Source organism: Lentzea kristufekii, assembly GCF_033949925.1.
In the GTDB taxonomy this organism is placed as follows: domain Bacteria; phylum Actinomycetota; class Actinomycetes; order Mycobacteriales; family Pseudonocardiaceae; genus Lentzea; species Lentzea kristufekii.
This window is the reverse complement of sequence record NZ_JAXAVV010000018.1, coordinates 1-191,810: the sequence shown is the minus strand read 5'-3', so window position 1 is coordinate 191,810 and position 191,810 is coordinate 1. Positions and strand designations below refer to the sequence as shown.

180 protein-coding genes, 2 pseudogenes and 1 riboswitch are annotated in these 191,810 nt (G+C 69.7%); of the genes and pseudogenes, 91 read left to right on the top strand and 91 right to left on the bottom strand.

Going from position 1 to position 191,810, the window contains the following annotated elements; all coding sequences use genetic code 11:
• Positions 1-37: 37 nt before the first annotated feature.
• Complete coding sequence (locus SK571_RS32055) at positions 38-1,510, bottom strand: FAD-dependent oxidoreductase (RefSeq protein ID WP_319987832.1); 1,473 nt, start codon at positions 1,508-1,510, stop codon at positions 38-40.
• A gap of 78 nt (positions 1,511-1,588) precedes the next feature.
• On the opposite strand from SK571_RS32055, the gene SK571_RS32050 reads away from it, so the two are divergent.
• From SK571_RS32050 to SK571_RS32040, 3 genes are all read left to right on the top strand, one after another.
• Complete coding sequence (locus SK571_RS32050; RefSeq protein ID WP_319987831.1) at positions 1,589-2,881, top strand: NAD(P)/FAD-dependent oxidoreductase; 1,293 nt, start codon at positions 1,589-1,591, stop codon at positions 2,879-2,881.
• A complete protein-coding gene (locus tag SK571_RS32045; protein ID WP_319987830.1) occupies positions 2,878-3,780 on the top strand; it encodes an SRPBCC family protein in 903 nt (300 codons plus the stop codon). Before SK571_RS32050 ends, SK571_RS32045 begins: the two co-directional genes overlap by 4 nt.
• A gap of 195 nt (positions 3,781-3,975) precedes the next feature.
• Positions 3,976-4,803 carry an extensin family protein gene (locus tag SK571_RS32040; RefSeq protein ID WP_319987829.1) on the top strand — a complete coding sequence of 276 codons (828 nt, stop codon included), beginning with the start codon at positions 3,976-3,978 and terminating at the stop codon, positions 4,801-4,803.
• Between the two features lie 92 nt (positions 4,804-4,895).
• Here the strand turns inward: SK571_RS32040 and SK571_RS32035 are convergent, their stop codons facing one another.
• The 5 genes from SK571_RS32035 to SK571_RS32015 all read right to left on the bottom strand — a co-directional run bounded on the left by SK571_RS32035 (position 4,896) and on the right by SK571_RS32015 (position 9,662).
• The gene (locus SK571_RS32035) at positions 4,896-5,522 is read right to left on the bottom strand and encodes a DUF4360 domain-containing protein (RefSeq protein ID WP_319987828.1); all 627 of its coding nucleotides are present in this window, start codon (positions 5,520-5,522) and stop codon (positions 4,896-4,898) included.
• 274 nt (positions 5,523-5,796) lie between these two features.
• Entirely contained in the window at positions 5,797-6,312 is a 516-nt protein-coding gene (locus tag SK571_RS32030) for an ATP-binding protein (RefSeq protein WP_319987827.1), read from the bottom strand.
• A 201-nt stretch (positions 6,313-6,513) separates the two neighbouring features.
• Complete coding sequence (locus SK571_RS32025; protein ID WP_319987826.1) at positions 6,514-7,134, bottom strand: DUF4360 domain-containing protein; 621 nt, start codon at positions 7,132-7,134, stop codon at positions 6,514-6,516.
• A 585-nt stretch (positions 7,135-7,719) separates the two neighbouring features.
• Positions 7,720-9,000 (bottom strand): HAMP domain-containing sensor histidine kinase, encoded by a 1,281-nt coding sequence (locus SK571_RS32020; RefSeq protein ID WP_319987825.1) that lies wholly within the window; start codon positions 8,998-9,000, stop codon positions 7,720-7,722.
• Positions 8,997-9,662: a response regulator transcription factor gene (locus tag SK571_RS32015; protein ID WP_319987824.1), complete on the bottom strand. Its 666-nt coding sequence runs from the start codon at positions 9,660-9,662 to the stop codon at positions 8,997-8,999. Before SK571_RS32015 ends, SK571_RS32020 begins: the two co-directional genes overlap by 4 nt.
• Positions 9,663-9,687: 25 nt before the next feature.
• Here SK571_RS32015 and SK571_RS32010 point away from each other — a divergent pair, with 25 nt between their 5' ends.
• Positions 9,688-10,245, top strand: coding sequence for a hypothetical protein (locus tag SK571_RS32010; RefSeq protein WP_319987823.1), 558 nt, complete (start codon positions 9,688-9,690; stop codon positions 10,243-10,245).
• Positions 10,246-10,302: 57 nt separating this feature from the next.
• Here SK571_RS32010 and SK571_RS32005 read toward each other — a convergent pair whose 3' ends face one another.
• From SK571_RS32005 to SK571_RS31995, 3 genes are all read right to left on the bottom strand, one after another.
• Positions 10,303-11,508: a glycoside hydrolase family 88 protein gene (locus SK571_RS32005; RefSeq protein ID WP_319987822.1), complete on the bottom strand. Its 1,206-nt coding sequence runs from the start codon at positions 11,506-11,508 to the stop codon at positions 10,303-10,305.
• 210 nt (positions 11,509-11,718) lie between these two features.
• On the bottom strand, positions 11,719-12,624 hold the full coding sequence (locus tag SK571_RS32000) for a GNAT family N-acetyltransferase (RefSeq protein ID WP_319987821.1): 906 nt from the start codon (positions 12,622-12,624) through the stop codon (positions 11,719-11,721).
• An 85-nt stretch (positions 12,625-12,709) separates the two neighbouring features.
• Positions 12,710-13,693 (bottom strand): alkaline phosphatase family protein, encoded by a 984-nt coding sequence (locus SK571_RS31995; protein ID WP_319987820.1) that lies wholly within the window; start codon positions 13,691-13,693, stop codon positions 12,710-12,712.
• Between the two features lie 109 nt (positions 13,694-13,802).
• On the opposite strand from SK571_RS31995, the gene SK571_RS31990 reads away from it, so the two are divergent.
• On the top strand, positions 13,803-14,687 hold the full coding sequence (locus SK571_RS31990; RefSeq protein ID WP_319987819.1) for a Ppx/GppA phosphatase family protein: 885 nt from the start codon (positions 13,803-13,805) through the stop codon (positions 14,685-14,687).
• Here SK571_RS31990 and SK571_RS31985 read toward each other — a convergent pair.
• The 3 genes from SK571_RS31985 to SK571_RS31975 all read right to left on the bottom strand — a co-directional run bounded on the left by SK571_RS31985 (position 14,676) and on the right by SK571_RS31975 (position 15,737).
• Positions 14,676-15,023, bottom strand: a complete 348-nt coding sequence (locus tag SK571_RS31985) for an STAS domain-containing protein (RefSeq protein WP_266037552.1) — start codon at positions 15,021-15,023, stop codon at positions 14,676-14,678. The two genes, SK571_RS31990 and SK571_RS31985, sit on opposite strands and share 12 nt — an antisense overlap.
• Before the next feature lie 72 nt (positions 15,024-15,095).
• Positions 15,096-15,329 (bottom strand): DUF6480 family protein, encoded by a 234-nt coding sequence (locus tag SK571_RS31980; RefSeq protein WP_319987818.1) that lies wholly within the window; start codon positions 15,327-15,329, stop codon positions 15,096-15,098.
• A gap of 21 nt (positions 15,330-15,350) precedes the next feature.
• On the bottom strand, positions 15,351-15,737 hold the full coding sequence (locus SK571_RS31975; RefSeq protein ID WP_319987817.1) for an ATP-binding protein: 387 nt from the start codon (positions 15,735-15,737) through the stop codon (positions 15,351-15,353).
• 104 nt (positions 15,738-15,841) lie between these two features.
• Between SK571_RS31975 and SK571_RS31970 the strand changes: the two genes are divergently transcribed.
• A complete protein-coding gene (locus SK571_RS31970) occupies positions 15,842-16,210 on the top strand; it encodes an STAS domain-containing protein (protein WP_319987816.1) in 369 nt (122 codons plus the stop codon).
• Between the two features lie 71 nt (positions 16,211-16,281).
• Here SK571_RS31970 and SK571_RS31965 read toward each other — a convergent pair whose 3' ends face one another.
• Entirely contained in the window at positions 16,282-20,427 is a 4,146-nt protein-coding gene (locus SK571_RS31965) for a HAMP domain-containing protein (RefSeq protein WP_319987815.1), read from the bottom strand.
• Between the two features lie 137 nt (positions 20,428-20,564).
• Between SK571_RS31965 and SK571_RS31960 the strand changes: the two genes are divergently transcribed.
• Both SK571_RS31960 and SK571_RS31955 read left to right on the top strand, forming a co-directional pair.
• Positions 20,565-21,950: a PP2C family protein-serine/threonine phosphatase gene (locus SK571_RS31960; RefSeq protein WP_319987814.1), complete on the top strand. Its 1,386-nt coding sequence runs from the start codon at positions 20,565-20,567 to the stop codon at positions 21,948-21,950.
• 71 nt (positions 21,951-22,021) lie between these two features.
• Positions 22,022-23,656 (top strand): PHP domain-containing protein, encoded by a 1,635-nt coding sequence (locus tag SK571_RS31955; RefSeq protein WP_319987813.1) that lies wholly within the window; start codon positions 22,022-22,024, stop codon positions 23,654-23,656.
• Between the two features lie 48 nt (positions 23,657-23,704).
• Here SK571_RS31955 and SK571_RS31950 read toward each other — a convergent pair whose 3' ends face one another.
• Positions 23,705-24,547, bottom strand: a complete 843-nt coding sequence (locus SK571_RS31950; protein WP_319987812.1) for a helix-turn-helix transcriptional regulator — start codon at positions 24,545-24,547, stop codon at positions 23,705-23,707.
• A 131-nt stretch (positions 24,548-24,678) separates the two neighbouring features.
• Between SK571_RS31950 and SK571_RS31945 the strand changes: the two genes are divergently transcribed.
• On the top strand, positions 24,679-25,623 hold the full coding sequence (locus SK571_RS31945) for an SDR family oxidoreductase (RefSeq protein ID WP_319987811.1): 945 nt from the start codon (positions 24,679-24,681) through the stop codon (positions 25,621-25,623).
• Here the strand turns inward: SK571_RS31945 and SK571_RS31940 are convergent.
• Positions 25,589-26,209 carry an alpha-ketoglutarate-dependent dioxygenase AlkB gene (locus SK571_RS31940; RefSeq protein ID WP_406602066.1) on the bottom strand — a complete coding sequence of 207 codons (621 nt, stop codon included), beginning with the start codon at positions 26,207-26,209 and terminating at the stop codon, positions 25,589-25,591. The two genes, SK571_RS31945 and SK571_RS31940, sit on opposite strands and share 35 nt — an antisense overlap.
• 33 nt (positions 26,210-26,242) lie before the next feature.
• On the opposite strand from SK571_RS31940, the gene SK571_RS31935 reads away from it, so the two are divergent.
• Positions 26,243-26,395 carry a hypothetical protein gene (locus tag SK571_RS31935; protein WP_319987809.1) on the top strand — a complete coding sequence of 51 codons (153 nt, stop codon included), beginning with the start codon at positions 26,243-26,245 and terminating at the stop codon, positions 26,393-26,395.
• On the opposite strand, the gene SK571_RS31930 is transcribed toward SK571_RS31935, so the two are convergent.
• Positions 26,392-26,931, bottom strand: a complete 540-nt coding sequence (locus tag SK571_RS31930; RefSeq protein WP_319987808.1) for a TetR/AcrR family transcriptional regulator — start codon at positions 26,929-26,931, stop codon at positions 26,392-26,394. The two genes, SK571_RS31935 and SK571_RS31930, sit on opposite strands and share 4 nt — an antisense overlap.
• Before the next feature lie 50 nt (positions 26,932-26,981).
• On the opposite strand from SK571_RS31930, the gene SK571_RS31925 reads away from it, so the two are divergent.
• Positions 26,982-28,580, top strand: a complete 1,599-nt coding sequence (locus SK571_RS31925) for an AMP-dependent synthetase/ligase (protein WP_319987807.1) — start codon at positions 26,982-26,984, stop codon at positions 28,578-28,580.
• Here the strand turns inward: SK571_RS31925 and SK571_RS31920 are convergent, their stop codons facing one another.
• The 6 genes from SK571_RS31920 to SK571_RS31895 all read right to left on the bottom strand — a co-directional run bounded on the left by SK571_RS31920 (position 28,581) and on the right by SK571_RS31895 (position 35,774).
• The gene (locus SK571_RS31920) at positions 28,581-28,847 is read right to left on the bottom strand and encodes an EF-hand domain-containing protein (RefSeq protein ID WP_319987806.1); all 267 of its coding nucleotides are present in this window, start codon (positions 28,845-28,847) and stop codon (positions 28,581-28,583) included.
• Between the two features lie 148 nt (positions 28,848-28,995).
• A complete protein-coding gene (locus SK571_RS31915; protein WP_319987805.1) occupies positions 28,996-29,739 on the bottom strand; it encodes a PRC and DUF2382 domain-containing protein in 744 nt (247 codons plus the stop codon).
• Positions 29,740-29,872: 133 nt separating this feature from the next.
• Positions 29,873-31,561, bottom strand: a complete 1,689-nt coding sequence (ilvD, locus tag SK571_RS31910) for a dihydroxy-acid dehydratase (RefSeq protein WP_319987804.1) — start codon at positions 31,559-31,561, stop codon at positions 29,873-29,875.
• A gap of 458 nt (positions 31,562-32,019) precedes the next feature.
• Positions 32,020-33,183: an alginate lyase family protein gene (locus tag SK571_RS31905; RefSeq protein WP_319987803.1), complete on the bottom strand. Its 1,164-nt coding sequence runs from the start codon at positions 33,181-33,183 to the stop codon at positions 32,020-32,022.
• A gap of 153 nt (positions 33,184-33,336) precedes the next feature.
• Complete coding sequence (locus SK571_RS31900; RefSeq protein WP_319987802.1) at positions 33,337-34,806, bottom strand: DUF1996 domain-containing protein; 1,470 nt, start codon at positions 34,804-34,806, stop codon at positions 33,337-33,339.
• Positions 34,807-34,901: 95 nt separating this feature from the next.
• Positions 34,902-35,774, bottom strand: coding sequence for a DUF4142 domain-containing protein (locus SK571_RS31895; protein ID WP_319987801.1), 873 nt, complete (start codon positions 35,772-35,774; stop codon positions 34,902-34,904).
• Between the two features lie 166 nt (positions 35,775-35,940).
• Between SK571_RS31895 and SK571_RS31890 the strand changes: the two genes are divergently transcribed.
• From SK571_RS31890 to SK571_RS31850, 9 genes are all read left to right on the top strand, one after another.
• Positions 35,941-36,699 (top strand): SGNH/GDSL hydrolase family protein, encoded by a 759-nt coding sequence (locus SK571_RS31890; RefSeq protein WP_319987800.1) that lies wholly within the window; start codon positions 35,941-35,943, stop codon positions 36,697-36,699.
• Between the two features lie 142 nt (positions 36,700-36,841).
• Complete coding sequence (locus SK571_RS31885; RefSeq protein WP_319987799.1) at positions 36,842-38,236, top strand: ABC transporter substrate-binding protein; 1,395 nt, start codon at positions 36,842-36,844, stop codon at positions 38,234-38,236.
• The gene (locus SK571_RS31880) at positions 38,233-40,050 is read left to right on the top strand and encodes a branched-chain amino acid ABC transporter permease (RefSeq protein ID WP_319987798.1); all 1,818 of its coding nucleotides are present in this window, start codon (positions 38,233-38,235) and stop codon (positions 40,048-40,050) included. The genes SK571_RS31885 and SK571_RS31880 overlap by 4 nt, the downstream gene beginning before the upstream one ends.
• A complete protein-coding gene (locus tag SK571_RS31875) occupies positions 40,047-40,739 on the top strand; it encodes an ABC transporter ATP-binding protein (protein ID WP_319987797.1) in 693 nt (230 codons plus the stop codon). Before SK571_RS31880 ends, SK571_RS31875 begins: the two co-directional genes overlap by 4 nt.
• Complete coding sequence (locus tag SK571_RS31870; RefSeq protein WP_319987796.1) at positions 40,736-41,389, top strand: ABC transporter ATP-binding protein; 654 nt, start codon at positions 40,736-40,738, stop codon at positions 41,387-41,389. The genes SK571_RS31875 and SK571_RS31870 overlap by 4 nt, the downstream gene beginning before the upstream one ends.
• On the top strand, positions 41,386-42,633 hold the full coding sequence (locus SK571_RS31865; RefSeq protein ID WP_319987795.1) for a choice-of-anchor P family protein: 1,248 nt from the start codon (positions 41,386-41,388) through the stop codon (positions 42,631-42,633). Before SK571_RS31870 ends, SK571_RS31865 begins: the two co-directional genes overlap by 4 nt.
• Before the next feature lie 3 nt (positions 42,634-42,636).
• Positions 42,637-42,975 carry a hypothetical protein gene (locus SK571_RS31860; protein WP_319987794.1) on the top strand — a complete coding sequence of 113 codons (339 nt, stop codon included), beginning with the start codon at positions 42,637-42,639 and terminating at the stop codon, positions 42,973-42,975.
• 318 nt (positions 42,976-43,293) lie between these two features.
• Positions 43,294-44,622 (top strand): cellulose binding domain-containing protein, encoded by a 1,329-nt coding sequence (locus SK571_RS31855; RefSeq protein ID WP_319987793.1) that lies wholly within the window; start codon positions 43,294-43,296, stop codon positions 44,620-44,622.
• A 154-nt stretch (positions 44,623-44,776) separates the two neighbouring features.
• Positions 44,777-45,796, top strand: a complete 1,020-nt coding sequence (locus tag SK571_RS31850; RefSeq protein WP_319987792.1) for an MFS transporter — start codon at positions 44,777-44,779, stop codon at positions 45,794-45,796.
• On the opposite strand, the gene SK571_RS31845 is transcribed toward SK571_RS31850, so the two are convergent.
• Entirely contained in the window at positions 45,790-46,734 is a 945-nt protein-coding gene (locus SK571_RS31845; RefSeq protein ID WP_319987791.1) for a DUF1152 domain-containing protein, read from the bottom strand. The two genes, SK571_RS31850 and SK571_RS31845, sit on opposite strands and share 7 nt — an antisense overlap.
• Positions 46,674-47,372, bottom strand: coding sequence for an LLM class flavin-dependent oxidoreductase (locus tag SK571_RS31840; protein WP_319987790.1), 699 nt, complete (start codon positions 47,370-47,372; stop codon positions 46,674-46,676). Before SK571_RS31840 ends, SK571_RS31845 begins: the two co-directional genes overlap by 61 nt.
• Positions 47,373-47,505: 133 nt before the next feature.
• Between SK571_RS31840 and SK571_RS31835 the strand changes: the two genes are divergently transcribed.
• Both SK571_RS31835 and SK571_RS31830 read left to right on the top strand, forming a co-directional pair.
• The gene (locus SK571_RS31835) at positions 47,506-48,360 is read left to right on the top strand and encodes a bile acid:sodium symporter family protein (protein WP_319987789.1); all 855 of its coding nucleotides are present in this window, start codon (positions 47,506-47,508) and stop codon (positions 48,358-48,360) included.
• Between the two features lie 33 nt (positions 48,361-48,393).
• Complete coding sequence (locus SK571_RS31830) at positions 48,394-49,812, top strand: carboxylesterase/lipase family protein (protein WP_319987788.1); 1,419 nt, start codon at positions 48,394-48,396, stop codon at positions 49,810-49,812.
• Here the strand turns inward: SK571_RS31830 and SK571_RS31825 are convergent.
• Positions 49,805-51,256 carry a M28 family peptidase gene (locus SK571_RS31825; protein WP_319987787.1) on the bottom strand — a complete coding sequence of 484 codons (1,452 nt, stop codon included), beginning with the start codon at positions 51,254-51,256 and terminating at the stop codon, positions 49,805-49,807. The genes SK571_RS31830 and SK571_RS31825 overlap by 8 nt on opposite strands.
• A 163-nt stretch (positions 51,257-51,419) precedes the next feature.
• Here SK571_RS31825 and SK571_RS31820 point away from each other — a divergent pair, with 163 nt between their 5' ends.
• A complete protein-coding gene (locus SK571_RS31820) occupies positions 51,420-52,175 on the top strand; it encodes a lipopolysaccharide kinase InaA family protein (RefSeq protein ID WP_319987786.1) in 756 nt (251 codons plus the stop codon).
• On the opposite strand, the gene SK571_RS31815 is transcribed toward SK571_RS31820, so the two are convergent.
• On the bottom strand, positions 52,092-52,871 hold the full coding sequence (locus tag SK571_RS31815) for an ABC transporter permease (protein ID WP_319987785.1): 780 nt from the start codon (positions 52,869-52,871) through the stop codon (positions 52,092-52,094). The two genes, SK571_RS31820 and SK571_RS31815, sit on opposite strands and share 84 nt — an antisense overlap.
• Positions 52,868-53,812 carry an ATP-binding cassette domain-containing protein gene (locus SK571_RS31810; protein ID WP_319987784.1) on the bottom strand — a complete coding sequence of 315 codons (945 nt, stop codon included), beginning with the start codon at positions 53,810-53,812 and terminating at the stop codon, positions 52,868-52,870. The genes SK571_RS31815 and SK571_RS31810 overlap by 4 nt, the downstream gene beginning before the upstream one ends.
• Positions 53,813-53,910: 98 nt before the next feature.
• Here SK571_RS31810 and SK571_RS31805 point away from each other — a divergent pair, with 98 nt between their 5' ends.
• Both SK571_RS31805 and SK571_RS31800 read left to right on the top strand, forming a co-directional pair.
• The gene (locus tag SK571_RS31805) at positions 53,911-54,660 is read left to right on the top strand and encodes a TetR/AcrR family transcriptional regulator (protein ID WP_319987783.1); all 750 of its coding nucleotides are present in this window, start codon (positions 53,911-53,913) and stop codon (positions 54,658-54,660) included.
• A 207-nt stretch (positions 54,661-54,867) separates the two neighbouring features.
• Positions 54,868-55,626, top strand: a complete 759-nt coding sequence (locus tag SK571_RS31800; protein WP_319987782.1) for an anti-sigma factor family protein — start codon at positions 54,868-54,870, stop codon at positions 55,624-55,626.
• A gap of 67 nt (positions 55,627-55,693) precedes the next feature.
• On the opposite strand, the gene SK571_RS31795 is transcribed toward SK571_RS31800, so the two are convergent.
• The 4 genes from SK571_RS31795 to SK571_RS31780 are packed head-to-tail and all read right to left on the bottom strand — an operon-like array spanning position 55,694 to position 61,206.
• Positions 55,694-57,103 carry a nickel/cobalt transporter gene (locus tag SK571_RS31795; RefSeq protein WP_319987781.1) on the bottom strand — a complete coding sequence of 470 codons (1,410 nt, stop codon included), beginning with the start codon at positions 57,101-57,103 and terminating at the stop codon, positions 55,694-55,696.
• Positions 57,100-58,392: a tetratricopeptide repeat protein gene (locus tag SK571_RS31790; protein ID WP_319987780.1), complete on the bottom strand. Its 1,293-nt coding sequence runs from the start codon at positions 58,390-58,392 to the stop codon at positions 57,100-57,102. The genes SK571_RS31795 and SK571_RS31790 overlap by 4 nt, the downstream gene beginning before the upstream one ends.
• Positions 58,389-59,987 carry a DUF4331 domain-containing protein gene (locus SK571_RS31785; protein ID WP_319987779.1) on the bottom strand — a complete coding sequence of 533 codons (1,599 nt, stop codon included), beginning with the start codon at positions 59,985-59,987 and terminating at the stop codon, positions 58,389-58,391. Before SK571_RS31785 ends, SK571_RS31790 begins: the two co-directional genes overlap by 4 nt.
• A gap of 46 nt (positions 59,988-60,033) precedes the next feature.
• Positions 60,034-61,206: a pyridoxal phosphate-dependent aminotransferase gene (locus tag SK571_RS31780; RefSeq protein WP_319987778.1), complete on the bottom strand. Its 1,173-nt coding sequence runs from the start codon at positions 61,204-61,206 to the stop codon at positions 60,034-60,036.
• Between the two features lie 566 nt (positions 61,207-61,772).
• Between SK571_RS31780 and SK571_RS31775 the strand changes: the two genes are divergently transcribed.
• Together SK571_RS31775 and SK571_RS31770 are read left to right on the top strand one after the other, a co-directional pair.
• Positions 61,773-65,279: an ATP-binding protein gene (locus tag SK571_RS31775; protein WP_319987777.1), complete on the top strand. Its 3,507-nt coding sequence runs from the start codon at positions 61,773-61,775 to the stop codon at positions 65,277-65,279.
• Between the two features lie 31 nt (positions 65,280-65,310).
• Entirely contained in the window at positions 65,311-67,791 is a 2,481-nt protein-coding gene (locus SK571_RS31770) for a DNA gyrase/topoisomerase IV subunit A (RefSeq protein ID WP_319987776.1), read from the top strand.
• A 57-nt stretch (positions 67,792-67,848) separates the two neighbouring features.
• On the opposite strand, the gene SK571_RS31765 is transcribed toward SK571_RS31770, so the two are convergent.
• The 5 genes from SK571_RS31765 to SK571_RS31745 all read right to left on the bottom strand — a co-directional run bounded on the left by SK571_RS31765 (position 67,849) and on the right by SK571_RS31745 (position 71,896).
• Positions 67,849-68,841 carry an SIS domain-containing protein gene (locus tag SK571_RS31765; RefSeq protein ID WP_319987775.1) on the bottom strand — a complete coding sequence of 331 codons (993 nt, stop codon included), beginning with the start codon at positions 68,839-68,841 and terminating at the stop codon, positions 67,849-67,851.
• Positions 68,838-69,386 carry a GNAT family N-acetyltransferase gene (locus SK571_RS31760; protein WP_319987774.1) on the bottom strand — a complete coding sequence of 183 codons (549 nt, stop codon included), beginning with the start codon at positions 69,384-69,386 and terminating at the stop codon, positions 68,838-68,840. The genes SK571_RS31765 and SK571_RS31760 overlap by 4 nt, the downstream gene beginning before the upstream one ends.
• Entirely contained in the window at positions 69,383-70,441 is a 1,059-nt protein-coding gene (locus tag SK571_RS31755; protein WP_319987773.1) for a diiron oxygenase, read from the bottom strand. Before SK571_RS31755 ends, SK571_RS31760 begins: the two co-directional genes overlap by 4 nt.
• Positions 70,429-71,349, bottom strand: a complete 921-nt coding sequence (locus SK571_RS31750) for an O-methyltransferase (protein WP_319987772.1) — start codon at positions 71,347-71,349, stop codon at positions 70,429-70,431. The genes SK571_RS31755 and SK571_RS31750 overlap by 13 nt, the downstream gene beginning before the upstream one ends.
• 106 nt (positions 71,350-71,455) lie before the next feature.
• Positions 71,456-71,896, bottom strand: coding sequence for a gamma-glutamylcyclotransferase family protein (locus tag SK571_RS31745; RefSeq protein WP_319987771.1), 441 nt, complete (start codon positions 71,894-71,896; stop codon positions 71,456-71,458).
• Between the two features lie 113 nt (positions 71,897-72,009).
• Between SK571_RS31745 and SK571_RS31740 the strand changes: the two genes are divergently transcribed.
• Together SK571_RS31740 and SK571_RS31735 are read left to right on the top strand one after the other, a co-directional pair.
• Complete coding sequence (locus tag SK571_RS31740) at positions 72,010-73,242, top strand: MFS transporter (protein ID WP_319987770.1); 1,233 nt, start codon at positions 72,010-72,012, stop codon at positions 73,240-73,242.
• Entirely contained in the window at positions 73,239-74,573 is a 1,335-nt protein-coding gene (locus SK571_RS31735; RefSeq protein WP_319987769.1) for a hypothetical protein, read from the top strand. The genes SK571_RS31740 and SK571_RS31735 overlap by 4 nt, the downstream gene beginning before the upstream one ends.
• On the opposite strand, the gene SK571_RS31730 is transcribed toward SK571_RS31735, so the two are convergent.
• The gene (locus SK571_RS31730; RefSeq protein ID WP_319987768.1) at positions 74,530-75,279 is read right to left on the bottom strand and encodes an SDR family NAD(P)-dependent oxidoreductase; all 750 of its coding nucleotides are present in this window, start codon (positions 75,277-75,279) and stop codon (positions 74,530-74,532) included. The two genes, SK571_RS31735 and SK571_RS31730, sit on opposite strands and share 44 nt — an antisense overlap.
• A gap of 121 nt (positions 75,280-75,400) precedes the next feature.
• Positions 75,401-75,952: a DivIVA domain-containing protein gene (locus SK571_RS31725; protein WP_319987767.1), complete on the bottom strand. Its 552-nt coding sequence runs from the start codon at positions 75,950-75,952 to the stop codon at positions 75,401-75,403.
• Positions 75,953-76,047: 95 nt separating this feature from the next.
• On the opposite strand from SK571_RS31725, the gene SK571_RS31720 reads away from it, so the two are divergent.
• The 4 genes from SK571_RS31720 (at position 76,048) to SK571_RS31705 (ending at position 80,469) form a co-directional block, all read left to right on the top strand.
• A complete protein-coding gene (locus tag SK571_RS31720; RefSeq protein ID WP_319987766.1) occupies positions 76,048-76,416 on the top strand; it encodes a YchJ family protein in 369 nt (122 codons plus the stop codon).
• Complete coding sequence (locus tag SK571_RS31715) at positions 76,413-77,090, top strand: hypothetical protein (RefSeq protein WP_319987765.1); 678 nt, start codon at positions 76,413-76,415, stop codon at positions 77,088-77,090. The genes SK571_RS31720 and SK571_RS31715 overlap by 4 nt, the downstream gene beginning before the upstream one ends.
• Before the next feature lie 119 nt (positions 77,091-77,209).
• Positions 77,210-79,624: a hypothetical protein gene (locus SK571_RS31710; RefSeq protein WP_319987764.1), complete on the top strand. Its 2,415-nt coding sequence runs from the start codon at positions 77,210-77,212 to the stop codon at positions 79,622-79,624.
• 56 nt (positions 79,625-79,680) lie between these two features.
• On the top strand, positions 79,681-80,469 hold the full coding sequence (locus SK571_RS31705; protein ID WP_319987763.1) for a carboxylesterase family protein: 789 nt from the start codon (positions 79,681-79,683) through the stop codon (positions 80,467-80,469).
• Here the strand turns inward: SK571_RS31705 and SK571_RS31700 are convergent, their stop codons facing one another.
• Genes SK571_RS31700 through SK571_RS31690 form a run of 3 tightly spaced genes read right to left on the bottom strand, consistent with a single transcriptional unit; the run spans position 80,470 to position 83,102 of the window.
• Complete coding sequence (locus tag SK571_RS31700) at positions 80,470-81,663, bottom strand: hypothetical protein (RefSeq protein WP_319987762.1); 1,194 nt, start codon at positions 81,661-81,663, stop codon at positions 80,470-80,472. It abuts the gene before it with no gap.
• The gene (locus tag SK571_RS31695) at positions 81,660-82,085 is read right to left on the bottom strand and encodes a polysaccharide biosynthesis C-terminal domain-containing protein (RefSeq protein ID WP_319987761.1); all 426 of its coding nucleotides are present in this window, start codon (positions 82,083-82,085) and stop codon (positions 81,660-81,662) included. The genes SK571_RS31700 and SK571_RS31695 overlap by 4 nt, the downstream gene beginning before the upstream one ends.
• Positions 82,086-82,097: 12 nt before the next feature.
• Positions 82,098-83,102, bottom strand: a complete 1,005-nt coding sequence (locus SK571_RS31690) for a GDSL-type esterase/lipase family protein (RefSeq protein WP_319987760.1) — start codon at positions 83,100-83,102, stop codon at positions 82,098-82,100.
• Between the two features lie 81 nt (positions 83,103-83,183).
• On the opposite strand from SK571_RS31690, the gene SK571_RS31685 reads away from it, so the two are divergent.
• Both SK571_RS31685 and SK571_RS31680 read left to right on the top strand, forming a co-directional pair.
• Positions 83,184-84,146: a GlxA family transcriptional regulator gene (locus SK571_RS31685; protein ID WP_319987759.1), complete on the top strand. Its 963-nt coding sequence runs from the start codon at positions 83,184-83,186 to the stop codon at positions 84,144-84,146.
• Positions 84,146-84,766 (top strand): DJ-1/PfpI family protein, encoded by a 621-nt coding sequence (locus SK571_RS31680; protein WP_319987758.1) that lies wholly within the window; start codon positions 84,146-84,148, stop codon positions 84,764-84,766. The genes SK571_RS31685 and SK571_RS31680 overlap by 1 nt, the downstream gene beginning before the upstream one ends.
• On the opposite strand, the pseudogene SK571_RS31675 reads toward SK571_RS31680, so the two are convergent.
• Positions 84,752-84,937 (bottom strand): annotated as a pseudogene (locus SK571_RS31675) (response regulator transcription factor); the annotation flags it as partial. The gene SK571_RS31680 and the pseudogene SK571_RS31675 overlap by 15 nt on opposite strands.
• On the opposite strand from SK571_RS31675, the gene SK571_RS31670 reads away from it, so the two are divergent.
• Complete coding sequence (locus SK571_RS31670; protein WP_319987757.1) at positions 84,905-85,432, top strand: hypothetical protein; 528 nt, start codon at positions 84,905-84,907, stop codon at positions 85,430-85,432. The pseudogene SK571_RS31675 and the gene SK571_RS31670 overlap by 33 nt on opposite strands.
• A gap of 326 nt (positions 85,433-85,758) precedes the next feature.
• On the opposite strand, the gene SK571_RS31665 is transcribed toward SK571_RS31670, so the two are convergent.
• Genes SK571_RS31665 through SK571_RS31650 form a run of 4 tightly spaced genes read right to left on the bottom strand, consistent with a single transcriptional unit; the run spans position 85,759 to position 88,680 of the window.
• Positions 85,759-86,817: a molybdopterin-dependent oxidoreductase gene (locus SK571_RS31665; protein WP_319987756.1), complete on the bottom strand. Its 1,059-nt coding sequence runs from the start codon at positions 86,815-86,817 to the stop codon at positions 85,759-85,761.
• Positions 86,814-87,413 (bottom strand): methyltransferase domain-containing protein, encoded by a 600-nt coding sequence (locus SK571_RS31660; RefSeq protein ID WP_319987755.1) that lies wholly within the window; start codon positions 87,411-87,413, stop codon positions 86,814-86,816. Before SK571_RS31660 ends, SK571_RS31665 begins: the two co-directional genes overlap by 4 nt.
• Complete coding sequence (locus SK571_RS31655) at positions 87,410-88,045, bottom strand: TIGR04282 family arsenosugar biosynthesis glycosyltransferase (RefSeq protein ID WP_319987754.1); 636 nt, start codon at positions 88,043-88,045, stop codon at positions 87,410-87,412. Before SK571_RS31655 ends, SK571_RS31660 begins: the two co-directional genes overlap by 4 nt.
• Positions 88,042-88,680 (bottom strand): glycosyltransferase family 2 protein, encoded by a 639-nt coding sequence (locus SK571_RS31650; protein WP_319987753.1) that lies wholly within the window; start codon positions 88,678-88,680, stop codon positions 88,042-88,044. The genes SK571_RS31655 and SK571_RS31650 overlap by 4 nt, the downstream gene beginning before the upstream one ends.
• Positions 88,681-88,801: 121 nt before the next feature.
• Between SK571_RS31650 and SK571_RS31645 the strand changes: the two genes are divergently transcribed.
• On the top strand, positions 88,802-89,962 hold the full coding sequence (locus tag SK571_RS31645) for a hypothetical protein (RefSeq protein ID WP_319987752.1): 1,161 nt from the start codon (positions 88,802-88,804) through the stop codon (positions 89,960-89,962).
• Here the strand turns inward: SK571_RS31645 and SK571_RS31640 are convergent.
• The 4 genes from SK571_RS31640 to SK571_RS31625 form a co-directional block, all read right to left on the bottom strand.
• Positions 89,949-90,989: an NAD-dependent epimerase/dehydratase family protein gene (locus tag SK571_RS31640; RefSeq protein WP_319987751.1), complete on the bottom strand. Its 1,041-nt coding sequence runs from the start codon at positions 90,987-90,989 to the stop codon at positions 89,949-89,951. The genes SK571_RS31645 and SK571_RS31640 overlap by 14 nt on opposite strands.
• Positions 90,990-91,042: 53 nt before the next feature.
• Positions 91,043-92,368: a sensor histidine kinase gene (locus tag SK571_RS31635; RefSeq protein ID WP_319987750.1), complete on the bottom strand. Its 1,326-nt coding sequence runs from the start codon at positions 92,366-92,368 to the stop codon at positions 91,043-91,045.
• Positions 92,365-93,036, bottom strand: coding sequence for a response regulator transcription factor (locus SK571_RS31630; RefSeq protein ID WP_319987749.1), 672 nt, complete (start codon positions 93,034-93,036; stop codon positions 92,365-92,367). Before SK571_RS31630 ends, SK571_RS31635 begins: the two co-directional genes overlap by 4 nt.
• A gap of 82 nt (positions 93,037-93,118) precedes the next feature.
• Complete coding sequence (locus SK571_RS31625) at positions 93,119-94,285, bottom strand: beta-1,3-glucanase family protein (protein ID WP_319987748.1); 1,167 nt, start codon at positions 94,283-94,285, stop codon at positions 93,119-93,121.
• Between the two features lie 83 nt (positions 94,286-94,368).
• On the opposite strand from SK571_RS31625, the gene SK571_RS31620 reads away from it, so the two are divergent.
• On the top strand, positions 94,369-95,340 hold the full coding sequence (locus SK571_RS31620) for an alcohol dehydrogenase catalytic domain-containing protein (RefSeq protein WP_319987747.1): 972 nt from the start codon (positions 94,369-94,371) through the stop codon (positions 95,338-95,340).
• Here the strand turns inward: SK571_RS31620 and SK571_RS31615 are convergent.
• A complete protein-coding gene (locus tag SK571_RS31615) occupies positions 95,258-96,307 on the bottom strand; it encodes a YbfB/YjiJ family MFS transporter (protein WP_319987746.1) in 1,050 nt (349 codons plus the stop codon). The two genes, SK571_RS31620 and SK571_RS31615, sit on opposite strands and share 83 nt — an antisense overlap.
• Positions 96,304-96,594, bottom strand: coding sequence for a muconolactone Delta-isomerase family protein (locus tag SK571_RS31610; RefSeq protein WP_319987745.1), 291 nt, complete (start codon positions 96,592-96,594; stop codon positions 96,304-96,306). Before SK571_RS31610 ends, SK571_RS31615 begins: the two co-directional genes overlap by 4 nt.
• Positions 96,595-96,677: 83 nt before the next feature.
• Between SK571_RS31610 and SK571_RS31605 the strand changes: the two genes are divergently transcribed.
• The 3 genes from SK571_RS31605 to SK571_RS31595 all read left to right on the top strand — a co-directional run bounded on the left by SK571_RS31605 (position 96,678) and on the right by SK571_RS31595 (position 98,741).
• Complete coding sequence (locus SK571_RS31605; protein ID WP_319987744.1) at positions 96,678-97,595, top strand: LysR family transcriptional regulator; 918 nt, start codon at positions 96,678-96,680, stop codon at positions 97,593-97,595.
• Positions 97,596-97,702: 107 nt separating this feature from the next.
• The gene (locus tag SK571_RS31600) at positions 97,703-98,404 is read left to right on the top strand and encodes an SDR family NAD(P)-dependent oxidoreductase (RefSeq protein WP_319987743.1); all 702 of its coding nucleotides are present in this window, start codon (positions 97,703-97,705) and stop codon (positions 98,402-98,404) included.
• Position 98,405: 1 nt separating this feature from the next.
• The gene (locus SK571_RS31595) at positions 98,406-98,741 is read left to right on the top strand and encodes a nuclear transport factor 2 family protein (RefSeq protein ID WP_319987742.1); all 336 of its coding nucleotides are present in this window, start codon (positions 98,406-98,408) and stop codon (positions 98,739-98,741) included.
• A gap of 46 nt (positions 98,742-98,787) precedes the next feature.
• On the opposite strand, the gene SK571_RS31590 is transcribed toward SK571_RS31595, so the two are convergent.
• Positions 98,788-99,375 carry a DinB family protein gene (locus tag SK571_RS31590; RefSeq protein WP_319987741.1) on the bottom strand — a complete coding sequence of 196 codons (588 nt, stop codon included), beginning with the start codon at positions 99,373-99,375 and terminating at the stop codon, positions 98,788-98,790.
• Positions 99,362-100,219: an NAD(P)-dependent oxidoreductase gene (locus tag SK571_RS31585; protein WP_319987740.1), complete on the bottom strand. Its 858-nt coding sequence runs from the start codon at positions 100,217-100,219 to the stop codon at positions 99,362-99,364. Before SK571_RS31585 ends, SK571_RS31590 begins: the two co-directional genes overlap by 14 nt.
• A 117-nt stretch (positions 100,220-100,336) precedes the next feature.
• Here SK571_RS31585 and SK571_RS31580 point away from each other — a divergent pair, with 117 nt between their 5' ends.
• Positions 100,337-101,308, top strand: a complete 972-nt coding sequence (locus tag SK571_RS31580; protein ID WP_319987739.1) for a GlxA family transcriptional regulator — start codon at positions 100,337-100,339, stop codon at positions 101,306-101,308.
• 191 nt (positions 101,309-101,499) lie between these two features.
• On the opposite strand, the gene SK571_RS31575 is transcribed toward SK571_RS31580, so the two are convergent.
• Genes SK571_RS31575 through SK571_RS31560 form a run of 4 tightly spaced genes read right to left on the bottom strand, consistent with a single transcriptional unit; the run spans position 101,500 to position 105,442 of the window.
• Positions 101,500-103,815, bottom strand: coding sequence for a glycoside hydrolase family 65 protein (locus tag SK571_RS31575; protein ID WP_319987738.1), 2,316 nt, complete (start codon positions 103,813-103,815; stop codon positions 101,500-101,502).
• Entirely contained in the window at positions 103,812-104,489 is a 678-nt protein-coding gene (locus tag SK571_RS31570; protein WP_319987737.1) for an HAD family hydrolase, read from the bottom strand. The genes SK571_RS31575 and SK571_RS31570 overlap by 4 nt, the downstream gene beginning before the upstream one ends.
• 7 nt (positions 104,490-104,496) lie before the next feature.
• Entirely contained in the window at positions 104,497-104,715 is a 219-nt protein-coding gene (locus tag SK571_RS31565) for a hypothetical protein (RefSeq protein WP_319987736.1), read from the bottom strand.
• Positions 104,716-104,740: 25 nt separating this feature from the next.
• A complete protein-coding gene (locus SK571_RS31560; RefSeq protein ID WP_319987735.1) occupies positions 104,741-105,442 on the bottom strand; it encodes a VIT1/CCC1 transporter family protein in 702 nt (233 codons plus the stop codon).
• 177 nt (positions 105,443-105,619) lie between these two features.
• Here SK571_RS31560 and SK571_RS31555 point away from each other — a divergent pair, with 177 nt between their 5' ends.
• Together SK571_RS31555 and SK571_RS31550 are read left to right on the top strand one after the other, a co-directional pair.
• The gene (locus tag SK571_RS31555; RefSeq protein ID WP_319987734.1) at positions 105,620-106,264 is read left to right on the top strand and encodes a hypothetical protein; all 645 of its coding nucleotides are present in this window, start codon (positions 105,620-105,622) and stop codon (positions 106,262-106,264) included.
• A gap of 312 nt (positions 106,265-106,576) precedes the next feature.
• Entirely contained in the window at positions 106,577-106,879 is a 303-nt protein-coding gene (locus SK571_RS31550; RefSeq protein ID WP_319987733.1) for an iron-sulfur cluster biosynthesis protein, read from the top strand.
• A 100-nt stretch (positions 106,880-106,979) separates the two neighbouring features.
• Here SK571_RS31550 and SK571_RS31545 read toward each other — a convergent pair whose 3' ends face one another.
• From SK571_RS31545 to SK571_RS31510, 8 genes are all read right to left on the bottom strand, one after another.
• Positions 106,980-107,540 (bottom strand): LysM peptidoglycan-binding domain-containing protein, encoded by a 561-nt coding sequence (locus SK571_RS31545; RefSeq protein WP_319987732.1) that lies wholly within the window; start codon positions 107,538-107,540, stop codon positions 106,980-106,982.
• A gap of 163 nt (positions 107,541-107,703) precedes the next feature.
• Positions 107,704-108,648 (bottom strand): C40 family peptidase, encoded by a 945-nt coding sequence (locus SK571_RS31540; RefSeq protein WP_319987731.1) that lies wholly within the window; start codon positions 108,646-108,648, stop codon positions 107,704-107,706.
• Between the two features lie 264 nt (positions 108,649-108,912).
• Complete coding sequence (locus SK571_RS31535) at positions 108,913-109,881, bottom strand: C40 family peptidase (protein WP_319987730.1); 969 nt, start codon at positions 109,879-109,881, stop codon at positions 108,913-108,915.
• A gap of 63 nt (positions 109,882-109,944) precedes the next feature.
• Positions 109,945-110,097 (bottom strand): hypothetical protein, encoded by a 153-nt coding sequence (locus tag SK571_RS31530; protein WP_319987729.1) that lies wholly within the window; start codon positions 110,095-110,097, stop codon positions 109,945-109,947.
• A gap of 49 nt (positions 110,098-110,146) precedes the next feature.
• Positions 110,147-110,464 (bottom strand): hypothetical protein, encoded by a 318-nt coding sequence (locus tag SK571_RS31525; protein WP_319987728.1) that lies wholly within the window; start codon positions 110,462-110,464, stop codon positions 110,147-110,149.
• 28 nt (positions 110,465-110,492) lie between these two features.
• On the bottom strand, positions 110,493-111,680 hold the full coding sequence (locus tag SK571_RS31520) for an MFS transporter (protein WP_319987727.1): 1,188 nt from the start codon (positions 111,678-111,680) through the stop codon (positions 110,493-110,495).
• Entirely contained in the window at positions 111,677-112,720 is a 1,044-nt protein-coding gene (locus tag SK571_RS31515) for a PLP-dependent cysteine synthase family protein (protein ID WP_319987726.1), read from the bottom strand. Before SK571_RS31515 ends, SK571_RS31520 begins: the two co-directional genes overlap by 4 nt.
• A 54-nt stretch (positions 112,721-112,774) precedes the next feature.
• Complete coding sequence (locus SK571_RS31510; RefSeq protein WP_319987725.1) at positions 112,775-113,119, bottom strand: hypothetical protein; 345 nt, start codon at positions 113,117-113,119, stop codon at positions 112,775-112,777.
• 78 nt (positions 113,120-113,197) lie between these two features.
• Between SK571_RS31510 and SK571_RS31505 the strand changes: the two genes are divergently transcribed.
• The 5 genes from SK571_RS31505 to SK571_RS31485 are packed head-to-tail and all read left to right on the top strand — an operon-like array spanning position 113,198 to position 117,754.
• On the top strand, positions 113,198-114,190 hold the full coding sequence (locus tag SK571_RS31505; protein WP_319987724.1) for an ABC transporter substrate-binding protein: 993 nt from the start codon (positions 113,198-113,200) through the stop codon (positions 114,188-114,190).
• Between the two features lie 4 nt (positions 114,191-114,194).
• Positions 114,195-115,394 (top strand): MFS transporter, encoded by a 1,200-nt coding sequence (locus SK571_RS31500; protein WP_319987723.1) that lies wholly within the window; start codon positions 114,195-114,197, stop codon positions 115,392-115,394.
• A gap of 12 nt (positions 115,395-115,406) precedes the next feature.
• Complete coding sequence (locus tag SK571_RS31495; protein ID WP_319987722.1) at positions 115,407-116,414, top strand: beta propeller repeat protein; 1,008 nt, start codon at positions 115,407-115,409, stop codon at positions 116,412-116,414.
• Positions 116,415-116,432: 18 nt separating this feature from the next.
• On the top strand, positions 116,433-117,350 hold the full coding sequence (pip, locus tag SK571_RS31490) for a prolyl aminopeptidase (protein WP_319987721.1): 918 nt from the start codon (positions 116,433-116,435) through the stop codon (positions 117,348-117,350).
• On the top strand, positions 117,347-117,754 hold the full coding sequence (locus tag SK571_RS31485) for a DnaJ family domain-containing protein (RefSeq protein WP_319987720.1): 408 nt from the start codon (positions 117,347-117,349) through the stop codon (positions 117,752-117,754). Before pip ends, SK571_RS31485 begins: the two co-directional genes overlap by 4 nt.
• Here the strand turns inward: SK571_RS31485 and SK571_RS31480 are convergent, their stop codons facing one another.
• Both SK571_RS31480 and SK571_RS31475 read right to left on the bottom strand, forming a co-directional pair.
• Positions 117,755-118,273 carry a lytic polysaccharide monooxygenase auxiliary activity family 9 protein gene (locus SK571_RS31480; RefSeq protein ID WP_319987719.1) on the bottom strand — a complete coding sequence of 173 codons (519 nt, stop codon included), beginning with the start codon at positions 118,271-118,273 and terminating at the stop codon, positions 117,755-117,757. It lies immediately after the preceding gene.
• 620 nt (positions 118,274-118,893) lie between these two features.
• On the bottom strand, positions 118,894-119,637 hold the full coding sequence (locus SK571_RS31475; RefSeq protein WP_319987718.1) for a class I SAM-dependent methyltransferase: 744 nt from the start codon (positions 119,635-119,637) through the stop codon (positions 118,894-118,896).
• 715 nt (positions 119,638-120,352) lie between these two features.
• Between SK571_RS31475 and SK571_RS31470 the strand changes: the two genes are divergently transcribed.
• The 4 genes from SK571_RS31470 to SK571_RS31455 all read left to right on the top strand — a co-directional run bounded on the left by SK571_RS31470 (position 120,353) and on the right by SK571_RS31455 (position 125,317).
• Positions 120,353-121,093, top strand: a complete 741-nt coding sequence (locus SK571_RS31470; protein ID WP_319987717.1) for an IclR family transcriptional regulator — start codon at positions 120,353-120,355, stop codon at positions 121,091-121,093.
• 85 nt (positions 121,094-121,178) lie between these two features.
• Positions 121,179-121,700 carry an AbfB domain-containing protein gene (locus SK571_RS31465; protein WP_319987716.1) on the top strand — a complete coding sequence of 174 codons (522 nt, stop codon included), beginning with the start codon at positions 121,179-121,181 and terminating at the stop codon, positions 121,698-121,700.
• A 187-nt stretch (positions 121,701-121,887) separates the two neighbouring features.
• Positions 121,888-123,921 (top strand): helix-turn-helix transcriptional regulator, encoded by a 2,034-nt coding sequence (locus SK571_RS31460; protein WP_319987715.1) that lies wholly within the window; start codon positions 121,888-121,890, stop codon positions 123,919-123,921.
• A gap of 271 nt (positions 123,922-124,192) precedes the next feature.
• The gene (locus SK571_RS31455) at positions 124,193-125,317 is read left to right on the top strand and encodes a helix-turn-helix transcriptional regulator (protein WP_319987714.1); all 1,125 of its coding nucleotides are present in this window, start codon (positions 124,193-124,195) and stop codon (positions 125,315-125,317) included.
• Here SK571_RS31455 and SK571_RS31450 read toward each other — a convergent pair.
• The gene (locus tag SK571_RS31450) at positions 125,304-125,930 is read right to left on the bottom strand and encodes a DedA family protein (RefSeq protein ID WP_319987713.1); all 627 of its coding nucleotides are present in this window, start codon (positions 125,928-125,930) and stop codon (positions 125,304-125,306) included. The genes SK571_RS31455 and SK571_RS31450 overlap by 14 nt on opposite strands.
• Positions 125,931-126,174: 244 nt before the next feature.
• Here SK571_RS31450 and SK571_RS31445 point away from each other — a divergent pair, with 244 nt between their 5' ends.
• Both SK571_RS31445 and SK571_RS31440 read left to right on the top strand, forming a co-directional pair.
• The gene (locus SK571_RS31445; RefSeq protein ID WP_319987712.1) at positions 126,175-126,648 is read left to right on the top strand and encodes a redoxin domain-containing protein; all 474 of its coding nucleotides are present in this window, start codon (positions 126,175-126,177) and stop codon (positions 126,646-126,648) included.
• A gap of 144 nt (positions 126,649-126,792) precedes the next feature.
• Positions 126,793-127,083, top strand: a complete 291-nt coding sequence (locus SK571_RS31440) for an HPF/RaiA family ribosome-associated protein (RefSeq protein ID WP_319987711.1) — start codon at positions 126,793-126,795, stop codon at positions 127,081-127,083.
• Here the strand turns inward: SK571_RS31440 and SK571_RS31435 are convergent.
• From SK571_RS31435 to SK571_RS31425, 3 genes and pseudogenes are all read right to left on the bottom strand, one after another.
• A pseudogene (locus tag SK571_RS31435) lies at positions 127,013-127,246 on the bottom strand (PEP-utilizing enzyme); the annotation flags it as partial. The gene SK571_RS31440 and the pseudogene SK571_RS31435 sit on opposite strands and share 71 nt — an antisense overlap.
• Positions 127,134-127,388 carry a PEP/pyruvate-binding domain-containing protein gene (locus tag SK571_RS31430; protein ID WP_319987834.1) on the bottom strand — a complete coding sequence of 85 codons (255 nt, stop codon included), beginning with the start codon at positions 127,386-127,388 and terminating at the stop codon, positions 127,134-127,136. The gene SK571_RS31430 and the pseudogene SK571_RS31435, both read right to left, overlap by 113 nt.
• Positions 127,273-127,587: a hypothetical protein gene (locus tag SK571_RS31425; RefSeq protein WP_319987835.1), complete on the bottom strand. Its 315-nt coding sequence runs from the start codon at positions 127,585-127,587 to the stop codon at positions 127,273-127,275. The genes SK571_RS31430 and SK571_RS31425 overlap by 116 nt, the downstream gene beginning before the upstream one ends.
• Before the next feature lie 60 nt (positions 127,588-127,647).
• Between SK571_RS31425 and SK571_RS31420 the strand changes: the two genes are divergently transcribed.
• Together SK571_RS31420 and SK571_RS31415 are read left to right on the top strand one after the other, a co-directional pair.
• Complete coding sequence (locus SK571_RS31420) at positions 127,648-127,995, top strand: YciI family protein (RefSeq protein ID WP_319987710.1); 348 nt, start codon at positions 127,648-127,650, stop codon at positions 127,993-127,995.
• Entirely contained in the window at positions 127,995-129,191 is a 1,197-nt protein-coding gene (locus SK571_RS31415) for an RNA polymerase sigma factor (protein WP_319987709.1), read from the top strand. Before SK571_RS31420 ends, SK571_RS31415 begins: the two co-directional genes overlap by 1 nt.
• Here SK571_RS31415 and SK571_RS31410 read toward each other — a convergent pair.
• Complete coding sequence (locus SK571_RS31410) at positions 129,132-129,689, bottom strand: copper resistance CopC family protein (protein WP_319987708.1); 558 nt, start codon at positions 129,687-129,689, stop codon at positions 129,132-129,134. The two genes, SK571_RS31415 and SK571_RS31410, sit on opposite strands and share 60 nt — an antisense overlap.
• A 58-nt stretch (positions 129,690-129,747) precedes the next feature.
• Entirely contained in the window at positions 129,748-130,920 is a 1,173-nt protein-coding gene (locus SK571_RS31405) for an MFS transporter (RefSeq protein WP_319987707.1), read from the bottom strand.
• A 121-nt stretch (positions 130,921-131,041) separates the two neighbouring features.
• Here SK571_RS31405 and SK571_RS31400 point away from each other — a divergent pair, with 121 nt between their 5' ends.
• Positions 131,042-131,437 (top strand): ATP-binding protein, encoded by a 396-nt coding sequence (locus tag SK571_RS31400; protein ID WP_319987706.1) that lies wholly within the window; start codon positions 131,042-131,044, stop codon positions 131,435-131,437.
• 76 nt (positions 131,438-131,513) lie between these two features.
• Positions 131,514-131,921: an ATP-binding protein gene (locus SK571_RS31395; RefSeq protein ID WP_406602065.1), complete on the top strand. Its 408-nt coding sequence runs from the start codon at positions 131,514-131,516 to the stop codon at positions 131,919-131,921.
• Here the strand turns inward: SK571_RS31395 and bla are convergent.
• Positions 131,914-132,822, bottom strand: a complete 909-nt coding sequence (gene bla, locus SK571_RS31390; RefSeq protein ID WP_406602064.1) for a class A beta-lactamase — start codon at positions 132,820-132,822, stop codon at positions 131,914-131,916. The genes SK571_RS31395 and bla overlap by 8 nt on opposite strands.
• Positions 132,823-132,881: 59 nt before the next feature.
• Here bla and pdxY point away from each other — a divergent pair, with 59 nt between their 5' ends.
• Positions 132,882-133,733 (top strand): pyridoxal kinase PdxY, encoded by an 852-nt coding sequence (gene pdxY, locus SK571_RS31385; RefSeq protein ID WP_319987703.1) that lies wholly within the window; start codon positions 132,882-132,884, stop codon positions 133,731-133,733.
• Here the strand turns inward: pdxY and SK571_RS31380 are convergent.
• The 3 genes from SK571_RS31380 to SK571_RS31370 are packed head-to-tail and all read right to left on the bottom strand — an operon-like array spanning position 133,711 to position 139,045.
• Entirely contained in the window at positions 133,711-134,382 is a 672-nt protein-coding gene (locus tag SK571_RS31380; protein WP_319987702.1) for a GntR family transcriptional regulator, read from the bottom strand. The two genes, pdxY and SK571_RS31380, sit on opposite strands and share 23 nt — an antisense overlap.
• A gap of 10 nt (positions 134,383-134,392) precedes the next feature.
• On the bottom strand, positions 134,393-137,905 hold the full coding sequence (locus SK571_RS31375; RefSeq protein WP_319987701.1) for a BTAD domain-containing putative transcriptional regulator: 3,513 nt from the start codon (positions 137,903-137,905) through the stop codon (positions 134,393-134,395).
• A gap of 21 nt (positions 137,906-137,926) precedes the next feature.
• Positions 137,927-139,045, bottom strand: a complete 1,119-nt coding sequence (locus SK571_RS31370; protein ID WP_319987700.1) for an alpha/beta hydrolase family protein — start codon at positions 139,043-139,045, stop codon at positions 137,927-137,929.
• Positions 139,046-139,141: 96 nt separating this feature from the next.
• Here SK571_RS31370 and SK571_RS31365 point away from each other — a divergent pair, with 96 nt between their 5' ends.
• Genes SK571_RS31365 through SK571_RS31345 form a run of 5 tightly spaced genes read left to right on the top strand, consistent with a single transcriptional unit; the run spans position 139,142 to position 143,876 of the window.
• Positions 139,142-140,521: an extracellular solute-binding protein gene (locus tag SK571_RS31365; protein ID WP_319987699.1), complete on the top strand. Its 1,380-nt coding sequence runs from the start codon at positions 139,142-139,144 to the stop codon at positions 140,519-140,521.
• Positions 140,514-141,380, top strand: coding sequence for a carbohydrate ABC transporter permease (locus SK571_RS31360; RefSeq protein WP_319987698.1), 867 nt, complete (start codon positions 140,514-140,516; stop codon positions 141,378-141,380). The genes SK571_RS31365 and SK571_RS31360 overlap by 8 nt, the downstream gene beginning before the upstream one ends.
• The gene (locus SK571_RS31355) at positions 141,377-142,198 is read left to right on the top strand and encodes a carbohydrate ABC transporter permease (RefSeq protein ID WP_319987697.1); all 822 of its coding nucleotides are present in this window, start codon (positions 141,377-141,379) and stop codon (positions 142,196-142,198) included. The genes SK571_RS31360 and SK571_RS31355 overlap by 4 nt, the downstream gene beginning before the upstream one ends.
• On the top strand, positions 142,198-143,181 hold the full coding sequence (locus SK571_RS31350) for an ABC transporter ATP-binding protein (RefSeq protein WP_319987696.1): 984 nt from the start codon (positions 142,198-142,200) through the stop codon (positions 143,179-143,181). The genes SK571_RS31355 and SK571_RS31350 overlap by 1 nt, the downstream gene beginning before the upstream one ends.
• Positions 143,182-143,183: 2 nt before the next feature.
• Positions 143,184-143,876, top strand: a complete 693-nt coding sequence (locus SK571_RS31345) for a phytanoyl-CoA dioxygenase family protein (protein WP_319987695.1) — start codon at positions 143,184-143,186, stop codon at positions 143,874-143,876.
• On the opposite strand, the gene SK571_RS31340 is transcribed toward SK571_RS31345, so the two are convergent.
• Positions 143,852-144,985, bottom strand: coding sequence for a mandelate racemase/muconate lactonizing enzyme family protein (locus tag SK571_RS31340; protein WP_319987694.1), 1,134 nt, complete (start codon positions 144,983-144,985; stop codon positions 143,852-143,854). The two genes, SK571_RS31345 and SK571_RS31340, sit on opposite strands and share 25 nt — an antisense overlap.
• A 77-nt stretch (positions 144,986-145,062) precedes the next feature.
• Between SK571_RS31340 and SK571_RS31335 the strand changes: the two genes are divergently transcribed.
• From SK571_RS31335 to SK571_RS31310, 6 genes are all read left to right on the top strand, one after another.
• Entirely contained in the window at positions 145,063-145,884 is an 822-nt protein-coding gene (locus SK571_RS31335) for an ABC transporter permease (RefSeq protein ID WP_319987693.1), read from the top strand.
• The gene (locus SK571_RS31330; protein ID WP_319987692.1) at positions 145,881-146,888 is read left to right on the top strand and encodes an ABC transporter substrate-binding protein; all 1,008 of its coding nucleotides are present in this window, start codon (positions 145,881-145,883) and stop codon (positions 146,886-146,888) included. The genes SK571_RS31335 and SK571_RS31330 overlap by 4 nt, the downstream gene beginning before the upstream one ends.
• Positions 146,889-146,899: 11 nt before the next feature.
• Positions 146,900-147,691 (top strand): ABC transporter ATP-binding protein, encoded by a 792-nt coding sequence (locus SK571_RS31325; protein WP_319987691.1) that lies wholly within the window; start codon positions 146,900-146,902, stop codon positions 147,689-147,691.
• 68 nt (positions 147,692-147,759) lie between these two features.
• A complete protein-coding gene (locus SK571_RS31320; RefSeq protein ID WP_319987690.1) occupies positions 147,760-150,660 on the top strand; it encodes a PQQ-dependent sugar dehydrogenase in 2,901 nt (966 codons plus the stop codon).
• 151 nt (positions 150,661-150,811) lie between these two features.
• Positions 150,812-152,812: a PQQ-dependent sugar dehydrogenase gene (locus SK571_RS31315; RefSeq protein WP_319987689.1), complete on the top strand. Its 2,001-nt coding sequence runs from the start codon at positions 150,812-150,814 to the stop codon at positions 152,810-152,812.
• Positions 152,809-153,738 carry a hypothetical protein gene (locus SK571_RS31310; protein WP_319987688.1) on the top strand — a complete coding sequence of 310 codons (930 nt, stop codon included), beginning with the start codon at positions 152,809-152,811 and terminating at the stop codon, positions 153,736-153,738. Before SK571_RS31315 ends, SK571_RS31310 begins: the two co-directional genes overlap by 4 nt.
• Positions 153,739-153,898: 160 nt before the next feature.
• Here the strand turns inward: SK571_RS31310 and SK571_RS31305 are convergent, their stop codons facing one another.
• Both SK571_RS31305 and SK571_RS31300 read right to left on the bottom strand, forming a co-directional pair.
• Entirely contained in the window at positions 153,899-154,444 is a 546-nt protein-coding gene (locus tag SK571_RS31305; RefSeq protein ID WP_319987687.1) for a DUF4232 domain-containing protein, read from the bottom strand.
• A gap of 89 nt (positions 154,445-154,533) precedes the next feature.
• Positions 154,534-155,709, bottom strand: a complete 1,176-nt coding sequence (locus SK571_RS31300) for an SGNH/GDSL hydrolase family protein (protein ID WP_319987686.1) — start codon at positions 155,707-155,709, stop codon at positions 154,534-154,536.
• 57 nt (positions 155,710-155,766) lie between these two features.
• On the opposite strand from SK571_RS31300, the gene SK571_RS31295 reads away from it, so the two are divergent.
• Both SK571_RS31295 and SK571_RS31290 read left to right on the top strand, forming a co-directional pair.
• The gene (locus SK571_RS31295; protein ID WP_319987833.1) at positions 155,767-156,315 is read left to right on the top strand and encodes a class I SAM-dependent DNA methyltransferase; all 549 of its coding nucleotides are present in this window, start codon (positions 155,767-155,769) and stop codon (positions 156,313-156,315) included.
• A gap of 60 nt (positions 156,316-156,375) precedes the next feature.
• Positions 156,376-158,076, top strand: coding sequence for a hypothetical protein (locus tag SK571_RS31290; RefSeq protein WP_319987685.1), 1,701 nt, complete (start codon positions 156,376-156,378; stop codon positions 158,074-158,076).
• Here the strand turns inward: SK571_RS31290 and SK571_RS31285 are convergent.
• The gene (locus tag SK571_RS31285; protein ID WP_319987684.1) at positions 158,073-158,888 is read right to left on the bottom strand and encodes a LysR family transcriptional regulator; all 816 of its coding nucleotides are present in this window, start codon (positions 158,886-158,888) and stop codon (positions 158,073-158,075) included. The two genes, SK571_RS31290 and SK571_RS31285, sit on opposite strands and share 4 nt — an antisense overlap.
• A gap of 81 nt (positions 158,889-158,969) precedes the next feature.
• On the opposite strand from SK571_RS31285, the gene SK571_RS31280 reads away from it, so the two are divergent.
• From SK571_RS31280 to SK571_RS31270, 3 genes are all read left to right on the top strand, one after another.
• The gene (locus SK571_RS31280) at positions 158,970-159,839 is read left to right on the top strand and encodes an MBL fold metallo-hydrolase (RefSeq protein ID WP_319987683.1); all 870 of its coding nucleotides are present in this window, start codon (positions 158,970-158,972) and stop codon (positions 159,837-159,839) included.
• 62 nt (positions 159,840-159,901) lie between these two features.
• Positions 159,902-160,366 carry a hypothetical protein gene (locus SK571_RS31275; protein ID WP_319987682.1) on the top strand — a complete coding sequence of 155 codons (465 nt, stop codon included), beginning with the start codon at positions 159,902-159,904 and terminating at the stop codon, positions 160,364-160,366.
• 4 nt (positions 160,367-160,370) lie between these two features.
• Entirely contained in the window at positions 160,371-160,592 is a 222-nt protein-coding gene (locus SK571_RS31270; protein WP_319987681.1) for a hypothetical protein, read from the top strand.
• Here SK571_RS31270 and SK571_RS31265 read toward each other — a convergent pair.
• Entirely contained in the window at positions 160,589-160,939 is a 351-nt protein-coding gene (locus SK571_RS31265; RefSeq protein WP_319987680.1) for an MmcQ/YjbR family DNA-binding protein, read from the bottom strand. The genes SK571_RS31270 and SK571_RS31265 overlap by 4 nt on opposite strands.
• A 334-nt stretch (positions 160,940-161,273) precedes the next feature.
• Here SK571_RS31265 and SK571_RS31260 point away from each other — a divergent pair, with 334 nt between their 5' ends.
• The 3 genes from SK571_RS31260 to SK571_RS31250 all read left to right on the top strand — a co-directional run bounded on the left by SK571_RS31260 (position 161,274) and on the right by SK571_RS31250 (position 164,621).
• Entirely contained in the window at positions 161,274-162,008 is a 735-nt protein-coding gene (locus SK571_RS31260) for a carbonic anhydrase family protein (protein WP_319987679.1), read from the top strand.
• 143 nt (positions 162,009-162,151) lie between these two features.
• A complete protein-coding gene (locus tag SK571_RS31255; RefSeq protein WP_319987678.1) occupies positions 162,152-163,363 on the top strand; it encodes an MFS transporter in 1,212 nt (403 codons plus the stop codon).
• A 49-nt stretch (positions 163,364-163,412) separates the two neighbouring features.
• Positions 163,413-164,621 carry an MFS transporter gene (locus SK571_RS31250; protein WP_319987677.1) on the top strand — a complete coding sequence of 403 codons (1,209 nt, stop codon included), beginning with the start codon at positions 163,413-163,415 and terminating at the stop codon, positions 164,619-164,621.
• Here the strand turns inward: SK571_RS31250 and SK571_RS31245 are convergent.
• Positions 164,528-165,121 carry a DedA family protein gene (locus SK571_RS31245; protein WP_319987676.1) on the bottom strand — a complete coding sequence of 198 codons (594 nt, stop codon included), beginning with the start codon at positions 165,119-165,121 and terminating at the stop codon, positions 164,528-164,530. The genes SK571_RS31250 and SK571_RS31245 overlap by 94 nt on opposite strands.
• A gap of 128 nt (positions 165,122-165,249) precedes the next feature.
• On the opposite strand from SK571_RS31245, the gene SK571_RS31240 reads away from it, so the two are divergent.
• The gene (locus tag SK571_RS31240; protein WP_319987675.1) at positions 165,250-166,602 is read left to right on the top strand and encodes a gamma-glutamyltransferase; all 1,353 of its coding nucleotides are present in this window, start codon (positions 165,250-165,252) and stop codon (positions 166,600-166,602) included.
• Between the two features lie 64 nt (positions 166,603-166,666).
• Entirely contained in the window at positions 166,667-167,866 is a 1,200-nt protein-coding gene (locus SK571_RS31235) for a sugar efflux transporter (protein ID WP_319987674.1), read from the top strand.
• Here the strand turns inward: SK571_RS31235 and SK571_RS31230 are convergent.
• Positions 167,819-168,931: a hypothetical protein gene (locus SK571_RS31230; protein WP_319987673.1), complete on the bottom strand. Its 1,113-nt coding sequence runs from the start codon at positions 168,929-168,931 to the stop codon at positions 167,819-167,821. The genes SK571_RS31235 and SK571_RS31230 overlap by 48 nt on opposite strands.
• A 453-nt stretch (positions 168,932-169,384) precedes the next feature.
• Here SK571_RS31230 and SK571_RS31225 point away from each other — a divergent pair, with 453 nt between their 5' ends.
• Together SK571_RS31225 and SK571_RS31220 are read left to right on the top strand one after the other, a co-directional pair.
• Positions 169,385-170,299 carry a hypothetical protein gene (locus SK571_RS31225; RefSeq protein WP_319987672.1) on the top strand — a complete coding sequence of 305 codons (915 nt, stop codon included), beginning with the start codon at positions 169,385-169,387 and terminating at the stop codon, positions 170,297-170,299.
• The gene (locus SK571_RS31220) at positions 170,296-170,826 is read left to right on the top strand and encodes a histidine phosphatase family protein (RefSeq protein ID WP_319987671.1); all 531 of its coding nucleotides are present in this window, start codon (positions 170,296-170,298) and stop codon (positions 170,824-170,826) included. The genes SK571_RS31225 and SK571_RS31220 overlap by 4 nt, the downstream gene beginning before the upstream one ends.
• Here SK571_RS31220 and SK571_RS31215 read toward each other — a convergent pair.
• A complete protein-coding gene (locus SK571_RS31215) occupies positions 170,813-171,967 on the bottom strand; it encodes a metallophosphoesterase (protein WP_319987670.1) in 1,155 nt (384 codons plus the stop codon). The genes SK571_RS31220 and SK571_RS31215 overlap by 14 nt on opposite strands.
• A 189-nt stretch (positions 171,968-172,156) precedes the next feature.
• On the opposite strand from SK571_RS31215, the gene SK571_RS31210 reads away from it, so the two are divergent.
• Both SK571_RS31210 and SK571_RS31205 read left to right on the top strand, forming a co-directional pair.
• On the top strand, positions 172,157-172,546 hold the full coding sequence (locus SK571_RS31210; RefSeq protein WP_319987669.1) for a hypothetical protein: 390 nt from the start codon (positions 172,157-172,159) through the stop codon (positions 172,544-172,546).
• 121 nt (positions 172,547-172,667) lie between these two features.
• Positions 172,668-175,679, top strand: coding sequence for an amidohydrolase family protein (locus SK571_RS31205; RefSeq protein ID WP_319987668.1), 3,012 nt, complete (start codon positions 172,668-172,670; stop codon positions 175,677-175,679).
• On the opposite strand, the gene SK571_RS31200 is transcribed toward SK571_RS31205, so the two are convergent.
• The gene (locus tag SK571_RS31200) at positions 175,673-176,617 is read right to left on the bottom strand and encodes a ketopantoate reductase family protein (protein WP_319987667.1); all 945 of its coding nucleotides are present in this window, start codon (positions 176,615-176,617) and stop codon (positions 175,673-175,675) included. The two genes, SK571_RS31205 and SK571_RS31200, sit on opposite strands and share 7 nt — an antisense overlap.
• A gap of 69 nt (positions 176,618-176,686) precedes the next feature.
• Here SK571_RS31200 and SK571_RS31195 point away from each other — a divergent pair, with 69 nt between their 5' ends.
• Positions 176,687-177,298 carry a TetR/AcrR family transcriptional regulator gene (locus SK571_RS31195; RefSeq protein ID WP_319987666.1) on the top strand — a complete coding sequence of 204 codons (612 nt, stop codon included), beginning with the start codon at positions 176,687-176,689 and terminating at the stop codon, positions 177,296-177,298.
• On the opposite strand, the gene SK571_RS31190 is transcribed toward SK571_RS31195, so the two are convergent.
• Positions 177,253-177,693, bottom strand: coding sequence for an NUDIX hydrolase (locus SK571_RS31190; protein ID WP_319987665.1), 441 nt, complete (start codon positions 177,691-177,693; stop codon positions 177,253-177,255). The two genes, SK571_RS31195 and SK571_RS31190, sit on opposite strands and share 46 nt — an antisense overlap.
• 55 nt (positions 177,694-177,748) lie before the next feature.
• Between SK571_RS31190 and SK571_RS31185 the strand changes: the two genes are divergently transcribed.
• Positions 177,749-178,684 carry a phosphotransferase gene (locus SK571_RS31185; RefSeq protein ID WP_319987664.1) on the top strand — a complete coding sequence of 312 codons (936 nt, stop codon included), beginning with the start codon at positions 177,749-177,751 and terminating at the stop codon, positions 178,682-178,684.
• On the opposite strand, the gene SK571_RS31180 is transcribed toward SK571_RS31185, so the two are convergent.
• The 3 genes from SK571_RS31180 to metH form a co-directional block, all read right to left on the bottom strand.
• Positions 178,675-180,597 (bottom strand): putative bifunctional diguanylate cyclase/phosphodiesterase, encoded by a 1,923-nt coding sequence (locus SK571_RS31180; RefSeq protein WP_319987663.1) that lies wholly within the window; start codon positions 180,595-180,597, stop codon positions 178,675-178,677. The two genes, SK571_RS31185 and SK571_RS31180, sit on opposite strands and share 10 nt — an antisense overlap.
• Complete coding sequence (locus SK571_RS31175) at positions 180,594-181,628, bottom strand: sugar ABC transporter substrate-binding protein (RefSeq protein ID WP_319987662.1); 1,035 nt, start codon at positions 181,626-181,628, stop codon at positions 180,594-180,596. Before SK571_RS31175 ends, SK571_RS31180 begins: the two co-directional genes overlap by 4 nt.
• A 125-nt stretch (positions 181,629-181,753) precedes the next feature.
• Positions 181,754-185,326 carry a methionine synthase gene (gene metH / locus SK571_RS31170; RefSeq protein WP_319987661.1) on the bottom strand — a complete coding sequence of 1,191 codons (3,573 nt, stop codon included), beginning with the start codon at positions 185,324-185,326 and terminating at the stop codon, positions 181,754-181,756.
• A 13-nt stretch (positions 185,327-185,339) separates the two neighbouring features.
• Positions 185,340-185,419: riboswitch (S-adenosyl-L-homocysteine riboswitch) on the bottom strand.
• A 64-nt stretch (positions 185,420-185,483) separates the two neighbouring features.
• Between metH and SK571_RS31165 the strand changes: the two genes are divergently transcribed.
• From SK571_RS31165 to SK571_RS31150, 4 genes are all read left to right on the top strand, one after another.
• A complete protein-coding gene (locus SK571_RS31165) occupies positions 185,484-186,314 on the top strand; it encodes a patatin-like phospholipase family protein (protein ID WP_319987660.1) in 831 nt (276 codons plus the stop codon).
• A gap of 319 nt (positions 186,315-186,633) precedes the next feature.
• The gene (locus tag SK571_RS31160) at positions 186,634-188,313 is read left to right on the top strand and encodes a glycosyl hydrolase family 8 (protein ID WP_319987659.1); all 1,680 of its coding nucleotides are present in this window, start codon (positions 186,634-186,636) and stop codon (positions 188,311-188,313) included.
• 117 nt (positions 188,314-188,430) lie between these two features.
• Complete coding sequence (locus SK571_RS31155) at positions 188,431-190,119, top strand: glycosyl hydrolase family 8 (protein WP_319987658.1); 1,689 nt, start codon at positions 188,431-188,433, stop codon at positions 190,117-190,119.
• A gap of 68 nt (positions 190,120-190,187) precedes the next feature.
• Positions 190,188-191,804, top strand: coding sequence for a HEAT repeat domain-containing protein (locus SK571_RS31150; RefSeq protein WP_319987657.1), 1,617 nt, complete (start codon positions 190,188-190,190; stop codon positions 191,802-191,804).
• Positions 191,805-191,810 lie beyond the last annotated feature (6 nt).

The following is a 191,810-nucleotide window of genomic DNA, read 5'->3' as shown; positions in this document are numbered from 1 at the left end:
GGGGGGGGGGGGGGGGGGGGCCCCCCCCCCCCCACCACTAGCGAGGTTCCTTGCGGGGGAGGGGCTGGGTCGCCGGTCCCTCCAGCACCGCGCCGTCGACGTCGAACCGCGAACCGTGACACGGGCAGTCCCAGCTGCGCTCGGCGGCGTTGAACCGGACGAGGCAGCCGAGGTGCGTGCAGCGCATCGACACGCCGTGCAGCTCACCGTCCTCGTCGCGGTAGACGCCGGTCTTGCCCAGGCCGTCGCGGATGACGTGGGCCTGGCCGCGCGGCAGGTTCTCGCTGGAGGTGGCGTCGGCGGGCATGATCCGGTCGCCGACCATCTCCACCGCGACCTCGGCGTTCTTCTTCACCAGCGTCGGCAACGACTTCAGCGACAGCCGGTGCGGGCTGAACCGCTCGGCCAGGTCGTTCGGCTTGCCCGTCACCAGGTCCGCGAGCAGCGTCGCGGCGAACGTGCCGCTGGTCAGGCCCCACTTCATGTACCCGGTGGCGGTGAACAGCGTGCTGTTGCCCGGCGTGTAGCTGCCGATCATCGGCAGGTGGTCGTAGGCCGTCGGGTCCTGCGCCGACCAGCGGTGGGTGATCTCCTCGACCTGCCAGTGCCTGCGCGCGAAGTCCTCCAGCCGGCGGAACGGCTCCACCGCGGGCTTGCCCGTCTGGTGGCTCTGCCCGGCGATGATCAGCTTGTCCTGGTGCGCCGAGATCGACCAGGACGGGCTGCCCGTGCTGATGGCGAGCGCCTGCGTCGGTGCGTTGACGCGGGCCGCGATGCAGTAGGCGCGGGTGAGTTCGAGGCGGGCGAAGTACAGTCCCCGGTCCAGGGTCGGGTAGTGCGTCGCGATCACGATCTTGTCGGCGGTGACGTGACCGTCGTCGGTCGACACGCGGTGCCCGCTCACGTCGACGACCCTGCTGTGCTCGCACACCCGGCTGCCGTCGCCGTCGATCGCGTCGGCCAGGCCCTGCAGGTACTTCACCGGGTGCAGGGCGATCTGGTCGTCGAGCCAGACCGCCGCGTGCACCTCGAACGGCAGGTCGACGTTCTTGGCGTCGCGCACCGGGAGACCGGCCTGACGAGCCGCGATCAGCTCGTTGTCGACGTCGCGCACCTCGGACTCGCTGTAGGCGTAGGTGACGGCGGGGGAGCGGCGCAGGTCGCAGTCGATCCCCTTCGCCAGGTCGGCGACCTGGGCCACGGCCGCCACGGACGCGGCGGCGTAGTCGGTGGCGGCGGCCAGGCCGTGGGTCTGCCGGATCTGCGAGTACACAGTGGACTGCAGCGCGGTGACCTTGGCGGTGTTGTTGCCGGACACGCCCGAGGCCACGCGCTCGGCTTCGAGCACGACGACGCGCAGGCCGCGGCGTTTGAGCAGCAACGCGGTGGTCAGGCCGGTGATGCCGCCGCCGACCACGGCCACGTCGAAGGTGTGCTGTCCGGTCAGCGGCGGACGTGACTTCGCTGGGAGGGCGGCGAGCCAGAGCGACTGGTCAGCGGTGGTGGTCATGGCGGGCGGATACCCGCGTTCCGGTCGGGTATGCGGGGCCGCTGGATACCTCCCTGCCTCAGTGGGTATGCGACTCCCATGAGCAAGCACAGGGTTGTCGTTGTCGGAGGTGGGCTCGGCGGACTGGGCGTGGTGCGCGGCCTGAAGCGCGCGGACGCCGAGGTCACGTTGATCGACCGCACGAACCACCACCTGTTCCAGCCGCTGCTGTACCAGGTGGCGACGGCGTTGCTGCCCGCGGGCGACATCGCGCCGGCGTTCCGGGCGATCCTGCGCAAGCAACGCAACGCGCACGTCCTGCTGGGCGAGGTGACCGGCTTCGACACCGCCGCCAAGCGGGTGCACGTCGACCTGCCGGACGGGAGGTCGCGCCAGGTCGAGTACGACACCCTGGTCGTCGCGGCCGGCTCCCGTGACAGCTACTTCGGCCACGACGAGTGGGCCGAGGCCGCGCCGCCGATGAAGACCCTCGAACAGGCCGTCGGCCTGCGCTCGAAGCTGCTGCGGGCGTTCGAAACCGCGGTGGCCGCCGAGGACCCGAAGCAGTGGCTGTCGTTCGCGGTCGTGGGGGCGGGGCCGACCGGCGTCGAGCTCGCCGGGCAGCTCGCCGACCTGGCGCGCCGTGCGTTGAAGGGACAGTTCCGGGAGATCGACCCGCGCGACATCCGCATCACGTTGATGGACGCCGTGCCGCACGTGCTGCCGCCGTTCTCCGCGCCCCTGCGCGAGCACGCGCGGGTGAAGCTCGAACGGCTCGGCGTCACGGTGATGACGAACGCCATGGTCGAGTCCATCGACGCGGAAGGCCTGACGACCAAGGACGGCGACCGGGTCGAGGCGCGCACGATCATCTGGGCGGCCGGTGTGCAGGCCTCGCCGCTGGCGCGCGAGCTCGCCGGGGCGACCGGCGCCGAGGTCGACCGCAAGGGCAGGATCCTGGTGAACCCCGTCGACTGCTCGGTCACCGACGACGTCTTCGCCATCGGCGACATGGTGAACCTGAACGACCTGCCCGGCATCGCCGAGCCCGCGATCCAGGAGGGCCACCACGTCGCCCGCGTGATCAAGGCACGGCTGAACGGCCGCAGGGCCAAGCCGTTCAAGTACCTCGACCTCGGCACGATGGCCACGATCTCGCCCGGTGACGCCGTGGCGGACATCAAGAAGCTGCGGCTCAAGGGCCTGATCGGCAAGGCGGCGTGGTTGGTCGTGCACATCGCGTTCCTGGTCGGCTGGCGCAACCGGGTCGCGGTGCTCGCGCAGTGGGGGTGGAACCTGCTGACCGGTCGTCGCGCGCAGCCGATCATCCTGGAGCCGGTGCGGGCGATCGAGCGCCGGGAAGGTTTGGCAGCGGGTAACCGGAAAGCGTGAACACGGAGCTGCTGAGCATCTACCTCAACGACCACCTGACCGGGGCGATGGCAGGCACCGAGCTCGCCCGTCGCATCAGCCGGACGCACCCAGAACTGAGGGTTCTCGCGGACGACGTCGAGGCCGACCGCAAGGAACTGCTCGACTTCATGCGTCAGGCCGGTGTCGAGTCGCGTCCGCACAAGGAGGCGATCGGCTGGCTCGTCGAGAAGGCCGGCAGGCTCAAGCTCAACGGCAGGGTGCTCGGCCGTTCACCGCTCAGCGACGTGCTCGAACTGGAGACGCTGCGCGTCAGCATCGAGGGCAAGGTCGCGCTCTGGCGGACGCTGCGGAAGCTGAACAGCTTCGACGACACACGGCTGGAGCGGCTGGCACGCCGCGCGGAGAGCCAGGCCGAGCTGGTCGACCAGTACCGGCTGAACCTCGCGCCGCAGGCGTTCAACTCGCCGAACGTGTCCGGTGTGGACGTCGAACGCACCTTCACCGTCGCGTCCACGCCCGAGGGCGTCGTCGAGTACCTGCGCGACTTCTCCCGTGCCGAGCAGTGGGACCCGGGCACCGTGTCGTGCACGCGCCTGGACGACGGCCCCGTCGAGGTGGGCTCGCGCTGGCGCAACGTGTCGTCGTTCCTCGGCCGCAAGACCGAGCTCGTCTACGAGCTGACCCGCGACGACCCGGGCGGCCTGCAGTTCGTGGGGCGCAACGACACCGCGACCTCGACCGACGACATCTCGATCACGCCGGGGGACGCGCCGGGCACCGCCCGGATCGCCTACCACGCGCACGTCGAGTTCAACGGGCTCGCGAAGTTCGGGGCGCCCGTGGCGAAGCTCGCGCTGGAGAAGCTGGGCAACGACACCGAGAAGAACCTGATCCGCGTGCTCGGGCCGGTTCGCTGACAGGCCCCGGTGGCCGGACCGCGCGAGCGGGCGCGAGTCCGGCATGCGCCCGCTCCCACCGGTAAAGGCAAAGGAAAAACGCAGGTCAGACACGATTCCGTCGTTCGGATGTGATCCCTAGACTCCGTCGAGCCGGTGGGTGAGACAGGCCCTTCCTCCTGCCGCCGCCGGCTTGGACGCAGAGGGAGTACTGGGGTGTTCGAGAACAACGTCACCAGACGCGGCTTCGTCACGGGCGCGGCGGCGGTCGCCGGTCTCGCCGGCCTGTCCACCATCGCGCCGGGGCTGGCCAGCGCCGCGCCCATGCCCAACGACCAGCACACGCCCGCGGAGATCGAGGCCGCCGAGGTCGGCGCGCTGGCGATGATGACGTTCCAGAAGATCGACGGCACTCCCGTCTACTACTGGCGTTCCAACCGCGGCAACACGACCGCGCGCAACTGGCAGGCCACCGACGCGTTCTACAACGCGCTCGTCGCGTGGATCCGCGACCTGCGCTCGCTCTCGTCGAGCTACGGCTCGATCAGCTACATCGTCTCGGCGGGCTTCTACGTCGACAAGGCGGGCCAGCACGGCGCCGGCACCGCGATGGACCTCGACCACGTCCGATGGTCCGGCGGCAACACCATCTCGCCGCTCGACAGGCACCACGCGTCGGGCACCGCCTCGATCCGCAAGCGCTACCTCGCGACGGAGGCCGTGTGCCGCCGCCGGTTCCGCTACGTGCTCGACGGCTGGTACAACGCCTCCCACGAGGACCACATCCACGCCGACTTCGGTGGCATGCCGGTCCGCGCGGTCAAGGACTCCGAGTCCGACACCAAGTTCGTCCAGGCCGTGTGCAACAACTTCCGCGGCTCCGGCCTCGCGATCGACGGCATCTGGGGCCCTGCCACGACGAGCGCGTTCAACGGTCTCAAGTCGGCGCTCGGCGTGACCGGAGACCCGCACACCAGCAGCTCGGTGTGGCAGGGAATGCTGTCGAAGATCGCCACCAAGGGGTTCGCGAACCAGAACATCTGATCGAGTCGGCAGCAGAACCGGCAAGGCCGGAGCCCATGCCTCCTGGGCTCCGGCCTTGCCGTGCGAGGGCGCGGTTCAGCTGACCTGACGGTCTACTTGGGACACTTCTTCCAGGCGAAGTGGTAGATGGTCTCGATCGAGCCGTCCGTCGAGTCCATCGCCATGAAGCTGGTCTTCTTCGGGTCGGACGTGCCCTTGTCCACCCGCAGCTCGGTGTTGATGTTGAAGTTCCGCTTGGCGCCGCACGGGTGGTAGACGATCGAGGCGACGTCGGTCTTGTGGGTGACCTGCCAGCTGTCGCTCAGCGCGCCGTTCCAGGTCTTGGATCGCTGGTCGTTGTCCGACATGCCCTGGAAGTAGTAGCTCGCCTTCTGCGTGCCCTTCGCTCCTCTTTCGAGGTGTGCGAATCCTCTGTAATCGGCCTGTGCGATGCCGAAGGTGAATCCGCCGGGAACGTTCACCTTGAGGTTCAGCTGGCAGTTCTTGCGGAAATCGGTCGGCCGCGACTCGGGACCCACCTGCGCCAGGTAGTCGCTGTAGGTGACCGTGAACGCCTTGTTGTCGGGGGAGACGGCGACGGCGGCCGTACCGGCACGACAGCCGGAGCCGTTGACCGTGACGACGTCGATGGTGATCTGACCCGTCGGGGGCGGGTCGGCGACCGGGGGAATGACGATGGTGGACAGCGCCAGGCCGGCTGCGGCCAGCATGCTGATCATTGCGACACCTTTCCGAATGTGCAGGACAGTTCGGGCGGCGTGGTACGAGACCGTATCGGAAAGGTTGTTGACGAACCGTCCGCCAAGCAGCCCAACATTGCGGGCGAGAGCACCAAGAATTGTTTTGGCCGAGCTGCGTTATCTGGCGCCCAGGATTGGCGGGAAGCAGTTATTTCTGGGTTGCGAAGTACATTGGTGAAGCGTCCACCCCGTGAGAGCGCGCACACGACAAAGGCGCATCCGCGGCTGGATGCGCCTTTGGGAGAACCGGGGTCTAGCGCTGGTGGCCGTTGCCCATCGAGCCACCGAGGCCGAACAGGATGCGCTGGATGAGCTCGGGATCGACGTCCGGCTCGTCGCCCAGCGCCTCGGCGGCGGGGGAGCGGCGCTTCTCGCGCCGGGGCAGCGGCACCGCGTTGGCGTTCACGCCCGTCGGCAGGGCCAGCTCGCACCAGATCAGCTTGGTGCCGTTGCCGAGCTGCAGCTCGCCGGTGCGCAGGTCCGGAGAGGTGGGCGGCATGATGAACCTGGCTGCCTCCAGCTCGACGACGAGGTAGTCGCCGCTCAGTCGCAGTCGCAGCGTGATCAGCCGCGAGGTCTTCGGATCGGCTGACTCGATGGCGGCTTCGACCAGCGCGCAGGCGACGGCCGAGCACTCCGCGGTCATGTTGCGCAGGCGCCACTCACCCAGGGTGAAACGCACGAACAGATCCGCGCAGTTCACCGCGGTGGGCAGCGCGATGAGTGTCAGGTCGTCGACCTGGGCGGTTGTCTGGGCGTTCGCCTGCATGCTGCCTCCGTTTCGCGTGCGGCGCGCGAGTCCGCGACAGTCACCCGAATGGCCGTCACGGTGAGCGGGAATCTACATGGGTATACGCGGGAAGCAATGGCCCGGTTGACTCACCCGTCAAAAGTCACGTGCGGGTCACGAGAAGAGGGCCTGTTGCTCACTGTGAGTATAGCCCCAGGCCCTCTCCGTGATCATTTTGGGTCAGCATCGCTTCCAGGCGAACTGGTAACGGGTCTTGACGCTGCCGTCCGTGGAATCCATGGACACGAACGCCGGCTGGTTCGCCGAGTTCGTGAAAGCCCGCACCTCGGTGTTCACGTTCAGGTGCCGCACCACGCCGCAGGGAGCGAACACGATCTCCGCGACGTCGGTGGTGTCGGTGAACTGCCAGTTGTCGCTCGTCGGTGCCGCGATGTCGTGCGTGCTCGTTCCCGTGGACGACGAGCCGGAGAAGTAGTAGCTGGCGCGCTGCGTGCCGCGTGCGCCTCTGGGTAAGTGCGCGAACCCGCGGTAGTCGGCTTTCGCGATCCCGAACGTGAAGCCCTGCGGGTAGTGCACGCGCAGGTTCAGCTGGCAGTTCTTGCGGAACTGCGTCGGCGTCGATCCGGAACCGGCCTGCGCGGTGTAGTCGCTGTAAGTCACCGTGAATGCCGTGTTGTCGTCCGAGACCGCTACCGCGGCCGTTCCGGCGGGACAGCCGGAACCGTTCACCGTGACGACGTCGACCGTGATTCTGCCGGGCGGAACCTCATCGGCCGCCGGCGTCTCGGGGGCGACGAGGAGGGAGAGTGCCAAACCCGCGGCTGCCATCGCACTGAGCATGAGTTGCCTTTCGCATTGTGCGGGGATGGCGGCGTGCGGGTGACGCTATCTTAAATGGACTTAAGTCGTGGACGACCGACCGGGCGAACTTAAATATATTTAAAACGGATTAATCGTCTGAACGGGGGATTGGGGACGATCAGCGGTCGGCTAACTTCATGTCAGATCGCAGAAAACGATCGACCCCAGACCGACTGAATACGCCGGTCCCCACACCTGGCGCCGAGAGCCCCGGCTGATCCACCTCGTTACACCGGTGTGGGAAGGCAAGTGCGCACTGCTCATCGGGTTCCTCCCTCCTGCTCGGGACCTGGTGGTGCGGCAGCGGTGCCGCGCAGCCGGCCGGTGCCCGCCGGCGGTGCTGGACCCGTCCCACGGTCCGCACCGCCGGCGGTGTTCGTCTTTCGGCCCCGCGAGGGGTCCTGGGCGGTGTCTGACAAGTCCGTCGGGCGATAGTGGCGGCCGAGGGATCCGCGGACGGCGCCGCCGCAACGCCCGAATACGCCCGGTATGAGGCCGTGGCGGCGACACCGTCCGCGGATCGCTCGCCCGCGCCTCTCGCCGAACGAACTTGTCAGACACCGCCTAAAGCCTCCGGAGCCTCAATTGCACGCGTGCACCGCCCAACGGACCGCGGTCGACGTGGAGGGAACCTCCCGTGCTCTCCGCGGCACGGCGGGCGATGTCGAGCCCCAGCCCGGTGGAACCACCGCCGCTGGCACCGCGCCGCACCGCCTGCCGGGAGTCCGCGATGCCCGGACCCGCGTCCTCGACCACCAGCGCCACCAGATCGGCCTGGTGCACCAGCGTCACGGCGAACCGCGTGCCCTCCGGTGTGTAGCGGAAGACGTTGCCCAGCAACGCGTCCAGCGCCGCCGCGAGATCGGCGCGGGAGAGCGGCACGGGAGCGGGGCGGTCGGCGCCGCGGACGGTCCAGGGCCGTTCCTGGTCGTCGGCGAGCGCGGACCAGAACACCAGCCGGTCGCGCACCACCTCCGCCGCGTCGGCGCCGCTGTCATCGGGCTGCAGGCCGGAGCGGGCGATCTTGATGATCTCGTCGACCTCCCTCTCGAGGCCCTGGACGGCCTCCCGGACGCGGTCCGCCCCAGGGCCATGTCCGAGCGTGTCCGCGTCCAGGAGAAGGGCCGTGAGAGGCGTTCTGAGCCGGTGAGAGAGGTCGGCGACCACCTCGCGTTCGGCGGCGAGCAGGTGCCGGACGCGTTCGGCCATGGCGTTGAAGGCCTTGCCCACCTCCTGGAACTCCGGCGGCCCCTTCACCGGGACACGCGCCGTGAGGTCGCCCTGGCCCATCCGGCGCGCGCCTTCGGCCAGCGCCCTGGTGGCTTTGACGGCCCGCGCGCCCAGGCGGTCGGCCACGAGCACCGAACCGGCGACCAGGCCGACCGCGACGCCCGCCAGCACCCACCAGGTGCCGATCACGCCGTGGGTCAGTTGCTCGTGCGGCACGAAGGCCTCGACGATCGCTATCCCGCTCTCGCTGGTGACCAGCGGTTGCAGGTAGGCCACGCCGTCCGGCCTCTCGACCGTGGACGCCGTCGCGCGCTTCTGGGCCTCCTGCAGGTCCGCCGCGGTGATGTGCGAGTAGCCGTAGGTGCCGGCCGGGACGCTGAGGTGCACGGCCAGCCGCTGCTGACCGCCGTACCGGGTGCTCCTGATCACCTTGCGGATCTCCTGCGGGTTGCGGGTGATCAGCAACGTCTGCGTCATCGCGCCGGCCTGCTTCTCGGCCTCGCTCAGAGCACGGGTGTAGGCGGAGTTCTTCACGACGATCGCCAGCGGGATGAGGAACGCCAGCGCCACCATGCTGGTCGCCGCGAGAGCGACCAGCACCAGTGACCGCCTCACTGCGGGGCGACCATGCGCACGCCGACCCCTCGCACCGTGTGCAGATAACGAGGCTGCGCGGCCCGCTCACCGAGCTTGCGGCGCAACCAGGACAGGTGGACGTCGAGCGTCTGGTCGTCGCGGTGGGACGGCCAGAGGCTGGCGAGGATCTCCGCCCGCGGCACCACCTCCCCCTGCCGTGCCGCGAGGTAGGAGAGCAGCTCGAACTCCTTGTGCGTCAAGGAGAGCTCCTGGCCGTCCACTGTGGCCCTGCGGAGGTTCACGTCGATCTCCAGGCCGCCGATCACGAGCTGCCTGTTGTCGCGCGCACGCCGGAGCACCGCCTGCAGGCGGGCTTCGAGGTGCTCGCTGGAGAACGGTTTGACGAGGTAGTCGTCCGCTCCCGCGTTGAGCAGCCGGACGATGCCGGCCTCGTCGTCGCGGGCGGTCGCGATGACCACCGGCGTGTTCGTGACGCCCCGGATCATCCGCAGCGCGTCACCGCCGTCGAGGTCGGGGAGCCCGAGGTCGAGCACCACGACGTCGTAGTCGTTCGCGGTGACTTCGCGCAAAGCCTCGATCGCGAGCGCGACACCGTGCACGATGTGGCCCTGGCCGGTGAGAGCGCGAGTGATCGCCGCCCGCACCACCGGGTCGTCTTCGACCAGCAGCACTGATGCCATGAGCCGCTACAGGAGGATTGCCGCAGTGAGACGGTCCGTCGGATACCTGGTCGCCTGGGCGGTGGTGACCGCGGTCGCCGTCGGCCTGTCGTGGTTCGGCATCCGGTGGGCGATGGAACCCGCGCCGGTCGCCGCCGTGGGCTTCACGACGGGTTCGGCCGTGCTGCCGATGCCGACCATCACCTCACTGACCGTCCCGGTGCCCGAACCCGGTGCCTCCGCGGGCACCCCGCCACCTGTCACGCCTTCGTCCACCAGGCCTCCTGTCGTCACCACGTCATCTGTTCCGGCTCCTCCCAGTAGTACGGATGCGCGTCCCACCTCGGCTCAATCTCCGCAGGGGGAATGGCAGGCGGACGGCTCCTACGTCCACGCGTTCCACCTGCGCGGCGGTGACGTGGTCGTGCGCTACCGCCCGCAGGGGGTGCAGGCGCTGTCGGCCACACCCGCGGACGGGTACTCGGTGTCCGTGGAACAGCCCGGCGGGCCGCTGGTGGTGAACTTCCGCAACGCCGCCGGCCGGTTGTCCAGGCTGGAAGCCACCTGGGACGACGGGCCGACGGCGAAGGTGATCGAGCAGTGACGGCGTCTGCAAGTACCGCCGACTCGCGGTTGGCGGTACTTGCAGACGCCGAGAGAACTACAGGCCGATGGCCTTGGCGATCTGCGTGGGCTTGAGCACCCGCAGGATCGCCTCGTACAGGTAGTAGTCGCCGTACGGCAGCGAGACCTCCACACCGTCCTCGGCAGGGCGGTTGCGGGTGCCGCGCGCCAGGATCGCCTCGGCACGCGCCGACCTGGTCGTCAGGCACGTGGAGACCAGGCCGTCGAGGATCCTCAGCGCCCGGTCGCGGTAACGGGTCGTGCCCGTGGCCTTGGCCAGGTCGAGCAGGCCGCACGCCATGATCGCGCCCGCCGACGAGTCCTTGATGTCGTTGACGCCCAGCGGTGAGCGGTAGTCCCACACCGGCACGCTGTCCGGGGTGAGCACCGACAGCGCGTAGTCGGACATCTTGCGTGCGGTGTCACGGAACTCGCGCAGGCCCGTGCGCCGGTACATGGTCGTGAAGCCGTAGATGCCCCACGCCTGGCCGCGCGCCCAGCACGACGCCGGGCTGTAGCCCTGCACGGTGTTCGGGCCGATGGCCGCGCCGGTGTCCGGGTCGAAGTCGAACACGTGCGGCGTCGAGCCGTCCGGGCGCAGGAAGTGCGTCTGAGTGGTTCTGGCGTGGGCGATCGCGATGTCCAGGAACCTGCGGTCCCCGGTCTGCTCGGTGGCGAACGCGAGCAGGTCCAGGTTCATCATCGTGTCGATGATGACGCGGCCCGCGTTGCCCGGCGTGCCGAGCCTGCCCCAGGCGCGGATGAACCTGCCGGTGGCGTTCCAGCGCTGGATCAGCGTGTTCGCGGCGTCGATGGCGCCGTCACGCCACCTGGTGTCGCCGGTGAGGCGGTACGCGGTGACCCAGGAGGGGTAGAAGAGGAACCCCAGGTCGTGGTCACGCGGTTCGAGGCGCCGCGGTGCCAGCCGGTCGTTGGCGGCCTCGGCGAGCGCGCGGAACTGGGCGTCGCCGCTGTCGAGGTGCGCGAGCCACAGCGTTCCCGGCCAGAAGCCGCCGATCCAGCCGCCGTCGGCGACGTAGGTCCACCTCTCGGCCCTGGTGATCTCCGGGAACGAGGTGATGCCGGGTGCGACCGCCTTCAGCTTTGTGTTGCCGTAGTCGAGGGCCGCACGGAGGGTGGCGGGCGAAGCAGCGGCTTCTCCCGCACCGATGGCCACGCCTGCTCCGGTGAGCAGGGGAGTGGCCGCTGCGGACGCCAGAAGGGTGCGTCGAGACAGATTCACGAGACCGTCCAGTCCCTTTCTCGTCTTGCGCCCGGCGCCACACTGCCAGATCGGATCAAGGCGTGTAAAGGTGCGTCAAAAATTGATTCCCTTGTCTTGTCCAGTGCTGCTGAACAGCGTAAAGGGTGCTGTTGGGTTGATCAGATATATGAACTTCCTGCATTTCGACGTTGTAAAGCGAATTGTTCACCCTTGTGAACGATTCGGTGTTCAGACGCGGAAGAGAACGGCGTCGAGGTGGTGTGGCCTGAGGCCGTGGCGCCGCTTGAACGCGGCGTTGCCCCGGCCGCCTTCGAGAGTCGGGAGACCCAGGCGGATCGCGAGCCGGACGGACTCGGCGAACAGCGCGCCGTACGGGCTGTAGCTGCCGTTCACGGCGTAGTCGACGCCGCAGATCCAGGTGTGGAAGCGGGTGGCGTCGACGAGGCAGACGCCGGCCGCGACGAGCCTGCCGTGCTGGCGCACCTCGATCACCTGCGCCAGGTCGCCCAGCGCCGTCACGAACTCGGCGAAGGTGGTGCCGGGGTGGAAGCCGTTGTTCTCGAAGCGGCTGGCGGTCTTGACGCACAGCAGGGTGATCTCGTCGAGCGAGGCGTGGTCGACCGGGAGGGCCTCGACGGTGACGCCGGCCTCGGCCGATCTTCGTTCGTTGCGGCGCAGGTTCGCTCTGGCCCGCAGGCTCAGGCCCGCGAGGTAGTGCTCGTAGGTGGTGAGGCCGGTGGCCCACCTGTCGGTCAGGTGGCGTGCGGGCAGGCCGGCGGCGCGCAGCGCCTGCGACAGCGCGTTGCCGCGCTGGACGTTCAAGAACCCGCACCAGCGAGCGCCGAGCATCGACGCCGTGCGGATCATGCAGTCCAGCAACCTCGGCAGCACCTCGGCGGTCGCGGGCACGTGCGCGTCGTAGCAGTGCCAGGTGTGGCTGAGCAGCGCGGGCTCGCCGGCCGCCTCCGGATAGACCTCGTGCAGGCGGCGCAACGGATTCGCGGCCGTCTGGAGGTAGGCGGGCATGACGGCGACCGGTTTGCCGCCGTCCCGTGCCACGAAGTACGCGCACGCGTTGACGGCCGTCAGCGGCGACCGTTCACAGGCGCTGACGTACGCGTGTCGGTAGAACACCGGCGCACCTGCCTGGTGCACAACGGAATCCCAATCGGCAGAATCGATTTCCCTTATGCTGTTGGAGAATTCGACGTGCACGCGCTCACTGTACGGCTTGCCAGACGGCGAAGGGGACGTCGATCTCGTCGCGGCTCAGGCCGCCGTGTTCGTAGCGCACCGAAGGATCCGGCACGGGGAACCGCGGCGACGCGGCCACCGCGACGACCGGGCCGGCCTCGGGCTGCGGCAGGCCGAGATCGGTGGCGTGGTGAACGGTCGCCGCGTCGCCCAGAGTCGTTGCCACGCGGTCGAAAACGACCTCCAGGCGATCGGCGTCGGGGTAGAGCCACCTCATGCGTCCCGCGCCGCCGGAGGGGATCACGCACTCCTCGCGCACGATCGCGTCCCAGGCCTCGACGAGCTCCGGATCGGGGTCGACGGGGACCATGCCGTGGTCGGAGTGCGCCACGACGGTCCAACCCTGTGCGGCCCAACGGGAAGCGTGCGCGTCCAGGCGGAGCATGGCCTCGTGCACCGACTCGTCGTAACCGTGGCGGTGCACGTGGTCGTCGATGTTGACGTACGTCCAGAGGAACCGGGCGTCCTTGAGCGCCTTGTCCAGATCGGCGACGACGTTGGCGACGAGCAGCGGCGGGTCCTCGGACTGCGCCACGAGTTTGTGCCGGGCGGGCGCGGGTATCCGGGTGCACCCTCGAAGCAGTGCCTGCGCCCAGGTTCCTTCGAGGAGGTCGAGCTCGCGGGCCAGCACGGTCGCGCCGTGCCGTTCGAGCACGGTCGGCAGGTCCGGAATCGCGGGCATGCCGTTGACGGCGTGCACGAGCCCGGATCCGTTGCGGTACACCGATCCCGGCACCCGGTGGATGTCGGCGGAAACACCGGTCAGCGCCGTCAGCAACGCCGTCGCGGACGTCGGTGGCACCGTGGAGGACAATGTCGAGACGGACGCTGACAGCCAGGACTGTTTGGCCACGTCCGAGGAGAGACCGTCCACGGCCAGCACGATTACGCCGGAATGCGCCTTGCCGAGGGCGTGTTCGAGCCGGGAAGGTATCTCCGCCAGTGACATTCGGTGACTGTAACGCATCTCATCGGGTCAAGATTGCTCGTTCGGGGCCTGAGTTCCGCACAATGGCTGCCGATGAGGTAAAGAAGACTTGGTAGAAGGAAGGTGGCGGATGACGGTCGGAGTTCTGGACGTCGGGTGCTTCAGCGCACACCTGGTGGTCGTGGAACGAGACCTGTTGCGTCCGCTGGTGTCCCACAAGGTCCGGCTACGGCTGGACCGGGAGCTGGATTCGGACGGGGCCATCAGCCGCGACGGCGTCGACTCGCTCTGCGCCGCCGTCCTCGCCGCCCGCAAGAAGGCGGGCGACATCCAGTTCCTGCCCTTCGCCACGTCGTCCGTGCGTGACTCGGCGAACGTCGACGAGGTCATCCGCAAGGTGGCCAGACGCACCGGCGTCGAGCTGAAGGTGTTGTCCGGCAAGGAAGAAGCGCGCCTCTCGTACGCCGCGGCGCGGCACTGGTTCGGCTGGAGCGCGGGTCCGATGGTCGTGCTGGACGTCGGCGGTGGCACCGTCGAACTCGCCGCGGGGTCCGGCGCCGAGCCCGACCGGGCGGTGTCGCTGCCTTTGGGGGCAAGGACTCTGACGCGCACCGGTATGACCGTCACGGAGATGCGCGTGGAGGTCGCCGAGCGGCTGGCGTCCGCGTTCCCCTGGGGCGAGAGCGCTCACGCGGTGGGGTGCTCGAAGGTGTTCGAACAGCTGGCCCGCCTCGCCGGCGCGCGCAACGGCACCTACGCGCCGCGTCAGTTGCGGCTCAAGGACCTGGAGAAGTGGATTCCGCGGCTCGCGAAGCTCTCGGTGCGCGAACGCGCGGCTCTGCCGGGGATTTCGCGCCACCGGGCCCAGCAGTCGCTGGCGGGCGCGGTGGTCGCGGAGGGTCTGATGAAGGTCTCGGGCCACGACGTCGTGGACATCTCCCCGTGGTCCACCAAAGAAGGCCTGCTGCTCACCCTGGTGGAGCGCTCGCGCGCGCGGAACTCGTCAGCCGCGTAAGGCGGTGACGGCGTCCTCGACGTCGGCGAACAGCAGCAACAGCTGGTCGACCGCCGTCATCTCCAGCGGACGCAGCACGATTCTGCTGTCGCTCACGACGCCGAACTTGACGCCGAGCTCGTCCGCCTGGTGCTGCGTCTCCACCAGCGCGCGAATGCCCTCGGAGCCGAAGAAGCGCACTTCCCGCAGGTCGACGACCAACGCGGGCGGCTTGCGATCGAGCAGCTCGGCGAGCCTGCTCGTCACCGGTGCCGAGGACATCATGTCGATCTCGCCGGTGAGCGCGACGATCGGAATGGACTGGACGTAGGTAGTTCTCTGGCGAAGTTGGTTCATGAAGACTCCCGTCCGCACCGACCGTACGCGCCATCGGCGGACGCCCACAACCTGAGAGTGTCGAAGCCGCGGCTACACGAGCAGGAAAGCGCGGGTCAGGAGCATCGCGGCCACCAGCACCGCGAACAGCACGATGATCGCGATCACGATGCGTCCGGCGGTCGCCTTGGGCGGAGTCCGTTCGTGGTGGGACAGGCCCGTGGTGGTCGATCCGGAGTCCGGAGGGGTTTCTCCTGGATTCACCCCGCCTCCGGGCTCCAGCCCGGGTGTGAGGTCGGGATCGGGGTCGGGCGGAAGAGCGGTCATAAGGGTTGAAGTACCCCGTTTTCACGCTTCTAGCTGAGCCCAGACCACTTTCCCGCCACGTTCGGGTGTGGTTCCCCAGCTGACGCTCAGCGCCTGCACGAGCTGCATGCCGCGCCCGCGCGGGCTGCTGGGGTCGACCGGTCTCAGCTGAGGCAGCTTCGGCGACTCGTCGCGCACCTCGACGAGCATGCCGCCCGCCTTCCGGCTCACGGTGAGTGTGATCGGTCCCTCACCGTGATCGATGCCGTTGGACACCAGTTCGGTGACGACGAGCTGCGCGTCGTCGCTGAGGTCCTCGGACAACTCCCACGACGCCGCGGCCTCGCGCACCACCTGACGTGCGCGAGCGCACGAACCGCCCTCGGCGGTCAGGGTCACCCGCACCTCTGCCAGTGGGTCGTTCAACACAAGGCGCATCGTCGCACATCCGGCGCGTCGTTCGGATCTTTCAGCCCCCCGGTGGTCGCATGGTCGAACGTCGTGCTGCACGATTTGGGTCGCACGAGTCGGGCGTGGCGAAGGGAACGGCGACGATGGAGCTCAACGTCGGCAGCGAGGTCCAGCGGGGATGGCGAGTGCTCGCCGTCGCCGGTGAGCTGGACATCGACACCGTCCCCCTGTTGTCCGCCAGGCTCGACGAGGACGTGACAGGAGCGCACGCGGTGCTCGACCTGGCCGGACTCGCGTTCATGGACTCGACGGGGCTCGCGCTGGTGCTGGACTGGCACCGCCGGCTGGCCGAGGCCGGGGGACAGCTGCGGATCGCCGCCGCTCAGGCGCCGGTGCGGCGGTTGTTCGAGCTGGCGGACGTGGCCGAGGTGCTGAGCCTGCACGAGTCCGTGGACGTGGCCGTGCAGGAGGCGGTGGACTCCGCCCGCTGAGGGCCGGTTCGCGTCGCGCGGAAGGGCGGGCCGTCTGAGGCCGCGCCCGTTCCCCGCGGGTGGTGCACCACTCAGGCCTCCGCCGACACGCCCAGGTAGTAGGCGATCAGTCGGATGAGGTGCTCGGTGTCCACCGGTTTCGTGACGTAGTCGGTGGCGCCCGAGGCCAGGGACTTCTCGCGGTCGCCCTTCATGGCCTTCGCCGTGACGGCGATGACCGGCAGGTCGGCGTAGCGCTCCATCGCGCGGATCGCCGAGATCGTGGCGTTGCCGTCCAGCTCGGGCATCATGATGTCCATCAGGACGATGGCCACGTCGTCGTACTGTTCGAGGGCCCGCACGCCCGTGATGCCGTTGTCGGCGAAGATCGCCTCCAGGCCCACCAGCTCGAGCACGCTCGTGAGCGCGAAGACGTTGCGCAGGTCGTCGTCCACCACGAGGACCTTCTCGCCGTGGAAGCGGATCGAGCTGGAGGCGGCCAGGACCGGCGCCGGGGTGACGATCGGGGTCGGTTCCGGCAGGACGATCGTGTCCGAGGCGACCTTGCCCAGCGGGAGGCAGAGGGTGAAGGTCGAGCCGATGCCCGGCTCCGAACGGACCCGCAGGGCGCCGTTGAGCAGTTGTGCCAGCTCACGGCTGATGGAGAGGCCCAGGCCCGTGCCGCCGTACTTGCGGGACGTGGTGCCGTCCGCCTGCTGGAAGGCTTCGAAGATCACGGCGAGCTTCTCGGCCGGGATGCCGATGCCGGTGTCGTGCACGTCGAACGCCACGGTGGACGGGTCGTCCATGCGCACGTGCAGGCGGATGCCACCGTCGTGGGTGAACTTCACCGCGTTCGAGAGCAGGTTCCTGAGGATCTGCTGAAGGCGGTGTTCGTCGGTGTGGAGGGTCTCCGGCACGTTCGGGTCCACGCGCACGGAGAACTCGAGGTTCTTCTCGGCCGTCAGCGGCAGGCACAACGTCTCGACGTAGCGGACGAGCTCGTCCAGGCGGACCGGGTCCTCGTGCAGCGTCATGTGGCCGGCCTCGACCTTGGTGAGGTCGAGGATGTCGTTGATGAGCTGCAGGAGGTCGGAGCCGGACGAGTGGATCGTGCGGGCGAACTCCACCTGCTTGGGGTTGAGGTTGCCGTCGAGGTTGTCGGCGAGCAGCTTGGCCAGGATCAGCAGCGAGTTCAGCGGCGTCCGGAGCTCGTGGGACATGTTGGCCATGAACTCGGACTTGTACTTCGAGGCCGTCTGGAGCTGGCGGGCGCGGTCCTCCAGCTCCTCGGAACCGGCCCTGAGCTCCGTCGTGAGGCGCTGGGACTCGACCAGCAGGGCGTCGGTGCGGGAGTTGGCCAGCAGCGTGTTGACGTTGACGCCGATGGCCTCCTTCAGCTGGTCCAGGAGGTCGAGGTGGACGTCGGAGAACTCGTTGAGGGATGCCAGCTCGATCACGCCGAGGGTCTCGCCCTGGAACAGGATCGGCAGGATCACCAGGTTCACCGGGGCCGACTCGCCGAGCGCCGAGGAGACGGTCAGGTAGCCGCCGGGGACGTCGCTGACCAGGATCGTCTTCTTCTCCAGGGCCGCCTGCCCCACCAGGGACTCGCCCATGGCCACGCGGGTGGTGCGGGCGGAGTCCAGGCGGAAGCCGTAGGTGGCGGTCAGCTCCAGGGTCTGCTTGGAGTCGTCCTCCTCGATCTGGAAGAACGCGCCGTGGTGGGCGCTGACCAGCGGCGTCAGCTCGCTCATGATCAACGAGGCCAGCGCGCGCAGGTCGCGGTGGCCCTGCATCAGACCGGACAGGCGCGCCAGGTTGGTCTTGAGCCAGTACTGCTCGCGGTTGGCCCGCGTGGTCTCCTTGAGGTTCGCGATCATCTGGTTGACGTTGTCCTTGAGCTCCGCGAGCTCACCGGACGCGTCGACGGTGATCTGCCTGGTCAGGTCGCCCGCGGTCACGGCGGTGGCGACGGCGGCGATGGCGCGGACCTGGGTGGTCAGGTTCGAGGCGAGCTGGTTGACGTTGTCGGTCAGCTTCGACCACGTGCCGGCCACGCCGTCGACCTCGGCCTGGCCGCCGAGCTTGCCCTCGGTGCCGACCTCCCGGGCGACGCGGGTGACCTCGTCGGCGAACGAGCTGAGCTGGTCGACCATCGTGTTGATGGTGGTCTTGAGCTCCAGGATCTCGCCGCGGGCCGAGACGTCGATCTTCTTCGTCAGGTCGCCCTGCGCCACGGCGGTGGTGACCTGGGCGATGTTGCGGACCTGGTTGGTCAGGTTGTCCGCCATGAAGTTCACCGAGTCGGTGAGGTCCTTCCACGTGCCGGCGACGCCGGACACGCGGGCCTGGCCGCCCAGGATGCCCTCGGTGCCGACCTCGCGGGCGACGCGGGTGACCTCGTCACCGAACGCGCGGAGCGTGTCGACCATGCCGTTCAGGGTCTCGGCGAGGGCCGCGACCTCGCCCTTGGCCTCGACGGTGATCTTCTTCGAGAGGTCGCCGTTCGCGACGGCGGTGGCGACGGCGGCGATGTTGCGGACCTGGTTGGTCAGGTTGTCCGCCATCAGGTTGACGTTGTCGGTCAGGTCCTTCCACGTGCCGGCGACGCCCTGCACACGGGCCTGGCCGCCCAGCCGGCCGTCGGTGCCGACCTCGCGGGCGACGCGGGTGACCTCCTCGGCGAACGAGCTGAGCTGGTCGACCATCACGTTCAGCGTGGACTTGAGCTCCAGGATCTCGCCGCGCGCGTCAACGGTGATCTTCTGCGACAGGTCGCCGTTCGCGACGGCGGTGGCGACGTGCGCGATGTTGCGGACCTGGTTGGTCAGGTTGTTCGCCATGAAGTTGACGTTGTCGGTCAGGTCGCGCCAGGTGCCCGCGACGCCGGGCACCGTCGCCTGACCGCCCAGCCGGCCCTCGGTGCCGACCTCGCGGGCCACGCGGGTGGCCTCGTCGGCGAACGAGCTGAGCTGGTCGACCATCGTGTTGATGGTGGTCTTGAGCTCCAGGATCTCGCCGCGGGCGTCGATCGTGATCTTCTGGGTCAGGTCGCCCCGCGCGATGGCGGTGGTGACCGAGGCGATGTTGCGGACCTGGGTCGTCAGGTTGTTCGCCATGACGTTCACCGACTCGGTCAGGTCGCGCCAGGTGCCGGCGACGCCGGGCACCTGCGCCTGACCGCCCAGGCGGCCGTCCGAACCGACCTCACGGGCGACACGCGTGACCTCGTCCGCGAAGGACGACAGCTGGTCGACCATCGTGTTGATCGTGGACTTGAGCTCCAGGATCTCGCCGCGCGCGTCGACGGTGATCTTCTGGGTCAGGTCGCCGAGCGCCACCGCGGTCGTGACCTGGGCGATGTTGCGGACCTGGGTCGTCAGGTTGTCCGCCATGAAGTTCACGTTGTCGGTCAGGTCGCGCCAGGTGCCGGCGACGCCGGGCACCTTCGCCTGGCCACCGAGCTTGCCGTCCGTACCGACCTCGCGGGCCACGCGCGTGACCTCGTCCGCGAAGGACGACAGCTGGTCGACCATCGTGTTCAGCGTGTTCTTCAGCTCCAGCATCTCGCCGGAGACGTCGACCGTGATCTTCTGCGTCAGGTCGCCGGTGGCCACGGCCGTCGCGACCTGGGCGATGTTGCGGACCTGGTTGGTCAGGTTGTTCGCCATCGAGTTGACGTTGTCGGTCAGGTCGCGCCACGTGCCGGCGACGCCGGGCACCTTCGCCTGACCGCCCAGGCGGCCGTCCGTGCCGACCTCGCGGGCCACGCGGGTGACCTCGTCGGCGAACGACGACAGCTGGTCGACCAGGCCGTTCACCGTCGAGCCGAGCGTGGCGAACTCGCCGCGCAGCGTCTGGTCCGACATGCGCTTGGTCAGGTCGCCTTCGGCGACGGCGGCGAGCACGCGGCTCAGCTCCGTCGTCGGCCGCATCAGGTCCTCGACCAGGCCGTTCACCGAGTCCGCGATCAGCGACCAGCCACCGGCGGTGCCCGCGGGCGCCACCCGTTCGGTCAGCCGGCCCTCCTGGCCCACCGCCTGGCGGACCCGGCCGAGTTCGCCGGCGAGCCACTGGTTGCGTTCCGCGATTTCGTTGAACACGTCCGCGAGCGCTGAAACGGGCCCGTTCCCCGGCACGACGAGCCTGCGGCGGAAGTTGCCGTCCCGCAGGTCTCTCATGGCGGAGAGAACCCTTTCGAGGGTCGCGTCCGTCTCTTCGTTGGCCGTGGTCACTCCAAGCCTCCGTGCCTCGGTGGTCGCAGCCAAGACTGCCACGTTAGGTTGGGAGCGAGGTAACTTGATGCCGCGATGCACGCAAACGACCCGCAGGAGGCCGTGATGACCCGGCCGTCTGCGCAGGACAAGAGCGGATGAGCAGCGCCGTGGGCATCGACCTCGACGGCTGGCAGCGCCTGGTGGACGGGCTGCGGGAAGCCGTCTTCGTCGTGGACGCCGCCGGGGTCGTGCGCGTGCGCAACGCCGCGGCCGCCGACAGGTTCCCCCGGCTCGGCCTCGGCGGGCAGTTCGACGGCCACGCCGCGGGCCGCCGGCACGACCTCGGCGACGGCTGGAGTGCCTGGTACTTCACGGACTCCACGCTCGACCACGCGCACCTGCGGCTCGCCGGCGGCGGGTCGCGCGACCTCACCCTGAAGACGATCGTGCAGCTCGCGGCGGAGCTGCTGGGCGAGCACTGCGTCGCCGTCGTGCCGGCCACCCGTGACCGGCTGGAGTGGTGGCGTTGTGACGGCGGCGAGCCCACGGTCACGCGCACTCCTCGCCGTGCCTCGGAGATCTCCGAGGTGCTGACCGGCACGTCCAGCCTGATGAGGATCACCTCTTTGGGTGAAGGTAGCTGGGGTGTGCCGGAGGACTTCGGCTGTGCGCTCGCCGTGCCGCTGGGCGTCGGCGGCGCGCTGGTCGTCGTGCGGAAGGGCGACTTCGCGCCGAACGACGTGGAACGGATCCGGCTGTTCGGCAAGCACGCCGCCGTGGCGCTGGAGTCGTCGTCGAAGCTGACGGAGCAGCAACGGACGATCGAGGTGCTGCGCTCGGCGCTGCTGCCGTTGCCGCTGCCCGAGGTGCGCGGTGTGACGCTGGCCTCGGTGTTCATCCCCGCCCACCAGCGGGCGCTGGTCGGCGGCGACTTCTACGACGTCCACCCGCGCACGGACGGCTCGGCGACGTTCGTGCTGGGCGACGTCTGCGGGCACGGCCTGGAGGCCGCGGTCCACAGTGGACGTGTCCGGCAGTCGCTGCAGGCGCTGTCCCTGGTCGAGACGAACCCGGTGCGGCTGCTGCACCTGCTGAACACCTCGTTGCGCGCCACCGGCTCGAAGCTCTTCACCACGCTCGTCGTCGGTGAGCTGGTGCCGCTGGCCGACGGGGGAGCGCGGCTGTCGCTCGCGTCCGGTGGCCATCCCGCGCCGCTGGTGCTGCGGGCGGACGGCACCGTGGACGAGGTGAGCGCCACGGGGGCGATCGTCGGGATCCTGGCGGACGTCCGGTTCTCCGGTGAGCAGATCACGCTGGCACCGGGGGACACGCTGGTGCTGTACAGCGACGGGTTCACCGAGGCGCGTGCGCACACGAACCGCACCGAGTTGTTCGGCGAGCAGCGTCTACGGGCGGTGCTCAAGGAGTGCAAGGGACAGTCGGCGGAGGAGATCGCGCGGCACTGCGAGCAGGCCGTGCTCAAGTGGCTGGACCGCGACGACCACGACGACCTGGCTCTGCTGGCCGTCCAGGCCGTGTGAATGAAGTTCCCGGTCCAAGGGTTCATCCGCCGTTCGTTCGCCTGGACAGCTTGACCGGTTGAGATCTCCGCATGTCCCACTCTCACGATCACACGCACGGTGATCACACGCACCACCGCCACGAGGTAGAGCCGGTTGAGGGCAGCTGGCTCGACCCCGCGGACGACCGCCCGTCGTCGGTCGAACGCCGCAAGTTCCTGGCCGGCCTCGGCATCGCGGCCGGGGCCGCCGGTGTCGCCGTGGCCGCCGGTACCGGCAAGGCCGAGGCGCACGTCCCGGTCAACCCCTGGGGCGGCGGTGAGCGCTGGTACGCGGGCGACCACCACATCCACACCCAGTACTCCGACGACGGCCAGTACACGATCGCGCAGCAGGTCGCGAAGGCGCACGAGTTCGGCCTCGACTGGGTCGTCATCACCGACCACGGCGGCGTCGCGCACCAGAAGTTCTCGATCGACCAGATCACGCCCGACATCGAGCGCGTCCGCCGGTCGCAGCGCGACGTGCTGGTCTACCAGGGCCTGGAGTGGAACATCCCCGGCGCGGAGCACGCCACCGTGTTCATGCCGCCCGGCAAGAACACCGTCGACATCCTCAAGGCGTTCGAGCTGTCCTACGACGGCCGCATCGCGAACAACTCCGAGCCCCTCGCCCTGGCCGCCCTGCGGTACCTGGAGGCGCAGGTCCTCTCCGGACGGACCGAGATCGCGCTGATGTTCGCGAACCACCCGTCCCGGCGCGGCGTCGACAGCCCGCACGAGATCCGCGGCTGGCGCGACGCGGCGCCCGGTGTCGCGGTCGGCATGGAGGGCGCGCCCGGTCACCAGGCCGCCGGCATGCCGAAGCCCGCGGGCGGCCCCGGCCGTGCGCGCGGCTACTACGACACGGCCGCGCCCGGCCCGGAGTCGTTCCCCGGCTATCCGCCGGAGTCCTACCGCACGCACGGCGGCTTCGACTGGATGACCGCCAAGGTCGGCGGCCTGTGGGACTCCCTGCTCGCCGAGGGACGCCCGTGGTGGATCACCGCGAACTCGGACGTGCACCAGGTGTTCGGCGACACCCTCACACCGGGCAAGCAGGACTACGCCACGACCGGCTCCAAGGGCGCGCCGATCGACTCGGGCGTCAAGCAGACCGGCTACGGCGACTTCTTCCCCGGCCAGTACGGCTCGAACATCGTCGGCTCCCGGTCGAAGTCCTACGTGGACGTCATGCGCGGCCTGCAGGCCGGCAAGGTGCTGACCGTGCACGGCCGCCTGATCGACGGCCTGCAGCTGCGCGTGCGCTCGCGTGACGACCTGCGCGGTGTGACGCTGGGCGGGCGGACGTTCGTGCGCCGCGGCAGCGACGTCGAGGTCACCATCGAGGTCGACCGCGCGTCCGGCCCGAACTTCTCCGGCGCCAGGCCGGTGCTGGCCAAGGTCGACCTGATCTCGGGCCCGGTCACCGGTCCGTCCGCCGACCGCGACCTGTTCCTCGCGCCGGAGACCACCGTCGCGAAGACGTTCGAGGTGCCGCGCACGGGCAAGATCCGGTTCTCGTACACCTTCAAGAACGTCGAGCGGTCGTTCTACCTGCGGCTGCGGGGCAGCGACGGCAAGCGGCTCACCTCGTCCGGTGACCCGATGGTCGACGAGATCGCCAACTCGGACCCGTGGGCCGACCTCTGGTTCTACGCCAACCCGGTGTTCGTGGACGTGATCTGATCCAAGTCCGCTGTGTGCCGGCGGTGCTGAACGCGGCTGTCGCCGTGCTCAGCCCGTCGGTGCGGCGGCTCCGACGACGGACAGCAGCTGCAGCTTCTCGTAGCTCTCGGTGCCCGGTGTGGCCGTGTAGACGAGCAGGAAGTGGTGCTGGTCGGGGTCCAGCAACGTCTGGCACTGCAGTTCCAGCGCTCCGATGCTCGGGTGGACGTAGCGCTTGACCTCCTTGGGGCGGATGCCGACCTCCTGGGCGTCCCACAACCGCCGGAACTCCTCGCTGCGGGCGAGCAGCAGTTCGGTGTACCGCGCGGCCCGCGAGCCGGGGCCGCGCCGGGTGAGGGCCTCGCGCAGGCCCGAGGCGAACATCCTGCCCAGGACCTCGTGGTCGGCGGGTTCGTACAGCGCGCGCGACGCCGGGTCGGTGAACCACCGGTAACCGAGGCTCCTGGCCGGACCCGTGTACCGGGCCGCGTCGCCGGTGAGCGCGACGCCGAGCGGCGTCTGGCGCAGGGTCTCGCCGAGCTCGGTGACGATCTCGGCCGGGGTGTCGTGCAGCCGGTCGAAGATCCGGGCGAGGCCCGGGCTGACGTGCTCGCTGATCGCACCGCGCGACGGTGGGGTGTGCCCGGCGAGCCGGAACAGGTGGTCGCGCTCGTCCAGCGACAGGTGCAGGCCCTGGGCGATCGCCGCGATCATCTGCTCGGACGGGTGCGTGCCGCGTTCCTGTTCCAGGCGCGCGTAGTAGTCCGCCGACATGTTGCACCGGGCGGCGACCTCCTCGCGGCGCAGGCCGCTGGTCCGCCGCCGTGGCCCGCGCCGCAGGCCGATGTCCTCGGGCTGCAGCGCCTCCCTGCGGTTGCGCAGGAACGCGGCCAGCCCGGCTCGATCGATCACGGCGGCTCCTTTCGTCTCCCTGTTTCTAACGTGCGCGCGCTGCCGTAGCCACGGAGCGAGAGGTCCTGGATGTGGCCGCGCCGGTCCGGCCACTGTGGAGGAACACACCACGACGAGCAGGGGAGTGCGCGATGAGCAGGAAGTTCGACATCGAGGTCCCGGACCTGTCCGGCAAGCGGGCCGTCGTCACCGGTGCCAGCGACGGCGTCGGGCTCGGCATCGCGGGACGGCTCGCGGCGGCCGGGGCCGAGGTCGTCCTGCCCGTCCGCAACCAGCGCAAGGGTGAGGCGGCGATCGCCACGATCCGCCGCCAGACCCCCGGCGCGGACGTGACCCTGCGCGCGCTCGACCTGTCCTCGCTGGCGTCGGTGGCCGCGCTGGGCGAGACGCTGCTCGCGGAGGAAAAGCCCGTGCACGTCCTCGTCAACAACGCCGGCGTCATGACCCCGCCCGAACGGCAGACGACCGCGGACGGGTTCGAGCTGCAGTTCGGCACCAACCACCTCGGCCACTTCGCCCTCGTCGGGCACCTGCTGCCGTTGCTCAAGGCCGGTCGCGCCCGCGTGACGTCGCAGATCAGCATCGCCGCCGACCGGAACGCCATCAACTGGGACGACCTGAACTGGGAACGCTCCTACAGCGGCGGCAAGGCCTACAGCCAGTCGAAGATCGCTTTCGGCCTGTTCGGGCTCGAGCTCGCGCGGCGCAGCGAGGCGGGCGGCTGGGGGATCACGAGCAACCTCGCCCACCCCGGCGTCGCGCCCACCAACCTGCTCGCCGCCCGTCCCGAGGTCGGCCGCGCCCGCGACACGCTCGGCGTGCGCGCGATCCGGGTCCTGTCGTCGGTGGGCGTCCTCGGCACCGTCGAGTCGGCCCAGCTCCCGGCCCTGCTCGCGGCGACGGCACCCGGCGCAGGCGTGTTCTACGGCCCGAGCCGCTTCGGTCACCTGAGCGGTCCGCCCGCTGAGCAGACCCTCTACAGCCGGCTGCGCGACGCCGACGAGGCCCGGCGCGTGTGGCAGGTGTCCGAGGAGCTGGTCGCTAGCGGACTCCGTGCGGGCGGAACTGGACGCTGATCCGCGGCCCGACGACCTTCGAGGTCTTCGGGACGGCGTGCTCCCAGGTGCGCTGGCAGGAGCCGCCCATGACGAGCAGGTCGCCGTGCCCCAGCGCGTACTTGTGCGTCTCGCCGCCACCTCGTGGCCGCAGCAGCAGGGCGCGTGGCGTGCCGACGCTCAGGATCGCGACCATCGTGTCCTCGGTCTGGCCGCGGCCGATCGTGTCGCCGTGCCAGGCCACGCTGTCCCGGCCGTCGCGGTAGTAGCAGAGGCCGGCGGTGGTGAACGGCTCCTCCAACTCGGCCAGGTAGTGCGTGCTGAGCCGGTCGCGGGCCGTGGTGAGGACGTCGAACGGCAGCGCGCCGCTGTAGAAGCAGAGCAGGCGCGGCACGTCGACCACGGTGTCGTACATCTGGCGGCGCTCGGCACGCCACGGCACCTCGTCGACGAGCCGGTCGAACAGCGCGTCGGCGCCCGCGAGCCAGCCGGGCTGGACGTCGATCCACGCGCCGTGGCCGAGCTCGGTGCGGCGCGGGGCGAGCGGAGCCAGTTCCGGCTCCGCGTCCAGGTCGAACAGTGATCCCTGGCGCATGGGTCGAAGCATAATCGAACACTTGTTCTACGGCACAATGCGTTCATGAGTGGGGACGAAGAACAGGTCGAAGAGCACGTGCAGGTTCACGAGCAGTGCGTGAACGTGTTGAGCGGGAATGTGAACGGCACCGTGATCCAGTTGGGCGCCGTCCACGGCGATCTCGTCTTTCCCGCGCCGAAGCCCGCTGAGGACTAGGGCTTCAGCACGGCCCACACGGCGTCCGCGACGATCTCGCGCGCCTGGGCCAGGTCGAACACCCCGAGCAGGAACCGGCGTACCGACTCGTGCGCCGGCCCCATCGCCACGGGCTCCAGCGCCCACGGCGGCACCGTGCGCAGCTCGCCGGACGCCATCCGGTCGAGGAACCAGGCCAGCACCGGCGCGAACTCCGCCATCTTGGCCGCCGGGTCGGCGTGGTCCGGTGCGGCGTAGAGGAAGCGCGCCCGGTCCGGGTTCGCCATGACCCAGTCGAGGTAGCTCAGCGTCAGGGTGCGCACGCCTTCGGAGGCCGTCCGCGCCTGCAGGGCCGGCAGCATCGCGGCGACGCAGCGGGCGTAGCTGTCGGCGTAGAGCTGCGCGAACACGCCCGCGCGGCTGCCGAAGTGGTGGTAGATGCTGCCGTTCGACATGCCCGACCGCTCGGTCAGGGCCGCGATCGTGACGGCGTCGAGGCCGCCTTCTCCGACGAGCTGGAGCGCCGCGTCGAGGAGAGACTGTCGTCGGTCGGACACGAGGGTTAGAGTACCGCTCTGGAGCGACGCTCCAGAGAAGGGGAGAAGCAATGGCGCTGTCGATTCCCGGCCTGCTGCGCGATCGTGTCGCGCGCACGCCCGACGCCGAGGCGATGCGGTACCGCGACAACGGTGGCTGGGTCTCGCTGACGTGGTCCGAGCTGCAGGAACGGGTGGCCGCCGAAGCGTTCGGGCTGGTCGGGCAGGGCCTGCGCAAGGGCGACCGCGTGGCGTTGATGGGCAGCACGAGCATCGAGTGGATCGTCACCGACCTGGCCGTGCTCGCCGCCGGGGGCGCCACCACGACGATCTACCCGAACAGCACCGCCGAGGAGGTCGCGCACATCATCGGCGACTCCGGCAGCCGGATCGTGGTCGTGGAGACCGACGACCACGCCGCGATGGTGCCGGACGGCGTCGAGGTGCTGCGGTTCGGCGCGGTGCCGCGGGGTTCGGGCGACTACGAGGCGTTGATCGGCGGGCTGGCGCCGGACGACCTGGCGACGCTGATCTACACGTCGGGCACGACCGGCACGCCCAAGGGTGTCGAGCTCACTCACGAGAACTGGCTGACGACGTCGGAGGCCATCGCGTCCCTGGGCATCCTGCGGCCGACGGACCTGCACTTCCTGTGGCTGCCGCTCTCGCACGCGTTCGGCAAGGTCCTGACGATGGCGATGATCGCCGCGGGCGTGCCGACCGCCGTCGACGGCAGCGTCGAGCGGATCGTGGACAACCTCGGCGAGCTGAGGCCGTCGATCGTGGCCGCCGCGCCGCGCATCTTCGAGAAGATCCACGGCCGGATCGTCGCGGGCGCGCGGGAGAAGGGCGGGATCACCGAGAAGATCTTCCGGTGGGCCGACCGCGACCACGGCCCGGCGACGCGCTGGCTCGCGGATCGCCTGGTGTACCGCAAGCTGCGCGACCGGGTGGGCGGCCGGATCCGCTACTTCGTGTCGGGCTCGGCCCCGCTCGCCCCGGAGATCGCCGAGTTCTTCGAGCGCGCCGGCATCACGATCCTGGAGGGCTACGGGCTCACCGAGTCGTCCGCGGCGACGTTCTTCAACCGGCCAGGCATGATCAAGATCGGCACCGTGGGCCCGCCGATCCCCGGCATGGAGGTCAAGATCGCCGAAGACGGCGAGGTGCTGCTCAGCGGCCCCGGCGTCATGCGCGGCTACCACAACCGGCCGGACGCGACCGCCGAGTCGCTCGTCGACGGCTGGCTGCACACCGGCGACATCGGCGAGCTGGACGACGCGGGCCGCTTGAAGATCACCGACCGCAAGAAGGAGCTCATCAAGACCTCGGGCGGCAAGTACGTGGCGCCGACCCGGATCGAGAGCATGATCAACGCGGCGTCGCCGTACATCAGCAACGTGATCGTGCACGGCGACCGGCGCAAGTACTGCGTGGCACTCGTGACGCTCGACGCGGACACCGCCGGCGGGCTCACCGACGCGGAGTCCGAGGTCGACAACGCGATCAAGGCGGTCAACGCCCAGCTGGCGCGGCACGAGACGATCAAGCGGTTCGCGGTGCTGGAGCACGACTTCAGCGTCGAGGACGGGTTGCTGACCGCGTCGCTCAAGCCGCGCCGCCGTGAGATCGAGAGGCGCTACGCGGACGTTCTCGACGGCCTGTACTGATCAGGCCGGCGGGGCCGTGGAGGTGGTTGCCTCGGCCTCGGGGGCGGCGCTGGTGAGGTACGTCCTGGCCGCGACCGAGATCTCGGCGCGCGTCAGGTAGCCGCGGCCGTCGGTGTCGAGCAGGCGGAACGACTCCCCGGCGGCGGCCGGCGGAGTGCCGTAGCCACCCTGCAGCCAGTCGTCCAGGCTCAGCCTGCCGTCGCCGTCCTCGTCGCTGATCGCGAGCAGTGCGTCGGTGGCCGGGCTGGAAGATCGTGTCGTAGCCACCGCCCGCGGCGAGAACCGCCATGCCCGCAGCGACCTCGCCGCGGGAGACGCGGCCGCGTTCGAGTTCGGCGGCCGGACGGGATCCGTGTGCCGGAATGCCGCGAACCGCCCGCCGACGGAAGTGGCGGGCGGTTCGCTGGACGTTCGGTCAGCGGCGGCCGCGCGGTTCGTCGTCGCGCTTGACCTCGGCGCGTTCCTTGCGCACCTCACCCTTGACTTCCCGCTGCTCGGTGACCGCGTCCTTCTCCAGCCGGACCCGCTCCACGGCCTCCGTGCGCTTCTGCACCACCGGTTCCTCGCGGTGCAGGGTGACCTCCGCCTGCTCGTCGGCGAACGCCCTGCCCGGCTTGCCCTGGGCGGGCTCGCGGACGACCCGGACCTCCTCGTGCGTCACCGGCACGGTGATGTTGCGCTGCTCGGTGACCGTGTGCTTGACCAGCCGCACCCGGCCCGCCTCGACGTTGCGGGTGCCGACGTCGAGCTTCTCCTCGGAGAGGGTGACCTCGGCGGAGTCGTTCTTGCCCCGCCTGCCGTCCCGGCTGCCGCTGAGCCGGTCGTGCTCGCCGGTCTTGGCCTGCGGGATCATCCCGTAGTGCCGGTAGAGCGCCTGCTGCTCCTCGTCCGACATGTGGTCGTCCGAGGGGCGCACGCTCGGCGCGTCCTTCACCTGCTCCTTGCTGACGGGAACGGTGATCGCGCCACCCGCCACCTGGCCCTGCTGGATCGGGACGAAGCTCTCCTTCATCCCGAACAGTCCGGTGTGGACCTCGGCCCACATGGGGGCGCCAGTGCCGTCTTCGAGCCAGACCTGCTTGACCGAACCGATCTTCTCGCCCCGGTTGTCGATCACGTCGCAGTCGTACAGGGCCTCAACGTGCGCCTGGTCGATCATCGTCTCTGTCCCTCCTCCTCGGCTGTCTGCCTGTGCAGGCGAAGTACCCACCTCGGCGGGCGGATCGCGGGTCACCCACCGACCGGGTGACCCGCGCCCGCCTGGCGGTTCAGCCAAGTGGGGGACACACGGCCTAGTCGCAGACGGCTCCGCGCGAGGCCGAACCGACCAGCTTGGCGTACTTGGCGAGCACCCCGCGCTGGTAGCGCGGAGGCAGCGGGGCCCAGCCCTCACGGCGGCTGTCGAGGTCCGCGTCCACGTCGAGCGTCCCGGAAGCGACGTTCAGCGTGATCTGGTCGCCGTCGCGCACGAACGCGATGGGGCCGCCGTCGACCGCCTCGGGTGCCACGTGCCCGACGCACAGGCCCGTCGTGCCGCCGGAGAACCGGCCGTCGGTGAGCAGCAGGACGTCCTTGCCGAGGCCCGCGCCCTTGATCGCCGCGGTGATCGCGAGCATCTCGCGCATGCCCGGCCCGCCCTTGGGGCCCTCGTAGCGGATGACCACGACGTCGCCCGCGGTGATGGTGCCGTCCTCCAGGGCGTCCATGGCGGCGCGCTCGCGGTCGAACACGCGGGCGGTGCCGGTGAAGACGTCCGAGTCGAAGCCCGCCGACTTGACCACGGCGCCTTCCGGGGCGAGCGAGCCCTTCAGGATCGTGATGCCGCCGGTGTGGTGGATGGGCTTGTCCAGTGCGCGCAGCACGAGGCCGTCCGGGTCGGGCGGGTTGATGTCGGCGAGGTTCTCGGCGACCGTGCGGCCGGTGACCGTGAGGCAGTCGCCGTGCAGCAGACCGGCGTCGAGCAGCGCCTTCATCACCACGGGCACGCCGCCGATGCGGTCGACGTCCGTCATGACGTGCCGGCCGAACGGCTTCACGTCGGCCAGGTGCGGCACGCGCGCGCCGATGCGGCTGAAGTCGTCCAGCGACAGCTCGACGCCGGCCTCGTGCGCGATGGCGAGCAGGTGCAGCACCGCGTTGGTGGAGCCGCCGAACGCCATCACGACGGCGATCGCGTTCTCGAACGCCTCGCGCGTCATGATCTGCCGCGCCGTGATGCCCTTGCGGAGCATCTCGACCACGGCCTGGCCGGAGCGGCGCGCGAACCCGTCGCGGCGCCGGTCGGTGGCCGGGGGAGCGGCGCTGCCGGGCAGCGACATGCCCAGCGCCTCGGCCGCGCTCGCCATGGTGTTCGCGGTGTACATGCCACCGCACGCGCCCTCGCCGGGGCAGATCGCGCGTTCGATCAGGTCGACGTCCTCACGGCTCATCAGGCCGCGCGAGCAGGCCCCGACGGCCTCGAACGCGTCGATGATCGTGACTTCCTTCTCGGTGCCGTCGGTCAGCGTGACCCGGCCCGGCAGGATCGACCCCGCGTAGAGGAACACGCTGGCCAGGTCGAGCCGCGCCGCCGCCATCAGCATGCCGGGCAACGACTTGTCGCACCCCGCGAGCAGCACCGAGCCGTCGAGGCGCTCTGCCTGCATGACGGTCTCGACGCTGTCGGCGATCACCTCGCGGGAGACCAGCGAGAAGTGCATGCCCTCGTGGCCCATCGAGATGCCGTCCGACACCGAGATCGTGCCGAACTCCAGCGGATAGCCGCCGGCCGCGTGCACGCCGTCCTTGGACGCCTTCGCAAGGCGGTCCAGCGACAGGTTGCACGGCGTGATCTCGTTCCACGACGAGGCCACGCCGATCTGCGGCTTCTCCCAGTCCTCGTCGCCCATGCCGACGGCCCGGAGCATGCCGCGCGCGGCGGTGCGCTCCAGGCCGTCGGTCACGTCGCGGCTGCGTGGCTTCACGTCCGGTGTATCGGTCATGAGCGCACGCTAGTGCCGTGGGGCGAAATTTGCCGTGATGATTCGCGGTCAGACGGGGGGATCGTGGTGCCGCCCCCATGTCCTCATACTGGACGTATGGGGGTGTGGGGGCGGTGCCGCGAGCCGCCCTGCTGAGCGTGAATCAGCTCGCCCACTTTCGGCCCACGGCACTAGTAGCGTGTCGCGGCTAAGTTGTGCTTCGTTGAGCAGGGCAGAGGGCTGGGCGGTGTGGTCGCTCGTTACCGAAAGCCCCGGATGGTCGCGCTCTCATGCGCATTTGCCGCCGAGTTGGCGGTAGAAAACTGCCGGCGCAATCGTTTGCTGATCACCTCAAGTACCGCCAACCGTGCAGGTGACAGCCATGAGAGCGCGATCTTCATGATCGAAGCCCGGCCACCTGCCGGCGTCCCTCCCACTCGTCACTAATCCAAGAGATAGCTGCGACACGCTACTAGGTCTCAGTTGGGGTTGGCTGCGTGAGTCAGCGTCTCCCAGGCGATGAACAGGTTGTCGGTCCCGTGTGGACGCTTCGACTCGGTGTAGAGCTTGGTGTTCGCCATCGCGATGCCCAGCCGGGTGTTCAGCGCGTTGTAGCTGACCTCGGGCGTCGGCCCGAGCTCACGGCTGTAGGAACCGCCGCACAGCCACGACGGCACGGGTTCGCCGTTCTGGTACTTGGTGTGCAGGCCCCACGCGTGCCGCATCCTGTCCTTGATCTCGCCCCAGATGTCCTGGCCCTGGTGCCGTGCGGTCTCCGCGAGGTGCGAGGCGGCGGAGAGCCCGTACGCCGTGTGGGCGAAGTCCCGGCAGGTCTCCTGGGTGAGGCCGTCGACGAACGTGGACTGGTCGTGCCAGTAGGAGATGATCTCGGCCCTGGTGTCGATGCCACTGCCCGGCGGCGTCTTCGGCAGCGCCCCGTCGGTGGTCAGGTAGATGAACGCCTGGATGCGCGTCCGGAAGATGCTCACGGCCTTGTCGTAGGCCGCGCGGTCCTCCAGGAACACGGCGATGCCGATCGACGCCTCCATCATGCTGAGTTCCCAGTTGCCGTTGGTGTTCGCGCGGCCGTTCTGGATCTCGGGCAGGTAGACGTTGCGCAGCATCGTGCCGAACCGGGCACTGTTGGGCCAGGTCCCGTAGACGTGCTTCATGATCTCGGCGGCCTTGGGCCAGCTGCTGGCCGACCACGCGGTCTGCAGCGGGGCGTTCGAGTTGGTGTGGTCGCGGATCGTGGCGGACCAGGCGTCCATGATCTGGATGGCCTTGGTCGCGTACCTGGCGTCGCGGGTGACGTACCAGGCCAGCGACAGCGTGTAGGCGGCGAGCGCGTCCTCGCGTTCGTCGGTGCAGCCGTTGTTGGGATTGCTGACCGGGCCGCACTCCACGACGGCCCGTGGTTTCGGCGTGCGGTTCAGGTCGGCGTACTTGGACGCCATCATGCGGTCGTAGGCGGTCTTCCACGGCTGGGCGCCGGCCAGGACCTTGGTGCGCATGAAGTCCAGCTGGGGCCGGGAGACCACGACTCCCGGGTGGACGAACGTCGCCGGTGCCGCCTGGGCGGTGACCGGGACCAGTAGCGATGCGAGCAGGGCGATCAAGACCGTGCAGGAACGGGTGACCATGCGGCCAGTGTTAGTGGTCTATACCTTTCTGGTCAATCATTCCGGAACAAGGTTCACGGTGGTGAACGAAGCCAAGCCGCACAACGAGAATCCCCCGGTGCGCGGGAGGGGCACCGGGGGATTCTCGCCTGTCTGAACTGCGTGGTCAGAGCGTCACTCGCGGCACTTCTTGCCGGTGTTGACGCAGTTGACGAGGCGGTTCATGATCTTCTGCGACATCACGTTCGCGAAGTCGTCGTGGTCGGTGAGCGGGTTGTGCTCCTCCTCCGGGAAGGAGTCGACCAGGTAGCGACCTTCCTTCTGGACGTCGAGCGGGATGTTGTAGGTCAGGGAGATGCGCAGCTGCGGAACGGCCTTGAAGCCCTGCTTGCACTTGCCGTTCTGGTCGGGGAACACGATGTGGTCGCGGTGGTTCGCGGAGTCGATGTTCTTGCCGTCCCAGCAGCTCGGGAAGTCGTGCACGCGCTTGACCTTCGAGCCCTGCGGGCAGATCGGGTACTTGTCCATGAGGACCTTGTCCTCGAAGCCCGTGCAGGTCCAGGACGCCTTGGCGTTCTTCGGGCCGTTCTGGCCGGCCTTGGCGTCACCGTAGAGAACGCGGAGGAACTTCGGCATCGCGACGACCTTGCCGGTCGGGCTGCCGCGGAACTGGAGGTCGACGACGGCGGGGCGCTGGATCTCGCCCTCGTTGCCCTCGAGCTCGTTGTTCGCGTTCTCCTCGGGGTTGTTCTGGTTCTTCTTGTCCTCGGTGCCCTCGGCCTGAGCGGCATCGGCGTTCTCGCCGCCGTTGTCGAGACCCTCTTCACCCGCGGCCTTGTCCTTCACCGCACAGGCGGCGGCCGGGTTCAGGTCGGGAGCCTGCTTGCCCTGGCGGCTGAACGCCAGCATCATCCGGTTCAGGATCGCGGCGCGCTTCTCGCGCGTCGGGCCGACGATGATGTTGTCGCGGTCCTGGGCCTTGACCTGCTCGAGCCTCTTCTCGGCCTCGGCGGTCACCTTCTCGATGTTCTCGAGCTCGCGGTCGATCTCCGCCTGGGCCGCGTCCGGCACGTCCTCGGGCAGCAGCGACGCGACGTCGGGGCACTCGAGCTGGGCCGCTTCCTTGGCAGCCTTGTCCTTGTCCTGCTGGGCCTTGTCGTCCTTCTTCGGCGGGGCCTGCTCCGCGGGCGGTGCGGCCTCCGCCGGCTCCTCGTCGGTGATGCGGACGACCGGCCAGAAGTAGGCGGACTTGTCACCGTTCTTGCAGGTCGTGCCCGCCGCCTGCAGCGACTTGTTGTTGGAGTCCGCGTTCGTCGAGAGGTTGCCGACGTAGTCGTGCAGGTGCTGCGCACCGTTGCGGACACCAGGCTGCGCGATGAAGTTGTCCGGGTTGAAGTGCCCGTTCTCGTTCCGGCCGCAGTCGACGGTGAACGTGCCTGTGGTGGCGTCGTTCTCCGGCTTTGGTTTCTTGACGTTCGGCTTCACCTTGGTGATGTCGACGAACAAGCTCTTGTCCGGACCGTCGGCGAGCGCGGCGCCATCAGAAGAACTGATGGCCACCACCGCGGCACCGCCCGCGACCACGGCCATCGCCGCCGCGGCGGCGGTGAGCCAGATCGTGGATTTCCTCCGGTGAATAGCCATTTGCCACCTCGTGGTAGTCCGATAAAACGGCATGGTGAAGCTGACGGCGGTATGAGGCCGCTATCTTCGGGATGAACCTGGGTGTGCTGTTTTGATTAGTACGAACGAGATTTCCGCCGTGATTTCTTCGACCGGGATATCATTCGCATCCCCACCAGCGCGAGCGCGAGCACCCCGATGGCGCCGAAGAAGACACCGTTGTTGTCCCCGAACACGCCCTGCTCGGCGGTGCGGGTGAACCTGGTGCCCTCCGGCACGGTCGGGATCACGCCGTCGGTCGGGTTCGCCGACTGCTCGGCCGCCTGGTCACCCGTCGGTTCCGGAGTCCCGGAGTCGTTCGCGGGCGGGGGTGGTGCGAGCGGTTGTGGCGATTCCAGTCCGGCGAAGTCGACGCGACCGGTCTCCTCGAGCACCTTCATGTGGTCGAAGACGGTGATCATCGCTTGCGTGGAAAGGATGCGGATGAGCTCGTTCTTGGTGCCGGCCCGGATTTGCGCGGCGTAGGCGTAGACCTTGCCGTGCGCCGCGCGGAGCCGGTTGGCGAAGACGGCGTCGAACTCGTCGCCGTTCGCCGCGTCCATCTCGGCGAGGAAGCCCTTCTGCTCGTCCGAGGCCTCCGTGGGCAACGTGTGGCCGAGCAGGACGCCCGCCCGGTTCACCACGTTGTCCAGGAGCGTGTGCCCCTCGATGAGGTGCTTGCAGGCCTCTTGGATCTTGGGCTGGTCGGCCCGCTTGGCCTTGCCCTTCTCGCCCGCGGGCTTCTCCCACAACCCGGCCTGCTTGACGCGGTTCATGAAATCCCGGTCGGCCGGTCCGAGGGGCCCCCACTGCGTCTGGACGATCTCGTCGCCCTTGCCGCCGCTGTCCGGCGGCGGCGTGGAGATGGGGGTGGACGGCGTGGAGGGCTGCCCTGCAGCGGTTCCGGTGTTCAGAAGCACCGCCAGCGCACAGCCTGCCAGCGCGACCATCAGTCGCGTTGGTTTCGCCAAGTCCATGGGGAGTCGCACGAACGGGAATACGGCCAGGAATGGGAGGCCGCCTCAGTTCGAGACGTCTCCGTTACCGAAACGTTATCGCGGCGGCCGCAACCCCCGCCGACTCTGCTGTGAAAGCCCGCGTCATAGGGTCGTGAGCATGAGCAAGCGTTTTGTGGCGTTGGGCGACTCGTTCACCGAGGGTGTGGGCGACGAAGACGCTGGTCGTCCCAATCGAGTGCGGGGCTGGGCTGACCGCGTCGCCGACGTGCTGGGGGCGGCGGACCCCGAGTTCACCTACGCCAACCTGGCCGTGCGCGGCCGGCTGCTGCCGCAGGTGCTGGGCGAGCAGCTCGAACGCGCGCTGGCGATGAAGCCGGACCTGGTCTCGCTCTACGCGGGCGGCAACGACCTCATGCGGCCCAAGGTGGACATCGACGGGTTGATGCGCCGCTACCGCGCGGCTGTCGCGCGCCTGACCAACGCGGGCGCGCGCGTGATCCTCTTCACCGGCGTCGACGGTGGTGACGACCCGGTGTTCCGCAAGATGCGTGGTCGCGTGGCCATCTACAACGAGCACGTGCGCGCGATCGCCGCCGAGCACTCGTGCGTGCTGGGCGACATGTGGAACATGCGTCAGCTGCGCGACCGTCGAATGTGGTCGCCGGACCGGCTGCACCTCAACTCGGCCGGGCATGCCGAGGTCGCGATCTCCGTGCTCGACGCTCTCGGCGTCCCGCACTCGCTGGAGCGGACCGTGCTGGGCGTGGCCCCGCTGGTCGACCGCCGCGTCCGGCGCGCGGAGGACTGGAAGTGGGCGCGCGAGCACGTCGTGCCGTGGGTGATGCGGCGGGTGCGCGGCGAGTCGTCCGGTGACGTGATCCGGCCGCGCCGTCCGGAGCCGCTGCCGCCGTCGTAAGTAGAACGTGTTCCTTGACGCGGTCGCCCATAACGAGGTGACCGTGTTTTGGTGACGGATTTCCTGGCGATTGTTTGCATGTAGAACGCGTTCTAGAAGCTGCGTAGACCTGGATGGATGCAGAGCTCTAGCGTCAGTGCGCATGCGTCGCAGGACCGCACTGATCGCACTGACGATCTGCGCGTTGATCGCCGGATGCGGAAGCAGGCTCACCGACGAGCAACGCGCAGCGCTCGTCGTGCCGCAGGGAGGGTCGGCCGGCACCCAGGACGGTGCGGTGACCGGCGAGGACGGTGCGGTCTCCGAAGGCACCGCGGAGCAGCCGGGTGCCGCGAACCCGCAGCAGCCTGACAAGAAGCCGAACCCGCCCGGCAGCATCGCGGGCGGCTGCCAGGGCACCGGCGGCGCCACGGACAAGGGCGTCACGGCCGGCGAGATCACGATCGCCAACATCTCCGACATCAGCGGCCCGGTGCCCGGCATCTTCCAGTCGGCCCAGCAGGCCACCAAGGCGTTCGTCGAGTACTTCAACGCCACCCAGGGCTCGGTGTGCGGGCGCAAGCTCAAGCTCGTCTCGTTCGACTCCCGCACCGACAGCGGAGGCGACCAGCAGGCCACCTCCCAGGCCTGTGAGCAGGCTTTCGCACTGGTCGGCTCGATGTCGGCGTTCGACCAGGGCGGCGGACCCGCGGCTGCGGGCTGCGGGATACCCGACCTGCGGGCCTCGACCGTCACGGCACAACGCCAGCGCACGCCTGTGAGCTTCGGCGTGGCGTCGAACGTCGTGAACCTCGTGTCCTCGGCCGGTCCTGACCTGGTCAAGTCGAGCTTCCCCGGCGGCATTGGCGCCGCGGCCTACCTGTACCTCAACGCCGACGCGAGTGCGCAGAACGCCCGCAGCATGCAGAAGGCGGCCGAGGCGCGCGGGATCAAGTTCGTCTACTCGCAGGCCATCGACATCACCGACGTCAACTACGCGCCGTACGTGGCGAAGCTCAAGGAGACCGGCACCAAGATCGTGTACTGGATCGGCTCGGCGCAGTACGCGGTGCGGTTGCAGCAGGCCATGCGGCAGCAGGGGTACACGCCGGAGGCGTTCATCACCGACCCGTCCGCGTACGACCCGCAGTACATCAAGCAGGGCGGTGCGGCGGTCGACGGGACAGTCGTCTACACGAACGGCGCGCTGTTCGAGGAGTCGAACGCCCAGGTGGCGCTGTACAAGCAGTGGCTGGGACGGGTGGCGCCGGGTGCCGCGCCCTCGTACTTCGGGATGTTCGCCTGGGCGGCGGCCCGGTTGTTCGTGACCACGGCGGCGAAGGTCGGGCCGCAGCTGACCCGCAAGGCGATGATCGAGGCGGTGCGCGGGGTGCACGACTTCACCGCCGAGGGCATGGTCGCGCCCCAGGACGTGGGAGGGAAGCGGACTTCGGCCTGCATGACGCTGGTGCGGCTGAAGGGCGGGACGTGGTCGCGGCTGGCCCCGGCGTCCGGGTACTCGTGCGGGACGTTGATCGACACGGGGGTGGGCGGATGACCGCACTCCTGGCGTACACGATCTTCGGCCTCGTCACCGGCGGCGCGTACGCCGTCGTCGCCGGCGGCCTCGTGCTGACCTACAGCACGTCCAAGGTCTTCAACGTCGGCCACGGCGCGATCGGCATGGTCATGGCGTTCCTCTACTGGGAACTCGCCGAGAACCGCGGCCTGCCCCAGTGGCTCGCGCTGCTGCTCGTGGCCGGTGTGTGCGCGCCGCTGTTCGGGCTGGTGGTCGAGCGGTTCGTCATGCGGCGGCTCGCGGGGGCGCCGGTCGGGATCACGCTGGTGGCCGGGGTCGGGCTGCTGGTCGGGCTGATCGGGGTGGCGCAGGTCATCTGGCCGCCGCAGGCGCGTCCGGTGCGGCCGTTCCTCGACCAGCTCGGCGTCCACGTCGGACAGTCGTTCGTCAGCGGGCACGACCTGGTGACGCTGGCCTGCGCGGTGCTCGTCGCGGGCGGGCTGTACGTGCTGCTGAACCGGACGCGGACCGGTCTCGCGATGCGGGCCTGCGTCGACGCGCCGGAGCTGGCCGCGCTGTACGGGACGCGGCCGACCAGGTTGTCGGCGCTGAGCTGGGCGATCGGGTCGGCGCTGGCGGCGCTGGGCGGCATCCTGCTCACGCCGGTCGTGCAGCTCGACTACGTGACGATGACGCTGCTCGTGATCACCGCGTACACGGCCGCGCTGGTGGGGCGGTTGCGGAGTCTGCCGTGGACGTTCGCCGGCGCGCTCGGGCTGGGGCTCGTGCAGTCGTACGCGGTGGCGTACCTGCCGTCGTCGCCGTTCTGGATCTCCTTCCGGGCGGCGATTCCGGCACTGCTGCTGTTCGTGGTGCTGCTCGCGATGCCGCAGTCGCCGCTGCGAATAGGTGGTGTCAGGGGATCGCGTGGCGTGGCCGTGCCGAACGCGCTGACGACCGGTGTGGCCGCCGGGCTGTTCGCGGGTGTGGTCGTCGTGCTGGCGTTGCTGGTGGACCCGGTGGTGGCCGGGCAGCTCGCGCTGGCCCTGGTGTTCGGGATCGTGCTGCTGTCGATGGTGCTGCTCACCGGGTACGGCGGTGTGGTGTCGCTGGGGCAGTTCACGTTCGTCGGCGTGGGCGCGGTGACGGTGGCGCGGCTCGGCAGCCCGTCGCCCGTGACGTTGCTGATCGGCGCCGGAGTCGCGGCGGCGGTCGGGGCGGTGATCGCGTTGACGGCGCTGCGGGTCAGCGGGCTGTACCTGGCGCTGGCGACGCTGGGGTTCGCGCAGCTCATGGACAAGCTCGTGCTGCAGTCACCGATCGCGTTCGGCGTGCGGGGCAGTCTGCAGGTGCCGAAGCTCTTCGGCTCGGCGACGGCTCAGCTGCTGCTGGCCGCGGCCGTCTTCCTCCTGGTCGGCGTCGGTGTGCTGGCCGTCCGGCGCGGCCGGTTGGGGCGGCGGATGATCGCGGTCAAGGACAGCTCGGCGGCGTGCGCGACGCTCGGCCTGAACGTGCGCTGGATCCGGGTCTGGGTGTTCTCCCTGTCGGCGGCGATCGCGGGGCTGGCGGGCGGGTTGTTCGCGCAGCTGCGGGAGACCGTCGCGGCGAGCGACTTCCAGCTGTTCAACAACCTGCCACTGCTGCTGTTCGCGGTGATCGCGGGCGTGACGTCGGTGTCCGGCGCGCTGCTCGGCGGGGTGCTGCTGATGCTGCTCCCCGTGCTGCAGAGCGGGTTCCCGGCGTTCGCGGGAGTGGCGGTCGTGCTGCTCGGGGTGGCGGCGGCCGGGCTCGCGCGCGATCCCAACGGGCTGGTCAGCTGGGGTTTCCGGGCCTGGTCCTGGCGGCGCGCATGAGCACGTTGCGGGTGGAGGGCGTGACGGTCCGCTTCGGCGAGGTGACCGCGGTCGACGACGTGTCCCTGACCGTCGAACCCGGCGTCACCGGGCTGATCGGGCCCAACGGCGCGGGCAAGACGACGTTGTTCGACGTGATCAGCGGGCTGCGCAAGCCGACGGCCGGACGGGTGCTGCTCGACGGCGAGGACATCACCACCAAGGGGCCGCACCAGCGGTCGAGGCTCGGCGTCGCGCGCACTTTCCAGCGGCTGGAGGTCTTCGGGTCGCTGACGGTCTGGGAGAACGTCGTGGTGGCGTTGGAAAGCCGCCGCAGGCCCGCGAAGCTGGCCCAGGAGCTGCTGGCACGGGTCGGGATCGCGGAGTTCGCGGGCAACCAGGCCGACACCGTCCCGACCGGTGCCGCGCGGCTGCTGGAACTGGCTCGCGCGCTCGCCACCGATCCACGCCTCCTGCTGCTGGACGAACCGTCGTCCGGCCTCGACCGGGCGGAGACCGAGGAGTTCGGTGAGCTGCTGCGGCAACTGAGCGCGGAGGGCCGTTCGGTCGTGCTGGTCGAGCACGACATGGACCTCGTGATGAACTACTGCGACCACGTGCACGTCCTGAACCTGGGACGGCTGCTGGTCTCCGGCACGCCGGACGTCGTCCGGGCGCACGAGGGTGTCCGGGAGGCGTACCTCGGATGATCGACCTGACGGACGTCCACGCCGGCTACGGCCGGATCGAGGTGCTGCGCGGGGTGTCGCTGAACGTGCCGCGCGGCACCGTCACCGCGCTGCTCGGCCCGAACGGCGCCGGCAAGTCCACCCTGGTCAAGGTCCTCAGTGGACAGATCAGGGCCACCTCCGGCCACGTCCACCTGGGCGGGGTGCACGTCAACGACGCCGCGCCGGACGAGCTCGCCCGCGCGGGCCTGTGCACCGTCCCGGAAGGCCGCGCGATCTTCCCGAACCTGACCGTGGCGGAGAACCTGAGGCTGATGCGCGGGGACGCCGAGCTGGTCTACCAGCGCTTTCCGAAGCTCAAAGCGCGCCGCGGGCAGCTCGCGGGCTCGATGTCCGGCGGCGAGCAGCAGATGCTCGCGTTCTCCCGCGCGCTGGTCACCGACCCCGCCGTGCTCGTGATCGACGAGCTCTCGATGGGCCTCGCCCCGGTGATCGTCGCCGAGCTGTACGAGGTCGTGGGGGAGCTGGCGCGGTCCGGCGTCACGATGCTGATCGTCGAGCAGTTCGCCGAGACCGCCTCGGCCGTCGCAGACCAGGTCGTCGTGATGACGCACGGCGAGATCTCCGCGGACAACGACCTGGCCACCGTCTACTTCGGAGGGACGTCATGAGGTACGCGCTCGTCCTGCTGCTCCTCCTGCTGTCCCCGGCACCCGCGAAGGCGGACATCGGCGGGTTCACGCTGACCGCCCACGCCGCGCCGGTGTCCGTGCTGCTGCACACCGACCTGATCCCGGTGCCGGCCGAACCGCAGGGCGAGGTGCACCTCTCCTACACCCAGACGGAACTGGGCTCCGGCCCCATCGGCCGTTCGGTCGCCAGCTCGCTGTGGCCGGGCGCGGCCGTCGGCACCGGCCTGCCCCAGCTGCTCGGCTTCGCCTACCCGGTGCAGGCCAACGCGGCGCACCCCGGCGGCCCGGCGGACGAGTCGAAGCCGGGCATGAAGGCCACTGCGGGAGCGGCGAAGGCCGAGTCCTACGCGGGTGCGAAGCAGGAGGTGCCGTTCCTGCTGACCGCCGACGGCCTGTCGTCGAGCAGCGTCAGTTCGGCGGGCGCGTCCGAGGCCCGCTCGACCGCCGTCACGTCCGCGCAGACGATCTCGCTGCTGGCAGGCCTGGTCGTGCTGTCGGGCGTGAAGTTCGAGTCCGTCGCCGTGAGCGACGGCAGCAAGGGGAGCGGCACGAGCACGTTCTCGATCGCCGAGTTCACCGTGCTGGGCCAGAAGTTCCCGGTCAAGGCCCCGGACGCGCCACCAGACGGACTGCTGAAGGCGTTGGAACCGCTGGGCATCACCCTCACCTGGCCCACGGCCGCGACGAAGCTCGAAGGCACGGCGGCGACGTCCTCCAGCCGCGGCCTGACCCTGACCGTCGACGTGCTGGCGTTGCGCACCAAGCTCGGTCTCGGTGGAATCCTGGACGGCGTCCTGGCCCCGTTGCTGCCCAAGGAGCTCGTGCCGCTGCTCAACCCGCTGCGCAAGATGGTGGTGGTCGTGGGCGACACCGAGGCCGCCGCAAACGCTTCCGCCTCAACATCTCTGACACCGCCGGACGCACCGGCGCCGGTCGTGCCGGTGCTGCCACCCGCCGCCGACACCCCGCCACCGGCACTGGGTTCGCCTCCGGTCGCGGGCGTGACCCCGCCGTCGAAGCCGGTCACGCCGGTCGCCTCCGCCCGCACCAGGCCCCGCTCCCTGCTGGACTTCCCGGGCGTACCGGCACTGCTGGTGCTCACCGGTCTCGGGGTCGCCGCGGCGGGAGCGTTCGGCATGAAGTCGTTCGGCACCTTCCTGCTGGGCGGCGGTCCCTGTCCCTCCGGGCACCCGACAGGTGTCCCCGACCTCCGCAACGGGTGAGCGATGACGATCCAGGACCGGCGCCGCGCACGGATGCGCAGCGGGCTCGGGCTCGTGGGCACGATGCTGATGACCGCGGGCATCGCGGCGATCCTCTTCGCCTGGTGGGGCGTCGCGCACACCGGGTACACGTTCGAGCAGATCCCGTACGTCGTGTCGGGCGGGATCCTCGGCGTCGGGCTGATCGGCGTCGGCGGGTTCCTCTACTTCGGGTCGTGGCTGACGAAGCTCGTGGAGGAGCAGCGGCAGACGACCTACGCGCTCCTGCAACTGCTGGAGGAGCGCGATCGCGAACGAGCAGAGCGCGATCGCGAACGAACGGAGCGCACCAGCGTGCTGTGAGGGCGTACGCGGGCAGCGAGACGGTGCCGCGCGGAGTCGCCGCAGCCGGGAGGCGCGACTTCCGCGCCGGTGACCGTTCCGCGTGGACCGACCTGAGCGGCTGGCACCGCGGTCTGCACGAGCTGGACGTCCGGATCGTGGACCGAGGTGGCCATGAGCGGGGCGAAGTCATGAGCATTCACACGGCTCGCAGCAAAGGCGACCGAGAGAGCGTTCTCACCACCGCATCTGATTAGCGGTGTTCACACCCTTGAACCATTGGTTTAGACCAGTTAATGTGCCCGGCATCACGTACCCCCTGCACGTGAACGGAGCACCATGAAGAAATTTCGCTGGCAGATCCTGACCCTGGGCCTGGCACTGGCCACTGTGGTCGGAGGCGTCGTCGCCGCGCCCGCGAGCGGCGCGTCGGGCGTGACGGCGGCGTTCACCAAGACCTCGGACTGGGGCACCGGCTACGAGGCCAAGTACACGATCTCCAACAGCGGCGGGTCCGCGCTCACGTCGTGGACCGTCGAGTTCACGCTGCCGAGCGGGCAGTCGATCGCGTCGTTGTGGGACGGCAGCTACGGCGCCAACGGCCAGAACATCACCGTCCGCAACACCTGGAACGGCAGCGTTCCCGTCGGCGGCTCGGTGAGCTTCGGCTTCACCGTCAAGGGCTCCGGCGCGAGCCCGTCCGGCTGCAAGGTCAACGGCGGCTCGTGCGACGGCACCGGCAACCCGCCGACGACGACCACGACCACCACGACGACGTCGAACCCGCCGGTGCCCGGCACCGGCCGCGGCGCGCCCTACCTGTACCTGGGCTGGGGCAACCCGCAGAGCGCGACGCAGGTGATGAGCCAGACCGGCGTCAAGTGGTTCACCCTCGCGTTCGTCCTGTCCAGCGGCGGGTGCACCCCGTCGTGGGACGGCCAGCGTCCGCTGACCGGTGGCGCCGACCAGCAGGCGATCAACGCCATCCGCGCGGCCGGCGGCGACATCGTGCCGTCGTTCGGTGGCTGGAGCGGCAACAAGCTGGGCCCGAACTGCTCGACCCCCGAGGCGCTGGCCGGCGCGTACCAGCAGGTCATCAACGCCTACGGGCTCAAGGCCATCGACATCGACATCGAGAACACCGACGAGTTCGAGAACACCGTCGTGGCCGACCGGATCGTCAACGCCCTGCGGATCGTCAAGCAGAACAACCCTGGCATCCAGACGATCGTCACCTTCGGCACCTCGACCACCGGCCCGAACTTCTACGGCGCCCGGCTGATCGACCAGGCCAAGGCGCTGAACGCGAACATCGACGTGTTCACGATCATGCCGTTCGACTTCGGCAGCTCCAACATCCGCACCGACACCATCAACGCGGCCACGGGGCTGAAGAACAAGCTCAAGTCGACCTTCGGCTGGAGCGACGCCGAGGCGTTCAAGCACGTCGGCATCTCGGGCATGAACGGCCTGTCGGACCAGCGCGAGCTGACCACGGTCGACGACTGGACCGCGATCCGTGACTGGTCGAAGGCCAACGGCCTCGGGCGGCTGGCCTTCTGGTCGGTCAACCGCGACCGCGGTGGCTGCGACGGCCAGGTGTCCGCGAGCTGCTCCGGCATCCCGCAGTCCGAGCTGGAGTTCACGAAGATCACCGCGGGTTTCTAGGCGACTACCGGCCGTCAGCGTCATTTAATCGGTGGCGCCGGCGGCCTAGTCTTGTCCCATGCGACGACGACATTGATCTTCAACTGATCTGACCCGCACCGCGACGGCGTGGGCGTGGTGTTCGCACCTCATCCCGATCTACGCGCTGTACGCGTTGCTCTTCGCCGACAGCGGGCTGTCCGACGCCCAGATCTCGGTGCTGCTCGCCATCTGGTCGCTGACCGCGGTGGTCTTCGAGGTGCCGTCCGGTGCTCTCGCCGACCGGTTCTCGCGGCGCGGCTGCCTGGTGGTCGCCGGCGTGCTTCAGGCCGCCGGGTACGCGGCCTGGGTGCTGTTCCCGTCGTTCTGGGGCTTCGCGGCCGGTTTCGTGCTGTGGGGTCTCGGCGGAACGCTGACCTCGGGCGCGTTCGAAGCCCTGCTGTACGACGGGCTGGCGGCGAACGGCGACGAGGACCGGTACGGACGGCTCAACGCCCGTGTCGACGCCATCGAGCTGATCGCCCAGGTGCCGGTCGCGGTCGTTGCCACCGCGCTGTTCTCCTGCGGCGGCTACGAGGCGGCGGGCTGGGCCTCCGTCGCGATGTGCCTCGCGTCGTCGGTGATCGCGCTCCGGTTCCCCGAACCTGAACGCGGCTCCGAGGACGACGACGAAGCCGGGTACTTCGCGACGCTGAAGGCCGGGCTGCTCGCGTCCATCCCGATCAAACGTGCCGTGCTGGCAGTGGCTCTGGTGTACGCGCTCGACGCGTTCGAGGAGTACTTCACGCTGCTGGCCCAGGACTGGGACGTGCCGACGGTGTGGGTGCCGCTGGCGACGATAGGCGTGCCGCTGACGGGTGCGGCCGGTGCGTCACTGGCCGGACGGCTGCCGTTCCGCGGCTGGGTGCTGTTCGCGTCGGGCGCGCTGCTGATCGTGGCCGCGTGGCTGGCGGTTCCGCCGGCGATCGTCCTGCTGGGACTGTTCTACGGCCTGTACCGGTTCGTGCTGGTGCACGTGGAGACCGAGCTCCAGCACCGGATCGAGTCCGACTCCCGCGCGACGGTCACGTCCGTGGCCGCGATCGGCTCGGAGTTCGTGGCTTTCGCGATCTACGGACTGTGGGTGCTGGGCTCGGCCATCGCCGTCGGCGTGATGGTTCTGGTGGTGGCGGTGGTGATCCGGCGTCGTCAGTGAGGAAGCGCGCGGCGAGGGCGTCGGTCATCGACGCCCTCGCGGTACTCCTCGATCGCGAGCGCCACGTCGAACGCCGTCCGCGTCTTCTCCAGCGCGGGCAGGTAGTGCACGCCGCGGGCCAGCGCGTCCAGGTCCACGCTGAAGTACACGCCCATCAACGGGTTCACGAACAGCTCGCTGCCCTCGGTGCGCTTGGTGAACTGCACGTTCCCGAACTCGCCCCGGAGCGAGGCCGCGATCTGCCCGTTCACGATGCTCGGCGACAACGGTGTCGCGTCCTGCGCCTGCTGGACCGCGGTCGTGTAGGCGCGGGCCTCGAAGCTGTCCGACGGGATCGACAACGCGCCGAGGTAGGCCCCCTGCTTGTCCAGCGCGGCCAGGTTCTCCAGCACGTGCGCGTGGCACACGCCGTGGTGCGCGTCGATGCCGAACCCCAGGCTGGTCACGATCTTCACCACGCCGTCGATGCCCGCGGCGGCGGCGAGGCTCGTCATGTCCTCGGTCGGCGTGCCGAGGTGCTGTTCGTCGCCGCGCAGCAGGATGTCCGTGCCACCGTCGACGAGCACGACCGCGTCGATGGAGTGCTTCTCGATGATCGTGCGGTAGGCGCTGCGCAACGGCCGCACGCCCGTGCGCGGGAACGCGTAGACGGTGTCGTTGAGGAACCGCGCGAGCTCGCGTTCGGGGAAGTACGCGTCCTCGCCGGAGGTCTCCGGTGCGACGGCGGCGAGTCCGGGCTCCAGCCACGCGTCGAGGTCGAGGCGTTCCAGGTCGCTGAAGCTCAAGCTGGCGTAGTGCACCCGCTTGCCCTGCTCGCGCAGCGCGACGCCGAGCGGGATGCCCGCGAACACGTCGAAGCCACCGCCCGCCCCGGCGATCAGGACGTTCTGTGCTGAGTGGAGTCTGGCGAAGAGCGGCGGTGTGGCAAGGCTGAACACACCGCCGACCCTAGCTTTTCGACGTCCGCGGGGCTGCCGACTTTCACGAGCAGGCGGTCCGGCGCGCAGGCCAGTCCCTCGTCGAGGTCGTCCGCCAGCACACCGATCCGGGGATGCGCGGCCTGATCGCGGTACCTGGCCACGTGCTCGGTCCGGCCGGCGAACACGAACAACCCGTCGTCGTGCTCCGCCGCCAGGTCCGCGATCTCGGGCGAGCGCGCGCAGGCGTGCCAGACGTAGGGCAAGTCCGGCCACGTGGATCTGACCGTCGCGTAGTGCTCGACCGTCAACGGCAGGCCGTACTCGATCTCCTTGCCGAACCAGCCGAACACCCTCGCGGTGTTGCCCCGTCCGAGCACCAGGTCGGTCCGGCCGGGGGCGAGGAGGGCGAGCGTGGCGTACTCGGCGGCCAGCCTGACCGGGTCGTTCGTGGTGATCAGCGTGGTGGCCGTGGACAGCCGCAGCGTCGTTCTCGCCGCTATGTGCGCCAGGAGCGTGGCGGGGCAGGACGAGGTGTAGGGCGGATTGTGGTGCTCGCCGACCGCGAAGACGTCGAACCCCGCCTCGTCGGCCGCGATCGCCAGCGCGACGATCTCCGACGGCTGGAGGTCGCCCGCGGTGAACACGCCGATCTGCACGTCCTTCAGTGTGCGCCCCCAGCGCGATCCGTGAGACGGTGCCGCCACCTGGCCGATTCCATCGGGCCGGGCGTAACGCCAGGATCTTCCGAACAGATCACACTGGACAAGCTGGACATCCGCGGAGGCCACCGTGCTAGTCGTACAGATCTTCCTGCCGCTGGCACTCGCCCTGGTCATGTTCGGCCTCGGCCTCACGCTCACCACCGAGGACTTCGCCAGGGTCGCGAAGTACCCGAAGGCCGCGGTGATCGCCCTCGTCTGCCAGGTGGTCGTCCTGCCCGCGATCTGCCTCGGGCTGGTGCTCGCGTTCGGGCTCAAGGGCGTGCTCGCCGTCGGCATGATGCTGCTCGTCGCGTCGCCGGGCGGCACGTCGGCGAACCTGTTCAGCCACCTCGCCGGCGGGGACGTGGCGCTCAACATCACGCTCACGGCGATCAACTCGGTGCTGGCGGTGTTCACGCTGCCGCTGGTGGTCGGCCTGAGCATGGCGCACTTCATGGCGGACACCGCCGAGGTCGGGCTGCAGCCGGCGAAGTTCGTGCAGGTGTTCGCGATCGTGCTGGTGCCGGTGGCGATCGGCATGCTGGTGCGCCGCAGGTTCGAGGCCTGGGCGCTGCGCATGAACGACCCGGTGCGCATCGCGTCCGTCGTGGTGCTCGTGCTCGTCATCATCGCCGCGATCGCGCAGGCCTACCAGCAGCTGATCGACAACATCGCGACGCTCGGCCCGGTGGCGTTGCTGCTGAGCATCTTCAGCCTGCTGATCGGTTACTACGTGCCCAAGGCGTTCAACGTGGAGCGCAAGCAGGCGATCGCCAGTGCGATGGAGATCGGCATCCACAACGCCACGATCGCGATCACGCTGGCGCTGACGGTGCTGAACGACGAGACGATGGCCATCCCGCCCGCCGTGTACGGCGTGCTGATGTACGTGCCGGCGGCGGTGGCGGCGCGCTTGTTGTCCCGGAACAAAGCCGTGGTCTAAACCGGTTGCGGCACGGGCTAGGTTGATCGTGACATGCGTTCAACCACAACCCTTCTGATGGCGGCCGTACTCGTTGCCGCAACCGCTGTTCCCGCCCACGCCGCGGGAATCGTCCGCACCACAGTTCGCATCGATGGCGGATTCGTGTCGGGAACCTCCGTCGACGCCCTGCGCTCGTTCCAGGGCATCCCGTTCGCCGCACCGCCGACGGGAGAGAACCGCTGGCGCGATCCGCAGCCCGCGAAGCCCTGGCAGGGCGTTCTCCAAGCAGACAGGCCCGGTCCTCGGTGCGAGACCGACGAAGACTGCCTGTACCTCAACGTCACGACGCCGGCGAAAGCCGCGAATCGCCCGGTCCTGGTCTGGATCCACGGCGGCAGCTTCACGAGCGGCGCCGGGTCCGACTACGGCGTGGACCAGTTGGTGCGCAACGGTTCCGTCGTCGTCACGATCAACTACCGCCTCGGTGCCTTCGGGTACTTCGGCTTCCCGGGACTCGCCGGCTCCGGCGCGTTCGGGCTGCGCGACCAGCAGGCCGCGCTCGGCTGGGTGCAGCGCAACATCCGGCAGTTCGGCGGCGACCCGCGCAACGTCACGCTCTTCGGGGCGTCGGCGGGCGGCCTGTCGACGTGCGCGCAGCTGACCACGCCGCGGACACGCGGCCTGTTCCACAAGGCGATCATCCAAAGCGGACCGTGCCAGTTCGGCGTCCCGGCGGGCGAGAACACCGTCCAGCACACCTGGGTCGAGCGCGAAGACGTCGAACGAGCCGGTGCCCAGGCATCGGGCTGCGCGGACGTCGCGTGCCTGCGCCGGCTCACGGTCGAGCAGGTCAAGGCGCTGACACCGCAGTTCTCGTCGCCCGCGTACGGCACGGAAGCGTTGCCGGAGAACCCGATCACGGTACTGCGCGAAGGCCGCTTCCACGAGATCCCGGTGCTCGCGGGCGCCGCGCGCGACGAGTTCTCGGTGTTCGCCGCGATGTTCTACCCACCGCTCGACGCCGCCGGGTACGAGCAGGCGTTGATCGAGGGCTTCGGCGTCGCCAAGGCGCAGCGGATCCTGGCCGCCTACCCGCCGCGCGGCGGCGACGAACGGGTACCGCTCTCCGCGGCGCTCTCGGCGATGACCTCCGCCTGCCCCACCGCCGAACTGCGCGAGCAGACGCACGCCTTCGGCTACGAGTTCGCCGAGCCCGAGCCGCCGATGATCTTCCCGGGCATGCCGGAGTTCCCGTACGGCGCCTACCACGGCTCGGAGCTGCCGTTCCTCCTGCGGTACGCCGGTGTCGAGCTCACAGGGAAGCAGCAGAGGCTCTCCGGCGAGATGGTGCGGGCGTGGACCCGGTTCGCGAAGACCGGACATCCCGGCTGGGCACGCCAGGACGTCCGGCTCTTCGCGACCGAGCAGGTCGCACCGGTGGATCACCGATGCGATCTGTGGACTAGCTAGCTGAACCCTGCGGCGCGCGTCCGTGCGACTTGCCGGGCGCGCGCACGCCGTTCACCGTCGAGGTGTCGAACGCGAACGTGATCACCGCGGTGGCGATCGCGTCGGCGTTGACGTCCAGGGCGGTCAGGTTCAGGTTCGACCGGGTGTCGCACGGCTGGTGGTAGCACGGGTCGAACGCGACGCCCGCGGTTCCGCCGTACCTCGCCGCCTGCTCGGCCGTCTTCACGTCCTCGGCGCCGGTGAACAGGCCACCCGCCGGGATGTTGACCGCGATGAACGGGCCGTAGTCCGAGCGGCCGGAGAAGTCCGTGTCCTCCGAGGGCAGACCCCGGTCGGCGTAGAACTTCTCGAACACGTCCTCGATCTGCGCCGAGCCCGGCGGGATCGGCACGGGCGCGGTGCCGCTCGAGTCGTCACCGTCGTAGATGCCGAAGAAGTGGTTCGGCGAGCCGACCATGTCGAAGTTCAGGTACAGCGCGATCTTGTCCTGCTCTGCCTGGGGCAGCGTGGCGACGTAGTGCTCGGACCCGAGCAGGCCCTCCTCCTCGGCGCCCCACCAGGCGAAGCGGACCTTCGCGTTGGTCTTGACCTTCTGCATGTGGATCGCGGTCTCCAGCAACGCCGCCGAGCCGCTGCCGTTGTCGTTGATGCCGGGCCCGTCCTGCACGCTGTCGAGGTGTGCGCCGGCCATGACGACGTTGTTCGCGTTGCCGTCACGGGACTCGGCGAACACGTTCCACGTCTTGCGCGTCTCCTCGGTGAAGTCGACCTTCACCCGGACCGTGGCGTTCGGCGTGAGCAGGATGAGCTCCTCGGCGGCGGCGTAGGTCGCGAACACCACGGGAATCGAGAGACCGGGCGTTGCGCCGATCGGGGTGGTCAGGCCGGTGCGGCCGGGCTGGCCCTCGTTGAACAGGATGACCGCGGACGCCCCAGCGGCCTGCGCGTTCAACACCTTGACGTTGAACCCGCACGTGCCGCGCTGCAGCATGGCGATGCGGCCGGGGGCGAACCCGGCGAAGTCGGCTGCCTCGCACCCGCTGCTGCTCGTGTTCGGCACGGGCGCGGGCGGGACGATCACGTCGACCGGCTGGATGACGCCGGTGACGTCACCCTCGAACGTCGGCGTGAACCCGTTGCGGGTGAACTCGGTGTCCCGCTGGAAGATCCGCGGGACCGGCGCGACGCGGTCGAGCCGGGAGTTGTCCTCCACGTACGGGAAGTCGAACTCCTGCACGCCCGGTGAGTAGCCGGCCGCGGTCAGTTGTGAGACCACGTAGTTCACCGACGCCTGGTATCCAGGACGTCCGGCCGCGCGGTCGCCGTGGGTGTCCGCGATGGACTGGAACGCGTCGAGGTGGCGCAGGACGCCGTTCAGCGTGACGGCCTGGGTGAGCTTCGCAGGGGAGTTGTTGTTGGGATCAGCGAGTGCCTGTCCGGTCACAGCCAGTGGTAGAACCAGTGTCAGGACCGCGAACAGCGCCAAGCGCCGAGGACGTCGAACCATCGGTATGCCTCCATGCGTCTTCGCCGCCGAATGCACCCCCGAGGTTCCATATCTGTCCGATGTGTCTTGTGTTACACCGATTGCTACTGGAGGTGGGTGTTTGTTCCGTTTGCTGGAGACCGCCGTCCGCGTCGAGCCGCTGCAGGGGGAGGGCCTCACCAACGTCCTGCACCTCGTGACGCTGGCCGACGGGCGCAAAGCCGTGCTGCGGCAACCCAAGGTGGCACGCGACCTGCCGAAGTTCGTCGTGCCCGGCGCGCCGGAGGTCCTCGCGCACAACGGCCGGGGTGACGTGCTGGTCGAGTACGTCGAGGGCCGGACGCTGGCGGAGGCGCTGCCGGTGTCCGACGAGGTCTGGTGGCGCGTCGGCGAGGCGTTCGCGAAGATCCACGAGGTCGGTCTGCTGCACAACGACGTGAACCTGCACAACATCATCGTCAGCGAGGACGCGGCCACGCTGATCGACTGGGACAACCCCGGCCTGGGCAACCCGCTCGACGAGCTGGCGGCGTTCGAGGAACACCTCTACCTGCACGGAACCGTGCTGCCCCAGGCGTTCTGGGCCGGGTACGGCTCCCGGCCCGACCCGAACCTGCTGCGCGTGCACCGGATCGCCGGGTGCATCGGCTGGCTCGCGAGCGAGGACTGGCGGCAGTGGGAGGCCGACCGGACGCTGACACGGGAGAACCTGGCCAGGGTCCGGAACTGGCGGCGACTGCTGGCGCAGTGGCTCGCCGACCAGTTCCGGACCGACTTCCTGGAAAGTGACGGTCTAGCGGCTGAGGTTGCGGTACTTCAGCACCGAGAGCGGCCAGAAGATCGCCACGAACACCGCGGGCCACAGCACCGCCAGTAGCAACGAGTTCTGCGCGGCCCACGAGTCGCCGCCGACCCCGGGGTTGCCGAACAGCTCACGCGCCGCCGCCACGGTCGACGACAGCGGGTTCCACTCCGCGACCACCCGCAGCCAGCCCGGCATCAGCTCCGGCGAGACGAACGTGTTCGCGAACATCGTCAGCGGGAACAGGAACATCCACGACGCCTGCGCCGCCTCCGGCTTGACCAGCAGGCCGATGTAGATGCCTACCCAGACCAGCGCGAACCGCAGCCACAGGAACAGCGCGAACGCCAGCAGCGCGTTGAGCGGCCCGTCGTGGAACGACCAGCCGATCATCAGCCCGCACAGCGCGAGCACCAGCAGTTCCAGCGACGAGTTCACCAGGTCCGCGATGCTGCGCCCGGCCACCACGCCGGTCTGCGACATCGGCGAGGCGCGGAACCGGTCCGTGACGCCCCGGTCCGCGTCCATCGACACCATCATCAGCGTGGAGCCGACACCGAACGCGATGGTCTGGCCGAACATGCCCGGCAGCAGGAACTCGATGTAGTCGCCGCCGCCGAAGACGTTCATCGCGCTGCCGAACACCAGCCCGAAGATCAGCACCGAGATGACCGGGTAGGCGAGGTTCGCGAACACCCTGACCGGCTCGCGCACCCAGTGGATCAGGTCCCTCTTCGCGACGATCCACGAGTCGACGACCGCGTACCTCATGCCCGCACCTCCGAGACCGCCTTGTGCCCGGTGATGGCGAGGAAGACCTCGTCGAGCGTCGGTCGCCGCAGCGCGATGTCCTCCGCCTCCACGCCCTTCGCGGCCAGTGCCGACGTCACCCGCGTCAGCGCCGCCACCCGGTCGGCGACGGCCGCGCTCACCCGGAACGAGTCGGGGTCCACCTCCGCGTCCGGGCCCAGCACGTCCGCCACGACCGGCAGTTCGTCGGCGTTGCGGACCACGACCTCGATCCGGTCGCCGCCGAGCTTGGACTTGAGCTGGTCCGGCGTGCCCTGTGCGGCGACCCGCCCGGTGTCCATCACGACGATCTGGTCCGCGAGCTGGTCGGCCTCGTCCAGGTACTGCGTGGTCAGCAGGACCGTCGTCCCCTCCGCGACGACCCGCTTCACCTCCCGCCAGACCTCACCGCGGTTGCGCGGATCGAGGCCGGTGGTCGGTTCGTCGAGGAACAGCACCGACGGCGCCGTGATGAAGCTCGACGCGAGGTCCAGGCGCCGCCGCATACCGCCCGAGTACTGCTTGGCCCGCTTGTCCGCGGCGTCGGTGAGCCCGAACTGCTCCAGCAGCTCGTCCGCTCGTGCCGCGGCCTGGCGCTTCGAGAGGTGGTAGAGCCGCCCCCACATGACCAGGTTCTCCTTGCCGGTCAGCACGTCGTCGACCGTGGACTGCTGACCGTTCAACGCCACCTGACGGCGCACGGCCGGTGCCTCGCGCACCACGTCGTGGCCCGCGACCTCGGCCCGGCCCCCGTCCAGGCGCAGCAGGGTGGCCAGGATGCGCACGGCCGTGGTCTTGCCGGCGCCGTTCGGGCCGAGCAGCCCGCACACCGTTCCGGCGGGCACGGCCAGGTCGAACCCGTCCAGCGCCCAGTTCTCGTCGAATCTCTTGCGCAGGCCTTCCGCGAGCACCGCGTGTCCCACGACTTCACCCCCGTGGCTTAACTGCTTACTTTGTACACAGGGTGTACGTTGTACACGGTTCTAGGATTCACAGCAAGCAGGTTTGTGAAGGGGGCTGGGTGAAGAGCGATCGTGACCGGAGCGTGCGCCTGTTGTGGGAGCCGCCGGCCGAGCCGACCAGGGGACCGAAGGCCGCGCTGAGCCAGTCGCGAGTGGTCGAGGCGGCCATCAAGGTGGCCGACGCCGACGGCATCGACGCCCTCACCATGCGCCGGGTCGCCGAGACGCTGGGCAACACCGCGATGTCGCTCTACCGGCACGTGCCGGGCAAGTCCGAGCTGCTGGACCTGATGGTCGACGCGGTGTGGGGCGAGACCGAACCCACGCCGCAGGGCCCGTGGCGCGCCGGTCTGGAGTTCTTCGCCCGGCAGGTGTGGGCGATGTACCGCGCGCACCCGTGGATGCTGCAGCTGACGACCTCGCGGCGGATGCCCGGCCCGCACGCCATGACCCGCCAGGACGCGGCCTACGCCGCCGTGTCGGAGCTCGGGCTCGCGCCCGAGGAGATCGTGGCCGTGGTGACGACCGTGTCCCACTTCGTCGACGGCGTCGGCCGCACGATGGCGGACCGCGTCCAGGCCGAGCGGGAGACCGGCGTGTCCGAGGAGGACTGGTGGGACGGCCGCGAGGCGCTCTGGGAGCACTTCACGCCGGACCGGCTGCCGATGATGACCCACATCTGGAACTCGGGCGGCTTCGAACGCCTCCTCGACGAGTTCGAGTTCGGCCTCGCGCGGGTCCTGGACGGCCTCGCGGTGTTCATTGAGTCCGAGGAACGACCGCTGGTTCGTCCACAGACGTGCTTGTAGTCAATCATGGCACCTTGAGTCGTCCGATCGAGTGAAAAGCGCAGCTCAGCGCGAGGCAGAAGGGTAGTTGGGCGGTTACGTAATGCCATTGTTATGCGCAATCAGAATGAACTCGTTCGAACGCTGAACCGACCACTCCTATCTGCCCGTTTTCCTTCGTGACACCGTTTCGCCGCGGGGGTCGAATCGGGACGACGAGGAGGTCGTATGACAGCTGGCGCGCACGACGCGGTCACCCTTGGCTGCTACGCGCTCGGCGTTCTGGACGCGCACGAGAGTCTTGGCGTGGAGCAGCACCTTCGGGGCTGTCCGCCCTGCCGTGCGCAGGTCGCCGACTTCCATCGGATCCGGACAGCACTTGACGACGTGCCTCGTGAGGCATTTCTGCACGAGCTCGAGGACGACCTGCCCATGCCGTCGGACCTGCTGCTGCAGCGCACGCTGCGGCAGATCAGGCAGGAGTCGGTCATCCCGCAGCAGCGGGAGGCCGCCCCAGGCCCGAGAGCAAGTCCGCAGGCGGTGGAGGACCTTCCCGAACCGCTGCACGCCAGGCCCCGGCGCTGGCCGGGCTATCTCGCCGCCGCGGCAGTCGCCGCGGTGGTCGCGTTCGGGGGTGCCGCGGTGTTCATGCAGAACCAGGCGCCGCAGACGTCGATCGCCGGACCTCGCACGGGCGAGGCGACGGCGACCGGCGGGATCAAGCTGGTGGCGGGCATCGAACCGTCGTCGCAGGACCGGTACCTGGTCACGGCCAAGATCAACGGTCTGCCGGCCTTGCAGAAGTGCAAGCTGGTCGTGATCGCCAAGGACGGCACGAAGTCCGAGGCGTTCGCGTGGACCTCGTCCGAGAAGGCGAGGGTCGAGGGCGCGACGGTGCGCGGCATGGTGAGCGTCCCGTCGGACCAGGTGCAGTCGATCGCGGTCGAGAACACCGAGGGCAAGCAGTTCGTGGTGGCGAACCTGTAAGGGCGGAAACAAGCGGAAGGGCCCGGATTCGGTGAGAATCCGGGCCCTTCGTCTTGCATTGGTGTAATTAGACCGCCTGCAATGTCAGCCAGGCGCCGACGACGATGACCGTCGCGGCCGTGCCCACGGGTGCGTAATGCGACAGCAGGCGGGTGGCACGGCCGTCCAGGATTCTTTCGACGCGATCCCGCGCCTTCACGAGCAGCAGTCCGACCGCGGTGAGCGTGCCGGCCATGCCGATGCCGTAGCCGAGGACCAGCAGGACGCCGAACCACGTGCGGCCCAGCGCCATCGCGCCGAGCAGGACCACCAGAGCGGACGGCGAGGGGACCAGGCCGTTGGCCGCGCCCATGCCGATGAGGCTCGCGCGGCTGTAGCCGTGCCCGTGCCCGTGCCCGTGCCCGTGCCCATGTCCGTGGCCATGACCGTGCCCGTGACCATGTCCGTGCCCCGTCGCAACTCCGGCGAGTGCGGGTTCGCGGGTCGCCGACAGGGCCGAGCGCAGCAGCATCACGCCGATCACCGCGATCAGCACGCCGCTGACCAGCCCGAGCCAGCGCAGCACCTGTTCACCGGCCAGCGCGCTGGACGCGCTGATGACCAAGCCGAGAACCAGCACGCCACCGGTGTGCGTGGCCGTGACCGACGCACCGACGGTGAACGCGTCCTTCGGCGTGCCCTGTCGTCCGGCCAGATAGGCGGCGATGAGGGTCTTGCCGTGACCGGGCAACGCGGCGTGCGAGGCGCCGAGCACCAACGACAGCAACAACGCCAAAAACCCGAGCCACGGCGTGAGGTCGTCGCTGCCCAGGATGTCGTTGAGCCTGGCCGCCGTGACGCTGAACGACTGGACGGGGGAGCCGGAGGCGATCTTCGGCTCGGACCCGCTGCCCGGTTCGGCGCTGAACACGACGGAACGGACGTCCATCGGACTGCTGAGCAGGTCCTCCGGGTACGTCCGCAGCTCGTCGCTGATGCTCTCGGTCGGCACCGGCGAGTCCGTCAGCCTGATGCCGGTGCCGGCGGCGGTGATCTCACGCCAGCCGACCCGGTCGGCGTTCGACTCGTCGCGGAACTCCAGCCTGGCCGGGCGGCCCAGGTCGACCCTGGCGGTGAACTCGCAGACCAGCCGGGTCGTGCTCAGGTCGGCCTGCCCGGCCGGGTGCTCCTTCGTGGAACTGGAGAGCGTCCAGGAGATCTGCCGCCCGTCCACGGTGGAGCGGTCGGTCCTGGAGACCTCGTCGCACCACTGCTTCGCGTCGCGGGCCTTCAGGTTCTCCTGCAGCGTCGGGATCTCCGCCACGTCGACCACGGACCGCAGGTCGATCCGGTCCGGGTGCAGGTGCAGCCCGTGGTAGTGGTTGACGCTGAAGTTGCCCAGCGGGTGGGCGGACGCCTCGCCGTTGATGAAGAAGATGCCGGCGAGCAACAACACGGCCACCAGGACGGGCCGCACCACCCAGCTGGACAGGCTCACCGGCCGCCTCGGAGCTCCGCGAGCTTGCGGCCCGCCTTCAACGCCTGCAGCGGGGAGAAGTTCGCGTTCAGCCTGAGCGCCTGCACCAGTGCCTCCTGGGCTTCGGCGACCCGGCCGAGCGCGGCCAGGATCATGCCGCGGTGGTAGGAGAACGTGGCGTTCTGCCAGCCCAGCGCCACCGCGCGGTCGGAGTAGCTCAACGCCTCCGCGTCCCTTCCGTTGACGTGCAGGGCCCACGCCATGGCGTCGGCGACGAAGACGCTCTGACGGCGGCTCCACTCGCTTTCCGCACGGCGCAGCGCCTGCATGCCATCACCGCGGTCTGCGGCGACGAGGGCCGCGGCCAGATCGTCGGAAGCACCCTGGGACTCCATCAGTCGTTGCTGCTCGGTGAGCACCGCGTACTGCTGGGCGGCCTCTTCGGTCTTCCCGTTGGCCTCCAGCAGTTCCGCGTACTCCTGCAGGTACTGCGGCAGGGGAGCGCGCGCCACGAGCCTGCGGTACGACTCCAGCGCCACCGGGACGTCGCCCCGTGCCGCCGTGACCTTGGCCATCCCTTGAGTGAGAGTCATGTCGTCTCCTCTCGCCGCCAGTCCCTGCTCGTAGTGCTCAGCGGCTTCGTCGAGCCGGTTGTGGTCGAACGCGAGTTCGCCCAGCCGGTAACGGCAGAACGCGATCTCCTCGGGTGTCGTGGAGGCCTTCAGCGCACGCTGCATCGCGTCGCGGGCACCATCGACGTCGCCGTGGAGTTCGAAGTGGAAGGAAGCACGGGCGAACGACGCCGTGTTCGGTTTGAGGTCCAGCATCTTCTGCACCGCGTCCTGCGCGCCCGCGTCGTCGCCGAGCTGCGTCAACGCGTCCGCCAGCACGCCGTGCGCCTCCGCGGAGGCGGGCAGTGCGGCAATCGCCTTCAGTGCCCAGTCGCGGGCCGCGTGGAAGTCGTGGCGGGCGTTGGCCAGCGTGCCCATGCCGATCGCGGCAAGGCCCGTGTCACCCGCGTTCTTCAGTGCGCCTTCGGCCTTCGCGTAGTACGCGGGATCGGCCGTCACCCTCGCCAGTTCCACATAGGACGAACCGAGCTGCGCCCACGAGGAGCTGTCCTGCGGAACCGCGTGCAACCGCTGCTGCAGCTGGTGCACCACCTTGTGCATCCGGTTCTGCTGCGCCACTGCCGGAACAGGGGGCGCGCCCCCGGCCCTGCTGTCGGCAGGACCGGAGGCGGCGAGGTGGGCAAGCGCCGCGGTGACCAGGAGAACCACCGCGACGGCCTGCCGTTGCTGGTACTTCACTTCGAGTGCGACCCGTACTTGCGGATCTGCTGCTGACGCTTGCGCCAGATGAGGAACCCGGCGCCGAACACGAACGCCGAACCGACCGCCGTGGTCATGGCCATCGGGTCGATGTTGCCGATCTTGCCGACCGGGTTGACCGCGACCTCGGCCGTGGTGCCCGAGGCGTTGACGGCGGTGCCGTTGCGGGGCAGGCCCACGTACGGGAAGTTCGCCTCGAACGGCTGGTCGTTCGCGTCGACCTTGTCACCCGTGGCCAGTGCGTCCACGAGCTTGCCGGACGCCGCCGCACCCTCCATCGCCTGCACGGCGATGTCCACCACGTCGTCGGTCAGGCGACGGCCGTTCGGGAAGCCCTGCGTGTCACCCGCGAGCAGGCCCAGGCGGTTCGGGTTGGCGTTCGGCTCGATCATCATGTTCAGCCGCAGCATCTCGGACGGGCGGAACCGCCGTGCGTCCACGTCCTGGTTGTTGACCTGCGAGTTCAGGTCGGCGTTGATCTGCGCGCCGAGCTTCTTCGTGATGCCGGTCAGGAAGATCTCGGCCAGGTCGTCGCGCTGACCCTGCGGTGCCGGGATCTTGTAGATCGCCTCGACGAGCTTCGGCAGCTCCGGGTTCACGACCCGGTCGACGAGCTCCTTCACGCCGGCGTCCTGGTCGGGGCGCAGGCCGTTGAACGCGTCCTTGAGGCCCGCGGGGGCCACGACCTCGTTCACCAGCGGGTTGCCCAGGCGGGAGACCTGCACGAAGTCGCCGACCGCCTCCGCCTTGCCGGGCGAGAGCTTCAGGGTGCGGCGCTGCGTGGTGCTCCAGATGCCGATGTTCGGGTTGCGGTGAGCGTCGTTGCGCAACGCCAGCGCCTGCTTGGGCAGCTGGATCGCGATGGTGTTGACGTTGTAGCCGCGCAGCGTGTCCTGGCCGACCTCGCTCAGGTTGCCGCCGTAGAGCAGGTCGAACACCCGCAGGTCGGCGAAGAACGCGTCCTCGGACGGGCCCACGTAGACCTTGCCGCCACCGGCGATCTGGGTGATCGCCTGGTCGCGCAGCTTCTTGAAGTCCGGCATCGACGCCGGGCCGTTCGGCGACGGCGCGACCGGGGCGTTCTTGACCAGCTTGACCTTCTGGCCGTTCTGGTAGATCGCCTCGAGGTCGTAGCGCTGCCGGAACAGCAGGTTCTCGTCGTCGAGCGAGTCCACGACACCGTTGGAGTACAGGAACGTGGTGTTCTTGCGCCGGTCGTCGTTCTGGAAGGTGAACCGCAGGGTGACGTCAGGCTTGGCGTCACCGTCGCTGTCGACGTTGAAGTCGTACTGCGCGTCCTCGGCCCACGGGAAGAAGTTGGGGCCACCGTTGGGTTCCTGGAACCCTGACCAGTTGCCGACCAGCGTCACGGTGTCCTTGTGGTCCGGACTCACGAACGCGTACAGGTCCGTGTTGTCCACGGCCGGGTCACCCGCGATGAGCGGAGCCTCGCGGTGAGACGACGCCGTGGCGTTGGTACCGCCGAACATGGCCGCGTTCAGCAGTGTGGCGGCCACCAGCGCGGCCGCAGCCACCTGGCCGCGCCGACCGCTGAGGGCGTGCGGTGATGACATCTGTGGGCAACCTTTCGGAGATGAGTTCAGGGTGCTGTGCGTTCGTTCAGGCGCTGTGCATGAGCAGCGACGGTTCGCTGGAGTGGCTCGCGTGAACCGCATGGCTCGTCCACCGCGCCTGGGTGAAGTCGCGAATGCCCTCGACGAGTCGTTCCACGTCCTGTTCGGGCCGCACGACCAGCCGGGCGAACTTGCTGGTCATGCCGAGCTTGTTGCCGCATTCGCGGATGAAGACCTGGTGCTTGGCCAGCAGGTGGTCGCGCAGCTCGCGGCCGTCCATGCCCCCGCCGAGCTTCACGAACAGGAAGTTCGCCTGCGACGAGTAGACGGTCAGGTCGGGGATGCGCGACAGCTCCACGCCCATGCGGTAGCGGTCGCGGCTGAGAAGCCGCAGGCTCTCGGCGTACTCGGCCTCGTGGTCGGCCAGCATGAACACGACGGTCTCCGCGAGGGAGTTGAGGTTCCACTTCGGCAGCGCCTTGCGCATCTTCCCGGCCAGTCCCGGGTTCGCGACCAGGTAGCCGAACCGGATGCCGTGCAGGCCGAAGTTCTTGCCGAGGCTCTTCAGCACGACCACGTTGGGCCGGATGGACGCCTCGGCGGCGACCGACGGGTTGCGCTCGACCTCGACGAAGTCGATGAACGACTCGTCGATCACGACCAGGTCGAGGTCGGACAGCTCGTCCATGAACCGGATGATCTCCCGGCGCGGCAGGTAGCCGCCGTCGGGGTTGTTCGGGTTGCAGATGACCGCGACCCTGCTGCCACGGGTGCGGATGAACTTGATGTACTCGTCGACGTCCAGCTCGAAGTTGTTGCTCTCCTGGAGCAGGAACATGTCGACGCGCTTGTTGCTCTCCATCGGCTGGTCGGTCCAGCGCCCGAAGGTGGGGATCGGGATGGCGATGCTCTCGTGGACCCACAGGTGGTCCATCCACGTGATGAGCTCGGTCGAGCCGTTCGACATCGCGAGCGTCGCCGGGTTCAGCCCCAGCACCTTGGAGAGCTGGTCCGCGATCTTGCTGGAATCGCTCGGGTAGAACTTGAGGACCGATTCCAGGTTCTTCGACAGCTCGTCGAACATCTCCGGCGTCGGAAAGTACGGATTGCACGGGATGCAGAAGTCGACGAGCTCACCCGCACCCGTCCGCGACAGCTCGAAGTAGGACGGGCTGTGGGCGGTCTGCTGGAAGAGACCCGAGTCCACACCATGCCGCACGCGACCACTCCGTCCTTCGATCCGTTTCCGACACCGGGGCATACGTGCCGATGTTCATCGCGGTTCACGGGTCCGTTGCGGGAAGGTCTCGGAACGGTCTCGCGCGCAACCTCGCCCACTCCGGTTTCCCGGCCTCGGGCCGACGCCGGTCCGCCCGGTTCTCGCGGGCTCCCTGACTGTCCACAGCGGACAGACCGAAGGCGCCGGGGCTCAGCGCTGACTTCCGGTATCGGATCCGCCCGGCCGGCGTGAGCCGGCGTCAAAACGGGTATCCCGTCCTGATCGCGGGTGTGCGAACCCCGTCGAGCGGAAGTGGTGGAGGCGGTGACCCAGCCGGCCGTTCAGGACCGAACGCCCGCCCGGTCACCCCCTTGTGACGCTGTGTGCACGTCGGCGGTAAGATTCGTTGCTCTGCGTGAGACTTCGGTCGGTGAAAGACCGCGGCACGGGCTCTGTGACGCACCACCCAGGGCGGTTTCCGCGACCGTCACGGGCGTCCTGCAAAAAATTGTCAGCGGGTGCGGATACCCTGCTGGCAGTCCGCACACAATCAGGGAGCAATACCCGTGACCGCAGAGACCCTGTACGGGGCCGACGACCTCACCCATCTGGAAGGTCTGGAGGCCGTACGCAAACGGCCAGGCATGTACATCGGGTCGACCGACAGCCGGGGCATCAACCACCTCTTCAGCGAGATCGTCGACAACTCCACCGACGAGGGCGTCGCGGGCCACGCGACGAAGATCGTGGTGACCCTGCACGCCGACGGCAGTGTCCAGGTCGACGACGACGGCCGCGGCATCCCGACCGAAGTCCACGCGAAGTCCGGTCTGTCCGGTGTGGAACTGGTGCTCACGAAGCTGCACGCCGGCGGCAAGTTCGGCGGCTCCGGCTACAAGACCTCCGGCGGCCTGCACGGCGTCGGCGCCTCCGCCGTCAACGCCCTCTCCCACCGCTACGACGTCACGGTGCGCCGCGGTGGCAAGGTCCACGCGATGTCGTTCGCCCACGGCGTCCCCGGAGTCTTCGACGGCCCCGGCCCCAAGGCCAAGTTCACCCGCCAGAACGGGCTGAACGTCGTCGGCAAGATGAAGCGCAACGAGTCGACCGGCACCTCGACCCGCTACTGGTACGACGCCCGTTACTTCGAGAACGGCGCCGCCCTGGACGTGGAGACCGTCCGCCAGAAGCTGCGCAACACGGCGTTCCTCGTGCCCGGCGTCACCTACGTGCTGCGGACCGCCCTGGAAGACTCGATCTCCGAAGAGGTCTTCCAGTACCCCAACGGCCTCACCGACATGGTCGACTTCCTGGCGCCCGCCGGCGACCGCGCCGTCTCCGGCACGCTGGTGATCACCGGCAGCGGCACCTACTTCGAGAACGCCGCCGACGAGAACGGCGTGATGCGGTCCAAAGTGGAGCGTCAGGCCGAGATCGAGGTCGCACTGCGCTGGGGCACCGGCTACGAGCGCACGGTCGAATGCTTCACCAACACCATCCGCAACGTGCACGGCGGCACGCACCGCCGCGGCTTCGACCGCGCCGTGCTGAAGTCCGTGCAGGACGCCATCTCCAAGACCCGCGGCCTGCTGAAGCCGAAGGAGGAGATGCCGACCCTGGACGACGTGCTCGAAGGCATGACTGCCGTCATCCACGTCCGCATCCCCGAACCGCAGTTCACCTCGCAGACCAAGGACGAGCTCTCCACCGCCGGCATCACCAAGGTGCTGCAGGGCATCGTGGACCAGCAGATCCGCGCCTGGACCGAAGACCGCAAGACCAAGCTCGAAGCCAAGACCGTGCTGCAGAAGGTCGTCGACGCCTCGCGCGTCCGGCTCACCCAGAAGCAGCAGAAGGACGCGGCACGCCGCAAGACCGCGCTGGAGGGCGCGGCGATGCCGGCCAAGCTGGTCGACTGCCGCACCACCGGCGTGGCTCGTTCTGAGCTGTTCCTCGTCGAAGGCGACAGCGCGTTGGGCTGCTTTGTCGGCGAAACCAGGGTTGCACTGGCGTCCGGGAAGTCGCTGTCGTTCCACGAACTGGTCGAGGACTGGCAGCGCGGTGTGACGCACTTCGGATATGCGACCAACAAGGCCGGTCGCGTCGCCGTCGTGCCGTTGGTCGAGCCGCGGCTGACCAAGAAGGGCGCGCAGCTCGTTCGCGTCACCTTGGACAACGGTGAGTCCGTGCGATGCACGCCAGACCACCTGTTCCGGCTGCGTGACGGCTCGTACCGCCGCGCGGACGCCCTGCAGCCCGGCGACTCGCTGATGCCGCTGTACCGGTCGGTGTCCTCGAAGGCGGAGGGACACAACCTCGACGGCTACGAGCGGGTCTGGATGAACGACCGGCAGGAATGGGTCTACACCCACTACCTTGCCGACGCCTACAACCTGCGTCACGGCTTCGACAGGACCGAGGACGGCAACGTCCGGCATCACGTCGACGTCGACAAGCGCAACAACGACCCGCGCAACCTCAAGCGCATGACGTGGGAGGACCACGCAGCGCTGCACGCCGCGATGATGGGCGAGCACGTGCACGAGGGCTACCGCGCATGGCTTGCAGCCGGCGGCACCGAGTTCAAATCCGCGATGCTCTCCGAGCAGTGGAAGAACCCGGATTTCCGCGCCTCCTGCCTCGCTCGGCTCGCTGAGCGCAACCAGGACCCGGAGTTCCGTGCTCGCATCGAGCAGGGCTTCCTGGACTGGTACGCAGCGCTGAGCGATGACGAGAAGGCGGCCTACGCCGAGCGCCTGCGTGCGCTCCAGGCCGAGTACTGGGCCAAGCCCGAGCACCGCGCCGCCGCCGCAGAGAGGGTGCGCGCGTTCTTCACGCAGCCCGGCAAGCGGGAAGAGTGGAGTGAGCGGTCCCTCCTGCAGTGGCAGGACGAGGAACTTCTCGCCTGGCGTTCCCGCACCACGACCGAGCAGTTCGCGGACGCGGCTGAGCGTCAGCGCCAGCGTGACGCAGTCCTCGCGTGGCACGAGAACAACCCGGAGTTCGGCCGCGAGCACTCGGCTCGGATGAAGCAGCGGATGGCTGATGCCTCCACCGGTCACCTGGAGAAGGTCCAGAAGGGTCGTCGCCGGTACGTGGAGTCGACTCCACGCGCTGAGCGGGTCGCCAGGCAGGTCGAAGGCCGTCGGATCGCCGCGCTGAAGCGGATGGCGCCGATGCTGGACACGCCGTCGAACCTCGAGCTGGCGTTGTCCTACGAGCTCGATCGCAAGCAGAACGCGAAGACCGGGCTGAAGTTCCTGAAGGTCCTGGCGCACTACGACGACGACTTCACGCGGCTGCGTGAGGCGGCGTCGATGGTGAACCACTCCGTCGCGTCCGTCGAGGCGTTGCCCGAGCGGGAGGACGTCTACGACCTCACCGTCGACGATTACCACAACTTCGCACTTGAAGCCGGTGTGTTCGTCCACAACAGCGCTCGCATGGCTCGCGTCTCCGAGTACCAGGCGCTGCTTCCCTTGCGCGGCAAGATTCTCAACGTCCAGAAGGCCTCGCTGGCCGACACGTTGCGCAACGCCGAGATCGCGTCCATCGTCCAGGTCCTGGGCGCGGGCACGGGCCGCACCTTCGAGCTGTCCCAGATGCGGTACGGCCGGGTGATCCTGATGGCCGACGCGGACGTCGACGGCAGCCACATCCGCACGTTGCTGATCACGTTGTTCGCCAAGTACATGCGCCCGGTGATCGAGGACGGCCGCCTCTACGCGGCCATGCCCCCGTTGCACAAGGTCATGACGCGCGGCCGCAACGCCGAGACGCACTTCACCTTCACCCAGCGCCAAATGGAGCAGACCGTCGCGAGGCTGGAGAAGGCCGGCAAGACGGTCGTCACGCCGGTGCCGCGGTTCAAGGGCCTGGGCGAGATGGACGCGGACGAGCTGTGGGACACCACGATGAACCCCTCCACCCGCTCGGTCCGGCGCATCACCATGGACGACGTCGAAGCCGCCGAGCAAGCCCTCGAACTGCTGATGGGCGAGAAGGTCGAACCGCGCCGCAACTGGCTCGTCGAGTCCGCCGCACGGGTCGACCAGTCGGCCATCGACCTCTAAGCCTTCAAGAGACAGACGGAGTCACGAAGTCATGGCACGCCGCAAGGGACCCACGACCAAGGTCGACCCAGCCGCGTTCGACCGGGCCGGCGCCAAGGTGCTCGACAACTCGCTGAAGACGGAGATCGAGGACTCGTACCTGGAGTACGCGTACTCGGTCATCCACTCGCGGGCACTGCCGGACGCGCGGGACGGCCTCAAGCCGGTGCACCGGCGCATCCTGTACTCGATGCACGAGGCCGGCTACCGGCCGAACCACGCGTACGTGAAGTCGTCACGCGTCGTCGGGGACACAATGGGCAAGTTCCATCCTCACGGCGACACGGCGATCTACGACGCGTTGGTCCGCCTCGCTCAGGACTTCAGCCTCAACGAGCCGCTCATCGACGGCCACGGCAACTTCGGCAGCCCGGACGACGGCCCGGCCGCGTCCCGGTACACCGAGTGCCGCATGTCCCCGGTCGCCATGCAGCTGGTCGGTGAGCTGAACGAGGACACGGTCGACTTCCGGCCGAACTACGACGGTTCGCTGCAGGAGCCGGCCGTGCTGCCGGCGGCGTTCCCGAACCTGCTGGTCAACGGCACGTCCGGCATCGCGGTCGGCATGGCCACGAACATGATCCCGCACAACCTCCGCGAGATCGTGGGCGCGGCGCGGTGGCTCATCAACCACCCCGGCGCGGACCTCGACAAGCTCATGGAGTTCGTGCCGGGGCCCGACCTGCCGACCGGTGGCATCCTGCTCGGTCTCGACGAGGTCCGGAAGGCCTACGAGACCGGTCGTGGTGTCGTCCGCATGCGCGCCAAGGTCGAGATCGGCCCGCTGGAGGGCAGCCGTGGCCGTCAGGCCATCACGGTCACCGAGCTGCCGTACGGCGTGGGCTCGGAGCGGATCGTCGAGAAGATCACCGACGAGGTCAACAAGTCCAAGCGCCTCACGGGCATCGCGGACGTCAAGGACCTCACCGACCGCGAGAACGGCATCCGCCTCGTCATCGAGTGCAAGGTCGGTGTCAACCCGCAGGCCCTGCTCGCCGACCTCTACCGGCTGACGCCGATGGAGCAGTCGTTCGGCATCAACAACCTGGTGCTGGTGGGCGGCCAGCCGCAGACGCTGGGCCTCAAGGAACTGCTGGAGGTCTTCCTCCAGCACCGCTACGAGGTCGTCACTCGGCGCACGAAGTTCCGGCGCCGCAAGCGCGAGGAACGCCTGCACCTCGTCGAGGGCCTTCTGCTGGCCCTGCTCGACATCGACAAGGTCATCAAGCTGATCCGGGGCAGCGAGAACGCGGCGGCCGCCAAGGACGGCCTGATGAAGCAGTTCAAGCTGTCGGAGATCCAGGCCTCCTACATCCTCGACACGCCGCTGCGCCGCCTCACCCGCTACGACAAGCTCGAACTCGAGAGCGAGCAGGAGAAGCTGCGCAAGGAGATCGCGGAACTGAGCGCGATCCTGGACGACGAGGGCGTTCTCAAGAAGCTCGTGTCGAGCGAACTCGCCACCGTGGCCAAGGAACTGGGCGGCGAGCGCCGGACCAGCCTCATCGACGGTGACCTCAAGGAGGTGCTGGCGGCGTCGAAGCCCGCCGGTCCGCTGGAGGTCGCGGACGACCCGTGCCAGGTCATCCTGAGCGCCACCGGCCTCGTCGCGCGCACCGCCGCCGAGTCGGAGGAGGCCTCCGAGGGCAAGCGCCGGGCGGGCCGCGTGAAACACGACGCGGTGTCGGCCGTGGTGCACTCCACGGCGCGAGGCCAGGTCGTCCTCATCTCGAACCTGGGCCGCGCCTTCAAGACGGACGTGCTGCCACTACCCGTGCTGCCAGAGCAGAGCGGGACGGTCTCGATGCGCGGCGGCATGGCGGCGTCCGAGCTGGTGCCGCTCGACAAGGGTGAGAAGGTCGTCGGCATCGCACCGCTCGACCCGAAGGACTCGCCGGGCATGGCGCTCGGCACGAAGCTGGGCACCGTGAAGATCTGCGTCCCGGAGTGGCCGGTCCGCTCGGACGAGTTCGAGGTCATCTCGCTCAAGGACGGCGACGAGATCGTCGGCTGCACCTGGCTCACCGACGGCAGCGAAACCCTCGCGTTCGTCAGTTCCGACTCGTCACTCCTGCGCTACGACGCGAAACTCGTGCGGCCCCAGGGCCTCAAGGGCGGCGGCATGGCGGGCATCAACCTGAGCGGCGACGCACACGTGGTGTTCTTCGGTGCGATCCGCACGGACGACGACGAACACGGCGAGCCGATGGTCGTCACCTCGTCCGGCCAGAGCGTCAAGGTCACCCCGTTCAGCGAGTACCCGGCCAAGGGCCGCGCGACGAACGGCGTGCGGTCGCAACGCTTCCTCAAGGGCGAGACGCACCTGGTGCTCGCGTGGATCGGCTCCCGCCCGGCGGGGGCGGACGACAAGGGCGCGCCGGTGGAGTTGCCGGCCATCGACCCGCGTCGCGACGGCTCCGGCCACGCGCACCCCGGTCCGGACGTGATCGGACATCTGATCGAACGGGACTAGCAAGGCTCGGCAGCCGGCGAGACCTGCTCGCCGGCTGTCCCGTGCCCGGGGCAGGCCTCAGAGCTGGACGGCCTTGATGGCGCCCGCCCACGGCTCGGCCTCGAGGTGCGTCAGGTCCGGGTTGGCGCCGAGAAGGCCGGCGGCCGCGGACACGAGCCGCTGGAACGGCAGCACGGTGACGAGCGGGCGCGCGAGCGGGTGGGTTTCGGCGAAGCGCACGTCGCCGGTCTCGGAGACGGTGAACGTGGTCGCGCCCAGGGTGTCGAGCAGGCCTCGCAGGTCCGCGGTCCTGCCGCCGTCGTCGGGGGAGCCGATGAGGAACGCGGCCGTGGACGAGGAGAACACGGCGGGGGTGCCGTGCAGCGCGAACTCCGTGTGCAGGCCCTCGGCCCAGCGGTAGGTGCCTTCCTTGAGCTTCAGCGCTGCCTCGTCCGCCGTGATCGCGTCGAGTGCGGTGCCGGTGACCAGCGTCGGGGTGCCGGTGACGACGGCGTTCACCGCGTCGGACGGCAGGGGCAGGGGCAGCGTCTGACGCATCGCTTCGGGTGCGTCGGCGAGGGCCTTGGCGAGGTCGGCCGAGTCGAACGTCTGCGCCACCAGGCTGCCCAGCACGGCCAGTGCGGCCGTGTAGGAGACGGTGTGCGTGCTGGCCTTCTCCTGCGGGCAGGTGCGGACGACCGCGTCGGCGACGGGGGAGTTGACGCCCGCGCCGGTGATCGCGATCGTGGCGGCGCCTGCCTCGCGGGCTCGCGCCAGCACCTCGTTCGGGTACCGCTTGGTGCCGCGGTGGCTCACCACGACGACCTGGTCGGACGGCTGCACAGACTCGGTCAGCGCCAGGTCGTGCGCGTCCAGGGCGGCCGGGCGGACGCGACCTCCGGTGACGATCCTCGTCCACGCCGCCGCGATCCGGCAGGCGTGCAGCGACGTGCCGATGCCCGTGAAGACGATCGGGCGGTCCGGGTCGAGTGCCGGCAGGCCGGTGCCGAGCAGGGACGCGACCACGTCCGGCTGCTGGGCGACGTGCTGGTCGAAGGCGAGGTCGGTCATGCGGTGGCGTCCTGTTCGTCCTGGTAGCGCGGCAGGTTCTCGGTGAAGATCAGCTGGAAGACGGCGAGGTTCACCAGCTTGCCCAGCTTGACCCCGATGTGCTGGATCACGCCGGTGCGCACGAACCCGTACCGCTCGATCATCCTGATCGACGCGATGTTCGTGTCCGTGTTGAAGCTGATGATCGTGCTGTAGCCCTCCTCGCGCGCGAAGTCCACCAGGTGCCCGGTCAGCGCGCTGCCGACGCCCATGCCCTGTGCGCCGGGTGCGATGTAGATCGAGATCTCCGTGCTGGGAAAGTACCCGCCGCGCGTCGCGAACGGGCTCAGGGTGCCGTAGCCGATGACTTCGCCGTCGCGTTCGGCGACCACGGCGGCGTTGCGCCCGCTGTGGGCTGCCAGCCACGCCGACATCTGGTCCGGCGTCTTCTCGTCGGTGTCGAGGGTGGCGTCGGTGTGCAGCACCGCGTGGTTGTAGATCGCCCGCGCGGCCTCCAGATCGGCGGCGGTGGCGTCCCGGATGGTCGTCGCGACGGACGTGGTCATCGCAGCAGAGCTCCTTCAAGCAGGCCGAGTTCCTCGAAACGGTCGCGTGCGGCGGGATCGTCGAGCACGCCGACGGACGCGAAGTGGCGCAACGTGAGCCGTGCGGTGTCCCGGGCGTACTCGCGCACCGTGTGCTCGTCGTACACCTCGGCGAGCACCTGCTCCGCGTCGTCGCGGGACAGGCCGTAGCCGAGCAGTTCCTCGCGCACGGCGGGCAGGTCCGGGTGCAGGAACGCGAGCACCAGGTCGGGCAGCAGCGGACCGAGCTCACGGCGGACGGCGGGATCGAGCTGTGCCCACAGGTACTTCAGGAACGACGCGAAGTACGCGTGGTGGCGGCCCTCGTCCTGGGCGTGGTCGCGGATGGTGTCGCGCACGGCGGCGTGCACGCGCGGGTCCTCGGGAACCTCCGCCAGCGTGGCCGAGATCAACGTCTCCGAGCACACCACGAACAGCAGCTCCGCGAGGGGCCGCAGTTCCGGTGCCAGCGAGTCCTGGATCTGCCGCAGGCGCGTGGTGAAGTACGGCTCGGCCACCAGCTTCGGGGCGATGCCCGTCCGCGCCCGCACCTGCCGCAGCAGGTCGGCGGAGAACACGGCGTGGTAGGCCTCGTCGCAGTAGATCTTGTACGCGTCGAAGACCATCTCTTCGGGCAGTTCGACGCCCACGGTCCGGTGGGCGATGCCCAGCACCGTGCGGTTCACGACCAGGTGTTCCAGCTTGGTCGTGAAGTCCAGGTACCGGTACAGGTGCTGGGTCAGCACCTCGCCGAAGACGTCACCGGGCAGTGCGCGGACGAGCGCGTGCCTCGCGAGCGGGACCAGGTCGGGTGAGAACGCGTGCTTGTCCTCACCGTCCTCCAGCACGCGCCGGGGGGCCTGCCGCACGCTGGAACGTTCGAACCAGGTGGCGAACGGCGAGCGGTACTCGGGCACGTCCTCGGGGACCGTGCCGTCGTCCGGCGCGGTGGTGGCGGCGGCGAGTGCGGCCAGCGCCTTCTTCGGACACGCCGCGAGCGCGGGACAACCGATGAACAGTCCGGCTATCCCGCACACGGCGACCCGTTTCTCCGGTACACGCCAACGCCTTCGGAGGTCGGGAACACCTGGTGCACGTCGTAGTGCTCGTCCAGGTACGCCGTCCACCTGGCGTACTGCGCCTCGTTGTTCGCGATCCGGCCCGCGAAGTAGGCGTTGTCGGTGAGGTTCTGCAGCAACACGTTGTGCGCCACCAGAAGCGCGCCCTGCGGCAGCGCATGGCTGATCGCCCGCGTGTGCGGGTAGTAGATCGCCTTGTCGCGCAGGTCGGGGTCCGGTGCGTCGAGCGGGCCCTCCGCGTCCAGCACGCACAGGTCCACGTCGCTGAGCGTGCGCGCGTACTCGGTGGCGTCGGCCACCACGAAGTCGACGAGGTGCGAGTAGCCGAGCTCGGCGATGTTGCGCTCCGCCAGCGCCATCACGTCCGGGTCGATGTCGACCAGGGTGACGCGCCCGCCCGCGGCGGCCACGGCGGGCAGCGCCCAGACCGCCCAGTACCCGTAGTAGGAGCCGAGGAAGACGGCGTTGCGCGGCCTCGTCCGATGGGCCAGCGCGAACATCAGCCGCGCTTCCTCCGGGAAGATGAACGTGGTCCGGTCGCCGTGGTCCCATTTCTTCGAGACCAGTTCCGCGAAGTCCTCGAATTCGTCCACCGGATAGTCGGTGTCCGCGATCAGCCCGTTTTTCGCGAGCGCGGCGAGAACGTTCGTCACGCAGGCGTGATCATCCGGCGGAAAACGAGTGGACAGGCTCTGCTTGTCCAGGTTGAGCCCGAGCTCGCTCAACGCCTCGAACTGTGATTCCACCCAGCGCGAGTAGTCCGGACGGGTCATGAGCCCGTCGCGGAAATCCCGGTACTCGACGTGGTTGCGCAAAGCGGTGTCGATGATGGCGTGCGCCGTCCCCGACCGCAAGATGCCAGTCATGTGAATCCCCCTGTTGGCAGCGACTATAGGCGGGGATCTTGCTTTGTTCGCAACGATATGTGCCCTAGGTCACCGCAGGTTTCCGCATGCTGGCCGGCGGCGTGGTTCAGATGGTGAGCCGCTGCCGCCATTCCGTGCATCGCCGCAGGTAGGGCGGCAGATCGAAGCTGTCCCTGGTCCAATCGAGTGAAAGAATTCCCCATTCGGCGTCAGCTTGGGCGCCGGCGATGTACGTCCAGCCGCGGCCGACGTCGAGGTCGAGTTCGCGCAGCTCGTAGGAAGGCGCTTCGAACGCGTCGAGGATTCGCCATTCGTCGTGGGTGAGCCCGAGGATCAGGACGCCCTCCGCCGCTCCGTCGCCCGGAACGAGAACCGGGAACGGCCGGTCTCGCAAAGCTGCGATACGCCATCCGGAGGCTTTCGCGGTGACGAGTTCCGGAACGCGACCGAGAAGCACCTGGAGCACTTCGGGAAACGTGAGACTCCCGTAGGCGAACAATACGTCGGGCCGGCACGACAGCCGATTGCCCTCGGTGGCGACGGTCATGACGCCGACTGTTCCAGGCGGTCTCCCGGCGGGATGTGGAAATGGTACCAAACGGTGGGTGAGTTCCGCCACAGCGTATTGCGGGTGGAATGGGCCCGTGTGACGGTGCGCGGGTGAACAGCGCGCCGCGGGGGAGCGGCTTCGGACTGCTGTGGGCCGGTCAGACGGCCAGCGTGGTGGGCGGCCAGGTCAGTGACGTGTCGGTGCGCCTGCTGGCGGCGACCGCGCTCGCGGCGACGCCGTTCCAGCTGGGTCTGTTGTCCGCCGCCCAGACGATCGGCTTCCTGCTCATCGCCCTGCCGGCGGGGGTGCTGGCCGACCGGGTGCGCCGCCGTCCCGTGCTCATCGCCTGCGACCTGCTGCGCGCGGGCCTGCTGGCGCTCGTGCCGTTGCTGTGGTGGTTCGACCTGCTGGCGTTCCCGCAGTTGCTGGTCGTGGTGTTCGCCGCCGGGCTCGCGCAGGTCGTGTTCGACGTGACGTACCAGTCGTACGTTCCGGCGCTGGTCGGCCGCACGGCACTGGTGACGGCCAACGGAAGGCTCGAGTCCAGCCGGTCGACGGCGGTCGCCGCGGGGCCGGCGCTCGGTGGTGTGCTGTCGCAGGCTCTCGGTGCAGCGAACGCGGTGTTCCTGACCTCGGTCGGGTATCTCGCCTCCGCGTTCCTGCTGTCCCGCATTCCCGTGGTGGAGGAACGGCCGGTGCGCGCGGAGAAGCGCTCGCTGCGGACCGAGATCGCCGAGGGCCTGAAGTTCGTGCTGGGCAACAGGTTGCTGCGTGCGACCACGGCGGCGGCCACGATCTTCAACTTCAGCTACGGCATCACGCAGCCGTTGGTCGTCGTGTTGCTGGTGGGAGAACTGCGGCTGTCCGAGTCGATGGTCGGCCTGATGCTGGCGCTCGCCGGTGTGGGCGGGTTGATCGGCGCGCTGGTCGCCGGGCGCATCGCCGACTCGATCGGCCGCTCGCGTGCGATCTGGGTGTCCGAGTTCGCGTGCGTGCCCGCGTTCCTGTTGCTGCCGCTGACCTTCCCCGGCTGGGGGCTGGCGTTCTTCGCGGCCGGTTTCTTCCTGCTGCACCTGATCCTGTCGGTGTTCAACGTGTCGAACCTCAGCTTCCGCCAGGCGATCTGTCCCGACCACCTGCTGGGCCGCATGAACGCGAGCGTGCGGTTCCTGATGTGGGGCGCCCTGCCGCTGGGAGCCGTCGTGGGCGGCGTGCTCGGCACCGCGCTCGGCGCCCGCTGGTCGCTCGTGATCGCCGCGGCCGGTTTCCTCTGCGCGGCACTGGTCCTGCTGGCCTCGCCGTTGCGCAAGCTGCGGGACCTGCCGCAGGCGGTGACCGCGTGAACCCGGTGACGGCGCGGTACGTCGCGGATCCCGCGCTGGCCGGCGCGGTCGCCGCGGCGGACCTGCCGCCCGCCTACCGGCACTACTGGTCGGGCACCCTGTTGTCCCGCCCGCTCTTCGTGCCGGAGCCCGACCTGCTGGCGTGCGCCCGCGACGCGATCGCCGTGCTGGATCTGCTGGGTTCGTTGCCGCGGCGCGTGTTCGACGGTGACGTGACGCGGTACTGCGCGACGCTGGGCATCGATCCCGTGACGTCCGGGTTGCTCTCGTCCTACTACGACGGCCCGCCCGTGCACTACGGCCGCGCGGACTTCTACCGCGACGGCTCCTCGTTCACCATGCTGGAGTTCAACGTCGCCAGCGACCTGGGCGGCCTGGACAACGCCTCGCTGCACCAGGCGTTGCTCGGTGTGCCCGCGTTCGCCTCGTTCGCCGAGGAACACGGACTGGGCCACGTCGACACCGCGGCGGAGGTCGTGCGGTCGCTGCGGGCGGCGTCCGCGGTGCCGGACCCGGTGGTGGCGTTGCTGTGCGCGGACGCCGACCTGCCCGCGTACCGCGACCTCCTCGGCTCGTTCGTCGAGGCGTTCTCCCGGCTCGGCCTGCACGCGGTGGCCGGCGGGCTGAGCGAGGTGCGCACCCGTTCCGGGCGGCTGTTCGTCGGCGACACGCGAGCCGACGTCGTGCTGCGGTACTTCACCGTGGACCACGTGCCGGCGAACTCCGAGGTGATCGCGCAGATCCTGCGTGCGCACGAGAACGGCACGTGCGCGCTCTTCACGCCGATGAGCAGCTCCCTGTGGTCCAACAAGGGAGCGCTGGCGCTGCTGTCCGACGCGCGGTGGACGTCAGAAGCCGAACGGGCACTGGTCGACAGGGTGCTGCCCTGGACGAGGCCGCTCACCGCCGACCTCGTGGACCAGTGCGTCGACGAGCGCGAGAGCCTGATCGTGAAGCCTCCACGCGACTTCGGTGGCCACGGTGTCGTGGCGGGCTGGGAAACGCCGGAGACCGCCTGGAAGGAGTTGCTGGACCAGGCGGTTCGGCGGTCCTACGTCGTGCAACGGCGCGTGACCGCCGAACCGGAACCGGTGGCCGACCCGGAGACCGGGGAGGTGCGGGAGTGGATCCCGGCCTGGGGTCTGTTCGTGACACCGGAAGGCTTCGCCGGCACGTTCATCCGCGCTGTGCCGCAGGGTGGTGGCGCGGTCGTGAACCTCGGTGCCAACTCCAAGGCCAGGGTGGCCGCCGCGTTCACCTGCCAGCCGCGGATCTGCCGAGACGCGCCTAGAGGCCGAAGCCGCCGGACACCTCGACGTTCTGGGCGGTGATCCACCGTCCGTCGTCGCCCACGAGCGCCGCGATCGCCACCGCCACGTCGTCGGGCTCGCCCACCCGGCCCAGCGCGGTGTTGGCGGCCAGCGCGGGGATCACCTCGGGGAACTTCTCGAAGGCGTCGTCGCCCAGCCTGGTGCGGGTGGCACCGGGGGAGACGGAGTTGACGCGGATGCGCCGCGGGCTGAGTTCCTTGGCCAGGTAGCGCGTCAGCACGACCAGGGCGCCCTTCATGGTGGCGTAGCCGGAGTAACCGGGTTCGGCGTGTTCGGTGGAGCTGCTGGTCGTGTTGACCACCGCGCCACCGTCCGCGAGGAGCGGCAGCAGCGTCTGGGTGAGGAAGAACGGGCCCTTGAGCAGCACTCGGTAGAACCTGTCGAACAGGTCCTCGGTGGTGTCGGGGAACAGGGCGGTCTGGGCGAAGCCCGCGTTGTTGACGAGAACGTCGAACTCGTCGCGGCCCCAGCCGCGCAGCACCTCGGCGACCTGGTCCCGGAACGCCGCGAAGGTGTCGCTGCGGCCGACGTCCAGGTGCAGCGCGGTGGCCTTGCCGCCGTTCTGCTCGATGGCCGTGACGGCCTGCTTGGCGCCCGCCTCGTTCGAGCTGTAGGTGAGGATCACGGCGGCGCCTCGCCCGGCCAGTTCCACCGCAGTGCTCCAGCCGATGCCCGAGCTGCCACCGGTCACGATCGCGACTGACATTTTCCTACCGCCTGTCCTGGTCTGCTTGGTTTGGGATGAACCAAGCAGACCAGGTGAGGTGGTGTCGCGAGGAGATCAAAGCTGTCGGCTTCTTGCCTGATCCTCCCAAAAAGGGCTCGGGCTACTCGATGTGCAGGCTCTGGATCTTCGCCTCCGCGACGATGCGGTCCGCCTCGTCACGGGCGACGTTGCGCAGTTCGGCCAGGGCGCGCATCGCCTCGGCCCGGCGGGCCGACATCGCGAGCCGGAAGTCCTCGCGGATCCCCTCGCGCTTCGCGGCCGCCTCCTCGTCGAGCCGGCGGGCTCGTTGTTCGGCCTCGCCCACGATCATCAACGCTTTGAGCTGGGCATCCCTGATGACCTCACGGCGTTCTTCCTCGGCCAGGGCGACCATCCGGGCGAGCCGTTCCGGCAGGCCCTTCAGGTCGATCGGGGTCAGGCAGATGCGGTGCAGGCCGTCCTGCAGGGCGGCGTTCTCCTCCTGGACCGAGACCAGTCTGGCGGCCAGGGCCTCCGCACGGGCCTCCGACGCGTCGCGGTCGGCTGTGACCAGGCGAAGCTCGGCTTCCAGCTCGGCGACGTAGTCGTCCACCTCGTCGCGGTCGTAACCGCGCCATCGGAGCCCGAACCACGTGCGCAGCGGTACGAGCTCAGTCCTGCTGTCGACACTCACTGCCGTCTCCTCTGCCTCCCGCGAGTCAGTCCTGACAAGGGGTACGTACAGGGCGCGACATCGGTTCTAACGGGTTCACCAGGCACAATGTGGACGTGAACAACAAACTGTGCCCCTGCGGTACCGGTCAGTCCTATGTGGACTGTTGCGGTGCGCTGCACTCCGGAGCCCGCAAGGCGGCCACCGCCGAGCAGCTGATGCGTTCTCGCTACAGCGCTTTCGCCGTGTCCGATGAGGACTACCTGCTGCGCACGTGGGCCGCGAAGCACCGTCCCTCGAGTGCCGGGATCGACTCGACCGACCGCTGGTTGAAGCTCGAAATCCTGGCGACGGAGAACGGCGGTCTGCTCCAGGCCGAGGGTGTGGTGGAGTTCCGGGCGCATTATGTCGGCGGCGTCGTGCACGAGCGGAGCAAGTTCATCAGGGAGAACGGCCAGTGGGTGTACGCGGAGGGCTTGGAATGAGCACGGTGACGGTCGCGAGCAGGTTCAACGGGCCTCCCGGCATGGGCAACGGCGGGTACTCGGCCGGGCTGCTCGCCGCGCACGTCGACGCCCCGACGGTGAGCGTCCGGTTGCGCAAGCCGGTGCCGCTGGACCGCGAGATGCAGGTCAGGGACGGGCAGTTGCTCGACGGTGACGTCGTGATCGCCTCGGCCGAGCCCGCCGCGCTCGACCTGGAGGTTCCCGCCGCGCCGACGCTCGACGAGGCGCTGAAGGCCTCCGCGAAGGTGCCGTGGCGCGACAAGCACCCGTTCCCGACGTGCTTCGGCTGCGGTCCCGGCCGCGAGGACGGCATCGCCGCGCTGCTCGGCCCGCTCGACGGCCGCAGTGAGTGGGCCGGCGTGTGGACGCCGACGGACATCCTGCCGAACGACGGGGTCGGCGTGCTGCCGGAGATCGTCTGGGCCGCGCTCGACTGTCCGTCCGCGCAGCCCGTGGCACCGGACGGGGGTCCGGCGTTCGTGCTCGGCACCTTCGTCGCCCAGGTGGAGCAGCCGGTCGAACTGGGCGTGGACCACGTGCTCCTGGCGTGGGAGCTTGGGAAGGACGGGCGCAAGGCCTACTCGGCGTCCGCCATCATCGGGCCTCACGGAGTGTGTGGACGAGCACGGGCCGTGTGGGTATCGATCGGATGAGATCAAATAACCCGACTGGGTGACAGAAGTGTGGCGCGTCTTGATAGCGTGCACGACCGTTGCCCGATTAAGCCGAAAGGGCGAGTGACCGGGATGGCACGGAGGTGATCAGGCGCTTGATGGGCCGACGTGCCGCCGCCCATGGCGACCAGCAACCACAGACCCAGCAGAGTTCTGGCCAGAGCAGTTTCGGAGTTCAGACCATCACGAGCACCGACCAGGACCTGGATCTGTACCCCGTCGAGCAGCCCCCGGCAGCAGCGCCGCAGCCGGAGCCGGTACCCCAGAGGACGCCGTTCGCGGCGAACTCCGTCGGGTCGACGCTCGTGGTTTCCGCTCCCGAGGGCCCGAGTCAGGGCGCCGCGGGCCTGGCCCGCGCGCTTCCGGCCGACAACGGCCGGACCGTCGTCGTGGTCGACTTCCCGGGCGGGGACCAAAGCACTTTCTGGCCGCACGTCGTGACGGCGCTGCACGGCCGCGGGCCCATCCGGCTCGCGGTCTCGCACGCCGGGACGATGCGGCCGACCGCTCCCGCGCAGTGGCTCGCCGAGCAGCTGCAGGCCGAGGTCGTGGCGCCGGACGGCGTGCTGACCACGGTGCCCGGTGCCGCGTTCGTCGTCGGCACGCAGGGCTACGGCAGCTGGGTGAAGTTCCAGCCGAACGCGTCCCCGATGCCGTACGGCCGCCGCTTCCCGGTGCCGCAGTGGGAGGCGATGGACCCGAACTCGCCGTGGCCGACGGGCGAGATCGGCATCTCCGAGCCGATCCCGAGCGGACTCTGGCTGCGCGCGCAGCAGCCGCCGTTCGACCCGGCCGCCCAGGACTCGCGGCCGATCGTGGCGCTGCCGTGCCGCGACAACGTGCTGACGGTCGTCGTCGGCGGGCCCGGCCAGTCGTCGATCCCGATCGACGAGGTGTGCCGCCTGCTCACGGCGCTGCCCCAGGCGGCCCGGTCGCGCGTGCGGCTGGTCCCGTACGGCATCGACGCCGCCATCGGCAGCCTCGTCGCCGACCAGATCGGCGAGCCGATCGCGATGTTCACCGGCCTGCCGGTGGGCAACCTGCGCGGCGGTGGACCGGCGGTGATCGCGGTCGACCCGCGCGGGCAGCAGACGTGGCGCCCGTTCGTCACCGAGGTGCTGTGCGTGCCGGACGAGGCCGTGCCCGTGGTCTCCGGCTACCGGACGCCGGTGCAGGGCCTCACCGAGGTCTCGCCCGGGGTGTTCTCCCTCGGCGACGGCGTCGTGCTCGAAGTCGTGCCCTCAGGCCTGTGGGTGCGCGAGCAGGACGAGCCGTACAACGCCGCCGAGGTGCGCACTCTGCCCTTGGACCCGGAGTGGGCTCGTCTGACCGTGGGCACGCCGGGGCGCACGACGCCCGGTGCGGTCGCGGTGCACGGCGCCGCTCTCGTGGAACGCCTGGAGCCCGAGGTGCGCAAGCTCCTGCGCCTGGTGTTCTGCGACTCCAAGGTGATCGCGCCACCGCCACCTGCGCCCGCGCAGCCTCCCGTCAGCAGTGCCGCCGCGGCTCTGAGCACGGCGGCGCACGCGCTGTCGACGCGGGAGCCGGCGGACAACGGCACCGGCTTCTTCACCCCTGTCACGCCGGCCGAGCCCGAACAGGACCGGCCCGCGTACGCGAGCATGGGTGCCGGTCCGGCCCTCGCGACCGTGACGTCGCACGCGCTGGCGGACGACCCGGACGAGGCCGCGTTCCCGTCGGACGACCCGGACTCCACCCCGGTGAGGTTCCGCGTCGACGGCCCGCTCCCGCTGCAGCCACTGGCCCTGTGGGAGGCCCCGCCGGAGAACGACGACGAGCGCGAGACGGTGGCCCCGGACCACAGCAGCTCCGATGCCGAACGCGACACGGTCCGCCGTGCTCTCGGCGAGCGCTACGGCGTGCACGCGGCGACGGTCTGCCGTCTGCTCGCGCAGCGTCCGGACGCGGAGGAGGACCCGGCCGCGTTCGAGGCCATGGTCACCGACCTCACGGCGTTGCTGGCGTGCGTGTCGCAGGACGAGGAGATGGTCGTCGAGACGCTCCGCATGGGACGCCTGGGCCGCCTGCGCCCGTACGTCGCGTGCATCGTCTCGGGCCTGAACCGCCTGCCCGTGCACAGCGGCATGGCGGTGGTGTGGGGTGTCAGCGGCCCGACCGGGCCGAGGCGCTACCGCAGCGGTGACGTCCTGGTCGAGCACGGCCTGCTGGACGCCATCGCGAACCCGTCCCAGCGCGTCGACGGCGTCACCGAGTACCTGATCTGGTCGGTCACCGGCCGCCGGGTCGAGGTGGCCGACCGGGTCGCCGTGGCCACCGAGGAACGCGTGGTCTTCGCGCCGGGCACGCCCTTCCGGGTGCTCGCGGTGGCCGAGGCCGAGGGCGACCACCCGCAGCAGGTGCTGCTGCAGGAGGTCGCCGGACCGGCCGCGGACCAGGAGATCGCGGGACTGCGGCCGAGCGTGCTCTCCCAGCTGGAACGGGCGGCGGCGAACCTGCGCGTGCTGCCGGTCTCGCACCAGGTGACGGCCTGAACCTCGGCATCCGTTACGCGGAACCGCCGGTCGGCCCGCTGCGCCTCCACCCACCGGTGGACCGCGACGGCGAGCCGACCGGCGCGTTCGGCGACCGGCACACGCTGAACGTCTGGTCCACAGCGGACTCCGGAGCGCCGGTGGTCCTCTGGGTCCACGGCGGCGCGAACACCGTCGGTTCAGCGGCGCAGCCCGAGTACGCGGGCGACGTGCACGCGTCGAACGGAATCGTGTTCGTCAGCTGCGACTACCGGCTGGCGGCCGACGGATACGGTGCCCTGGAAGGGATCCAGCACAACCGCGGGCTGCTCGACGTCGTCTCGGCGCTGCGGTGGATCCAGCGCAACATCGCCCGCTACGGCGGAGATCCGGCGAACGTCACCGTCGCCGGCCAGTCGTCCGGCGCGCAGACCGTAGCGTCGCTGATGGTCATGCCTTCCGCCGCCGGTCTGTTCCACCGGGCGATCGCGCACAGCCTCGCCGGACGGTTCTTCACGCCGCTCGAAGCCGTCGAGGTCCAGCGGCGAGCAGACCCCGATGTCGTGCTGTACCAACCGATCGTCGACGGCGACACGCTGCCGCGCAGTCCGCTCGAAGGACCGTACGACGTGGACCTGATGGTGTGCCACACCGCGGACGAGGACGTCGAACTGTTCCAGCGTCCGACGATGCGGCTGGCCGACGAGCACGGGCGCGCGTTCCGGTCTGTCTACGCCCGCACGCCGGCGCATCACGGCGCGGACGTGCCGGACATGTTCCGCGGCGACATCGCGGAGGCTTGGGCGAGGTTCGCCCGCACGGGTGACCCCGGCTGGCCGCGGCACGAACTGAAGCGCTGGACCTGATCAGTCGGTGGAACCGAGGTTGTCGAGGGTGAGCTGCAGCCGCGCGCGCCGGCGTCCCGACGCGCGTCGGCCGAACGCGTAGAGGAACGCCCACTGCGGGCCGCTGTAGGGAGCGGCGGCGTATCCCAGCCGCTGTGCCAGGCCCTTGCCGATCGAGTACGCGCCGGCGGCCAGACCGACCGCGCCGTAGACCGTCAGCTCGGAGACAACGGCTTCGGTGACCCCCGCGGTGGTTCCGCTCGAACCGATGAGCGAGTCCGCAGTCCCGAAGATCTCCGGCCAGCTGTTCTCGAGCCTGCTGCTCTCGAACTCCTGCTGCAGGTGGGCGATCACCTCGCCCCGGACGCTCGCGGCACTCGTGCGGCCGATCGATTCGCAGCTGTACCTCATCCACGGGGCCAGCAGCTGGTGCCCCTCGCCTCGCACGAACTTCCCGACGCTGTTGTTCCGCCCGTTCTCCAGATGTCCGAGCACCACCAGGACCTCGGACGTGAGTTCGGCCAGGTCGGAGTGGGACAGCTCGGGGGACCCGGCGTTCGGGAACTGGACGTCCGAGGCGTCGCGGACCGACCGCAGCAGCTCGTTGAACCGGCTGTCCCGTCTGTCCAGCAGGAAGGGCGTCCTGGTGCCCGAACGTGCGATGGCGGCGTCGTGGTTGTACGCGTCGCGGGTGATGCGTTCGGCGAGACCGATCGGGTCCTCGGAGTGCCGGCGCGCCGTCTCGACCACTCCGACCGGGAAGTGCAGGTTCGCGTCCGGTGCGAGAAGCGTCTCGTGCAGGAGCGCGGCCAACCCGGGATTCTCCGCCACGTGGGCGCGTGCCCACGTGTCTCCCTGCTCTTCCTCAGCGATGACGACGCGCCGCTCGTTCCGCGGCAGGCTCGCGTCCTGCAAGGCGATCGCCTTGACCGCGTCATCGATCAGCGGCGTCCACGCCGCACCCTCCCACGGATGACCGTTCCGGCCGGCGCGGCCGGTCAGCCACCACTCCCTGCCGATGATCCGCACCGTGCCGCGTTCGACCAGCGCGACGAACTCGCGCTCGGTCACCCGGCAGTCCGGTGAGCTGACGAGCCTGCTGGACGGCGCCCAGAGCACGAGCGGTGAGCTCGTCGCGATCATCCGGTGCAGGTTCGCGTAACCCGCCTCGCCGTACTCGCTGATGTGGCAGAACGTCCGGAAGACATCGGTCACGGCTGCACGACGACTCTGCGCACCGCGTCCCGGGCGACCGGGTCCGGGTCGTGCCGGTCGTACTCGGCGTCGCTCGCCGCGTAGATCCACATGCTTTCGGAGCCGTCGTTCTTCACGGCGTGCGACCAGCCGCGGGGAGGCACGAGGGCCACGGCGCCACGCCCGGTGAAGGATCGGCTGTGCACCTCCGTCCCTTCACCGGTGTCCCAGTGCACGGACCACTCGCCCGTGAAGACGACGGCGATCAACTCACCCCGGTGCGCGTGGTAGTGGTTGCCGCGCACCGCACCCGGCCGGATCTCGGCGATGTGCACGTCACGGATCGCGTCGATCAGCCCGAGGTGCTCCCGCACCAGCGAGAAGCTGAACCCGCGGTCGTCCGTCGAGTCGTCGAGCTCGACGATCTGCATCTGGTCAGCCAAGTCCGCTGTCTCCTAGCTCTCCGTGGTGAGGCCGAGCGAGCCGTCCAGCCGGGGCACGCACGCCCCGTCGCGCTTGTCCGAGGCCAGGAACTCCGTGAGGCACCGGCCGATCTGCTCATGACCGCGCGCGTTGGGGTGGAACGACTCCTGCAACGCGTGCGATGAGCGCTTCTGGTCCTTCAGCCCGTCCCAGTCGACCGACAGCCGCGTGAACCACTCGGTCTCCGGCTCGTCGCCACCCACGCACGCCTCGTGGCCCTCGCCGGCCCGCGACAGGTCGAGGAACCGCGCGTTGACCTTCCCCGCGGCGGCGCGCAGCCCGTTCGACAGCTCCGGCACGGCCTCCTCGACGACCCATTCCAGGTCGGCGGTGCGCAGCGGGCAGCCGGACAGGTTCTGCAACGACTGCGGCATCTTCGGGGACACCGGGGCCGCGTACGACTGCACGACCAGCTGGTAGGACGAGTCGAGGTAACCCGAGTCGCGCATGGTCTGGCGGATGGCCTTCAGCGTGTTCTCGACCTTCGGGATCATCCGCCGCACGCGCTTGGTCCACTCCGGTGCGACGGACGACGTGCAGTCGCTGCGCTTGCCCCACGCCTCGAAGCACTTGTTGAGGATCTCGGAGAAACGCGGGTCGTCGTTCGCGCCGACGGCCACGACGATCGCGACGACCTGGTTCGACCCGGCGAGCTCGCGCAGGCGGGGCAGCTGCTCGTTGCGCAGCTTCTCCGAGTTGGCGCCCGAGCACGCCAGGTTGATCTTCTGGTCGGCCTCGAACGAGGTCTTCATGATCTCGGCCGCGCGCGAGCGGTGGCACCAGTTGCCGCCGTCCTCGCCGTCGGTCCCGGGCTCGTAGGCGCCGGCGCCCTCACCGGACATCGTGCTGTCGCCCAGCGACACGACCGCGGTCCTGGTCTCGCGGTCCGCATCGGAGGGCGGCGGGAACACGTGGTCGCTCACGACCAGCACGATCGTGAGCAGGCCGATCGCCGCGAACAAGAGCACTTTGCGCATCGCGGACCAGTTTACGTGGGTGGCCGAATGCGAGGGGGATATGGCGTTGCCGCCCCAGGCGGGGGTGAGGAAAGTGGAGGTGTGGGGAATCTGAGGGAGATAGTCGTGGTCGGCTACGACCGCGTCGCGCTGCTGGACCTGGCGGGTCCTGTCGAGGTGTTCCAGGCGGCGAACTACGGCGAGCAGCGCTACCAGGTCACCGTCGCCACGGTCGGGGGAGGACCGTTCGCCGCCACGGCGGGCGTGCGCGTCGAGGCGGGCGCCGACCTGCTCACGCTGGACCGTCCGATCGACACGCTGCTCGTGGTCGGCGGCTGGGGGTACGACGAGGCCGCGTCCGACGCGGTGCTCACGACGAACCTGCGGCGGCTGGCACTGCGGTCCCGTCGCGTCGCGGGTGTCTGCACGGGCGCCGTGGTGCTGGCCGGGGCCGGGCTGCTGAACGGCAAGAAGGCGACGACGCACTGGGCGTTCACCGGCGAGCTGGAGAACCGCGGCGTCGAGGTGGAGCCGGACGCGATCTTCGTGTGCGACGGCGAGGTGGCCACGTCGGCAGGGGTGACGGCGGGCATCGACCTGGCGCTGGCGATGGTCGAGCAGGACCACGGGCCCGCGCAGGCCCGCAGGATCGCGCAGTACCTCGTCGTCTTCCTGCAACGTTCGGGCGGCCAGTCGCAGTTCAGCGTGCACACCCGCGCGAAGCCGGTGTCGGACGGCTCGCTGCGCGCGTTGCTCGACGACATCCACGCCGATCCGACGCGCGAGTGGACGGTGCCGGTCATGGCCCGCAAGGCCATGATGAGCGTGCGGCACTTCGCCAGGGTCTTCTCCCGCAGCGTGGGCGTCTCGCCCGCGCAGTACGTCGAACGAGCCCGCGTCGAGGCCGCCGCCGACCGGCTGGCCAGCAGCGGCGACTCGCTCGACCTCGTCGCCCGCCAGTCGGGGTTCGGCTCGGCCGAGACCCTGCGCCGGGCCTTCCTGCGCGTGCTCGGCGTGTCGCCGGGCAGCTACCGCGCCCGTTTCCGGACCACTGGGGTTGCCTGATGGATGCCACTTTCGTGCTCTACCCGAACATGACCGCGCTCGACTTCGTCGGCCCGTTCGAGGTGCTGGCCAGCGTGCCGGTGGTCTCCGCGCGGTTCGTCGCCGCGACGCTCGACCCCGTGAAGTCCGACAACGGGCTGGTCGTGACGCCGACCGACACGTTCGACTCGCTCAAGTCGACGGACATCGTGGTGGTGCCGGGTTCCGGGCACTGGAAGGCGCTGCTGAAGGACTCCGGCGGCGTCGTCGAGTGGCTTCGGGAGGTGCACGCGACGACGAAGTGGACGACGTCGGTGTGCACCGGGTCGACGCTGCTCGCCGAGGCAGGGCTGGTCTCGAAGGCCACGACGCACTGGGCCGCGCGGGAGGACCTGGAGGTGCGGGGCGTCGAGGTGAGCACCGACCGGGTCGTGTTCGACGGCAAGGTCGTCAGCGGCGCGGGCGTGTCGGCGGGCATCGACATGGCGCTGCGGCTGGTCGAGGCCGAGTTCGGCGAGATGGTCGCGCAGGCCGTGCAGGTCGGCATCGAGTACGACCCGCAGCCGCCGCGCGCCTACGACTCGATCCCGCCCGAGATCGCGCAGGGCCTCAAGGCCGCGTTCGACTCACGTCAGGCCTGACTGGACGGCGAACACGACGAGCTGGGCGCGGTCGCGTGCGCCCAGCTTGATCATCGCCCGCGACACGTGCGTGCGCACCGTCGCGGGCGAGATCACCAGCACCGCGGCGATCTCGTCGTTGGACGCGCCGGACGCCACATGTCGCATGATCTCCCGCTCGCGTTCGGTCAGCTGGCGATGGCCGGCACGCTCGGGGCGCTGGGGATCGTCGTGGTGCTGCTGGTGGCCCTCACGTTCGTCGTGAACCTCGGCGCGGCGGTGACCGTGGCGTCGCTGGAGGGCTGGGACTGGAGCCTGCCGGGTCTCGGTGTCTTCAAGGCATTGGGCGCGTCACTGCTGATCGCCGCGATGTGGACGGGGTTCGGTGTGTTCCTCGGCGTCGCCACCAAGGGGCCCGCGCTCGCCGTCGGTCTCGGCCTGATGTGGGCGATCGTGACCGAGAACCTGTTGCGGGGCGTGGGAACCCTCCTCGGGCCGGTCGAGTCGCTGACCGAGGTCCTGCCGGGTGGGTCGGCCGGCAACCTCGCCGGTGCCGTCGGCGGATCCGGAGCCCCCGGCGTGCTGACGGACCTGAGCGGCACCACCGCGGCGTTGTTCCTCGTCGGGTACGTCGTGTTCTTCGTGGGCGCGGCGACGCTTCTGAAGGTGCGCCGCGACCTCGTATAGGGCCACGGCGGCCCACGTCAGGCCGAGCACGACCGCGACTCCAGTGGGGTAGTCGCGGTCGTGCAGGCCCGGGTTCACCGGCCCGCTGTGCTCGCGCCAGAGCAGCGGCACCGCGATGAGGGTGACGACGCCGGAGACGGTCAGGCCGATGCCGACGGACGGGCGTTTCACCACGAGTCCGGCGGCGCCGACGAGCGGGGCGATCAGGAAGTCGTGCAGGACCACGCCGCCGCCGAGCCAGAGCAGGAGTTCGACGGTGATCTGCGGCAGGAGCAGCCAGGCGCCCCAGGCTCCGAGTCCCGCACCGATGACGCCGAGGACGATTCTCACAGGACCTCCAGCGACGTGACCCACTTCGTCTGCAGCACGCCCGGCCGGTTCGGCGCGATCAGCCGGCACGGGAACCCGTGGTCCAGGCTGAGCTCCTCGCCGTTGAGCCTCAGTGCCAGCAGCGTGAGCGGGTCCTCGGCGAACTCCGAGGGCAGTGTGGTCACCCGGTACAGCCCGTCTTTCTCGAGCGACTCGACCCGCACGTCCCCTCGTCCCACCAGCTCGGAGACGCGGACGCCGGTCCAGGTCGCGTTCTGGCTCCAACCCTCGACGCACGCGATCGGCAGGTCGACGGTGGTCTGCGGCATCGCCTGGAGCTCCGCCAGCGAGAAGCTCCTCGCGCCGACCTTCAGCCGCCAGTCCTGCGGCACCACGATCCCGGCGGCCTTCGCCGTGCGGTTGACCGGCAGGGCACCGTCCGACCGCCACGCCAGCACCGAGATCTTGCGCAGCCACGGCACCGTGACACCGGCCGTCGCCACCACGGCGACACCGGTCGTGAGCGCGGTGGTGCGCAGGAAAGCCCTGCGGGACAGGATGGTCCGCTCTTCGGACGCCGGTTCGAGAGTGCGGCGGACGACCGGGATCTTCACCGCGACGTGCACGAGCAGAGCACCGATGACGATCCACGCCACCGCGTAGTGGGCGGTGGGGAAGTAGAACGACCACGGGTAGTTCTGCGCCGCGTTGAACAGGCCGGTGACCAGTTCGAAGAACGACGCCGCGATCAGCACGAAGATCGACGCGCGCTCCAGGGCGTGCGGCACGGACTTCACCAGCGGCCGTTCGAACAGCTTCGGGTAGACGCTCCACAACTTGGCCAGCAGCAACGGGATCGAGGCGACCCCGGAGATGACGTGCACGCCCTGGGTGACGCGGTAGAGGTCGACCGGGCGGGTCGGCCACACCCAGTCGTGCTGCGCGCCGTGGCTGAGCAGGCCGGTGACGAAGCACAGCCCGAACGTGATGCCGAGCCACGTGCCGACCCGGCTGGTCACGCCCGTGTGGTGGGCGGGTGCCTTGAAGACGGGCGCCTTGAAGACGGGGAGTTTCACAACCGCTCCCAGCACGCGAACCAGCGCCCGGCGCGTTCGGCCTGCCACAGCAGGAAGAAACCATCGGCGGTCAGGGACTCCGCGTCGCTCCAGGCCCACGGGAACCACTGGCCGCGGGTGTCCTCGGTCCGCACGCGGGCCTGGCCGATCGTCAGGCCCGCACCCGGTGGCTCGACCTCGACGACGACGGTTCCGCTGGGCCTGAGCAGGGTCCGGACGCGGCGCAGGAGGGCGGCCGGGTCGCCGCCGATGCCGATGTTGCCGTCGGCGAGCAGGACGTGCTGCCAGCGGCCCTCGCCCGGCAGCAGGTCGAACACGTCGCGGCGGATCGCGATGCCGCCGCGTTCGGTGGTGCGCCGGATCGCCTCCGGTGACACGTCGACGCCGAGTGCCCGGACCCGGCGGCCCAGCAGCGCGGCGACGAGACGGCCGGGGCCGCAGCCGACGTCGAGGGTGGGGCCGGTGCAGGCGTCGAGGAGGACGGAGTCGCCGCCGTCCGCGTCGGCGTGCCAGCGGGCGACGCTCAGTTCGCGGGAGGTGGTGCCGGGGAGGTCGAGCCAGCCGGGGTGACCCTTCAGGGCCTGGTCGAACATCATCGGGCCACCGCCGCCGCCTGGGCGAGCGCCGCCGCGAACCGGCCGCCCGGCACCTGCCGTGCCACCGCACGAGCGTCCGCCATCGTGTCCACATCGGACAGGACCGGCAGCGTCCGCACCTCCAGCCCGCGCAACGCCTCCAGCGTCAGCGCACCCGTGTCGGCACGCGACATGGGCACGTCGCGCAACACCGCGGCCCGCAGCGGATCGCGCAGCCCGAGCGCCCACCAGCCGCCGTCCAGCGCGAACCCGAGCGCCGCCTCCCCGAACTCGGCGCACGACTCCAGCAGCGACGGCGTCACCTGCGGCGTGTCCATCCCGATCTGCAGCACCGGCATCCGGAACCGCGCGATGTCGGCGTGCGCGTGCACGAGCCGCTCGGCGAACGAGGTACCGCGCTGCGGGACGACCACGCACTCGGCCAGAGCGTCGCGGACGTCCTCACGCCGCACCACCCCGGCCAGTGCTACCACGGGCACGGCACCGGGCGTGTCCAGAGCGGCCGAGATCGTGTCCAGCAACGAAGCCGCGGCCACGTCCGCCGCCTCCTCGGCCGACAGCGGCGGGCACAGCCGCGTCTTGACCTGTCCCGGCACCGGCGACTTCGCCATGATCAGCAGGCAGAACCTCATCGCAGCACCCCCGCCATGTCCCGTGCCGCCCGCATCGTGCCGCGCACCGAGCCCGACACCTTCGACCGCGTGCCGGCCGCACGGGGCCGATAGGCCACGTCGACCTCGCGCACCCGCCAGCCCGCCTCCGCCGCCCGCACCAGCAGTTCCAGCGGATAGCCGAAGGCGCGGTCCTGGACGTCGAGCGCCAGCAACGCCTCCCGCCGGCACACGCGCAGCGGTGCGATGTCGTGCACGTCCAAACCCCTGCGCCGCAACAGGGACGCGATCACGGCATTGCCGGCCCGCGCGTGCCACGGCCACACGCCGGCGTGCACGGGCCTTCGCCGGCCGACCACGAGGTCGGCATCGGCCAGCAGCGCGGCCATCGCGGGCAGTTCGGCCAGGTCCAGTGAACCGTCCGCGTCGGCGAACGCCACCAGGTCCGAGGTGGCCGCGAGCAGACCGGTGTGCACGGCGGCGCCGTAGCCGCGCTTCGGCTCGTGCACGACCAGGGCGCCGCACGCGGCAGCTACCTCGGGCGAACCGTCGGACGACCCGTTGTCCACGACGATCGCGCGGTGTCCGGGAGGCAGGGCGGCGAGGACCGCGGGCAGTGCGGCGGCCTCGTCCAGGCAGGGCAACACGACATCCATGGGTCCACCCTGGACCATGGGAAAGTGTTGTGGTGCTTACGGAATTGTGACGCACGAAGGAGTTCTTACGATTGTCTTGCGAGGCCTGCCGACACCCGGCCGACCCCCTAGGTTGGGCGCGGTGCGTCTAGTCATCGCAGGGCTGCTCGTCGCTGCCGCCATCATCATCGGGGTCGTCGTCAACGTCAACGACCCCGGCGTCCTGTTCGCCGCCGCGGCACCGCTCTTCGGCGACTGGCAGCCGCACCTCGGTCCCGGCACGCCCGTGGCGGTCCTGATCGCGTTCCTCGTCGTCGCCAAGGGGCCCGAGCTGGCGAGCCACCGGTTCGCGCTGCCGATCGCCTACGTGGCGGCGACGGCGTGGACGTTCTCGCTCGCGATGATCGACGGCTGGAACCGGTTCGTCACCAGGCTCACGACCGAGGACGAGTACCTGCACGAGGTTCCCGGCGTCACGGACATCCCCGCGATGCTGCGCGGGTTCGCCGCGCGCATCCCGGACTTCCAGCCAGACTCGTGGACCACGCACGTCTCCGGACATCCGCCGGGCGCGCTGCTCACGTTCGTCGCGCTCGACCGCATCGGTCTCGGCGGGGGAGCGGCGGCGTCGATCTTCTGCGTCCTCGTCGGTTCGCTGGCGGTGGTGGCGATCCCCAAGGCCATCGGCACCAACGCGGTGCTGCCGTTCCTCGTGTTGTTCCCCGGTGCGGTGTGGGTCGGGGCGTCCGCGGACGGCATGTTCATGGGCGTGGCGGCCCTCGGCGTCTACCTGCTCACCCGGTGGCCGCTGCTGGGCGGCGTCGTGCTCGGCTGGTGTCTGTTCCTGTCCTACGGGCTGGTGTTGCTGGCCCCGCTCGCGATCGTCGCGGTCGGCAGGAGGATCGGCTGGGCCGTCGCGGGCGCGCTCGCGGTCGTGGCGGCGTTCGCGATCAGCGGGTTCTGGTGGCTCGACGGCTACGAGCTCGTGAAACTCCGCTACTACCAGGGCATCGGCGACACCAGGCCGTACTGGTACTGGGCGTGGGCGAACCTCGCGGCACTCGCGCTGGTGATCGGTCCGGCCGGGATCAAGGGACTGCGCAAGGACAAGTGGGTCATCGCCGCCGGAATCGCGATCCTGGCGGCGGACCTGTCCGGCCTGAGCAAGGCCGAGACCGAGCGGATCTGGCTGCCGTTCGCGATCTGGCTGCTCGCCGGCACGGCCCGGCTGGACAAGCGGTGGCTCACCGCCCAGGCCGTCACGGCCCTGGCGGTGAACCACCTGGTGCTCACGAACTGGTGACCGGCTCCCGCTGCGAGGCGGAGGCGAACTCCCGCACACCTTCCTCGAAGCCGACCCGGGCCTCGAAGCCCAGCACGTCCAACGCCTTCGCGGGCGACGCCACGACGTGCCGGACGTCGCCCGGCCGCGCCCCGCCCACGATCTCCGGTGTCGGTCCGCCGCACGCGTCGGCCAGCGCGAACGCCAGGTCACCGATCGTGTGTGGGGTGCCGGAGCAGACGTTGACGGCCTCGAAACCGGGGCGCGGGGAGGCCAGCGCCAGCGCGTTGGCCCGAGCCACGTCGGTGACGTGCACGAAGTCGCGCCGCTGCCGCCCGTCCTCCATCACCCGCGGTGCGACGCCGTTCTGCAGCGCGGACCGGAAGATCGACGCCACCCCCGCGTACGGGGTGTCGCGCGGCATCCGCGGGCCGTAGACGTTGTGGTACCGCAGAGCCCACACGCTGCCGCCGGTCTGCCGGGCCCACGCCAGCGCGAGGTGCTCCTGCGCCAGCTTGGTCGCCGCGTAGGTGCTGCGCGGCTCCAGCGGGGCGTCCTCGGGCACCAGTTCGGACACCACGAAGTCACCGCAGAAGCAGCGCGGCTCGTACATGCCGGCGGCCACGTCCGCGGCGGTCCGCTCGGCCCGCACGATCCCGTGCGAGAGGCACCGGTAGCGCCCCTCGCCGTAGACGACCATCGACGACGCCAGCACCAGCCGCGACACCCCGGCCCGGTGCATCTCGGCCAGCAGCACCGCCGTGCCCAGGTCGTTGTGACGGGCGTAGGAGGGCGCGTCGAACGGATCCACGCCGTGCCCGACCATCGCCGCCTGGTGGCACACGGCGTCCACTGTGGACAGCAACGGCCGCAGCGCGGCGGCGTCGGTCACGTCACCGACGACGAGTTCGTGTTCCAGCGAAGGAACAGTGCCGTGTGCTTCGGGCAGCAACGCGTCGAGCACCACGCATTCGTGGCCCTGGGAGGTCAGCTCGTCCGCGACGTGCGACCCGATGAACCCGGCCCCGCCAGTGATCAGTACTCGCATGGACCGACCGTAGGACCGGACCGCGGGGGAGCGCGCCGTCAGACCCCATCACGTCATGACTTCGTAAGAGCTGGCAGCTCCACGACGAACCGCGCGCCACGGGGGAAGCGGTCCTCGACCCACACCCGGCCCCGATGACGCTGCACGTGCTCGCGCACCAGCGCGAGCCCGAGCCCGCTGCCCGAGTCGTCTCCCCGGCTGCCGGGCCTGCCCCGCGCGAACCGCTCGAAGATCTGCTCCCGCAACGCTTCCGGCACACCCGGCCCGTCGTCCTCGACCTCGACGCGGGCCCGGTCGCCCGCCCTGCTCACCGCCACGAAGATCGCGCCGCCCGCGTGCCGTTCGGCGTTCTCCACGAGGTTCGCGAGAACCCGGTCCAGCCGCCGCCGGTCCCCGAGCACCCGCACCGGGCCCGCCTCGACCGGCACCGCGCTCCAGCGGGTCGCGATCACGTTGCGCACCAACGCGCTCAGGTCGAGCTCCTCCGGCTCGTAGTCGTCGGTCTGGTCGGCGCGCGAGATCTCCAGCAGGTCCACGACCATCCGCGCGAACCTGTCGACCTCCGAGGTCAGCAGCTCCAGCGCGGTCCCGGCGGTGCCCGGCAGGTGGTCACGACGCCGGCGCAGCACCGCGCCCGCGTTCACCATCGTCGTCAGCGGCGACCGCAGCTCGTGCGAGACGTCCGAGGCGAACCGGGCGTCCCGCAACGCCCTCTGCTCCAGCGCGTGCGCCGTCGAGTTGAACTTCGCCGCCAGCGCCGCGAGGTCCGGATCGTCCTGGTCGGGCAGCCGGGCGTGCAGATCACCGCCCGCGATCCGGCCCGCCGCGCAGTTCAGCTCCGCCAGCGGTTTCAGCGCCCGTTTCGACGCCCACGAACCCAGCGCCGCCCCGAGCAGCGCCGAGCCGATCGTGCCGGCGATCAGCACCGCGCTCAGGAACGCGAACGTGCGGTTGAGCTGCTGCAACCCGAACAGCTCGACGTAGACGGCGTCGCCCGCCACCGGCCGCGCGACGGCGAGCATCGGCAGGCCGTCCACGGTGATCCGCTCCGTGGCCGGCGGGTGCTCCACCAGCCCGGCCGGCAGCTGGGACGGCTCGACCTTGCGGCCCGCCCACACCAGGCCCTCGTGGCTCAGCACCAGGATCGACGAGTCGGGCCCGGTGGTGAGGCCGGTCAGCAGCTCGTCGAGACCGGGAGAGGCGAGCGACCTCTCGACCAGCCGCACGTTGACCTCGGCCTGCCGCGTCGCGCTCGCCTCACGCTGCCTCAGCATGTAGCCGGAGGCGAGGTTCCAGGTGGCGAACGCCAGCACGCTCGTGACGACCAGCAGGCCGAAGCCGAACGAGAGGGTGACCCGGCAGCGCAGCGTCAGTCTCACGAGCGGATCCGATAGCCGGTGCCGCGCACGGTGAGAAGCAGCTCCGGATCGTCCGGGTTCGCCTCGATCTTGCGGCGAAGTCGTCTTATGTGCACGTCGAGCAACCGGGTGTCGCCGAAGTAGTCGTATCCCCAGACCTTTTGCAGCAACTGTTCCCGGGTGACGATTCGGCCGCCCGCACCAGCGAGTTCCAGCAACAGCCGGAATTCCGTCCTGGTGAGGTGAACGCGTTCACCCGCCCGGTGCACGAGCCCTTCCTGCGGACGGATTTCCAACGCCCCGATCCGAACTGTTTCCCGGCCCGGTCCGCGTCGGCGCAACAACGCGCGGACACGTGCGGCGAGAACGCTCGCCATCAACGGTTTCGTGACGTAGTCGTCCGCTCCCGCCTCCAGCCCGGCGATCACGTCACGGGCGTCGGTGCGCGCCGTCACCACGATGATCGGCAGGTCACCACGTGCGCGGAGGGTCCGCACTACCTCCAGGCCGTCCACGCCCGGCAGCGTGAGGTCGACCAGCACCACGTCGAACGATTCCGTCTCCAAACGGTGTAACGCCTCTTCGCCCGAACCCGCCTCGTCCACGGAGAAACCCTCATCGGACAACGCGAGGCTCAAAGCCTGCTGGATTCGCTCGTCGTCTTCGACCAGCAGGACCCGTACGCACACAACGACTCCACTGTGTGAGAGCCGCGGCGACGGCGCCTCACACAGTGGAGTGAAAGTCGATCAAACGCAAGAATATTTCGGTCTAAAATCCGGTCAGCGTGACTTTCGCCGAACGCGGGTTCGGTTCGTGAACAAGTGACTCGAACGCGCCGACGTCGTCGAACGCGAACCCGTAGGCCTTCCCGTCCACCATGTTCTGGTGCACGATCTTCGAGAAGTGGTTCGTGGTCGCGCGGGTGTAGAACTCGCTCGCGTTGTACGTCGGCTGGGTGTGGAGGAAGCCGAGCGTCGACCGGTTGAGCGCCGCGCACAGCGACCGCGAGATCGCGCCGAGCTCGTTGTTGGGTGCCGCGAGCCTGCCGTCGCAGTTGAGGATGTCACGGGTGGACGGCTGCTGGAACTCCGCGACCTGCTGGCCCGAGGTGTTGGTGAACCGCATGACCCCGCCGCTCACGCGGCCGGTGAACCGGCGGTTCGGCTCGTTCTGGAACGGGACCACGGTCAACGGCGTGTTCTGGTACGTCGACCAGACGCTGCTGACGTAGTTCGCGAAGTACGAGCTGGAGAACAGGCCCGCGTCGAGGCCCTTGCTGGGGTTCAGCACGCGCAGCCGCGTGCCGTCGGACCGGGTGTGGACCAGCCGCGCCCAGTCCCCGCCCAGCTGCTGGTGCTGGTCGAAGATGCGGTTGCGGCCGTTCGAGACGACCTGGCCGGTGCGCTTGGTCGCGCCCGCCTGGGACGTCGCCTCGACCGCGTGGGGGACCGAGAACATGTCCACCTGCGAGCTGTTCAGCCACAACCCGCCGCCGTTGTAGGTGAACTCGCTCCAGTCGAACAGGATGTCGCGGTTCGGGTCACCCGCGGCCCACGGCGCCGGTTGCACCAGGCCGCCCGGGACCAGGGAGAACTTCAGCTTGTCCCGGAAGGACATGTAGAGCCGGCCGCCGGCGAGGTTGAGCGGGATCTGCAGGGTCCGGCTGGCGCCGTTCCCGGGGCCGGGGATCGAGACGTCCGGTGCGGGGGTCGGGGGGATCCCGCCTCCGGACCAGGCGGTGAACTGGCCGTTCGCGTTCACGTACCCGAGCCGGCCGCCCATCTCGCCGAACACGTACAGGTGGACCGCGTCACCGCGGCCCGAGTTGTTCGTGACGGTGAGCGGGAGCAGGTTCGGTGGAGCCGCTTGAACAGGTGCGGACATCGTTGTCAGCCCTAGCAGGGCCGATGTCGCGAGCAGCAGGAGCTTGCGCATCGACTATCTCCTCACTGAGACAGGGTTGCGTGAGAGCGCTCTCATACCAGCGCGTCGCTGTTCATATGTCAAGAATGGTTCTCATGCGCGCACTGACGGTGGATCTTGCACGAGCCGGGTCGCTGGCCCTGACCGAACTGCCCGATCCGGTGCCGGGACCGGAGGACCTGCTGGTCGAGGGGCTGGCGATCGGCATCTGCGGGACGGACCGCGAGATCGTGCGCGGCGAGTTCGGGGTCGGCGGAACTCTCGTGATCGGACACGAGTCCCTGGGGCGTGTCGTGAGCGGTCCGGGGTTCGCACCGGGCTCGTTGGTGGCCGGGGTGGTCCGCAGGCCCGACCCGGTGCCGTGCGTGGCGTGTGCGCGCGGGGAGTTCGACATGTGCCGGAACGGGCAGTACACCGAGCGCGGCATCACCGGGCTCGACGGTTACGGCTCGACTTTGTGGACAGTGCCTGCCGCTTATGCAGTGGGTGTCAGCTCCTCGACCGGTGTTCTGGTCGAGCCCGCCTCCGTCGTGGTCAAGGCGTGGGAGCGGCTGGACCGGCTGGCGCTGTACCCGTTCGAGAGCGTGCTGGTGACCGGGGCCGGGCCGATCGGGCTGCTGGCGGCGTTGATCGGCGTGCAGCGGGGGCTGGACGTGCACGTGTTCGACCTGGCCGAGTCCGGGCCGAAGCCGGACCTGGTGGAGTCGCTGGGAGCCACCTACCACCGGACGTTGCCCGACTGCCCGGTGGTGATCGAGGCGACCGGTGCGCCGTCACTGGTCGCGCGGCTGCTCGGACGGGACCTGGTGTGCCTGACCGGCGTGCCGTCCTCCGAGGTGCTGCCGGCCGACCTCGGGCAGATCAACCGGGATCTGGTGCTGCGCAACGGGGTCGTGTTCGGGACGGTCAACGCGAACCCGCGCCACTACCGGGAGGCCGCCGCGGTCCTGGACCGGGCGGACGACGCCTGGCTGTCCGGTCTGATCACTCGGCGGGTGCCGCTGGAGTCGTTCGCGGAGGCGTTCGAGTCGCGGCCCGGTGACGTGAAAGTGGTGCTTGAGCTGTGATCGCGGCCAGTGCCACGATCGCGGCCGCCAGGAGCAACGCCTGGTCGTAACCGTTGTGCAGCAACGGGGTGGCGATGAGCGGGCCGATGATCTGGCCCGCCGAGTAGCCGGCCGCGAGGATGGCGGCGGCCCCGGGGAAGCCGAGGTCCGCGCCGAGCTTGAGCGCGGTGGCGGCGATGCCGATGAACGTGCCGCCGAACAGCACGACCGCGATCAGGGCCGAGCCGTCGACGAGTGCCGGCAGGGCGATGCCCACGGCCTGGACGGCGAGCGCGATCGGGAGGGCGTGGCGGCGCGGCTTGATCAGGAAGGGGGAGAGGACGGCGGACAGGCCGACCAGGATCCACGCGCTGCTGCCGAGAGGGCCGCTGATGGCGGCGACGAGGAACGTCCCGGCGATGATGTAGCCGACGCCTTCGAGGGTGTAGGCGGCGAACAGGGTGCCGAACCCGCGTTTCCCGCTGCCACCGGACTGCTGCCGCGGCTCTTCTGGCCGAAGGTCCCACGCTGCGATCACGAGCAGCGCGGACACCCCCGCCGCCGCCCACCAGGCGGCCTGCCACTGCCCCCACACCAGCACCAGCAGCCCGGACAGCGCGATCCCGGCCCCGACCCCGCTCATGCCCCAGCCCGGCTTCGCGTTCACGGCCGCGACGAACACCAGCGCGCTCGCCACTCCGGCCAGCAGCCGGAGCACGAACCACGCCGCCATCCCGTGCGTCAGCGGCATCCCGGCGAGCGTGGCCACGAGCAGCACGAGCGCGACACGGTTCGTGGTGCGCGACGGCGCTCGCACGACGGTAACGAGCGCACCGACGAAGTAGCCCAGGTAGTTGGCGGTGGCCAGCGACGCGGCCGACACGGCCGGCAGCCCTGCCTGAACGGTCATCAGAGGCAGGATCGGCGTGTAGGCGAACCGCCCGATGCCCATGGCCGCCGCCAGCGCCGCCGCGGCCCGGACGTTCACAGCCGGCCGGGGTCGTTCGGGTGGGGCTGCACGGCGGTGACGTCGAACTTCATCCACGGGCTCAACGGAAGCGTGCCGAGCACGTGAGCGTGGAGGTCGGCCTCGTCCTCGGCGCGCCACAGGCCGACGCTGCGCAGTTCGCCGACCGGGCGCCACAGCCGGACGAGGTTGCCGCTCGTGGTGAGTTCCCCGGCCCGCACCGCTTCGGCCGCGCGACGCGAGTCCACTTCGGACTGGGGTGTGCCGTCCGGGATCGTGGTGGTGATCTCGACGATGAACTCTCTCATGACCTCATCGTCCGACCGGGGCGCCGCGGATGCCACGACCGGCTTTCTCCTGCGTGAGAGCCTGAGGCTCCTAGGATGAGCGCGTGGAACTGCGTCAACTCCGGTACTTCCTCGCGGTCGCCGAAGAGCTGCACTTCGGCCGGGCCGCGGCTCGGCTGCTGATCGCGGGGCCGTCGTTGTCGCAGCAGATCAAGGCGCTCGAACGGGACCTCGGCGTGCCGCTGTTCGCCCGCGACCGCCGCACCGTGGCGCTGACGTCCGCCGGTGCCGCGCTGGTCCCGGAGGTGCGGGCGCTGCTGGACCGGGCCGACGAGCTGCAACGGCACGCGCGGCAGCTGTCCGGGTCGCGGCCGGTGCGGATCGGGTACGTGAACTGGCTGCCGCCGGACCTGACCGCCCGCACGGCCGGGGTCGCGCAGCTCTACGTGGACGCGTGGGTCGTGCCGTCGCACCAGCAGGCGGCGCGGGTGGCGGACGGCAGCCTCGACCTGGCCGTGTGCTGGATCCGCAGGACCGAGGCCGCGCAGCTCGGCCTCAAGGCGCAGCTGCTCGGTGCCGACCGGCTCTACGCGGTGGCCGTGGGCACGGACACGAGCCCGGTCAGGGCGAAGGACATCTCGGTCCTGGTCGACGACGACGTGACGTCGTGGCAGTCCTGGAACGACTACGCCGAGGAGTTCGCCGAGGACACGGGGTGCCGTGTACGGCGCATCCACAACGGCGCGATCACCGGACCGGCCTTCTTCGACCACGTGCGGGTGTGCACGACACCGGTGCTGAACTCGCCGAAGGGGCAGACCACGCCGTTGCCGCCGGACCTCGTGGCACGGCCCGTCGTCGACCCCGAGGTGCTGTGGACCTGGTCGCTGGTGCGCCGCGAGGACGAGGAGCGCGCGGACGTCGTCGCCGCGGCCGACGCGATCGTGCGGAACGTGGGCGACCTCGGCCTGGGCCGTGCCTGGCTGCCCTCGGACGACCCCTACCGCGCTCTGGGAGGCTGAGCCTCACACGTTGGAGGAAAGGCGTCGCAATTCCGTGAAATGAAGCCGGTTCGCGGGTGGTTGTGGCTGTCAGATCCGCTACTCCTCCTTCGAAAGCGAGCAGGACAATGACCAGCAAGGTGGCAATCGTCACGGGAGCGTCGCAGGGAATTGGCGCGGCACTCGTTCCCGCTTATCGCAAGCTCGGCTATTCGGTTGTCGCGGTCTCGCGTTCCATCGAGAACTCGGACGACCCGGAGGTGCTCGCCATTCGCGCCGACCTCTCGAAGACCGGTGAGGGCGCGCGGGTCGTGCGGGAGGCGCTGGCGCGGTTCGGCCGCGTCGACTCGCTCGTGAACAACGCCGGCATCTTCGTCGCCAAGCCCTTCACCGAGTACACCGACGAGGACTTCGCGACCGTCACGGCCACGAACCTCGTCGGGTTCTTCGACGTCACCCGCAGCGCGGTGGCGGCGATGGAGGCGAACGGCGGCCACGTCGTGAACGTGTCCACGAGCCTCGTCGACCACGCGCTGTCGGCCGTGCCGTCAGCCCTCGCGTCGCTGACCAAGGGCGGTCTCAACGCCGTCACCAAGTCGCTCGCGGTCGAGTACGCGGCGCGCTACATCCGCTTCAACACGGTCGCGCTCGGCATCATCAAGACGCCGATGCACGCCCCGGAGACCCACGAGGCGCTCGCCGGGTTGCACCCCGTCGGCCGGATCGGTGAGATCTCCGAGGTGGTCGACGCGGTCACCTTCCTGGAACAGGCCGGCTTCGTCACGGGCGAGGTCCTGCACGTCGACGGCGGCCAGAGCGCGGGGCACTGACATGATCATCGAGAACGTCATGGACCGGTGGAAGGCCGCCGTGGACGCCCACGACCCCGAGGGCGTGGCCGCGAACTTCACCGAGGACGCCATTTTCCAGGGCCTGCGCCCCTACGGAGTGGGCAGGGCCGCTGTCGCCGAGTACTACGATTCCCAGCCCGTCGGGCTGAGAGCCGAGTACAAGGTTCTGGAAACGCGCCGGCTGGCCGAAGATCTGGTTCTCGGCTATTTGAACGTCGATTTCTCGTTCATCGACCGGCCGACGCTCAACGTCCATCTCAGCGTGCTGGTGAAGGGAGACCTGATCGCGCACTACCAGGTCTCCCGGCTCACCTAGCAGCGTCGTGGCCCGGAAGGTTGCCCGCCAACCTTCCGGGTCGCCACTAGACCTCGCCGCGCCACTGCCAACTCTCTCGCCGTGCAACGCCCGGCAGCCCTTCACGCCCGGTGCACCACAACAACAACTCGGCTGGGTCGGCATGTTCCGGCGCATCAGGGAACAGTCGCTCGACCACCGGCGCGCAATGCTCCGGAGCCGGCTGCCACGCCACGCCCAGCGCACGCGTCATGTCATGTGTGTGCATGGTCAGCTCCGTGACGCCCATCGCGGCGAAGCCCGCCGCGTCGGACGTGCCCCACGGGTGCCACCCCCGCGCGTCCGGTGTGGCGGTGGCGACGGCGCGGGACAGCAGCGTGGCGGTGGTCGCGACGCCCTCCAGGCAGTGCTCCAGCGGCAGGCCGGGACGGAGCGTGCCGAGCAGGCTGGTCCAGCGGTGTTCGGCGCCGCTGGTCAGCAGGGCTGTGTAGCCGAGCAGGCCCTCGACGACGTGGTCCAGGGTCGTGCGGCAAGACCACTGCAGTCCGTGCGCATAGCGGGCGAAGGCGTCGTCCGGCACCGTGCCCAGCACACGCACGCAGTCCTGTGCCGCCGCGTCGAGCAATGCGGGCCAGTCCGCCTCAGGCCTTCGCACGCAACAGCTCCACGATCCGTGCCCAGCCGTCCGCGCCGTGTCCGGCCTCGACCGCCCGCCGCGCGTAGTCGTGCAGCAACCGCGGCAGCGCCGGGTCGACCTCCCGGACCTCGCTGGCGTGCACGAGGTGCTCCAGGGTCGCGAGGTGCACGTCCAGCGTGGCGTCCGAACCGGGGTAGCTGCCCGCGTCGACCTGCGTGGCATAGCCGGCGACGAACCCGGCGACCGGGCCGAGCCAGCGGGTGGCCAGCGGCGTGAAGTGCGCGGCGGTCGAGCCGTCGGCGGTGACGAGTGCGGTGGCGTGCAGCCAGCCGGTGAGCGTGGCCCACATGATGCCCAGCAGCGCGGTGTCGTAGAGCGCGGCACGGCCGGGTTCGGCGCCGAGGTTGATCGGCTCGGCGAGCGCGGACAGCAGGTCCGACGCCGCAGCGAACGCGTCCTGGTCGCCGCTGTAGAGGATCATCGAGCGCGGGTCGCCGATGCCGGGTGGTGTGGTCATGATGCCGCCGTCGACGTAACGCACGCCCTCCGAAGCCAGCTGCGTGGCCAGTGAGCGGGCCTGCTCAGGTGATCCTGAGGTGAGGTTGACCAGGGTGCGGCTGGACAGCGCGGGGTCGAGGATCCCGGTCAGTGCCGGGTAGTCGAGCACGCAGGCGGCCACCACGGGCGCGGAACGCTGGGCTTCCGCAGCGGAAGCGGCGGCGACGGCGCCCTGGGCCACCAGCGGCGCGGTCTTGGCGGCCGAGCGGTTCCAGACCGTGACGCGGTGGCCGGCGCGCAGGAACGCGGAAGCGAGAGCCGAGCCCATCTGGCCGAGGCCGAGCACGGCAACGTCGGAGTGCATTGTTGTTGTCCCCCAAGGGTTCGTGACTGACAACGCTCACCCTCGCAAGCCACCGGGACAACCGACAGTGGCAGGAATGCCGATATTCGAACGTTTGCTGCCACTAGCCTTGCGGGCATGGGCACGGTGGCGATCCTGGTGACCGACGACGACGCACCCTCCAACTGGGACGTCTACGAGGCCGGCCTGGCCTGCGTGGTGTTCGGCATCGACCACAGCGACCTCGCCGACCCCTGGTACGAGCTGCGGCTGTGCGGGCTGAACCCCGCCGCGCCACGGGCGAAGCACGGCTGGACGCTCAACCCTGAACACGGTCTGGAAGGACTGCACGGCGCGGACACGATCCTCGTCCCGTCGGTGCCGCAGGCGGTTCTCGACGGGACGGCACCGCTGGATCCGTTGCTGGTCAAGGAACTTCAGGACGCGTCGGCCAACGGCGTGCGCATCGCAGCGCTGTGCAACGGCGCGTTCGTGCTCGCCGAAGCCGGTCTGCTGGACGGCCGCCGCGCCACCGCGCACTGGTCCTACACCGACCGCCTGGCCCGCCGGTATCCACAGGTCCAGGTCGACGGCGAAGTGCTCTACATCGACGACGGCGACGTCCTCACCAGCGCGGGCGCCGCGGCAGGGCTCGACCTGTGCCTGCACCTGGTGCGCCAGGACTTCGGCGCGCACGTGGCCAACCAGCTCGCCCGCAGGCTGTGCGTGCCCGCGCACCGCACCGGCGGCCAGGCCCAGTTCGTCACCCGGCACGTCCCGGACACCGACGACGACAGCGTCGCGCCGGTGCTGGAGTGGGCAGCGCGGCACCTGGACCGCCCGCTGACCGTGGCCGGCCTCGCGCGCAGAGCCGGGATGAGCGAGCGCACCTTCTTCCGCCGCCTGTACGAGGCCACCGGCAGCACGCCGTTGCGGTGGCTGCTCGCCCAGCGAATCGCCCACGCCCAGTCGCTGCTGGAGAAGACCCCGCTGTCGGTGGAACAGGTCGCGCAACGCTGTGGCCTGGGCACCGGCACGAACCTCCGACGCCACTTCACCACGCACGTCGGCGTCACGCCCACCGACTACCGGCGCGCCTACCACGCTTGAACACTGCGATCAGGGAACCGACCGCGAGTGTCGTCACGCGTGATCTGCCTGCTCGCGTGCGGGGCCTGACCACGTGACGCCCAAGCCGGTGCCGCCCTGCGCGGAGAGCTTTCGTGTCGCATGACCGCACGAAAGCTCCCCGCGTGCGGTCATGCGACCAGCAGGGACATCAGCGGCGAACTGCAGCCGCGTCAGTGCCTGCGCGGCTCCCGGCCGAACGGCGACTTGGGTCGCTCGAGGTCGGGAGCCTTCGGGATCGGCATGGTCACCGGGGTGTCCGCGGTGATCGTGATCGGCTCCCCGTGGTGCCTCGTGGTCAGCTCGGTGCCGTCCACGATCCGGTAGGTGGCCCCGGCCTCGCTCACGTCCACCGAGATCCTCGTGCCCTGGAAGGACATCCGGAACGAGAAGCGGGTCAGCTCGTCCGGCAGCCGCGGCGCGAACGTGAGCTCGCCGCCGTGGTCGCGCATCCCGCCGAACCCGGCCACCAGTGCCGTCCACGCACCCGCCAGCGAGGCCATGTGCAGGCCGTTGGTGACGTTCTCGTGCAGGTCGTGGAGATCGGTGAACGCGGCCTCGACCAGGTAGTCGTACGCGAGCCCGAGATGCCCGACCTCGGCCGCCAGCACCGCCTGCGTGCCCGCCGACAACGACGAGTCGCGCACCGTGCGGGCCTCGTAATAGGCGAAGTTGCGCGCCTTCTCCTCGTCGGTGAACGCGTCACCGCGCACGTGCATGGCGAGCACCAGGTCCGCCTGCTTGATCACTTGGTGGCGGTACAGGTCGAAGTACGGGAAGTGCAGCAGCAGCGGGTACTTGTCCTGCGGGGTGTTCTCGAAGTCCCACTCCGCGTGCTTGGTGAAGTTGTCCGCCTGCGGATGCACCCGCAGCATCTCGTCGTACGGGACCGCCATCGCGTCCGCGGCACTGCGCCAGCCCGCGATCTCCTCTTCCGTCACGTCGTACTGGTTCCGCTCGGCGGCGTCGGCGGCGGCCCACAGGTTCTGCTGGGCGATCAGGTTGGTGTAGACGTTGTTGTCGACGATCGCCGAGTACTCGTCCGGACCTGTCACGCCGTCGATGCGGAACCCGTCGTGCGGGTCGTGGTGCCCCAGCGACATCCACAGCCGTGCGGTCTCCACAAGGATTTCGGTGGCTTCGCAACGGTCGAAGTCCTCGTCGCCGGTGGCGTTCAGGTACTGCTGGATGGCGTACGAGACGTCGCCGGAGACGTGGAACGCCGCGGTGCCCGCCGGCCAGTACGCGCTGCACTCGGCGCCGTTGATCGAACGCCACGGGAACGCGGCACCTTTGAGCCCCAGAACTTTCGCCCGTTCCCGCGCTTTGTCCAAAGTGGCGTGACGCCAGCGCAGCGCGTCGCGGGCCGCGTCCGGGACCGTGTAGGTGAGCACCGGGAGCACGAACATCTCGGTGTCCCAGAACGCGTGGCCGTCGTAGCCCGGTCCGGTGAGGCCCTTCCCGGGGATGGCGCGGGACTCGCCGCGCGCCCCGGCCTGCAGGACGTGGAACAGCGCGAACCTGATCGCCTGCTGCAGCTGGTCGTCGCCCTCGATCTCGATGTCCGCGACTTCCCAGAAGTCGTCCAGGAACGCCCTCTGCTCCTGGAGGAGCCCTTCCCAGCCCGTCTGGCAGGCACCGGCGAGCGCGGCCTCGACCTGGGCCCGGAGCGCGGGGGTCGACCGCTGGCCGGACCAGCCGTAGGCGAGGTACTTCGTGAGCTTCAGGCAGCCGCCCGCGGGCACGTCGACGGCTGCGGTGAACCGGGCGAGGTCGTCCTCGGCACGGATCTCCGTGCGGGTGTCGACTCCGTCGACGTCGATCTCGTGGTCCATCGCGGCGGCCATGCGCAGGCCGGACACCTTGGTGTGGTGGCACAGCACGGCCCGCGTCTTCTCGGCCATCGTGAAGTCGTTGACCAGCGGGGAATCCAGTGCGGCGGCGACACGGGGGTCGTTGCTGCGGCTCTTGGTCGGCTCGTTGGCGAGCAGGTCGGACTGGACGACGAGCTGCAGGTCGTCCATCGGCTCGACCTCGTACCGGATGGCCGCGACCGCGCGCTGCGTGAACGACACGAGCCGTTCACTGCGCACGATCACACGCCTGCCCGTCGGCGACTCCCAGACCGTGCGGCGGCGCAACGTGCCGGAGCGGAAGTCGAGGGTGCGTTGATGCTCGACGGCGTTGCCGTAGCGCATGTCCAGCGGCTCGTCCTCGACCAGCAACCGGATGATCTTGCCGTCGGTCACGTTGACGACGGTCTGGCCCGCCTCGGGGTAGCCGTACCCACCCTCCCCGTACGGCAGCTGGTGCTCTTCGTAGAAGCCGTTGAGATAGGTGCCGGGCAGGCCTCTCGGCTCGCCCTCGTCCAGACTGCCGCGCAGGCCGATGTGGCCGTTGGACAGCGCGAACGTCGACTCGGTCTGGTGCAGGTGGTCCACGGAGAGGCCCTGCCAGCGCAGCTGCCACGGTTCGACGGCGTAGCTCATGACAGCAGCTCGTCGAGCTCGTCGACGACCACGTCGGCGCCGCCGGCCTTGAGCGCCTCCGCCTGGTTGCCGCGGTCGACGCCGACGACGAACCCGAACCCGCCGTCGTGCCCTGCCTTCACGCCCGCGAGCGCGTCCTCGAAGACGGCGGCGTTCCCGGGCGCGGTCCTGAGTCTTCTGGCGCCCTCGACGAACGAGTCCGGTGCCGGTTTGCCCCGCAGGTTCGACGCGGTGATGACGTTGCCGTCCACCAGTGCGTCGACGTAGTCGAGCAGGTTGCCCGCCCGCAGCACGCGCATGGCGTTGGCGGACGACGTGACGACGCCGATGGGCATTCCCGCTTCCCTGGCCGCCTTCAGGTAGTCGACCGAGGCCGGGTACGGCGTGATGCCCTGCTCGTCGATGATCGAGTTGACCAGGTCGTTCTTCTGGTCCCCGATGCGGCGGACCTCGTCCTCCGTCGGCGTGAGGCCGCGTGAGGTCAAGAAGCTGCGGACGCCGTCGTAGCGCGGCTTTCCGTCCACGTAGGCCAGGTAGTCCTGTTCGCTGAACGGCTGGCCCATGGCCTCGAACGCCTGCCGCCACGCCTGGCGGTGCAGCACGGCGGTGCTGGTGAGCACGCCGTCGAGGTCGAAGAGCAGCGCTGTGATCTTCTCCGGGATGCCGAGGCTCATGTCTCGATCATGCACCCGTCTCGCCGACATCGGCGCGTTCCTCCGCGAGCCGTTCGTCCAGCGGTCGTGGGTGCGCCTGCTCGTACTCGGTCATCCCGTACTTGGTGGACTCGGCCCAGCCTTCCTCCGGCTCGGTCTCCACCGGGTCGTGCCCGAGGTTGTCCTCGTCCAGACCCTCGAAGTCCTCTGTGTTCTCCTGGACGTACGCGCCGCGTTCTTCGCTCATGAGCTTCCCAGTACCCAGTTCGGCGCTATCCGATGCTTTGGCCGACCAGCGAGCCGATGGCGTACGTGACGCCCATGGCGATCAGCCCGCCCGCGATGTTGCGGACGACCGCCCGCCGTTTGCCGGCGCCGCTGAGCCTCGCGCTGACGAAACCGGTCAGGGCGAGGGTGAGGACCGCGGCGGCGACCGTGATCGGTACGCGCAGGCCGGTCGGGGTGAAGGCGATCGCGGCGAGGGGGAGGAGCGCGCCGATGGTGAACGCGATGAAGCTCGCGATGGCCGCGCCCCACGGGTTCGTCAGCCCGTCCGGGTCGATGTGGAGCTCGGCCTCGGCGTGGGCGGCCAGCGCGTCGTGCTCGGTGAGCTGCCTGGCGACCTCTCCCGCGGTCTCCTCGTCGAGGCCTTTGTCCTTGTAGATCTCCTTGAGTTCTTCGAGCTCCTGCTCTGGCGTGTCCCGGAGCTCTCGGCGCTCCTGGGTGAGGAGGGCGCGTTCGGCGTCGCGCTGGCTGCTGACGGACACGTACTCGCCGCTGGCCATGGACATGGCGCCCGCGAACAGGCCGGCGAGGCCCGCGACGAGGATCTGGGCGCGGTCCGTGGTGGCGCCCGCGACGCCCACCACGAGGCTGGCGGTCGACACGATGCCGTCGTTGGCGCCGAGAACGCCCGCGCGCAGCCAGTTCATCCGGTCGCCGGTGACCTCGTCGTGGGGCTCGTGGTGGGTCATTCGCGCAGGTTAGCGCCGGTCTCGCGGGGTGCGGGGCGGCACGCCGCAGTACCGTTCGGGCTCTGCTGAACGGGTGAGTTCTGCCTGGTCAGGCGGTGGAGGTTCATTTTTTGTCAGACCCCCGTGGCAGCATGTCGAACAGGTGTTCGTGTGCGTGCTAGAGGAGGTCAGTTCCCGATGCAGATCGAACCCAACCGCTGGCCAGGCCGCGTGGTCCCGTCCACCGGTTCCGACGTCGACGTCGCCGTCGAGTCGCTGTGCGTGCGCGCCTCGTGGGCCGACGCCGACCGCCGCTGGGTGCGGCGCCTTCTCGAGCCGTGGTTCAGGGCGGGCTGGAGCGTCGACGCCCTGCTCGTGGCCATCGACAAGAAGCCGGACGGCACCAGCCAGGGCCGCCCCCGTTCCCGCGCGCAGGTCGCACACGAGTTCCTGCGGGCCCGCCTGCGCACCTGGACGGCGGACGGCGCGGGCCTCGCCAAGCCGCCGCTGACGGGCGTCTCCCTCGGCGAGTGGTACCGGGTGAACCGGCGCAACGCCGCGCTGAACGCGCCTCGCCGGGGCGTCGGCCTCACCTCGCAGGGCCGCCAGGCGCAGGCGGAGACGCGCGCCCTCGCCCACCGGCGCGACCCGGTGGAGCGCAGCCGCGAGAAGGGCCGTCGCCGGCAGGAGGTGCTCGACAGCCTGCTCGTGCCGGGGCAGGAGGTGCCGTCGTTCGCCGACTCGTGGCGGCTGGTCGCCGAGCTCATCCCGGTGCAGCGCGTGTGCTCGGCCTGCGGGCACGTGCGGAACGAGGTGTCACGGCAGGCGCACCGCGTCGCCTAGGGCGTGTCCCGTGAGTCCGTTCGATGAGAGTCACGGTCGAGAGACCCGGAGGCGGTGCCGCCGCGACGGCCTCATACCGGGCGTATTCGGGCGTTGCGGCGGTGCCGCCTCCGGGGCCCTCGGCCGCGACTGTCGCGGACGAGACTCACGGGACACGCCCTAGGGCCCGGGTGTGCCTTCCGCACGATCACGAACATCGGCCCCTGCCGGCCGAGAAGGGCGTTCTACCTGCGACTTCGGCCAATGGTGGTTGAAGCCGGCCCATGCCGGGAACACGGAACGAGTTTCTTGTTTCCGATGTGAGGGGCCGACATGCTCGAAGTCACGCCGATGGCTGCCGAGGTCATCAACGAGCTGACGTCACAGACAGAGGGCACCGCCGAAGACGTCGGCCTGCGTTTCGCCCTGGCCACCGAGCAGGACAGCCAGGCGGCACTGGAGCTGTCGCTCAGCGAGGCCGTCGACGGCGACGAGGTGGTGGCCGCCCCCGCGGGCGCCAAGGTCATTCTGGAACCGGCGGCCGCCCAGTACCTGGAGGACAAGGTCCTCGACGTGCGGCAGGACGACGAGGGCAACCCGGCCTTCGCGATCGCCCGCCAGGAGCGGTCCGGTTGAGATTCTTCATCAGGTGGGATCAACGGTGATCCCCTGACGTGCGAATCGGGCCGGACCCCTCCGTGAGAAGGGTGTCCGGCCCGAAACGCGAGAGCCCCGATCAGGGGATGGTCAGCACCTGACCGGGGTGGATGAGGTCCGGGTTCGCGATGCCGTTGGCGGACGCGATCTCGCCGTAGCGGTTGCCGTCGCCGTAGAAGCGCTCGGCGATCGCCCAGAGCGTGTCGCCGCCGGCGACGGTGTGGGTCTGCACGGCCGGAGCGGCGGGCGCGGCCGGCGCTTCCTCGGCCGGAGCGGGAGCAGCCGCCTCGGGGGAGGGCTGCGGCGAGTCGGTGTTGGTGTTGGAGGCCCACTTCGCGCCGCCGTCACCGCCGAACAGGACCAGGTTCCTGTCGTCCTGCAGCACCAGGCGCGCGCCCTCGTTGCCCTGCGTGCCGGTGGACCACACGGCGTTGTCGTCGCTCGTGTAGAGCACGAAGTTGCCGTCGTCCTGCAGCGCGGCCCGCACCGCGCCCTTGCCGTCGGTGCCGCTGGCCCACACCGTGCCGGTGTTCTCCGACAGGACCAGGTTGCCGTCGGACTGCAGGGTCAGCATGTACCCGTTGACGCTGGTCAGCTGCTGGCCGCGGGTGAGTTCCTGCCCGGCTTGCAAGGTGTCCACAACAAACTCCACTTCGGACGATGACGACCGCCCGAACCGGCGGCGCCCGAAGCGGAACCTAGCCAGGCCACCGTGGTCGCGCCGGGCCAGCGGCGCACGTGCACCCGAGGGAGTGAAAAACGCCCCCCGCCCGAAGGCAGGGGGCGTTCGACAAGTGCGACGGTCAGCCCTCGATGCGGCGGATGCCCGAGATCGGGCCGATCGAGTCGATGTCGGCGATCTTCACCGGCACACCCTCGGTCGACGCGTGCACGGCGCGAATGCCGTCCACCGCCATCGCCACGTGGGACTGGCTCGAGTAGTAGACGATGATGTCGCCGGCCTTGACCTCGCCACGGCCGACCGGGCGACCGGCGACCGCCTGGGCGTAGCTGGTGCGGCCGATGGACACGCCCGCCGAGCGGTACGCGGCCTGGATCAGCGACGAGCAGTCCCACGAGTTCGGGCCGTTGGAGCCGTAGACGTAGGGCTTGCCGCGCTGGTCGAGCGCGAACTGCAGAGCGCGACCCGCGGTGCCCGCCGGGACGTTGATGTTCGACATGTCGCCGGTCTGCGCCAGCTGGCTCTTCACCGTGTTGCTGAGCGACCGGTACTGGGTCTGCGCCTCGGCGAGCTGCTTGTCGAGATCGGCCTTCTTCTGGTCCATCTCGGCGAGGAGCTTCTTCGACGTCTCGGTCGCCTCGTTGGCCGACTTCGTCGCCGCGTCGGCCGCGTTGACGGCGTCGGTCAGCTTCTGCAGTGCGTCCGCGTTGTCGGCCGCGAGGATGTTGATGGCCGACATGCGGTTGAGGAAGTCCTGCTGCGAGTCGCTCACCAGCAGCGCGGAGATCTGGCTGAAGTTCGCGCCGGAGTTGGTCGCCTCGGTGAGGAGGTCGACTTGACCGCGGAGGGACTCCTCGGCCTTCTGAGCGTTGGCCAGGTCGCCCTTGGCCTTGTCCAGCTCGCCCTGCTTGGCCTTCAGGTCTTCCTGGGCCTTGAGGTGGTCCTGGTTGAGCTTGGACGCCTGCTCGGACAGCTCGTTGTACTTCTTGAGCGCGTCCGCGGCGTTGGGCTGTGCGGTGGCCGGTGCCGTGGGCAGTGCCGTGGCGACGACTGCTGCCGTCGCCACGAATGCTCCACGCACGATGCGGCGTGAGGGTTGCGACACCACGTCGCGGGTCCTCCTTTTTCCTGGCAGCCGCTCCACGAGAACTACTGCGCGTAAGGCGGCAACCTTGGCGTGTGCCCCGAGTGGGTTAACTGCTGGGCCGAAGGTCTCGGACAGGTTACGGAATGACCTTGCCTTCGTCTACTACCGGGTCCCCATCAGTTCACCGGCCCGCACGCTCTCACAGTCGTCCACGTGGGTTTATCGCGGGGTGGGAGAGAAGCGTCACCCGACAACTCGGCGGATCACCGAAATGGGCCCGATCGAGTCGATGTTCGCGATCTTCACCGGCACGCCCTCGGTGGACGCGTGCACCGCTCGGGTGCCGTCCACGGCCATCGCCACGTGCGACTGACCCGAGTAGTAGATGATCAGGTCGCCCGGCGCGACCTCGCCGCGACCGACTCCGCGGCCGACCTTCGCCTGGTCGTAGGTGACGCGCGGAATCGACACGCCGGCGGCCCGGTAGGCGGCCTGCATCAGCGACGAGCAGTCCCACGAGTTCGGTCCGTTCGAGCCGAACACGTACGGCTTGCCCTGCTCGCCCAGCGCGAAGGTGAGCGCGACGCCGGCGGCGCCCGCGGGCGCGTTCACGGTGACCTTGGGGCCGGGAGCGGCCAGGGTCTGCTTCTGCGGCGCGGACAACGACTGGTACTTCGACCGCGCGGTGGACACCTGCTGTTCCATGGCGACCTTGCGGGTGGAGACGTCCGCGGCGAACTTCTCCGCGGCGGCCGCGGCGTTGGTCGCGTCGGTGCGGGCCTTCGTCGCCTCGGTCAGCGTGGCGTTCATGCGCGCCACCGCCTCGTTCTGGTCCGCGGCGATGATGTTCATCGCCTGCATGCGTTCCAGGAAGTCCTGCTGGGACGTCGAGGTCAGGAACGCCGAGAGGTCGCCCAGCCGGGCGCCCTCGAACGTCGCCTCGGTCAGCGTGTCGACCTGGCCGCGGAACTGCTCCGACTCGGCCAGCGCCTTCTTCTCGGCCTCCGTGGCGGCGACCACGATCCCGTTCGCCTTCGACAGGTCGCCCTGCGCCTTGAGGTGGTCCTGGCTGAGCTTCTCCGCCTCGCGCGTCAGGTCGTTGTAGACCTTCAGCGCGTCGTCGGCGGGTTGCGCGTGCGCCGAAGGCATCGACACCACCGTCGCGGCGATCACGGCGGCCAAAGCGGTAGTCCTTGCAGCACGGCCGGGCACGCGGCCTCCTCAGGAGTCGGAATCGGCTTCTGAGGAGGCGTACGGCCGAACGGGTGCCGGGGTTCAGCCGAGGTCGACGAGCGGTCCCTCGGCGACGAGGACGGGTGCGCCGGACTCGACGTCCACGACCTCGCCGGCGAGCGCGGGCGAGGCCGTCACCAGCGCGTCTCCCGCGGTGGCGGCCAGGACGGTCGCGATGCGTGAGGGAAAAGACACGAAGAGCAACCTAACGGCCAAAAGCGCCAAATCGGGCGGCCTCACCCGATCAGGCGGCCCGGTGTGCCTCGATCGAGGCACGGCACGCGGCGATCAGGCGGGCGGTGGCGGCGCTGTCCCCGCACCCGCAGCGGGGGCAGCGCATCGCGACGGCACCGGCGAGCTCGTCGACCACGACGCCCAGTGGCGAGTCGCAGCCCCGGCACCAGCGGTGCCGCGTGACGGGGTTGACGTGCACGGGCGACGAGACGCACTGGTGGATCCACCTCCCGTGCACGTGGCAGGTCAGGCGGTCGTCGGGCGCCAGGACGCCGTCGTCCTCCGCGTGGTCCTCTTCGACCAGTGTTGCGATGAGCGTGGCGATCATGGCGACCCTCCGATCCGGAACCTGCCTTCTACTGGGACGTCGAACCGGCGGCGACGGAATCGACACGCGCCGCCAGCTTCTTCAACGCCCACGCGCATCCGAGCCCCACGGCCGTGAGAACGAGCCACGGCGCCCAAGGCACGCCCGCCCGCGCGGCGGCGTCGAAGCCGACACCGGTGAGCAGGTTGCCGAGCAGGATCCCGACGCCCACGACCGTGTTGTAGAGGCCGTAGTGCGTCGCCACGAGCCGGTCGCCCGACAACGAGACGATCTCGTCCATCTCGAACGGGAACACCACCATCGTGCCGAGGGCCAGCAACGCCGCGCACAGCACCAGTCCGGGCCAGCCGCCGTGGATCGCCGGGAGGAAGGCCAGGCCCAGCACCGCCATCCCGGCGGCCAGAGACCGGTCAGGTCCCAGCCGGGCACGCGCCCACGCCGTCACCCGCATCTGGCCGACGACCGCCAGCACGCCCGACACGGCGAACAGCACGGCCGTCAGCACCGCCGACCCCGAGGCCAGCGGCAGCGCCAGGTAGACCTGGAACGACAGCACGTACGACCCGGTCATCGCCAGCGCGAACAGCACGAACCGCCGGTTCGAGAGGACCAGCCGCCAGTCCGCGAGCACCGAGTCACCGGACGGCGAACCGGCCCGCGCGGGCAGCGACCGCCACTGCAGCACCGTCAGCACCAGGAACACGAACGCCGCCACCAGGCACGTCAGCCGGAAGTCCACGGCCGTCAGCGCCAGCCCGACCAGCGGCCCGACCAGGATCCCGGTCTGGTAGAAGACGTTGAACAGCGCGAACGCCTCCACGCGCCGTGGCCCGGCGTCCGCGGCCACGTAGGCCCGCACGGCGGGGTTGAACAGCGCCCCGGCGAACCCGGTGGCCGCCGACGCGATCACCAGCGCGGGTACCCCGTCCACGAACCCGAGCAACGCGAACCCGCCGGTCCGCAACGCACAGCCCGCCACGATCAGGGGCTTGTACCCCAGGCGGTCCGCGAGCGTGCCGCCGATCAGGAACATGCCCTGCTGCGCGAAGTTCCGCACGCCCAGGACGAGCCCGACCGCCCACCCGGCCAAAGCCAGCGTCACGGACAGGTGCGAGGCGAGGTACGGCATCAACATGTAGAAGCCCACGTTGATGCTGAACTGGTTGAGCAGCAACAACTGCACGCTGCGGTCGAACGAACGGAACCGTGCGATCACGCCGTCACCGCCAGCGGGTCCACAACGGACCGGCACATGGTCCACGAGAACACCTCACGCTCACCCAGTGAGGAGATCTCCGCGGGATCCACGGCGGGAACCACGCCGAGCAGTCCGTGGGCGGCGCAGTACTCGTCGCTGAACACGGTGTCGAAGTACCGCTGCGGCCCGTCCGGGAACACGGCGGCGATCCGGGTGCCGGGCGGGGACGTCCGCGCCAGCCAGGACGCCACCAGCGCGACGGCCCCGACGCTCCAGCCGCCGCTCGCGTAGTGCCGCGAGGCCAGCGCCCGGCACGCCCACACCGCCTCGCCGGGGTTCACCCAGTGCACCTGGTCGAACGCGGAGTAGTCGACGTTGCGGGGGAAGATGCTCGATCCGAGCCCGCGCATCAGCCGGGTGCGCGCGGGCTGGCCGAAGATCGTGGAGCCGATCGTGTCGACCCCGGCCAGGCGTAACGCGGGGAAGTGCTGTCGCAGCACCGAGGACACGCCCGCGCTGTGCCCGCCGGTGCCCACGGCGCACACGAGCACGTCCACGTGTCCCAGTTGCGCGGCCAGTTCGTGGGCCAGCGGCGCGTAGGCGGCGACGTTGTCCGGGTTGCCGTACTGGTCGGGGCAGTAGGCGCCGGGCAGCGCCGCCAGCAGCTCGGCGACCCGCTGCCGCCGGGCCTCCTGCCAGCCGCCGGTCGGATGTGGACGGTCGACGACGTCCACCGTCGCGCCGTACGCGCGCAGCATCCGCTGGATGATCGGTTCCAGGCCGGGATCGGTCACCAGGGTGACCGGGAGGCCGTGCGCGATGCCGGCGAGCGCCAGGCCGAGGCCGAGCGTGCCGCTCGTCGACTCCACGACGTGGCCGTCCGGGCGCAGATCACCGCGCTCCAGCGCGCGGCCGATCATGTGCAGGGCGGCGCGGTCCTTCATGCCGCCGCCGGGGTTGGCGCTCTCCAGCTTCGCCCAGAAACCGGAGGCGGAGGTGCGCGACAGCTCGTCGATCCAGAGCACGGGCGTGCTCGTGTCCAGCACAGGTACAGACATGGGGGTTCCTCGGAAGAACGTGGTGACAGGCCGGTGAAGGGAGCGGGGGCCGGCCTATGTCCGAGAGATCCCGAGATCGAGCAGCAGTGTGCGGCCTGTGGTCACGTGCTCGCCGCGCGAAGGGGGCTGCGCTGTGCGGGCGGGGCGCGCGACGGGCGCGCCGCCCGCGTCCGGCGTGGTGAACGACAGCGAGCTGACCTGCACCGCTGCCTGCGCGGGCGTCGCGGGTGACGCGTGGTGCGTCTCGCCGTGGTGGCAGATCTCCTCGGAGATGCCCGGCGTGAACGCCACGTGGTGGGTGGGCTCCGGCGGGCACGCCGGGTGCAGCACGAACACCGCGATCAACAGCAGTGCGACGACGACGGCGAAGCGACGCGCTGTCGTCGAGTGATTCCCCACGGTGATCAACGTACCGCAATTTCCCGGTTCGCGAACCCCCTTGATAGGTTAGGCAAGCCTAAATCAGGAGGTGGACAGGTGCGCAGGACAGTCGCCGCGGTTCTGCTGCTCGGCCTAGTGGCCGGGTGCGGTGGAAACGCTCCCACGGAGCAGGGAAGTGGCCAGTGGTCCTTCAAGGACGATCGCGGTAAGGAGGTCACCGCGCCGAAACGGCCGGAGCGCGTCGTCGCGCAGGTGTCCGCCGCGGGCGCCCTCAAGGACTACGGCATCAACGTCGTCGGCACGTTCGGCCCGCTCAAGCGCGCGGACGGCACGACCGACCCGGAGGCGGGCAGCATCGACCCGAGCCAGGTCACCGACGTCACCGGCCCGGGCTACGGCGAGATCGACTTCGAGAAGTTCGCCGCGCTGAACGCCGACCTGGTCGTCGCCGGCCACTACCCCGAGGTCACCGGGCTCTGGCACCTCACCGCCGAGTTCGAGGAGAAGGTCCTCAAGGTCGCCCCGACCGTCGGCATCGGCCAGTCGAAGATCCAGCTGCCGGACGGGATCAAGCGCTTCAAGGAGCTCGCGAAGTCGCTCGGCGCCGACGTCGAGTCGGCGAAGGTGAAGGCCGACGAGGAGGCGTTCACCAAGGCCGCCGACAGGCTCAAGGCCATCGGCAAGAAGATGACGGACGCGAAGCAGAAGATCCAGGTGGTCGGCGCGGACCCGAAGCTCTTCTACGTCGCCGTGCCCGCCCGCAACCCCGACCTCGACTGGTACGTCGAGGAGCTCGGGCTGCCGCTGCTCACGCCGGACAAGCCCGACGCCGAGGGCGGCGGCTACTTCCAGTCGCTGTCGTGGGAGAACTCCGGCACGTACAAAGAGCACGTGATCATGTGGGACACCCGCCAGCACGTGCTCAACCCGGAGCAGATGAAGGAGGGCCACCCGGTCTTCCAGGGCCTGCCCGCCGTGCAGGCCGGCCGGTTCGTCGAGTGGAGCGCGGTCGCGCCGCTGAGCTACGCCTCCTACACCGGGATCATGAACAAACTGGCTGACCAGCTCGACCAGGTGTTGGCAAAGTAGCCATGTGCTGACGCTTCTGAAGGACAACGGCCCGTTGCGCGTGCTCAGCACCGCACGGGTCGTTTCTGTTGTCGGGGATGCGCTCAGCCTCGTCACGTTGATGGTGCACGTGCAGTCCGTGCTGGGGAAGGCCATCGCGGTGGCGGCACTGCTGCTCGTGGGCGACTTCGCACCGTCGTTGCTCAGCCCGCTGACGGGCGTCATCAGCGACAGGTTCGACCGGCGCACCGTCATGATCGTCTGCGAGGTCGCGCAGGGCGTCCTGCTGGCGATCATCGCGTTCACGCTGCCGCCGTTGCCGGTCCTGCTCGCGCTGGTGGGCGTGCGGGCCGTCATCGGGCAGGTCTTCATCCCCGCCTCGCGGGCGGCGGTGCCGAGCCTGGTCGCCTCGAAGGACCTCGCGCAGGCGAACACGGCGCTGGGACTGGGATCCAACAGCGCCGACGTCATCGGGCCGTTCCTCGCCGCCGTGCTGCTGCAGTTCATGGACACCCGTGGCGTGCTGCTCGTGGACGCGGTCTCGTTCGGTCTGTCGGCGTTGTTGTTGCTGCGCCTGCCGAAACTCGTGGTGCCGGCCGAGTCGGGGGAGACCCTGTTCACCGACGTGAAGGCCGGGGTGAGCGAGATCTGGCGCAACCGTGCGTTGCGGATCGTGTTCCTCGGCTTCTGCGGTGTCGTCGCGTGCACCGCCATCGACGACGTCGCGGTGCTGCAGCTGACGATGGGGGTGTTCGGCGAGTCGGAGAGCGTGGCCGGCGTCGTGCTCGGTGCGGTGGGCGTCGGTCTGCTGCTCGGCTATGCGTTGCTGGCCAGGGGTTCCGCGCGGTGGGGCATGGTCGCGCTGCTCGTCACCGGGTTCCTGATCAGCAGTGCCGGCAACCTGTTCACCGGTCTGGCGTGGGGCGTCGCGTCCGCGTTCGCACTGCAGGCCGTGCGGGGACTGGGGATCGCGGCGATGGACGTCGCGCACAGCACGCTGGTCCAGCGGCTCGTGCCGGGCGACCGGACGGGCAGGGTGTTCGGCAACTTCTACGGCGGGATCGGTGTGGCGGCCGCGGTGTCGTACGTCGCCGGTGGCCTGCTCATCGACGTGCTGGGGCCGCGGCTGATCCTCGTCATCGCGGGTGGCGCCGGGATTTTGGTGTCGTTGTGGGTGGTTGCCGCTTCACGCGCAAGAGGTGTTGAGTGGGAATCAGCCTCTTGAGGGGAGAAGGCGATGTGGGGGAAACGCATTGCTGTTCTTGCTGTTGCGTTGCTGCTGACCGGATTGACCGCCTCCGTCGCGCGGGCGGGCACCGGGGTCGTACCCGCGTCGACGTCGTGGACGTCCGCTGACCGCGGGTTCGTCCTGGGCCTCGACACGTTGTGCCAGACCGCGAACTGCCCGCAGCTCGTCCGCACGTTCGACGGCGGCGCGTCGTGGACGCGGGTGAAGACCCCGGCGCTGTCCGTGCCGGAGACCGACCGGCTGCGGGTGCTGTTCGCGAACGACGCGGCCGGGCTGGTGACCGACGGCGAGCAGCTGTTCGTCACCGGCAACGGCGGCACGCGCTGGGAACCGTCCGGGATCAAGGGAACGGTGGGGGCGCTGGGTTTCGACAACGCCGGGTTCCTCGCGGTGATCTACGACGGCACGTCGTCGCGGTTGTTCCACCGCGAGCTGTGGTTCGGCTCGTGGCAGCCGGTGCCGGGCGTCGAGGTCGAGGGCAGGGCGTTCGGTTCGATCGCTCCTGGTCAGGTCTCGCTGTCGACGATCGGCGTGGAGAACCGGTACTGGACGCGGTCACCGGCGGGCTGGCTGGAGGAACCGGCGCCGTGCACGGAGTTCTCGGCCACCCGGCTCGGCACCCTCGGCGCCGACCGCCATGCGTTGTGCAGCTTCGATCCCGGCTTCGGGAACATGACGAAGGAACTGCGTCAGGCCGTGGGCGGTGGGCCGTTCAAGACCGTGAGCGTGCCGCCGCGCGAGGGCATCACCACGGGCTTCGCGGTGTCACCGGAGGCGGCGCTGGTGGCCGCGACCGGACGCGACTGGTCGTTCGTGCACCGCGGATCCGGCGAGAAGTGGGACACGCCGCTCACGCTCGGCGGACCGCCGCTGGAGGACCTGGCGTTCTCCGACGCGCGGCACGCGACGCTGGTGCGCGGCGGGCCCGGCCAGGAGTTCGCCGGGCTCTACCGGTCGGACGACGCCGGACTGACCTGGACGATCTTGTCGGTGTAGCTCGGTACGCTCGTTCTCATGGAGCCCTACGACCACGGCATGCTCGACGTCGGCGACGGCAACCAGATCTACTGGGAGACCGTTGGCGATCCCGGTGGCAAGCCTGCCGTGTTCCTCCACGGCGGTCCCGGCGGCCCGGCGAAGGGCGCCCGGAAGTCGCTCGACGCGGCCAAGTTCCGGATCGTGATCTTCCACCAGCGCGGGTGCGGCCAGAGCACGCCCCACGCGAGCGATCCGGCCGCGGACATGGGCGTCAACACCACCGAGCACCTGATCGCGGACATGGAGCAGCTCCGCGAGCACCTCGGCATCGAGAAGTGGTTGCTGTACGGCGGTTCCTGGGGCACGACGCTCGCGGTCGCCTACGCCCAGCGGCATCCCGGGCGCGTGTCGGAGATGATCCTGATCGCGGTCACGCTGTCGTCGCAACGCGAGCTGGACTGGCTCTACAAGGGCGTTTCCCGGTTCTTCCCGGAGGCCTGGGCCCGGTTCAGCGCGCATGCGGGCGGCGCGCCCGACGTCGTCCGCGCGTACGCGGAGCTGATGGAGAGCCCGGATCGCGGTGTCCGGGAGCAGGCGGCGCTGGAGTGGTGCCGCTGGGAGGACACGGTGCTGTCGCTGGAGAACTTCGGCAAGCCGGACGTGTTCGCCGACCGTGCGTCCGACGAGGTGATCGCACTCGTGCGGATCATCGCGCACTACTACTCGCACGGCGGTTTCGTGGACGACCTGCTGAGTGGCGCCGGCAAGCTCGCCGGCATCCCGGCCGCGTTGATCCACGGCAGGCGCGACATGAGCTGCCCGGCGGACACGGCCTACGCGCTCGCGCAGGCGTGGCCGGACGCCGAGCTGACCCTCGTGGACGACAGTGGCCACAAGGGCAGCCCCGCCTTCGGAGAGGCGATCGGGGCCGCGGTCAGGAGGTTCTCCCCATGACACAGCGGAAACCGCCCGGAACGGGCTTCGAGTCGTGGATCGACAGGCAGATCCGCGAAGCCCAGGACCGCGGCGAGTTCGACGACCTGCCGGGAGCCGGAAAACCGTTGCCCGGCGCGGGTGAGGCGCTCGAGGAAGACTGGTGGATCAAGAGAAAGGTCCGGGAGGAAGAGGGCACGACAGGGGTGCCCCCTTCCCTGCTGTTGCGCAAGCAGGCCGAGACCGCCAGGGCCCGCGCCCTGGCGGCCGAGACCGACACCGAGGCACGCGCGATCATGGACGAGATGAACGCACGAATCCTCGACGCGCTGCGGAAACCGTTGTCCGGTCCGCCGTTGAACCTGATGCCGTTCGACGTGGACAAGCTGTTGCGTGAGAGGAAGGGGATCTCACGCGATCGATGATCAGCTCGCGTTGATGTCGATGCAGGAGTAGAACGCCATCGGCGTGTCAGCGATGTTCCACACGGCGAGGACCTTGTGCCGGCCCGCCGAGCCCACGTTGACGGTGTGCGACACGCTGGCCGGGGGCTGCTGGTTGTTGCCGCTGAACGTCGCGACCTTGCGGCCGTCGACGAAGTAGTCGTAGTCACGCGTGCGGTGCCGCGCGGTGAACGTCCAGTTGAACGTCACCGAACGGCCGGTGCTGGTGACCTTCCAGCCCTTGTTGTCGTTGCTCAGCTCCGCGAACTGCGACAGGTTGGCGTGGCAGCTCTGCAGACCCTTGGGACCCTCCACCGACTGCGGCTCCCACCGGATCGCACCGCAGTTCAGGGCAGCGTTGCTGGCGCACTGCGCCTGACGGCTGGCAGGTGAGTTCACGTAGCCGTGCGCGAACGCCGTGCCGGAGGGGAGTGCCACGACGATCAACGGTGCAGCGAGAACGCCGGCCATGGCGGCCGTAACCTTGCGTCCAATCTTCATGTGTCTTCCTTTGCCTTGATGTGTGCGTACTCCCGTTACATCGCGGCGGCGACTGAAGGTCTAGACCATACCGCGCGTAATCGCGGGGCCACAAGACGTGTCTGACAGATCAGTCGGGTCTTGTCCTGTCCAGCCGAACATTGCGGTGTCCAGGGCAAGTTTGCGGTGCTTGCTACGGCGTCCGAGCTAGTAGGGCGTCGCGGCTAAGTTGTGCTCCGTTGAGCAGGGCAGAGGGCTGGGCGGTGTGGTCGCTCGTTACCGAAAGCCGCGGATGGTCGCGCTCTCATGCGCATTTGCCGCCGAGTTGGCGGTAGAAAACTGCCGGCGCAATCGTTTGCTGATCACCTCAAGTACCGCCAACCGTGCAGGTGACAGCTATGAGAGCGCGATCTTCATGATCGAAGCCCGGCCACCTGCCGGCGCCCCTCCCACTCGTCACTAATCCAAGAGATAGCTGCGACACACTACTAGTTTGCGGGCCGCCACACGTTCTGCCTGAAGTTGGCGCATTCTCAACAACCGCGTTGGTTCCTTGCCAACGGCCTGTAGCGCCTGTACCCAGCCTCAAGGTCAGGGCAAGCATGCCGCGACCTTGAGGCCACCCATGTGCCACGCCGTAGTCAGGCGGCCTCCAGGACGAAGAACATGAAGCTCAGGAAGGCCCCGGAGGGGAACCTCGCCATCTCGTCGGGAAAGAGTTCGTGGGCTTCCGGCGCCGGAGGCGGCTCGCTGATGACGGCGGTGCGGAAGCCTGCTGCGGTGAAGGCATCGGTCATCGCGTGCAGCGGCCGGTGCCAGTAGGTGAGCACGGCCTTCTGGCCGTTGAAGTTGTACTCGTCGGACCACTTGGTGGTCGCGAAGTAGTCAGTCTCGCGATGCACCATCTTGAGGAGGATGGGGTGGTTGACGACCACGATCAGCCGGCCACCGGGCTTCAGCACCCGCCTGAGCTCAGCCAGAGGTGCGGTCCAGTCCTCCAGGTAGTGCAGCACCAAAGCGGCGACGGCGTCGTCGAACGCGCCGTCGGGGTACGGCAGCGGGCCCGTTATGTCGGCGACCCGCAGGTCCACGTCGTCGCCGAGCCGCTGCCGGGCCAGCTCCACCATCTTGGCGCTGCGGTCGAAGCCGCTCACGACGGCTCCCCGATCACGTAGCGCCGCGGACACAGGACCAGCACCGCAGCCGGCGTCGAGAATTCGTCGACCGGCCACGTCGCCGGCCAGGTCCACGATCGCGGGCCGGACGTAGTAGGCGTTGAGGAGGCTGTTCTCGTTCTCGGCCGTGTACGCCTCGGCGAAGCCGTCGTAGTCGTTCTCCACGGCCACATCGGCGATGACGGCGGAGCTCTCGGGAATGGCAGGCATGTTCCCCATACTGCACAGTGATCAATCAGGGTGCCAGGAGATCATCTCCCTCGCCAATCGCCCGGTCCGGGACACCGCGATCGAGCCGATTCCCTGGCCTCCCCGACCACGACAGACGGTTCGTTCCCGCCCTGGCCCTTGGCCAACATCGACGACCCAGGGCCAGGAATCCGCAAACTAGCCCTGGACAACAGCCGTCCGCATCCGTCCGCGCTACCTTGCGGACCGCAGCTCACAGATCTGCACCACCGCAAACTTCAGCTGGACGAGACAGGGTCTGTCGTCGGGCGGCGCGAGCGCCGCCTCACCGTCTCCGACAAGTGCCTCCGGACAATCCTGGCCCGAAGCGACGAACACGGGGGCTCGTCCCTCCGACCGCGGCCGCGTGATGCCTCCTGGTTTGTCCAGACCCTCACCGCGACCCTTCTGAGTCGACTCAAACCGGTGACGTCCGCGATGACGTGGCCTGGACCGGACGCGCTCGAACTCGACGCCAACAGAGTCCGCTGGTTGTAGGTGTCCGGAGGCACTTGTCAGGGCCGCTGAGGTTGCTGCGCCCGCGCGAGCGGCTGGCGTCACGCCGCCCGGTGCCCCGCTCCGCGCGGGAACAGGCAACCGCCGGGCAGCTTCTCCACGAAGGCCCCTTCGTGGTCGGTTCGGCGTAACGGCGATGGCTTGGTCGGCGAGCCTGGTGGTGTAGCCGGGAGGTGGACCGTTGCACGTTGATGACCATCCGGGGCGTGACGGGGGCGCCGTCCGTGGGCGTGGCGTGCTCGAAGGCGGATTTCGGCTGCTCGACCTCCTCTCCCGTGCAGAGGGCGGGATGGGGTTGTCACGACTCGCCCGCGAGTCCGGCCTGCCCAAGGCCACCGTGTACCGGCTGGTGGAGCAGTTGGTGGAACTGGGTGCGGTGCAGCGGTACCGCGAGCGCTACTTCGTCGGGCACCTGCTGTTCCGTCTGGGCACCGCGTGGCAGCCGTTCCCCGGGTTGCAGCGAGCGGCACGCGAACCGGTGCGGCTGTTGTCGGCCCTGACGTCGACTGCGGTCGTGGTGACCGTGCTGCACGATGACCGTGTCCGGGTCGTCGTCGGCACCCGTGGTCTGGTCATGGACCTACCCCGAATCCACCCGGCCGACGAGTTCCCCATCAGCACGGCGACCGGCAAGGTGCTCCTGCTGGCCGGTGCACCTGCGGCCGAGGACGTGCCTGCCGGACTTCCGGCCGACGAGTGGCGGCGGGCGCGTGAGGAGTTCCGCCGCACCGGATCGGTGGTCGTCGACCGGCACGAGGTCGTCGCCGGGATGTGCTGCGTGGCCGCACCGGTTCGCCGCGCGGACGGCACGCTTGTCGCCGCGGTCGGCGCGATGGCGGTGAACGAGCGCGTGCCGCCAGGGCTGGACGACCTGGTGCGGCGGGCGTCCTTGGAGATCACCCGCAACCTCCAAGCCGGGTGACCCGGTCCGCTCAGCGAACCGTTCGGTTTCCCGGCGCAGGCACAGCGACGGACCCTTCCGACACCCACGTGAAGGGAGAACTCCGATGACGCACCAAGGGAACTACCCGTCGCTTTCCCTCCAGTCGTACAACTACCCGACCAGGTACGTCCGTCACCGCCACTTCCTCGGCGAGCTGACCGAAATCTCGACCGACCTCGACAAGAACGACGCCACCTTCCTCGGGGGACGCGGCGGCCGCAACCCGGTCGTCGGTGAGAGCGTGGCGTTCGAGGCGTGCAACTGGCGGGGGTTCTACCTGCGGCACCAGGGCTTCGACGTCAAGCTCCACGAGGAGCGCCCTGTCATCGATCCCGACCGGCCACCGACCTACCGCACCCCCGAATCCGACCTGTTCCACGCCGACACCGGTTTCCATCTCGTACCTGGGCTGGCGGACTCGACGTGCGTGTCGATCCGATCGGTGAACCACCCCGACCGCTACATCCGCCACCGCGGCTTCAAGCTCTACCTGGAACCTGCGAACGACGACCTGGCCCGCGCCGATGCGACCTTCCGCATCACCGACGGACTGGTCCCCGGACCGCCCCGCCCCGACATTCGGTGAACCCCGGCCGGGACGCGGACCAGGATCCCGGCGGTGTGCTGACGGAGGGTGAGAACCACCGTCTCAGCAGGCGGCCGGTTCCCGCCCGCCGGAATCGGTGTTCGCGCAGTTCAAACCGGTTTGTGAGCGGTATTGCATTTCTCGGGCGACATTTGTTCGCATTGCCGCCGCTCCTAGAATCGCGCGCATGTGGTGGTCGGTCGACTCGCGAACTCGTCTGGTGGGACGAGAGCGGGAACTGACCACCGTGCGACGGCTGCTGCGGCGGCACCGGCTGGTGACGCTCGTCGGGCCCGGTGGGGCGGGGAAGTCGAGGCTGGCGGCCGAACTGCGCCTCGGCGACGCCGTCGTCGAACTGGAGCCCGTGCGCCGGCCGGACCTGCTGTGGCACGTGATCGCGTTCTCGCTGAACGTGTGGGAGGAACCGGATTCGCCGCTGCACGAGACCGTGCAGCGCGCGCTGGCCGATCACCGCGTCCTCGTGCTGGACAACTGCGAACACGTGATCCGCGAGGCCGCCTCGGCGGTGGCGGAGTTGCTCGCCGCGTGCCCGCGCCTGCGCATTCTGGTGACCAGTCGCGAACCCCTCGACCTGGCCGGGGAGATGTGCGTCGAGATAGGCCCGCTGTCTCCGGCCGACGCGCGGCAGTTGTTCGTGGAATGCGGTGGTGCCCCGGAACTCGCCGACTCGGTGCGGGACCACCTGCCGCTGGCGATCGAACTCGCCGCGGCCCGCACCGACGTGCCCGCGCGCCACCGCACGCTCGACGCCGTGATCGGGTGGAGCTACGACCTGCTGTCGCCGGCCGAGCGGTCCGCGTTGCGCAGGCTCTCCGCGCTGATCGGCGACTTCGACCTGAACCTGGCCGCCGCGGTGTGCGGCGACCGGGCGGACGTCGTGCAGCTGATGGCCTCGTTGCGCGCCAAGTCCTTGGTGGTGCGCTCGCCGTCGTCGTCGAGCGCACGGTTCCGGATGCTCGAGTCGATCCGCCTGTTCGGCCTGGCGCGGCTGGAGGAGAGCGGCGAGGCGGACGCGACGTTCGACCTGCTGGTCGACTCGCTGGCCGGGACGATCCAGTCCATCTCGGCGGCACCGGTGATCACGTCCGGGATGGACATGTGGCTGGCGAGCCAGGAACACCAGCTGCTGCAGGCCGTGGCGCGCGTACCGCGCACCGACCCGCGCCACACGTGGCTCGTCGCGGGCGTCGTGCACGTCTGGTACCTGCACCGCTCCTACAGCGAGGCGATGCGCATGGCTTCCACCGCCCTGGCGCACGGTCCGCTGACGTCGCACGCGGAGTTGCTGCTCTTCCGCGCGGCCTGGCTGGCCGGCTTCACCGGCGACGACGCGGCCGCACTGCGGTACGCGGAGGCCCTGGTCGCCCACCCGGCCATGAGCCAGCCCGCCTGGGAGGCCCGCGGGTGGAACACCCTGGGCTACGCGCGAGGGATCAACTCCGACCTCGCCGGCGCCCACACCGCCAACGAACGGTCGGTGGCGGCAGCGCGTTCCCTGGGCGACCCGGAACTGCTGATGACGTTCCTGAACAACCACGCCTGGCTCCTGATGCGCCTGGACGACCTGACCGCCGCACTCGCGGCCGCGCTGGAGTCGCTGTCGCTAGGCGTCCTGGACGGCTTCCGCCTGATGGCCTCCCGCCACACCGCGGGCGTGATCGCGCTGGCGGCGAACGACGTCGACCAGGCCGAGCACCACTTCACGATCGCCCTGCGAGTGGGCGCCCCCGCGGCCGTCTCGGAGGCAGGACTGCTCGAAGGTCTGGGCATCGTGGCGGCACACCGCGGCGACGCCGACCGCGCCGTGGTGCTGATGGCCGCCGCAGCCGCCACCCGCAGGACACGGGGCTCCCGCCAGGAGGAGCCCTGGAACCGCATGGTGGCGGACGCACGCGAGCGGGCACTGTCCTCCGCCGGGCCACGGCGTGCGTCGCGGGCTTGGTCGCTGGGCGAGCGACTCGACCACGCCGGACTGCTCGCGTACGTGAGTACCCCGCGGCAGGACGGGCCGCTGACCGCGCGGCAGCGGGAGATCGCGGACCTCGTGGCGGACGGGCTGACCAACACCGAGATCGCGGTGCGGCTGGGAATCTCGGTCGCGACGGTGCGGTCGCACGTGACGCAGATGCTCTCGCGGCTGGGGCTGAGCTCGCGGACGCAGCTGGCGGCGCGGACCGCGCGGACGGCGAGGGCGCGGTGAGCCGGCGCGTCGGACCTGTCGGCGTGGACGCGATGAGCGGGTGCGTCGGACCTGCTGGTGGTGTCAGGAGTAGGGGATACGCCGAGCGGGGTGTCGGATCTGCTGGGGGCGGTGCCGCGGTGAGCGGATGTGTCGAACCTGTCCGCAGTGCTGCGGGCGACGGCACGACGGGCCGGAGTGTCGGACCTGCTGGCTACGGTGGGACGCGGGGGACCCAAAACCGAAGGGGACCCCTGCGCGAGCCCGCCCAGCGGAGCCCGGGCGGCGCCTCGTGACGTGTGCGGAGTGCGGCACCAGGCTGACCACCACCGCCAAGTACTGCTCCGGCGCGTGCCGTCAGCGCGCGTACCGCAGGCGGGCCCGCGATGTCGTGCCCGCCTCGCCGCGCCTCGACACCTTCGCGGGCCGCACCACCGAGCTGGCCGAGCTCACCACTCTGCTGGGGCGCAACAGGATCGTCACCGTGACCGGGCCGCCCGGCGTCGGCAAGTCGCGGCTCGTGCACGAGGTGGTCGCGAACCGGCAGCACGTGCAGATGGTCGAACTGGCAGGGGGCAGAAGGGTTCCGGACCTCCTCGCCGACGGCCCGCGGCCCGGTTTGCTGGTGCTGGACGGCTGCGAGCACGTGCTGGCCGACTGCGCGAACCTCATTGCCGCGCATCCCTCGCTTCGTGTGCTCGCCACCAGTCACGAGGCGCTGCACGTGCCGGGGGAGCAGGTGTACCGGCTGAAGCCGCTCGGGGCGCGCGACGCGAAGCGGTTGTTCGTCGACCGGGCGGTGGCGCTCGACAGCGAGTTCGACGAGAACGCCTCGCTGCTGGACGTCGTGTGCGCGCGGCTGGACCGGTTGCCGCTGGCGCTCGAACTCGCGGCGCGGCTGGTTCGCGTGCTGACGCTGGAGGAGATCGTGGCGCGGCTGGACGACCGGTTCGCCGTCCTGACGACGGGGCCGCGGGACGCTCCGGCGCACCACCGGTCGTTGCACGCCGCGTTCGACCGCTGCTACGAGTTGCTGACCGAGGGCGAGAAGGTCGCGCTGCACAAGTTCGCGCTCATGCCGGGGACCGTCGAGCAGGAGATGGCGGAGCGGCTGCGGTCGCGGTCGTTGCTCGAACCCGACTTCACGATGCTCGAGTCGGTCCGGCAGTTCGCGTTGCCGGGGGTGTCGGTCACGACGTCGCGCCCGCAGGCCGAACCGGAGGAGGCCGCGCTCTCGTGGCGTGACGAACGGCTGCTGCGTGTCGCCGCGATGGTCGCGGAAGGCCTGACGAACAAGCAGATCGCGGACGGGCTGCACGTGTCGCTGCGGACCGTGGAGGCGGACGTGCGCGACCTCAAGTCCGTGCTGGGCGTGCGGTCGCGCGCCCAGATCGCCGCCTGGACTACGCAGGCGTGACTTCCTTCTCGGCGGCCTTGGCGAGCCGCTTCTTCACGATGAAGACACCGGCGACGCCGAACACCACGGCGATCGCGAGGCCCGCGTAGGAGAAGCCCTTCAGCCACTTCTCGGCCACCACGCCGAGGTAGTAGACGGCCGCCGTCGTGCCGCCCGCCCACACGATCCCGCCCGACGCGTTCGCCAGCAGGAACTTGCCGTAGCTCATGTGCATCGAACCGGCCAGCGGCCCGGCGAGAATGCGCAGCAGTGCGACGAAACGGCCGAAGAACACCGCCCACGCACCGCGTTTCTGGAACACACGGCGGGCGTGCGAGAGCTGCGTTTCTCCGAAGTGCTTGGGGAATTTCCGGCCCATCCACGCGAACAACCGCGGTCCGCCGCGCCGCCCGATGAGGTAACCGAAGTTGTCGCCGATGATGGTACCCGCGCTCGCCCACACACCGATCCACAACGGGCTCAGGTCGTCGTGCTGCGAGGCCATCAGCGAGGCGGTGACCAGCACGATCTCGCCCGGTAGCGGGATGCCGAGCGATTCGAAGCCGATCACCAGGCCGACGATCACGTACACGAGCAGGGGTGGGATGGCTTCGAGCCACTGTTCGACGGGCACTTCGCAACCCTAGCGCCAGCGCCGTTCACGAGCCGCACTCGCGGAATGGTCGCCACCGGGGCGACCTGTGCTGTCCTTCTATTCGGTGCCGCAATTACGAAAAGGCCCTGGCGAGCTTTATGTCCGATTTCGGCGATGGCAGCCGGATCAGTCGCGCTCTTCGGTTGCTGATCAAGGCCGGTGCCCGCTGGCTGAACCGGACGCGGCGCGAGGCCGTACGCCCGGACAGGAGGTGAGGAGCCGAATGCGCATCCTCGGAGTGCTGCTAGGGATCCTGCTGCTCGCCGGCTGTGCGGAGAAGACACCGACACCGGAGAGGTTCCAGTTCACCGCCAAGACCTTGGAGGGCGCGGAGTTCCGCGGCGACAAGCTCGTCGGCCAGCCCGCCGTGCTCTGGTTCTGGACGCCGTGGTGCCCGGCGTGCAACGCCGAGGCGGAGACGGTCGAGGCGGTGGCCAAACGGCACGGCAAGGTCCAGTTCGTCGGTGTCGCGGCGGAGGACCAGCTCGACGAGATGAAGAAGTTCGTGAGCGACCACAGGATGTCCGCCTTCCCGCACCTGGCGGACCTGGACGGCGCGGTGTGGAAGCGGTTCGGCGTCACCGCGCAGCCGGCGTTCGCGTTCGTGGGCGTCGACGGCTCCGTGGAGATGCTCACCGGCTCGCCCACCGAGGAGCAGCTGAACCAACGAGTTTCCTCTTTGGTACCAAAGACTTGATCGTGGTGACATCGGCAGGTCCCGTCTCCTCGGTCCAAAGTCCCTGCACTGTCGGGACCAACGCCCGGTTCGCCGCCGCGGTCGGAAACGTACCGTCGAACCGGCCGCGTGGCGGTGCCGCACGGCTCGAGGAGGCAGGTGTCGATGGACTACATCCAGGTCTCGCTCGCGGAGGCGATTCCCGAGCAGGCCAGGGAGTACGCGTCCGCGCGGATCGGCTCGCTGGACCGTTACGCGCCGGACCGCGTCGACTTCGCTTGGATCAACCTGACCTCGGACAAGGCCGTGATCCACGCGCACGCCCGGCTCGAGCTCAAATGGGTCGAGGTGCAGGCGTACGCGGAGGGTGAGACGGTCACCGAGGTCATCGACCTGGTGCGGGAACGCATGCGCCGTCAGCTCGTTTCGATGCAGGACGTGCTCGCGCACAACTGACCCGGCCCACCACCCGGCGGCGGACGGGTGGTGGGTTCAGCGCACCTTCTTCACGGTCCCCCGCGCCGTCCACCTGCACGACGTCTCCCGTGGCGATGCGGGTCGTCGCGTTGCCGCAGCCCACCACCGCCGGGATGCCCAGCTCCCGCGCCACGATCGCCGCGTGCGACAAGGGCGCGCCTACATCGGTCACGACGGCCGCGGCGCGGGTGAACAACGGCGTCCTCGGACACGGTCAGCACGGTGTCGTGCCGGCCCGCGAACGACAGCCCCGCCAGGTCCTCCGCGGTGGCCGACGACCGCACCGCCACCGGTCCGCCGAGCTCGCGGAACGCCTCCAGCACACCCGTCCATCGACCGCTCGCGGTAGGCGCGGGTCGTGAGGTGGAACCCGGCCGGCACCGGCAGGCCCGCGCGGACGAGCCTCGCCAGCGACTCACCCTTGCCGCCGGCCACGGCCAGCACGGCTCGCGGGTCGTCGAGCGGGAGGATCAGCGGGATCATGTCGCCATGGTCGTCGAAACAGGCCTGCCCTGTTCGTACAAAGGGTGAAAGGAGACCACCATGACGCAGAAGTACCTGCTCAGCATCTACCAGCCCGACGGTGAGATCCCGCCGCCCGAGGTGCTCGGCCCCATCATGGCGAAGCTCGGCGCGCTGAACGAGGAGATGCAGGCGAAGGGCGCCTGGGTGTTCGCCGCCGGCCTGCACCCCCCGTCGACCGCGACCGTGCTCAGGGAGAAGGACGACGACGTGCTGATGACGGACGGGCCGTTCGCCGAGGGCAAGGAGCACGTCGGCGGCTTCACGGTCATCCAGGCCGCCGACCTCGACGAGGCGCTCGAGTGGGGCCGCCGCCTCGCGGGCGTGCTCAGCCCGTTGTCGATCGAGGTCAGGCCCGTCGCGTCCTGATGATCGAAGAGGTCTTCCGGGCCGAGTACGGCCGTGCGGTGTCCGTCCTGACCCGTCTCCTCGGCGACATCGACCTCGCCGAGGAGGCGGTGCAGGACGCCTTCGCCACGGCCGTGCTGCGGTGGCCGGTCGACGGCGTCCCACCGGCTCCGGCCGGGTGGATCATCACGACCGCCCGCAACCGCGCGATCGACCGGTTGCGCCGGGAGGCCAAGGGCCGGGAGAAGCACGCGCAGGCGGCACTGCTGACCCGCGAACCGGAAGAGCAGGAGGTGGGGGACGTGCCCGACGACCGCCTGCGGCTGATCTTCACCTGCTGCCACCCGTCGCTGGCGCTGCCCGCCCAGGTCGCGCTGACGTTGAAACTGCTCGGCGGTCTGACGACGGCGGAGATCGCCAAGGCCTTCCTGGTACCGGAACCCACGATGGCGCAACGGATCGTGCGCGCGAAGGGCAAGATCCGCGCGGCCCGCATCCCGTACCGGGTGCCGCGCGACGCCGACCTGCCCGACCGCCTGAAGGCCGTGCTCGCCGTCGTCTACCTCGTCTTCAACGAGGGCTACCTCGACCGGGCGGCGCTCGCGGAGGAGGCGATCCGGCTCGGCCGGGTGCTCGCGGCGCTCATGCCGGACGAGCCCGAGGTGTGGGGGCTGCTCGCGCTGATGCTGCTCGTCGAGTCCCGGCGGGAGGCACGGCTGCGCGACGGCCGGATCGTCCTGCTCCAGGACCAGGACAGGGCGCTCTGGAACGCGGAACTGGTGCGGGAGGGCCAGGACCTCGTGCGCCGCTGCCTGCGCTGGAACCGGCCCGGCCCGTACCAGCTCCAGGCCGCGATCAACGCCGTGCACAGCGACCCGCCGACCGACTGGCACCAGGTCGTCGCCCTCTACGACCAGCTGATGTCGTTCACACCGAGCCCGGTCGTGGCCCTGCACCGCGCCGTCGCCCTGGCCGAGACGGAAGGCCCGGAGCGGGCGTTGCCGGAGGTCGACGCGCTCGATCTCGACCGCTACCACCTGTTCCACGCCGTGCGCGCGGACCTGCTGCAACGGCTCGGGAAAGATCCGGCGGCGGCACTGGAGGCCGCGCTCGACCGGGCTGAACACCCGGCCGAACGCGAGCTCCTGGGCGAACGGCTACGGGTTCTCCGGCTTGCGGCGGCGGACCAGGAGGATCGCGCCGACGACGACCGCTAGCCCGATCAGGATCCACACCCAGACCGGCACGCCACCGGACTCCGACGACGTGCTCGACGGGGGAGCGTTCGACACCGGCGCGCTCGGCGTCACCGACGACGGCGGGGCACTGGCCGACGTGGACTGCGCCACGACGGTCATCGTGAAGCTGAACGTGCCGTTGACGGTGTCGCCGTCGTCGGACTTGGCCGACCAGGCGACCGTGTGCGCGCCGGACCTGGCCGCCGCGGTGTCGATCTTCGCCGTGATCGTCCTGTCGACGGCCTGCACCTGGGTGACCGGCAGCTTGGTGCCGTCGGCCGCCGTGACGGTGACCGCGTCCCCGTCCGGCAGCTGGACGGGCGCGCTGAACACCAGCTCGACCTGCTCGGGCGGAGCCGCCAGGGCCGCGCCGGACGCCGGATTGCTGCTCTTGAGCTCGGCGTGGGCCTGCGCGGGGACGACCACGGTCGTCGCGGCGAGCAGTGCCAGTACGAGCACGCTTAGGTAACGCGTCACGTGCGCAGCGTAGTGGCTTTGTCGATCAGTCCGGCAGCCTCCGAACCGCGAACCGGCCTCACCCCACCGGCCGTGGGACCCGCGGCGTCACCGGGACGAACGACAAGCCGGTCGCGACCACTGCGGCCACCGCGGCGGCGAGCACGGGCACGATGGGCTCCACCTCGTACAGCAGCGCGCCCAGCGTCGGCGCGACGACGAACGTCAGCCCGCTCGTGGTGGTGACCAGCCCGGCGATCAGGCCCTGGTGCCGGGGCCCGACGCCGAGCGAGACCGCCGCGGCGAACCCGGTGAGCGCGAGACCCACACCGACCGCCACCACCAGGATCGCCAGTGTCATCAACGCGGAGGACGGCGCCACCGCGAGCAGCACGTACCCGGCCACCGACACGGGAGAACCGATCCGCATCAGCCGGGCCGGGGACCACTTCAGCAACGGCACGAGCAGTCCCTGCGACAGCACGAGGCCGATGACGGAGGCGAACAGCACGCCCTCGGCGCTGCCCGTGGTCTCTCGCAGTCTCTCCGTGGAGAGGTACACGACGAAGATCTGCGCCATCCCCAGTGACAGGTGCAGGAAGAAGCCGGTGCCGAAGGCGGGTACCAGCAGCAGCGGCTGGACCTGCACCGGTTCCCCCGCCTGCGGAGCGAGAGGCTTCATGGTGACGAGGACCATGAGCGAGAGCGCCAGCGCGACGACGGGTGCGACGTACAGCGGCAGCCACAGGGACGCCACCGCGAGCGCGCCGCCGACGACCGGGCCGATCACGGTGCCGAGGCTCTGAGCGGCACCGACGAAGCCCATGGCTCGGGTGCGCGCCGTCTCGCCGTGGGTGGAGAGACCGGCGACGGCGAGCGCGGTGACGAGCACCGCGGCGAGGCCCGCGCCGAACAGCACGGAGCGGAACACCAGCACGAACGCGAACGCCAGGTCCGGGGTCAGCGTCTCGTCGAGGCCGAACGCGACCGCCGCCGCGAAACCGGCGGGCCCGGCCACGCACAGCACGAGCCCGGCGAACAGCACGGGACGCGGTCCCACGGCGTCGAACAGCAGTCCCCAGAGCACGCTCGCCACGGTGATCGTCACGGAGGTGACCGTGAACACCAGGCTCAGCTGGAACGCGGTGAGCGCGAGTTCGCGGACGAGCGGGGCGATGACGGCGGTGAGCATCTGGTGCACCGAGTACATGACCAGCAACGCGGCCAATAACGGCGTCAAGGATCTCGGCATGCTCTTCCCCCTGGAGTCGCGGCGGAGCAGTGAGGGTAGTTCAAGTTGATGAACGATTGGTTTGGCGGCGGATGTACTCGGGTAACCGGCTCCCTAACTGATCATCTGACCGAGGAGCGGTTTGGCTCGCGACCAGGCAGCCACGACGGGCGATGCGGCGGATCTGCCCCTGGGCAGGCAACGACCGTCACTCGCGGCCGTCCGCCGCTGGGTACGGCTGGAGTTGACGGGCGAGGACACCGACGCCGTGGCCGACGTGTTGCTGGTGGTGAACGAGCTGGTCAGCAACGCCTACCGGTACACGTCGGAACCGTCGTTCTTGCGCGTCGTCGTCGAACAACACAAAATCCGCATCGAGATCGCCCACGACGCCCGTGCCCATCCGCCGTTGCGCAAGGTGTCCCGTCCGCAGCGCGGGTACGGCCTGGTCCTGGTGGCCCGGCTGTCCGACCGCTGGGGTGTGGACAGGGCTCACGGCGGCACTGTGGTCTGGGCCGTTCTTCCGAGGGAAGCGTGATGGAAGGCCGGCAGGTTTCGATGTGTGCGCTCTGGGGTACGGAGGCACGTGCCTTGAACCAACAGGGCGCGGGGAGATGCTGATGGGTATTGCAGGACGGTCCACCGAACGACTGGACCTCGTCCTACCGGAGGGTGTTCTACCGCTCGCGAACGTGCGCGCGGAAGTTCGTCGTCTCCTGAGAGGAATGCACGAGAACGTCGTGGTCGACGTGATGGTGGTGGCCACGGAACTCGTGAGCAACGCCTACCACCACGCCGCCCCGCAGCGACGCGCGCGCATTCTGTGCCTGCCGGAGCGCGAGGTGGTGAGGGTCGAGGTCGACGACGGGACGCCCGGCCGTTTCCCGCAGCTCGGGCGGATGGGCTTCCTCGGACGCAGACAGCGGGGTTTGTTGCTGGTCAACGGCCTGGCTCAGGTGTGGGGGCACAACCGGTTCCCGGACTCCAAGACCGTGTGGGCGGACGTGTCGTCCGTCAGGTGAGGGTCCTGACGACGTAGGCGGCGGCTTCGGCGACGAGAGCCTCGTCGTGTTGAACGTCCGCCGTGGACTTGCTGGACATGATCGCGATCAGGACCGGCTCCCGGCCGGGTGGCCACACGACCGCGATGTCGTTGACCGTGCCGTGCGCGCCGGTACCGGTCTTGCCGGCGACCCTGCTGCCCGCCGGTACTCCGGCCCGGATGCGCTTCGCCCCGGTGACCGACCGTTCCAGCAGGCCGGTCAGGAAGTCGCGCTTCACCGGTTCGAGGGCGTCGCCGAGCACGATCCGCTGGTAGTCCGTGCCGAGCGAGCGCGGGGTGGCGGTGTCGCGCGGGTCGCCGGGCGTGGCCGAGGTGATGTCGGGTTCGATGCGATCCATGCGGGTCTCGGAGTCGCCGAGCTCGCGCAGGTACCTCGTGAGTTCCGCCGGGCCGCCGAGATCGCGCAGCAGCAGGTTGCCCGCCGTGCCGTCGCTGTGGCGGACCGCGGCGTCGCACAGGTCGCGCAGGTTCATGCCGGTCCGGACGTTCTGCTTGGTGATGAACGAGCTCCTCATCAGATCGGCCTCGGTGTAGGTGACCACGGTGTCCAGATGCGACATCGGGTTGCGGTGCAGAACGGCCGCCGCGGCAAGGCCCTTGAACGTCGAGCAGAACGCGAACCGTTCGTCCGCCCGGTGCTCGATCGTGCTGCCGTTGTCGCTCATCGCGTAGACGCCCAGCCGTGCGTCGAACTTCTTCTCCAGTTCGAACAACGCGTCGTGCCGCACGGGCGCCGCATTCGTCGTCGTGGTCGTCGTGGCCGGTGGTGCCACGCTGATCGGGTCTGTCGTTCGTGGAGTCGCGCACCCGGCGAGCGGGAGCAGGGCGAAAGTTTTCAGGACTGTGCGTCGGGCGGCCACCCGTTCACACTATTCGGTCTCGATGAGGCGCCACGGGAGCGGCGTTCTAGGGTGGGAGAATGAAGGTTCTGTCCATCCAGTCCGTGGTCGCTCACGGCCACGTCGGGAATTCCGCGGCCGTGTTCCCGCTGCAGCGCATCGGGGTCGAGGTCGTCCCGATTCCCACGGTGAACTTCTCCAACCACACCGGTTACGGTGCCTGGCGGGGGCCGCTCATCCCGCCGCCGGACGTGGCCGAGATCCTGCTCGGGGTGGAGGAGCGCGGGATCTTCCCCCAGGTCGACGCCGTGCTGTCCGGCTACCAGGGCGGGGCGGGCATCGCCGACGTGATCGTCGACGCGGTGCGCAGGGTGAAGGCGGCGAACCCGGCGGCGGTCTACGCGTGCGACCCGGTCATGGGCAACGCCAAGTCCGGGTGCTTCGTGGCGCCCGAGATCCCCGAGCTGCTGCGCGACCGGGTCGTGCCGGTGGCCGACATCATCACCCCGAACCAGTTCGAGCTGGGGTTCCTGACCGGCACCGAGCCGGTGAGCATCGACTCGACGCTCGCCTCCGCCGACCTCGCCCGCGCGATGGGCCCGTCGACCGTCCTGGTCACGAGCGTCGAGCGGCAGGACCGGGAGGAGGGCACCATCGAGATGCTCGTCGTGGACGGCGCCGGGGCGTGGCTGGTGACCACCCCGCACCTGCCGTTCAAGGCGAACGGGTCCGGCGACGTCACGGCCGCGCTGTTCACCGCCCACTACGTGCAGACGAAGGACGCGGCGGTGGCGCTGGAGCGCACCGCGTCCAGCGTCTTCGACCTGATCGACCTGACCTACCGCTCCGGTGAGCGCGAGCTGCGGCTGGTGCAGGCCCAGGAGTTCTACGCGGCGCCGCGGATGCAGTTCAAGGCCGAGCAGGTGCGCTGAGCCGGAGACCCTGCATCGTGAGGTGTGCGCGGTCGCCGCGCAGGACGACCCACGACCGTTCGACCGGCGCACCGCGGAGGTCGTGGCCGAGCCACGCGACCGACAGCAGAGGTGTGGCGGGACGAACGTCGAGCAGCCGGGCGACGCGAGGGGTGGCGAGAGCCGTCGTGCACCACGGGTGGACGTCGCCGAACCGGATCTCGTAGGCGTCCGAGAGGAACTGCCGCAGCGGGGTCGTGCCGTCGTAGCGCTCGGCGAAGCCGGGGAACCGGGAGGCGCGCAGGCAGGTCGACCGCACGCCGACCGGTTCGTCCCTGCGCACGAGGACCGACTCGACGTTGATCACGTCCTGCGCACCGCTGGTCCTGACCACGACCTGTTCGCGTGCGGCGAGGTCCTGCACCAGCGCGTCGAGGCCGATGCGGTGGACCTGCTTGCGGGGTGCGACGGCCGTGCCCTGCCGGCCGGCCCCGCGGATGAGCCTGCCCTCCAGCACGAGCTCGTCCAGTGCCTTGCGGATGGTGGTGCGGGACATGCCGAACACGTCCGAGAGCTCGCGTTCCGGTGGGAACGGGGTGTTGTCGGGCAGTTCGTTCACCAGGTCGAGCAACCTGGTCTTGGCCTGGTAGTAGCGCGGGATCGCGGGCACACCCCGGACGCTATTTCCGGCCGATAACCAGCGACTCATCGCCCGCGTCGGGCTCGGAGCCGATCTCCCGGTAGATCCGGAGGGCCTCGTGCCGATCACCGCCGAGGTAGGCGACCGCGGCCTCCTTCCAGCGTGACCAGGACACCTCGGCGAGGCAGTCCGGGCCGTGGCCCGCGGCGGCGAGGACGATCGGCAGGTCGACGCCGATCGGGCCGGTGATCGGGCGGCCGCGCAGCAGGGTGAGCAGCTCGCCCACCTCTGCCGGGTCGCCGTGCCGGAGCGCGATGCGGGCCTTCAGCGTCAGCGGGTGCTGCAACTCGCCGGGGTGGCCTTTGCTCCTCGCGAGGTCCAGCGCCCGGTCCGCGTCGCCGGTGGCACCGGTGAGATCGCCGGTCAGCAGCCGGACGCGGCCGCGGGCGGCGTGCAGGTGGGACTGGCCGGGGGAGCGGGCGATGGACTCGTCCAGGTGCTGGAGGGCCTCCGCGTACCGGCCGTCCCACAACAGGTCCAGGTACCGGGACGAGTCGAGCCAGGTGATCGTGTCGTCGTCGCCGTGCCGTTGAGCGGCCACCCGTGCTTCGGCCCTCACCGCGAGCCGTGCCTCGGCGTCGCCGAGCACGGCGTAGGCGGTGCCCGTGTTGAACAGGCACAGGCTGGGCGAGACGCCGGCCGCCCTGCGTTCTTCCACGGCCTGGCGCAGGTCGCCGACGCCTTCCGGGTCCCCCTGCTTGACCCTGGCGAGGCCCAGGGCTTCCAGCGCGACGGCTCGGTCGACGCCGGTGGCACCGCGCAACGCCTCCCGCGCGGCGCTGATCGCGTCGTCCAGCCTGTCCACGAGCGTCAGGGAGTGCGCGAGGTACGCCTGCACGCCGAACACCCGCTCGTCCGGCCCGGCCAGCGCGAGGAACTCGATCGTGCGGTCGAGGTGCCGTTCGGCCGCCGCGTGGTCGCCCCGGTGCCAGGTGGCGCGCCAGGCCGCCCGGGAGGCCTCCGCCGCCCCCGCGAAGTTCTGGGCGCCGAGATGGAGTTCGACGGCTTCGGCCAGTTCCCCGAGTCCTCCACCGCTCGACGCCAGGCTCGATCCCAGCAACGTGAGCAGGCCCGCCTTGTCGGGGTGGCCGGGAGGGCAGACCGCCAGCGCGGCGCGGTAGCACCGGATCGCGGTCTCCCCGGCGGCCAGGGCGGTGGCCCTGCGGCCCGCGTCGGTGAGGGCCGTCCGCGCCTTGCGGCCCATGATGTCGCACGGCTTCCCGGAGGCCTCGGCGATCCACACCGCCTCCTGGAAGTGGTGCGCCAGCAGGGGAACGTGCTCCAACGGCAGCGCCTGCACCCACTCGGCCGCGTGGTAGTGCTTCATCGCCTTGGTGCCACGCGGAACCCGGTCGTAGGCGACGTCGCGCACCAGCACGTGGCTGAAGGCGTACTCGGCCTCGCCGAAGACCTTGCTGGGCCTGCGCTTCAGGAAGTCCCGCTGTGCCAGCACCTCCAGGCAGCGCGTGACCTCGGCGGCGTCCCGTTCCGCGACGACCGCGACCGCGCCCGGCCAGACCGCCGGACCGATGACCGCGGCGTCCTGCAGCACGGACCTCTCCAGCTGGGGCAACGAGTCGAGCCTCGCGCCGATGACGGTCTGCACCGTCTCCGGGAGGGCGTCCGGGGCGCCGTCGCGGAGCATGCGGACGTACTCGGCGGCGAAGAGCGGGTTGCCCGCCGCCCGTCGCAACAACGTTCGCACGTCGGCCACGACGTCGTGGCGGGCCATCAGCGTTTCGAGCAGCTGCGCTGTGTCCTCTTCGGACAGTGCGTCCAGCGTGATCGACTCACCTCGGACCGGCGGCCCCGGGCGTGCGGTGAGCAGCACCAGCAACGGCACGTCGTCCGCGGCGTCGGCCAGTCCGTGCAGGAAGCCGAGCAGCAGCTCGTCGGCCCAGTGCACGTCCTCGACGATCACCACCAGCGGTTCCTCCGCGAGGTGCTCGACCAGCCTGCGCCACGCCATCAGCGCGTCGCTGCCCTGCGGGCCGGCTCCGGCGAGCGCGCACAGCTGGGTGACGAGCCACGGGTCGTCGCTGATCGCCTGGATCTTGGCGGTGACCGCGGCGGCGTCGTCGGTGTCGAAGATCTGCGCGTGGCTCCGCACGATCTCCGCCAGCGGGGCGAACACGTCGTCGCGCGCGAACGGGGGCGTGCGGCCGGTGAGCGTCCGGCGACCCGTGGCGAACTCCCGGACGAGTCTGCTCTTGCCCACGCCCGGCTCGCCGGCCAGCGTGATCGTCCTCGGTCGGCCCGTCGCCCTGACCTGCTCGTACGCCTCGACGAGCAGGTCCATCTCGCGTGATCGGCCCACGAACGGCGCGTCGTCCCCGGTCGGCGTGAGCGCGCGGTCGGTCACCGGGCACGTGCCGACCTCGCCCTTCGCGGTCCGGGCGAGCAACCGCAGACCGGCGTCGAGCACCGTGCCGCCGACCTCGACGCGATCGCCGGACGTGACGAGCGCGGGCCCGGTGGACACCGCGGCCGCCGCCGGATGCTCGCCGGTGATCTCGAACGCGGCACGCACGGCCCGGGCGGCGTCGTCCTCGCGGTTGACCGGCGCCCCGAACGCCGCGCAGACCGTCGAACCGAGCGTCGTGACGGTGGTGCCGCCGAGGTCTTCGACGTGCCTGAGCACTTGTGCGACCGCGGTGTCCAGCCGTTCGTCGGCGGCCTCGTCCGCTCCCGGCAGTTCCAGCCGGACGACGAGGACGCTGACCTTCTTGCGTTCCAGCACGGTCGTCGTGGACGAGGGGGTGGCCGCGAGCGCCGGGTCCTGGGTGAGGATCGCCCGTTCCAGCCGGGCCAGTTCGGGCCCCGGATCGATGCCGAGCTCGGCGGCGAAGCGTTCGCGCGCGGCACGGAAGACCGCGAGCGCGTCGGCCTGCCTGCCGGACCGGTAGAGGGCGAGCATCAGCTGACCCCGCAGGCGTTCGCGCAACGGGTGATCGCTCACCAGCGTCTCGAGCTCCGCGATCACCTCGCGGTGGTGCCCGCACGCCAGTTCGGCGTCGAACCTGTCCTCCACCGCCCCGTCGCGCAGGTGCGTGATCTCCACCAGCTCCGGCCACGTGACGCCGTCCGCCACCAGGTCCGCGAGCACGGGCCCGCGCCACAACGCCAGCGCGTCCCGCAGGATCGCGGCGGTCTGCTCCGGCCCCGGCGCGGCCGAAGCGCGGTGCAGGGCGGCGCGGAACCGGTGCAGGTCGACGCGATCCGGTTCCGCACGCAGCAGGTAGCCGGGCTTGCGGGTGACGATGTCGAGCCCGGCCTTGCGCAACGCCGACACGACGTTGAGCAGGATCCCGCGTGCCGTGGGCGGATGCCCGTCAGGCCACAACGCCGCCGTGAGCTCGCTGATCGACACCACGCGGCCCGCGTTGAGCAGCAGGAGACCCAGCGTCGCCCGGCGGGTGAACCCGCCGACCCGGAGCTCCCTGCCGTTCACGCGGACCTGCAGGGGACCGAGTACCGCGAACTCGACAGACATCGGTCTGGACCATACCGCCGATCACCGCACCAGACGGATGCCTTCGTGCCGCGGCCGCTCGAACAGCCGGGTGCCCCGGTGCTTCAGGTGGAGGTCGAAGAACGCCGCCACGTAGTCGTGCTGGGCCCTGAGCGAATCCCCGGAGTCGATCGTCCCGATGAGACTCTCGCGGCGTTCCGCCGGTATGGCCGCGATCTGCGGCACGGACCACTGCAGGTCGCTGAAGCCGAGGTGCGCGCCGTCGTCGAGGTGCACGTCCCGCCTCCACCCGTGCTGGTTCGGCCAGAAGTCCGCCCACGTCCTGGTCAGGCTCGTGTCGACGTGGCTCAGCTCGCGTTCGCCGAGATCACCGCCGAACAGCAGGAACGGCCGGTCGAGGCCTCCGGTGACGGCCTTGCCCGGCGCGTAGGGGCCGTCGTCACCCGTGTGCTCCATGGCGCCGTCGATGTTGATGCCCGCGTCGAACCGGCGGTCGTCCGCCATCGTCTCGGCCGCCGTGTAGCCGCCGTACGAATGCCCGGCGATGCCGACGCGGGTGGTGTCCGCGCCCTTGTGCAGGCTCGGCAGCTGGTCGAGCACGAACCGCATGTCGGCGACCCGCGCGTCGATGGCCTTCTTCATCGTGGCCTGGCTCGCGTCCTGCATCAGGCCCCACTCGATGCGGTCGCCGGGGAACTCCACGGCCACCGTCTCGTGCGTGTGCGACACCGTGACCACGACGTAGCCGCGGCCGGCCAGGTCGTCCGCGGCCGCGGCGTAGAACTCGCGCGGTGTCTGAAGGCCCGGCGAGAACAGCACGACCGGCCACCTGCCCGGCGTGGCCGGGGCGTTCACGCGCGCCTGTCTCCTCGTGCCGGACCAGTCGACGGTCCCGGCGGGGATGCCGAGGTAGGCCGGGCTGGAGATGACCGGGTCCAGTGCCGTAGCGAGGGACGCGCCGAGCCACGGCGCCTGCTGCCCGGTCCGCCTCGCCGGGTAGCTGACGCTCACCATCAGCTCCCGGTTCTTCCCCGGCTGCCACGGGTCCGCGCGCGTCGAGTCGGTCAGGCGGACGTCGAACGTGCCGACCGCGAACGGGCCGGTGAGCTGCGGTGTCGTCAGTGTGGACGCGGCCAGGACGGCCGCCATCAGAAGCTGCATCGTTGATCTACCCCCTTCGCGCGCCAGCCTCGCAGCCGCGCGCTGAGAGGGTGCTGAGAGCTTGTGGCCACCGCGATCCGGTGCCATGTTGGACCGATGGGGCGGACAAAGGTGTTCGGGCTGCTGGTGGTGTGCGGGCTGCTGGCGGGATGTCTGGGGCAGACGCGGAGCGGTGATCAGGCGCGCAACGCCGACGCCAAGGAGATCACCCTGACGATCGTCGCCAACGCGGCGGTGGGCGGGAAGAACGCGCGCGGGGCGAACTGGATCCAGAACTGGGTGATCCCCAGGTTCACCGAGATGCAGAAGGCCAAGGGCGTCACGGCGACGATCAAGTTCGAGCAGAACGGCACCGGCGACGAGGACTACAAGACCAAGGTCGCGCTCGACCTGAAGACCGGTGGCGGCGGCGACGTCATCGAGATCGACGGCATCTGGCTCGGCGAGTTCGCGCAGGCCGGGCAGATCAAACCGCTCGACGAGGTCGTCGGCGACACCGGCTGGGACGGCTGGAACCAGATTCCCGAGGCCGTGCAGGGGCTCGGCGAGTTCGACGGCAAGCGGTACGGCGTGCCGATGGGCACGGACGGGCGCGTGCTGTTCTTCAACAGGAAGCTGTTCGCCCAGGCCGGGCTGCCCGCGGACTGGCAACCGAAGTCGTGGCAGGACGTGCTCGACGCGGGGGCGAAGCTCAAGGGCCTTCAGGGCGTGACGCCGATCCAGCTCAACGCCGGCAGCGCGATGGGCGAGGCCACGACGATGCAGGGTGTGCTGCCCGCGCTCGTGGGCACCGGCAAGCCGATCTACGAGAACGGGAAGTGGCAGGGGGATTCGGCGCAGCTCAAGGACGTGCTCGCGCTCTACCAGAAGATCTACGGCGGCGGGCTCGGCGATCCCGTGCTGCAGCAGGAGGCCAACGGCCGCCAGCGCTCGTTCACGCTGTTCAGCGAGAACAAGATCGGCATCCTGCTGGAGAGCGACTACTTCTGGCGGTCCGTCGTGGAGCCGAAGAACGGTGTGGCCGCGATGGCGGACCGCGACACCGCCGTCGGCTGGGCGCTGGTCCCGGCCAAGGACCCCAAGGCGGGTGTCGGAGGGCAGGACTTCGTGAGCATGTCCGGCGGAGGCGTGCGGGTGATCAACCCGAACACCCGGTACCCCAGGCAGGCCTGGGAGTTCATGCAGTTCCTCAACTCCGCCGAGGCCGTGAAGGAGTCGCTCGCGGGCACCGCGCAGCTCACGCAGCGCCAGGACGTGAACGACCAGGTGCTCGGTGGCGACCCGATGCTGTCGTTCATCGCGGAGAAGGTCCTGCCGGTCACCCGGTACCGGCCGGGCCTCGCCGACTACCCCAAGGTGTCGGCCGCGCTGCAACAGGCGACCGCCGACGTGGTGTCCGGCAAGAGTCCCGACGACGTCGCGCGGGCCTACAGAGAGACGTTGGTGAAGGCGGTCGGCGAGCAGAACGTTGGATAGCTCCGGCCTGGGCGTCCGGCGCGCGGTCGGGTTCGTCGCGCCGGCGCTGGTGCTGATCGGGATCTTCCTGGTCTTCCCGGCGCTGTGGACGCTCTACATCGGCATCACGAACTACCAGCTCACCGGGCCCGCGGCGGCGAACCCCCAGGTGGTCGGGCTGGACAACCTGGTCGAGGCCGTCCGCGACCCGCTGTTCACCAACTCGGTGTGGCTGACGGCGTTGTTCGTGCTGTTCTCGGCCGTCATCGGGCAGAACGTGCTCGGCTTCCTGCTGGCGTGGCTGCTGCGGTCGGTCAGCCCGTGGCTGCGGCGCACCACCGAGGGCCTGGTGCTGCTCTCGTGGATCCTGCCGAGCACGGTCGTGGCGTTCCTGTGGTTCGCGGTGCTGAGCCGCGACACGGGCACCCTGGGGCTGCTGCTCGGGCAGCCGGAGACGTCGTGGCTGGTGCAGTACCCGATGACCAGCCTGATCATCTTCAACATCTGGCGCGGCACGGCGTTCTCGATGCTGCTCTACACCTCGGCGCTGGCCGCGGTGCCGCCCTCGCAGCTGGAGACCGCGCGGCTCGCAGGCGCGTCGGGCCGGCAGACCGTGCGGGACGTGGTGTTCCCGCACATCCGCGGGCACGTGCTGACGAACACGCTGCTGATCAGCCTGTGGACGGCCAACGACTTCACGCCGTTCCTGCTGACGTCCGGCGGCCCGAACCACCAGTCCGAGGTGCTGCCGGTGCTGATCTACCGGCAGGCCCTGGAAGGAGGACAGCTCGGGTACGCGTCCGCGATGTCGATGCTGCTGCTGGTGGGCAACCTGGCGATCGCCCTGGTGTACCTGCGGTTGCTGCGGAGGCGGGCATGAGTCCTCTGTGGATCGTCCGGCGGATCGGCTTCTACGTGCTGATCGCGGTGGTGCTGGCGTTCTTCGCGGTGCCGATGCTGTGGCTGGCCTCGGCGCCGTTCGACTCGAAGCCCGGACTGGGGCTGCGCTGGCCGGACTGGACGGTGCGCAACGTCGTGGCGACCTTCGACCACCCGTACGCGCTGACGTCGCTGGTGAACTCGCTGGTGCTGTGCGTGATCGCGACCGTGGTGACGACGGTGCTCGCGGCGCTGGCGGCCTACGCGTTGTCACGGGTGCGGATTCCCGGCCGGGACCTGCTGCTGTACCTGCTCCTGCTGTTGTCGAGCGTCGTCACGGGCACGGCCGCGATGGTGCCGATCTTCGTGATGATGCTGCAGCTCGGCCTGATCGACTCGCAGTTCGGCACGGCGCTGGTGATCGCGGGCGGCATGCTGCCCGCGGCCATCTTCATCCTCAAGGACTTCGTGGACGCCGTGCCCCGGTCGTACGAGGAGTCGGCGCGGGTGTTCGGCGCCTCGCCCCGGCAGGTGCTCGCCCACGTCGTGCTGCCGGTCGCGCGGCCCGGTGTCGCGACGATCTTCGTGTGGGCGTTCGTCAACGCCTGGGGCAACTTCCTGCTGCCGTTCCTGCTGCTGCGCGACGTCGGCCGGCAACCGGCGGCCGTGCTGCTGCGCACCCTCTACGACGAGGGCGGCAGCGCCAACCTGACGGTGATCCCGGTGTTCTCGCTGCTGTACTCGATCCCGGTGGTCGTGCTGTACCTGTTCGTGAGCAAGCGGTACGGGTTCCGATTCCACGGAGGCATCAAGAGCTGATGGCGGCCATCACTGTCGAGGGTCTGTCCACCGTGTACCCCAACGGGGTGCGGGCGGTGGACGCGCTGGACCTGAAGATCGCCGACGGCGAGCTGTTCGCCCTGCTCGGCCCGTCCGGCTGCGGCAAGACCACGTTGCTGCGCACGATCGCCGGCCTCGAAGGCGCCACCGATGGAACCGTGGCGATCGGCGACCGCGACGTCACGCGGCTGCAGCCCGGTGAGCGCCGGGTGGCGATGGTGTTCCAGGACTACGCGTTGTTCCCGCACATGACGGTGTCGGAGAACATCGCCTATCCGCTGCGGGTGCGGGGCGTCGCGAAGTCCGTGCAGCGGGAGACGGCCGTGCGCACCGCCGAAGGCCTGAGCCTGGGCGCCCTGCTGGACCGGCGGCCCGGCCAGCTCTCGGGCGGCCAGCAGCAACGGGCGGCGCTCGCCCGCGCGGTCGCGGCGTCGGCCGAGGTGCTGCTGCTGGACGAGCCGCTGTCCAACCTGGACGCCCGGCTGCGGCTGGAGGCGCGGACGTTCCTCAAGAAGCTGCAGCGAGAGCTGGCGCTGACGACGGTGTTCGTGACGCACGACCAGGCCGAGGCACTGGCGCTGGCCGACCGGATCGCGGTGATGGACGCCGGCCGGATCCGCCAGCTCGGCACGCCGCGCGAGGTGTTCCAGCGCCCCGCGGACACGTTCGTCGCCAACTTCATCGGCTCCACGCCCATGAACCTCGTGCCACGCGGCTCGGAGATCATCGGCGTGCGGCCCGAGTACCTGTCACCCGCGGCCGACGGCCTGTTCACCGGCGAGGTGTCCATTGTGGAGAACCTGGGCGTGACGTCGCTGGTGACGCTGGACTGCGGGGAGGACCAGATCGGCTACGTCGTGCCCGAGGACGACGAGCCCGAGATCGGCACGACGGTGACCGTGGACGCGCCGCCCGCGCGCGTTCTGCGTTACGACAAGGAGACCGGCCTACTCGTGAGGTGACCATGTTCCAGACCGATGGCTACGAGACGCACTCCGGCGTGCTCGCGCCGGCGAAGTTCGAGGCGCTGGCCGCGCACTTCGAGGCCAAGCTGGCGGCCCTGCCGCAAGGACAGCGACCCGAGCACATGGACGTGCCGCACCTGACCGACCCCGCCCTGTTCGAGTGGCTGCTGGACCCGGACGTGCTGGACCTCGTCGAGTCGCTGATCGGCCCGGACATCGCGCTGTTCTCGTCGCACTTCATCTGCAAACCGGCCGGCGACGGCAAACCCGTGCCGTGGCACCAGGACGCGCACTTCTGGCGCGACAGCATCTCGCCCGCGGGTGACGCGATCACCGTGTGGCTCGCGATCGACCCGTCGACCGTCGAGAACGGCTGCCTGCGGGTGATCCCGGGCAGCCACCTCGCCGCCGTCGAGCACACCGGCACCGCCGACTCGTTCTTCAACCAGGAGACGGCGGTGGACGAGTCCCGCGCCGTCGACGTGGAACTGGAACGCGGGGCGTGCAGCGTGCACTCGGCAATGCTGGTGCACGGCAGCCCGCCGAACCGCAGCACCTCGCGCCGCTGCGGTTACACCATGCGGTACATGCCGACCACGGTCCGGTTCCTGAAACCCGGCGACCACAAGATCTACCTCGCCCGCGGGCGCGACCACGCCGGCAACACCTACAGCTCGACCGACAGCTCCTGAACCGCCGCCTCGTCCACCTCCACGCCGAGCCCCGGACCCGCCGGCACCTGCGCCCTGCCGTTCTCCACGGTGATGCCGGAGGCGTAGGGCGAGGAGACGAACTGGCGTCCGTTGAGGTCGGCCGGACCCGCGATCCCGTGCGCGGCGAACAGGTGCAGCGACGCCGCCAGCCCGACGTCGGAGTCGGTGAGGCCGGAGCCGAGCAGCCGCACGCCGCAGTCCTCCGCGAGCTGGCACAGCCGCCGGGAGAGCGTCAGGCCGCCGGAGCGTTGCACCTTCGCCACCGCGACGTCGACGGCGTCCAGCTTGACGAACGTGGCGAGGTCGCTGGGGTGCCTGAGGCTCTCGTCCAGCGCCACGGGCAGGGGAGAGGCCGCACGAAGCCGTCGCTGACCGACAACGTCGTTGGCGGGCAACGGTTGTTCGAACGCGAACACGTCGAACTCCTGAAGCCTGGTGGCGATCCTGAGTGCCTCGTCGACGGTGTAGGCCTGGTTCGCGTCGACCCACAGCGGTGCGTCGGGCGCGGCCTCGCGGACGGACCTGACGACGTTCAGGTCGGTGCGCTCGTCGTGCAACCCGATCTTCACCTTGAACGACCGGTAGCCGTTCTCGACGCCCTCCGCCACGCACTCCGCGACCTCGGCGGGCGTCTGGCCGGAGACGATCCACGCCAGCTCGACCTCCTCGCACCGGCGCTGCCCCCACAACGCGCCGAGAGGCACGTTCAGCGCCCGGCCGACCAGGTCGTGCAGCGCCACGTCCACCGCGCACTTGGCCAGCGGCGCGCCGATCGAGAAGCCGCGGTTGATCGTGCGGCCGAAAATCCGGCTGATCCCGTCGAGCTGCCACACCGGCTGACCGAGTATCGCCGGTGCCAGATAATTGCCAATAGTGGAGGAGATCGATTCAGTCGTCTCGTACGTCCAGGCGGGGATCGGGGTGGCCTCACCCCATCCGCAGACCCCGTCCGCGCTGACCTTGGTGAGGATGCGGATGCTCGGAAGCCCTGCGACGGCGACGTTTCCGCCCGACACGCCGAACGAGCGCAGGGTGGGAAGTGCGACCGCGTAGACGTCCACGCGGTCGATCGTCAGGTCCAGCTTCATCGATCCTCCGTCTTGACCGTGCAGTGGACCGGACATAGCGTACCTGGAAAGCGCTTTCCGAGACCTCAGGGAGCTTCGTGGACACGGTTCGGGCGGACCGCTGGCGCGGCGTCGTGGAGCGGGCGTGGCGTCCGGCCGCGCTGCTCGCCGCCTGCCTCGCCATCTGGCACCTCATCACCGTCACCGGCCTGGTCGAGGCCTACCTCGTGCCGTCACCGGCCAAGACCTTCGGCCTGCTGGCCGACAAGTGGTCGTACCTGTCGGGCCACACCTGGGTGACCACCTACGAGACCGTCCTCGGCTTCGTCATCGCGGGCGTCCTCGGCGTCCTGGTCGCCGTCGCGATGGTCTACTCCAGGACGATCGAGAGCACCGCGTACCCGATCCTGCTGTTCGCCCAGGTCATCCCGAAGATCGCGATCGCGCCGCTGTTCGTGGTGTGGCTCGGCTTCGGCTTCGAGCCCAAGGTGATCGTGGCCGTGCTGATGGCGTTCTTCCCCGTGGTCATCTCCACGGTCACCGGCCTCAAGTCGGTCGACACCGAGATGCTCGAACTCGCCGCGACGATGGGCGGCGGTCCGGTCAAGACGTTCGTGAAGATCCGCTTCCCGGCGGCCCTCCCGCACCTCTTCGCGGGCCTGAAGGTCGCCGTCACGCTCGCCGTGACCGGTGCCGTGGTCGGCGAGTTCGTCGGCTCCAACGAGGGCCTCGGCTACGTGATCCTGCAGGCCAACGGCAACATGGACACCCCGATGCTGTTCGCCGGCCTGATCGTCATCTCGCTGGTGGGCGTCCTGCTCTTCCTCCTGCTCGACCTCGCCGAGAAGCTGATGCTGCCGTGGCACGCCAGCCGGCGCGGCGCCGCCGTCACCACTCTCCTAGCGAAGGGCGGATCATGAAGAAACTGCTCGCAGGCTTACTTCCCGCAATGCTGCTGGTCGCCGCCTGCGGTGGAGGCGGCGGCACGACCTCAGGGACCGGCGGTGAGACCAAGGAGGTCACGCTCACCCTCAACTGGTACCCGTACGGCGAGCACGCGCCGTTCTACTACGGCGTCAAGCAGGGCATCTACGAAAAGCACGGCATCAAGCTGAAGATCCAGGCGGGCCAGGGCTCCGGCAAGACCGTCACGGCCACCGGCGCCGGCCAGACCGACTTCGGCTGGGCCGACACGTCCGCGCTGGCCACCGCGGTCGAGCAGGGCGTGCCGGCCAAGAGCATCGGCGTGTTCCTGCAGACGACTCCGGCGTCCGTGCAGTTCTTCACCGACAAGAACATCAAGAAGCCGGAGGACCTGAAGGGCAAGTCCGTCGCCACGACGGCGGGCGACGCGCTGACGAAGACGTTCCCGGCCTTCCTGAAGCAGAACGGCATGCAGGAGTCCGACGTCTCCATCCAGAACATCGACCCCGCGGGCAAGATGGCCGCGGTCATCTCGAACCGCACGGACGTGCTGCTCGGGTTCGCGTCCGACCAGGGGCCGACGATCAAGGAGAAGTCCGGCAAGGACGTGAGCTACCTGCGGTTCTCCGAGTTCGGGCTGAACTACTTCAGCAACGGGCTGCTGACGTCGAAGTCGATGCTGCAGAAGGACCCCGAGCTGGTGAAGAAGATGGTCACGGCCACTCAGGAGGCTTGGGCGGCGGCTGAGAAGGCACCGGAGGCGGCGGCCGAGTCGATGAAGGGCGCCGCGGAGCAGCTGCCGTCGCCGACCGTCGTGCTGGAGCAGTTCAGGACGACGCTGACGTTGCTGCACACCGAGGCCACGAAGGACAAGGCGCCGGGCGTCAACACCGCGGAGGACTGGAAGAAGACCATCGACACCTTCCAGAAGACCGGCATCATCAAGGAGGCTTCCGACCCGTCGGCCTACTGGGAAGAAAGTGTTGCCCCGAAGGGATGAGCACCGCAGGGATGAGCACAACTCTGGGAACCACTTCCGCTGTCGCCATCGATGACGTCTCCGTGCGCTTCCAGTCGAAGCGCACGGAGGTGACGGCGATCCAGCAGGTGTCGCTCGACGTCGCGCCGGGCGAGTTCGTGTCCATCGTCGGGCCGTCCGGCTGCGGCAAGTCGACGTTGCTCAAGCTGGTGTCCGGGCTGCTGAAGCCGTCGTCGGGCTCGGTGACGCTGCTCGGCGAGCAGGTCCGCGGTCCGCGCCACGACATCGGGTTCGTCTTCCAGCGCGCCGCCCTGCTGGAGTGGCGGTCGGCGCGCAGGAACATCCTGCTGCAGGCCGAGATGCGCGGGATGAACTCGGCCGAGGCGGGCAGGCGGGCTGACGAGCTCATCGAGATGACGGGGCTGTCCGGGTTCGAGAACGCCCTGCCGCACGAGCTGTCCGGTGGTATGCAGCAGCGCGTGGCGTTGTGCCGTGCGTTGCTGCACCAGCCGCGCGTGCTGCTGATGGACGAACCTTTCGGCGCGCTGGACGCGTTGACGCGCGAGCAGATGAACGTCGAGCTGCACCGGGTGTGGCGGGAGACCGGGACGACGGTGTTGCTCGTGACGCACTCGATCGCGGAGTCGGTGTACCTCGCGAACCGGGTGATCGTGCTGACGCGGCGTCCGGCGGTGGTGCAGGAGGTCATCGAGGTCGACCTGCCCGCCGAGCGGGACTACTCCACGACGATGGCCCGTCCGGAGTTCGCGTCGGCGACCGCGCACATCCGCGACCTGCTGGGAGCCGTGACAGGGCACGACTGAGGGCGTAGAGTCTGGTCAGCCGCCGCGTGGTAAGCGCTTTCCCAAGCCGACCCACGAGGTGGTGTGCGATGAACAGATCGCTGTCCGTCATTGCCGTGCTGGCGTTGGTGGCGGCCACCCTGGTGCCACAGGCGGCCGCCCAACCCGGTCCGGTGGCGGACCCGCTCCTGACGCCCTCGCCGTCCGGTGCCGGCGTGCGGCTGCAGGAGATCGCACGGCTGCCGCAGTCCTCCACCACTCCGGAGGCGGGGGACAGCAGGCTCAAGCAGTACAACCGGATCAACTACATCGGCGAAATTCCGGACGGCTCCGGCAGGTTCTTCGTGCCGGACATGAACGGCAGGATGTACACGCTGAGCCGGGACGGTGGCGGGCGGCGGACGTACCTCGACGTCCGCTCGGCGGTCGGCGCGAACTTCCACAACCACCAGGGGCTCGGCAGCGGGTTCGGGTTCGTCGCGTTCCACCCGCGGTTCGCGAGCAACGGCAAGTTCTACACCGCGCACACCGAGGCCAAGGACGCGCTGAAGAACCGCACGCCCGACCTTCCCTCGCCGAACTCCGTGGTACACGGCGTGATCACCGAGTGGACGGCGTCGAACCCGAAGGCGGCGACGTTCGCGGGCACGCGGCGGGAGCTGTTGCGCGTCGGGTTCGCCATGTACCTGCACGGTTTCCAGGAGATCGGCTTCGGGCCGGACGGGCTGCTGTACCTGGCCGTCGGCGACGGCGGCATCGGTTACCGGTCGGACGTGCCGCAGGACGTCTCGGTACCGCAGGGCAAGATCCTGCGCATCGATCCGGCGGGAACCGGCAGCGGCAACGGGAAGTACGGCATCCCGCCCTCGAACCCGTTCCTGGGCAGGCCTGGCGCGCTGGCCGAGCTGTACGCGATCGGCATGCGCGACCCGTACCGGTTCAGCTGGGACTCCGGTGGCACGCGCAAGATGTTCCTGGGCCACATCGGGGAGAAGGTCGTCGAGTCGGTCTACGAGGTCAAGCCAGGAGCCAACCTCGGCTGGGGTCAGCGGGAAGGCCATCTGAGCTACCGTCGAGACGATCCCCGGTGCCAGCTCTACCCCCTGCCCGCCGACGACGCGAAGTTCGGCTACACCTATCCGGTCGCGGGCTTCGACCACAACCGGCCGGGCGGTGGTTGCGGTGACAGCGGCAACGCGCTGATCGGCGGGTTCGTCTACCGCGGCACGGCGATCCCTTCCCTGCAGGGCAAGTACGTCTACGGCGAGGGCGTGAAGGGCCTGCTGTACTACGCCGAGGAGAAGGACATGCGGGCCGGCGCGCCCATCGCGAGGACGTTCGAGCTCGCCGTGTACGACGCGTCGGGCAACCGGACGACGATGCGGGCACTGGCCGGCAAGAGCCGCGTCGACCTGCGGTTCGGCACGGACGCGGCCGGTGAGCTCTACGTGCTGGCCAAGGCGAACGGGAAGGTCTGGAAGGTCACCGGCACCGTGCGCACCCAGCAGGCCTGCGACACGGGCGGTGACGTCGTCAGCGGAGTCACCGGTGCGGGCGACTGGAAGCCCGTCACGCCGTCGCGCTGGCGGTTCCCCGGCAACGAGGTGGTGCTCTCCAGGGCCGGTGCGGTCAGGCCCGGTCCGCGCCGTCCGAACGAGTACGCGGTCGTCACCAAGGGGCCCGCGTTCGGCAACGTGGTCGTGGACGCCCAGGTGCGGCTGGACACGCCGGTCTCGCAGAAGGACCGCGACGTCGTCATCGTGTTCGGGTACCAGTCCGACACCCGCTTCTACTACGCGCACCTGTCGTCGGACAACAGGATCTACCCGCACAACGGCATCTTCCTGGTGGACAACGCCGACCGCGTGCGGATCGACGACCAGTGGAACGGCTCGGTCGGCGCTCCCCCCGCTGTCACCGACATGAAGTGGCACCACGTCCGCATCACGCACTGCGCCGACACCGGGGCGATCGCCGTGTACGTGGACGGCTCGTCGCAGCCTTTGATGACCGCGACGAACCCGGTGCTCAAGTCCGGGCGCGTCGGCTTCGGCTCGTTCGACAACGTCGGTCGCGTCGCCGACCTCCGGATCAGCGGGAAGGCCGCGTCCGTGCAGGCCGGGGCCTCTCCCGAGGTGTCGCCGGGCATCGCGTCCGCCGTGGTGCACCACTACGACTTCGAGCACCCGGCCGCCGACCCGCGGAAGGAGGACGACATCGGGCGGGCCGGCTCCCGCACGCTGATCTCGCTGGTCAACGGCGGCGCGGCCATGCGGGTGCCGGACGGCGCCTTCCCGGCCTCCAGGACCTCGCTGCAGCTCAAACAGGTGCGACCGGGTACCAGGAGCAACGACGACTGGAAAGCGGGCGTCCACGACTCGTCCGGCGTCACGTCGATGAAGGCGTTCAGCAGGGCGCGCGGCATGTCGATCATGACCTGGGTGAAGATCACCGGTGAGGCACCCGCGCGGAACTCCAACTCGTCCGGCACGTCGGACTTCTACGGCGCGACAGGCATCGCCGGCATCCTCTCGGGCGACTCCGACGGCCACGCCGCGAGAGCGTTGCTGGAGACGGAGAACCACGACGGCGCGATGCGGCTGATAGCGCTCGGCCGCCGCGCCGACGGCGGTGACAAGCAGTTCTTCGTGGCGAACGCCGACTGGAAGACGCTGCTGCCCATGAACAAGTGGGTGTTCCTCGCGGGGACCTTCGACTTCGACAACGGCTCGATCGGCCTGTACGTCGACGGCAAGGCCGTGGAGGGCACCTATGCGGTCAAGGGTGATCCGTGGAAGATCGCCGGCGCGCCGGAACCGGACCTCACGTCGGCCGCCGCCCCGCGCGGGATCAAGATCGGGGGCAGTCACCCGCGCAACGACCGCGAGGCCAATGCCTGCAACTGCCGCCTCGACGGACTCATGCTCCTCGATCGCGCCGTGAGCGCCGACGAGGTGCGAGGCCAGTACGACTGGGTACTGGGGTTGTAACCGCCCTGTTAGCTGGGTAGATTCCGGGGGTCGCCGCATTGGAAAGCGCTTTCCGCTGCCGTGCTGCCACGGCCTGGCCCACAGGGTGGTGGGGATGTACAGACGCTTATCTCGTTTGGCAGTCACAACATTCGTGCTCTCGGCTTTGTTCGTGCCCATCGCGTCGGCGCAGTCCGACGCGCCGATCGCCGACCCGCTGCCGACGCCGGGTGCGTCCGGTATCGGCCTGGAACTGACCGAGGTCGCGCAGCTGCCGAAGTCGCAGCCCGTGCCACCGCCGACCGACACCAGACTGGTGCGCTACAACAGGATCAACTACCTCGGCGAGGTGCCCGACGGCTCCGGCCGGATGTTCGTGCCCGACATGAACGGCAAGCTCTACCTGCTCGACGAGGGCGTCCAGCACGCGTTCCTGGACCTGGGCGCGGCCATCGGCCCCGACTTCCACACCCACCGCGGCCTGGGCAGCGGCTTCGGGTTCGCCGCTTTCCACCCGGACTTCAGGCGCAACGGCAAGTTCTACACCGTGCACACCGAAACCGGTTCCGCGCTGACCACCAAGAAGCCCGACCTGCCCTCACCCGCGAACTCACAGGTGCACGGCGTGGTCACCGAGTGGACCGCCTCGGACCCGCGCGCGGACGTCTTCTCCGGCACGCACCGCGAACTGCTGCGGGTCGGCTTCGCGTCCTACATCCACGGCTTCCAGGAGATCGGCTTCAACCCGACGGCGCGCTGGTGGGACGAGGACCACGACCTGCTCTACATCGCGTCCGGCGACGGCGGCATCGGCGTCTCGACCACCGTGCCGCAGGACCTGGCGCTGCCGCAGGGCAAGATCCTGCGCATCGATCCCGCCGGTCGCGACGGCGTGAACGGGCAGTACGGCATCCCGCGCGCGAACCCGTTCGTGCACAAGGCAGGCGCGCTGGGTGAGATCTACGCGTACGGCATGCGCGACCCGTACCGCTTCAGCTGGGACCGCGTCACCCGCCGGATGTACATGGGCCACATCGGCGAGAAGGCGGTCGACGCGGTCTACGAGGTCCGCAAGGGCGCCAACCTGGGCTGGAGCGAACGCGAGGGCATCTGGGAGTACCGGCGCGGCGACCCGTCGTGCGGTGTGTTCCCGCTGCCCGCCGACGACGCGAAGTACGGCTACACCTACCCGGTCACCGCGTTCGACCACAACCGCCTCTCGTCCCAGCGGCCGTGTGCCGACAGCGGCAACGCGTTGATGGGCGGCTTCGTCTACCGCGGTTCGAAGATCCCTTCGTTGCGCGGCAAGTACATCTACGGCGAGGGCGTGAAGGGCCTGCTCCACTACGCCGACGAACGCGAAATGCGGGCGGGCAGGCCGATGGCCGTGTCGCGCGAACTCATGGTCTACGTCAACGGACAGCTGACCACGATGAAGGCTCTGGTGAACGACCCGAACCGGGTCGACCTGCGCTTCGGCCAGGACGCGGCCGGCGAGCTCTACGTGCTGGCCAAGGCGAACGGCAAGATCTGGAAGGTGACGGGTGCCCGCACCTTCGCCGCCTGCCGCTCCGGCCACGACTTCGTCGCCGGGACCGGCTCCGCGCGGTCGTGGCAGCCGGTGACCCCGTCGCTCTGGCAGTTCCCCGGCCGTGAGGTCGTGCTGGCCCAGCCCGGCGTCGCCCGCCCAGGCCCGCGCCGCCCGTTCGAGTACGCCGTGCTGCAGAAGGGACCGGCGTTCGGTTCGGTGCAGGTCGACGCCTCGGTGCGGCTGGACACCCCGGTCGCCGAGTCCAACCGGGACGTGATCATCGTGTTCGGCCACCGCTCCGACACCGAGTTCTACTACGCGCATCTCTCGTCGGACAACAAGATCTACCCGCACAACGGGATCTTCGTCGTGAACAACGCCGACCGCCTGCGCCTCGACCACCAATGGGACGGCGTGCGTTCCGTCGGCGCGCCTCCGGCCGTCAGCGACACGGCCTGGCATCGCGTGCGGGTGAAGCACTGCACCGACTCGGGCGAGATCGCCGTGTACGTGGACGGTTCGCCGTACCCGCTGATGACCGCCGTGGACAAGACGTTCTCCTCGGGCCGCGTCGGTTTCGGCTCGTTCGACAACATCGGCAGAGTCCGCGACCTGCGAGTGCAAGGCAAGGGGGTTCGATGAGGCGGCTTCTCGCGCTCGGGCTGGTCACGGTGTTCAGCGTCGGCCTGGCCGCACCGGCGCAGGCCGCGTTCGGCACGGTGCTGCCCACGTTGTCCCGCAACCTGGTGTCGTACTACGACTTCGAACACCCGGTGCGCGGAGACAAGTCCCTGGAACGGGACAGAGGCCGTTCAGGCACGTCGTTGCGGCTGATCAACGGCGGCGCCGACATGCGCGTGCGCGACGGAGCGTTCCGGCACAGCCGCAACTCCCTGCAGCTCAAGCAGATCAACCCGGCTCTCGCCGGCAACGACGACTGGAAGGCGGGCCTGTACGGCGAAACCGGTGTGCCCACGCTGAAGGCGTTCAACGGCACGCGCCAGGCGTCGATCATGGGCTGGGTGAAGATGACGGGCCAGAACCCGGCCCCGAACTCGAACTCGGCCAACCCGGACGACCTCTACGGCGCCATCGGCCTGGCGGGCGTCCTGACCGGCGACTCCAACGGCCACGTGGTGCGCGCGCTGCTGGAGCTGATCCAGGTCGGCGGTGAACTGAAACTGGTCGCGCTGGCCCGCAGGCTCGACGGCGGCGAGTCCCAGACGTTCGCGGCCGCCGAGCCGTGGCAGCAGCTGTTGCCGCAGAACGAATGGGTGTTCCTCGCGGCCACGTTCGACTTCGACACCGGCTCGATGGCCCTGTACCGCAACGGAAAGTCACTCGCGGGCAACTACGTCGTGGCCGGTGACCCGTGGAAGCTCGAAGGTGAACCGGAACCCGACCTCGCCTCGGCGACCGACCCGCGCGGGTACAAGATCGGCGGGAGCTACCCGCAGAACACCCGCGAGGGCAACGCCTGCAACTGCCGGATGGACAGCCTCATGTTCCTCGACCGGGCCGTCCGCCCGTGGGAGGTGCACCTGCAGTACCGCTGGATGACGGGTTAGGGCCTGTATCGAAGTCTGATCCGCGATAGCCGGGCCCGAGGCGGCCCCTGGTGGCACGGCCGGATGGCCCACATACAACACCGGTATGCGGGCCATCCGGCCGCACCACCAGGAACCACCTCAAGCGCGACTCTCATCGAACCAGACTTCGATACAGGCCCTAGTCGAACACCAGGACGCCCTGGGCGGCCGGCTGCATCGTCCCGACCTTGGCCTCGCTGACCTTCAGCCTGGACAGGTCGGCGATCGGCTGGCCGTCCGTCCCGACGAACGCCACCTTCACCGGCGCCATGCCCGGCAGCTCGGCGGTCATCTCGTTGATGGCGAACGAGCCGGCGTCGTCGTCCACGTCCAGCTGCACGCCGGCGAACGCGGTCTGGCCCGGCTGCAGGGTGATCGACGGCCCCTCGCCGGGCACCAGCTTCTGCTCCACCGGGATCGCGGCGGGCTGGTTCGCGGGGTTGGTGAAGGCGAGCTTCGGCCAGCCCTGGAACGTGATCGGCGCGGTGCCCTGGTTCGTCGCGGCCAGCAGGCCGAGGCCGGGCTTGCCCTGCATGGTCAGCTCGGCCTTCACCGCGGGCTGCTGCTGGTCGCTCGCCGACGTGGGTGCGGTCGAGCCAGCCGGTTGGTCTCGGGGCGCGGGGTCCGGCGCCCCGCAGGCCGTCGCGCTGACCGTGAGCAGGGCGGCGATGATCGTGAGACGCATTCGAGGACTCCCTGACCCGGTGGTTCGTGTTGATCTCCATCGGATGACCGGGGCAGGGGTCTCACAAACCCGCACCGCTCGATCGGGTGTCAGAGCGTGGCGACCCGCACCGCCTTCGCCATCGCCTCGAAGCCCTTGTCACCGGGGTGCAGGTGGTCGCCCTCGTCGTAGTCGGGCCTGATCCGCTGCGGGTCGGCCGGGTCGCGGATCACCTGGTCGAAGTCGACGACGGCGTCGAAGTCGGGGCTCGTCCGGATGAACGCGTTCACGGCCTGGCGCACCGACTCGAGCTCCTCGGTGTAGCTGTTCCAGCCCTTGAACGGGGTGATCGTCGCGCCGATCACCCGCAGGCCGCGGTCGTGCGACCGGGACGCGATCTGCTTCAGCGCGGCGATGATCTTGGCCGGGTCGGTCTGGTGCGGGGTCTGCTGGATGTCGTTGATGCCCTCGAACACGATCACCGTGCGGACGCCGGACTGGGTGAGCACGTCGCGGTTCAGCCTGGCCAGCGCGTTGGGACCGGCCCAGTCGCCGTCGAGCAGCAGGCGGTTGCCGCTGATGCCCGCGTTCAGCACGCCCAGGCGGGTGTTCACGCGGTCGGCGAGCTGGTCGGGCCAGCGCAGGTTCGCGCCCCACGTCGAGTTCGCGCCGTCGGTGATCGAGTCGCCGAGCGCCACGACGCTGCCCCGCAGGCTGGAGGACCTGACGTCCACGCCGGAGACGTAGTGCCAGTTCGTGGTGCGTTCGCGGTAGGCGGCGGCGGACTCGTCGGCGGTGTGGTCGCCGTCGCGGGTGAAGTACGAGTTCTGCATCGTGAGCTGGTGGCGCGTCACGGGGCCGCCGGGCTCCGGCGTGTAGACGCTCACCAGCAGGTCGGAGTCGGCGGGGACGGTCAGCGCCACGCCGTCGCTGACCACGTCGGCGCCGGGCGGGGCCGTGATCGACCTGGCGCCGCCGAATGTCAGCGTGCGCATCGTGCCGGGCAGCGCGAGGGGCGTGTCCGGACCGGCCGCGCGGGCGACCGTGACCTGGCCGAACAGGATCGGGGTGCGGCCGTAGGCGTTGGAGAGCCGGACGCGGATCTCCTTGCCGCCGGCGCTGACGTGCACGATGTTGCGCACCGAGAAGTTCGGATAGCCGTTCTCCGTGCCGGGGACCGCGGAGGACGGCGCGGTCGCCCACGTGCCCACCCACCGGGGCGGTGCGGCCTGCGCGGGCGAGGCCGCGGCCACGAGCAACGCCACTGCCAGCAGAAAGCGCGTCATACCTCGACCTTGGCAGCGCTCCTGCTCGTCCGGTATCCGCCGATCTTCGGATCTATGATGCCCATCGTGTGGAACGGGGCGGAGTACCAGCGCAGGTTCGACTCGCTCGCCGAGTCGGGGATGGACGTGCACGGAGAGGCGACCTTCGTGCGTGCGTTCGAGCCGGCCTCCGTCCTGGACGCCGGGTGCGGCACCGGACGGGTCGGAATCGAGCTGGCCAGGCACGGAATCGAGGTGGTGGGCGCGGACGTCGACGCCTCGATGCTGGCCCACGCGCGCAAGCAGGCGCCGGACATCCCGTGGGTGCTGTCCGACCTGGCCGAACTCGACCTGGGCCGGACGTTCGACGTGGTCGTCATGGCGGGCAACGTGCCGCTGTTCACCCCTCCCGGCACGCAGGCGGCACTCGTCGCGGGTGTGGCCAGGCACGTGGGGAACGTGCTGATCGCCGGTTTCAGCCTGGACCGCGGTTACACCGCCGACGACTACGACGAGCACTGCGAACAAGCCGGGCTCACGCTGGTCGAACGGTTCGCCACGTGGGACCGGAAACCCTTCGAGGGCGGCGACTACGCGGTGACCGTGAGCCGTCTCAACAGGCCCTGACCCTGGCCCGGCTCCTCCGGACGCGGTAGATCTGGTTGATCTACCGGCAGGGGGAGCACATTGCGTTTAGCAGCAGCGATCGCCGCCACCGCACTGGTGGTGAGCGGTCAGACCGCCGTGGCGGCGGCACCGGCACCGGTCCAGCCGGATCCGTTGCTGGCCTTCGTGGAGGACCCGGGCAGGATCGACCTGGCCGCGGTGGCGAGGGCGCGCGACGCCAGGAGCCGGGCACGCGTCCTCTCCTCGACGGTGCCGGACTACGTCCACGCGGAACGTGAGCCAGCCTCGGCGCGGGGCCGCAACGACAGCTGGTGGGCCGCCGAGTCCACGGACTTCCGCCGCCACCGCGGCGCGGTGTTCACGGGCTCGCTGCTCGCGGACCCGACCATGCCGGTCGTCCCCGAGGCCGCCGAGCCGAACGACTCTGCGGCGACGGCGAGCGGCACGGGTGTCGGCACCACCCGCCGCGCGATCCGCACGACCGGCACGATCACCGGCGGGGACCAGGACTTCTACCGGCTGCGCGGCGCCGGGCTCACGTCCGTCGCGACGCTCACGCCCGGCAGCGACCTCGACACCGTGCTGACGGTGTTCGACGCGGCCGGCGCCGAGATCGCGTCCAACGACAACGTCGGCCCGAGCATCGACGCGACTCTGTCGGTGGAACTCACCGCCGGCGCCGACCACTTCGTGCGCGTCACGGGCGGCCCGAACAGCTCTGGCACCTACGAGCTGACTCTCGGCACCGGAGAAGGCAAGGGAGACAAGGACTTCTTCGCCATCGACCTGAAGGCGGGCGATGTCGTCGGCGCGTCGGTCACGGGGTCCGCGCGCAAGGTCGTCGTGCACGACACCAGGGGCCGTGAGGTCCAAGGCTCCCGGCAGGACTTCTCGGTCGTCTACCCGGCGACGAGCCCGCTTCCCGGTGGTGGCAACGCGGTGACGGACTACATCGCGCCACGGGACGGCCGTTACCACGTCGGCGTCGAGGACGGCGCCGGCCGCTACGACCTGACGGTGAAGGCGTTCCGGCCCGGCAGTGAGAAGGCGGGCCTGCAGACGGTGTTCGTGGACTTCGACGGCGCTCTCGTCGACACCTCGCCGTGGGGTGTGCCGGGCACCAGGTCGTTGTCCCCGATGGTGCACTTCCTGGCCGCGTGGGGCCTGAGCGCGTCCGACGAGAACGCCGTGATCTCCGCGGCGGTGAACACGATCCGGGAGAACCTGGCGCTGCGGGGCGACTTCGGCGTCCGGCTGCTCGACAGCCGCCACCACGCAGACCCGTGGGGGCAGAAGAACGTGAGCCGCCTGGTGATCGGCGGCACCGTCGCCGAGTCCGGTGTGGACACCGTGGCCATCGCGCAGAGCATCGACCCCGGCAACTTCGGCCACGAGGAGACCGCGCTGGTGCAGCTCGACCGGCTGAGCCTGCCCGCGGGACCGCCCATCTCGCTCAACACCTACGTCAAGCCGGAGAGCGACAAGATCCTGTTCGTCGGTCGCGCGCTGGGCAACATCGCGGCGCACGAGCTGGGGCACATCTCCGGTTCGTGGCACCAGGACCAGTTCAACGAGCACGACACGCTGATGGACCAGGGCGGCAACCCGACGGCGATGTTCGCGGTCGGTGCCGACGCCGCCGGCGGCACAGCCGACGACACCGACATGGACTTCGGCGAGGACGTGTTCGTGCCGAACGAGGGTTTCACCGGCATCGAGGACGCGGCCACGCGCACGAAATGGGGGTACAGCAGGGGTTAGCGGTACGCCTGGACCGCCGCCTGGACGAAGTCGCGGGTGAGCGGGTCGTCCTCGATCCACGCGATCACGACGGGGCTGGGTGCCATGTCGGCCAGCGGCACCACGACGAGCTCGCCCAGGTCGTGGCCGAGCGGCGCCAGGCCCACGGAACCGTTCCACAGCACGGACTGCACGCACTCCTGGACCGCGCGGACGGTCGGGCCGGTGCGCGGTTCCCCGCCGTTCCAGTAGTTCCGCCAGATCTCGTCGGTCCCGTCCGGGAACTGGAACCAGTCGCGACCGGCGAGGTCCGCCGTGGTGATCCGCTCCCGCGCCGCGAGCGGATCGTCGCGCCGCAGCACCGCGCCGACCGGGTCCTGGTGCAGCACAAGGGTTTTCAGGCCGCTCTCGTCGAACGGGCCGCGGGTCAGGGCGACGTCGACCTGACCGGTGCGCAGGCCGCAGGTCGGGTCGGTCAGGTCGGTCTCGCGGACGCGGATCTCGACGTGCGGGTGCCTGCGCCGGAACGCCTCGGCCACGCCGGTCCCGTGGCCGCCGAGCATGCCGACGGTGATCGTCGTCCTGGCGAGCTTGGCGCGGATGCGGTCGGCGTGGCCGAGCAGGGCCCTCGCCTCGGCGAGCAGGACGTGGCCTGCGGCGGTCAGCGTGACGCCGGCGGGGGAGCGGCGCAGCAGCGTCGCGCCGAGGTCGGTCTCCAGGTGCTTGATCGCCCGGCTCAGCGGCGGCTGGCTCAGGTGAAGGCGCCGCGCGGCGCGCCCGAAGTGCAGCTCCTCGGCGACCGCGACGAAGTACCGCAGGGTCCGCAGCTCCATGAACAGGCACGATACTCGCGCGGTATCGGGACTGCGCAGATGGTCTTGGACGGCCCCGGCCGGCGCGGGTGAAGTGGAGGCATGAACCTTCCTGACCCGGTCGTCGACATCTCCGGCGCCACCGAGGTGGCCGGCGGCGTGCTCGTGATCCCCAACGAGCACATCGCCCTGGTGCCCAACATCGGGATCATCGGCGGCACCGAGGCGGTTCTCGTGGTGGACACGGGACTCGGTCTCGCCAACGCGTCACACGTGCGGCACTTCGCCGAAGAGGTGGCACGCGGCCGGCGGATCCACCTGACGACGACGCACTTCCACCCCGAGCACGCGTTCGGCGCGTCCGTGTTCGACGACTCCTACCTGGTGAACCGGGCGCAGGCGGATGACCTGCGGCGCAAGGGATCGGGCTACCTGGAGACGTTCCGCGGGTTCGGCGGCACGATCGCCGAACGGCTGGCGGACGCCGAGATCCCGGTGCCGGACGAGGTGTACGACGGCGTCCGCGCACTCGACCTCGGCGGCCGCACGGTGCTGCTGAGGCCGACCGGGCGCGGGCACACGCTGGGGGACCAGGTGGTCGAGGTGCCCGACGCCGGCGTGCTGTTCACCGGCGACCTGGCCGAGACCGGGCAGTTCGCGATCTTCCCGTGGTTCCCTCCGCACGACACCGACGTCTCCGGGCTGGCGTGGATCGACGTGCTGGACCGGTTGATCGCCGGCGAGCCCCGCGTCGTCGTGCCGGGACATGGGTCGGTGGGCGATGTCGCGGTGCTGCAAGGGGTTCGGGACTACCTGGGGGAGTTGCGGGACGAGACGTGGCGGCGGCGCGACTCCGCGGCGGGACTCGACGAGATCGTGGCCGAGGTGACGGCGGTGCTGGTCGAGCGGCATCCGGAGTGGGCGGGCCGGGAGTGGATCGAACCCGGGGTGGGCTGCCTCTGCGCTGAGTAGCGTCGGCCTGGTGAGACTGCTCGAGTGCGGCCGTCGCCGGTTCGTCCCGTGCGTGCGAACACGTGCTGGTGGAGGAGTCGCCGGACTTCTACCGCGTCCTGACGGGCTCTGGCGTGCGGTACGACGTGGTGTGCGGGGAGTGCGTCGGGAGGCCGCTGCTCACCGTCTGCGAGGGGTGCGCGGAGAGGGCGGAGGACTGGGGCGAAAGCCTCGGCTGGGGAGGAACTCCCGAGATCCGGCACGAGGACCGCTTCGTGGCGGGAACCGTGCGAGCGGAGTCCTGGGACGTCCGGCCTCTCAACGAGCGCTGCCTGGCACCGTTGCCGCACGGCTGGCTCGCGCTGACCGAGTCGGGCCTGGTGGATCAGGCCGGGTTCGTCCGCGCGGTGGAACTGGAGGTCGACCAGGTCGAACCCGCACCAGCGCCGGAAGCCCGTGCTCGCACTCCACACGTCGGTGGACGGCCGCTATGCCGCCGTGTGCGTGGACCACGGGTCTCGGGCCGTTGTCGTCGACCTGGGAATTAAGACCGTGGTGCTGGAGGTCGACCGCGGCACCTATCACTCCGAGCAGACGCCGTATCCGCTCGCGTTCCTGCCGGGAGACCGGGTGGTCGCGGCAACGGCGTGGAGCGTGCTCGACGTCTTCGCCCTGCCCTCCGGTGAGCGGGTGACGGAACGGGAGGCGAAGGGGACGGGGGCCTTCCACGGACGCCTCAACGACGGTGTGCTCGATAGCTTCAGTGTTGACTAAACAAAGTCCTCGCCGAGGTGCTCGCGGATGACCTTCTTCGGCACGCACATGGTCCAAGCCCCGATGACCAGCTCGGTCATCTCCTCGACGTCGAGCTCGGCCATCGAGGCGTGCACCCACTGGAAGCGCATGTCGGACTGACCGGGGAACGCGAACTTGACCGGGTCGCTCGCGACGAGCGCTTGCCGTTCCTCTCGCGGGTAGCCGAAGCCCAGCACGGTCTCGTCGCGGGAGAGGGCTGCGTAGACGATCTGGCCCACCCGGAACTTCACGCGGTCGCGGATGAGGTGTTCGGTGGTGCGCGGCAGCGTGAGTGCCACGGTGCGGATGTCGGCGACGGTCACCATTGGTCCATCTTGTCGCACACGTTGCGTCAACGGAGTCACTTCAGGCAAATTCGGCAAAACAGCTTGAATCGGACAATGGTGATCAAGAACGTTCTCGTTCTTCAATTCTTGCGCCGGGGCAATGCCGTCTCAATTCGAATTTGCGTCCTCAACGAGCTTGCTGTGAGAGTCCTTGTTGCAAGTGAGTTGCGGCATTCTGAACTGCATGTTCGCACGTCGCGAGGCTGAAGCAGTTCAGTATTGTCACGATGGGATGACTGGGAATATTTCCGGCTGATGAGAGCGCGACCACAGTCTCTTCCCTATTTCACTCGATCGGGTGAAAAGTAGCGCCATGAACATCAAGCGATCCCTTCCGGCGCTTCTTCCACTCGTGCTCACCGCGACCTTCTTCGCGAGCGGCGCGGCCGAGTCGGCGACGCCGAAGCAAAGCCCCGTGAACGTCACGGCCAACGCGATCCGGTTCGACCTGCACGCGCCGAAGCTCGACGTGTCCTACGGGCACTCCGCACTGGAGTTGAAGTACATCCGCAAGGACGTGGACCGGGCCGACGGCTGCACGGTCCGCGACCACGAGGAGACCGAAGAGGCCGAGGTCGAGCCCGGAGCAGGCCACGTCACGGTGGCGGGCACCAGATACGACCTGGTCCAGTTCCACTTCCACACGCCGTCCGAGCACCAGTTCGGCGGCCGCAACACCCCGCTCGAGATGCACCTCGTGCACCGCAGTGCCGCGGGCAAGCTGCTGGTGGTCGGCGTTCCGCTGGTCGTCGGCTCGCACTCCGTGGTGGACGACGTGCTGGCGAAGCTCTCGCCCGAGTGCGGTGCGCCGGTCGACATCGAGCCCATCGACCTCAACCGGTTGCTGCCCGCGGGTCACCACACGCTGCACTACACCGGCTCGCTCACCACGGCGCCGTTCACCGAGGGCGTCGAGTGGTACCTGACCGGCGAGCAGCACGTGTCGGCCGCGACCATCGCGCGGTTCGAGGGTCTGTTCACCGCGGGCAACGCCCGTGCGACGCAGCCGCTCAACGGCCGCACGTTCGTGGACGTCCCGCGCATCTGAGGTAGCTGACAGGAGAGAGGCCGGTCCTGCGGGGCCGGCCTCTTGCGCGTGACGCGCTTCACCGATTCAGGAGTCGCAAGCAATTGCCCGCGTGTGCAACTATTGCCAACGCGGACAACCTACGACTTCAAGGACTGTGTGACATGCCTGTCGCTCTGCTCGCCCTCGCGATCAGCGCCTTCGCCATCGGCACGACCGAGTTCGTGATCATGGGACTGCTTCCCGAGGTGGCTGCTGACCTCGGCGTCTCCATTCCGGGCGCGGGGCTGCTGATCTCCGGCTACGCGCTCGGCGTCGTGATCGGCGCGCCGTTGCTGACCGTTCTCGGCGGGCGCCTGCCGCGCAAGAAGATGCTGCTCGGGCTGATGGTGCTGTTCATCGCGGGCAACCTGGTCTCCGCGCTCGCGGACACCTACGGCGTGCTGATGAGCGGTCGTGTGGTCGCGGCACTGGCGCACGGCGCGTTCTTCGGCGTCGGCTCGGTCGTCGCCGCTGACCTCGTCGCGCCGCAACGCCGGGCGAGCGCCATCGCGTTGATGTTCACCGGTCTGACCGTGGCGAACGTCCTGGGCGTGCCGATGGGCACGGCGCTAGGCCAGGAACTCGGCTGGCGTTCGACGTTCTGGGCGGTGACCATGCTCGGCGTGATCGGGCTGCTCGGCATCGTGTTCCTCGTGCCGCGTCAGGAAGCGCAGGGCGGGGACCTGCGCAGCGAACTCGCCGTGTTCCGCAACCCGCAGGTGTGGCTCGCACTGCTGATGACAGCGTTCGGCTTCGCGGGTGTCTTCGCGTCGTTCACCTACATCGCGCCGATGATGACCGAGGTCGCGGGCTTCTCGTCGGGTGCCGTGACGTGGCTGCTGGTGCTGTTCGGCGTCGGCCTGTTCGCGGGCAACCTGCTGGGCGGCAAGGCGGCAGACCGGTCGGTCATGAAGAGCGTGATCGTCATCCTGATCTCGCTGGCCGCCGTGCTGACGGCGTTCGTGTTCACCGCGCACTCGCCGGTGCCGGCCGCGATCACCATCGTGCTGTTCGGCGCGGCCGGGTTCGCGACGGTGCCGCCGCTGCAGATGCGGGTCATGCAGACCGCGGAAGGTGCGCCGGCGCTGGCGTCGGCGGCGAACATCGCGGCGTTCAACCTGGGCAACGCCGGTGGCGCGTGGCTGGGCGGGCTCGCGATCGGGCACGGCCTCGGTTACACCGCGCCGAACTGGATCGGAGCCCTGCTCGCGGTCGGTGGCCTGGTGATCGCCGTGGTGTCCGTCGTGCTCGAACGGCGTGTGAGCAGCGGCACCGCCGCGGAGTCTTCTGAAGCGCGTCAGAAAGACCGTAAAATCGTTCCAGTAGCTAACTAGTCTCTGCTGCTGACACCCATTGGGGAAAGCTTTGAACACCACCCGCGCCATGACCGCTCTCGCGCTCGGCGGGTTCGGCATCGGTACGACCGAGTTCGCGACGATGGGCCTGCTGCCGCAGATCGCGGAGACGTTCGGCATCCCCGACTACGAGGCAGGTCACGCGATCAGCCTCTACGCCGCCGGTGTCGTCGTCGGTGCGCCGTTGATCGCGGTGCTCGGGGTCAAGCTCCCGCGCAAGGGCATGCTGATCGGTCTCATGCTCGCGGTCGCGCTGGGCAACGGGTTGTCGGCTGCCGCGCAGGACAAGACGCTGCTGCTCATCGCGCGGTTCGTCGCCGGACTGCCGCACGGCGCGTTCTTCGGCATCGCGGCCGTTGTCGCCGCCACGCTCGTCGCTCCAGAACGGCGCGGCACGGCCGTTGCACGCGTGATGGTCGGTCTGACCGTGGCGAACCTCGTGGGCGTGCCGCTGGCGACAGCAGCGGGGCAGCAGATCGGCTGGCGCACGGCGTACCTCGCGGTCGCGGTGATCGCGCTCGTCACGGCGGGGGCCATCGCGGCCTGGGTGCCGCTGGTGCCCAAGGCCGAGGGCGCGTCGATGAAGGGCGAGGTCCGAGCGTTCGGCCGCCCGACGGTGTGGTTCGCGATCTTCACCGGCATGATCGGCTTCGGCGGCATGTTCGCCGTCTACTCCTACGTCGCCCCGCTGACGACCGAGGTCGCCGGGCTGCCCGCCGGTGTCGTGCCGTGGATCCTCGCGGTGTTCGGGCTCGGCATGACGCTCGGCGCGACGTTCGGTGGCCGGTTCGTGGACCGCTCGCCGGCGGGCTCGGTGTTCGGCGGGCTGATCGCGGTCTGCGTGATCCTGGTGCTCTTCGGGCTCACCGCGACCATCCCGGTCTTCCTGTTCCTCTTCCTGTTCCTGCTGGGCTTCACCATCCAGATCCTCGCGGCCGCCCTGCAGATCAGGCTGATGGACGCCTCGCCGGACGCGCCGTCGCTCGCGGCCTCGTCCAACCACTCGTCGCTCAACGTCGCGAACGGCGCGGGCGCGTGGCTGGGCGGCCTGGCCATCGCGGCCGGCTGGGGCTACACCTCGACGGCGTGGGTCGGCGTGGCGCTGTCCGTGGCCGGTCTCGCGATCGCGGTGGCGTCGGTGCTCTACGAACGGCGCTCCTTGACGCGGGAGACCACGAACCAGACGAGGGCGATGGCCAGCGCGGCCAGCACCACCGTCGACACCCACCCCAGGTAGCGGTCGACCAGCTCGTAGTTGTCGCCGAGCGCGTAGCCGGCGAGGATCAGCGCGGTGTTCCACACGAGGCTGCCCGCCGCCGTGTAGAGGGTGAACTTGAGGACGGGCATCCCGGACACGCCCGCCGGGACGGAGATCAGGCTCCGCACGACCGGCACCATCCGCCCGATGAACACGGCCTTGTTGCCGTGCTTGTCGAACCACTCGTCGGCCTTGTCCACATCGGACGCGGTGACGAACGGGATCTTGTCCGCGACCTTGCGCAGCCGGTCGACCCCGAGCCACGCGCCCAAGCCGTACAGGACCAGAGCGCCCACGACCGACCCCGCCGTAGTCCACAGGATGGCGGCGATCAGCGAGATCTTGCCCTGGCCGGCGGTGAACCCCGCCAGCGGCAGGATCACCTCGCTCGGCACCGGCGGGAACACGTTCTCCAGCGCGACCGCGATGCCCGCGCCGGGCGAGCCCAGCGCCTCCATCAGCCGAGTGATCCACTCCATGGTCGTCGAAATACCCGTTTTGACCAAGATCTCAACCTCCGGGACCCAAGTGCTCGCCGAGCGGGCCGAGTGGTCGGCGTGCCGCATCGAGGTCTACCGTTGACTGCCTTCTCTTCTGGAGGTTCACGGTGCGAGGCGCGATCGCGGCGGGCCACCCGCTCACCGCACAGGCGGGCGCGGTGATGCTGCGCGCCGGTGGGAACGCCGTGGACGCGGCGATCGCCGCGATGCTGACCTCCTGCGTCACCGAGCCGCTGCTGACCGGGCTCGGCTCCGCCGGGTACATGATGATCGCGCCGGCCGGGGAAACCCCTGTGCTGCTGGACTTCTCGGCCGTCGCACCGGGACGCGGGACGTCGGGCGACCGCGCTCCGCTGACCCCCATCACCGTCCACTTCGGTGACGCGGAACAGGAATTCCACGTGGGACCGTCCTCGGTCGCCGCGTACGGGATGCCCGCCGGAGCCGCCAAAGCCGCCGCCTACGGCCGTGCGCCGTTGCACGAACTCGTGGCCACGGCGGCGATGCACGCCCGTGAAGGCCACCGGGTCAACCGGTACCAGGCGTACGTCACGTCGCTGCTGATGCCGCTCGCCCACAGCGCGGGCCTCACCGCGTTCGAAGAGGGTGAACTCCTCGTGCAGCCCGAACTCGCCGAGGCCCTCGACCGGCTGGGCAGCGATGGCGCGGCGCCGTTCTACACCGGCGACATCGCGGGTGCGATCACCGGCTGGATCAGGTCGAGGGGCGGCGACCTCAGCCGCCAGGACCTGGAAGCCTACGAAGCCGTGCGCCGCGAGCCGTTGCACGTGCGGCATCGCGGCCGTGACGTCCACACGAACCCACCACCCGCCGCGGGGGGTGCGTTGCTCACGCAGATGCTGGAAACGTTGCCGGACAACCCGTCGCAGCAGGACCTGATCCGCGCGCTCGCCACCCCCAAGACGCACCTGAACCGCCTCGGCTCGACCACGCACATCTCCGTGCTCGACGCGGACGGCACGGCGTGCAGCGTCACCACGACGAACGGCGCGGGTTCCGGGATCTCGATCGCCGGTGTGCACCTGAACAACATGATGGGGGAGGAGGACCTGTCGCCGGACGGGTTCTTCAGCCACGCGCCCGGCGACCGGCTGCCGTCGATGATGGCGCCGACCGTGGTGACGAGGCACGGCCAGGCCGAACTCGTGCTCGGCAGCGCCGGGTCCAGCCGGATCTGCGGCGCGATCCTGCAGGTGCTCGTGAACGTGCTCGAGCGCGGCATGCCCGCCCAGGACGCGGTCGACGCGCCGCGCATGCACCTGAGCGGAGACCACCTCCACGTCGAACCGGGAATTCGACCGGAAAGCGAACTCCCGGTCACTCGATTCCGCGCGCCGAGCATGTTCTTCGGGGGCTGCCAGGTGGTCGAAATGACCGAATCCGGCCTGCTCAGAGGTGGTGCAGATCACCGTCGCGACGGTGCGATCGTAGTGGTGTGAGAGATTGCCCGCATCATGGGATAATTCGTTTCCTGATTGACCGCTCAAAGCGCACGATCAACGGGTGACGGCTCTCAGCGAGAGAACATCCTCGCCGCTCCTGTCCCGTACGTTCCTCCAACTCTCCGGCATCAGCGTCGTGTGCGGCGTGTCGATGGCGTTCGCGTTGCCGTTCGGCTCGCTGTTCCTCACGAGCGAGATCAAGGTCACGCCGTTCCAGCTCGGCTTCTTCCTGATCGTGAGTCCGGTCGCGCAGGTCGTGGCGAGCACGATCATGGGCAGGCTCTCGGACGGCCGGGTGCAGCGCCGGTACCTGCTCGCCGCGGGCGGTGTCGCCGGGGCGGTCGGCTACGGCCTGTTCGCCGTGCTGCGCGACTACTGGTTCCTGCTCGGCACCTCCGTGGTGTTCATCGCGATCACGGGCGCCTTGCTGCCGCAGCTCTTCGCGTACGGCCGGCAGGTCTCCCAGGGACCGTCGATGGTCGTCAGCGTGCTGCGGACGTTGCTCTCGGTCGCGTGGGTCGCCGGACCGCCGGTGGCCGCGCTGCTCGTCGCGAAGACCGGGTGGGTCGGTCTGTTCGCCTCCACCGCCTTGCTGCAACTCGGCGTCGCGGTCCTCGCCCTCACGCTCCCGGTGCCACCCGCGCGTGCGGAAGAGGAGAAGGCCGAGGAAGCCGCCGGCTCCGCGGGCGGCACCATGGTGGTCGTTTCGGCCGCTTTCCTGTTCCTGCAAGGGGCCGTGGGCCTCGCGGTGAGCGGCCTGCCGTTGTTCATCACGACCGAACTGCACGGTACGGCCGGGGACGCCGGGCTCGCGATGGGCCTCTGCGCGGCGCTGGAGATCCCGATGATGCTGTGGTTCGGCTCGCTGGCGAACCGGATGTCGCAGCACAGGCTCGTGCTCATCGGCGCGGCGATCTCGTTGAGCTACCACGGGTTGATGGTGTTCACCGACTCCATCTGGCAGGTGATGGCCGCGCAGCTGCTGCACGCCGCCGCCATCTCGTTGATCATGGGCGTCGGCATCACGTACTTCCAGAGCCTCGACCCCGGCCGCCCGGGCCACGCCACGACGATGTTCAGCAACACCCAGATCGTCGGCGGCATGGTCGCGGGCGCGTTGCTCGGTGTCTCCCAGCAGCTGGGGTTCCGCTGGGTCTACGGCTTCAGCCTGGCGATGTGCGTCGTCGGTCTCGCGCTCCTGCTGGTCGCGGGCTCACTGGATCGTCGAGGCGGTGACCTTCGGCTTGCCGCCCACGCCTAGGTAGAAGATCCCCTTGACGGTCTCGAAGCCGAGGCTCGGGTTGCGGCGCAGCGTGGAGCCCTCGACCGACATCGAGCCCGAGTTGTCGTTGCTGACGAAGAACACCGCGCCACCACCCTCGTTGGCCTGGTTGTCCTCGATCAGCGAACCCGCGACGCGCAGCGTGAACGTGTTGCCGTCGTTGTAGATCGCGCCACCGCTGCCGCCACCCGGCGTGCCACCGCGGGCCGGGTTGGCGCCGCGGCCGATGGCCTTGTTGTTCCTCATCAGGCTGTTGAGCACGACCCACGACGCGCCGATGCTGCTCAGCGCGCCACCGTTGGAGCACACACCGCCCTCGAACGTGCTGCCGGTGACGTAGACCGGCACCTTCTCGGCCCAGTCGGTCACGCGGATCGCGGCACCGCCGAGGTCGGGGCCGTTGGCGTCGCACCTGTTGTTCGCGAAGCGGGAGTTCACGACCTTGAGCTGACCGCCGCGCACCATGATCGCGCCGCCGCCCCCGCCGTCGGCCGTGTCACCGGTCGAGTTGCCGTCGGCGAGGGTGATGTTCTGGACGACGAGCCTCGGCGCGTTGTGGTCGAGCACCCGGCGCTGGCCCTGGCCGCTCAACGTGATGCGGCCACCGCCGTCGAGAACGGTCTTCGCGCGGACCTTCGCGGTCGCGGCCAGCGGGATGGTGAGCGGCTGCGGCCCGCAGCTGAAGGTGACGACCCCTCCGGCGGCGACGGCGTCGACCACGGCCTGCGACGTGCAGCTCGCAGGCGTGCCGGTGCCGATCACGCGAGTGGGCCTCGAGGTGTCCTCGGCGGCTGCCTCCGGTGGCACGGCGGTGGTGCCGTTCGGGTTGCCGAACTTCGCGACAGGAGGAGGCGGGGGCGGAGGAGCAGGCGGGGGGACGGCGCTGCTGCTGCTCGGCGCGGGAGTCGTCGTCACGACGGTGACGGTCTGGGACGCCGATGTCTGAGGTATCTGAGGTCCGGCGACGGGGGTACCGGGGATCGCCGTGCCGCAACCCGCCACGAGGGCGGCAAGCAGCACGACGGCCTGTCTACCTGAAGGCATGGCGGGCACCCTAGGCGGGCCGGGAAGGGCTTGGCTACTGCCGCGCTCACGCGAAGATCGGGACGCCGGAACCCGTCCTGCCGACGACGCCGATGCCGTCAGATCTTGCGATCGATCGACTTCGTGTCCGGAACATGACGGCTCTGGACCGGTTCTGTTACCCCGAATCACGGCGAGATCAAGGCGTTCTACAGGTGTTTTCGTTCTGTGACACGGGAACCGGGACAAGATCCGGTTTTTCGGGGCCGGCGCGGCCGGTGTGCGCAGGTGCGCACCGGTGCTTAGCTTGACTCACGAGTCAGGAATCAGGGTCTGCTCCGCCGGTCGCCGTCACGTTACGTAGACGAAACGGCCCAGTCGCCTGCACGGCGTGCGGTCCATTGAGTTCAAACAACCCGTTCGTGAAAGAACCACGCGTTCGAGTGGCCCTGTGTCCCTGGCACACTGCGCTCCGTGCCGACCCAGTTCCCCGAAGAACCGACCGAGCGCCATCTGGCGCCCGACCCAGCGCTGATGGAGGCCGCCCGCGCCAGGGGTGCCGCCCGCTGGGCCTCGGCCGGTGACCTCCCGGAGCAGGAGGAGAAGCCGCCGGCCGGCCCGTTCAAGCCCCGCACCGCCGCGATCGTCGCCATCACCGCGCTCCTCGTCCTCGGCGGGATCGCCCTCGTGACGTTCGACGGTAGCTCCGGCAGCGGCGGCACGGACGTCGCGCAGCCCTCGCACAGCTACATCCCCGGCCTGATCACCCCGCCGGAGGAGCTGCCGGCGGAGTCGACGTCGGCGAACAGCCTGGACCCGTCGCTCGCCTCGTCCGCCCTGGGACTGGTGCCGACGACGACGCAGAACGCCGTCGCGCCGCCTGCCGGTGACACCGGCAGGGCTCCTAGCGGCGCCAAGTCCTTCACGACCGGTCCCGGCTGCGGCGGCTACACCAACGTCGGGTTGTACCGCGACGGCCGCAAGGGCTGGGTCGACCACGGCGACGGCAAGTGCGGCTCGACGTTCGTGTCGATCCCGATGTCCGGCGACGCGCGCCGCGACGACAACTCGGCCTACGGCATGTGGACGTTCGCGGCGACCGGCACGTGTGACGTCTCCGTGCACATCCCGAACGGCGGTCTGCAGGAGGTCGGGGGTAACCCGACCGTGTACTACGTGTTCGACCGCAACGGCGTCGGCGGCACCCCGATGGCGTCGTTCGCGATCAAGCAGGTCGACAAGCGCGGGCAGTGGGTCGGCGTCGGGAAGTTCAAGGCCAGCGGAAACCTGACCGTGCAGCTCGTCACCCGAGGTCAGGACTGGAACAGCTCCGGACCGACCTACGCCCATCACGCCGCGAGTGCCGTCAAGGCAGACTGCACGGCGTGACAAGAGATCTGCACCTGGTCCGGCACGGCGAGGCGACGAAGGACGAGTCCCGGCTGACGGCGCGTGGCCGCAAGCAGGCCGAGGCCCTGGCGGAACGGTTGCGGGGCACGGGTTTCGCGGCCGTGCACCACGGCCCGTCGCCTCGTGCCGCCGAGACCGCGTCGATCATCGCCGGCGTGCTGCGCGTGCCCTGCCGCGCCGAGGCGGCGGCGGACGACTACGTGCCGCACTTCGTCCCCGACCACGACGAGTTCTTCGACCGGTTCCCGGAGTCGGAACGCACCCGCGGGCCCGCGCTGGCCCACGAGGCCGAGACGCGGTTCGCCCGGCCCGGCGACGGCCCGGTGCTGGTCGTGACGCACTCGTTCCTGATCGGCTGGCTCGTGCGGGATGCGCTGGACGCCCCGCCCGAGCGGTGGCTGACGCTGAACCACGACCACGCGGCGCTCACGGTCATCCGCTACACGACCGGCGAGTCACCCCGTTTGGTCAGGTTCAACGACAGCGGACATCTCAACTCGCTTTGAGCGTCAGCAAGGTGATCTCGCTGGGCGCGAAGACGCGCATCGGCGGGCCCCAGAAGCCGGCGCCGCGGCTGGTGTAGAGCTGGGTGCGGTCGCCGTGCCTGCTCAGACCGGCGACCACCGGCTGCTGCAGCCGCACCAGGTAGTGGAACGGCCAGATCTGCCCGCCGTGCGTGTGCCCGGACAGCTGCAGGTCCACCCCGGCGTCGACGGCCTTCCTGATCTCGGACGGCTGGTGCGCGAGCAGCACGACCGGCGCGCTGGAGTCGGCGCCGCGCAACGCGAGCGCGAGGTCGGCGGCGTGGCCCGGCTCGCCCGAGTGGCTGGCCGTCACGTCGTCGACGCCCGCGAACACCAGCTTGGCACCGCCGCGCTCCAGGGCCACGTGCTCGTTGCGCAACGCCTTCCAGCCCAGCCGGGTCATCAGGTCGATCCAGCCCTGCGCGTTCGAGTAGTACTCGTGGTTGCCGGTGATGTAGAAGCGGTGCTCGGTGTTCACGTCGCCGAGCGGGGTGGCCTGCTCCAGGCGCTGCTCGGCGGTGCCGTCCGCGATGTCACCGACGTGCACGGCGATGTCGGCGCCGAGCTCGTTGACCGCGTCGACCATGCCCCTCGACCACTTCGCGCGGTTGATGGCGCCGTAGTGCGTGTCGGTGATGACCGCGACGGTCAAGCCGTCGAACGCGGGGTCGAGCCGGGGAATCGTCACGTCTTGCCGCTTGATGCGTGGCACGCGCATCGCCTCGTACACCCCGTAGACCGTCACGGTGACGATGAGGACGGCGAGCAGCACTGCGATGAAGCGGGAGCGGAACGGGTTCTCGACGCCGCCGAGCGCGAGTCCGAGCCGCACGACGTCGGAGATCAGCGTCCACACGAACGCGATCCACACGAAACCCAGCAGGAACTGGGAGATCCGCGCGGCGCGGTCGCTGCCGCGCTGGGTGAACAGCGCGATCATCGTGATGGCGGCCGCGACGAACACGACGGCGGCGATCGGCCGGACCGGGTCCGGCCACTCCGCGCTCGCCGCGAACAGGCCCTCGAACGGCACCCAGAACAGCAGCGTCGTCACGGAGAAGAGGACGAGCGTGAAGACCACCCGCCGAACCGTGATGCGGGGCCGGGTAGCGGTGGTCGTCATGCGTGCATCCTCCTGGGCCGGACGGTCTCAACCCATCTCAACGCACAGCCCGGCCAGTTTGTTCGCTTCGTCCGCGATAGACGTCCATCACAGGCGTTTTCGCAGCTGAGGAGCAACCGTGAGAGCGTTGGAGAGTCCTCTAATCAACGCCAGAACAACCGCCTGACCCGACGACCTGGAGTGGGCCACATGATCTTCTACACCGACGAGGAGAGCCGCACGCTGCGCACCGCCGTGTACGGCGCCATGCTGCTGGTTTCCCACGCCGACCCCGGCCCCGTGCTGGAGGAACGCTTCGCCGGCCTGCGCGCGCTCGCGCACCTGTCGCCCGACCTGCGCGTCGTCCTGGGCAGCGCCCGCCCGTCCGTGCCCGCCGGCACCGACGAGGAGATCGAGCCCGTCATCCTGGAGGCGCTGCGCTCCTCGATGAAGACCCTCACGGCCAAGTCGCCGGAGGACGCCAAGGACTTCCCGCGCGTTGTGCTGGCGATCTGCCGCGAGGTCGCCGAGGCCGACGGTGTCGTCGTCGAGGCCGAGGACGCGATGGTGGCCCGCATCGAGGGCGCGCTCGCCCTCTAGATCCGTTGGCTGGGACCAGTGTCCCGTGTGGTGGACGCTGGTCCGAACGGCCGATGGCGCAAGGCGTGGGCAGTGCCAGGGTGGGTTCTCCAAGGGGAACACCATTCGGGGGAGTGCCACCATGGAACTGTCGCGTCGCGAACTGCTGACCCGCACCGGCCAGGCCGCCGCCGTCGCCACCGCCGCGTCCACGCTCACGATCGGCACCGCGGCTCAGGCGGAGCCCGGCGAGCGGGTGAGGCTGACGCAGGGCACCAACATCTCGGTGTCGCGGTCGCGGGACGGCAAGTGGCTCGCCATCGACCTCGTCACCGCCATCTGGGTTCTGCCTTCCGCCGGTGGGGAGGCGCGCAAGCTCACCGACGAGCTGCAGGACGCGTCGCTGCCGTCGTTCGGGCCGGGCGGCCAGATCGCGTTCCAGTCCTATCGGGACGGCAACTACCACCTGTACGTCATCGGGCTGGATGGCAAGGGGCTCAGGCAACTAACGCGGGGGAAGCACGACCACCGGGAGCCCGCGTTCTCGCCGGACGGCAGGCACCTCGCGTTCGTCAGCGACCGGGCCGGAAGCTACGGCGTGCACCTGCTCGAACTGGCGAGCGGCACCATCACGCAGCTGACCGGGGTGCCGGACGAGGCCGCGGCGCCGCAGTGGTCGGGTGACGGCAGGCGGATCATCTTCACCGTCGGCAACGCGGCGGTCGACACCGTGACGCTGGACGGCGTGCGCGAGCGGCTCGTCACGGCGCCGGCGGGCATGCAGCTGTTCGGGGCGGCGTTCGGGCCGGGTGACCAGCCCAGCTACACGCGGATGCGGCCCGGTCAGGCCGAGTTGGTGCTCGGGGCGACCGCGGTGGTCACGGGCGAGGACGTCTTCGGGTTCGCGTCGATCTGGGACGGCGACAGCGTGCTCTACACCGCGGACGGCAGGATTCGCAGCCGTGCCAACGGGTCTGCAAAGGACATCCCGTTCGAGGCCACGGTTCCGGTGCGCACCAACCGCAGGCCGCACCGCACCCGGAACCTCACGGGTGGCGCGGTCAAGGGCATCGCCGGTCCGGTGGTGTCGAGCGACGGGAAGATCGCCTTCCGGGCGTTGAACGCGCTGTACGTGCTGAGCGACGGCAAGGCCGCGAAGCTCACGGACGGCAGGTACTTCGACTCCGACCCGGACTTCTCGCCCGACGGCAGGAAGATCGTCTACGCCAGCGACCGCACCGGCGTCGCGCAACTGTGGATTCGCGACCTGGACACCGGGCAGGACGAGCTGTACGCACCGGCGCCGCACGCGCAGATCACGCCTCGGTTCTCGCCGGACGGCGCCAAGGTCGCCTACCTGGACCAGGACGGCCAGGTGTGGATCACCGACCGGCAGGCGCGCAGGCAGGTCACGCCGACGCTGTTCCAGCCGGGCCGCCCGACCTGGTCGAAGGACGGCGGCACGGTCGCCCTCGCCGCGGTGAAGCCGTTCTCCCGCCGGTTCCGCGAGGGCACCAGCCAGATCCTCAGCATCGACCTCGCCGGCGGCGAGCTCAAGTACACCGAGCCGATGCCGTTCCGCTCGATCGCCACGCGCGGCGACGACGGCCCGGTGTGGTCGCCGGACGGCAGGCACATCGCGTTCGTCGTCGAGAGCGTCGCGTGGGTCGTCCCGGTCGACGGCAAGGGCACCTTCCAGGGCGAGCCTCGCCAGATCACCCGAGAGGTCACGGACTCGCTGGCGTGGCACGGCAACGACGCGTTGGTGTACCTGAACAACGGCCGGATCCGGAAGTCCACTCTGGACGGCCGGGTCACGACCATCCGGCACGGCCTGAGCTGGCGCAAGCCGAAGGCGCCCGAACGCAAGGTGATCCACGTCGGCGCCTGCTGGGACGGCGAGGCGCACGAGCTCAAGCGCAACGTCGACATCGTCGTCGAGAACGGCGAGGTCGGGGAGATCCGCCCGCACCGCGGCAAGGCCGACGTCGACGCGTCAGGCCTCACCGCCATCCCCGGCCTGATCGACGCCCACAACCACTGGCACCTGCGCGGCCGCCAGTGGGGCGCACGGCAGGGCAACGTCTGGCTCGCGTACGGCGTCACCACCGTCCGTTCACCGGGTGACCCGGTCTACCAGATGGTCGAGACCAGGGAGGCGCTGGCGGCGGGAACCCTGACGGGGCCGCGGTTCTACGCCACCGGCGAGGCCGTGGACGGCTCGCGCGTCTACTACAACTTCATGCGCCCGACGCTCAGCAAGGCCCAGCTCGACCTCGAACTGCGCCGCGCCCACGAGCTCGGCTACGACATGATCAAGACCTACGTCCGCCTGCCCGTCGAACTGCAACGGGCCGCCGTGCAACGGTCCTGGGTGCCGCTGTCGTCCCACTACCTGTACCCGGCCGCCACCATCGGCATGGACGGCATGGAACACGTCGGCGCCACCAACCGGCTCGGCTACTCCCACACGATCACCCGGCAGGGCAAGGCCTACCAGGACGTGGTGGCGCTGTTCACCAGGTCCGGCATGTCCATCACGCCCACGCTGTTCCAGTCGCGCGCCCTGTACGACACGGACAAGTCGCTGGTCACCGACGAACGCACCCGCGTGCTCTTCCCGCCGTGGGAGTACGAGCGGTACGTGGCCGACGCCAACACCCAAGGCACCCCGGCGGCCACGGCCTCCCGTGCGGTCTTGAAGGGCTGGGTCGAGTTCGCACTGAACGTCCACCGCGGCGGCGGGTTCGTCATCACCGGTACCGACGCGCCGCTCGACAGCCCCGCCACCGCCACGCACCAGAACCTGCGCGCGCTCGTCGAATACGGCTTCACACCGAGGGAAGCGCTCATCACCGCGACCCGCAACCCGGCGAGGTGGCTGGGCCTGCCGCTCGGCGCGATCAAACCCGGTGCCGCCGCGGACATCGCGTTCGTGCGAGGCAATCCCTTGGCCGACATCAAAACGGCGGCGAACGTCGAGCAGGTCATGGTCGGCGGCGTGCTCCACCGGGTCCCCGACCTGCTCGCGCCCTACCGGCAGCAGCCCCAGGCCCTCACGACGTCAGCCGCGCTCGACCCGTTGCCGTCCGCGGAGAACAAGCACTGGTGGCACGAGCCGGAGTGGGCCGAGCGCGTCTGCTGCGATCACTGAACGGGTGCGGCGAAGCTCGGTTCCGCCGCTGCCAGCCGCGGTGCGGCCACGCCCAGCCGGCGTGCGTCCGCCAGCACGTCCCGGCAGATCACCCGCGGCTCCTCCGCCTCGGGGTCGGAGTGCGTCGCGAAGTTGTCGCGCACCGGCCCGAAGTGAGCGGTCAGCCAGGCGAACAGGGGAGCCGTCAGCCAGGTCGGCGCGCGGAACAGCAGTGCACGGCGTCCCACGACGACACCCCGTGCCTCGACCAGCGGCAGCAGTTCGCGCCCGGCCAGCAACGCCTCGCGCAGGTCGTGCCTGCGTCCCGCGAGGTCGGCCAGCGCGCCCAGCCTCAGCCCCTGCGAGAACAGCCCGGCGTCCGACACGAAGTGGAGCAGCAGCCAGCCGCGGAAGTCCGGTTCCTCCTTGATCCGGAACCCCGCCTCGCGGAACACCCGCCGCACCACCCGCCCCCGTTCCGTCTGCGGGCCGACGGTTCCGAAGAGGACGGACGGCAGGACGGCGCCACGCAGCACGCCGTTCTCGCCGAAACCGCCGCCCGCCTGGGGAAAGCCCCACGCGACCTGCTCGGCGGGAAGCGCGCCGATCGCGTCCAGCGGCTCGGCCCAGATGTTGCCGAACACCAGCACCGTGGCCTTGCCGACGCGGGGTGTCAGGAAGTCCGCCGCCTCGGTCAACCGGTGGTGCCCCACGCTCAGCACGATCAGGTCGAAGTCGTGGTCCGGTGCCAGTTCCTCGCGCAGGCGCGCCGGCCATTCCCGCACGACACGCTGCCCCCACGGGCGCCGCCGGATGTCGAGCAGATCGAGGCTCGTCGTGTCGCCGTACGCCGCCGCGCGGCCGGGCCGGACGTAGAACTCGACGTCGTGCCCGGCCTGTTCCAGCGCCCAGCCGTACACGGTGGCGATCACGCCGCGGCCGAACATGAGGATCTTCAAGGTCCACCTCGTGGGCTACGATAAACTGGAGACAATCTCCACTTCCGAAAATATGGAGGCAGGTTCCGTTTGTCAACGCGAGGAAGCGCGAAGCCGCTGCGTGCGGACGCCCAGCGCAACCGCCAGGCGCTGCTGGCCAAGGCCAGGGAGATCTTCGAATCGGGGGAGTTCTTCGACCTGCGCTTCGACGACTTCGCCCGGCTGGCCGGCGTCGGCACGGGCACGCTGTACCGCCACTTCCCGACGAGGGAGGCGCTGGCCGAAGCGGTCTACCGCGAGGAGGTCGTCGCACTGTGCGACCGGGCTCGCCGGCTGCAGGCCACGTCACCGGCGCTGGAGGCCTTGACGACCTTCCTCCGCGACTTCGTCGACTACCTGGACGACCACCACGGCCTGGCCCGGACGCTGGCCACGCTCATGACCACCGGCTCCGAGGCGCTCGCCGAGGGCAGCAGGGCGCTGGAACAGGCCGTCACCGACCTGGTGGCCGCCGCCGTCGAGGAGGGCACCGTCCGAGGCGACGTGGGCGCCGGCGCCGTCATGATGGCGCTGCACGGCATCGGTGCGGCCCACGACCGCCCGGGGTGGCGGGCGGAGGCCGACGGTGTCATCACCCTGGTGCTGGAGGGGCTGGTTCAGCGGCCCCAGCCGAGCAGCCCGAACGACTCCCCGGCCAGGTGACCGGTGATCCCGGCGGCGGAGTAGGAGAGGAAGTCCTCCGGCAGCGCGTCCAGCCCGAACCACCGCAGCTCCGAACACTTCTCCGGCTCGCGGTTGACCGGTTCCCCGCTCCACCGCCGGACCTCGAAGAACAGCCCGAGCCGTGGTTCCACGCCGGATCCGTTGGCGTGCAACGTGTGCACGTGCCGCAGGTCGCCGAGCTCGATCACCACGCCGACCTCCTCCGCGGCCTCGCGCACGGCACCGTCGAGCACGGACTCGCCCGCGTCGAGCTTGCCCGAGGGCAGGTGCCAGAGGCCGTCGAAGCGGGGGTCGATGTCACGGCGCCGGCTGAGCAGCACCTCGCCGTCGCGCACGAGCAGCACGTGGACGTCGATCAGGTGGCGGTCGGCCATGGGCCCACCGTAAATGATCTGCGACGAGCCACAGGGCCGTGACACGATCTTGCCCATGACAGCCTTCGCGACCCCTGAGAACATCGCCGCCCGCACCAATGCCGCACGAGACGCCGCGGTGGCGGCAGGTCGCGAACTCGGCCTGGAGATCACCGAGGGCAAGGTGCTCTACGAACTGTTCTCCGCAGTCGTGCACCTCGCACCGTCGCCCGTCGTGGCCCGCGTCCCGACCGTCCTGCCGCACACCACGACCCTCGAGTCACTGGCCCGGCGCCAGCAACAGGAACTCGACGTCGCGCAGTGGCTGCACGACCAGGGCACCCCGGTCATCCCGCCGAGCACGCTGGTCCCGCGCGAACCCGTGCAGCGCGACGGTTTCTCGATCACCTTCTGGCCGTTCACCGAGGAGGACAAGTCCGCGGAACCGGACTACCTCAAGAACTCCGAACTCTCCGCCGACCTGCACAAGGCGCTGCGGAACTACCCCGGCGAACTCGAGTTCCTGTCGTCGGCGGAACCGCGGTTCGTCCGCGAGGGCCTCGAAAAGCTGGAAGGCCTGGACATCGTCACCGCGGAAGATCTCCGACGGGCACGAGCCGAATGGGAGGTCCTGGAGCCGCTCGTCAGCTCCCAGGCCGCGTTCGAGGCGAAGTTCCCCGGCATCGAACTGCAGCCCATCCACGGCGACTCGCCGCCCGCGAACATCTTCGCGAGCACCGGCGGCCCGCTGTTCTCCGACTTCGAGCTGATCACCTGTGGCCCGGTCGAATGGGACCTCGGTGGCCTCGGCCCGGAGTACGAAGCCGCCTACAACCGGGGCGCCCGCAGGAACGGCCTGCGCGAGCTCGACAAGGAGGTGCTCAGGTTCGTCAACGCGGTCGGCGCGATCCGGGTGATCGCCTACCTGTCCTGCGCGGACCAGTTGCCCGCCATGGTCGACTTCATGCAGCCGTTCATCAACCAGTGGCGGGACACCGACTCCTACGCGTGAGCTGCGGCTCTGTCCCCGAGCCAGGCAACGATCTCCTCAGCGGGCAACGGCTCGCTGAGGAAGTACCCCTGCACCACGTCACACCCGGCCTCGGCCAGCGCGGTCCACGTGTCCTGGTCCTCCACGCCCTCGGCGACGGCCTGCAACCCGAAGTTGCGGGCCAGCGCCACCAGGGCGTGCACGATCGCGCTGTCGCCGGCGTCCGTGCACATGTGCGTCACGAACGACCGGTCGAGCTTCATCTCGTGCACCCGCATGCTGCGCAGGTACGAGATCGACGAGTAACCGGTGCCGAAGTCGTCGATGGACAGCCGCACGCCCAGTTCGGTCAGGCCGCGCAACACCTCCACCGCGCGGTCCGGGTCCGAGATGATCGCGGACTCGGTGATCTCCAGCGTCAGCAACCGGGCGGGCAGCCCGTGCCGCTTGATCAGATCGGCCACGTCGCCGGGGAACTCGGTGTGGTGCAGGCAGGCCGCGCCCACGTTCACCGAGACCGGCACCTCCCAGCCCGCGTCCGACCACGAACGGCACTGGCGCAGCGCCGCGTCGATCACGTACCGGGTCAGCGGCTCGATGAGCCCGTTCTCCTCGGCGACCGGTATGAACTCGTCCGGGCGCACCAGGCCGCGCGTCGGGTGCTGCCAGCGGGCCAGCGCCTCGACCCCGCACACCGCACCCGTGTCGGCCAGCGCCTTGGGCTGGTAGTGCAGGAACAGCTCACCGCGGTCGATCGCGTGCCGGAGCTCCGTCACGGCCGTCAGGTGTGCCGCGCCGCGTTCGTGCAGGCGGGCGTCGTAGACGGCGACGCCGGACTTCTCGCGCTTCGCCGCGTACATCGCGATGTCGGCGTGCCGCAGCAGTTCGTGGCCGTCGCCCGAGTCCGACGGGCACAGCGCCACGCCGACGCTGGCCGCTATCTCCAGTTCCAGGCCCTCCAGCGTGACCGGCATGGCCAGAGCCTGGAGGATCTTGTCTCCGACCATGCGCGCGTTCTCCGCCGAGCCGACGCCGGGCAGCAGCACGGCGAACTCGTCGCCGCCCAGCCGCGCCACCAGGTCCGTGTCGCGCACCGCCCACGACAGGCGGTTCGCCACCTGGCGCAGCAGCAGGTCGCCGGTGTGGTGCCCGAGCGAGTCGTTGACCTCCTTGAACCTGTCGAGGTCCACGATCAGCAACGCCAGCGGCTCGTCCTTCTTGCGCGCCTTGTCGACGGCCTGTTCCATCCGCCGCGCGAGCAGCGTCCGGTTCGCGAGGCCGGTCAGGGCGTCGTGGTGGGCCTCGTGCTCGTTCTTCGCGGCCTGGCGCAGGATCATGCGGCGCTGCGCGAGCAGCACCATGCCGAACAGCGCGACCAGGGCCGCGTCCAGCACGAACACCACGATCTGCGCGATCCGCAGCCGTGCGTTCTTCTCGTCGGCCGAACGCAGGTACTCGGTGGTGTCGAGGCGCTTGACGCCGATCGTCGAGGAGATCTGGCGCCGCAACGACGAGTGCGCGAGCCCCGCCTGGTCCGCCTGCACGGGGTCGGTGCCGGCGACGACAGCGCGCAGCATATCCGTGCTCTGGTCGTACAGGGGCAGCAGCTTCGTGGCCTCCGCCGCGTCGGACGGCATGCCGTTGGCGCGCAGCCACTCCAGCTCCGCGCGTGCGGAGCCGACGGAGTTCTGCAGCGGCTCGACGGTCTGCTCGGTCCGCGCGACCTGCAGGTCGCGCAACGCGTTGTCGGAGACGTTGATGTGCTCCAGCACGCGGGCCCACCGCTCACTGGTCTCGTTGAGCTCCCGCACGTGCGCGGTCGTCGCCTGCGCGCTGATGCTGCTCCACAGCGCCAGCCCGGCCAGGACCAGCAGCCCGAACGTCAGCCCGACCGTCGCCACCCGTGCGGTGGCGCGGCCCTCCCAAAAGCTCACCGTGCCTGCTCCAACGGTCGCACCCAGCTCGCCGGATCTTCGACGAAGCTGTCGATCTGGGGCTGGAAGAACTCCTTGCGCGCCTTCTCGGACTCCTGCCGGTGCAGGATCTGGTCCAGGTTCGCGGTGGTCACCGTGAGCCCCGGCGTCTCGATCCAGCCCTGCGGCAGTGCCGCACCGCCCTTGGCGTGCCGTGCGAGCAACCAGCCTGCCACAGCGCCCTTGAGGTAGTGCTCCGGAGAGATCGACGCCACCATCGCGCCGTCCCGCACCGCCTGCAACGTTCTCGGGTCGACCCCGAACCCGCCCACCAGCCACCTCGCCGACTTCTCGGTCTTCAACGCGGCGAGGTTGACGCCGTCGCAGTCGCCCGTACCAACGAACGCGAGGGCGTTCGGATTCGCTGCCACGAGACGTTTCCACGTGTCGTGATTCGCGGCGTCGTCACGTTGCGTGTCGAACGGGCCCAGCACCACTACCCCCGGTAGCTTTTCGGTGAACCGCCCACGGATTCCCTCGGCCCGGTCGTCGAACCCGGCGAGTCCCGGAGCCGTGTTCCCCAGCACCACCGTCCCGGTCGCGTCCGGGGGCATTCGGCGCATCAACTCGTCAGCCAGCTTTTCGCCGAGCTCGTAGTTGTCGTTACCGATGTGGAGTTTCACCCCTGAACTCGCGGTGAGCCGCATGTCCACGCCGACCACCGCGACGCGCTGCTTCAACGCCTCACCGATGGACGGCGCCATCAGCGACGGCTCCGACGTCGCCACGGCGATTCCGTCAATCGCTGCCGTCGTCAAATCACGGAACAACTCGACTTCCTTGTGCCCGTCCTGTCCGGGAGGACCGGTCACCGTCGCGCTGACCCCGCCGATGCGGCCGACGCCCTCGTGAAAGCCGCTCGTCATCTCCTGTGCGAAGGAACCACCGGTGCGTTTCACCACGAAACCCACGTGCGGCAACGCCTCGGACTGTGCGGCGGCGGCGCAGCCGGCTAACAGCACCAGACCCAGCACCAGCGCCGCAGCTCGCATGGATGACCTCGGGCTCGCTCGACCTACGGAGTGATTGATCCAGAGCGGCCGATGCTACATCGGCTGGTGCCAAACCGGGATGACGCCTGCCAATAGCGGCAAGCGCTTTCACGTTCCGGCACCGATCACGCGGGGTCGTAACCGAGGTTGGGACGCAGCCACTGCTCGACCTCCGCGAGCGGCTTGCCGTACCGCGTCGCGTAGTCCTGCACCTGGTCGCGGCCGAGCCTGCCGACCGTGAAGTACTTCGCCTCGGGGTGCTGGAAGATCAGGCCGCTCACGCTCGCCGCCGGGTTCATCGCGAACGATTCAGTGAGCGAGATCCCGATGTCCTCCGCGCTCAGCAGGTCGAACAGCTCGCGCTTCACGGTGTGGTCGGGGCAGGCCGGGTAGCCCAGCGCGGGGCGGATGCCGCGGAACTTCTCCGCGTGCAGGTCGGCGAGTTCCGGCTGCGCGTCCGGTTCGAACCAGTCGCGCCGCGCCCGCAGGTGGATCCATTCGGCGAACGCCTCGGCGAGCCTGTCCGCCAGCGCCTTCACCATGATGGCGCGGTAGTCGTCGTTCTGGGCCTCGTACTTCGCGGCCAGCTTCCCGGCACCCAGGATCGTCACCGCGAATCCGCCGATGTGGTCGCCCTCGGGCGCCACGTAGTCGGAGAGGCAGCGATTCGGGCGCGAGAGCGGCTTCTTGGTCTGCTGGCGCAGCATCGGGATCCGCACACCGTTGTCGAGCAGGATGTCGTCGCCGTCGGAATGCGCGGGCCAGTAGCCGTACACGCCCTTTGCCTCGAACAATTCCCCGGCGACGATTTCGTCCAGCAACGTGGTCGCGTCGTCGTAGAGTTCGCGGGCCACCGGCTGGTCGAGGATCGCGGGGAACTTGCCTTTGAGCTCCCAGGCGAGGAACAGGAACGTCCAGTCGATGAACTCGCGCAGTTCGGCCAGAGACGGGCTCAGCACCCGAGTGCCGGTGAATGCGGGGGTCGGCAATTCGGAGAAATCGACCTCTTCCCGATTCGCGCGCGCCTCGTCGAGCTTGAGCAACGGCACCGACTTGCGGTTCGCGTGCTGCTCGCGCAACCGGGCCTGCTCCGCGCGGTTCGCGATGTTCAGCTCATGCGCACGCTTGCCGTCCAGCAGGTCGGAGACGACGCCGACGACCCGTGACGCGTCGAGCACGTGCACGACCGGCTCGTCGTAGACGGGGGCGATCTTCACGGCGTTGTGCTGCTTGGAGGTCGTCGCGCCGCCGATCAGCAGGGGCAGCTTCATGCCGCGCCGCTGCATCTCCTCGGCGACCGAGACCATCTCGTCCAGCGACGGCGTGATCAGCCCGGACAGGCCGATGACGTCGGCGTGCTCCTTGATCGCCGTGTCGAGGATCTTCGCGGCCGGCACCATCACGCCGAGGTCGATCACCTCGTAGTTGTTGCAGCCCAGCACGACGCCGACGATGTTCTTGCCGATGTCGTGGACGTCGCCCTTGACCGTGGCCAGCACGACCTTGCCGTTGCCGCCCGCCGTGGCCTTCGGCTCGGCGTCCATGAACGGCTCCAGGTACGCGACCGCGCGCTTCATCACGCGGGCGCTCTTCACGACCTGGGGCAGGAACATCTTGCCCGCGCCGAACAGGTCGCCGACGACCTTCATGCCGTCCATCAGCGGGCCCTCGATGACGTCGAGCGGACGCGGCAGGGCCTGCCGGGCCTCCTCGGTGTCCTCCTCGATGAAGTCGACGACGCCGTGCAGGATCGCGTGCTCCAGGCGCTTGCCGACCGGGGCCTCGCGCCACGACAGGTCCACGACGCGCTTCTGGCCGGGGCCCTTGACGGTCTCGGCGTGCGTGACGAGGCGGTCCGTCGCGTCCTCGCGGCGGTCGAAGATGACGTCCTCGACCAGTTCCAGCAGTTCGGGCTGGATGTCCTGGTAGACGACGAGCTGTCCGGCGTTGACGATGCCCATGTCCAGCCCGGCCTTGACGGCGTGGAACAGGAACGCCGAGTGCATGGCCTCGCGGACGACGTCGTTGCCGCGGAACGAGAACGACAGGTTCGAGATGCCACCGCTGATGCGGACGCCCGGACAGCGCTCCTTGATCCGCGGCAGGGCGTCGATGAACGCCTTGGCGTAGCCGTTGTGCTCCTCGATGCCGGTCGCGACCGCGAGCACGTTCGGGTCGAAGATGATGTCCTCGGCCGGGAAGCCGGCCTGCTGCGTCAGCAGGTCGTAGGCGCGGGCGCAGATCTCGACCTTGCGGTCGGTCGTGTCCGCCTGGCCCTGCTCGTCGAACGCCATCACGACGACACCGGCGCCGTAGTCGCGGATCGTGCGGGCCTGCCGCAGGAACGGCTCCTCGCCCTCCTTGAGGCTGATCGAGTTGACCACGCCCTTGCCCTGCACGCACCGCAGCCCGGCCTCCAGCACGGTCCACCGGGAGCTGTCGATCATCACCGGGATGCGGGCGATCTCCGGTTCGGTCGCGATGAGGTTCAGGAACGTCGTCATCGCCTGCTCGCCGTCGAGCAGGTCGGCGTCCATGTTGACGTCCAGCAGGTTCGCGCCGCCGCGCACCTGGTCCAGCGCCACGGTGAGCGCGGCGTTGTGGTCGTCGGCCTCGATCAGCCTGCGGAACTTGGCCGAGCCGGTGACGTTGGTGCGTTCACCGATCATCACGAACCCGGTGTCGGGGCCGATCTCGAACGTCTCCAGGCCGCTGTAGCGGGTGGTGTGCCGGGGCTTGACCACCTCGCGCGGACCGGTGCCGCGCACGGCGTCGGCGATGGCCTTGATGTGCTCGGGGGTGGTGCCGCAGCAGCCGCCGACGACGTTGACGATGCCGTTGCCCGCGAAGTCCTTCAGCAGGGCCGCGGTCTCGTCCGGCGTCTGGTCGTAGCCGCCGAACGCGTTGGGCAGCCCGGCGTTCGGGTGGCAGGCGACGTAGGTGTTCGCGAGTCGTGCCAGGTCGACGACGTGCGGGCGCATCTCCTCGGCGCCCAGCGAGCAGTTCACGCCGACGACCAGCGGCTCGGCGTGCGCGATCGAGTCCCAGAACGCCTCGACGGTCTGGCCCGACAGCGTGCGGCCGGACAGGTCGACGATCGTCACCGAGATCCACAGCGGCAGGTCGGGCGCCACCTCGCGCGCCGCGGCGATGGCGGCCTTGCAGTTCAGCGTGTCGAAGATCGTCTCGATCAGCAGCAGGTCGACGCCGCCCTCGTGCAGTGCCGAGATCTGCTCCGCGTAGGAGGCCTTGACCTGGTCGAACGTGACGGCGCGGTACGCGGGGTCCTCGACCTTGGGCGACAGCGACAGGGTGACGTTGAGCGGGCCGACGGAGCCGGCGACGAACCGGCCGCCGAACTCGTCCGCGGCCTGCCGGGCGAGCCGTGCGCCCGCGATGTTCATCTCGCGGACGCGGTCCTCCAGCCCGTAGTCGGCCTGGCCGATCGAGGTGGCGGTGAACGTGTTGGTGGTCGTGATGTCCGCGCCCGCCGCGAGGTACTGCCGGTGCACGTCGAGCACCAGGTCCGGGCGGGTCAGGTTGAGCAGGTCCGGATCACCCGCGACGTCGGGGTCGTGGTCGCCGAACTCCGTGCCGTAGTAGTCGGCGGGGGACAGCCCGGCCTGCTGGAACATCGTGCCCCACGCGCCGTCGAGCACGGCGATGCGCGAGTTCAACAGAGACCTGAGACCAGTCACGCGCGCTCCCGAAAAGTCGGAAGCGCCCTTGTTCGTGGTGGTGCGAGGCCGAGCGTGGCAGGCGCGAGGCCTGTTGCAGCGCTTCTCGGCTTCGCCGGCAAGGTTACCAACGACGACCATGGACCAGGAACTCGTCCCACTCCATAGGATGGCCGCTGTGACAGGAGAACGAGCGTTGGTGCTGGGCGGCGGTGGCGTCACCGGAATCGCCTGGGAGACGGGGATTCTGCACGGACTGGCGGAACAGGGCGTCGATCTGACGGGTGCCGACCTGTTCGTCGGGACGTCCGCGGGGTCCGTGGTGGCGGCGGAGCTGGCGGGAGGTGCCCCGCTCGCCGATCTCTACGCGGGCCAGCTGCTGCCGCCGGACGGGGAGATCCCGGCCCGTCTCACTTCGTGGATGGTGGTCAGGTACGCGCTTTCCTACGTGATGCCGGGGACGCCGGCGCAGAAGCGGGCCCGTCTCGGGCGTGCCGCGCTGAAGGCCCGCACACCGTCCGAGGAGTCCAGGCTGGCGGTGTTCGACTCGCGACTGTCCACGAAGGACTGGCCGGAGCGCCCGCTCAAGGTCACCGCCGTGGATGCCGTGAGCGGGAAGTTCGTGGCGTTCGACCGGGACAGCGGGGTGCCGCTGGTGAAGGCGGTCGCGTCGAGCTGCGCGGTGCCGCTGGTGTGGCCTCCGGTCAGCATCGACGGCAGCCGGTACATGGACGGCGGCATGCGGTCCGTGGCGAACGTCGACCTCGCCGTCGGCTACTCGCGGGTGGTGGTCGTCGCGCCGCTGACGCGGGCGGCCAGTCCGGCGGCGACGCCCGGTGCGCAGGCCGCGAAGCTCGGGGTGCCGTCGATCGTGATCAGCCCGGACGGTGCCGCGCTGGCCGCCATCGGCAAGAACCTGCTGGACCCGGCCCGTCGCAAGCCCGCGGCGGAGGCCGGGTACGCGCAGGCCGTCTCGATGGCGGAGGCCGTGCGGAAGGTCTGGGAGTAGTCCCCAGGGCTCCGGCACGGTCTTCTGTGCTGTTCGGGCGTCTGCAAGTACCGCCAACACATGATCGAATCACCGCGCACCACACCCAACCAGTTCGCCTTGTCGCGAATTCGTGAGTCGGGCGCGCGGCGCTCCATCGGCGCCAAGGGCCAGTTGGTAGCGGAAAAGTGCCTGTTGACCTTGGGTTGGTGGTACTTGCAGACGCCATCAGCAAGCAGATGACTGGTCCGCACCTCTTGTCCGAGGTTGACCGGCCCGCCTATGGTCGCCGCGATCGCCCTTTTAGGCAGGTTTGTTAACCATTGGTTTGGAGGTGGTTGTGGACAGACGATCGGCGTTGGCGGCGGTGAGCGCGGCCGGACTCGTTGTTGGTCTCCTGGTGGCGGGGACGACCAGTGCGACGGCGGCGGACCCGCTGGTGTCGCAGGGCAAGGCGGTCACGGCGTCCTCTGTCGAGGGTGCCGGGCTGGAGGCGGCGAAGGCCGTGGACGGCAGCACGACGACCCGGTGGGCCTCGGCGGAGGGCAGTGACTCCGAGTGGCTCCGGGTCGACCTCGGCTCGGCGCACTCGGTCAGCCGGGTGCGGCTGAACTGGGAGGCCGCGTACGCCAGGGGCTACCGCGTGCAGACCTCTCCGGACGACTCGGTCTGGACGGACGTGTTCTCGACCGGCACCGGTGACGGTGGCGTCGACGACTTGACCGTGTCCGGCTCCGGGCGGTACGTGCGGGTGCTCGGCACGGCCCGCGGCACGCAGTGGGGCTACTCGTTGTGGGAGCTTGAGGTCTACGGCGTGGCCGGCGGCAACCCGCCGACGACCACCACGACGACCACCCCGCCCTCGAACGGCCTCGGTTACGCGTTCGGCAGCAGGAAGACCCCCTATGCGGCGGGAATCCTGCGGCCCTCCGGCACGACGTCCACTCTGGACGCCGCTGTGGTGAACTACTACCAGCGCTGGAAGTCCGCGTTCGTGCGCCAGAACTGCGGCAACGGCTGGTGCCAGGTGATCTCGCCGGACGCCGACCACCCGTACGTCGCCGAGGCGCAGGGCTACGGCATGGTGATCACCGCCCAGATGGCGGGCGCGGACCCGGACGCGAGGAAGATCTTCGACGGCCTGGTGAAGTGGAAGATCGACCATCCGTCCTCGATCAACCGCGATCTCCTGGCGGCCGAGCAGGACGTGAACTGCCGCAGCGTCAACGGCGGCGACGGCGCCACGGACGGCGACATGGACGTGGCCTACGGGCTGCTCCTCGCCGACCGGCAGTGGGGCAGCACCGGCGCCCACAACTACAAGCAGCTCGCGATCCGGCACATCAACGCGATCAAGGCCAGCGAGGTCAACCCGTCGACGAACCTGCTCAAGCTCGGCGACTGGTCCAGCGCGGGCGACCAGTACTACTACCTCTCGCGGTCGTCGGACTGGATGGCCGACCACTTCCGGGCGTTCCGGAAGGCGACGGGCGACTCGGCGTGGGACACGATCCGCGCCGCGCACCAGAACCTGATCGGGCAGCTGCAGCAGAACTACGCGCCGAACACCGGTCTGCTGCCGGACTTCGTGGAGAACACGAACTCCTCCCCGCGCCCGCCGGCCGGGCAGGTGCTGGAGAGCGTGAACGACGGCAAGTACTACTGGAACGCCTGCCGCGTGCCGTGGCGCATCGGCGCGGACGCGGTGACCAGCGGTGACTCCCAGTCGCTCGCGGCGTCCCGCAAGCTCAACACGTGGGTGAAGTCCAAGACGGGCAACAACCCCGCCGGCATCGCGATCGGATACCAGCTCAACGGCACGCAGATCTCCGGTGGCAGCGCCGCCGCGTTCTTCGCGCCGTTCGCGGTGGTGGCGGCGACCGATCCGGGCAGCCAGGCGTGGCTGGATGCGTTGTGGAACAGGATGCTGCAGACGCCGATCGACGGCGGCAGCTACTTCTCCGCGAGCATCCAGCTGCAGGTGATGATCACGGTCACGGGCAACCACTGGGTTCCCTGACCAGCGCTGTTCGATCGAGCAACAACGGTCCGCACCTCTTGTTGAAGGTGTTCGACCTGCATACCGTCGCCAACCACTCGCATTGACAGCTTTGTTAACCAATTGCTGGAGGCGGTCGTGGGCGGCAGAACGACGGCGATCGGGGCGGCCGGGCTCGTGCTCGGCCTCCTCGTCGCGGGAACGACCATCGCATCGGCGGCGGACCCACTGGTCTCCCGCGGCAAGGCGGTGACGGCCTCTTCTGTCGAGGGGGCGGGATTCGAGCCGGGCAAGGCGGTCGACGGCAGCACGTCGACCCGCTGGGCCTCGGTGGAGGGGCACGACCCGGAGTGGCTGCGGGTCGACCTCGGCTCGGCGCACACGATCAGCCGGGTGAAGCTGAGCTGGGAGGCCGCGTACGCCAGGTCGTACCGCGTGCAGACCTCTCCTGATGGCTCCTCCTGGTCGGACGTGTACTCGACCGGTGCCGGTGACGGTGGCACCGACGACTTGACGTTGTCCGGTTCCGGCCGATACGTGCGGGTCTACGGCACTGCGCGCGGCACCGCGTACGGCTACTCGTTGTGGGAGTTCGAGGTCTACGGCGTCGGTGACGGCACCCAGCCGACGACCACCACTCCGCCGACGACCACGACTCCGCCCTCGAACGGCCTCGGCTACCCGTTCGGCAGCAGGCAGACCCCTTACGCGGCGGGCATCCTGCGTCCGTCGGGCAGCACGTCCACTGTGGACGCCAAGATCATCGACCACTACCAGCGCTGGAAGGCCGCGTTCGTCAAGCAGAACTGCGGCAACGGCTGGTACCAGGTCATCTCGCCGGACGCGAAGTTCCCGTACGTGGCCGAGGCGCAGGGCTACGGCATGGTGATCACCGCGCAGATGGCGGGCGCCGACCCGGACGCGAAGAAGATCTTCGACGGGCTGCTGAAGTACAAGCTGGCCCACCCTTCGGTCAACAACCCCGACCTGCTGGCCGCCGAGCAGGACACCGCCTGCAGGAGCGTCAACGGCAGTGACAGCGCGACCGACGGCGACATGGACACCGCCTACGGCCTGCTGCTGGCCGACCGGCAGTGGGGCAGCGCCGGCACCTACGACTACAGGCAGCTCGCGGTCAGGAACATCAACGCGATCAAGAAGAGCCTGGTCAACCCGAACACGAACCTGCTGCTGATGGGCGACTGGTCCAACTCGGGCAACAGCAGGCAGTACTACGGCTCCCGCTCCTCCGACTGGATGTCCGACCACTTCCGGGCGTTCCGCAAGGCCACCGGCGACTCGGCGTGGGACACGATCCGCACCAGGCACCAGGACCTGATCGCCACGCTGCAGTCGAAGTACGCGTCGAGCACCGGCCTGCTGCCGGACTTCGTGCAGGACACCAACTCCACGGTGAAGCCCGCGGTCGGCGAGATGCTCGAGCGGGAGGACACCGACGGCAAGTACTGGTACAACGCGTGCCGCGACCCGTGGCGCATCGGGGCGGACGCCGCGCTCACCGGTGACGGCAAGTCGCTGGCCGCCGCGCGCAAGATCAACGCCTGGATCAAGGGCAAGACCGGCGGCGACCCGAACAGGATCGCGATCGGCTACCAGCTTGACGGCACGCAGATCGAGAGCGGCGGTGACGCGGCGTTCGTCGCGCCGTTCGCGGTCGCGGCGACGACGGATCCGTCCAGTCAGGCCTGGCTGGACGCGTTGTGGAACAAGATGGTGAACACGCCGATCGCCACGGACACGTACTTCGGCGCGAGCATCCAGCTGCAGGTGATGATCACGGTGTCCGGCAACCACTGGATCCCCTAGGGCGTGTTCCGCCCTGTCGCCGCGCTAAATCCGGCGACAGGGCGGAACGGGTTCGGTTCACTGGTGTGATGGGGGAAGCGAAAGCACGCCGGATCGCCGGACGAGCACATCGGGGAGCGCTCAGGTACAACGGCGAGTTGGTCCTCGACCACCTGGAACGGGTCGCGGGCGCCGTCGTGGAGCAGGGTGGTGACTGGGTGGCCGTGCAAGCGGTGTGGTTGCACGCCGTTCCCGTGTCCGTCGAGGACCTGGTGCGTGAGGGCGTCTCCTCGCGAGTGCTCCAGGTGGTGCAGGTGTTGCGGTCCGGGTCACGTTCGGTGCCTGGCCGGGTGAGACGCGACGTGGCAGTCGTGCGCGAGGCGCTGCAAGCGGACCACCGCCGTGATCAGCCACCACCCGAGGTGGCCACGTCGCCGGACCCGCTCGCGGGGCACCGGTACGAGATCCAGCGGGTGTTCGGAGGGCTGCGCGATCTGTCGATCGACCTGAACACGCCTGCGGTGACCGCGCTGGTCGAACACTGGTGGGACTCCGCCGACGACTGGGACGCCGGCATCGCGGTGTACGCGGCGCGCGGAGCGGGCCTGCTGGACCGGGAACGCCTGCTGCGCAAGGTGGTCGGCGGTTCCGCCGGCACCACGGCCGCGATCGCGGTTCTGAGTGGCGACGGTGACGAGCGTGAGATCGAGGTTCTGCGTGAGGTCCTGCTCAGGCCTGGAGAGGACTGGCACTGGGCACGTCTCGCCGCGACCGCCCGGCTGACCGAGATCGGCGGGCCGGCTGCTCAGGTGGACCTGCCGGAGTGGGTGCTCGGCCACCCCGTGAACGTGCCGTGGCGCTACGACCGGGCCTGGTTGCACCGCAACGCGGACAGGCTGGTTCCCCTGCTGGTCGAGGCGCTGCCCGATCCTCTCTGGTGGCGTGAGGCCCCGGTCGCGCTGGCTTCGCTCCGGGCCGCTGAGGCGGTCGGTCCGCTGTGCGAGACCGTGCGCGTCACCGAGCACCCGATCCCGCAGATCGAGGCGCTGGGAACGATCGGGTCTCCCGAGGCGGGGCCGGTGCTGGTGTGGTTGTCCGAGCACGAAGACGCGGAGGTGCGTGCCGCGGCTCTGCTGGCACTCGGTCACACCGGGGGTGCCGACCTGGTCGAGGTGGCGATGAAGGCGTGCGACGACCCGGACGCCCGGGTGCGGTACCGGGCGGTCCGACTGCTCGCCCGGCATGCCGATGGCCGGGCGGTGACGACGTTGATCCGTCTCTGCGACACCGCGCACGCGGCCCTGGCAGCGGACGCGCTGGCCCGCATCGGTGATCCTCGTGCGTTGCCGGCGCTGTGGTACGTGTTCTCGTATAACGACGACAGGGCCGCCCGGCACGCGGCGGGACGCGGCCTTGCCCGGATCGAAGGTGATCAGCGTTGGATCTCCCTGGGCGATCCGTTGGTCGCCCGTGCGCACATGTGGTTGCTCGGGCACAAGCCGGGTTGGAGTCGTAGTCCCTTGAGGGACGGGACGAAGCACTCTGACGCGATGGTCCGGACCCGTGCCGTCGAGGCCTTCGGCCGTCTGCGCGATCCCGCGGGCGCTGAGCACGTGCGTCCTCTGCTCGCCGACCCCGACTCGCGGGTGCGATCGGCCGCCCGAGCGGTGATTCGGCTCCTGGAGGGTGCCGCGACTCCTGGTTGACGACCG

What these genes read in the sequence shown, in the direction of transcription:
- SK571_RS32055 (WP_319987832.1), bottom strand. Translation starts at nt 1,510, where the DNA reads ATGACCACCACCGCTGACCAGTCGCTCTGGCTCGCCGCCCTCCCAGCG.
- SK571_RS32050 (WP_319987831.1), top strand. Translation starts at nt 1,589, where the DNA reads ATGAGCAAGCACAGGGTTGTCGTTGTCGGAGGTGGGCTCGGCGGACTG.
- SK571_RS32035 (WP_319987828.1), bottom strand. Translation starts at nt 5,522, where the DNA reads ATGATCAGCATGCTGGCCGCAGCCGGCCTGGCGCTGTCCACCATCGTC.
- SK571_RS32030 (WP_319987827.1), bottom strand. Translation starts at nt 6,312, where the DNA reads ATGCAGGCGAACGCCCAGACAACCGCCCAGGTCGACGACCTGACACTC.
- SK571_RS32025 (WP_319987826.1), bottom strand. Translation starts at nt 7,134, where the DNA reads ATGCTCAGTGCGATGGCAGCCGCGGGTTTGGCACTCTCCCTCCTCGTC.
- SK571_RS32015 (WP_319987824.1), bottom strand. Translation starts at nt 9,662, where the DNA reads ATGGCATCAGTGCTGCTGGTCGAAGACGACCCGGTGGTGCGGGCGGCG.
- SK571_RS31995 (WP_319987820.1), bottom strand. Translation starts at nt 13,693, where the DNA reads ATGTCACTGGCGGAGATACCTTCCCGGCTCGAACACGCCCTCGGCAAG.
- SK571_RS31990 (WP_319987819.1), top strand. Translation starts at nt 13,803, where the DNA reads ATGACGGTCGGAGTTCTGGACGTCGGGTGCTTCAGCGCACACCTGGTG.
- SK571_RS31985 (WP_266037552.1), bottom strand. Translation starts at nt 15,023, where the DNA reads ATGAACCAACTTCGCCAGAGAACTACCTACGTCCAGTCCATTCCGATC.
- SK571_RS31980 (WP_319987818.1), bottom strand. Translation starts at nt 15,329, where the DNA reads ATGACCGCTCTTCCGCCCGACCCCGATCCCGACCTCACACCCGGGCTG.
- SK571_RS31960 (WP_319987814.1), top strand. Translation starts at nt 20,565, where the DNA reads ATGAGCAGCGCCGTGGGCATCGACCTCGACGGCTGGCAGCGCCTGGTG.
- SK571_RS31955 (WP_319987813.1), top strand. Translation starts at nt 22,022, where the DNA reads ATGTCCCACTCTCACGATCACACGCACGGTGATCACACGCACCACCGC.
- SK571_RS31945 (WP_319987811.1), top strand. Translation starts at nt 24,679, where the DNA reads ATGAGCAGGAAGTTCGACATCGAGGTCCCGGACCTGTCCGGCAAGCGG.
- SK571_RS31940 (WP_406602066.1), bottom strand. Translation starts at nt 26,209, where the DNA reads ATGCTTCGACCCATGCGCCAGGGATCACTGTTCGACCTGGACGCGGAG.
- SK571_RS31935 (WP_319987809.1), top strand. Translation starts at nt 26,243, where the DNA reads ATGAGTGGGGACGAAGAACAGGTCGAAGAGCACGTGCAGGTTCACGAG.
- SK571_RS31925 (WP_319987807.1), top strand. Translation starts at nt 26,982, where the DNA reads ATGGCGCTGTCGATTCCCGGCCTGCTGCGCGATCGTGTCGCGCGCACG.
- SK571_RS31915 (WP_319987805.1), bottom strand. Translation starts at nt 29,739, where the DNA reads ATGATCGACCAGGCGCACGTTGAGGCCCTGTACGACTGCGACGTGATC.
- ilvD (WP_319987804.1), bottom strand. Translation starts at nt 31,561, where the DNA reads ATGACCGATACACCGGACGTGAAGCCACGCAGCCGCGACGTGACCGAC.
- SK571_RS31905 (WP_319987803.1), bottom strand. Translation starts at nt 33,183, where the DNA reads ATGGTCACCCGTTCCTGCACGGTCTTGATCGCCCTGCTCGCATCGCTA.
- SK571_RS31900 (WP_319987802.1), bottom strand. Translation starts at nt 34,806, where the DNA reads ATGGCTATTCACCGGAGGAAATCCACGATCTGGCTCACCGCCGCCGCG.
- SK571_RS31895 (WP_319987801.1), bottom strand. Translation starts at nt 35,774, where the DNA reads ATGGTCGCGCTGGCAGGCTGTGCGCTGGCGGTGCTTCTGAACACCGGA.
- SK571_RS31890 (WP_319987800.1), top strand. Translation starts at nt 35,941, where the DNA reads ATGAGCAAGCGTTTTGTGGCGTTGGGCGACTCGTTCACCGAGGGTGTG.
- SK571_RS31885 (WP_319987799.1), top strand. Translation starts at nt 36,842, where the DNA reads ATGCGTCGCAGGACCGCACTGATCGCACTGACGATCTGCGCGTTGATC.
- SK571_RS31880 (WP_319987798.1), top strand. Translation starts at nt 38,233, where the DNA reads ATGACCGCACTCCTGGCGTACACGATCTTCGGCCTCGTCACCGGCGGC.
- SK571_RS31875 (WP_319987797.1), top strand. Translation starts at nt 40,047, where the DNA reads ATGAGCACGTTGCGGGTGGAGGGCGTGACGGTCCGCTTCGGCGAGGTG.
- SK571_RS31870 (WP_319987796.1), top strand. Translation starts at nt 40,736, where the DNA reads ATGATCGACCTGACGGACGTCCACGCCGGCTACGGCCGGATCGAGGTG.
- SK571_RS31865 (WP_319987795.1), top strand. Translation starts at nt 41,386, where the DNA reads ATGAGGTACGCGCTCGTCCTGCTGCTCCTCCTGCTGTCCCCGGCACCC.
- SK571_RS31860 (WP_319987794.1), top strand. Translation starts at nt 42,637, where the DNA reads ATGACGATCCAGGACCGGCGCCGCGCACGGATGCGCAGCGGGCTCGGG.
- SK571_RS31855 (WP_319987793.1), top strand. Translation starts at nt 43,294, where the DNA reads ATGAAGAAATTTCGCTGGCAGATCCTGACCCTGGGCCTGGCACTGGCC.
- SK571_RS31830 (WP_319987788.1), top strand. Translation starts at nt 48,394, where the DNA reads ATGCGTTCAACCACAACCCTTCTGATGGCGGCCGTACTCGTTGCCGCA.
- SK571_RS31815 (WP_319987785.1), bottom strand. Translation starts at nt 52,871, where the DNA reads ATGAGGTACGCGGTCGTCGACTCGTGGATCGTCGCGAAGAGGGACCTG.
- SK571_RS31800 (WP_319987782.1), top strand. Translation starts at nt 54,868, where the DNA reads ATGACAGCTGGCGCGCACGACGCGGTCACCCTTGGCTGCTACGCGCTC.
- SK571_RS31785 (WP_319987779.1), bottom strand. Translation starts at nt 59,987, where the DNA reads ATGTCATCACCGCACGCCCTCAGCGGTCGGCGCGGCCAGGTGGCTGCG.
- SK571_RS31770 (WP_319987776.1), top strand. Translation starts at nt 65,311, where the DNA reads ATGGCACGCCGCAAGGGACCCACGACCAAGGTCGACCCAGCCGCGTTC.
- SK571_RS31765 (WP_319987775.1), bottom strand. Translation starts at nt 68,841, where the DNA reads ATGACCGACCTCGCCTTCGACCAGCACGTCGCCCAGCAGCCGGACGTG.
- SK571_RS31760 (WP_319987774.1), bottom strand. Translation starts at nt 69,386, where the DNA reads ATGACCACGTCCGTCGCGACGACCATCCGGGACGCCACCGCCGCCGAT.
- SK571_RS31750 (WP_319987772.1), bottom strand. Translation starts at nt 71,349, where the DNA reads ATGACTGGCATCTTGCGGTCGGGGACGGCGCACGCCATCATCGACACC.
- SK571_RS31745 (WP_319987771.1), bottom strand. Translation starts at nt 71,896, where the DNA reads ATGACCGTCGCCACCGAGGGCAATCGGCTGTCGTGCCGGCCCGACGTA.
- SK571_RS31730 (WP_319987768.1), bottom strand. Translation starts at nt 75,279, where the DNA reads ATGTCAGTCGCGATCGTGACCGGTGGCAGCTCGGGCATCGGCTGGAGC.
- SK571_RS31715 (WP_319987765.1), top strand. Translation starts at nt 76,413, where the DNA reads ATGAGCACGGTGACGGTCGCGAGCAGGTTCAACGGGCCTCCCGGCATG.
- SK571_RS31710 (WP_319987764.1), top strand. Translation starts at nt 77,210, where the DNA reads ATGGGCCGACGTGCCGCCGCCCATGGCGACCAGCAACCACAGACCCAG.
- SK571_RS31690 (WP_319987760.1), bottom strand. Translation starts at nt 83,102, where the DNA reads ATGCGCAAAGTGCTCTTGTTCGCGGCGATCGGCCTGCTCACGATCGTG.
- SK571_RS31680 (WP_319987758.1), top strand. Translation starts at nt 84,146, where the DNA reads ATGGATGCCACTTTCGTGCTCTACCCGAACATGACCGCGCTCGACTTC.
- SK571_RS31670 (WP_319987757.1), top strand. Translation starts at nt 84,905, where the DNA reads ATGTCGCATGATCTCCCGCTCGCGTTCGGTCAGCTGGCGATGGCCGGC.
- SK571_RS31660 (WP_319987755.1), bottom strand. Translation starts at nt 87,413, where the DNA reads ATGATGTTCGACCAGGCCCTGAAGGGTCACCCCGGCTGGCTCGACCTC.
- SK571_RS31655 (WP_319987754.1), bottom strand. Translation starts at nt 88,045, where the DNA reads ATGAGGTTCTGCCTGCTGATCATGGCGAAGTCGCCGGTGCCGGGACAG.
- SK571_RS31650 (WP_319987753.1), bottom strand. Translation starts at nt 88,680, where the DNA reads ATGGATGTCGTGTTGCCCTGCCTGGACGAGGCCGCCGCACTGCCCGCG.
- SK571_RS31640 (WP_319987751.1), bottom strand. Translation starts at nt 90,989, where the DNA reads ATGCGAGTACTGATCACTGGCGGGGCCGGGTTCATCGGGTCGCACGTC.
- SK571_RS31625 (WP_319987748.1), bottom strand. Translation starts at nt 94,285, where the DNA reads ATGCGCAAGCTCCTGCTGCTCGCGACATCGGCCCTGCTAGGGCTGACA.
- SK571_RS31620 (WP_319987747.1), top strand. Translation starts at nt 94,369, where the DNA reads ATGCGCGCACTGACGGTGGATCTTGCACGAGCCGGGTCGCTGGCCCTG.
- SK571_RS31610 (WP_319987745.1), bottom strand. Translation starts at nt 96,594, where the DNA reads ATGAGAGAGTTCATCGTCGAGATCACCACCACGATCCCGGACGGCACA.
- SK571_RS31600 (WP_319987743.1), top strand. Translation starts at nt 97,703, where the DNA reads ATGACCAGCAAGGTGGCAATCGTCACGGGAGCGTCGCAGGGAATTGGC.
- SK571_RS31595 (WP_319987742.1), top strand. Translation starts at nt 98,406, where the DNA reads ATGATCATCGAGAACGTCATGGACCGGTGGAAGGCCGCCGTGGACGCC.
- SK571_RS31585 (WP_319987740.1), bottom strand. Translation starts at nt 100,219, where the DNA reads ATGCACTCCGACGTTGCCGTGCTCGGCCTCGGCCAGATGGGCTCGGCT.
- SK571_RS31580 (WP_319987739.1), top strand. Translation starts at nt 100,337, where the DNA reads ATGGGCACGGTGGCGATCCTGGTGACCGACGACGACGCACCCTCCAAC.
- SK571_RS31575 (WP_319987738.1), bottom strand. Translation starts at nt 103,815, where the DNA reads ATGAGCTACGCCGTCGAACCGTGGCAGCTGCGCTGGCAGGGCCTCTCC.
- SK571_RS31570 (WP_319987737.1), bottom strand. Translation starts at nt 104,489, where the DNA reads ATGAGCCTCGGCATCCCGGAGAAGATCACAGCGCTGCTCTTCGACCTC.
- SK571_RS31565 (WP_319987736.1), bottom strand. Translation starts at nt 104,715, where the DNA reads ATGAGCGAAGAACGCGGCGCGTACGTCCAGGAGAACACAGAGGACTTC.
- SK571_RS31560 (WP_319987735.1), bottom strand. Translation starts at nt 105,442, where the DNA reads ATGACCCACCACGAGCCCCACGACGAGGTCACCGGCGACCGGATGAAC.
- SK571_RS31555 (WP_319987734.1), top strand. Translation starts at nt 105,620, where the DNA reads ATGCAGATCGAACCCAACCGCTGGCCAGGCCGCGTGGTCCCGTCCACC.
- SK571_RS31550 (WP_319987733.1), top strand. Translation starts at nt 106,577, where the DNA reads ATGCTCGAAGTCACGCCGATGGCTGCCGAGGTCATCAACGAGCTGACG.
- SK571_RS31525 (WP_319987728.1), bottom strand. Translation starts at nt 110,464, where the DNA reads ATGATCGCCACGCTCATCGCAACACTGGTCGAAGAGGACCACGCGGAG.
- SK571_RS31515 (WP_319987726.1), bottom strand. Translation starts at nt 112,720, where the DNA reads ATGTCTGTACCTGTGCTGGACACGAGCACGCCCGTGCTCTGGATCGAC.
- SK571_RS31495 (WP_319987722.1), top strand. Translation starts at nt 115,407, where the DNA reads ATGTGGGGGAAACGCATTGCTGTTCTTGCTGTTGCGTTGCTGCTGACC.
- pip (WP_319987721.1), top strand. Translation starts at nt 116,433, where the DNA reads ATGGAGCCCTACGACCACGGCATGCTCGACGTCGGCGACGGCAACCAG.
- SK571_RS31485 (WP_319987720.1), top strand. Translation starts at nt 117,347, where the DNA reads ATGACACAGCGGAAACCGCCCGGAACGGGCTTCGAGTCGTGGATCGAC.
- SK571_RS31480 (WP_319987719.1), bottom strand. Translation starts at nt 118,273, where the DNA reads ATGAAGATTGGACGCAAGGTTACGGCCGCCATGGCCGGCGTTCTCGCT.
- SK571_RS31475 (WP_319987718.1), bottom strand. Translation starts at nt 119,637, where the DNA reads ATGCCTGCCATTCCCGAGAGCTCCGCCGTCATCGCCGATGTGGCCGTG.
- SK571_RS31465 (WP_319987716.1), top strand. Translation starts at nt 121,179, where the DNA reads ATGACGCACCAAGGGAACTACCCGTCGCTTTCCCTCCAGTCGTACAAC.
- SK571_RS31460 (WP_319987715.1), top strand. Translation starts at nt 121,888, where the DNA reads ATGTGGTGGTCGGTCGACTCGCGAACTCGTCTGGTGGGACGAGAGCGG.
- SK571_RS31445 (WP_319987712.1), top strand. Translation starts at nt 126,175, where the DNA reads ATGCGCATCCTCGGAGTGCTGCTAGGGATCCTGCTGCTCGCCGGCTGT.
- SK571_RS31440 (WP_319987711.1), top strand. Translation starts at nt 126,793, where the DNA reads ATGGACTACATCCAGGTCTCGCTCGCGGAGGCGATTCCCGAGCAGGCC.
- SK571_RS31425 (WP_319987835.1), bottom strand. Translation starts at nt 127,587, where the DNA reads ATGATCCCGCTGATCCTCCCGCTCGACGACCCGCGAGCCGTGCTGGCC.
- SK571_RS31420 (WP_319987710.1), top strand. Translation starts at nt 127,648, where the DNA reads ATGACGCAGAAGTACCTGCTCAGCATCTACCAGCCCGACGGTGAGATC.
- SK571_RS31415 (WP_319987709.1), top strand. Translation starts at nt 127,995, where the DNA reads ATGATCGAAGAGGTCTTCCGGGCCGAGTACGGCCGTGCGGTGTCCGTC.
- SK571_RS31405 (WP_319987707.1), bottom strand. Translation starts at nt 130,920, where the DNA reads ATGCCGAGATCCTTGACGCCGTTATTGGCCGCGTTGCTGGTCATGTAC.
- SK571_RS31395 (WP_406602065.1), top strand. Translation starts at nt 131,514, where the DNA reads ATGCTGATGGGTATTGCAGGACGGTCCACCGAACGACTGGACCTCGTC.
- pdxY (WP_319987703.1), top strand. Translation starts at nt 132,882, where the DNA reads ATGAAGGTTCTGTCCATCCAGTCCGTGGTCGCTCACGGCCACGTCGGG.
- SK571_RS31375 (WP_319987701.1), bottom strand. Translation starts at nt 137,905, where the DNA reads ATGTCTGTCGAGTTCGCGGTACTCGGTCCCCTGCAGGTCCGCGTGAAC.
- SK571_RS31370 (WP_319987700.1), bottom strand. Translation starts at nt 139,045, where the DNA reads ATGCAGCTTCTGATGGCGGCCGTCCTGGCCGCGTCCACACTGACGACA.
- SK571_RS31365 (WP_319987699.1), top strand. Translation starts at nt 139,142, where the DNA reads ATGGGGCGGACAAAGGTGTTCGGGCTGCTGGTGGTGTGCGGGCTGCTG.
- SK571_RS31355 (WP_319987697.1), top strand. Translation starts at nt 141,377, where the DNA reads ATGAGTCCTCTGTGGATCGTCCGGCGGATCGGCTTCTACGTGCTGATC.
- SK571_RS31350 (WP_319987696.1), top strand. Translation starts at nt 142,198, where the DNA reads ATGGCGGCCATCACTGTCGAGGGTCTGTCCACCGTGTACCCCAACGGG.
- SK571_RS31345 (WP_319987695.1), top strand. Translation starts at nt 143,184, where the DNA reads ATGTTCCAGACCGATGGCTACGAGACGCACTCCGGCGTGCTCGCGCCG.
- SK571_RS31340 (WP_319987694.1), bottom strand. Translation starts at nt 144,985, where the DNA reads ATGAAGCTGGACCTGACGATCGACCGCGTGGACGTCTACGCGGTCGCA.
- SK571_RS31330 (WP_319987692.1), top strand. Translation starts at nt 145,881, where the DNA reads ATGAAGAAACTGCTCGCAGGCTTACTTCCCGCAATGCTGCTGGTCGCC.
- SK571_RS31325 (WP_319987691.1), top strand. Translation starts at nt 146,900, where the DNA reads ATGAGCACAACTCTGGGAACCACTTCCGCTGTCGCCATCGATGACGTC.
- SK571_RS31320 (WP_319987690.1), top strand. Translation starts at nt 147,760, where the DNA reads ATGAACAGATCGCTGTCCGTCATTGCCGTGCTGGCGTTGGTGGCGGCC.
- SK571_RS31310 (WP_319987688.1), top strand. Translation starts at nt 152,809, where the DNA reads ATGAGGCGGCTTCTCGCGCTCGGGCTGGTCACGGTGTTCAGCGTCGGC.
- SK571_RS31305 (WP_319987687.1), bottom strand. Translation starts at nt 154,444, where the DNA reads ATGCGTCTCACGATCATCGCCGCCCTGCTCACGGTCAGCGCGACGGCC.
- SK571_RS31300 (WP_319987686.1), bottom strand. Translation starts at nt 155,709, where the DNA reads ATGACGCGCTTTCTGCTGGCAGTGGCGTTGCTCGTGGCCGCGGCCTCG.
- SK571_RS31295 (WP_319987833.1), top strand. Translation starts at nt 155,767, where the DNA reads ATGCCCATCGTGTGGAACGGGGCGGAGTACCAGCGCAGGTTCGACTCG.
- SK571_RS31285 (WP_319987684.1), bottom strand. Translation starts at nt 158,888, where the DNA reads ATGGAGCTGCGGACCCTGCGGTACTTCGTCGCGGTCGCCGAGGAGCTG.
- SK571_RS31280 (WP_319987683.1), top strand. Translation starts at nt 158,970, where the DNA reads ATGAACCTTCCTGACCCGGTCGTCGACATCTCCGGCGCCACCGAGGTG.
- SK571_RS31265 (WP_319987680.1), bottom strand. Translation starts at nt 160,939, where the DNA reads ATGGTGACCGTCGCCGACATCCGCACCGTGGCACTCACGCTGCCGCGC.
- SK571_RS31260 (WP_319987679.1), top strand. Translation starts at nt 161,274, where the DNA reads ATGAACATCAAGCGATCCCTTCCGGCGCTTCTTCCACTCGTGCTCACC.
- SK571_RS31255 (WP_319987678.1), top strand. Translation starts at nt 162,152, where the DNA reads ATGCCTGTCGCTCTGCTCGCCCTCGCGATCAGCGCCTTCGCCATCGGC.
- SK571_RS31250 (WP_319987677.1), top strand. Translation starts at nt 163,413, where the DNA reads ATGACCGCTCTCGCGCTCGGCGGGTTCGGCATCGGTACGACCGAGTTC.
- SK571_RS31245 (WP_319987676.1), bottom strand. Translation starts at nt 165,121, where the DNA reads ATGGAGTGGATCACTCGGCTGATGGAGGCGCTGGGCTCGCCCGGCGCG.
- SK571_RS31230 (WP_319987673.1), bottom strand. Translation starts at nt 168,931, where the DNA reads ATGCCTTCAGGTAGACAGGCCGTCGTGCTGCTTGCCGCCCTCGTGGCG.
- SK571_RS31215 (WP_319987670.1), bottom strand. Translation starts at nt 171,967, where the DNA reads ATGACGACCACCGCTACCCGGCCCCGCATCACGGTTCGGCGGGTGGTC.
- SK571_RS31210 (WP_319987669.1), top strand. Translation starts at nt 172,157, where the DNA reads ATGATCTTCTACACCGACGAGGAGAGCCGCACGCTGCGCACCGCCGTG.
- SK571_RS31205 (WP_319987668.1), top strand. Translation starts at nt 172,668, where the DNA reads ATGGAACTGTCGCGTCGCGAACTGCTGACCCGCACCGGCCAGGCCGCC.
- SK571_RS31190 (WP_319987665.1), bottom strand. Translation starts at nt 177,693, where the DNA reads ATGGCCGACCGCCACCTGATCGACGTCCACGTGCTGCTCGTGCGCGAC.
- SK571_RS31185 (WP_319987664.1), top strand. Translation starts at nt 177,749, where the DNA reads ATGACAGCCTTCGCGACCCCTGAGAACATCGCCGCCCGCACCAATGCC.
- SK571_RS31175 (WP_319987662.1), bottom strand. Translation starts at nt 181,628, where the DNA reads ATGCGAGCTGCGGCGCTGGTGCTGGGTCTGGTGCTGTTAGCCGGCTGC.
- SK571_RS31150 (WP_319987657.1), top strand. Translation starts at nt 190,188, where the DNA reads ATGGGGGAAGCGAAAGCACGCCGGATCGCCGGACGAGCACATCGGGGA.